The following is a 229,893-nucleotide window of genomic DNA, read 5'->3' as shown; positions in this document are numbered from 1 at the left end:
AGAGGAAAACCATGAGTCCATGAGTGAGCGAAATACCGGCTCATCCTCAACGATAAGAATCTGTTTTCCGACCAATGGCTGCGTCATATTCTCCCCCCTGACTGGCTTTAATAAATAGTGGCATGCTATTGCCACTCACGCCTGTCAGAATTAGCTTAAGTGTTGATAAAAAATGCGTTAGACGTTGGTTTTCACCAGGGGTAGAAGCTCATCCATTTTCTTCTCGACCGCTAACTGCCCGGCAGCAATTGCCGCACTGGCGCGGTGAAAATCCAGCGTGGATATTTGTGGACAAAACGGCTGAATCAGAATGTCTGGAGGGTCACCGGCCATGCGGTTACGTTTCAGTCGGTTTTCCAGAACCTGAATAGACGTCGTCATGATCTCCATCGCCGTAGGCGCAGTTACTGCACGCCTGGCCGTAATGTTGCTCAAGCGTTCTTTCAGACGGGCATGCCATGAGAGTTCGTCAGCATCATCACCCGATTCGGCATCGCTATTGACGTTGAAGGAGAGTAAATCTTGTTGCATGAGATGCGCATCGTGTTGCAGGTCGACCGCTATAACAATATCGGCCCCCAACGCGCGAGTCAGGGAGACAGGGACAGGATTCACCACCGCACCATCGACCAGCCAGTAACCATTGTGCGCCACAGGTGACATCAAGCCAGGAATACTGCAGGAGGCCCGGACAGCCAGATGTAAATCACCTTCGGTGAACCAAAGTTCCCGACCCGTACTCAGATTGGTAGCCACTGTTGCGAAACGGCGAGTACATTGCTCAATTGCTTCTACCGGCATCACATTACGGTACTGATTGAATACCCGTTCACCGCGCAGTAAACCTCCCCTGCGCCACGAGAGATCCATCAACCGTAAAACATCCCAATAGCTGAAAGAACAGACCCACTTTTCGAGAGCAGGCAGCTTATTGCAGGCGTAGGCAGCGCCAACCAACGAACCGATGGAGCACCCTGCCACGATATCAACATCAATGCCCATATGCTTAAGGGCTTTAATAACGCCAATATGCGACCAACCTCGCGCCGCGCCGGAACCTAGCGCCAGCCCAATTTTTATTTTTCTCATTATACGTACAAACTTCCCCTGGCTTGCAGACGTAGCAACATCGCTACCGCTCAGTTAACATAGTGCCACTCTGGCGTTTTTACGCCGTTTTTATATTCCAGGGAGTACTTTGTGTCTCAGCTTTGTCCCTGTGGTAGCGCTGTCGAGTATAGCCTATGTTGCTACCGTTATGTGTCCGGCGCGCAAGTAGCACCTACGCCGTCACACCTCATGCGTTCTCGTTACTGTGCTTTTGTGATGAAAGACGCAGATTACCTTATCAGGACCTGGCATCCGGATTGTCATGCGGCCGAGTTTCGCGACGACATTATCGCAGGATTTACTCATACCGAATGGCTTGGACTGACCGTTTTTGAACAAGAGACGGCAGACACAGAAAATATCGGCTACGTCAGTTTTGTCGCACGGTTTTCTGAACAAGGTAAAACAGGTGCAATTATCGAGCGCTCTCGTTTTTTAAAAGAAAACGGTCAGTGGTACTATATAGACGGTACACGCCCTCAAATTGGACGAAACGATACCTGCCCTTGTGGCTCAGGTAAAAAATTTAAAAAGTGCTGCGGCTAATCAACGCCCGACAGTATCAATTTTGCAAACATTCTCAACAGGATCACCGCTGCAAATGCATTCATTACAACGAAAAGTGCTGCGTACTATTTGCCCGGACCAAAAAGGTCTGATCGCGCGCATTACGAATATCTGTTACAAGCATGAACTGAACATCGTGCAGAACAATGAGTTTGTGGACCACCGTACCGGACGCTTTTTTATGCGCACCGAACTGGAGGGCATTTTTAACGACGTCACGCTGCTTGCCGATCTGGACAGCGCCTTACCTGAAGGCTCGATTCGTGAATTAACCCCAGCAGGCCGCCGCCGCATCGTCATTTTGGTCACCAAGGAAGCGCATTGCCTGGGCGATTTATTAATGAAGGCCAATTACGGCGGGCTGGATGTTGAAATCGCCGCGGTGATCGGCAATCACGAGACCTTGCGTCCTCTGGTTGAACGGTTTGATATTCCGTTTGAGCTGGTGAGCCATGAAGGTTTAACACGTGAAGAACATGATCAGAAAATGGCTGATGCTATCGACGCCCACCAGCCGGATTATGTCGTGCTGGCTAAATACATGCGCGTTCTGACCCCGACATTTGTTTCACGCTTCCCGAATAAGATTATCAATATTCACCATTCATTCCTGCCAGCATTCATTGGTGCTCGTCCGTACCATCAAGCTTATGAGCGCGGCGTGAAGATTATCGGCGCGACGGCCCACTACGTGAATGATAACCTCGATGAAGGCCCAATCATTATGCAGGACGTGATCCATGTTGATCACACCTACACCGCCGAAGATATGATGCGCGCGGGTCGCGACGTTGAAAAAAATGTATTAAGCCGTGCGCTGTATCAGGTTCTGGCTCAACGCGTCTTTGTTTACGGTAACCGAACGATTATTCTGTAATCGATTGATAAGTTAATTGGTTACCTTTACATCTTTACGTGTAAAAATCAGGCAACCAGTTCTTTTTTATCAACGGAATGCTTTACAGGGGCGCATCATTTGATATGATGCGCCCCGCTTCCAACGGAAGCAGGCCAGTAATTAGCATTACCCCGTGGTGGGGTTCCCGAGCGGCCAAAGGGAGCAGACTGTAAATCTGCCGTCATCGACTTCGAAGGTTCGAATCCTTCCCCCACCACCATCTTCTAGCACTGCCTACAATTTGAATTACCCCTGGTGGGGTTCCCGAGCGGCCAAAGGGAGCAGACTGTAAATCTGCCGTCATCGACTTCGAAGGTTCGAATCCTTCCCCCACCACCATCACTTCATAAAGCACCAACAGCAAATCAATCTCTAATGCCCCATATTCTGCCCATGCGGGAAGGATGAGAAGCTTCGACTAAGGTTCGATTCGAGCGTAGCGAGAAAGCGTTGCCACAGGCAACGACCCGAAGGGCGAAGCGCGTAGCGCTGAGTAATCCTTCCCCCACCACCATCACTTCATAAAGCAACACACTCAATTCCTCAGCAATGCCTTTTATTTGCCTGATGCGCTATGCTTATCAGGCCTACAAACTCGACATGTGCCCGCAATTTGTCTGCTGCGCTGCGCTTATCAGGCCTACGAACTCGTCACGTGCCCGCAATTTGCCTGATGCGCTGCGCTTATCAGGCCTACGAACTCGACACGTGCCCGCTATTCGTCTGATGCGCTGCACTTATCAGGCCTACGAACTCGACACGTGCCCGCTATTTGCTGCACTTATCAGGCCTACAGCGCTCGCTGATACCTTCGTAGGCCGGATAAGGCGCTTGCGCCGCCATCCGGCAAACAGGCATAAAAAAACCCCGCCGAAGCAGGGTTTTGTCATTCTCAAATATACGATTAGTGACGCGCGCGAACAATCTGGTATTTGCGTGTCAGATATTCGACCGGGACGCTCCAGATGTGTACCAGACGAGAGAATGGGAACAACAGGAACAGCGTCATACCCAGCACCAGGTGCATACGGAAAATGAACGCAACACCATCGAGATATTGAGACGCTCCGCCCTGGAAGGTCACCACTGTCTGCGCCCAGTTCACCAGCTTCATCATCTCGCTACCGTCCATATGCTGGGCGGAAAACGGAATGGTCAGCAGGCCCAGCGCACACTGGATCACCAGCAGTGAGAGGATCAGAATATCCGCCCCGGTGGTGGTGGCCCGCACGCGCGGGCTGAACAGACGACGTTTCAGCAGCAGTACACCACCAATCAGACACATCAGGCCACTGGCACCGCCCGCAAACATTGCCATCTTTTGTTTCACTTCAAGCGGTAGCCAGGCTTCATACATCCAGTGCGGCGTCAACATGCCAAGGAAGTGCCCAGCAAAGATACCCAGGATCCCGATGTGAAACAGGTTTGACGCCAGGTTCATCCCTTTGCGATCCAGCATCTGACTGGAAGCTGCACGCCATGTATATTGCCCATAGTCATAACGCAGCCAGCTGCCGATCAGAAAGACAGAACCCGCGATGTACGGATAGATGTCAAAGAAGAACGTATTCAGGAAGTGCATTATTGCTGTCCTCCGGTGGTGATATTCAGATACTGCGGCGCAACGGCCCCGGCAAAACGACGCTGGTGAGCGGAGATTTCCGACTCGCCACACCCCTGATCGGCGAAGAATTTCACCTGCTCTTCTTCCCAGACCGCATCCAGCGCTTGTGGAGTATCGTCACGGGCTTCATCCGCAATTTTTTCAGCCACTTTATCGCTGTCGATAACGGTATTCGCCAGTTTTAACAGCAGATCGAACAGCACTGCATAACGGCTTTCACGCTGTTGCAAACGAGCGCTGAGCAGTGCCAGAATCGGCGCAATATCCTGTAAGCCACCTAGCGCTTCGCTTTTCGGCAGTTGCGCAAGGTATTCCAGATACAGCGGCAGATGATCGGGAAGTTCGCGGCTGTCGAGCTGCAAACCGTGCTGCTCATACTGTGCCATCAGGTCAACCATAGCCTGACCGCGATCGCGGGATTCACCGTGAACATGTTCAAACAGCAGCAGCGATGTCGCGCGGCCACGGTCAAACAGTTCGCTGTAGGCGGCCTGCACATCCAGCATGTCCTGCGCGGTTAGATCGCGCAGGAAAACGCCCAGAGTCTGGGCATCCTCTTTATCCAGGTTCTCAGATGACGCGAGTGCATCGAAAAGTTCCTGCTGATGCTGCCACAAGGCAGCATCCGGGTACTCGAGCAGACGCGAAACAATGACGAGTTCAATCATTGGTGCGGCTCCGTTTTGCTGGTCACATCGACAGCGTCGATGCGGCGGCTGTTGAACAGATTGAATTTAGTATCAGAACCGTGGCAACCGTCGCCGAAGGTAAAGCCACAACCGCTTTTCTCCGGGAACGCGTCACGCGCCAGTTCACGATGGCTGCTCGGTACCACGAAACGATCTTCGTAGTTCGCGATTGCCAGGTAACGATACATTTCCTGTGCCTGTGCTTCGCTTAAGCCCACCTCTTCCAGCGCACGGGTATCAACTTTGCCGTCAACTGTTTCCGCACGTTTGTAGTGACGCATTGCCAGCATACGTTTCAGGGCCAACAGTACCGGCTGGGTGTCACCTGCAGTCAGCAGGTTCGCCAGGTACTGAACCGGAATACGCAGGCTGTCAACATCCGGCAGAATACCGTTGCTGCCCAGCTCGCCCGCATCAGCAGCTGACTGAATTGGTGACAATGGCGGCACGTACCAGACCATCGGCAGTGTGCGGTATTCCGGATGCAGCGGCAGCGCCAGCTTCCAGTCCATCGCCATTTTGTAAACCGGAGACTGCTGTGCGGCATCAATGACGCTCAGCGGAATACCATCTTTCAGCGCCTGTTCAATAACAGCCGGATCGTTCGGATCGAGGAACACGTCCAGCTGACGCTGGTACAGATCTTTCTCGTGCTCGGTGCTGGCCGCGCTTTCGATCGCATCTGCGTCATACAGCAGTACGCCGAGGTAACGGATACGACCTACACAGGTTTCGGAGCAAACGGTCGGCTGACCAGCTTCGATACGCGGGTAGCAGAAAATGCACTTCTCCGATTTCCCGCTCTTCCAGTTGAAGTAGATCTTCTTGTACGGGCAGCCGGTGATACACATACGCCAGCCGCGGCACTTGTCCTGGTCGATCAGCACGATGCCATCTTCTTCACGCTTGTAGATAGCGCCGCTCGGACAGGTCGCCACACACGCCGGATTAAGGCAGTGCTCACACAGACGCGGCAGGTACATCATGAAGGTGTTTTCGAACTGACCGTACATCGCCTTCTGCATGTTTTCGAAGTTCTGATCTTTGGCGCGTTTTTCGAACTCGCCGCCCAGAATTTCTTCCCAGTTCGGACCGCTGGTGATTTTATCCATTCGCTGACCGGTGATCAGCGAGCGTGGACGAGCAATCGGCTGCGCTTTGCTGTCTGCCGGGGCGTTATGCAACGTCTGGTAGTCAAAATCAAACGGCTCGTAGTAATCATCCATGCCCGGCAGATGCGGGTTAGCAAATATTTTACCCAACAGCAGCGCTTTGTTACCCATGCGCGGCTGCAGTTTGCCGTTGATTTTACGGATCCAACCGCCCTTCCATTTTTCCTGGTTTTCCCAGTCGTTCGGGAAGCCAACGCCAGGCTTACTTTCGACGTTGTTGAACCAGGCGTACTCCATACCTTCACGGCTGGTCCAGACGTTTTTACAGGTCACTGAACAGGTGTGGCAGCCGATGCACTTATCGAGATTCAGCACCATGCCGACTTGTGAACGAATTTTCATTTTACGCTCTCCTGTACCTGGTCATTGCCTTCGCCATCCAACCAGTTAATGTTCTTCATCTTACGTACAACTACGAACTCATCACGGTTTGAACCGACGGTGCCGTAGTAGTTAAAGCCGTAGGCCAGCTGCGCATAGCCGCCGATCATATGGGTCGGTTTCGGTGTAATACGGGTCACCGAGTTGTGGATCCCACCGCGCTGCTGGGTGATTTCTGAACCCGGCAGGTTAACGATACGTTCCTGCGCGTGGTACATCATGGTCATCCCGGCTGGTACACGCTGGCTGACAACTGCACGTGCCGTCAGCGCACCGTTGCTGTTGAAGACTTCGATCCAGTCGTTATCTTCGATTCCCAGATCCTTCGCATCGACTTCGCTCATCCACACAATCGGGCCACCGCGTGACAGCGTCAGCATCAGCAAGTTGTCGCTGTAAGTGGAGTGGATACCCCATTTCTGGTGCGGCGTCAGGAAGTTGAGCGCTTTTTCCGGGTTACCGTTAGATTTCTCGCCAATCACCGCTTTCACCGAACGGGTGTCGATTGGCGGACGGTAAACCAGCAGGCTTTCACCAAAGTCACGCATCCATTGATGATCCTGATACAACTGCTGGCGACCAGACAGCGTACGCCATGGGATCAGCTCGTGAACGTTGGTATAGCCGGCGTTATAAGACACGTGTTCATCTTCCAGTCCTGACCAGGTCGGGCTGGAGATAATTTTGCGCGGCTGCGCCTGAATATCGCGGAAGCGAATTTTTTCGTCTTCTTTATTCAGCGCCAGATGCGTATGGTCACGACCGGTAAATTCACTCAGCGCAGCCCAGGCTTTAACGGCTACCTGACCGTTAGTTTCCGGCGCCAGCGTCAAGATCATCTCGGCTGCATCAATTGCGGTATTAAGCCAAGGCTGGCCTTTTGCCGGACCTTCAGCCTTGGTGTAATTGAGCTTACGCAGCAGATCCATTTCGCTCTGGGTATTCCAGGCAATCCCTTTACCGCCGTTACCGATTTTTTCCATCAGCGGGCCGATGGAGGTGAAACGCTCGTAGGTTGCCGGATAATCACGCTCAACGGTCATGATGTGCGGTGCGGTAACACCAGGAATCAGGTCACATTCACCTTTTTTCCAGTCCTTCACGTCCAGCGGTTGTGCCAGTTCTGCGGCAGAGTCGTGCTGAATTGGCAGCGTAACGACGTCGGTTTCTTTACCGAGATGACCCACGCAAACTTCAGAGAATTTCTTGGCGATGGCTTTGTAGATTTCCCAGTCGCTCTTCGATTCCCAGGCCGGGTCAACGGCCGCAGACAGAGGATGAATAAACGGATGCATGTCCGAGGTATTCATATCGTCTTTTTCATACCAGGTTGCGGTCGGCAACACGATGTCGGAATACAGACAGGTGCTCGACAGACGGAAGTCCAGCGTGACAACCAGATCCAGTTTGCCGTCCAGGCCGTTATCCTGCCATTCCACTTCTTCAGGCTTCACGCCGCTCTGCTGGCCGAGATCTTTGCCCTGAATACCATGTTCAGTACCCAGCAGATACTTGAGCATGTACTCGTGGCCTTTACCGGAAGAACCGAGCAGGTTAGAACGCCAGATAAACAGGTTGCGCGGATGGTTTTTACCGTTTTCCGGCTGCTCTGCCGCAAAGCGAATAGAACCTTCTTTCAGGGATTTAACGGTGTAATCCACCGGCGTCATACCTGCTTTCTGCGCTTCTTCGGCGATACGCAGTGGGTTAGTCCCTAACTGCGGCGCAGATGGCAACCAGCCCATACGTTCAGCGCGAACGTTAAAATCAATCAAATGACCGCTGTAGCGGGATTTGTCTGCCATCGGGGAAAGCAGTTCCTGCGCAGTAACCGTCTCATAGCGCCATTGGCTGGAGTGGTTATAGAAGTAGGAAGTGCTGTTCATATGACGAGGAGGACGCTGCCAGTCAAGAGCAAACGCCAGCGGCTGCCAGCCGGTTTGCGGACGCAGTTTTTCCTGGCCGACGTAGTGGGCCCAACCGCCGCCGCTCTGACCGATACAACCGCAGAACACCAGCATATTGATCAGGCCACGATAGTTCATATCGAGGTGGTACCAGTGGTTCAGGCCCGCACCGACGATGATCATCGAACGACCGTGTGTTTTATCGGCGTTATCCGCAAATTCACGGGCAATGCGCACGATCTGAGAACGTGATACGCCAGTGATTTTTTCTGCCCATGCCGGCGTGTACGCTTTCACGTCATCGTAGCTGGTCGCGCAGTTTTCGTCGTTCAGACCACGTTCCAGGCCATAGTTAGCCATGGTCAGGTCGTAAACGGTGGTCACCAGCGCGGTAGAGCCATCGGCCAACTGCAGGCGTTTAACCGGCAGTTTGTGCAGCAGAATATTTTCCAGCTCTACTTTACTGAAGTGCTCGGTACCTTCGCCGCCAAAGTACGGGAAGCCCACTTCAGCGATATCGTCCTGGCTACCCAGCAGGCTGAGTTGCAGTTCGGTTTCATCACCGGACGTACCGTCGCGTTGCTCAAGGTTCCATTTGCCCTTTTCGCCCCAACGGAAACCAATTGAACCGTTTGGCGCAACCATTTCGCCGTTGCTGTTGATAGCGACGGTTTTCCATTCTGGGTTATTTTCCTGGCCCAGAGAGTCGACCAGATCCGCCGCACGCAGCATACGACCAGCAGCATAGTAACCATCACGCTCTTCGAGCATCACCAGCATTGGCATGTCAGTATAACGACGAACGTAGTCGGTGAAGTACTGGCTCGGGTTATCGAGGTGGAACTCGCGCAGCATGACATGGCCCATCGCCATTGCCATCGCAGCATCGGTTCCCTGCTTCGGTGCCAGCCACAGGTCGCAAAGTTTGGCGATTTCTGCGTAGTCCGGAGTAATCGCTACCGTTTTGGTGCCTTTATAGCGAACTTCAGTAAAGAAGTGTGCATCCGGAGTACGGGTCTGCGGTACGTTAGAGCCCCATGCAAGAATGTAGCTGGAGTTATACCAGTCGGCAGATTCCGGTACGTCGGTTTGCTCGCCCCAGGTTTGCGGGGAAGCCGGCGGCAGGTCACAGTACCAGTCGTAGAAGCTCAGGCAGGTACCGCCAATCAGCGACATATAGCGTGCGCCGGAAGCATAAGAAACCATCGACATCGCCGGAATCGGAGAGAAGCCTGCAACGCGGTCAGGGCCATAGGTTTTGATGGTGTAAACGTTAGATGCAGCAATCAGTTCATTCACTTCCTGCCAGGAAGAACGAACAAATCCACCACGACCACGCGCTTGTTTGAAGCTTTTTGCTTTGTCGGCGTCTTCGATGATGGATGCCCATGCGTCTACCGGATCGCTGTGCAGTCTTTTTGCTTCACGCCACATCTTCATCAGACGTTTGCGCATCAGTGGGTATTTCAGACGGTTAGCGCTGTAGAGATACCAGGAATAGCTTGCACCACGTGGGCAGCCGCGAGGCTCGTGGTTAGGCATATCTGGACGCGTGCGTGGGTAGTCAGTTTGCTGGGTCTCCCAGGTCACCAGACCATTTTTAACATAGATTTTCCAGCTGCATGAGCCCGTGCAGTTTACCCCGTGGGTTGAACGCACGATTTTGTCATGCTGCCAACGCTGGCGGTATCCGTCCTCCCAGTCCCTGTTGGTATTGAGAAGCTGGCCATGCCCATCGGCAAAGGTTTCGCCCTTCTGCTTGAAGTAGCGAAACCGGTCCAGGAATTTACTCATCGGTTTTCTCCTGTAGGAGCCTGACGGCTCTCTGATAAATCGACATTGCTTGATTGAGAGCGAAGGTAACGCTCTGAAAGGGCGTGAGAATTGATAACGATCAAGGCATGCAGGGATGAAAAATGGAGGTTGGTTTTTACATACCCCCAAAGTGGGATATTGTTTTTTAACGTAATGTTTTGAATTTAAAGGATTTTAAATAATTCACTTATCATACAAATGTTAAATTCTTTATAAGTGGGTATTAAGGGGTATCCCCCCTGCTTAGCATATTACCAGCACCGTTTTCGCAGACTTTCGTCATGAGCTCACATATAAGTATGTTGTAACTAATTTAGAGCAAAAAAAAGCGCGGTCTAACACCGCGCAATGGATAATCAACTGCTACTACTTTTTTACTTTTTAGAATGACGTCCGTATACCGCCCAGGTGATAACCACACAAGCGACATAGAAGATCAGAAAGACTTTCATCGCATCGACCGGCGAACCAGTTAACGCCAGAGACGTACCAAATGCTTTCGGGATAAAGAAGCCGCCAATCGCACCAATGGCTGAGATAAAGCCCAACGCTGCCGCGGTGTCGGTTGCTGCTTCGCGCATTGCTTTCTCTTCTGAACCGCCTTCAGCTTTCACTCTGTCCATCGTCAGCTTGCGGAAGATAACGGAGATCATCTGGAAGGTTGAACCACTCCCCAGACCAGCCGTCAGGAACAATGCCAGGAACACCGCGAAGAAGGCGATAAAGTTGCCGCCAACGCCGTTTGATGGCAGCGTCAGGAACAGTAAGGCACTGAAAATAGCCATCAGCACGAAGTTCACCAGCGTTACACGGGTTCCGCCCAGACGGTCAGAGATTGCGCCGCCCGCTGAACGAGCCAGCGCGCCAATCAACGGTCCAAAGAAGGCGTAATGCAGGATCTGTACCTCAGGAAACTGCGTTTTTGACAACATGGCAAAACCGGCAGAGAAACCGATGAATGAACCGAAGGTTGCCAGATACAGCAGGCTCATAATCCACAGATGCCCACGTTTCAGCACCGGCAATTGCTCTTTCAGCGACGCTTTTGAGGTTGCCAGTTCATTCATACCAAACCATGCAGCCAGCGTTAACACCGCAAGGAACGGTACCCAAATCCATGCGGCGTTTGCCAGATACAGCTGCGTACCATCCGGTTGTTCAACCCCGTGGCTACCAAATGCGGCAAAGATTGACAGTGAAACCACCAGCGGCGCAACCAACTGCATCACGCTGACGCCCATGTTGCCCAGGCCACCGTTCAGACCCAGCGCACCACCCTGTTTCTGTTTTGGAAAGAAGAAACTGATGTTTGCCATGCTGGACGCAAAGTTCGCACCGGCGAAACCGCACAACAGAGAGATAATAATAAAGGTACTAAACGGCGTGGAGGTATCCTGCACCGCAAAACCTAACCATACGCAAGGAATGATCAGGATACCGGTGCTAAACGCTGTCCAGCGACGTCCACCAAACAGGGGAACCATAAAGGAGTACGGTACACGCAGCAGCGCGCCGGACACCGAAGGTAATGCCGTCAGCATGAACAGCTGTTCAGTGGTGAAATCAAATCCGACTTTCGGTAAGTTCACCGCCACGGCGCTAAATAACATCCACACGCAAAACGCCAGCAGCAAGCAAGGGACGGAAATCCACAGGTTACGGCTGGCGATTCGTTGACCACGCTGCTGCCAGAAGGCGGGATCTTCCGGCCGCCATTCGGTAATTACAGCTCCAGATGCCCTTTCCGGGGCAGATGAGTGACTCATAGACACCTCTGATACTTGTTTCGATGCCTGCAACATTAGGGTTTACAGCTGGAGGTAAGTTGATATAAATCAAAGGAAAAGGTGTCATTATTCATGCCTAAAATTTATCATTACCCTAAATGAGTACATAACTTCGGTAAAAAAGATGTGGTTTTTCACGCTTCTGTCGTCCCCTACTCCCCCTCGCCCGGGATCTCTCCCTCCACTGGCAATTAAGAGGTAGCCCGTTTGAGGTATGGGTATACTCCAGTGTATCGCCGAGAATAACGCCACTGCCTGCAGCAGAATCGTCATTCAATAAGGTTTTCTGTTCGACGAAAACCCGAAGGAACAAGTCACCATGTTTAAACGTTGTCTCTCCCCGCTTACGCTGGTCAACCAGGTGGCGCTGATTGTTTTATTGTCCACAGCCATCGGCGTGGCGGGTATGGCTGTCTCCGGCTGGCTGGTTCAGGGCGTTCAGGGTAGCGCCCATGCAATCAACAAAGCGGGATCGCTGCGCATGCAGAGTTATCGCCTGCTGGCAGCCGTACCGCTGGACGCTAGCGATCAACCGCTTCTGGATGAAATGGAGAAAACGGCGTTTAGCCCGGAGTTGACGCGTGCCGCAAAGCGAGACGGACAACAGGCGCAGTTAAAAGCACTACAGGATTACTGGCACACTGAACTGGCGCCGGGGCTTGCGCATGCGCAAACGCCTGATGCGGTAGCGCAGGATGTGACGCGCTTTGTAGGCGGTCTGGATAAGCTGGTTACCGCCTTTGACCATACCACCGAATTACGCATTGAACGCGTCGTCCTGCTGCATCGCCTGATGGCCATATTTATGGCATTGCTGCTGGTTTTCACCATTATCTGGCTGCGCGTGCGCCTGTTAGAGCCGTGGAAGCAGCTGTTGGCGATGGCGCGAGCCGTCAGCCAACGTGATTTTACCCAACGCGCGCGTATCAGCGGGCGTAATGAGATGGCCGCTCTGGGCTCGGCACTGAATAATATGTCGGAAGAACTGGCCGAAAGTTATGCCGTGCTGGAACAGCGGGTGCAGGAAAAAACGGCGGGACTGGAGCACAAAAATCAGATCCTTTCTTTTCTGTGGCAAGCCAACCGCCGCCTGCACTCTCAGGTGCCGTTGTGCGAACGCCTCTCTCCGGTACTGAACGGTCTGCAAAATTTGACCTTGCTACATGATATTGAACTCCGGGTTTACGACCTGGAAGATGAAGACAATCATCAGGAATTTACCTGTCAGTCCAATGCCAGCTGTGATGAGAAAGGTTGCCATCTGTGTCCTCGTGGAACGCTGCCCGCGATTGACGGCGGGATCACATTGAAATGGCGGCTGACCGATGCGCATACCCAATATGGTATTCTGCTCGCCACCTTGCCGAACGGACGCCATCTCAGCCACGATCAGCAGCAGCTGGTTGATACCCTGGTTGAGCAACTGACCGCAACACTCGCGCTCGACAGACATCAGGAGCGTCAACAGCAGTTGATCGTGATGGAAGAGCGTGCCACCATTGCACGCGAACTTCATGATTCTATTGCACAATCGCTCTCTTGTATGAAGATGCAGGTTAGCTGTTTGCAGATGCAGGGCGATGCGCTTTCAGATAACTGTCGCGAGTTGCTCAGCCAGATTCGTAACGAGCTGAATGCTTCGTGGGCACAACTGCGTGAGCTGTTAACCACCTTCCGTTTACAGCTCACAGAACCTGGATTACGGCCGGCGCTGGAAGCCAGCTGTCAGGAGTACAGCGCCCGTTTTGGATTTACGGTTAAGCTGGATTATCAGCTACCGCCACGCCTGGTCCCTTCGCATCAGGCGATTCACCTGCTACAAATTGCGCGCGAAGCCCTGAGTAATGCACTTAAACACTCTCAGGCCAATGAAGTGGTCGTGACGGTGGTGCAAAATGGCAAGCAGGTCAAACTAACAGTGCAAGATAACGGCTGCGGCGTACCGGAAAACGCCGAACGCAGTAACCACTACGGCATGATTATAATGCGCGATCGTGCGCAGAGCTTGCGCGGCGATTGCCGCGTACGCCGTCGCGAGACGGGCGGTACTGAAGTTGCTGTCACTTTTATTCCCGAAACAAACTTCACAGAAGTCCAAGGAGATACCCATGAGTAATCTGGAACCGGCAACCATCCTGTTGATCGACGATCATCCGATGCTGCGAACCGGTGTAAAACAGCTTGTCAGCATGGCGCCCGATATTACCGTTGTCGGCGAAGCCAGCAATGGTGAGCAGGGTATCGAGCTGGCTGAATCCCTTGATCCCGATCTGATCCTGCTTGATCTCAACATGCCCGGCATGAACGGTCTGGAAACTCTCGATAAGCTGCGTGAAAAGTCACTGTCGGGCCGTATCGTTGTGTTTAGCGTATCCAATCATGAAGAAGACGTAGTTACCGCACTGAAACGCGGCGCTGACGGTTATCTACTGAAAGATATGGAGCCTGAAGATTTACTCAAAGCCTTACAGCAGTCAGCGGCCGGTGAAATGGTGCTGAGTGAAGCCTTAACGCCGGTTCTGGCCGCCAGCCTGCGTGCTAATCGTGCAACGTCGGACCGTGATGTCACCCAACTGACACCGCGTGAGCGCGACATTCTCAAGCTCATTGCCCAGGGGCTGCCGAACAAGATGATCGCCCGTCGTCTGGACATCACTGAAAGTACGGTAAAAGTCCATGTGAAGCATATGTTGAAGAAAATGAAGCTCAAATCACGCGTCGAAGCCGCGGTATGGGTACATCAGGAACGCATTTTCTGATAACGCGTTGATGCTTCATTGCTAACGAGGATCATTTTCCGAAACGGTAATAAACGGTTCGGTCAGTGATAGCGTGATCTCATTGGAAGAGACACGCTGACCCTGCTCATCTTCTACCACAACAGACAACCGCCAGCGGTTTGTCGCGCCTTCGCTGCTGTCCCACTTCGGCATAATAATCGTCCAGCCTTGCGCGCTTCGGTTATCGCTACCCGCCGTTAAACTCAACGCCTGGGTATCACCCTGCCAGGTCAAATGGCGGATCCCATGCAAACTACGCACCTGCAGCTTCAGCGCCACCGTCTCACCAGACTTGAGATCCCAGGGCGGCGTGGCCAAAAATACCGACAATGTTTTACGCTGGCGATATTCCAGCGTCGGCAGATTGTTACGCTGCGGATCGTCATAACGACTGCCGCGCAGCGATCGGCTGTTTGCCACCTCGCTGACCATCAGTTGTTTTTTTAGCGGCACGCCAAAGCGGTAATTCAGCGTTAAGCCAAGGTTATTCTGGCTGACTCCGCTTTCGCCCTGCTTATGTTGTGCCGTCACGGTAATCAACGGCACCGGCGTATAGCTCAATCCCAGATTCACCGCCACAGGATTGTGGTACCCGGTTCCGGAATGAAACAAATCCACCCGGTCGCCAAAATACTGTTCCACGCTGACGCTGGTATTGAGGTGTTGATAGAACGGCATGCGCATTTGCGCAGTCAGGTCGTAGCCGCGGGCCATCCGTTGTTCCTGGGTTGCGGAACGCTCCTGCCAGGAGGACAACGGTTGGTAATAGTTAGCGGATAAGCGCAAGTATTCGCCCCACGCCTCGGCGCCAAGGCCTCCCCGGGGCAGATTTTCATCCAACAGGTTGTCATAAAAGGTGTTATAACCCAGAAACCAGCCGTCGCGTACCCAGCGCTGCCCAATCCCCGCATTGCTGACTAAACCTTCGTCCTGTTGCGTCAGCCCCAACTGGCTCCAGGTTAAATATCGTTGATTGTCCTGCCATGGGATAAACCAACTTCCCCGACTTCCGGTAAAGCTGCCTTCGTTATCCACCTGCAATCCAACGCTGGCGTTTCCCCAGGGAGAGAGCCAGGATTCCAGTTGCTGATTAACCTGTTCGCTGACCGTGTCACGCACCTGACCAAACGCGAACTGCTTCGCCTGTTCACCCGTATCAAGCCCGTTATCGGTCATGCTGGCTTCACCAAACGCTTTGACCATTTCAGCAAAGTGCTTTTCGCCTGCCCGCGACTCCGGCGCCATACCGAGATCGGGTAAGCCATCACTATTGTTATCGAAAGGGTTTTCAGCCTGGTGAATAAAAGATGTCCGTGCGTTGGCAATACCGCCTGCCAATGGCAAGAGTGAGAATACAGCGAGAGAAAAATAAATATTACGGCTCAAATCGTCAGTTGTTTCTTACATCAATTAATTAGACACACTTAACCTAAACCATAACGTCTTCAGCTGTTAATTGCAGCCTTTATCCCCGTTTTCGGGATTTTCTGACATGGATAATTAGAGGTACCCACTCCTGCAACCATGCTTTCTTTCCCACATCAGGAACAGGGAGTAACATACACGCCAGGAATTATCCCTTCCATCTGACAACAGGAGTAATAATGCAAAAGATAGTGATCGTCGCGAACGGTGCAGCCTATGGAAGCGAATCGTTATTTAATAGCCTGCGTCTGGCTATCGCTCTGCGTGAACAGGAAGCCAGTCTCGACCTGCGTCTGTTTTTAATGTCGGACGCGGTAACGGCGGGACTTAGCGGTCAAAAACCTGCGGAAGGATACAATATTCAGCAAATGCTGGAGATCCTGACGGCGCAAAATGTGCCGGTCAAACTGTGCAAAACCTGCACCGATGGCCGTGGGATCACGACGCTTCCGTTAATTGACGGAGTAGCCGTCGGCACGCTGGTAGAACTGGCTGAATGGACGCTGGCTGCAGATAAAGTATTAACCTTCTGATACACCGCTTCAGGCAAGCTCACTGAAAGTGTCGATAATTTCCGAATTTAATCGTAGATGGGCGCGGTTTCGTTGAACGTTAGCACGCCCTTTCAACCCTTTTGAGGTATTTTGTCACTTTTGTTTAATCGTTATGCCATTTTTTGATCAAAATCAGCATCCTGTTGCTCCCCCTTTGGTGTTATGCAGTGAGTGAAATGTGAACAACATCACGCAGCACTTTCGACAGAAAGTACGTTGTTTTCAAGAACGGGGTGAAAAATGGCATTAGTGAAGGCGAGTTTAAAGTTATTTGGTGGTGATACGCTGGTAGTGCGCTGTTCTGAGCGCTGCCACATCCACCTGATGAGCGAGAAAAATCACGTTAAAGACACGCAGTCCGACATCTTAAGCGTGCAGGATCGTGATAACGCATGGTTAACCGTACCGTATACCGGCGTCTGGAATGTGCTGATCGACAGCCATAGCCAGTCGCTTGAGCATTCGATAAGTTTTATTGCAGCCTAAGCGTTAAACGCCCGATAAGCACCTGGCTTATCGGGCATACAACATCGGGCGATATTAGGCAAATCCTGGACGCATAACACCTTCCGGCAGATTCTCTCCCAACAATCGTTTGACCGTGATCACCAGATCGTTAAGACAATCATCCTGCATCCCCAACTTGACCAGCTCCTGTTCCAGTGAGAACAGATACTGGGCGTTGGTGCCTAAAGGTCCGCTCGCCGCGGCGATAAGCGGCGCAATAACCTGCGCGCGCGTGTCTGACTCAAACAGCGGATGACGCGGATCCATAATAAAGACCAGTGCGTTCACCGTCCTGCCGTCATCAAGCGCCAACTGACACCAGGTCGGCAGATAACAGCCGGTGATCATTTCTCGCTTCCACAGCAGTGAAAGCTCTTGTTCCAGGGACGCGTCCGGCAAACGGTAGGCCACACCGGTGGTGCGTCCGCCCTCTTTCAGGGCCAGCATACGTCCTGGCTGACACGCCGTTCCTCGCCCCGCCGTCAGACGCAGGCAAAAGGCACGGTGCCAGCCGACTAACGTCCCGGTACAGGACTCTTCAAATTCTAAGGCCGGGTTCCACATCAATGATCCATAACCGAAGATCCACACCGGTCCATCATCTGGTCGGCATGCAAGCGTGGCAGCAAGTGAGGCTGCACGTTGTTCCGCTGACCAGAGTAGTGATTCTTCAATAGCACCAAATGCCGTCTTACAGTCGGCATTCAATAAAAAATCACGCGTTAACACCTTACACCTCCGCCACTGCTGCTTCCCTGCGACAACTTTTTTGACGCCTTCCGGGCTTTTTTACTGCTCATTTTGAAACCAATAGCTGGACAATAGGCAATTCACCGCTCGCTTGCAAGCCAGCAACGGCGCGGCGTAGCACGATTCGCTAACGCCTGATGCAAGCTAGTTCATAAAGGCATTATAATTGATACTGTTACGCCTTTTTATGCCATTTATCATCATCACCTTTTTGATAATCATTTTTGACCGCGGCCCACGCCACCTTGTGTGCTGTCTCTTCACGGGTAGCATCATCACGACGGTCAGATTTATCTTTATATTGTTCCCAGGCGCTGTTGAAAGCTTCTTTGTAGATGTCCTGAGCATGGGCTGGCAGAACATGCTGCACGCTTTCAGGCAGATCGCTTTTGGATTTATATGGCATTGTGAACTCCTCTTTTTAGGCTAAACCTTAAGTGTGGTTAACAATGCGGAGATGCGCCAATAATGGACATTTATAGAAAATTTCTTCATCTAACCTTCTGTTAATTAAACAGTCTATAAACTAGAACTTTGTTTTTGACCGCTTTGAGAGGAAAAATAAGCGATGTAGTAAAATTTCGTAAAATGTCACCTACAAAACCAGGTTTTCTGTTATTTTTTACATTCTTTAATACTTTTTATAATTATATACCCTAAATAATTCGAGTTGCTTAAAGGCGGCAAGGGAGTGAATCCCCAGGAGCATAGATAACTATGTGACGGGGGTGAGCGAGCGTAGCCAACGCATAAGCAACTTGAAGTATGACGGGTATAAATACCTGCAGAGACGGAGAATTAATTCAATGACACACGTACATGAGGCGGTAAAAACCCGCCACAAGGAGACCTCTCTCGTCTTCCCGATTTTGGCACTGGTAGTACTGTTCTTATGGGGGAGCAGTCAGTCACTACCAGTGGTCATCGGCATTAATGCGCTGGCCCTTATTGGTATATTAAGCAGTGCATTCAGTGTTGTCCGTCATGCGGATGTATTAGCACATCGACTTGGCGAACCCTACGGGTCGCTGATCCTCAGCCTGTCCGTTGTTATTCTTGAAGTCAGCTTAATCTCCGCATTAATGGCGACCGGCGATGCAGCGCCTACGCTCATGCGCGATACGCTATATTCAATCATTATGATCGTAACCGGCGGCCTGGTCGGTTTTTCATTACTGTTAGGTGGCCGTAAATTTGCCACTCAGTATATGAATCTGTTTGGTATTAAGCAGTATTTAATTGCTCTGTTCCCACTGGCCATTATTGTACTGGTGTTCCCGATGGCTTTACCGGGTGCGAATTTCACTACCGCACAAGCGCTGTTGGTGGCGTTAATTTCTGCGGCAATGTACGGTGTATTTTTGCTGATCCAAACTAAAACGCATCAGAGCCTGTTCATTTACGAGCATGAAGACGAGGGTGACGACGACGACCCGCATCACGGTAAACCGTCAGCACATAGCAATTTATGGCACGCTGCCTGGCTTATCATTCATCTGATCGCCGTTATTGCTGTGACCAAGATGAACGCCAGCCCGCTGGAGACATTGCTGACTGAACTGAATGCGCCGGTCGCCTTTACCGGTTTCCTGGTAGCGTTACTGATCCTCTCTCCTGAAGGGCTGGGTGCGCTGAAAGCGGTTCTGAGCAACCAGGTACAACGGGCGATGAATTTATTCTTCGGTTCGGTGTTAGCCACCATTTCACTGACCGTTCCGGTAGTGACTCTGATCGCATGGGCAACCGGGAATGATTTGGTCTTTGCGCTGGGCGCGCCAGAGATGATTGTGATGGTTTCATCACTGGTACTGTGCCACATCTCTTTCTCCACCGGACGCACCAACGTGCTTAACGGTGCGGCGCATCTGGCGCTGTTTATCGCCTATCTGATGACGATATTTGCCTGATTAGTCTTTCTGATAGAACCCGCGGCCCTTCTCAGGGCCGTTTTCTTTTACCGCTCACAGCTCCGGATAAACCTGTTGACCATCGACAAACGTTAATAACGACTCCGTTTGGTGCAATTTGTCTGCCGGAATAGCCATAATATCCTGATTAAGCACCGCAAAATCGGCGAGCTTACCTTCCCGCAAACTACCCCTCTGCTGTTCTGCAAAAGCCAGCCAGGCGGCATTTCGGGTATACATTTTTAACGCATCTTCCCGACTTAACTGGCGGGTGTCATGGCGTACTGAGCCGTCGAGTGCTTTACCTGTGACATGATACTCAATGGCATGCCACACTCCCGCAACGCCAATCCGCGTCGCATCTGTACCGCCAGCAACGATTACCCCCTGCTCTAACGCGGGTTGAACTGGTGATGATAGCGCCGCCACCGTTTTACCATTCGCGCGCTCAATGGCGGGAGATTCAAAATATGGCCCCATCTGGACAGAATAGGCCAAGCCGAGTTTCTTCATGCGGGTAATTGTTTCTGGCGTACCGGTATTGAGATGCGCAATAGACCAGCGTAACGGAGCAATGTCATACGATTTAGCCACCTCGCTAATGAGATCTAAAATCGCATCCGCACTGTCATCGGTATAGGCATGTATTTCTACGGCGACCCCTTCCTGGGCGGCAAGCTGGAGCACCTTAAATTGTTCTTGTTGGGATTGTGCAGAAGACTTAAATCCAGATGACATCCGTACGCCGTCATTCATTGCCATCACCAGGCTTTCACCGAAGCCCAGAAAGGCTATTCTGCCGTCATCGTGTATTGCCGGGCGAAATGCCAGACGTTGTTTAAACCATTCCGTTTCATTACCAGGCGGTGCGGATAAACGATATCCAACACGTATCCTGAGAGGTTGCTGCTGCTGAAGTTTAAAGAAATCACGATAAGCTTGCTCATGCCCGGCAGAAGGATCGATAAACCCGACCACGCCGCGTTTATTTAAATAACGAACAAAGGCGTTAAGGTTCTTTTCAACATCGGAAGTCTGGCTAATCTGGGCGAAAAGCTGGTTAAAACTGCCAATGGTCCCGCGCAATTTCCCCGTTGCCAGCCCTTTGTCATCGCGTTCTATCACGATCCCTGCCGGAACATCCGGCTGTGGACTATTAAGTTTTAGGGTCTCGATAGCCTTTTGATTTAACAGGGCATAGTCATAAAGGCTTTGTATATACGCAGGATGCTGAGGCACCGCCTGATTCAGTTCCTGAACCGTCGGATCCCGTTTTTCAGCAAATTGTTCAGGCATCCATGAGCCAGCCACCGCCACCCATTGCGCAGTATTTTTCTGTGCCGCAGATTGCGACAATTTATTTAACGCATCGGGTAAATTTTTAGTATCAAACCAGTAGGTTTCAAATAAAAACGTCCTCCCACCCCGAATGCCATGCAGATGCGCATCAATTAATCCCGGAATAACGGTTTGCCCCGTAAGATTGATTTCCTTCGTGTTCGGTCCGGACCATTTTTTCACCGTTTCATTATTACCCACCGCAATAATATGCCGCCCTTTTACCGCCAGCGCCTGCGCGTTGGGTTGTTGTTCATCCATGGTAATCAGCTTGCCGTTATACAAAATAACATCGGCCTTGTCCTGAGAATGCGCCAGAAATGAAGTTCCGATCAGAATTGCGGCCAACGTTGCTTTGCGAATAGCCGGAGGGGGAGTATTAAAGCGAAGTCCCAGTTTACCCATCATATTTATCTACCTTTTCACGTGATGAAAATCAGGAAAGCTGATGCCGCACCGCTACGCTGGCGATTCGCGCGCTGGCTAGCAGACGTTCGAACGAATGCCCGCAACGCGCTTTTCCCGACAGGCCAAGCATTGTGGTACTGACGTAATCAGTCAGGCTGTCAGCCTCTTTAGGATGCCGCTGTGCGATAAAGTCGTGAATTTTTTGTTCGGCAGCCGAGTAGAAATTCCGCGCGACCTTCCGCGCCTGCGGATCGTTACTGTGCGTGCCCTCCAGGACCAAACATCCCGGCGCATGCGGATCTGCGGCATAACGTCGCGCCGCCTCCTCAAGCAGATCGGTAAGACATGCAGAAACGGGTTTGTCGGGGCGAAGAATGTCATCAAAAGGGATCGCCTCGGTTTGTACGTAGCGGTCAAGAACTCGTTTATAAAGACCGATTTTGTTCCCAAAAGCAGCATAGAAACTGGGGGGCTTGATCGACAACGCCGCGGTGACATCCGCCACGCTAACCGCGTCATAGCCATGTGCGTGAAACAAAGGTTGTACTTTGGCAACGGCCATTTCTGGATCAAAATTACGTGGGCGTCCAGGTGCACGAGTGCATTTTGTAGTGCTCATTACAAATCCATTGACAGAAAACAGTGCACCTATTATATATCGATCACTACATAATTGTTCAAGGAGCACCTCATGTCTTCTTTTAACGGCAAGTCAGTTCTGGTTCTTGGCGGCAGTCGTGGGATTGGCGCGGCTATCGTGCGCCGTTTTGCCGCGGATGGCGCATCGGTTACCTTTACCTATTCAGGCTCCCCTGACGCTGCCAAAGCGCTTGCTGATGAGACGGGTACCCAGACAGCGCAAACCGATAGCGCCGACCGTAACGCCGTCATCAACCGGGTACGCGAAAGCGGCCCGCTGGACGTACTGGTAGTTAATGCGGGCATTATTCTGTTTGGTGATGCGCTGGAGCAGGATCCGGATGACGTGGAGCGCCTGTTCCGGATTAACATTCACTCTCCATACTATGCGGCCGTGGAAGCGGCACGACAGATGCCTGACGGCGGACGCATTATCATTATTGGTTCTGTGAATGGCGACCGTATGCCTCTTGCTGGCCTGGCTTCTTATGCGGTGAGCAAATCAGCGCTGCAAGGGCTGGCCCGGGGGCTGGCACGTGATTTTGGACCGCGGGGCATTACGGTAAACGTGGTTCAACCGGGTCCTATTGATACCGATGCCAACCCGGAAGATGGCCCACTGAAAGAGGTGATGCACAGTTTTATGGCGCTAAAACGACATGGCCGTCCAGAGGAAGTTGCGGGAATGGTTGCCTGGCTTGCAGGCCCTGAGGCTGGGTTTGTGACGGGGGCAATGCATACAATTGACGGTGCGTTTGGCGCCTGACGGCCACCCTTAACACTTTTCTCAAACAGCAGTCCGAAGAGATATCTCTCCGGACTGCAATACTTTCTTAGTTCTCGGTATCCAGCTCGTCGAAGCTTTTAACCAGGTCATCAATCGCTTTAATCTGAGTCAGGAACTGTTCCAGTTTCGCCAGCGGCAGCGCGGATGGACCATCGCATTTCGCATTAGCTGGATCCGGATGCGCTTCAATAAACAGACCGGCCAGACCTACCGCCATACCTGCGCGCGCCAGTTCGGTAACCTGCGCACGACGACCGCCGCTTGCTGCGCCAAACGGGTCACGGCATTGCAGCGCATGGGTAACGTCAAAAATCACCGGCGAGTTGCCAGAAACTTTCTTCATCACGCTGAAGCCCAGCATATCCACAACCAGGTTGTCATAACCAAAGTTCGCGCCACGGTCGCACAGAATTACTTTGTCGTTGCCGCCTTCATGGAATTTGTCCACGATATTGCCCATCTGGCCCGGGCTTACGAACTGCGGTTTTTTCACGTTGATAACGGCACCGGTTTTCGCCATCGCTTCCACCAGATCGGTCTGACGAGCGAGGAAGGCCGGCAGCTGAATCACATCCACCACGTCAGCAACAGGCTGAGCCTGGCTGGCTTCGTGAACGTCGGTGATCACTTTTACGCCAAAAGTCTGCTTCAGTTCCTGGAAGATTTTCATCCCTTCTTCAAGGCCCGGTCCACGGTAAGAGTGGATGGAAGAACGGTTGGCTTTATCAAAGGAGGCTTTGAACACGTAAGGGATACCCAGCTTTTGAGTAACGGTTACGTAGTGCTCACAAATGCGCATCGCCAGATCGCGGGATTCCAGCACGTTCATTCCGCCAAACAGCACGAACGGCAGGTCATTTGCCACGTTGATGTCGCCAATGCTAACCACTTTTTGTTTCATAGGATCGCCTTAAACGGTAGGTAAAGTGTCATTAATCAATGCAATACAATTTGCTTGTGCGAAATAGTATTAATCTGCGCACGAATCATTTCGCTGATCGGGTCTTCCGGACACTGTTCAACGAAATAACTTAAATCGGTCAGCGCAACATGTTCACACTCCAGTTGCGCGTAAATTAATCCACGATCGCGTATTTCATACGGATCTTCAGGATTAAACTGTAATAATGCTTCGCTGGCACGCAGCGCCAGCTCCATTTGCCGCTCTTCCATCAGCGATGATTTCAACGTGTCGAGCAGTTTACGAATTACTTCTGCATTATCCGCCTCATCCAGGTCTTCGTTAAACAGCTCCGCGACCGGGCTGATATTCCCCTTCAGCCACACTTCCAGCGTGTGCTCATTTAACGTTTCGCCATTGAACGGATTGATTAGCCACATTTCGCCATCGAGCGATTCAATACGCAGGATGAGTTGTGTCGGGAAAATCACCGGCACCAGTGGCAGCTCCAGTCGGTTGGCAATCCACAATAAGATCGCACCCAGGGATACGGCGCTGCCCTGACGATTTTTCAGTACCTGATCAAGCCATAGTGCATCAGAAAGACGATAGACGCCGTGGGTATCCGTAAACCCCCATTCGCCGTAAAAAAGTGCCAGCAGTTTTTCCAGTTGCTCATCCTGAGACAGGAGCTGGCTAATTTCTTCTTGCGCCAGACTGACCAGACGTTCCAGTTCGTCATAGACAGTTTGTGTTGGAAAATCCAGACGGATAGACTCCGACGCCAGGATCATCCCATCACACAATGGCGCTTTATTAAATTCGAAATCAGCTAACGACCTCATGCTTACCCCAGTAACGGTATTTTTGTGGTGGCGAGTTTAATGATGATGTACAGCACCACCAGCGCCAGCGGAAAAGCGATTAATCGCGCCTGCTGACTGCGCGCCCGACGATAATCGAGCGCAATAAAACCCAAAACGATGTAAATGATAACCCCAAACAGCTTTTCAGTCAGCCATGTCCCGTGCTCAGTGAATGGCAGGATGTGCGCTTTAACCATTAACGCTACGCCGCTGAGTAATAAAACGGTATCGACAACCGGCGGCACGATGCGCGTCCAGCGCGCGCAGGCAAGGCGCGAGTCGGTGTAACGCCACCAAAATCGCAGGATCAGCAAACCAACCGAAAGCGCAATGCTGATGAGATGGACGTTGAGTAACACACCGAAGGTACTCATGATGGGATGCGTCCAAGCGTAATTCGCTCGTTGCCGCCATAGTCACGACAGGTTTCAACTGCCACGTAACCCGCACGAGTAAAGGCATCACGGACGGCCTCGCCCTGCTGCCAACCATGTTCCAGCAACAGATAGCCGCCGGGCGTTAACATGCGCTGAGACTGGTCGATGATATGCACGATATCCGCCAGCCCCTGAGCGCCCGCCACCAGCGCCGACAGCGGTTCAAAGCGAACGTCGCCTTGCGCCAGGTGCGGATCCTGTTCGTCGATATACGGCGGATTGCTGACAATCATGTCAAACTGCTGTCCCTGCAATGCGCTGAACCAGTTACTTTGCAGCACACAAACATTGTCGATGCCCAGTTGCTGCTTGTTGCGAATGGCCAGTGCCACGGCATCAGGCATGCGGTCTACAGCTGTCACTGCACAATCCGGACGCTCGGTTGCCAGCGCCAGCGCAATGGCACCCGTGCCGGTTCCCAAATCGAGAATACGACACGCTGAGGCCGGCAGGCGAGCCAGCGCCTGCTCCACCAGACACTCGGTATCCGGACGCGGAATAAGCGTGGCTGGAGACACAAGCAGCGGCAACGACCAGAACTCACGCACGCCGGTTAAGTGCGCCACCGGCTCTCCCCGCTGACGCCGCTCCAGTAGCGTATCAAGCTGTTGACGCTGCGCCTCGGTTAACTCCGTTTCGCCGAAAGCCAGAATAAAGGTGCGCCCTTTGCCAGTAACGAACTCGAGTAAAATCTCGGCGTCACGGCGCGGGCTTTCGCTTGCCTGTAATTGGCTTATCGCTTCACGCAGCCAGTGCTGATAATCCATTAATCCTGCTCGGACAATGCCGCCAGTTGATCGGCCTGGTATTCCTGGACAATCGGCTCAATGAGCATATCCAGTTTGCCTTCCATCGCTTCATCCAGACGGTAGAGCGTCAGGTTAATGCGGTGATCGGTCACACGACCCTGCGGGAAGTTATAGGTACGGTTACGATCGCTGCGATCGCCACTGCCCAACAGGTTGCGGCGTTCAGAGGCTTCCGCCTGTTGACGTCTTGCCACTTCTGCGGCACGAATTCGCGCCCCCAGCACCGACATCGCTTTAGCTTTGTTTTTATGCTGTGAACGTTCGTCCTGGCATTCCACTACGATACCGGTCGGTAAGTGGGTAATACGGATTGCGGAGTCGGTGGTGTTAACGTGCTGACCGCCCGCGCCTGATGAACGGAAGGTGTCAATACGCAGATCGGCCGGGTTGATGTCCGGCAGTTCGGCATCCGGCAGTTCCGGCATAACCGCGACCGTACAGGCAGAGGTATGAATACGCCCCTGTGATTCCGTCGCAGGTACGCGCTGCACGCGATGGCCGCCAGACTCAAACTTCAGTCGCCCGTAAACGCCTTCGCCGCTAATCTTGGCAATGACTTCTTTAAACCCGCCATGTTCGCCTTCACTGGCGCTCATGATCTCAACCCGCCAGCGACGCGATTCAGCGTAACGGCTGTACATGCGGAACAGATCGCCGGCAAACAGCGCCGCTTCATCACCACCAGTCCCCGCGCGCACTTCGAGGAAGGCGTTACGTTCGTCATCGGGATCTTTAGGTAATAGCAGGACCTGCAGATGCTGTTCCAGCTGCTCACATTTCTCTTTTGCTTCGCGCAGTTCATCCTGCGCCATTTCACGCATTTCAGGATCGTCGAGCATCATCTGAGCCGTCTCGATATCTTCCTGAACCTGTTGCCAGTCCGTAAAACAGCGAGATACATCGCTTAATTGCGCATATTCGCGCGACAGCGCACGAAAGCGATCCTGGTCTGCGATAGTACCCGCATCACCGAGCAGCGCCTGAACTTCTTCATGGCGTTCATGCAGGGCTTCCAGTTTGGCAACGATAGAAGGCTTCATAGGCGTAAATGCACCCTGTAAAAAATAAGATTGGTGTGCTGCTACTCCAGCCCGAGGCTGTCGCGCAGAATATTCAGGCGTTCACTATCCCCGTCACGGGCGGCCTGTTGAAGTGATTTGGTTGGTGCATGAATCAGGCGATTGGTCAGTTTCCAGGCCAGATCCTGCATAATGGCTTGCGCATCACCGCCCTGTTGAAGAGCGGCCAACGCTTTGGCGGTCAGTTCATCACGGATCTGTTCTGACTGACTGCGATACTCGCGGATAGTGTCGCTTGCGCCTTGGGCGCGTAGCCAGGCCATAAACTCGCTGGCTTCCTGCTCCACTATCGTTTCGGCTTCCACCGCCGCCGCTTTGCGCTGGGCCAGGTTATGCGAAATGATGCTTTGCAGGTCATCAACGCTATACAGATAGGCGTTAGACAATTTACCCACTTCCGGCTCGACATCGCGCGGTACGGCGATATCCACCAACAACATAGGCTGATTGCGGCGGTTTTTAAGCGCACGTTCCACCATTCCTTTGCCGATAATCGGCAGCGGACTGGCGGTAGAACTGATAATGATATCGGCATCCTGTAAACGCGCGTCTATATCACTCAGTGAAATCACCTCGGCGCCGACTTCATCCGCCAGTACCTGCGCACGCTCGCGAGTGCGGTTGGCGATGATCATCTTCTTCACTTTGTGCTCGCGCAGATGTCGCGCTACCAGCTCAATGGTTTCGCCCGCACCGACTAACAGCACGGTTACCGTGGAGAGCGATTCAAATATCTGCCGCGCCAGGGTACAGGCGGCAAACGCCACCGACACGGCGCTGGCGCCGATGTCAGTTTCTGTACGTACACGTTTTGCGACAGAGAATGATTTCTGGAACATGCGTTCCAACGCACTGGCGTTCAGGTGACCTTTTTGCGAATCCGCAAACGCTTTTTTCACCTGCCCCAGAATTTGCGGTTCACCGAGCACCAGTGAATCCAGACCGCTGGCAACACGCATCAAATGACTGACCGCGTCGTTGTCCTGGTGCCAGTACAAGCTGTTGCGCAGATCTTCTTCATTGAGGTTATGGTATTCACACAGCCAGCGAACCAGCGCTTCTTGCAGGTTATCCTGCTCTTCAACGCTGAGATACAGCTCCGTGCGGTTACACGTCGACAGCACTACCCCGCCCTGCACCATTGGTTGCGCGAGCAGGCTGTCCAGCGCCTGATCGAGCGTATCCGGCGAAAACGTTACGCGTTCTCGCAGCGATACAGGTGCCGTTTTATGGTTAATACCAAGCGCTAAAAGGGTCATGTGTGCGGGAATAGTACCAGCGTTGATAAGGTTAGACTGGGTGCATCATACAGGATGCGTGCGGTCAATAAAAGAGACTGACCCCTTTTGGAGTAATAGCTTAGTGCACAAATTTAAGCGATTTAAGATAACTTGAACGTAGACGATGTCTGATGGCGGCGCTAGCATTAAGAGTTATAACTGCAACGTATCTCAAGGATTTGTCATCATTATGACCCTGCCTGATTTTCGCCTGATTCGCCTGCTGCCGCTGGCGGCCCTGGTTCTTACTGCCTGTACGCTCAACGCGCCTAAAGGTCCCGGTAAAAGCCCCGATTCTCCGCAGTGGCGCCAGCACCAACAGGAAGTTCGCGCCCTGAACCAGTATCAGACGCGTGGTGCGTTTGCCTATATTTCCGATCAACAGAAAGTGTATGCCCGCTTTTTCTGGCAGCAAACCGGTCAGGACCGCTATCGTCTCCTGCTGACCAACCCACTGGGCAGCACTGAACTGGAACTTAATGCGCAGCCTGGCAACGTCGAACTGGTCGATAACAAAGGCAAACATTACACCGCCGACGACGCTGAAGAGATGATCGGCAAACTGACCGGCATGCCTATCCCATTAAACAGCCTGCGCCAGTGGATCCTTGGACTGCCAGGTGACGCCACCGATTATAAGCTCGACGACCAATATCGTCTGAGTGAAGTGAACTACAGCAAAGACGGTAAAAACTGGAAAGTGGTCTATAGCGCCTACGACAGCAAAACCCAGCCAGCGATGCCAGCAAACATGGAGCTGTCCGACGGCTCCCAGCGTATTAAGCTGAAAATGGATAACTGGATTGTGAAATGATGACCCATTGGCCCTCTCCGGCAAAACTGAATTTGTTTTTATACATCACCGGACAGCGTGCGGACGGTTACCACACGCTGCAGACCTTATTTCAGTTTCTTGATTATGGCGACACGATAGATATTGCACCGCGTAGCGACGGCGAAATTCACCTGTTAACCCCAGTGGAAGGCGTTGCGCATGAAGACAATCTGATCGTCCGTGCGGCACGTTTGCTGATGAAAGCGGCATCTGAAAGCAATCGCCTTCCCAAAGGGAGCGGTGCGGACATCAGTATCGACAAACGCCTGCCGATGGGCGGCGGTCTTGGCGGAGGTTCGTCTAATGCGGCAACCGTTCTGGTGGCGTTGAACCATCTCTGGCAGTGCGGACTTTCGGTTGATGAACTGGCGGCACTCGGCTTAACGCTGGGGGCGGATGTTCCCGTATTCGTGCGCGGCCATGCGGCCTTTGCCGAAGGCGTTGGCGAAATTCTGACGCCGGTCGAGCCTGAGGAAAAGTGGTATCTGGTTGCTCATCCGGGAGTCAGTATTCCGACACCGGTGATTTTTAACGATCCCGACCTCCCGCGCAACACGCCAAAAAGGTCAATAAAAACGTTACTAAAATGTGAATTCGGCAATGATTGCGAGGTTATCGCAAGAAAACGTTTTCGCGAGGTTGATGCGGCGCTTTCCTGGCTGTTAGAATACGCGCCGTCGCGCCTGACTGGTACAGGGGCTTGTGTCTTTGCTGAATTTGACACTGAGTCTCGTGCTCGCCAGGTGCTTGAGCAAGCCCCGGAATGGCTCAAAGGCTTTGTGGCGAAAGGCGTCAACCTCTCCCCATTGCACAGAGCGTTACTCTAAATCCTTCGGATTTCAGGAAGATGGCGAAATGACGAATCGCCAGGTGCATACAACTTCAGTATGTAACTGGTGTGAGGAATTGATGCCAGCGCAAATGAAACGCGAAAGATAAAGAGTAAGCCGGGCAAGCTGAGTTGCGGTGACAACGTCACCCTGTTCCAGACGTTGCATCGCGCTCTTTAATACACCGCATGGAGAGGATACTGCCTGGCCCGCACAGTTTTCGGCAGATTCTTTCCACCAATGGACGCATGCCTGAGGTTCTTCTCGTGCCTGATATGAAGCTTTTTGCTGGTAACGCCACCCCGGAACTAGCACAACGTATTGCCAACCGCCTGTACACTTCACTCGGCGACGCCGCTGTAGGTCGCTTTAGCGACGGCGAAGTCAGCGTACAAATTAATGAAAATGTACGCGGTGGTGATATTTTCATCATCCAGTCCACTTGTGCCCCTACTAACGACAACCTGATGGAATTGGTCGTTATGGTTGATGCGCTGCGCCGTGCTTCCGCAGGCCGTATCACCGCCGTTATTCCTTACTTCGGCTATGCACGTCAGGATCGTCGCGTACGTTCCGCTCGTGTACCGATTACCGCTAAAGTCGTCGCTGATTTCCTGTCCAGCGTTGGCGTTGACCGCGTCCTCACCGTTGACCTGCATGCTGAACAGATCCAGGGCTTCTTTGACGTACCGGTTGATAACGTATTCGGTAGCCCGATCCTGTTAGAAGACATGCTGCAGCTGAACCTGGACAACCCGATTGTGGTTTCTCCGGATATCGGTGGCGTCGTGCGTGCCCGCGCTATCGCTAAACTGCTGAACGATACCGACATGGCTATCATCGACAAACGTCGCCCGCGTGCGAACGTTTCTCAGGTGATGCACATTATTGGTGACGTTGCAGGTCGTGACTGTGTTCTGGTTGATGACATGATCGATACCGGCGGTACGCTGTGCAAAGCAGCAGAAGCACTGAAAGAACGTGGTGCTAAACGCGTATTTGCGTACGCCACTCACCCGATCTTCTCAGGTAATGCGGCAAACAACCTGCGCAACTCAGTGATTGATGAAGTCGTTGTCTGTGACACTATTCCACTGACTGACGAAATCAAAGCGCTGCCAAACGTGCGTACATTGACCCTGTCGGGTATGCTGGCCGAAGCGATTCGTCGTATCAGCAACGAAGAATCCATCTCTGCTATGTTCGAGCATTAATCGAGCCCGGCTCAAAAACCCGCTGCGGCGGGTTTTTTTATCTGCAATACTTATTTGTATGACTTATGCCTCCTTCACCTGCCATTTAGTTGACAGATGATGCGCTCATGGATGAAACATTATTGTGAACAGATTATTTTCCTCACATGTGATGCCTTTCCGCGCCCTCATCGACGCTTGTTGGAAAGAAAAATATACTGCCTCTCGCTTTACCCGTGACCTGATCGCCGGGATAACCGTTGGGATCATCGCCATTCCGCTGGCAATGGCCCTGGCAATAGGCAGTGGCGTTGCGCCGCAGTACGGCCTGTATACCTCAGCCGTCGCTGGGATTGTTATCGCCCTTACCGGGGGATCGCGCTTTAGCGTATCTGGCCCAACCGCCGCCTTCGTGGTGATTCTGTATCCGGTGTCGCAACAGTTTGGGCTGGCAGGCCTGCTGGTTGCCACGCTCATGTCCGGGATATTCCTGATCCTTTTCGGCCTCGCTCGTTTTGGCCGCCTGATCGAATATATCCCCGTGTCGGTAACGTTAGGTTTTACATCGGGTATTGGTATCACCATCGGTACCATGCAGATTAAAGATTTTCTTGGCCTGCAGATGGCCCATGTCCCGGAGCACTATCTGCAGAAGGTTGGCGCGCTGTTTATGGCCTTGCCGACCATCAATTTCGGCGATGCCGCCATTGGCGTAGTGACGCTGGGGATCCTGATTTTCTGGCCGCGCCTGGGGATCCGACTGCCGGGTCACCTTCCCGCACTGCTGGCAGGCTGTGCGGTAATGGGTATCGTGAACCTGACCGGCGGCCATGTCGCCACTATTGGTTCTCAGTTCCACTACATTCTGGCTGACGGCTCACAGGGTAATGGTATCCCGCAGTTGCTGCCGCAGCTGGTCCTGCCGTGGAATATGCCGGAATCAAACTTTACCCTGAGCTGGAGCTCGTTACAGGCGCTGTTACCGGCAGCCTTCTCGATGGCGATGCTGGGGGCAATTGAATCTCTGCTGTGCGCCGTCGTACTCGATGGGATGACCGGCACCAAGCATAAAGCTAACAGCGAGTTGATTGGCCAGGGGCTGGGTAACATCGTGGCACCGTTCTTTGGCGGTATCACCGCCACAGCGGCAATTGCCCGCTCTGCGGCAAACGTCCGCGCCGGGGCGACCTCGCCAATCTCTGCGGTTATCCACGCGATTCTGGTGATCCTTGCCCTGCTGGTACTTGCACCGCTGCTTTCCTGGTTACCGCTTTCCGCCATGGCCGCCCTGCTACTGATGGTGGCATGGAACATGAGTGAAGCGCATAAAGTCGTGGATTTGCTGCGCCATGCACCGAAAGACGACATCATTGTCATGCTGATGTGTATGTCGCTGACGGTACTGTTCGACATGGTTATTGCCATCAGCGTCGGTATCGTTCTCGCCTCTCTGCTGTTTATGCGTCGTATTGCGCGCATGACTCGCCTGGCGCCGGTCAACGTAGACGTACCGGACGATGTGCTGGTGCTGCGCGTTATTGGTCCGCTGTTCTTTGCCGCGGGGGAAGGATTATTTACCGATCTTGAGTCGCGTATTGAAGGTAAACGCATCGTAGTCTTGAAGTGGGACGCGGTCCCGGTACTGGATGCCGGTGGTCTGGACGCTTTCCAGCGCTTTGTAAAACGTCTGCCGGAAGGTTGTGAATTACGCATCAGTAATCTGGAATTCCAGCCGCTACGAACCATGGCGCGCGCGGGTATTCAGCCGATTGCCGGGCGCCTGACGTTCTTCCCGAATAAAGATGCTGCGCTAGCAGATATCCGCTAACGTGTAGCCCGGCCAGGCTAAACGCCGCCGGATTGCAAATGACAGACAAAAAAATGGCTCCCTTACCTGGGAGCCATTTTTATAACAAGCTTATTGCTTACGCGTTCAACAGTTGCTCAGCCGTTGCCTTCACGCTTGCCAGTAGGACTTTAACATCCTCCAGACATACCGTCGGATTGAGCAGCGTTAGCTTCAGGCAGGTGACACCATCTGCTTCGGTCACGCCGACGTTGGCGCTACCAGAAGCCAGCAGAACGTCGCCAATACGCTGGTTCAGCAGCGCGACAAATGCCACGTCGTCACTTTGCGGGCGGAAGCGGAACAGCACGCTTGCCAGCTGCGGCTCCATCACCAGTTCAAGATGCGGCTGGGTTTTGACAAACTCAGCAACATCACGCGCCAGCGTCACACCGTTATCAATGATCTCGGCATACTGCTTTTTGCCCAGCGCTTCGAGGCCCATCCACAGCTTCAGCGCATCGAAACGACGCGTGGTCTGCAGCGACTTCGATACCAGGTTTGGTACGCCAGCCTCTTCATCGAAATCAGAGTTCAGGTACGCCGCCTGGTAACGCATCAGCTCGTAGTGGCGCGCATCTTTTAACAGGAACGCACCGCAACTGATGGTCTGGAAGAACTGCTTGTGGAAATCCAGCGTCACGGAATCTGCCAGTTCAAGGCCGTTCAGGAAGTCACGGTACTTCTCAGAAAGCAGTAACGCCCCGCCCCATGCAGCATCCACGTGCATCCAGATCTGATGTTCTGCAGCCAGCGCTGCAATATCCGCTAACGGATCGATTGCGCCCGCATCGGTAGTACCGGCAGTGGCGACGATTGCCATCACCTGCTCACCGTTGGCTTTCGCCTGGGCCAGCTTGTCTTTCAGGTCAGCCAGATCCATACGTGAAAACGCATCGGTCTTCACCTGGGTGACGGAACGGTAGCCCAGCCCCATCAGCGCCATGTTCTTCTGCACGGAGAAGTGCGCGCTTTCAGAGCAGAACACTTTGATTTTACTCAGATCACCGGTCAGACCATCCTGCTGAATGGAGTGCCCCTGGCGAGCGAAAAAAGCATCACGCGCCAGCATCAGGCCCATCAGGTTACTCTGCGTACCGCCGCTGGTGAATACGCCCGCATCGCCTGCCGGGTATCCAACCTGCTCACGCAACCACTCGATCAGCTTGATCTCAATGATGGTGGCCGACGGGCTCTGGTCCCAGGAGTCCATACTCTGGTTGGTGGCGTTGATCAGCACTTCCGCCGCCTGGCTAATCACCAGGCTCGGGCAGTGCAGATGCGCCACGCACTGCGCATGGTGAACCAACAAGCTGTCTTTGAGAAAGTATTCAACCGCACGCTCAATAGCGGCCTGGTTGCCCAGGCCCTGAGACGTAAAATTCAGGTTGATACGTTCACGCAGTTGCTCAACGGTTTTACCCTGATACATCTCAGGCTGCTTTAACCATTCAACGACCGCTTGCGTACTCTGCTCGATAGCGTCCTGATAAGCTGCAATGCTTTGCGCCGAGCCGGACAGAATCGGGTTTACGTCTGACATTCGATCCAACTCCGTTTAAACCGGCTTCACGCCAGCGCCCAGCAGGGCGTTTTCGAATTTATCGAGGAAGATTTCCAGCTCAGCGTTGGTGATCAGCAGTGACGGCAGCAGGCGCAGCACGCATCCGTTGCGGCCACCACGCTCCAGAATCAGCCCATTTTCGAAGCATTTTTTCTGCAGCAACGCGGACAGCTCGCCATCGGCCGGGTAGCAGCCCATGTGATCCTGCGCTTCGTTCGGCTTCACGATTTCCAGGCCGATCATCAGACCCAGACCGCGCACCTGGCCGATAACCGGGTAGCGTTTCTGCAGGTCAGCCAGTTTGCCTTTCAGCCACTCGCCCTGGGCAGCAACTTTATCGGCAATCTTGTCATCTTTGAGGATCTTCAGCGTTGTCAGACCGGTCGCCATCGCCAACTGGTTGCCGCGGAAAGTACCAGTGTGGTGGCCCGGAGCCCACGCATCGAACTGCTTTTTAATGCCCAGCACCGCCAGTGGCAGACCGCCGCCAACCGCTTTGGACATCACGATGATATCTGGCTCAATACCGGCATGTTCGAAGGCGAACAGTTTACCGGTACGTGCAAAGCCCGCCTGAACTTCATCGATGATCAGCAGAATGCCATGTTCCTGCGTCACTTTACGAATGCGTTGCAGCCACTCGACCGGAGCCGGATTCACGCCACCTTCACCCTGCACCGCTTCAAGGATCACGGCAGCCGGTTTACGCACGCCGCTTTCAACGTCGTTGATCAGGTTTTCGAAGTAGTAGGTTAATGCTTTAACGCCAGCGTCGCCGCCGATACCCAGCGGGCAACGGTATTGATGCGGATACGGCATAAACTGCACTTCCGCCATCATGTTGCTGACCGCTTCTTTCGGCGACAGGTTGCCGGTCACGGACAGCGCGCCGTGGGTCATCCCGTGGTAGCCACCGGAGAAACTGATGATGCTGGAACGGCCGGTGACTTTCTTCGCCAGCTTCAGCGCCGCTTCAACAGCATCAGCGCCGGACGGACCGGTGAACTGCAGGCAATATTCTTTGCCCTGACCCGGTAATAAAGAAAGTAAATATGATGAGAATTCATCTTTTAACGGCGTGGTAAGGTCAAGCGTATGTAACGGTAAGCCGCTTGTGATGACACTTTGAATGCTCTGCAGCACTTCAGGATGGTTATGACCAAGCGCCAGGGTTCCGGCACCTGCCAGGCAATCAAGATATTGATTATTTTCTACATCAGTAATCCAGACGCCCTGCGCTTTAGCGATCGCTAATGGCAGTTTACGTGGATAGCTGCGGACATTAGATTCAAACTCAGCCTGTCTTGCTAAAAAGGTATCATTGCTCTGCGGTAATGAATTAGCACTTAAAGTATCAATACGGACTTTATCCGTCATCATATCACTCCTACAACCAGGTGTAGATTAACGCCTGATTGAATAAATGGTTATAAGGATTACCTGTAAAAAAGCGCGGCTAATATATGTTGTTTTAGCTTAGGACTCAATCATTTATTTTTCGGCATTAAAAATAACAACCTTTTCCTTTAAATTCAAAGCGTAACAACTATTTACCACTACTAAATCCTAAAGAAATATATCTATTTAATTAACAATGTTGTAGCTAATTGCAACGCAGACAATCTAATAAAAACCATGGGATTTTCGTGTTTTTATTATTTTTTTACACGTTTTTACCATTAATGATGCTCGCGACATCTTGTGATGGCATGATTTTTCACTTATTTGTCGATAAATCGAATAAAAAAGTCGATCCCTAAATATAAATCACTTAGTATGGCGCGCTTATTTGCAGGCTATGTAGATAAAATTAATGCGCAGCACCCGATTACGCGTACAGGCGACACGCGTTATCGACAACAGGTATTCCCTGGGTTGTCAGCAGAAATGTTCGCGGGCGGACATTTCGTAAGGCGAACGTCGTTCCCTTATGCCGAGAATGAAAATTTTCTAGCCATACTTTTATGGCGCCCTGATATGAGATTGTTATGACTCGCATTTATCCACCATCCGTCGTTGCCAAATTTGGCGGCACCAGCGTCGCTGATTTTGATGCGATGAACCGCAGCGCCAGCATTGTCCTTGCTGATCAAGATGTCCGTTTAGTCGTTTTGTCTGCTTCTGCAGGCGTGACAAACTTACTGGTTGAGCTTTCTGAAGGTCTGGAAACACATCAACAATTAGATAAGATTGAGACTTTACGCGCCATCCAATACAACATTATTTCCCGCCTGAAGCAGCCGTCCGTTATCAGCACGGAAATCGATAATCTTCTAAACAATATACGTCGTCTTGCACAAACGGCGATGGTTTCGCCGTCTGATGCGTTAAGCGATGAATTAGTCAGCCATGGCGAGCTGATGTCCTCGCTACTTTTTACTGAAGTCTTACGTGAACGGCATGCCGAGGCCGGGTGGTTTGACGCCCGCAGCGTGATGCGTACTAACTCGAACTTCGGCTGTGCCGAACCTGAGCTTGGCACACTACACCACCAGGTGGAGACTCACCTGCGCCCTCGTCTTGAGCAAGCGATTATGGTGACTCAGGGATTTATCGGGCGTGATGCCGCAGGGCACACCACAACGCTTGGACGCGGCGGTAGTGATTACACGGCTACGCTTCTCGGTGAGGCGCTTCACGCCACACGCGTTGACATCTGGACCGACGTCGCAGGGATCTACACCACCGACCCACGCATTGCGCCGCGGGCCAAACGAATCGACCATATCTCATTTTCCGAGGCCAGCGATATGGCCGCCTACGGTGCGAAGGTTCTCCACCCGGCGACACTGCTCCCGGCAATGCGTAAAAGCATTCCGGTCTTTGTTGGCTCAAGTAAGGATACTGCCGCCGGAGGTACGCTGGTGCACAACACCACCGATAATCCACCTCGCTATCGTGCGCTCGCCGTGCGTCGTAAACAGACGCTGTTGCGGTTACACAGCCTGGAGGCGCAACCTTCCTGTTCTTTCCTGGCGCAGTCCTTCACCATTTTAGCTCGCCATGCGGTCACGGTGGATTTGGTTACAACCTCAGAGAATAGTATTGCGTTGGCGCTGGACGCCACTCATGCAACCTCAGGTGAAGACCATGTGCTGACCACCGCATTGTTTACCGCCTTGTCCTCCCACTGTCGTGTGGAAGTGGAAACCGGGCTGGCGCTGGTCACTTTGGTGGGGAATCAACTCACACAGGCTGCGGGAGTTTGCAAAGACGTTTTTGCCTGGCTTGAAGAGCATACGGTACGAATGATTTGCCATGGGGCGTCAAACGACAACCTGAGTATCCTGTTGCCGGCTGACAATGCAGACAGCGCGATCAAAGCGTTACATTATCGGTTATTCGAATAACGCTTCTTTGTAGTATGCCACCAAAGGTAGAAGTCGTTTAATCCAGTACTGACGAACAAGCAGAGCCCTGGTTTTTAAACCAGGACTTTGTGTTCAAACAACTGCACTCCGAGTTGGGAGAGCTATTTAGTTATGCCGATGATTGGTATCACCGCGACGGCAGCGTTTGTCATAGTGGCGCACCCACCAGTAACGATCGCTGATTTGTTCGTGCCCCCCCACTCTGGCACCCGCCAACCAGAGGACACCACCAACAAAAATACTGAGCACGGCACCATGTGCGAAAAACTGTGGCAGATTAAATTGCGGCAGTTGGTTTAAAATAGAGTAACCAACACCACCCACCATCACCACCAACCCTAAAGCCATGAGCACGTTACCGAGTAACGAAGCGTTTTTGCGTTTCATGTGTCACCTCCGGAACTTTGGGTTGTTACAGGGAATACCCCTAATCCTTATGTGTAAAGTATAGACAACACTGCCGTTCGCAAGTGCGGGAGCGATCACAATTACAAACACTCATGCAACAAAACTTTACAAATAAGCCACTGAACACACTCATTTTCTAATAGTCCATTTGTGCAATTATTCAGCTTTTGGCGATAAGCACGCAGTTTTTTGTCAACAGCAGCGTCAGACAGTAAACTACACGTCGTTTATCGAAACACTCAGGACAAAACACGTGGCGATTAAATTGATTGTCGGCCTGGCAAACCCCGGCGCAGAGTATGCGGCAACGCGACACAATGCAGGCGCATGGTATGTCGATCTGCTGGCAGAAAGATTACGCGCTCCCCTGCGCGATGAGCCGAAATTCTTCGGCTACACCTCCAGAGTTACGCTTGAAGGTGAAGACGTCCGTCTGCTGGTGCCAACCACATTTATGAATCTGAGCGGCAAGGCTGTCGGTGCGATGGCCAGTTTTTATCGTATTAACCCCGATGAAATTTTGGTCGCACACGATGAGTTAGACCTGCCCCCTGGCGTGGCCAAATTTAAGCTTGGCGGCGGTCATGGCGGACATAATGGTCTGAAAGACATCATTAGTAAGTTAGGTAATAACCCCAACTTTCATCGTTTACGCGTTGGAATTGGCCATCCGGGCGATAAAAACAAAGTTGTCGGATTTGTTTTAGGCAAACCGCCTGTTTCAGAACAGAAGTTAATTGATGAAGCAATTGACGAAGCGGCACGTTGTACCGAGATTTTGTTCAAAGACGGCCTGACCAAAGCGACGAGCCGGTTACACACCTTTAAAGCGCAATAAGCAGCGATGTGCGGCATTTTTCTCGCGTGCTGTGTATAATAGGCGAAGTTATTTACATTTCTACAATCTGTTTTCCATAACAGGTTGAATATCAAAAGATTAAGGTGATTTAAACATGGGATTCAAATGCGGTATCGTCGGTTTGCCAAACGTAGGCAAATCCACCCTGTTCAACGCGCTCACAAAAGCGGGTATTGAAGCGGCAAACTTCCCGTTCTGTACTATCGAGCCGAACACCGGTGTTGTCCCGATGCCCGATCCGCGTCTGGATCAGCTGGCCGAAATCGTCAAACCGCAGCGTATCCTGCCAACAACGATGGAATTCGTCGACATCGCCGGTCTGGTAAAAGGCGCGTCCAAAGGTGAAGGTCTGGGTAACCAATTCCTGACCAACATCCGTGAAACCGAAGCTATCGGCCACGTGGTGCGTTGCTTTGAAAACGACAACATCATCCACGTTAATAACAAAGTGGATCCGGCTGATGACATTGAAGTTATCAATACCGAGCTGGCGTTGTCCGACCTCGACACCTGTGAGCGCGCTATCCATCGCGTGCAGAAGAAGGCCAAAGGCGGCGACAAAGACGCTAAAGCAGAACTGGCTGCGCTGGAAAAATGCCTGCCACAGCTGGAAAACGCTGGCATGCTGCGCGCGCTGAAAACGCTGACTGACGAAGACAAAGCGGCTATCAAATACCTGAGTTTCCTGACGCTGAAGCCAACAATGTACATCGCCAACGTCAACGAAGACGGTTTTGAAAATAACCCGTACCTCGATAAAGTGCGCGAAATCGCGGCTGCCGAAGGTTCTGTTGTGGTTGCCGTTTGCGCAGCCGTTGAAGCTGACATCGCAGAACTCGATGATGCTGACCGTGAAGAATTCATGGCTGAAATGGGTCTGGAAGAGCCGGGCCTGAACCGCGTTATCCGTGCTGGCTACGAATTGCTGAACCTGCAGACCTACTTCACCGCTGGCGTGAAAGAAGTCCGTGCATGGACCATTCCTGTCGGTGCCACGGCTCCGCAGGCAGCGGGTAAAATCCATACCGACTTCGAGAAAGGCTTTATCCGCGCACAAACCATCGCGTTTGAAGATTTCATCACCTATAAAGGTGAGCAAGGTGCGAAAGAAGCTGGGAAAATGCGTGCCGAAGGTAAGGACTATATCGTCAAAGATGGCGATATCATGAACTTCCTGTTCAACGTCTAAATAAAATTTGTTATCTCATGAGGTTTCAACGAATCTCATGAAAATCACAAAACCTATAAAATCCACGCAATTGCGTGGATTTTTCATTTCATAATGTCTCAACTTATTGAACAGGCCCCGTCGTGAGGAAAGAATTTGTCTACGAGCGTGGGGTCAGTCCAACCAGCAGGATTGCCAGGCAAACCACTGGTTGCCTGGCAAAAAGGTCAGGAGACGATTATCAGAAGTTCCATTTCGCGCCGATCATTGCCGCACTGTCATTATAGCCTTTATCACCCACCTGCACGCCGACATTGCCCCACAGGTTGAAACGTGGGCTGACCTGCCCTTCGACACCCACTTTCACCTCACCCAGGTTTTTCGTTCCGGCCTGGCTGACGTTAACGCCGTCCATCCGGGTGCTGAAATCACGGGTATTGTGCAGCCAATTAACTTCGGCAAACGGCTGGAACTCACGCGCTTTACCGTTATCGAGCTGGCTGTGGCCTTTGATCCAGGTTTTCACACCAAGACGCGTTTGCACATTACCGTCACCGCTGCTGGTGATGCGGGTGCCGTTGCTTTCACGGTGATCGTCGGCTTTCACGCCCATCCACACGGCCTGTGCCTGCGGCTGGATATACCATTCGTTGGTCGAACCTTCACGCGTCTGGTATTCCCCCATTTTCCAGGTGTAGCCGGTTTCCACCGAGGCGTTCACCCCTTTCGATTTATAGGATTCGCCCTGCAGACCTTCACCCTTCACGCTGTTGTTAAACCAGTTGTACTGTGCCCAGGTATCGACATACAGCCCGCTGTGCGTCTCGTCGTTGGCATACCAGGTTGAGTAAACCCCGGCGGAATAGCCGTTCACAGACCCTTTCGAACCATACTGCGTACGTGACGTGTGGGTATTGCTGTGGTCGTTGCCGTAACCGGCCATCAGCCCAAGATGCCAGCGGTCAAGACCACTCTGGCTCCACTGCGCCACATCACCGCCCAGTTGAACGGCGTAACGGTTGCTCTGCGTTTTGAGCTGCCCGCTGCCATCACGCCAGTTGTTGTGGCCGCCCACGTGACGCATCCACATGCTGGTGACTTTTTGCTCGCCGGTTAAGGCGTCGATATACTGCGTTTCGCCCAGACGATCGTGCAGACGGGTCACAAATAGAGTGTTAGCCGCTGCCAGGTTCGCAGTGTAGCTGCCGCCTTCCGGACGCAGGTCCGGCGTTTCCTTATCTCCCGGGTCCGTGCCCGGGTCCGTTTTGCTGCTGTTCAGATACCAGTTGCTGCTGTTCTCGCCGGTACCGCGGTTCAGGGTGTAGTCATATGCCCCGGCAACAATACGGCCGTTCTGAGTGAAATCGCCGTCGGACGCCCCCTCAACGGTGATCACTTCGATACCGTTGGTGGTTGCCGCCCCTTTGCCACCGGCATTCGTCACCGTGATATACGTGTTGCCGGAGGTGTCACCTTCCACAACCAGCTTATCGGTGACAGATTTATCGTCGCCAAGCGCGGTGTTAAGTGACAGCAGCCCATCGTTGCCCGCATAGTTACCCTTAATCACCAGTTGGTTACCGGCTTGTTGACCGGACACACCGGTGGCCATCGTACCGTTGTTGGTGACGTTTCCGCCCACCGTAAATGTGTGCGTACCTATACTCTCAGCGGTGCCAACCTGAAGCAGACCAGCGTTGTTGATATCACCTGCCACGCCGCCAAACCCGGATAACGTTCCCTGTTCTGCGATATTGACCTGCTTGCTGCTCAGCACCACTGAAGCAATCTCGCTGCCCAGCTGCAGGCCTCCCTGCTCAATGTGTGTGGCACCGGTCCACTCGGCATTCTCGCCCACGGTGATGGTGCCACTGCCGAGCTTGGTAACGCTGCCCGCACCGGAAACAATGTTGTTCAGGTCCCAGTTACTGGCGCTGTTGAGCACCAGTGAACCAGTATTTTTTACCGCCGCATCGCCCAGATGCTCTGCCACAGATGCGGTCAGTTGCGAGGCAGCATCAATATCAAATGTTCCGGCAAACTCGCTGTTGTTACCGACTAGCACCACATCGCTGTCGGCGAGTTCAACACTGCCGTTATCGCTGATGGCGTTGTACAGTACGCCTGCGGCATTGCTTAACGCCAGCGTACCGGCCGCCACGATGTCGCCGGTGCCGAGGCCCAGCGTGGAGTTCAGCAGCGCCGTTGCCCCTTCGGCAATAGTGGTTTTCGCTGCCAGAGTGCTGTTTTCAGCCGTGACAGTCAGCATTCCGCCATTCAGGTTGAGCGCGCCGCTACCTGTTAAAGTGCCGTTAGCCTCGCCACCGTCCGCAATCGTCATGCTGCCACCATTAATGTTCAGCAGAGAATCGACAGTAGTAGTCAGTTTACCGACCGTCTGACTGTAGCCGTTCATATCAATACCGGTGTCAGATGCCAGACTCAGTTCGCTGGTCTGCCCCAGCACGTCGTTGTTCTTCATCAGCAGGTTGCCGCTGCGCACATCGGTGACACCGGTGTAGTCGTTATCCATATTGGAGAGAGACACGGTCTGGCCTCTGGCACTGTCGAAGGCCAGGTCTCCTGAACCGGTGACGCGGGCGCTGAGGTCAGCGGCATTACCTGTTTTACCGTTAGCATCCAGCACCAGTGCGTTACTGCCGGACGCCAGCAGTTCGACCTGCGTCAGCCCGTAGTTGATATACAGCCCGTCGTCGTTTTCGCCACCGGTCAGGCGGTAATCGTAAGTGCCTTTGGCCACCACGTCGCCATTCTGCTCAATGTCAGCCACCACGCCATCGCTGATAACGTTGCCGTCTTTGTCGGTTAACGTCAGGTTGCCCGCACCACCCTGCACAGCGGTGTCAGAGGTGACCAGTTTGATCAATTCCTGCGCGTCGTCCTGTTCAAGCAGGGAGAGCGTCGTATCCGTCAGCGGACGATCGTTGCTGACGCTGCCGGTATCCACCTGAACGGTCCCGCGACCACTCAGATCCATTTCACCCGCATGGATCGTACCATCCGCTTGCGTTTTGCCCGGTGTAACACCGTCGAAGCTCACCGTGCCGCCGTTAAACGCCAGCCCACCGATATTCTGTTCGCCCTTGCCAACATGCGTGATGCTACCTTCACCCGCGATCAGCCTCGCCTGAGTCAGCGCCTGAGTGTTCAGTCCGGTCAATTCATAGGTGCTGTTTTGCAGCGCAAGCGTGCCCTGGAAACCGTCTGCGGCATTGTTAGCGGTAAAATCAAACGCCTTGCCGGACGCATCCACAGACACGCTCCCGGTTCCCGATAGGTGACTGTTGAACTCTAGATCGCCGGTCGCGTTCAGTTGCAGCGTGCTATTCGCATCGATGCTGTAACCCGTATTTGATGCATCATCTTTCGAATCACCCAGGGCGAAGTCGACGTCATTGACGGTAAACACCGAGTTGCTGGTCAGATCGATATGCTCCATGCCGGTAATAGCGTCGGCACTATTCAGGCTGTACTGCGCGTTCTGCAACCGGAGCGTGTCTTCGCCTTCTCCGCCATTCAGGCTGGTGAAGAGCGACGTTTCAGTCGTCTTGATGTCTTTCAGCACGAAGAGATCGCTGCCGTCACCGGTGGTGATATCCGTTGCCGTACTGCCGGACTCCAGCGTGATGGTGTTGTCACCACTCAGTAAATTCACCATCCCGGTGATGCTGGCTTCCGCGGCATTGGTAAAGGCAATACCCTTACCTTTGACGATTTCCAACGCTTTTTGCGAAGCATCCAGCGCGCGGATCACCCCTTTATTAAGGAAACTTTCCAGTGAGCCGTTATCTGCATCGACCACCGCATGCGAGGTGGAAACCGACGTCAGCTCGCCCGACTGTTCAATAATTTTCGTGGTCCCGCCGACGACCAGCGCTTCTGCACCATCGCGGTCCAGCACGTTCACGCTGGCACCGGTTTTCAGGTTTGCGGACGAATTGGTGACGATCCCTTTGCCGCTCGCCTGCTGGACGTTGATGACCAGGTCGCGCGAATCGGACATATCCAGAGTCTGATTGGTTTGCGAACCATCAATGTTTTCAAACAGGATACCTGTGCCGCTGCCAGTGAGGTTGATGGTGCCAGAGTTGATCCGATCCATGGAAGCCCCGGTATGCACACCAACGCCGTTTCCGACGGTAATGTGGGTCTCTTTGAGTTGAATACCGGCAAGGTTGGCCTGGTTTTCAATGGCGTTACCGCTGCCGCCCGCGGCCATCGTGATGGTTGCGCCATCAACGACCAGCCCTTTCGCCCCGCTTGCCAACAGAATGGCGTGCGCCGTGCCGTCAGCGGTAGTTTGCCCTTCACCGGTCAGGTTAAGCGTTGCGTCGCTCCCGACCAGATACGCCGCGGTGCCATCGGTGGCAGAAACTGTCGCGATATTGTTCACCACAGAATCTGCGCCCTGAATATTGACCGCCACGCCATTCACCTGAATATCGCCGTCATTGTTCAGCGTACCGCCGGAAATCAGCACCCCGGTACTGTCAGGCTGATCAAAGTCAATGGTACCTTTGTGATTTAGCGTACCGCCATTGCGGGCGATATAGCCGAAAGCACCGTCAGCGGTGTTGGCCGTTTCAAGGGTGGCATAGCTGGTTAATACCGACTTACCTTTTTTGGCTTCTACGACTTCGCCGTCCAGGGCATAGTAGTTTCCGTCAACAACGCCCGCCGTTGTGCCCTTACCGGCGACTTTAACAATATCAGCATCCGCCGTGATTGTCCCCGTCGCGCCGCCTTCAATGCGAACACCAGTTGAGCCTTCGCCTATAATGCTTAACGCCAGCTTGCCGGAGTTAAAACTGCTGCCTACGTCCGTCGTAAGGATAATGGTGGAGTTATCACCCGTTGCATTCATTTGTGACATATTGGTGTTGGAGCCATCAAACGCAGCGCCGCCATCGACACGATAAAGCGTCGAATCTGTCGTCGAAACCGTTTGATTACTCGTGGAATTATCGATAATTGACGATCCAGAACCGTAGATGTAATACCCTGTCTGGTGACTCCCGTCATTGAAAGTGACCGTTCCGTTATCCACCAGGGTGATAGTGCCTTTATCACGCGCCTGCACACCGATGGCATAATCGCCATTGAGATTGACTTCGCCTGATACTACCGCGAGGGCATCCTCACCGCTTGCCCGGATACCGTAGTTAGCGTAATGCGTACCCTCATCAACACCGGAGTTGACGTTAATGACACCAGCGTGCGTGATTTTCCCACCGGCTTCCACATCAATACCGATACTGTTTTGCCCGTTCTGATTGATAATGCCTTTGTTCACGACCCGGTTTTCACTGGTACCTGATTTTACGTTGAGCCCCACGTTGGCAATCGAGGATTCGCCAGGCAGTTCGCCATTGATCTCTATCGTGCCATTTTGATTCAACGTCGCGGTATTTTTAACAACGATGGCTGTTGCGTTCGTTGTCTGAGAACCTATTACGATTTTTGAGGCCGCATCTCCGTTATACGTCGCGCTGCCTGATAACAGAACACCGATGGAGTCTCCCGAAATACGAAGGTCGTTAGTCGCATCCGAACCCTCACGTTGAGCCTCCCGGCCAATGTACAACATGCCGTTATGGTTGAATGTTGATTGCTGGCCGGCCTCAACACCTGTTGTGACCGGTGTGCCAGTGGTACTCGTCTGCGCTGTTGATGCGACATTGATCGTGCCATCATTTGTCAGCACCGCAGACGAAGAGAGTAGGACACCTTTATTACTGTATTGAGAAGAGCTCGTTGCCAGGTTAATCACGCCAGTGGCATTGTTATTAACAGTGGATGTGCCGTTTGCCAGGATAGCCGTGTGCTGGCCTGCTGCGACTAATGCTGCGCTCGAACCCAATTTTTCAGCCATGTCAGGGTTAGTCCCTGCATCAACAACCCCGTTGTTCTCAAATACAGAACCACTGTGAACGGCGACGACATAGGCCCCACGAAGCGTATTGTTATTCGACCCTAGTGTGCCCTCATTGATTAAGGTTGCACCATTTTCCAGGTTAACCAGCGATGCATCAGACCAAAAAAGTTGCAGATTAGCGTCTTTATCAATGTTAATAACGGCATCTTTGCCGGTTCCGTGGATGTAGGAGACGGTATCACGATTAACCGTTCCTCTAACTGCATCATCAGACGCAATCCCATCCTCATTCGCATAAATAGGGATAGACCCGGTAGTTCGCGCCAAATTCAGTTCAGCGTTGTACTCTGCACTGGTCATTGAGAGCTCACCTTTTTCAATCGCTGCGATTAACGCAGCGTTGTAAGCTTTAAACTCCTCCACATTTGTCACATTTTGTGGCCCAAGTTTGCTGGTGAACTCACCTGTAAATTCGTCAATCACTGGGTACGCAATAGCCGTGCCACCACTGTGATTGTTGTAATCATTACCTAACTGGGCTATTGTTTTAGAATGGTAATTAAGCTCTGCTTTGTCACCAGACTCACTGGAAACATTAAAAACTGATGATTTATTTATGCTACTCGTATTTGAACTTTTGAAAACAGCGCTAAATAAGTTTTCCCTATCATTAATCCAGTTGGCATCCTGACTTCCAACATTGACATCAAGAGTGGCTCCACTATTAACGTTGTATAGATTACGATCTATATACTGGCCGTTAGCACCCACGGCATTTGAAATCGTAACATTAAAGTCGGCGAGAGAGTTAATGACCATCGCATCATTATCGTAGACCGCTATTGATGTCGTATTCCCGGTAACTGGATCTATAAAGTCAATTACTTTGCTTTGCGAGCCGATGTTAAATATGTTGTTATTCTTAACATACTCACTATTAGTACCTAGAAGACCTTTATCATAAGCCTCACCCAGAGTCATATTGGTGTAACCACTATTACCATACGAAACATTCGAAAAGCTACCTGACAATGTATTATCCCGTCCACTCACTGTTATCTCTATGGCATCTTGTGGGGTCATGGAGTCTACTACATAATCTGTTGCCTGTGATTTCGCTGGAAAAAGTGCAAGCATTAATAAAGCGACAGGTGCCATTCGAAAAACATATGCATTCTGGAATTCTGCGCTGTATTGTTCTTCCGTAATAAGCGAAGAACTGCTTGATTGTACGTTTCCACGTGCCAGTTCGGAAACAACAACGGCACACGAGCGGGGTACGCTCCAGATAACCTTAAATACTTTGTTCATCATCTCACTCGCTTTTAACAGCCCATTTTCTTTCGCGGTTACTTCACAGGTGAATTTGGGCCAAAATTATCAGTGCCTGATTTTTAGCTCAGGCGTTTCGTGAGTGATTTTACTTGCCGCCCCTCTTCTAGGGTATATATAATGAATAATGCGTTGTTTATAGACATATCATCTATAAAAATAGATATTTAAAGATTATCGTGCTGAATTTTAAATGGTGTTACACGACATTTTATTGGTTAGCGGAAGTATACATTCTGGTGAATACATATTATCGATATATATTTTCAGCATGTCGTTAACTAATAGCTTCATGATTAAAAAGCTCCAGGGGGGATTACCACCCTGGAAAAACTTTTTTGAGAGTAATCCTATTTATTAAACCTGTAAACAAAGAAGTGCAGGTTGGCGGTGTTTTTAAGATTATACCTCTTTGCTATAGCGAGTGTACTTCTCAAAAAGTTTTTATAACTTACGCCTGATTTTTTTGCAGCCAAGAAAATACTCTCTGAAAGTTTTAGTGATTGAATTGTTTTAACTTCACATTGGCTCATTCCTTTGAAGTCCTTGAAGAATTCAATTTTTTCAATTACATTACTCACCGATTCTAGTTTAGCTATCGTTATAAGGTGTCGCCATTTGTTTAAATCATCATACACAGATAAATCAATTTGAGATGAGATAACCTTAGAGATCCATAACCCGCGAGAGATCAAAATCGTTCGAATTTCATCCTCTTTGGAAAAGTGATATAGGGTGTCATTCAGTTCTCCAAGCGAGTTAAATGAATCGACATCAATGAAACATATTCTATTTTCACAACAAATTTGTTTCATTAAAGCGAAAATAGACTGACGAAGAAAAGTATCATGCGTGATGACCATGAATGTTTGCCTATCCATCATGAGTAAATCCTGATAATGCCCTTCATGATGTTCTCAAAATTAATTGACAGAACCTTCACGAAGAGCCTCGTTACTGGGAGGGTTTGAGACGAAAATAATAATACAACAACACCTTACCCAGGAATCTATAGAAGTAATGTCATGTCATATAGGTAGATATTCTGATAAAGCAATAGAAGAAATGGTTTTATAAAATATCTAACTGCAAAATGCGTATGCGTGATAGAGCACAATGTCAAAACGTGAAATATCAGCTAAAATAGAGAGGAACAATCATATGCAGATGAATACACATATGCTTTACCAAATTTACAACGAAGTAACATTCAGAACTGATGATGGTGTCCTTGCCAGTCTTTCATCACCCGAAAATTCGGTTGTACTTTCCATCACGGCGAATCGTATTTTTTCGTTCCTGCTTGAGCAACGAGGTAAGGTCGTTTCCCGTGAGGATCTTTTAGTTAATGTTTGGGATAAGAATGGGTTTCAGGCCTCGAATAACTCTCTGAGCCAGTACATTTCATTTATACGAAGAGGACTCCACGATCTCGGCTGTAATCAGGAAGTCATTCAGACTATACCCCGGGTGGGCTTCTTGGTTCCTGATGACTCTATATCTATCAGAGAGACTGATAACTACCGTGAAATCAATTCATTAAATGTTAAGGCATCGGTGCAAATAAAAAAAACGCAAGTATCGACAAAAATCTGGATTTTGGTAATGACTTTGTTGCTGAGTTCACTGGTTATAGCCTTTTACCCATTACAAAATGGTGCTTCTGATATGATTTCAGCTATAAAGACTTGGAAACTCGGTAAGATTGATCAGTGCCCTGTGTATACTTTTTATAACAACTCCCCAGAAATGATGTCCGTCAAACTCGAAAAAGCCAGATTGTTAACAAACACTTACCTTCCGTGCATTCAGGGTGCGACCTACTTCTTCCAGCCTGACGATCTATACACCTACGGTGAAAAAGGACGCGTATTTTTGTCCCGCTGCACCTGGAATAACAAAGAACAAACTAAATTTGCAGGTTGCAAGGATATCTATATCCATGAAAATTAATAAGAAAAAAACACTGATAAGCGTCTCAGCAATTGCGTTTGTTTCAGCAATTGCTGTTCGCGCGACAGGAATCGCTGACTGGGCACCCAATAATGGGATAAGCATCAACTGTGTATCGACGATCTCGATGCCAGAATTACCTCATGGGGTGAAATTCAATGGCAGTGTATTCGTTCAGATTTATAAAGACGGAACCGGTGAGGTTGATTTTTCTGGTGTCGTTACGGAAACAGGAGAGCATGGCGTTGGGAAAAGTAGCGTCCAGCGTACCATTGCGTTTGAATACGTGATGCTAGATTCTGGCACCGTAAGGCTTTCTGAAGCACGACTGAGAAAGAAATCAGCCGACACAATGCCTGATGATTTTTTTACTAAAGCCATCTACGATAGCTCTGAACCAGAGAAACGAATGCATGTATCAAAACTTCAAAATGCATATCTGATAGGCAACATTTTTTCACCATCACTTTTATGTGTCAGTAAATCCTAATACCTTCAACGCCGCCACGCATATACCCCAATATAGCCTCAGCTACCTCGTTTGGACATTGCAAACGAGATAGCCCTGTCCGTACAGTACGGCACAGATCATGGGACGTCCAATGAGGTATATCAAGCATTTGACCACTTTCATGTAAACGCAATGAGTTTTCAGTTAGATACTTCTGTTGGATTGGCTTCTTAGTAGCCTATGAAGGGAATAGTTTGTAGGGTCTGAATTTATTTGAGAACGGGAACATGACACTCAGCTATGCCATGCTAAATAAGTACGCCAGTAAGTACGCGGGAGAGAAAACAGTAAGATTATATGCAAATAATAAACTGTAACCTATTGATTTAAATGGCACGATAATAGGAGTCGAACCTACGACCTTCGCATTACGAAAGCGAGCCAACTCCATAATGAGTACATATTGACCCTGACCCCTTCGTGAAGCACACCGCCCTACATTTTCTCCAGAATTAAACACGCTTCACGATTAAGCGTAATGAACTCCTGCCAGCTATATTGCTGTTGGTAGTTAAGCTGATACTGCTTTTCTACCTGGCAAATAAGCGGACGTGTTTCATAAATCGCGCACAGCTTTGTCTCCATCTGATAGTGACGACAAATGCCGTCACCGCGATCAAGAAACTGCGTTTCACTGGCGCGATCGACGTGGCGACAACAAGCGCCACACTGGTTACAGGGAAACGCGGGCGTGAGCGTCATAGCTTACTTAACCAGCTACGTACAGAGCGGGTATTCCCTGCTTCAAACGGTAGCGCAATATTTCGGCGCTCAACCTCTGCACGCAGCAACAAACCACGCTCAATTTCACTGTTCACCGCGTTAAGATGCAGCGAGAAACGCGATAACGCTGACGTATCAATAGCAAACTCTAACGCCGAAAGCTCCAGTAGATAACGATCGAGTTCAGCATTCACCTGTTGATAATACTCTAGTGCTTTCTGATACTTATCTTTAAACGTATCCAGAAACGCCCAGACCTTTTTCATCAATGCGCTGTGTTCCAGGAAGTAGTTCATTACCAGCGTCAGAATACCTGTCGCCAGCGCACCGCAGAAAGCGGCCAGTTCCGGACCAAAAGGAAAGACGAGCATCTTGGCTAAAGCTTCGTTAACCACCACACCAGCAGCCACGGCCACACCCGCAGCCACCAGCTTGCTTACCGCTTTAGCGAGCTGCCCCGGCGCTAAGCCTTCAGGGTTAAAGACCATAACTTTAAAGGCCTGTACCAAATTGTTCCACATCTCACGAATCAGGCGCACCATCATCTTCTTAGTCGTAAAGAAGATATTGAACAGCGTCGTTGTAATGCTGGAGAGCACGCCACCGATGGCACCGTCTTTAAAGGACGTCAGGAAAGTGCTGAATTTACCCTGCACTCGCTGCCAGACTGCGCGTAATGCCTCCGCCGCATCTTGCAGGAAGTCTCCGGCATCGAATGAATGACGATGCTTCTCAAACATCACGGGAATACGCTCACGGAACTCAAACCAGGTCTCTGCCAGAATCAGTCCCAACATCTGCCGCGTTCCCATGCGAAACGCATTGTTCATTGTGGCGGTGGCGACATTCTTCGCAAACTTACTGCTGGTATAATATTCCTGATTGATCGTACTGTTGTATTTTGCCCGCGCCTTTTTGTCGGCCTCTTTCATCCGTTCAAAATCGGCGGCGGCTTTATTTTCCAGCTTATTCAGCTGTTTTTGCTCTTGCTCGGAAAGCGTTGCCTGGCTGCGTAAACGGGCAATTTCCTGCGTGGTCACAGCATGCTGTTCTTGTAGCGTTTGCACGAAGGCATCCATCGTTTTCGCCTTCTTCGCCTTATTCAGCGACTCATTCGTGAAGGTCAGATTTGATGAATCATTAGCCAGATCGGCACCATCGCATTCGGCAAGGATACGCCCTGGATCGTTGTGAATTTCATGGGCGGCAATAATATGGTCGAGGTTCTTTTTATCATTAGCCGCAAATTTCTCACCGGTGTAGGTATCGGTCAACGTACCGGCCTCGTGCGCCTTTTTTCCCGCCCGGTTGGTGGCAATGTAGTTTTCGTGGCTATGGTAATGATGAGAATCATACCCTTCACGTTGCTCGTACCGTTGACGCTCGGCGTCGGTGGCATACACTCCCTCGCGAGCGTTATGAATGGTATTCACATCGCCGCCGTGTTTATCCTCCAGCAAGAGAAAATCCAACCCAAAAGAGGTGGTCAGACTCTTAACCACCGTCTGATGTAACTCTTCACCCCAGTCAAACCTGGCTGTGTTCATTGTGCTCGCCCATAGCAATGCCGGGCAGATTCGCCCGGCGCGTCGATTAAATACGAGAAGAAAATGCGTCAAACTCAGAAGCAGAAACCGCCAGTTTTTCGTCCAGAATCTCTTTGTTCAGCAGGTTCATACCGTTGCTGTCGGTCTGCAGTTGGATCACGCCATCTTCGATAACGGCTTCACCGTTTTCCTGCGTCACCGGCTTGAACAGCGGCGTGGTGATCACGTCGGTCATGATGGCGGCTAATTCATAACCATGGTCGATAATCGCCATGATCTCTTCCGACTCACTAATCTCGGTGGTTATATTCTTCTCATGACGTTCAACAATGATGGCATGCATCGCTTTCAGCGGTTCAAAGTAGTGTTGAACAAAGACGCTATGCATACGGGTTATTGATTCATAAATGCTATTTACATACTGCTGCACCTTCGTCAGCTGCGCTTCAGCCGCATTCATTTTTTCCACCGCAGCTGTCACTTCACGGGAGCTTTGATAAGCATTGTTAAGCGCCTTTTCGGCATGGCTATCGTAAGCCCAGCCCGCGATAGCAATCAACGGAGCCACTACCGCGCCGCCAAGCACCATCGCACCGCCCGCCATTCCCCAGCCGCCTGCGGCCAGAGAACCGCCGCCAATAGCCGCCATTGTGGCGTTATACGCCGCCGCACCAGACAGGGCGGCAATCGGCGTACCGGTAGACGCTGCGGCAAACGCCATCACGCCGCTGTACACGGCAAAACCAGCGGCAGCACCGGACACCCCGGCACCGACGACCGTCGTCAGGTATTCCGTGGCGGAAATCGCCAGACTCTGAATTTTATTGATGTTGTGCTGCGGTACCTTCAGACGAAGATCTTTATGTCCATCCTTAGCCATACGCGCCAACAGATCGTCGGCAATCGTTTTAAATTCATTGAAATCTTTACCGATCTTCAGTTCTTTTTCACCCAGCTCGGCCAGTTTTTTCGACGTTGTTTCATTCGCCAGATCAAAGCTCTCTTTATGCTTATCAAAGCGACGCTGCGCGCGATCTAAAACATCGTCGGCTTCTGATTTTTTCTGGTAGCCATCATAAGCTTTTTTGCCACCAAACGCCGTTGCCGCTGCCGCGACGCCCAGAATAATGAAAGGTAATGCCATAAATAAAAATCTCCTGTGCAATAAGTCGTTGTTACCCGCTACGCATCACATTCCAGAACAGGAACAGAGTCGCGATCGCCAGTGATGTAGTTATGCAGTATGTTGATGACCGTTTTTTTCAACCATTCAGGTTCCAGAATTTCTATATTCGGTAACCAGAATAGAATTAATGGAATAATTTGATTCTGATGGGCTGCCTTGCAAAGCAAAGTCACGCCATCATTCTCTTCACGCACTAATTCTTGCTGAGGCAGTAAATCTCGTCTTGCGAAGTAGCCAGCAATGCTGTGTTTAATACGCACCCGCACCTCAAACGTCTCTTCACTTACCCAAGGATCGCGATGCTCATCAATTAATGACAGTGTGGGTGTATCGACCGTAAAATGCTCTTTCCGGATATCCAACCACCGAATTTTACTTAACGAAAAAGACTTTAGCTTTCCGTCCTCGGTCGCCTGCAGATACCAAATATTTTTCTGGTTAACTAATTTATAAGGGTGAACGGTGCGCGTTTTGTCTTTATATAAAATATGACAGACACTGTTTTTCTGAATCGCTTTTTCTAATAAGTTAAAATACTTTCGCAAATCATTTCTGACTGAATGTTCAGGGCGACCAAACTGAACTCTAACATGCTGTTCTACCGCTCGTTTTTCTAAGCTAAGCCAAAAATCCTCATCTCTATCAGGAAAAACCGCGTCGGCGTCCAGCAGCTTTGCCAGAGGGTCATGAAGGGCATAGGCGCTATTATTCTGCGCGCGAATCGGTATCAATCGATACTCTCCACCACCACACCCCTCAATAAAGGAGGAAAGCATATTAAGATCACGATAGACCGTTCGTTCAGTGATATTAAATTTCTTCATCAACTGATAGCGATTCACAACGCCACAAGTTTGCAGCTCTATTAGGATATCGACTAAACGTTCTGCTGAGCAACTCCTTGCTGAATCAGCCATAAGCACCTACTTTTCTGTTTTCCTGACATGAATTATATATAAAATGCTGACATATCCTGTCAGTGTATCGGCACGCTGATCATTTTTTTTAGAGAAATCGACAATTTATTTGACCATTAGTCGCATTGGACAATTTTTAGGGACAAAAAGCGCTCCTCATCAGGAGTAAATGCCAGAGACATGGCGGCCAAAAGACCACCTACATACATCCTCATCAAACTGGCTAACGGCTATCTCTTCCACTAAGCCAAATTCAACGCTGAGTTTGCAAAGGTGGATTGTCAGGAGAGTTTCTTAATGATGGCCAGTATCGTGGTATGAACGCCGGTATTTGGTTTCTTCACGCTGAGTAAAAAAACATCATCTGCAGAAGGATGTGGACGCGCTGGCAGCTGTTAGTGCTGCTGACTGAGTCGTTGAAACACGAGCTAATTCGTTGTACAACCGGGCTTACCCATTGATTTCATAGTGACAAGGGGCTAATTTGTATCTCATTAAACATGATTATGACCCTCATTAAAGCCAGACTATGAACATCAGCGAAAAAACATATCATCAATTGAAGGCCAAAATCATCGCCAATGAGTTGGTGGGGGCTATCTCAGAAAATGAGCTATGTCAGGAACTTAATGTCAGCCGTACGCCGCTGCGCGAAGCTTTGTTTCGCCTGATGACTGAAGGCTGGATTGAGCCTTCCAAAAATAAAACGAAAACCATTAAACCCATTACGCTCAGTGAAATACGTGATATTTTCCAGATCCGAAAAGACATTGAAATTATGGTATTGAATTTGTCATGGGAGAACCAGGACCCGCAACGCTACCAGACAATTAAAGATAAAATTGAAGTCGGTTTTCATGATTCGAATGTGTCTTTATTACTCGAAGCTGATAACGAGCTACATGAACAAATGCTATCCGATTGCCACAACGCTATTGTGACTAAAACGCTGACCTTCATGTATGACCGGTTACGCATGCTGCGTTCAGACAAAATGAAAAATGATTCAATTATTGATTCATCCAAAGAACATTTGAAAATTTGCGCCGGTATTATTGCCCGCGATATAGAACAAACCCGTGAAGCCATTGCCCATCACGTCAACAACTCCTACAACCGCCTGTTCTCCAGCTTTAAATAGGCTATGCATATAACATGACCGGTATTTCTACCGGTCATGTGGAAAGTTAAAAATTAGTAGAGTTGTCGGTACAACGCCTTAATCTCTTCAATACAAGTATCTCGAGGGTTTCCACCTGTACAGACGTCCGCCATTGCCGCAGCTGCCAGAGCATCGATATCTTCATATTTCATGCCGATATCGCGCAGTCGGGCGGGAATATTTACGTCGCGGTTAAGCTGTGCCACGGCTTCAACGGCCGCCTGACGCGCCTCTTCGATCGGCATCACCATGGCCTGAGTATTGCCCAAAGCCTGTGCAATTTGGCGATATTTGTCTCCTGTAAACTCGGCGTTGTATGCCATGATATGCGGCAATAGCACTGCATTGGCGACGCCGTGTGGCGTACCATAGAATGCTCCCAGAGGATGGGCCATTCCATGCACCAGGCCCAATCCGACATTAGAGAAGCCCATCCCGGCAATATACTGCCCCACCGCCATGCCTTCAGCGTCCTGGGCGACTCCCTGTATCGAACCGCGTAGCGAACGCCCTATCATCTCAATCGCCTTTAAATGAAGCGTATCGGTTAATTCCCATGCCCCTTTCGTAATATATCCTTCGATTGCATGAGTCAGTGCGTCAACACCGGTTGCCGCTTTTAAACTGGGCGGCATGCTGGCCATCATGTCAGCATCAATAATGGCAACGACCGGAATAGCATGAGGATCGTAGCAAACGAACTTACGTCGGTTCTCTACATCGGTAATCACATAGTTAATAGTCACCTCAGCTGCCGTACCCGCGGTCGTTGGGATGGCAATCATCGGTACAGCGGCATTTTTAGTGTCAGCCCCACCTTCGAGGCTGCGGACATCGGCAAACTCAGGGTTGTTAATGATTATCCCTACCGCTTTGCACGTATCCTGCGGTGAACCGCCACCAATAGCGACCAGGTAATCCGCGCCCGCCTGACGAAATGCCTCAACACCTTGCTGCACTACGTCAATCGTCGGGTTAGGTATGACCTTATCAAAAATTTGGTAAGGCAACCCTGCGCTATCAAGAATATTAAGTACCTTGGTCGCTACATTAAACTGGATAAGATCGTGGTCAGTAACTACCAGCGCTTTTTTAAAACCTCGCTTTTTAACTTCATCAACGATAGCGTTAATTGAACCCACGCCAAAATATGAGGTTTCATTTAACATCATTCTATAAGACATATTCTATACCTTATAACAGAGAGGTATAACAGCAATACAGCATTGCCGTAGCATAATGTATGCTGTTATTGATTTTTGATTATTTGATACTGAACATTATGTCAATCTGTTGCGATTCCTGACGAGTTAGTTCCCCCGCAAAGCTTCTTGATTTCTCCCCAGAATACTGAAACTTATGAGCCACCGCGGTTTTAATTGTAGTAACAAAATCATTACCAATATTATAAATAGCAGAAAGTCGGCTTATCTCACGCTGTATGCCAGTAAGCTGGGTAAGATCATTTTCATCCCAGGCTTTAATTGCCTGCACAAAAAGTTCGGGACAAATATTATTTAATCCTGAAATAACTCCCGCACCACCCGCCAGAAGATTTGGGATAAGATATTCATCATAACCGGACAGAACAACAAAATCGTCTCTAACGGACGCGACTGACTGAATAATTGCGCGAGTATGAGAGAGACAATCAACAGTATCTTTAACACCCACAAAATTGGGAAATTCTGCCGCTAATTGCGCTACCAGTACCGCGTCCAGATCGCATCCAGTTCGGGCAGGAAAGTTGTATGCGAACCATTTTCCATTCAGGCGCTGCCCCAGACCGCGGTAGTATGCCAATAGTTGGGCCGGCGTTTGTTGAAAATAGTAGTGAGGTAGAATCATCACTGCTTGATACCCGCAATGCCAGGCCTCTTCTGCCAGACGTATCATATCCGCCATACAGGTAGCTGAGATATTTGCCACCAGCGGCAGCGATGACATTTTCCGTGCCTCACGGATAAGCATCAGTCGTTCATCCTGCGTTAATGCGGTGAACTCCCCAATACTTCCCATTAGCAATACGACATGAGTCCCAGCCTCTTCCAAACGTCGCAAATGCTGCTGCAGTGCCGATAAATCAATATTTCCTTGTTGATCAAAAGGCGTAATTGATGGGCACCATGCACCGTGAAATTGAGCATGATTTTCAGACATAATATATTCCTGAGAAAATAAAAATTGTTTTATTCAATGACATGGTAAACAACAGTATCAGCCTGTATTTTCTGCCAGTCCCACTGAATACCCAAACCAGGTTCTTCTGGTGGGAAAGCATATCCTTCGCGAATATTCACTTTATTTAGAGTAACACTATCGAGCTGTGGAATATATTCCAACCAACGGCTATTAGTAATGGCGCAACATAATGATATATGCAATTCCATCAAGAAATGCGGACAGACAATTTTATTAAAGCATTCCGCCATATGTGCAACTTTAAGCCATGGTGTAATACCACCAATACGAGCCACATCAACCTGAATAATATCTGCGGCATTATTCTGTAAATACTCTTTGAAGTGCTGGATAGAATAAATGGACTCACCCACCGCGACAGGAATGGTGGTTGACTCACACAATTTTTGATGAGAATCAACATCATGCGCCAGAAACGGCTCTTCAATCCATGAAAGATTAATATGCTCCAACAATGCTGCGCGCTGTTTGGCTTCCGAGAATTTAAACGCTTGGTTGCAATCAGTCATGATCACGTACTCATCCCCCACCGCTTCACGTACAGCAGTCAAACGCTCGATATCACGCACCGGACTTTCAGAACCAATTTTGATTTTAGAACCGCAGAATCCCTGCGCCTTAACAGCCAGCGCATCATCAACTAATTCCTGAGTGCTTAAATGCAGCCAGCCCCCTTCGGTGGTGTATAACTTCATGCGCGACTTCGCACCACCTGCGACTTTATACAGCGGCAAATTCATGCGCTTACACTTCAAATCCCATAATGCGGTATCAATGGCTGCCAGTGCCAGAGACGTAATGGCGCCAACCGAGGTCGCGTGAGTTGAGAACAGCAATGATTCCCAGATGCCCTCAATCATCGTCGCATCCTGACCAATCAATTTCGGTAACAGGTGATCTCGTAACAGCGCAACCACAGATGAGCCGCCGGTGCCAATTGTGTAGGTATAGCCCTCACCAATTTCTCCACTCGATGTTGTTAAACGAATAATCGGCGTCTCTTGGGAGACAAAAGACTGAATCGCATCGACACGTTTTACTTTAGGTTTCAAATCAACCATAAAGATTTCGGCTTTAACTATTTTCATTACATCCTCAATATCTGTTAATTTTTTCGCAAAGTTACAAATGATGCTTACTGAATACCAATGCTGGCCAGTTCATCCCACAATTCCTGCGGAATATCCCAGTTAGCCCAGGCAAAATTAGTCAACGCTTGTTCTACGGATTGAACGCCGCAGGTTACGGTGACCACATTTTGGTTTCTTAATGGGAATTGCAGCGCCGCAGCACCAATTGGCACGGCATGTTTTGCACATAGCGCTTCTATCGCATTTACTTTTTCAATAACCTGCGCTGGAGCGGAACCGTATTCATACAACGCCTTCGATTTATCTTTCGCGACTAAAACTCCGGTAGCGAAAGGTGCAGCAACAGCCACCGAAACATTGTTGCTTTCACATTTGGCAAAGAACGCCTGGCGGTCTGTTTCCAGCAGGTTGTAGCGGTTGGCGAGCATTAAGATATCCGGGGCAGCGTTATCCATCACCTCCATCAGGATTGCCTCTTCATTCGCGCCTGCGCCCCAGGCTTTGATATCGCCATTGCGCTTAAGCTCTTCTAGTGCTTTCTGCCCTGACTCACAGAAGGTTTTAAAATGTTGGCGTTCCAGTTCCGTATTGCCGTAGGTATAAGTGCCGAGATCGTGTACATAGAGAATGTCGATATAACGGGTTCCCAGCCGCTGGATAGAGTTTTCGTATGAGCGCATGATGCCCTCATAGGAGTAATCAGCCTGTCGGTTAAAAGGGTTCTCATCATAAAAAAATTCTCCTGCTTCAAGGCCTGGCTCTTGTTTCCGGGATTGCAGCAGACGACCAACCTTGGTGGACAAAACATATTCGCTACGCTCCAGTCCACGTAATCCCAGACCTAAACGCAACTCAGAAAGTCGCTGCCATAATGTGGTGCAGTATCAAAGTAGCGCCAGCCAACCTGAATGGCCTTATCAACAATGTCCATGGCTTCGTTATTGCTCAGCGTTCTGAATAAATTAGCCAGGCTGGCTGCGCCGAAGGTTAAAGAAGGTACACTAAGCCCTACACTTTTAATTGTATTCTGAGTGATCATAATATTCCCCTGATGTTTATCAGTATTCTTAGTCAACTTTGTTTGCAGTTAATGAGGTCGCTGCTGTTGATTTATTATTAATATTAAAAATCAACTTCAGCACATAAATAATAATCCCGGTCACTACGATAGAAAAAAGACACAAGAGCGCAGGATTCATTCCTTTTAACAGCTCGAACATTTTGTAGAAGATATAAGATATAGCGTGTGAGCCACCATCAATTGATGAGGCCATCATCTCTTTTGGCACATTCAGTTGCGCCTTTTCGGCCAAAGCCTGCGACACAACAGCGAGATCCGAACCAAACCACAGGATCCCGCACACGATGACAATGCCATTAATTAATCCACGGAACATGTTTCCGTTGCATGCAACCGTGCCAAAGACAACAAAAATCGGCAGATAAGGAATATCGGCGAATGGCATCATGGTATTAAAAGGCAAAATAGTACTAATTAGGATCGTGAGTGGCACCATCAAAATACCTACAGACAATACCGCAGGATTTTTAAAAGCAATTTCACCACTGATACCAAAATAAAGTGACTTTGTTGGAAAACGTTTCTTTACCCATTCAGAAGCAATTTCAGTAATCGGTACCAGACCACTGACCAGCACTCCCGCCATCGTCGGTAATAACACCATGACCGCAGCAAAATTCATCCCACTCTTAATAATATCGCTGAACGGTAGCGCGCCAAGCATACCGATGATCACCCCCAGAATGGCCCCCATCGCTAACGGACTACCAAAAAACCCTAGTTTGGCTTCAATTTTGCTGAGATTAAGGTCAATTTTGTTAATCAACGGAATGCGATCAATTACACGGTCCATTAAAAATGCCAGCGGGGCCCATGCGACGATCTCCGCCTGAGTAATGGTCACGTTTGGCGTGTCACAGAATTTCTGCACATGTGGGGCAATGTAATCGGCGATTTTTAGCGTAATAATAAATGTGATCCAACTGGCGAAAATCCCCATCCAAAATGAACCCGTCACCTGTTCAACGATGATTCCGGCAAATACAAAGTGCCAGTAATTCCAAAAATCAACGTTAAGGGTTTTGGTGGTATTGGTTGAAATCATCAACAAATTAGTGGCAAAACATAACGCATAAACAATCGGCAGAGAAAGAGCAGCCAGACTGAAGGCGCTAATTAACGGCCAGCCCAGATCCAATACTTCATAATGAAGATTGAGGTTTTTTACCATCGCTTCTGTCGAGCTGCTAAGTGATGTCACCATAAAACCGATCAGCAACGAAAGACCGAGAAAACCAATACCTACCGTCATTGCATTTTTCGCCGCATCGGCAAGTTTCGCGCCAAATAGCACGGCAAATAAAAACATAATCATTGGAATGACCACTGCCGGGCCAAATCCGAGGATATATTGAACGACTTCCATAAGTGCCCCCCTGTTACTTTAATGAGTAAACCTTCTCTGCCACGCGATAAAAAAAGTTATCGCTGGAAAGAGCCTGGTGAGATTGCAGGTAGCTCTGGTAAAGCCCTAAAGTGTCGGCGCACGGTAATGCCAGTAGAGAAACAGGCCAGTCAGATCCATACATCACTCGCTCATCACCAAATGCGGCAAAAACCGAGCTAAAATAAGGTTCAAGCTCCTGGCTCGCCTGCTCAGGTCCCGTCCAGCGGGCATAATCCGCTTCCGTGACCAGGCCTGATAGTTTGCAAAAAACATTGCTGTAAGCCTCACCAATCAACATTAACTGTTCACGCCAGCGGGTAATTTCCCCGTCGCGAACTGCGGGTTTTGCCGCATGTTCGATAACAAAGGTCACTTCCGGACAAGCAGAGATAAGCTGGCTTGCCGCCTCCAGCTGTTGGTGCGTAACCAGCAGTTCATACACCAGCCCCTGCTCTCCAACGCATCGTACCCCCTGGATAAATTGCGGGGTCACTAAATGGCTCTCAGGCAAGCCCTGAGACATATAGCGGATCCCTTTCAGATAGCGGGATTTTCTCTGCAGTCTCTGCAAATCCTCTGCGATCCCAGCCCCGCGGTTTATATCCACCCATCCCACAACACCTTTTACTTCATCGTGATGCTCAGCTATTTCCAGTAGCCATTCGGTCTCCTCAATTGAAGGGATGGCTTGTACTAAAATGGCGCCTTCGATGTGGTTTTCAGCCAATACGGTCTGCAAATCGTCAATAAGAAAATCACGGCGAATTGCCGCCAGATCGTCTGTGATCCAGGCAAAATGTTCTCCCTGGCAATGCCAAACATGGTTATGGGTATCAATCACTTTCATACTCACTCTCTTGTATTTAAATTGTATACAATAAGAATACAATAAAAGTCTATGGTTAAAAGGCAACCACGGAATGCACTATCTGAGTACGGGATCACAATTTTCACGGTTTATCTGTAGGCTAAAAAAGGGACGTAAAAGCCTATAACCGCCGTAGAATCCGATGTCACTGGCTGAACTATTGCATGTGGTTAATGTGGTGGACGCTTGTGCGTCCCGCTGAAGTTACAGAAGCAGAATGAGCAGAGAAGAGCGATAGATGGGTAAGTACGAACTAAAATCTAAACGTTTCGTAAGTTACGATGTATTGATACGTTAACATTAATAAATAACGGTTATTTTATTGAAACCCTAAATTACGACGAGAGTTTAATACACGCCCCAACTTTGAGCCTTGCGCGCTAAACCGTGACTTAGCAGTACCCCCACGTTTCAGTTTTGTAACATCCACCAGCAAATTAGCGATACCCCCCACATAATTCACACATCCCTCCGGTTGATGAAACGAAGCAGTTAGGTTAATCATATTGAGGCGCGCGGAAGCCAGGGGCTGTCTACCCGCACGGTATCCCGGTGATCGAGCCCCTGGATAAGATGCAGCGCGCTAAGACGACCGATTTCATAGTGCGGCAGCTGTACCGTTGATAGCGGCGGCAAAAATAGCTCGCCGGTGCCCACCATATTGTCATAGCCCAGCACAGCGACGTCCTGCGGAATGCGCAGCCCTCGCCCCAGCAAGACCTGGTAAATAACAAAAGCCACGCGGTCGTTACCGCACACCACCGCATCGAAGATCGGGCGCGCGCCGCTCAGGTAATGCCCGGCAATCTCCGCCGCATCAATATGGTGGCGCTCGCCCGGCGGAAGATAGTGGTGGAACATTGCATCAGGGTCGACACCCGCTTCACGACAAGCCCTTTCCATTCCCGCCCGACGGCGATCGGTCGCCACAATTCCTTTCGGCAGGTGGATGCACAGCAGTCGGCGATAGCCTGCGGCCAGCAGCGCTTTCACGCCAAGATATTGCCCTTGTTCATCATCGGGAATATAGGTGGGGAAAGGGCCGCTTGTGCTTTCACAGTTCGCCAGCACGCAGCGATACTTATGCAGCTTTTCCGGTACCGGTACCTGGCGCAGCCCCATCGCGGTGTAGATAATACCGTCCGGACGATGCGCCAGCAGCAGATCAACCATTTTCTCTGGCTTGTCATTGCTGAACATATTCACCACAAAGCTATTCCAACCGTGTGCCCGCGCGGTCTCTTCGATAGAGAGCGTTATCTCCACGGAAAATGGCGTAGTCATGGTGTCCAGCGCCAGCACCCCAATCGTGTTAGCCGTGGTTTTCGCGCCACGAATTTTTTTAGCGGAGAGATCGGAGACATACCCCAGCGCATCTACCGCTTCCATCACCTTTTTATAGGTTTCAGGCCGTAGTCGTTCGGGCTCGTTAATCGCCCGCGATACGGTCATTAACGAGACGTTAGCCCGCTGCGCCACATCCTTTAAAGATGCCATACCCTCTCCTTCGCCGATGTTCACTTTGCCGGGGTCTGAAAATGCGATCTCGATAACGCCCGCAAAATGTTAACGTTAACTTTTGTGATTAACATCGATATTACCATCAAATCTGCGAGAAAACCGAGAATGTTAACGTTATCTTTTGATCAATTCACTTACAGGGACAAGCAAATGACGTCACTACTTTCCAAAGCCAACGAAGCCTTAAGCCAGCAGAAAGACCTTGTAAACCCGCGCTGGTATCCACGCTATCACCTGGCGCCACCAGCGGGTTGGATGAACGATCCCAACGGTCTGTCCTGGTTCGATGGTTACTACCATGCGTTCTATCAGCACTATCCGTGGCAGCCGGTCTGGGGACCAATGCACTGGGGCCATGCGCGCAGCCGCGATATGGTGAACTGGGAGCACTTACCCATCGCACTGGCCCCAGAAGGGCCGGAAGATAAAAACGGCTGTTTTTCCGGTTCAGCGGTGGTTGAAGGCAATAAGCTGGCCCTGATCTACACCGGACACAAGTTTGACGGCGAGGCGAAAGAGGAAAACCTGTATCAGGTACAGTGCCTGGCCACCAGCACCGATGGAATTCACTTTGAACGCCAGGGCATGATTCTGGATACCCCACGAGGCGTACACCATTTTCGCGATCCGAAAGTCTGGCAAGAGGGAGACAACTGGTACATGGTGGTGGGCGCCCGGGTCGATGACGTGGGCGAAGTGCAGCTCTATCGCTCGCAAGATCTACAGCACTGGCAGTTTGCCAGCACGCTTGGCAGGGCCGATGACAGCATGGGCTACATGTGGGAGTGCCCAGACCTCTTCCCACTCAACGATAAGCTCGTCTTCATGTTCTCGCCGCAGGGCATCGCCGCAGACGGATACGATTACCGTAACCTGTTCCAGAGCGGCTATATGGTCGGCGAATGGCAGGATAATCTCCATTTTCACGTCACCCACGCCTTCCAGGAGATGGATCACGGGCATGATTTTTACGCCCCCCAGTCATTTACCACCCCGGATGGGCGCCGCATCGTGATTGGCTGGCTGTCGATGTGGGAATCGCCAATGCCAGAACAAGCCGACGGCTGGGCGGGCATGCTTACCCTCCCCCGCGAGGTGACGCTCGATACCGATCAGCGGCTGCGTATGAACCCGGTGAAAGAGCTGGAATTATTACGCGGTGAGCTTCATGTCTGGCCGGTCAGCGAACTGCACAATCGCACCCTGATGGTAGAGGAGCAGGCGCACGCTATTGAAGTCGAACTGAGCATCGATATCGCCCGCAGCAGTGCTGATGAATATGGTATCGCGCTGGGTGGCGGACTACGGGTCTACGTCGATGCTCAGGCACAGCGTCTGGTGCTGGATCGTCGCTACCCGCAGCATGGTCTCTCTGGTTATCGCAGCGTGCCGCTGCCAGTTGGTGACCGGCTGGATCTGCGCTTATTTATCGACAGCTCCTCGGTAGAGGTATTTGTCAATCACGGTGAATATACCCTTAGCAGTCGTATTTATCCTGAACCGGACGATCGCCAACTGACCTTATTCAGCCTGAACGGACACGCCATTTTTAATCAAGGGCATGCCTGGCCGCTCAGCGCCAAATAAACATCCGTCTTACTGCTTTGGGGAAAAATAATGACTATCTGGACGCTCGGAGACGCTGTGGTGGATTTATTGCCGCGCGACAATATGCAGTTTGAAGCCTGCGCGGGAGGCGCTCCCTTCAATGTGGCAATCGGCGTGGCTCGCCTTGGCCGCGCCAGCGGTTTTATTGGCCGTGTGGGCAATGACACTTTTGGTCGATTTCTGCATCAGACGCTGGAAACAGCGCAGGTGGATACAGGAAGTCTGGAGTTTGATGCACATCAGCACACCAGTACCGTACTGGTTTCACTGGCTCCCAACGGCGAGCGGCAGTTTGAGTTTTTGGTCAATCCGTCTGCCGATCAATTTCTCAGCCCGGCGAGACTACCCGACTTTGGCGCCGATATTCTGCACTTCTGTTCGCTGGCGCTGGTTGCCCCTGACTGCCGCGCCACCCTCGCCCAGGCTATGGCCGCATTGAGACAGAGCGGCGGTACTCTGAGCTTTGACATCAATCTGCGTCCGCAGATGTGGAGCAACGAGATGCAGATGTTTGACCTTGTCTACGAGTTTGCCCGGCGGAGCGACATTCTGAAGATGTCGGAAGAAGAGCTGCTGTGGCTAACACAGACCAACTGTCTCAGTAGCGCCTGCGAACGTCTGGTTGATTTTCCTGCACGCCTGAAAATCGTCACCCGCGGTGCCGACGGCGCTATCGCTTTCTGGCAAAACAGCAGGCTAACTTTAAGCGGCTATAACGTCGAAAGTATCGATACTACCGGCGCCGGTGATGCCTTTATGGCCGGGCTGCTGGCGGCACTCGCCGAGGAAGGCTGGCCCACATCGACGTCAACGCTACTTCCACTTATCGAGCAGGCCAGCGCTTGTGGTGCTCTGGCGACCACCCGGCGTGGCGCGCTAAGCGCGTTTCCCGACAGCCAACACCTGAGCAGCTTTATTCAGTCACAACCGTCGCTACGGAGGACGATTACCCCGTAATAAAGCGCACTCGTTACGTCGTATCAGAAAGACCTTACAATGACCTGATCTGGATTGGAAAAATCATGAAAATAAATATGCCGTTCAGTAATGACAAATATCGATACTCATCCGGGTATCTGCTCTTTTTCTTTGCCGCCTGGTCGTTGTGGTGGTCTTTTTATGCAATATGGCTAAAAAATAAACTTGGCCTGTCCGGAACGGAGCTGGGAATGCTGTATGCCGTAAACCAGTTCTTTAGCATGCTGTTTATGCTGGTCTACGGTTTTCTGCAGGATAAGCTCGGCACCCGTAAACACCTTATCTGGCTGATGGGGATAGTCATCACGCTCAGCGGCCCGTTCCTGATTTATGTTTACGAACCGCTGCTGACCTCCAACTTCAAACTTGGTATGGCGCTGGGAGCTATTTTCTTTGGCCTTGGCTACCTCGCGGGTTGTGGTCTGGTTGAAAGCTTCGTCGAAAAAGTGAGCCGCAAATTCAACTTTGAATTCGGCACCGCCCGCTTGTGGGGATCGCTTGGCTACGCCGCAGGGACATTTGTTGGCGGTATCTTCTTCAGCATCAACCCACACATTAACTTCTGGTGCGTATCGGTAATGGGGGTGTTATTCCTGTTGATTAACGTCTTGTTCAAAACCAACTCACCCGCCCCATCTTCTGTAAAAACGCGCTCTCCTGAACCCAACGCGCTGACCCGAAATGATTTTCTCACTATCTTTAAAGATACGCAGTTCTGGTTTTTCGTTATCTTTGTCGTCGGTACCTGGTCGTTCTATAGCATCTACGATCAGCAGATGTTCCCGGTGTTTTACGCCAGCTTATTTGACGATCCCGAACTGGCACCACGCGTATACGGCTATCTCAATTCGGTACAGGTCTTTATGGAAGCCGTCGGTATGGCGCTGGTTCCATTCCTGATTAACCGCATCGGGCCTAAATCCGCATTGCTGCTGGGTGGCACAATCATGACCTGTCGAATCCTGGGTTCAGCACTGTTCACCGATATCTATATTATCTCCTTGATTAAAATGCTTCATGCGCTGGAAGTTCCACTGTTTGTTATTTCAGTGTTTAAATTCAGCGTAGCGAATTTTGACAAACGCCTGTCATCAACGATATATCTCATTGGCTTCAATATCGCCAGTTCCATTGGCATTATCGTGCTGTCACTGCCTGTCGGTAAGTTGTTTGATAAAGTGGGCTATCAGGAAATCTTCCTGATTATGGCCAGCATTGTGGTAATAACGCTAATATTTGGCTATTTCTCGTTGAGCAAAAAGCATCATCAGCAGAAGATGGGAAATGAACTGGTGACAGAGTAGCGAAGTTTAAAATATATCGGACAGGGCCATTGGCCCTGTCGTATCCCCCAACAGTAAGTACGAACTGTCGATTTACTCAGGCATGTTCCAGCCAGTTGCGGAATATTTTCGCTCGCAGTATTCCCTGAAAATCAATCAGCCCAGAACAACCAAGTTTCTTGATCAGATTCTGCCTGGCCTGGTAAATCGTTTTTAAATGTAGATTTAACAAAGCTGATATCTCAAAAATAGTTCGCCCCTCCCCTAACTGCGTTAAAATATATTTATCTCGCGCAGTCAGAGAAATATTTAGTTCCGACTGATTGTCGTGTATACCGCCAGAACGAGTAATATCAATAATAAATTGTTTGAATGTGGCAACGCTAACATCTATTGGCAGTCTGTAAAGTGATAAATCATTGAGATATCTGTACAGATGACCATCAATCAGCAGTACCAGACGATGCGTTTTCAGATCGTAATTTTGCCTTTTTACCGCCTCAAAGTGATTGGCAGTGAAAAAAACCAGATGCGTCTTATCATCTTCGAAAACAATATCTGCAAGAATATTCTTTAGCCCTTTCCTGATAAAAATATCATCAATCCATAAATCTGCGTTTCCAGTGTGTTCCTGAACGATGTTCATCATTATGGCCTCAATGAAAAATCACAATTGTTCTAGAGAGGGTGCTATGTATAGTCTTAATCAAAAAAATGCTCAGCATGAGTGCTTTCAGCATATAACAAAGGTACTGTACATATTATATTAATATGAAGACTTTTTAGACGTCGTCAGCTGTGTAGCGCAGCACTATTTCCAGGGTTTTTCTGATAACATCTGCCTGGACAACGTCAACTGTTGATTCCAGAGAACTAATCAGGCTTAAAATGATGTTTTTATTATTAACATTATCACCTGCCAGAATTACATTTGTTACCGCCTGTCCCAATACCACAGACTCATCTGCTAATAGCTCACCTGCATTATGGAAGTAACTTGATAAAGCTTTATCCGTCATTACACTGTGGACATTAATTTCATGAAGCATGGTAACCTCGCTTGTATAGTCTGGAAGATTATCTTTAATGTAATTTAGGGTTTTTGCTGGCACTGAAAGCACTCTCATCTCTGGTTTTATCCGGTTTTCTACTTATCTTCCCCGGATTAATGTTTGTAAAATCATTGATAACGCTGTCAATTAATTGCTTGCGTGTGCCATCTATTTCACTGGCCTGCATAAGTCGCAATTGCTTAATCACTGCGGCTAACGAAACGTCTGTATGCATTCGCAAAATTTCTAGCACAGCCAAACCTGTAATTTCATGTTTCAGGCGTTCACTATCAGTTTTCTTCATAACTCCTTCACTACTTACCCCTATAAGTAAGGGGTTTATTTTATTCAAAAAGCAGACCAATTAACGCATTGTAATGTTTCTGTTCTTTCTCCCCGGATGCTTTTTCAAGACGACACAGAAGCTTGGTGCAAAGTGATTTGCGGTTCAGATTTCGTCCATCCTTGAGTATCTCAGTGACGATTTCTCCCAATGTTTCCTGTTGAGTTGGCAGATGCGCCTTCGCAAAGTAACGAGAAATCGCGCTTGCAGTATCAGTGCGAACGGTATGCTGCTGCATGTCATGCTCCTGTAACAAAATGCTGGTGAATATTAAGTTTTATAACAGTAGCAAAGTTGTACCAAAAATGTGTACAACGCGAACCATCAATTTTTATCAAAAAGTGCTAAATCAATATAATCAGTAATTTAGATCAATGTCAAACTACATAAAATCAAATTCAGTTGTACAATCCACTTCGTTTAACGAATGAATTCGATCTTTTTAAGGGCCTTTGTTTGTAAAAATAAAGTTAGAATAATGTATTAAAATCAGGACATAAGCTGGTTTGTTTGATACTGTCCATATCTCTTCCCTTCCCTTGATCCCGGACTGTCCATGCTCACGACCATTATTTACCGTAGCCATCTACGTGATGACGCCCCCCTCAGAGCGCTTGAGGATATGGTGACAGCCGCAAATCTAAAAAACCGGCGATCCGATGTTACGGGAATTTTACTCTTTAATGGCCGCCACTTTTTCCAACTGCTTGAAGGACCTGAGGAGCAGGTAAAAGAGATTTATCGTTGTATATGTAACGACCCACGGCACCACAATATCGTTGAGCTGATGTGTGATTACGCGCCTGCGAGAAGATTCGGAAAGGTGGGAATGGAGTTATTTGATTTACAAAAACATGAACGCAATGACGTCCTGCAAGCGGTACTTAACAAGGGAACATCAAAATTTCAGCTCACCTATGATGACCGGGCATTACAGTTTTTCCGCACATTTGTCCTTGCGACGGAAAAATCGAGTTATTTTGAAATACCTGCGCCTGATTACTGGAGTTTTATTGCCGACAACTCTTGTACTCTCCTGGATGGAAGCACACTCCAGTCCAATATCGATTTCAGCTTTGCTTTTCAACCCATTATCGATCCTATGTCGCAGCGCGTCATTGCTCTGGAAGCACTTATTCGTGGTAGAGACGGTGAAACGCCCGCAACTTATTTTGGCAACTTAAATCCTGAAGAACTGTATACCGCGGATCTGCAGAGCAAAAAGACTGCTTTTGCAATGGCAAGCGCGCTGGGACTTAACGACAAAATGCTGTCAGTCAATCTGCTCCCCATGACCCTGGTAAACAAACCCGATGCAGTCAGCTTTCTGATAAACGAAATCGCGGCGCACGGACTGGTGCCTGAACAAATCATTGTAGAGTTTACCGAAAGCGAAGTTATATCGCGCTTTGATACGTTCGCGCAGGCCGTAAAGTCACTCAAGGCTGCGGGGATCTGTGTGGCGATAGATCATTTTGGGGCAGGTTTTGCCGGGCTTCAGCTTCTGTCTCGTTTTCAACCCGACCGAATTAAGATAAGCCGCGAGCTGATCACGGATGTGCATAAAAGTGGACCAAGACAGGCCATCATTCAGGCAATTATAAAATGCTGCACTTCACTGGAAATCATGATTTCCGCAGTCGGCGTTGAAAAACCTGAAGAGTGGATGTGGCTTGAGTCCGCAGGTATTGAAATCTTCCAGGGTAACCTTTTTGCACAAGCCTGCCTGAATGGTATTCCGTCTGTTGCATGGCCAGAGAAAAATGATTTCTCAGCGTCAAAATAACTAACGCATTGTTATAAATAAACAATCACCACAACCGCCCTCATGCTGAACATAAAAATTCAGCATTTACTCCCTGCGTGATAGTAAAGTAAATCTTAATTTTGCTAGAATCCTCTGTATGTTTTGTACAATTTGATGCATGTTGTACAAAGTAACAGGAACCGCATATCGGTGACGGAGAATCAGGAGTGTCCGGGGGAACTATGGCTTATTACAGCATTGGGGATGTCGCAGAACGTTGCGGGATAAATCCTGTCACCCTTCGGGCATGGCAACGACGTTACGGTTTACTCAAACCTCAACGCAGTGAAGGTGGCCACCGACTCTTTGATGAAGAAGATATTCAGCGTATTGAAGAAATAAAACGTTGGATTAGCAATGGCATACCTGTTGGGAAAGTTAAGGCATTGCTGGAAACCAGTACCCGTCAAGCTGACGACGACTGGAATCAATTACAAGAAGAGATGATGAGCATTCTTCGCATGGCGCATCCACCGAAGCTGCGAGCCAAAATTACTGCACTCGGTCGCGTTCACCCCGTAGATGCGCTGATCGATCACGTTTATCTTCCCGTACGTCAACGGCTGATACTTGACCATAATACATCCCGCATAATGAACAGCATGCTTGATGGCGCATTGATTGAATATGTTGCCACACTGCTGTCTGAAACGCGGCGCAAGTCAGGAAAGGATGCCCTCCTGATGGCCTGGGATGTTGAAGACAGAACCCGTCTGTGGCTCGAAGCCTGGCGCTTATCGCAATCTGGTTGGCATATTGCCGTTCTGGCTGAACCCATTGAATCGCCAAGACCTGAACTTTTCCCTGGGCAAACCCTTTTTGTCTGGACCGGTATTACGCCAACCCGCAGACAAAATGAACTGCTCCAACACTGGAATGAACAAGGTTATAAGGTCATCTTCCACAGCCCGTAACCTACACGTAATACGTGTAAGATAAATCATACAACTCTCATTTTTTGGCTGGTTATTTTGAGTACCACCCAAGGAATATGTTGCCCTCTATCCTCCTGACTTAACCCCAGCCATAGCATAAAAATAAAACAATATACTAACCCATTGGTATTATTTTTTTGCAGACGACATCACCTTTTTCCTAAGTAAAATTCATTAGATCAACTGGCGTACGTCTAATACTTATTCTAGGGTTAAATTATGTCTTCTTGTGCCACATTATTGTTTTTCTAAAGTAATAAATGTGGTTATTTGAAAAAGGTAAAGGATATGGCTCTAGTCTTAGACAAACGCTTAATTCTTTGTTGCTGCGCCTTTTCCATTATTTCTGTGGCAAATGCAGCAACCGTTAACGGAACATTTCAGGTGCTGATGACGATTCAAAAGGCCTGTACCGTAACTGCCGGTTCGGCTTCAAATATTACACTTGGTCCGGTGAATACCACGGCGACAAATACCAGTGCAAGCAACACTATTTCAATTAATTGCTCAAAAACCACGCCCTATTTTATCGGTCTGGCACCGTCGGCTGCCAATGGAGGGACGACAACAGGATCTGGCGCCATGTCCTCCGTAGCTAACGCTGCCACCAATACCGACAAAGTGCCCTATCAGCTAAATCGTACATCAGCAACAGGTCCGGTGTGGGGGAATACCGCCACCGACACCGCACCTGGAAATGGGGTAGCGGCGACGGGTACAGGTCTGGCGCAAACGTATACTGTTTATGCCACCGCACCGAGCGCCAACTTCACTCCTGACGACTATGCCGACACGGTAACGGTTAACGTTAACTACTAACTTCAGGAAGCCATATGAGAGTAAAACTGCCTGTAAAGCAGTGTGCCTGCGCATGCCTGCTAGGGATGGTTGCGAGCGTCAATCTTGCCACCGCCAGCGGACTGCAAATAGCCCCGGTCACGTTAACGTTGCAAGCGACGCAAAATGCCGATGGTATCTGGCTGAGTAACGCGGGTGAAAATGTGCTCAATGCCCAGGTTCGGGTTTTTCGCTGGAGTCAAAGCGCTTATGACGACAAACTCTCCCCCTCTCAGGGGCTGGTGATTAGCCCGCCGATGTTAGCATTAGCCCCTGGAGAACGACAGCTGATACGCGTTATTCGTACAAGCCCTCCCTCGGCACATGCCGAAGACGCTTATCGTTTGTCGATAGATGAGTTACCGCCTGCAAAAGTAGAAAAAAACAAGCTTCAGTTTGTGCTGCATTATTCTGTTCCCGTTTTCATTCAACCAACATCAGCGGCACAAACGCAGGCAAAACTGCAATGGAAATTACAGCAGCTGGATGGCAAAAAATTTATTGAAGTCAGTAATCAGGGAAATGGGCATGCACAGTTATCTGCTGCAACATTTATAAGCCCTGACGGTACTAAAAAAGTCATTACACCCGGACTATTAGGCTACGTTTTACCCGGATCAACAATGCGCTGGATAGTTTCCCCGTCAGCCAGGAATAATCATTACGGCGGGAAAGTTGAAGTCACAATCAATGGCCAAAAAACAGTACAAGATCTGTAACAGATCCTGGCTTCTGGTGAAATATTGCTTTCTCAATGGAGTATTAATATCGGGAATGGTTTGCGCACAAACGCTGAATAATAACCAGAACGAAAATGGTGTTATTAATAGCGCCTCGCAGATTACGGGAGTCGATTTGTATCTCGACGTCACCTTAAATGGGAATCCCGTTGGGCTGGTTCATTTTGGCTACGATAATGGAAAGCTTTATGCAGGAGCAGATACTCTGCGTAAAATGGGCTTTCGCTTTGCTCCAGACGCCACTAACGCCGTCTGCCTGAACGATATCCCCCAGCTAACCATTGACTACAACGTTCAGTTGCAAACGCTCTCGCTTACTGCGCCGCTCAGTTCACTCGATCTTGCGACCACGCAGCTTAACTCGCCCACCGAAACCGCGCCAACGGCAACAACATCACGCGGGGCGCTGCTCAATTATGATATCTATACGCAACAGGGGGATGAAAGCGCAATCAATACCTTCAGCGAAATTCGCGCCTTCAATGCGACCGGCGTGCTCAGCACCACTCAGTTGACGCAGTACTCTACCGAGGAATATGCCGATAACAGCGTTGAGCGCCTCGACACCAGCTGGCGTACGTCATTTCCTGATTCGATGTTGGCGTTAACCGTTGGCGATACCCTGACAAGTTCACTCATCTGGTCTCGACCGACGCGAATCGGCGGCATTCAGATAGGCACCGATTTTGGGTTACAGCCCTATATGCCAACCACCCCGCTTCCAGCATATCTGGGATCCGCGACGTTACCGTCAAACGTTGAGCTGTACGTCGACGGCGTCAGGTACTACAACGGAGAAGTCCCCGCAGGTAGCTTTCAGATCAACACAATGCCTAACATCAGCGGCGCGGGAACGGGTCAGGTGATGATGACAGATGCATTGGGCAGAACGAGCGTACAAAATTTCTCGTTCTACAACGATCAGCAACTCCTGCGGGAAGGATTAACCGCCTGGTCGGCAGAATTAGGCACGGTACGCGAAAATTATGGTTACTCCTCTTTTGATTATGCCAGCGCACCGGTATTGAGCGCTACGTGGCGTCGCGGGTTTAGCAATACGTTCACCGCCGGGACTCACGCGGAAACCAGCGATGGACTGATTAACGCGGGCTTCAGTAACGACTGGATCCCAGGAACCCGCAGCGGCACGTTTTCGACCTCACTTGCCGCAAGTACCGACTCAGGAAAGAACGGGTTTTTGTACAGTTTTGGTTACCGTTGGTCCGGCGAACGGTTTAATTTCAGTACCAGTACCACGGCAACTTCCGGCGATTATCGCGATGTCGCCACCCATTACGGTGAGCCGCCCCCCACGCTTAACAGCAACACGGTTATTGGTTATTCGCTGGAAGCAGCTGGAAATGTCAGCCTGAGCTATTTGCAGTTTCGATATCCACACGAAAATGCGGTGCGCTACGCCAATGCCAGCTGGTTTAAATCTCTCACCGACAACATCTCACTGAATGCCGGATTCAACCAGAACATTGACGACAACCGCGATCGTAGCCTCTATCTGATGGTAACCATCACGACCGACAACAATCTGAGCGCCAGCAGCACCCTACAACGTACCAACGACGAAACCGGTTACCAGCTCAACGCCAGCCTGACGCCCCCTGCCGACGGCGGCTGGGGCTGGAATCTGGCTGCCAGTCAGCAGGCTTCCCGGCAAAGTGGCCAGGGCGAAGTGGGATATCTGGGACGTTATGGTAAAGCGTACGCGGGATTCAGCCGTTTACCGGATAACCATTACGGTTATGCAGGCGCAACCGGATCGCTGGTGACCATGGGAGGCGGCCTGTTTGCAGCAAGAGAAATCAATAATGGTTTTGCCGTCGTCTCAACTGACGGCGTGCCTGATGTTCCGGTCAAATTGCAAAATAACCTGATTGGCCGCAGCGATGACCAGGGACTACTGTTGGTCACACCGCTTAACAGTTATCAAAAAAACCTGATCAGTATTGACCCGATGGATCTCCCTGCCAATATGCGGATCGCACGCGTTGAGACGAATGCCACGCCAGCCGATCGTTCCGGTACTTTGGTTAGCTTTGGCATCACCCCCGTCCACGCTGCGCAGATTATCCTCGTCGACAATCAGGGTAAGCCAATTCCTGAAGGCAGCATGGCTTACGCCATCAACGGAAAAGGACAATCGTCTGTCGTTGGCTTTGATGGAATGACATGGTTCGACACCCTGGAGCAGCACAACACGCTGCGCGTTGATACGGACACCGGTAGTTGTCGCGTGCAATTTGACTATCCCGCGTCAGCAAAGGGGATTGTGCAAATAGGTCCACTGGTTTGTCGCCCACACTAACAGGAGTGCGTTCATGAGGTTAAGACATCTGCTACTCATCGCTGCCGTACTTTTTTATCCGGCAATTAGCCATGCGGTAACCTGTTCGGTGAGCAATGTGCAAGCCATAAATTTAGGTTCGGTCAATCCACTGTCTGCGACAGGCGCAACGTCATCAATGACGTTCAGTTACACTTGCACCAAAGAGCTTGGTGACGTGCTGGCAGGGATCAATCTCTGTTTTAATATTGGCGCCTCGGCCGTCAGTGGCCAGGTGACACCGCGAAATATGTCATTAAGCGGAAACCCCGCCAGAACGCTGGCATACCAGCTTTACCAGGATAGCGGGCGCACCAAAGTCTGGGGCAGCCAGTATCAGTCGGGAACCACTTTTCCGATGGTACAGCTTAACCTGCTGAATCTGACGCCAGTGACGGGTTCACTCACGGTATCGGCGCAGATCGTCACGCCACAAATCGCCGCCGTCCCCGGAAACTATCAGGATAGCTATACGGCGGCGACAGCCCTTGTCACCCTTAATCCTGGATTGCTTTTCCCACCGACCACCTGTGGTGATACCGTTGCCGCCAGGTTTCCTTTCACCGTCACAGCTGCTGTCAGCAAACAGTGTAATATCACCTCCGCGACTAACATCAGCTTTGCCCCCACCAGCGGAACGGGTCGTAATCTCACGGCGTCAAACACCGTTGGCGTAGCATGCTCTAATAACACCCCTTACACCATCGGACTTCAACCCTCCAACGGCAATACGGCAGGCAGCGGCGTGATGGCAGGCTCGGGGTCAAATACGGATAAAGTCCCCTACCAGCTTAGTTCGACGCCAGGTCCTTCCGGTATGGTGTGGGGCAATACATCGCTCAATACCGTTGCGGGCAACGGTACGGGGACAACGACTACCTACCCGGTTTACGCCACCGTTCCCAGCGCAAACTACACGCCAGACAACTATGCCGATACTGTCACCATCGCAGTGACCTACTGACGCCCAGCTTAACAGCAATAAAGCAAACACATTTTATTATCATATTATTTACTTTTAGAGGTGCGTCATAAATCTGACAAATTGCGATTTTTACAATTTATGCATATTAAACTACACAAACCGCAAAACAACCGCGATAACAGCCAAAACAAAGAATAACTATTCACCACCAAGCCAAAACCCACACTACTCATACTGATAATCCGTGTTAGCCAGACAGGCTGTTCTATGAAAAAAATGTTAAATTTAGGTTTATATGGTGAGATTCACTGTATACCACGGCCAAATTAAGAGCATATTACTTTTAAAACTAAGGTTTATCATGGATAAGTTATCTTACGCTTCAGATAGCAGCACATCTGCCTGGAATACCTACCTGCAACAAATCGAGCGTGTGGCCCCTTACCTGGGCGAACTTTCCCATTGGGTGGATACCCTGCGCCACCCAAAACGCGCGCTGATTGTCGATATCCCGGTGCAGATGGATGACGGCACTATCCGTCATTTTGAAGGGTATCGCGTGCAACATAACCTCTCCCGCGGTCCGGGCAAAGGCGGTGTGCGTTATCATCCTGATGTTGATCTTAATGAAGTGATGGCCCTGTCTGCATGGATGACCATCAAATGCGCAGCGTTGAACCTGCCGTACGGCGGAGCCAAAGGCGGTGTGCGCGTCGATCCATTCTCACTGTCTGAAGGTGAACTGGAGCGTTTAACCCGCCGTTATACCAGCGAAATCGGCATTATCATTGGGCCGCAGAAAGACATTCCTGCGCCGGATGTAGGTACGAACGGAAAAGTCATGGCCTGGATGATGGATACCTACTCCATGAACCACGGCACCACCGTGACCAGTGTGGTCACCGGTAAACCTATTCACCTCGGCGGCTCGTTAGGCCGTGATAAAGCCACCGGTCGCGGCGTTTTCGTCAGCGGTCTGGAAGTCGCGCGTCGTGCGAACATTGAAGTTGAAGGCGCTCGCGTGGCGGTACAAGGTTTCGGTAACGTCGGCAGCGAAGCCGCCCGCCTGTTCGCCGCAGCGGGTGCGCGTGTCGTCGCTATTCAGGATCACACCGCAACGCTGTTTAACTCCACGGGTATCGACATGACCGCGCTGTCTGCCTGGCAGTTGGAGCACAAACAGATTGCCGGTTTCCCAGGCGCTGAAACCATCGCCAGCGAAGCCTTCTGGAGCGTGGAGATGGATATCCTGATCCCTGCCGCGCTGGAAGGACAGATTACCCGTCAGCGTGCAGAAATACTGACCTGCAAACTGGTACTTGAGGGCGCTAACGGCCCGACTTACCCGGATGCCGATGATATGCTGGCAAGCCGCGGTATCATCGTGGTACCTGACGTCGTATGTAACGCAGGCGGCGTAACCGTCAGCTACTTCGAATGGGTCCAGGACATGGCAAGCTTCTTCTGGAGTGAAGAAGAGATCAATAATCGCATGGACAAAATCATGACTGATGCAACGGTGCACGTATGGGAAAAAGCAGCTGAGAAATCCTGCTCCCTGCGTACCGCAGCCTACATTGTTGCCTGCGAACGCATTCTGCTGGCACGTAAAGATCGCGGAATTTATCCGGGCTAATACGACGGCAGATATGCCAACGTTTTTGACCGACGATAAACGCCAGTCGTGAGTTACGCCAATAATGCTGCATTATTTGTGGCATTATTGGCGTGTAGTAGCCTGATTCATCTGCCCCGCTTTCTGCGTTTTACTTACCCAATATCTGCGCATTTTGTTAGCCAATAAACATTAAATTCCATCGCTGCAACCATAATTTGCGTTAAGAACCCATAGCAACGCATTATTGGTTGCAATGTCTACTACCAATATTACGCCCCCCATATATATTGACGAACCGATTAAAAATCCCGAATAATTGTCGAATTATGGCATTCTGGCTGCAGGGAAAGTTGCCTGACACAGTGCAATTAGATCGGGCCGGGAAAACTCAGCGAATAACCACGTGAGAATATAATGGTCGATCATTCATCTGCTTCTGAGCACAACGATTTTACTCGTTGCCTGTCTCTTTTCGACAGCGCGTTTCCACAAATTTTATCCCTGCTGGGTATGCCAGCCCCCACGCAACTTTCGCCTGATACGTTTTATTATTCACTTGATAAAGCCCGAGAGAGATTGGGCAACTGGAGCAGTGTAGCGGCCCGGTTTAACTATAATGAGCAGGAAATGGCGAGCTTTCTTGCGGCATTACGCACCTTGAACAAATGGCTCGGCAGAAATACAGATGGCCAGCCTGCCGACAGAAATCTGACCATTGCCGCGTTGCGTTTTTTGTGGCAGCTCGAATATTTGCGAGAAAAACAGCCTCAATTAACTTATTCAACGACGCTGCATAACGAAGGCGAAGAAAAGCAGTTACGTAGTTTGCAGCAGGTACGAGCATTAGAGCTGACCATTCGTAGTTTAATTAATGAAGCGTACAATAACCAACAAGCCCTACTTGAGCACCTAAACAAACTATTTGGTCAGGAACGTGTAAAAAAATGGCTCAACGTTGCCGATCGTGATGACGTATTGAGCGGTACCCTTTTCAGTGAACTCGCCTCACTATTTATTGATAAAGACGAATATCCCATCCACTACTCTCCACTTTATCAATATACCCCTTTGCTCAGCTTTGTTAACGATAAACGTAGAACACTGAATACCTTTCTTGACGATATTCGCGTAATTCGCAACCGTCTGGCGCATCATAAGCGGGTAACCTCCGTCCAAACAACATTGATGAATTACTATTACCAAGAAATTACTGAGCCGGTACAGGAGGCCTTCGACGAAGGCCGGGTAAAAGTTAACCCTGATCGCTTTTTTGATGACAGCAATGCTGAGGTTGCTCACTATTTCGAACAGACAGCCCAAAAAATTGAAGATCTCGGCGGTGACGTTCAGGAAATAAAGGATGATCTGGTGGCTCAGGCTCAGGATATTGGAAAAATCAAAATTGATACGCGCATCATTCGCAATCGAGTAGCCTGGGTGCTGGGCGGTATCGTCGTCATTATTGTTGGCTCAGTACTGACTTTCGGAACCTCAACCAAGACGCTGGTGAATACGGAGTCCATCCGTAGCGATCTCGGGGAAGTGGGTAAAACGGTTGCTGGGGCGAAAAAAGAAACCAGTAACGATCCGCGTAAAGAACTGGCGAATATCGGCATTGCCTGGGATGAAAAAAATCTTCGCGCCGCTATCGATCGCGGTGATACCCAGGTTGTCAATCTGTTTCTTGCCGGAGGCATGCGCTGGAAACTGTATTATGCCGAAGCCGCATTACAGGAAGATCGCCAGGAAACGTTGAATGCCCTATTACAATCAGCGTCGTTGATGGATGAAAAAAACGGCTGCCTCAGAATGGCCGGTAAATTACGTCAGCAAGCGGACCACAATGGCACGCTGACCCCCATACAGATTCGTTATTTAAAAACATTCTGTTCTTCTGCCAAGGATGTTCAGGGTATTAAAGCGGAACTGGACAGAGCGCTTAATTTTGAGAAAGCCCAGAAAAAAGCTTACGATGAAGAAATGGCCAAAAATGAACCTGCAGGTCGCTGTGAGCGCCGTCTGATGGCCGATAATGCGCGTGAGTTACTGGCTGACGCGGCGCAATTTTCACTGCAAAGACCGACCACTTATTCACTCCATGATGTGTTATTGAAAGAACTGAATACGCGTCTGATGTTCGGCACACTCAACGAGGCAGAGTTAAAAAGCCTGGTTAAGAACTACTGCGTAAAACAAGAAAACCATGAACCCAATATTGCGATTGGCGATAACTGGAGTCGCTCACAACGGGTCATTTATAACGTAGTCAAATAATGAGCGATCCAACAACACATTCATCGAAAGAGAATTATATGTTCGCATTCAATAATGCATGGCCGCTGTTTACTTTCGAGTTCAATCCGTCGCAGCGTGATGCACCGGCAGGCAGCCTACTGATCGGATTGGGCGACGGCAATGATACGGAAAGCCAAAAGGGTGTCGCGCTCAATAACAAAGGATACCGTGCAGGTCACTACAATTCGGTGAGTGAACTGGTGGCAAATGCCGACGATCGTCAATGGTCTATATGGCGCAGTAAACTCTCAAGTGTCCAGGGAATACAACGAATCGTTATCGAAGATTTCTCTCTGGATACCTGTTTTACGCTGTTGCTGTTTTTGAACCATCTCGATGCCGCTGGTTCGCTGTCGCTATCAACACATCCGTGGCTGGAATACGTCACCGCATGGGAAAGCGGTATTTATCTGGACGGTGATGATACAACTCGTTCTGCCGCTTGCTTGTTATCCGCACTCGCGCATAGCAGCCTGTGCGAGCAATCCATGGATGATACTGCCGTTGTTCGCCACAACATGCTGGCCTGCCTTCGCCTGTTGAGCGATATGATGATAGCCAACCCAGACCCCACCGCAGGCATTATGCCCATGCACACGCAATGTTATGCAAGTGCGGTCGCAAGTCTGGCGTATGAGCAACAGATTTACCAACACGTTATCAAGCGTTCGGTTACCTGCCAACTCCTGCTGGATCTCGGCACAGGCCGGCGGCAAACGGTGGTTGATGCACTGTTTATTACCGAAACGCTCCCCTCTGGTATGTTGAAAATTCTCGCGCGGTGCGATAAAGAACGCAGTTGGACGCACAATGGATTTGGGTTGCTGGCCATTTATCGACCGCGAGAAGTGGGTACGGGAAATGATATCGTTATTTCGCTCAACCCGATTCAGGGGACACGCCTTGATGCCCTGTGGTCCGCTCTGGAACAACGTGAAGATGTGGCCTGGCAAGGGCTACGCCCGCACGATACTCCGCGTTTTCTCGAAAGCTATCGCCTGGCCGGAAGCGATAAATTGATCCCAGGCGCACCGAACCAACCCTGGTACGACGATCAAGGCAGAATGACGCTAATTGCGGCACCGAAGCAGCTTGCGCCCGGAGAGCCCGGCTCGAAACTGACCTGGCAAAAAGACGTTTTGCCCGCAATCTGGGAAAATTATTTTACCCGTTATCTTGATAACGCCATTGTGCCAATAGCTTTACCCGAACTTGATTGCCGCACAAAAGGTAAATGCATTCGTGTCTATCAGCATCGCATCCCGGAGGGTGGTGATATTACGATCGTCCCGCTGATGCGAATGATCGATACCCCCACCTTTCATGCCTGGCTGGCAGCACAGAGCGATAGCACGCGCGTCGTTAGGAGTCCTGCGGATCTCCCCCCCACCAGCGAGTACCACTGCCAATGGTACAGCAATATTCTGGTTATCGCTCACCGTCATGGCGTCACAATCTTCTGTCGCGAAGAAGAGGATAAACATCTGGCGATACTGATTAAAGCGGCCATTTCTGTAGCGGATGTAAGCCATGAGTATGAAAATTTTCTGGCGAACTCTGCCCAACAGATTGAACAGTGGCTCAAGGATCTGCTCGAGTCGCAGCAAAAACACAACCGAAAGGGAAAAATTCGTCGTCTATCTGACTGGTCCGAAATGATGCTGGAAACCAAAGCCCAGGCGCTAAAAGCCATGAATAAAGGTGCTTTAGTCGGCAACGATGCCCTACATAACCAGCTGAGTGAAGATCTCTCTCGGCAGTGGGGATTGTCTGAGCAACGTCAGGAGCTCATGACGCAGATAGAGCAATTGGATCAGCTCATGCGCCAGGCTATTAGTCAGCGTCAGGAAAAACGCCAACGTATTTACGGCGCACTGTTTTCTGCTTTAGCACTCGGCGCGGCGGCTAACCATATTTGGGAACCGATTAAAGAGATAAAAACAACAAACCTTTATGAATGGCAACTCATGCTATTCAAAGAGCAGCCAGCCCCGGCAATGGACAAGTTACAGACGATTGCTGCAGATGCCGCACGATATGAAGTCTATACCCTGGCTATTCTGCTAATTTTTGGTTTTATTGGTTTTATCTTGTTCTGGTTTTTCGATTTTAATGGCAAAGAAGAGTAAGGAATAACGTTTTACTCATGATGCCGTCAGCATAAACTTTGCCGCATCTCTCACTTCCGCTGTTTTATGCACCACCACGTTTCAATATGGAACATTAAAAGATGCCAATGTTCCGTATTGAAACACCAATCACATCAATTTTCTTTTGACTACCCGTGTGCAAAATTACCTTATCGGCAGCGAGCGGTCGCCGTGACGTTGAACCAACCGATACCCTACATCAGATGCCTGCCCGAATTTGGCAGCCATCCAGGACTGTCTGCGGAGCATAAATAATGAAAAAATTGATCAACCGTGTTGAAGACGTACTGAATGAACAACTCGCCGGACTGGCGAAAGCGTATCCTTCCCTGGCACTGCATCAGGATCCGGTATATGTCACCCGCGCAGATGCGCCGGTGATGGGCAAAGTGGCTCTGCTTTCCGGTGGCGGCAGCGGACACGAACCTATGCACTGCGGCTACATTGGTCAGGGCATGCTCTCTGGCGCCTGTCCAGGTGAGATTTTTACCTCACCCACGCCGGATAAAATGTTCGAATGCGCCATGCAAATTGACGGTGGCGAAGGCGTGCTGCTGATAATCAAAAATTACACCGGCGACATTCTTAATTTCGAAACCGCCACCGAGCTGCTGCATGAAAGCGGTGTCAAAGTCACCACAATGGTGGTGGATGACGACGTGGCGGTGAAAGACAGTTTGTATACCGCCGGTCGACGTGGCGTGGCGAATACCGTATTGATCGAAAAACTGGTCGGCGCGGCCGCCGAACGCGGTGATTCGCTGGAAGCCTGTGCGGCGTTGGGCCGTAAGCTGAATAACCTGGGCCACTCCATTGGCATAGCCATTGGCGCCTGTACCGTTCCAGCCGCCGGACAACCGTCGTTCACGCTGCAGGATAACGAAATGGAGTTTGGCGTAGGTATCCACGGGGAACCGGGCATTGACCGTCGCCCCTTCACCTCTCTCGATCAGACCGTTGATGAAATGTTCGATACCCTGCTGGAAAACGGTAACTACAGCCGTACACTCCGCCACTGGGACAACGTCCAGGGCGCGTGGCAGGAAGGTAAAGAAAGCAAGCGTGCGTTACAAAGTGGCGATCGCGTTATTGCGCTGGTCAATAATCTCGGCGCGACGCCGTTGTCTGAACTCTTCGGCGTGTATAACCGCCTGGAAAGCCGTTGTCAGGATGCAGGCATCGTCATTGAGCGCAACCTGATCGGTTCTTACTGTACCTCTCTGGATATGACCGGTTTCTCGATCACCCTGTTACAGGTAGATGACGAAACGCTGAGCTTATGGGATGCACCGGTTCACACCCCTGCCCTCAACTGGGGTAAATAAGGAGATTCATGATGTCCCTCAACAGAACGCAAATTGTTAACTGGCTCTATCGTTGCGGCGAGATCTTCACCACAGAAAGTGATTTTCTCACCGGACTTGACCGGGAGATCGGCGATGCCGACCACGGTCTGAACATGCATCGTGGTTTCAGCAAAGTCGTTGAAAAGCTGCCGTCCATCGCAGACAAAGACATCGGCTTTATTTTGAAAAACACCGGTATGGTGCTGCTCTCAAGCGTCGGCGGGGCCAGTGGACCGCTGTTTGGCACCTTTTTTATTCGCGCCGCCCAGGTGACTCAGGCTCATCAAAGCCTGACGCTTGAAGAGCTGTATCAAATGATGCGTGATGGCGCAGAAGGTGTGATTAGCCGCGGTAAGGCTGAACCTGGCGACAAAACCATGTGCGACGTCTGGCTACCGGTTGTCGAATCCTTACGTCAGTCCTGCGAGCAAAAGTTAAGCGTACAGGCAGCGCTGGAAGCGGCAAGCCAGCAAGCGGAAGCCGCAGCGCAAAGCACCATCACCATGCAGGCTCGCAAAGGCCGTGCCAGCTATCTTGGTGAGCGCAGTATTGGGCATCAGGATCCCGGCGCAACGTCGGTCATGTTTATGATGCAAATGCTAGCTCAGGCGTCCAGAGAGTAAGGATAAAGCGATGGTAAACCTGGTTATTGTTTCTCACAGCGCCCAACTGGGCGAAGGCGTCGGTGCGCTGGCCCGGCAGATGTTAATGGGCGGTGATTGCAAAATCGCCATTGCCGCAGGCATTGATGATCCTGAGAATCCGATTGGCACCGATCCGATCAAGGTGATGGAAGCCATCGAGTCCGTGGCCGATACGGACCACGTGCTGGTGATGATGGATATCGGTAGTGCATTACTGAGTGCGGAAACCGCGCTGGAACTGCTCGACCCTGGCATTGCCACCAAAGTGCGTTTGTGCGCAGCACCACTGGTTGAAGGCACACTGGCCGCGACGGTTAGCGCCGCCGCGGGTGCTGATATCGATCGGGTCATCCGTGATGCCATGAACGCCCTCGACGCCAAATGTGAGCAACTGGGTTTACCTTCGCCATCCGCAGCGAAACCCACATCTGCTGCACTGTCTCCCGATGCAGATGCCCGTTCTGTTGCCATTGTGGTGAAAAACCCTAACGGCATCCACGTTCGTCCGGCTTCGCGGCTGGTTTCCGCGTTGTCTGGTTTTAACGCCGACATGTGGCTGGAGAAAAACGGCAAGTGTGTGGTTCCTGATAGCCTGAATCAGATAGCTCTGCTGCAGGTACGCTGTAATGACACGCTGCGCCTGATTGCCAAAGGCGAACAGGCAGAGGATGCGCTGGCCGCATTTAAACAGCTGGCAGCGGATAATTTTGGTGAATCGCTCGAGTCCGCTAATGCTGATAACAAGGCAACTCAGGCTCCCTCAAAAGTCACGGGGACGGCATTCTGTCACACGCCGTTCTCGCCCGAGGTAAACCCGCAGCCAGCCGCATCACTCCAGGCTGAGCAACAGCGATTACAGACCGCCATCCAAAGTACGCTGAACGATCTGAGCGAACTCACTGCACTTGCTGAAGGACGATATTCCGCAGATATCGCCGCCATCTTCTCCGGTCACCATACGCTGTTGGACGATCCTGAACTGTTTGAAATGGCCTGCGATGTAATGCGCGAAAAGCAGTGCAGCGCCGCCTGGGCCTGGCATCAGGTGCTGAGCGATCTCAGCCAGCAGTATTTACAGCTCGATGATCCTTATCTGCAGGCGCGATACATTGATATTGAAGATTTGCTGTCCCGTTCACTGCAGCACTTGACGGGAGAGAGCGCACAAATTCCCGCGTTCTTGCGCCCAACTATCCTGGTCGCTGATGTCATTTATCCGTCTACGGTACTGCAACTCGATCCGAAGACCATCAAAGGTATCTGCCTGCGGGACGGCAGCGAAGCCTCGCATCCGGCGATTATCGCTCGTGAAATGGGTCTGTGCTGGATGTGTCAGCAAGGCGCGGCTCTCGATAGCATCAAGATGGGCGATACTCTGACCATTGACTGTGTCACACAGCGGATAACCCGCGCAAACTGATACCGAAGCACACCCTTTCCAACAAAGGGTGTGCTTCTTCTCTATTCGCGTCGGGAAATGTCTGTTTATTCGCAAAATGGGGAGCCGATCACGCGCAACGGTCATTCCTGAACTAAGGTTTTCTCATGGTAAATGCCGCTACTTCGGCACGCCGCTAAGGAGATTAACCGATGATAACGCCAGCAACTCGCCATCCTGGCCTGCTCTCTGTTGCAATAAAACTGACGCTCGCAAGCACCTTTTTTGCCCTTTCCTCTTTTACCGTCAACGCCGAGGACGCACCAGCCGCTACGCCTGCGCCGCCTGATATTCTGCTTGGCCCCCTGTTTAACGATGTACAAACAGCCAAACTGTTTCCTGACCAGAAAACCTTTGCGGACGCGGTGCCAAACAGCGATCCATTAATGATCCTTGCCGATTACCGGATGCAGAAAAACCAGTCCGGATTCGACTTACGTCATTTTGTCGAGGTGAATTTTACGTTACCGAAAGACGGCGAGAAATACGTGCCCCCGGTCGGGCAATCATTACGCGAACATATCGATGGCCTGTGGCCGGTACTCACCCGTTCGACAACCGACGCTGAAAAATGGGATTCGCTGCTGCCGCTCCCGGAACCGTATGTGGTACCTGGCGGGCGTTTTCGCGAAATATATTATTGGGACAGCTATTTCACCATGCTGGGGCTTGCCGAGAGCAATCACTGGGATAAGGTCTCGGACATGGTGGCAAACTTCGCTTACGAGATTGATTCCTGGGGACACATTCCTAACGGTAACCGCACCTACTACCTGAGCCGTTCGCAACCGCCGTTCTTTGCCTTTATGGTTGAACTACTGGCGCAGCACGACGGGAATGACGCGCTGAAAAAATACCTCCCGCAGATGCTCAAAGAGTACAGCTACTGGATGGAGGGCGTCGAAACACTCCAGCCCGGTCAGCAAAATAAGCGCGTAGTTAAACTGGATGACGGCACCATTTTGAACCGCTACTGGGATGAGCGCGATTCGCCTCGGCCAGAGTCCTGGGTAGAGGATATTGCCACCGCTAAAAGCAACCCAAACCGCCCGGCCACAGAAATCTACCGCGACCTGCGTTCAGCTGCCGCGTCCGGCTGGGATTTTAGTTCCCGCTGGATGGACAATCCTAATCAGCTGGGCACTCTGCGCACCACCAGCATCGTTCCGGTCGATCTCAATGCGCTGATGTACAAAATGGAAAAAATGATCTCCCTCGCCAGCAAGACTGCTGGTGATGATGCCAAAGCGGCGCAGTACGATGGCTTCGCTAATGCCCGACAAAAAGGGATCGAGAAGTACCTATGGAACGACAAAGAAGGCTGGTATGCCGACTACGATCTGAAAAGCCACAAAGTACGCAACCAGCTCACGGCTGCCGCCCTGTTCCCGCTATATGTCAATGCAGCGGCAAAAGATCGCGCCAGTAAAGTCGCCACGGCCACCCAGGCACATCTGCTGCAACCGGGCGGCCTTGCTACCACGTCGGTGAAAAGCGGCCAGCAGTGGGATGCCCCCAATGGCTGGGCCCCGCTCCAGTGGGTAGCAGCATCCGGGTTACAGAATTACGGTCAGGATACTATCGCCATGGACGTGACCTGGCGATTCCTCACCAATGTTCAACACACCTACGATCGCGAGAAAAAGCTGGTTGAGAAGTATGACGTGAGCACCACTGGAACCGGCGGTGGCGGCGGTGAGTATCCGTTGCAGGATGGTTTCGGCTGGACCAACGGCGTAACGCTGAAAATGCTCGACCTGATTTGCGCCAAAGAAAAGCCCTGTGACAACGTACCCGCATCACGACCTACACCGGCAAGTACAGCGCCAGTCGAGTCTAAAAAACAGACTCAACCGACGCCATAACATCATAGCCTGAGCCGTTTTACTTCCTGAATCCGCGCTTCGTCGCGGATTTTTCTTTCTTATATTTCCCCCTTCCAGCTGTCTCTATGGCCTCTAGCCCTTATGGGGTATCCGGGGTTTTCATCCGTGAGAAATTGATTCTGAACATGTTTTTATTCGCTATATATGTAAATATATAGCGATTTTGTAACCTTCAGGATAACAATAATGCCACTGACAAGACGGATGTTTGCCCAACTCGTGGCATCTGCACTGCTGCTACGCCATCTTCCCGCGTTTGCTCAAACCTCGCTGACTGTGGCCATTGGAGACTCTCCGAAGCCAGAAACGACCCAACGCGTGGTCAGCGCGGGCGCGCCTGCTGACATGCTGCTGCTGGCCGTCGCACCGGAAAAACTGGTGGGGCTTTCCTCCTTTGATTTCTCTCGCCAGACCGCCATCCCGTTTAACGATAACATTCGGACTTTGCCGAAACTCGGCAGGCTGGCGGGGCGTGCCAGCACGCTCTCGCTTGAAGCACTCCTGGCGCTTAAACCTGACCTGGTTATTGACTGCGGTAATGCCGATGAAACCTGGCTTTCTCAGGCCAGACAAGTGAGCACACAAACACAGATTCCCTGGCTGCTGATTAACGGCGAATTGCGCCATACCCCAGAACAGTTGCGCGCAGTCGGTGAAGTATTGGGCGTCGTCTCGCGAACCGCAATGCAGGCCGCGCTGGCCCGTCGATTTATCGATGATGCAATAGCTTTCTCGCATTCACCCGCGGCGAATCTGCGTTTTTATGCCGCGCGCGGTGCCAGAGGACTGGAGACTGGTTTACAAGGTTCTCTGCATACCGAAGCAGCAGAACTATTGGGGTTGCACAATGTGGCGCACATCCCCGGACGACAGGGGCTCACACAGGTCTCAATGGAAAATCTGCTCAGCTGGCAGCCGGATATTATCCTGGTGCAGGATGCTGTGACAGCGCAGTTCCTACGAGAAGATCCGGTCTGGCAAGGGGTCAAAGCGGTTGCTGACCGGCGCATTCTGTTTCTCAGCGGTCTGCCGTTTGGCTGGCTGGATGCACCACCCGGCATCAACCGTTTACTGGGGTTACGCCGCCTGCACGCCTGGCTTGATCCACAGGTTGAAGCGAGCTTTAAAACCGATATGCAGCGCTACAGTGAATTGTTCTGGCACACCACGCTAAGCGACGCACAGTATCAAAGGTTGGTGGCAGTCTGATGAAAACATCAACCCTCGGTTTTCTGATGATTGCTGCGGTGGTGCTTTGCGCGAGCGTCGCCGCGGTATCAGGCGCGTATCGCCTGGATGCACAACAGGTTTTAAATCTCGTGACCGGTGCAGATGGCGTTCCAATGCAGGACAAAATCGTCTTCTGGCAAATCCGCCTGCCACGCATACTGGCTGCATTGCTGCTCGGCGCGGCGCTGGCGGGCGCAGGAACCACCTATCAGGGCATGTTCCGCAACCCGCTGGTCTCGCCGGATATTCTCGGCGTGGCGGCGGGTGCGGGTTTAGGTGCCTGTTTAGCAATCCTGTTAGGTTTACCGATCCTGTTTATTCAGCTGTATGCGTTCATAGGCGGTTTATTCGTGGTCGCCGGTGTCTGGTTAATTACCCGGCGAGTCAAGCGACACGACCCGGTGTTAACACTGGTGCTGGTCGGGATTGCGCTGGGTACGGTATGCGGTGCGGGAATTTCACTCATCAAAACGCTGGCCGACCCGTATACCCAACTCCCCTCTATCACTTTCTGGCTGCTTGGCGGTTTATCGACGATCACGCTGCACGACCTGTGGTTCTCGGCACCGCTGATCTTCGCAGGACTGGTCCCGCTATTGCTGCTGCGCTGGCGCATGAACCTGCTCACCCTGTCGGATGATGAAGCACGATCGCTTGGGATCAACGTCTCGCGATTGCGGCTGGGACTGATCGTCTGCGCAACGTTAATCACCGCCTGTACCGTTGCCATCGCGGGCATTATCGGCTGGATTGGGCTGGTTGTGCCGCACATCGGCAGACTCCTCAGTGGCAATAACCACCAGCAGTTGCTACCAGTTTCCATGGGGATCGGCGCCATTTTGCTGCTGCTCACCGATACTCTTGCCCGCACGCTGAGCAGCACAGAAATCCCGCTGGGGATCCTGACGGCATTTATTGGCGCACCGTTCTTTTTGCTGCTTTTGCTACGGGGAAATCGCCCATGACGCTTCTGACCGTCCGCCATGCGTCGTTGGGATACCACAGTCACCAGCCCGTGTTACGCGATGTCTCATTTCAGGTTTCGCCCGGCTCCGTCTGTTGTCTGATTGGGGCCAACGGCAGTGGAAAAACCACCCTGATGCGCACCATTCTCGGCGTTCTTTCGCCGCTTCACGGTGACATTCTGCTTGATGGCGTCGCCATAAATCATCTCAGCGATCGGCAACGCGCCGCCGCTATTGCCTGGGTTCCTCAGGCACATGACGGCGCGTTTGCCTTCACTGCGCTGGACATGGTGATGATGGGGCTGGCCCCGCAATTGGCGGCATTTGCGGTTCCCGGCGCTAAAGAGCGTGAAAATGCGCACCAGCAGATGACGATGCTGGGAATCTCTCACCTGGCGCCCCGACGCTGGAACACGCTGAGCGGCGGAGAGCGGCAACTGGTGTTAATTGCCCGCGCGCTGGCGCAGCGTCCGCGTCTTTTGTTGCTGGATGAACCCGCTTCCAGCCTGGATTTTGGGCATCAAATCCGTCTGCTCGACACGCTAGTGACGCTGAAAAGCTCGGGTATGGCCCTGCTGATGTCGACCCATCATCCGTTGCACGCCCGGGCAATCGCCGACAGCGTGGTACGCGTTGAACCGGATGGCGAAGTGTCACAAGGACTTCCTGAACATCAGCTCGCCACCGATCGCCTGGCGGAACTGTATCGCGTTACACCGTCACAAATCGCTCACCATCTCTTTGGCTCACATAACTAAGGAATAAGAATGCTCATTGACGACATTGATTTTGCCGATCTTTACCGTAAACAGTTACAGCTGGCGAACAGAACCGAGAAAAAGCCGGAGCACTGGGATAAACGTGCGGAAAAAATGGCGGAAAATTGCGCCTCATTAACCGACAGCTATCTGCTGCAACTGATGGGGAAAATCGACCTGAAAGGGGCGGAGTCGCTGTTTGACATGGGTTGCGGTCCCGGTACCGTCTCGCTGGCGCTGGCTAAAAAGATGCCAATAATTTACGGCGTAGATTACAGCCAGGGCATGCTAAGCGTAGCTGCCCGCCGCGCTGCGCAAATGAACGCCCGTCACGTGCAGTGGGTGCAGCGGGCCTGGGAGGAACACTGGGATGATTTACCCCAGTGCGATATCGCCGTCGCCTCGCGCTCTACGCTGGTTGCCGATATGCGCCAGTCGATGACCAAACTGAATAATCAGGCCCGACTGCGGGTTTACACCACTCATCTCGTCAGTTCATCTTTCGTTTCCCCCACCATTCAGCGTGCACTGGGCCGCGAAGTGATTGAGCTTCCCAACTATATCTATGCGCTTAATGTCCTGTATCAGATGGGGATCCACGCGCATGTTGATTTTATCCGCGGACCCAACTGCCAGCAGGACAACAGCACCTGGACGCGTTTTCTGGAAAACGTGCGCTGGAGTATGGGTGAACTGAGCGCCGACGAGGTCGAACGTCTGGAAACCTGGTATCAACAGCAGGATCCACGCACGATTGCCCCCGCCAGCCGTGACTGGGCGCTTATCTGGTGGGACAGCGTGCCGCGGGAGGCGCTGCGATGATCTACTTTTCGCAGGCGCAAACCGACGCGCTGCTGCTGGAAGATATTCAGGGCGGCGACCTGACTACCCGCGCGTTGGGGATCGGCGCACAGCCGGGCGTTATGGCGTTTTACCATCGCCAGGGCGGGTGCGTTAGCGGCACCGCCGTTGCCAGGCAAATGCTCGCCTCATTAGGGCTGACCATCAGCGACATGGTTGCCGATGGTGAACAGGTAAGTGCAGGACAGCGATTGATTTGCGCACATGGGAATGCGGCGGCACTGCACCAGGGCTGGAAAGCGGTACAAAATGTCCTGGAATGGAGCTGCGGGGTTTCGGGCTATCTTGAGTGCATGTTGAGCCAACTGCGCCAACGCTATCCTGATGGGCAGATTGCCTGTACCCGAAAAGCCATTCCCGGCACGCGTTTGTTGGCGACTCAAGCAATACTCGCCGCGGGAGGCATTATCCATCGCGGAGGATGCGCCGAAACGGTACTGCTGTTTGCTAATCACCGCCATTTTCTTACCAATCCAAACGACTGGACAGGCGCGATTGCGCGCTTACGCAGCCATGCGCCAGAAAAAAAGATCGTGGTTGAAGCAGATACGCCAGATGAGGCATTAGCCGCGCTACGCGCCGCGCCCGATGTCCTGCAACTCGACAAATTTACCCCTGAGCAAGCAACAGAAATTGTCTGCCAGGCCCCTTCTCTGGCCCCCCATTGTACGCTGGCGCTGACTGGCGGCATTACCCTCGCCTCGCTGGCGAGTTATCTCGACTGTGGCATCAGACTTTTCATCACTTCCGCGCCTTACTACGCTCCGCCCGCGGATATCAAAGTTAGCCTGAGCCCGGACGCACGTGGCATATAACATTAATAAATGGACTAAAAATAATGAATTTCAACAAAAGTTGTCTTTACACAGCCCTGTCGTTTGCTTTCGCGCACAGTGCTTTTGCTGGGCAGGAAAGCGAAACCATGACCGTCTGGTCAAGTCCGGCCTCCGCCGCAACCACTACGGTTCTCGGCCAGGAAACGATGCAGCAACTGGATAAGCAAAACGTGGCGCAAGCACTGAGCGTTGTTCCCGGCGTCGTGCTGCAAAAGTCAGGCAACCGCAATGAACAGCAGGTGAAAGTCCGCGGTTTTGACAGCCGTCAGGTTCCCGTCTATTTTGACGGCGTGCCGGTATATATCCCCTATGATGGCAACCTCGATTTAGGCCGTTTTCTGACCTCCGATATCGCTTCGGTTGAAGTCTCCAAAGGCTACTCGTCGCTGTTACAAGGGCCGAACCAGATGGGCGGTGCCATCAATATCACCACCCAAAAGCCCACCAAACCGATTGAAGGCAGCATTGGCTATCGCCAGGGCTGGAGTCGTAGCAAAGACAATGCCCACGATATGCACGCTTCATTTGGCGCCAGCAACGATCTCGGCTACATCCAGCTCAGCGGCAGTCAGTTGAAGCAGGATTTCCTTGGCTTACCGCACGGCGTGGACAATCCTATTGCGGGCAGCAACGGCAAGATGATTAACTCCTCCGCCGATGACAAACGCGGCATCGTGAAGCTGGGCTTTACTCCACGTGGTAATGACGAATATGTGCTGACCTATATTAATCAGGACGGTGAAAAAGATAACCCGCCGTACGCTGGGACCAGCAGTCAGAAATCACGCTACTGGCAATGGCCACAGTACGATAAAGAGAGCTATTACTATCAGGGCACCACCCATCTGGGCGATCGTTTCACACTAAAAAGCCGTCTGTATCGCGATACCTTTGAAAATACGCTGATGATGTACAACTCACTTGCTGATCTGAAAAACAAGAAAGGCAACTACAGTCATTATTCAGACTATAGCGATGGCGCTGGTCTACAGCTCGCTGCGGATATGCGTGAAAACGACTTGCTCTCTTTCGCCGTGAACTGGAAAGATGATGTTCACCGCGAGAAAGGCGCTCCGAATGCGGCTTACGATCGCTACGAAGACCGCACCTGGTCCGTTGCCAGCGAATACCAGTGGGCAGCGGCGGATAACGTCGATGTAGTAGCTGGAATAAGCTATGACTGGCGCGACAGTCTGGAAGGCATGAAGCACGAAAAAAATGGTAGCGTCACCCACTATGATGACAACAATCAGTCGGCCTTCAACTGGCAGATGATGACCAAATATCACTTTGAAAATTCAGACACATTAGCGCTGTCCTACTCTGACAGAACACGTTTCCCGACTTTGAAAGAGCGCTACACCACCTCGAAACCGGCCTATAACCAGGTGGCGCTGGTCAATCCGCAGCTTAAACCGGAACGCGCCCGCAGCGTGGATCTGACCTGGAATGGTTCACTTGGCAAAGACTGGGGATTCGAAGCCAGCGTCTATTACAACCGCATCAGCGATGCCATTCTTTCACACAATATTGATGCCGATACCATCCAGAATCAGAACAGCGGCCGGGTGGATTACACCGGTCTGGATGCAGGCGTTAAAGGTAAAGTCTTTGATATGCTGGATGTTGGGCTGAGCTATGGCCTGATTCATGCGGACGTCAAACGCAGCGACATCGGCAAAATAACCGATTTGCCGACGCAAACCCTCACCGCATGGATGACGCTGAAACCGTGGGATCCGCTGAGCATTACGCTGTCTGAAGAGGCCCGCTCATCGAGCTATAGCAATAGCGACGGCTCGCAGAAAGCCGCAGGTTTCGCCATTACCCATTTACGCGCAGACTACGCCATCGGTCACGGGTTTAGCGTCAACGCTTCGGTCAATAACCTGTTCGATACACAATACGTGTACAGCGAAGGATTTATCGAAGAAGGCCGTAATTACTGGGCGGGGATTGAGTATCAGTTCTGACTTAGCGACATAGAGAAACGGCCCCCACAGGGGCCGTTCGATTAATCTCGCCGTACAAGCCGGAAGACACCCAGCACAACAATCGCGCCGACCACGGCCACCAGGAAGCTATGGAGATTAAATCCGCTGACATCGCCGCCAATACCAAACATCGTTGCCAACCATCCACCGACCACAGCACCGACAATACCGAGAATACCGGTCAGGATAAACCCACCGCCATCACGCCCCGGCATAATCAGTTTGGCGATAACCCCCGCAATCAGACCAAAAATAATCCAGGCAATAATTCCCATTTTCAGGCCCTCTTTCCAGTGAACGCACGCGCAAGACATTCCTGCGCCAGCACTTAAAGTATAGGCAAGCCATCGCGACATGCTTTTATCACTCAGACTTAATTCATTGGGTTTGGTAAAAAATTTCATCCATTTGTATTAAGTTCCGTAGATTAATGCCGATAACCCAACGACAAACCAGGCATCCAGGAGTCATTAGGTGTGAGTAACTACAATGAGCAGTTCCTGAAGCAAAATCCGTTAGCGGTGTTAGGTGTACTTCGGGACTTGAAGTCGCAGCAGGTTCCACTGCGTATCTCCTGGTCAGGCGGCCAGTTCATCAGCAAAATTCTGACCGTCAGTCCCGATGAACTGATCATGGATTTTGGCAGCCAGGAATATGAAAACCAGGCCGTACAGCGGGCCAGCCAGATCTCAATTATCGCCGAAACGCAGGGAGCCAAAGTAGAATTCACCCTGCCACAGCTGAAAAAAGGTGAGTATCAGCAACTGCCGGCCTTTATTTCATCCTTGCCGCCTTCTCTGTGGTTTGTGCAGCGTCGGGAATATTTCCGCATCGGCGCTCCGCTGCATCCTCCCTATCGCTGCACGGCAAAAATGCCGGACAACAGCATTCTGCATTTTCGCTTATTCGATCTGTCTCTCGGCGGCATGGGCGGGCTGTTAGAAGTGGCAAAACCAGAGGGGTTGGCAGAAGGTATGCGCTTCTCGCAGGTTGAACTAAATATGGAGCAATGGGGGGTGTATCACGTTGACGCCCAACTTATTTCCATTAGCGAACGCAAGGTTATCGATGGGAAAAACGAAACCATTACCACTCCCCGCCTGAGCTTTCGTTTTCTCAACGTCGGCCCGGCGGTGGAGCGGAACTTACAGCGGATTATTTTTTCCCTTGAACGCGAGGCCCGGGAAAAGTCGAACAAGGTGCGCGATTAGCATCACCTGAATTACATCACATCCAGCGCTTGTTGAAGCTTCCAGATATAGCGCGGGGCCTGCGGCGCCGGATGATTGTCCGCAACATGTTCAATAAATTCATCCGGGCTGAGGTCGTTGATTTTATTGATCGCTTTTTTCCTGTCGGATGAGAACGTGCGTAACAGTGCGCCCGCACCGTTGGCGTACGAGACTACCAGCGCGTACTGCATCACCTGCGGATCTTCAATCCCGGCCAGCGGCCCGGTTTCGAGAATACTCAGGTATGCGGCCCCCATCGAGATATTGCGCTCGGGGTTTTTCAACTCACTGGTCGACGGCTCTCCGCTCCAGCCCATGCGGCGATAAACATCGCGTCCTGAAGTTGAGGCTTTCAACTGCATCAGACCAATCGCATTGGACTTACTGACCGCATTCGGATTTCCGCCTGATTCAATGGCGATAATAGCGGTAATCAATTGTGGACTGACACCCCAGGCCGCACCGGCTTTTTCACTGATCGGCATCCATTGCATTGCGCGTTTAACCGGAACTTCAGCATTCCACGGCGGGTTTTTGTAATCCTGTTTTGAACTACAGCCCGCAAGTAATACAACCAAAAAAGCAAACCATCTCAATTTCACGTCATCTATCCTTATAGCCGGAACCTGTCGCTGAGGTGACAACGACATACCTACGCGGCATGATATACATTTGGTTTTAGTTGTAGCAAGGAAATGCCATGTCCCGGTTTCACTTAATTGCCCCATCGGGCTACTGTATCAATCAGCAGGCTGCCTTACGTGGGCTTGCGCGTCTTATTGAGGCCGGTCATCAGGTCGACAATTCAGCGGTCATTGCGCGCCGCTGCCAGCGTTTTGCGGGGACAGAGGCAGAAAGGCTTGCTGATGTGAACTCGCTCGTTAATCTGAAAACCCCCGATACCGTTGTGATGGCGGTACGCGGCGGCTATGGCGCGAGCCGTTTACTGGAAGATATTGACTGGCAGGGGCTGGCAGCCCGCCAGCAACAAGATCCGCTACTGCTGTGCGGACACAGCGATTTTACGGCGATCCAGTGTGGTCTGCTGACACAGGGGAATGTGATTAGCTTCAGCGGCCCGATGCTGGCGGCGAACTTCGGCGCCGAAGAAATGAACGCATTCACCGAGCACCATTTCTGGCAGGCTTTGCGTAATGCCCAATTTACCCTCGAATGGCAGGGTGACGGTCCGCAGTGCGCAACTGAAGGTACACTGTGGGGCGGAAATCTGGCGATGATCATTTCGCTGATGGGTACACCGTGGATGCCGGCCATCAAAAACGGCATTTTGGTGCTGGAAGACATTAACGAGCATCCATTCCGTGTCGAGCGCATGCTGCTGCAGCTGTACCACGCCGGAATACTGGCCCAGCAAAACGCCATTATTCTCGGCAGTTTTAGCGGTAGCGCACCCAATGATTACGATGCCGGTTACAATCTTGATTCAGTTTGTGATTTTCTGCGCGCCAGATTGTCAGTACCGTTGATCTGCGGCCTCGATTTTGGCCATGAACAACGCACTGTCACCCTGCCTTTGGGAGCCAATGCGGTGCTGAAAAATGATAAAAACGGCACTCAGCTCACCTTAAGTGGGCATCCGGTACTAAAATCGTAAAAAAAGCGGCTAATGGGGCTAAGCAAAACGCTGTTTCTGTCGTTATTATGGTAGGGTTTATTAATACGAAACAGCGTAATTCAGGAGTAACCGAACGTTGGATGCCGCAGCAATTATTAGCCTTTTTATTTTGGGTTCCGTTCTCGTCACCTGCAGTATCTTACTCAGTTCATTCTCATCACGCCTCGGTATCCCTATCCTGGTGATATTTCTCGCTATCGGTATGTTAGCGGGCGTAGATGGTATAGGCGGCATACCTTTCGATAACTATCCATTCGCCTACATGGTGAGTAACCTGGCACTGGCAGTTATCCTGCTCGACGGCGGGATGCGCACCCAGGCCAGCTCTTTTCGCGTTGCGTTAGGCCCGGCGCTATCGTTGGCGACGGTCGGTGTGCTGATTACTTCCGGACTCACCGGCATGATGGCCGCGTGGCTGTTTCATCTGGATCTTATTGAAGGACTCCTGATTGGCGCGATTGTTGGTTCAACCGACGCCGCGGCGGTCTTTTCCCTGCTTGGCGGTAAGGGGCTTAACGAACGCGTTGGCTCTACGCTGGAAATTGAATCCGGCAGTAATGACCCGATGGCCGTGTTTTTGACCATCACGCTCATCGCCATGATCCAAAACCACGAAACCGGTTTAAGCTGGATGTTCGCGGTGCACATTATCCAGCAGTTTGGCTTAGGCATCGTTATCGGTCTGGGCGGTGGATATATGCTCCAGCAGATGATTAACCGCATTTCTCTGCCTGCCGGACTGTATCCGCTATTGGCGTTAAGCGGTGGGATCCTGATTTTTGCCCTGACCACTGCGCTGGAAGGCAGCGGTATTCTGGCGGTTTATCTGTGTGGTTTCTTGCTGGGTAATCGCCCTATTCGCAACCGGTTTGGCATTCTGCAAAACTTCGACGGTCTGGCCTGGCTGGCGCAAATCGCCATGTTCCTGGTGCTCGGACTGCTGGTTACGCCGTCCGACCTGCTACCTATCGTGGTTCCTGCGCTGATTTTGTCTGCGTGGATGATTTTCATTGCCCGCCCACTTTCGGTTTTCGCCGGACTGCTGCCGTTTCGCGGCTTCAATCTGCGCGAACGCATTTTCATCAGTTGGGTGGGTCTGCGCGGTGCGGTACCCATCATCCTCGCCGTCTTCCCAATGATGGCGGGTCTGGAGAATGCACGCCTGTTCTTTAACGTCGCCTTCTTCGTGGTACTGATCTCGTTGCTGTTCCAGGGAACCTCTCTTTCATGGGCCGCTAAAAAAGCCAAAGTGGTGGTCCCTCCTGTTGGCTGGCCCGTGTCGCGCATTGGCCTGGATATTCATCCGGATAACCCGTGGGAGCAGTTTGTTTATCAGCTCAGCGCCGATAAGTGGTGCGTAGGAGCCGCATTGCGCGACCTGCATATGCCGGAAGAAACGCGAATAGCCGCCCTGTTTCGTGACAACGTGCTGTTTCACCCCTCCGGCAGCACACGTCTGCGCGAAGGCGATGTATTGTGTGTTATTGGCCGCGAGCGCGATCTCCCGGCTCTTGGCAAGCTGTTCAGCCAGTCGCCACCTGTGTCGTTAGACCAGCGCTTCTTCGGTGATTTTATTCTTGAAGCCAGCGCAAAATATGCCGATGTGGCGCTGATTTATGGCCTAGAAGATGGCACCGAGTATCGTGATAAGCAGCAAACGTTGGGTGAAATTGTCCAGCATCTGCTTGGTGCCGCGCCGGTCGTCGGTGACCAGGTGGAATTCGCTGGCATGATCTGGACCGTAGCCGAGAAGGAAGATAATGCGGTGCTGAAGGTCGGTGTTCGCGTTGCTGAAGATGAGGATGAGTAAAGCGGATGTTTTGCCGGGTGGCGGCTGCGCCTTACCCGGCCTACAAAATGCACTGACTCTGGAGGCCTGATAAACGCAGCAGCATCAGGCAATCCTGTATAAAGTTACACCGTCACAACTGGCACGCGCAGCGCCAGAGAACACATTAACTCGTAGCCTACCGTACCTGCGGCGGTGGCCACATCGTCAATTTTAATCTCTTTGCCCCACAGCTCTACCGGCGTCCCGATCCCTGCCTGCGGGCATGGTGTCAGATCTACCGCCAACATATCCATTGAGACTGTCCCCACCGTCCCGGTACGTACACCGTCCACCAGCACCGGAGTACCACTTGGCGCATGGCGTGGATAACCGTCTGCATAGCCGGTCGCTACAATGCCAATGCGCTGCTCGCCGCTGGCAGTGTAGCGTCCACCGTAGCCCACCCGATCGCCAGCTTTCAGCGTCTGTATGCCGATGATCTCACTGCTCAGCGTCATCACTGGCTTCAGGCCGGTGTTAGCGATGTCCCGCCATTGTCCTGAAGGCGACGCACCATACAAAATAATGCCCGGACGAACCCAGTCATAATGCGCTTCAGGGTGCCACAGCGTGGCTGCCGAATTCGACAGCGATCGTCTGCACTCCAGCCCTTCAGTCGCCTGCGCAATACGCGCCATAGCCTCCTGGATACCTTCCGGGTGCTCTGCATCGGCAAAATGCGACATCAGCGTCATTTCACCGACGTTGGGCATCGCCCGCAGCTGTTGCCAGACCGTGGGAACTCTTTCCGGTAAAAAACCAAGGCGGTTCATACCACTGTTCACCTTCAGGTAAACATCGAGCGGCGCCTTCAGGCGCGCATTCTGCAATGCTTTTAGCTGCCAGTTACTGTGTACACAGGTGGTGAGTCGATAATTGTCATATACCGTCAGGTCTTCGGCGTGGAAAAAACCCTCCAGCATGAGTATCGGGCCTTTCCATCCGCGCTCGCGTAGGGTTATCGCCTCTTCAAGATTGAGCATGGCAAAACCATCGGTTGTGCCCAGCGCATTCCAGACGCGTTCAATACCGTGTCCATACGCATTGGCTTTCACCACCGACCAGACGCGGGCGTCCGGCGCGGCCTGGCGGGTAATGGTCAGATTTTGTTTCAACGCCTGCAGGTCAATGCTGGCCAGTATCGGGCGGGTCATCTCACGTCCTTATCAGTTATGTGCGCCATGTAAGTGCCGTGGACGAGAGGGGGTAAACCCCGGACTGTAACGCGCCACGCTCAGATCGTCATAAGGTATGGCTGGCGTACGGCCAGAAAGGATATCGCTCAGTAGCTGACCGGAGCCGCAGGCCATGGTCCAACCCAGCGTGCCGTGGCCGGTATTGAGCAGCAGATTCTTAAAGCGGGTGCGCCCCACCACAGGCGTTCCGTCCGGCGTCATCGGACGCAGTCCGGTCCAGAAGGTTGCCTGCTCCACATGACCGCCGCGCGGGAAGAGATCGCGTACGACCATTTCCAGCGTTTCACGACGAGGTTGTAGCAATTCTGTATTAAAGCCGACAATCTCCGCCATGCCGCCAACGCGAATACGATTGTCAAAGCGGGTAATAGCGATTTTGTAGGTTTCATCAAGGATAGTAGAAACCGGCGCACCGTCGTCTTGCGCCACCGGAATGGTCAACGAATAGCCTTTGAGCGGATAGACCGGGATATCAACGATCCCTTTCAGCATTGCCGTGGAGTACGAACCAAACGCCATCACATAGGCATCGGCTTTAACTATCTCTTCGCCGCACTGGACGCCATAAATCTGCTCACCATCGCTCAGCAGCTTATCGACCGGGGTATTAAAGCGAAACTTAACGCCTGCCTGCTCCGCCATCTGCGCCAGACGCTGGGTAAACAGCTGGCAGTCGCCGGTTTCATCATTCGGTAAACGCAGACCGCCGGTCAGCTTGTGCGCCACTTCTGCCAGTGCGGGTTCGACTTCCGCCAGACGGTTTGCTTCCAGCAGTTGATATGGCACGCCCGCATCTTCTAGCACGGCGATGTCGCGGGTAGCGTTCTCATACTGTTGAGCGGTACGGAAAAGTTGCAGGGTTCCGCCCTGGCGCCCCTCGTACTCGATACCGGTAGAGGCGCGCAGCGCTTTCAGGCAATCACGGCTGTATTCCGCCAGTCGCACCATGCGTCCTTTGTTTTCCATGTAGTGGCTGGTGTCGCAGTTGCGCAGCATCTGCCACATCCATTTCAACTGGAACTGGGTTCCGTCAAGACGGACGGCCAGCGGAGCGTGGCGCTGAAACATCCACTTAATTGCTTTTAGCGGTACGCCTGGTGCCGCCCATGGTGCTGCATAACCTGGAGAGATTTGCCCCGCGTTCGCCGCACTGGTTTCCAGTGCCGGACCGGGCTCACGATCAATGACGGTGACATCGTGTCCAGCCTGACTTAAGTACCAGGCGCTGGTCACGCCAACGACACCACTTCCCAGTATGACAACTCGCATAGCCACTCCGTTAACAGTAAAAGAACAATCATCCAATTACATCTTGATAACTCAGTTGAAAATATTATTCAACATATGGCTTTTTTATGGTGACTTACCTCACATATAGCGGTGATGGCTGGGGACTCTCCGCTTTGGCATCTCCTGCTGTGCGTTATTTTTATCCAGCATAAAATTTTGCGGCCATGCCATTTTTCGACGCCTCGCTAACGTGAAATCGCAAAGAAAAAATTTCTGCCGCAGCACGTTTTTTAACACCATGATCTATGCTTGACATGAGGTACTCCAGACAGAGAGTGCCGCCAACAATGAGGGTGCGCGAATGGCTACGATTGATTCCATGAACAAGGACAGCACACGGTTAAGCGATGGACCCGACTGGACGTTTGATCTGCTGGATGTCTATCTGGCAGAGATAGACCGCGTGGCGAAACTCTACAGACTGGATACCTACCCGCACCAAATCGAGGTGATCACCTCCGAACAGATGATGGACGCTTATTCCAGCGTCGGGATGCCAATCAACTATCCTCACTGGTCGTTTGGTAAAAAGTTTATTGAAACCGAGCGCTTGTATAAGCATGGTCAGCAGGGGCTGGCCTATGAGATCGTTATCAACTCCAATCCGTGCATCGCGTATCTGATGGAGGAGAACACCATCACCATGCAGGCGCTGGTGATGGCGCATGCCTGCTACGGACACAACTCCTTTTTCAAAAACAACTACCTGTTCCGAAGCTGGACGGATGCCAGTTCCATTGTCGATTACCTGATCTTCGCGCGAAACTATATTACCCAGTGTGAAGAGCGTTACGGCGTGGATGAAGTCGAAAAGCTGCTCGACTCCTGCCATGCGCTGATGAACTACGGCGTTGACCGTTACAAACGCCCGCAAAAAATCTCCCTACAGGAAGAGAAAGCCCGTCAGAAAAGCCGTGAAGAGTATCTGCAAAGCCAGGTGAATATGTTGTGGCGCACGCTGCCGAAAAAAGAGGAAGAGAAAACCGTGGCGGAAGCCCGGCGTTATCCCTCTGAGCCACAGGAGAACCTGCTGTACTTCATGGAGAAGAACGCCCCGCTGCTGGAGTCCTGGCAACGCGAAGTGTTGCGCATTGTACGCAAGGTCAGCCAGTATTTTTATCCGCAGAAACAGACGCAGGTGATGAACGAGGGCTGGGCCACTTTCTGGCATTACACTATCCTGAACCACCTTTATGATGAAGGTAAAGTCACCGAACGGTTTATGCTGGAGTTTCTGCATAGCCATACCAATGTGGTATTTCAGCCGCCCTACAACAGCCCGTGGTATAGCGGGATAAACCCGTACGCTCTGGGATTTGCCATGTTCCAGGATATCAAACGTATTTGTCAGTCGCCGACCGAGGAGGACAAATACTGGTTCCCGGACATAGCGGGTTCTGACTGGCTGGAAACCCTGCATTTTGCGATGCGCGATTTCAAAGATGAGAGCTTTATCAGCCAGTTCCTGTCGCCAAAGGTGATGCGTGATTTCCGTCTGTTCACCGTGCTGGATGACGATCGTCACAACTATCTGGAGATTTCAGCGATTCATAACGAGGAAGGATATCGTGAGATCCGCAACAGGTTGTCGTCGCAATACAACCTCAGCAACCTGGAGCCGAATATTCAAATCTGGAATGTCGATCTGCGTGGCGACCGTTCGCTCACCTTACGCTATATTCCGCATAACCGCGCACCGCTGGATAAAGGACGCAAAGAAGTGCTCAAGCACGTACACCGGCTTTGGGGTTTTGACGTGATGCTGGAGCAACAGAATGAAGATGGCAGCGTGGAGCTGTTGGAGCGTTGCCCGCCAAGGATGAACGGTCTGTAAATCTTATTGCCGGAGGCGGTGTAAACACCTAATCCGGCCTACGAAGTGCACGTATTGTAGGCCGGATAAGACGCTTTGGCGTCGCCATCCGGCTTTGAGCAATTAACGACCCTGAATCGCCAAATCGCCCGGCAGGCTCTTTTGCATGCGATGCCAAATTTCGCCACTGTCGTGACCATAGCGACGCACCGTTTCATACACCTGCTCATGAGCGCCCTGCTCGCAGAGTTCTGACAGTTTACGGTAGAAGCTCAGCGCCAGCGCGCGCGCTTCCGGATTGGCAAAATAATGACGGCCAATGCGGGTATATAATCCTTTCATACCGTTGAGGATCAAACCGTAAATCGGATTGCCGGAGGCAAATGCCAGGCCGCGGAAAATGTTATAGTCCAGATCGGCAAATGCGTCAGCGTGGTCGGCCACCTGATTTGCCGTCGCCAGAACCTCCTGTGCTTTATCAGGATGCTGGCGAAACGCAGTGCGAACAAAGATCGTCGAAATATTGGTACGCACGGACAGCAGATTATCAATCAACTGCGGGACACTCTCGTGATCGAGACGCGCCAGCGTTTCAAGAATATTCAGCCCGGAGGTTTCCCAGAAGTTATTCACCTTCGTCGGTTTGCCGTGTTGAATGGTCAACCAGCCATCTCGCGCCAACCGCTGCAATACTTCGCGTAGCGTGGTACGTGTCACCCCAATAAGTTCGGAGAGTTCACGTTCAGCGGGCAAAATAGTGCCAGGTGGGAAGCGGTTATTCCAGATACTTTCAATGATGTACTCTTCCGCGAACCCAGCCGGGCTTTGCGCCTTAATGACCATAGTAAAAATTCCATTACACAGCAAAACATAGTTACACACATCATACCAGATGGGTATCTTAGCTGATAGCTGACGCAATGAAGAAAAAGTGGATCAAGGCTTCATTTTCCTAATAACGCTACAGCACAGCCAACCTTACCAGTCTCGTGAATAGCTTGCCTGTGCCCCCTCCTCCCGCTAAGCTTTGCGGTCAAACATAAAAACATGATTTCATTTTTAAAGGTAGGGAAATCACCATGGAGCTATCATGGGGCCGCGCTATGTGGCGCAATTTTTTAGGTCAATCACCAGACTGGTACAAACTTGCACTGCTTGTCTTCTTAGTCGTTAACCCGATTATTTTTTTCATCAACCCTTTTATCGCCGGCTGGTTGCTGGTGGCCGAGTTCATTTTCACGCTGGCGATGGCGTTAAAATGTTACCCACTGCTGCCAGGCGGGCTGTTGGCTATTGAAGCTGTCATTATTGGTATGACCAGCGCCACGCATGTGCGTGAAGAGGTTGCCGCAAACCTTGAGGTGTTATTGCTGCTGATGTTTATGGTGGCAGGCATCTACTTTATGAAGCAGCTATTACTGTTTATTTTCACTCGTCTGCTGCTCACTATTCGCTCCAAGACGCTGCTGTCACTGTCTTTTTGTGTTGCAGCCGCTTTCCTCTCTGCGTTCCTCGATGCGTTGACCGTCGTTGCCGTGGTAATCAGCGTTGCGGTCGGGTTTTATGGTATCTACCATCGCGTTGCTTCTTCTCGCGCGGAAGACAACAACATGCTTGATGACAGCCATATCGATCAGCACAATAAAGTCGTTCTTGAGCAGTTCCGCGGTTTTCTGCGTAGCCTGATGATGCACGCGGGGGTCGGTACGGCGTTAGGCGGCGTGATGACCATGGTGGGCGAACCACAAAACCTTATTATCGCCAAAGCGGCTGGCTGGCATTTTGGCGACTTCTTCCTGCGCATGTCGCCAGTTACCGTCCCGGTACTGATTTGCGGCCTGTTAACCTGTGTACTGGTCGAGAAATTGCGCTGGTTTGGCTATGGCGAAACGCTGCCGGAGACCGTCCGTGATGTCCTGCAACAGTTTGACGATCAGAGCCGCCAACAACGTACCCGCCAGGACAAAATCAAACTGATTGTCCAGGCGATTATTGGCGTCTGGCTGGTCGTTGCTTTGGCCCTGCATCTGGCAGAAGTCGGATTGATCGGTTTGTCGGTCATCATTCTGGCAACCTCGTTGACCGGCGTAACCGACGAACATGCGATAGGTAAGGCCTTTACCGAGTCGCTACCCTTCACCGCGCTGCTGACCGTGTTCTTCTCTATTGTCGCGGTGATTATCGATCAACAACTCTTTTCACCGATTATTCAGTTTGTGTTGCAGTCGTCTGAACATGCACAACTGACGCTGTTTTATCTCTTCAACGGCCTGCTGTCTTCGATCTCTGATAACGTTTTTGTTGGTACGATTTATATCAATGAAGCCAAAGCCGCGATGGAACATGGGACCATCAGCCTTAACCAATTTGAGCTGTTGGCGGTGGCGATCAATACCGGGACCAACCTGCCTTCGGTGGCCACGCCAAACGGCCAGGCTGCATTCCTGTTCCTGCTGACCTCTGCACTGGCGCCGTTGATTCGCCTCTCTTATGGTCGCATGGTGTGGATGGCCCTGCCTTATACTCTCGTCCTGACGCTCGTCGGCCTGCTTTGCGTCGAGTTCACGCTAGTTCCGGTGACCGAGTGGATGACCCAAACGGGCTGGTTAGCTACACTTTCATAACAATTAACCGGGCAAATCACTGCCCGGTTTGACTTTTTGCATGATAAATATCCGATTACGCAAATTTTCAATTCCCGCTAGTGGCGCATAAAGTGAATTGGTTTAAACTGCGGTCTCTACGCATGTTGCAGGGAAATGATTATGTTGCGATTTTTAAACCAGTGCTCCCGAGGTCGTGGAGCATGGTTATTGTTGGCGTTAACCGCCTTTGCGCTGGAGCTCGTCGCGCTGTGGTTCCAGCACGTCATGCTGCTAAAACCTTGCGTGTTGTGTATTTACGAACGTAGCGCATTATTTGGCGTGATGGGTGCAGGGCTGGTGGGTGCTATCGCACCAAAAACACCGCTGCGCTATGTGGCGATGATAATCTGGATTTACAGTGCCTGGCGCGGACTTCAGTTAGCGTATGAGCACACCATGATTCAGCTGCACCCATCCCCGTTTATGACCTGTGATTTTGCCGCACGCTTCCCAAGTTGGCTGCCGCTGGACAAATGGCTGCCGCAGGTGTTTTTAGCGTCCGGTGACTGTGCTGAGCGCCAGTGGTCTTTTTTAACCCTGGAAATGCCGCAGTGGCTGTTGGGGATCTTCGCCGCCTACCTGGTGGTCGCCGTGCTGGTAGTGATAGCACAGCCGTTCAAACCGAAAAAACGTGACCTCTTCGGTCGCTAACAGAGACGCTCCTTCGGGAGCGTTTTTTTTGCCTTAAATTCATTGCCTGCTGGCATCTATAAGATGTATATTAAATACATCTTATAGATGCCACACCAAGGAGATGTCTTATGTCCCATTTACGCATCCCGGCAAACTGGAAAGTTAAACGCTCTACTCCCTTCTTCACGAAAGACAACGTCCCGGCAGCACTTCTTTCGCACCATAACACTGCTGCAGGCGTTTTTGGCCAGCTTTGCGTGATGGAAGGTACGGTAACGTATTACGGCTTTGCCAATGAAGACGCAAAAGAGCCTGAAGTGAAAGTGGTGATTAATGCCGGTCAGTTTGCGACCAGTCCACCGCAGTACTGGCATCGCGTTGAATTAAGCGACGACGCCCAATTCAACATCAATTTCTGGGTTGAAGATGACAACCATGGCGATGAGATGTATCAGGCGAAAAAGTCTTAAGCCTTAACGCCTGCTAATCGATGGGCGGTTTAGTCCGCCCATGAAGGTTTGTTCAAAATATGATCCTGCCAGTCACGCACTTCCGATTCTTTCACCGCAATATGACGTACTGAAATACGTTCACCGTGCATCGCCGCTTTTGATCCCGTCAGCAGTGGATGCCACTCCGGCAGCCCTTTACCTTCCGCTAGCAGACGATACGCACAGGTCATCGGCAGCCATTCAAAGGTGGGCAGATTATCGCGCGTCAGTTTGATACAGTCAGGCTCGTACTCGAATCGGCGTTCGTAATTACGGCACTGACAGGTTTTGATATTGAGCTGCTTACACGCGACGTTAGTAAAATAGATTTCGTCGGTGTCTTCATCCATCAGCTTATGCAGGCAGCATTGACCACACCCGTCACATAATGACTCCCACTCGGCATCGGTCATTTCATCCAGGGTTTTACTTTGCCAGAAAGGTATGTCGCTCATCAGGGTATCCGCTATTGCAATAAAGCTGCACCTTATAACCAGTCTGACACGCTGATGCAAGTTTTGCCGCCCGAAAAGGCGGCAAGAAGAGATTACAGCACGCGTGTCGTCAGCGTTTGACCATGAAAACTGATAGCCAGCTCATCACCGCTGTTTAACGGCCCAACTCCTGCTGGCGTCCCCGTCAACACAACATCGCCCGCTTTGAGGGTAAAGAAACGACTCATGTAGGCAATCAAAGGAACGATGTGATGGATCATATCCGCCGTGGTGCCGTGCTGGCGCTGCTCACCGTTAACCGTTAACCCGAGCATCGTATCCTGAGGATCACCATTAAATTCCGCCACCGGAATAAACCCTGACAGCGGGCAAGAGTTATCAAAACCCTTCGCTTTTTCCCACGGCTGCCCCGCCTTCTTCATTTTGCCCTGAATATCACGCAGGGTCAGATCCAACGCGACGCCATAGCCCGCGATGGCTTTGCGCACATGTTCTTCCGTCGCCTGACGTAGGGTCGCGCCAATCAAAACAGCCAGCTCAACTTCATGGTGAACCGAACCCATATCAGATGGGATCACCAGCGGCTGGCGTAAATCGCACAGCGCGGTTTCCGGTTTAATAAACAGCACCGGTTCTTCCGGGGTACTTCCGCCCATCTCTTTAATATGATTAGCATAGTTACTCCCTACGCAAACCACCTTACTCACCGGATAATCCAGCAGAGCACCATGCCAGTTATGATGTTGATACATTACTTTCCCCTAACGTAGTTATCAATTTCAGGTACTGCATCGATGGGGCGTGCTGCTGCCGGATGCAGTTTAACGTTTATCGTCTGGTGTATTTTGTTTCGTCGCAGCCAGATGCTGTTTAAGTAAATCTTCTGGCGGCGGTGGTATTTGTAAATAATAGCCCTGCTCGGTGAGTGCCTGTTTTACTTTTTCCAGATCGGCATTAACCAGCTTTTTACGGCCATCAAGCGGCAACATCATTGCCAGCGTCGGCTGACCAAATCCTTTCATCAGTTCTTCAGGAACTCGCGAGAAATCGTCTTTTTTTTCGACATATAAATAGGTCTGGTCACGTTTACTGCTTCGGTAGATCACACAAAACATATCTTTTACTCTGAATTCACGGAATGGTGGCTTGCCTCAATATAATACTGACTATAACATGCCTTATAGTCTTCGGAATATCACCCCGCGCTGGGGATGATAAATAGCAAATTGAGTAAGGCCAGGATGTCAAACACGCCAATCGAGCTTAAAGGCAGTAGCTTCACCTTATCAGTGGTTCATTTACATGAAGCAGAACCCGAGGTTATTCGTCAGGCGTTGGAAGACAAAATCGCGCAGGCACCTGCTTTTTTAAAACATGCTCCCGTAGTGGTTAACGTGAGTGGTCTTGAAAGCCCGGTAAACTGGTCAGCGCTGCAGAAGGTTGTCGCGTCTACCGGATTGCGCATTATCGGCGTTAGCGGATGCAAAGACGCCAGACTCAAGGCTGAAATCGACGAAATGGGTCTTCCTTTACTGACTGAAGGTAAAGAAAAAGCTATTCGTCCTGCGCCCGTTGAGGCCCCGGCTCCCGTCGCTCCGCCACAAAACGTTACTCCCATCACAAAAACACGATTAATAAATGTGCCGGTTCGTTCCGGTCAGCGCATTTATGCACCACAATGTGATCTGATTGTTACAAGCCACGTCAGTGCAGGCGCAGAGCTTATCGCTGATGGCAATATTCATGTTTATGGAATGATGAGAGGCCGCGCGTTGGCAGGCGCAAGCGGTGACCGGGAAGCGCAAATTTTTTGTACCCATCTGACGGCAGAACTGGTGTCTATCGCAGGTGTTTATTGGCTGAGTGATAAAATCCCAGCAGAATTTTATGGCAAAGCGGCACGTCTGCAATTAGCAGAGAACGCTTTGACAGTTCAACCGTTGAATTGATCCCTTTTTAACAAGGAATTTCTATGGCACGCATTATTGTTGTTACTTCGGGTAAAGGGGGCGTTGGCAAAACCACCTCCAGCGCGGCCATCGCTACAGGTTTGGCCCAGAAGGGAAAGAAAACTGTCGTTATTGATTTTGATATCGGCCTGCGTAATCTTGATCTGATTATGGGTTGTGAACGCCGCGTCGTTTACGACTTCGTCAACGTTATTCAGGGCGATGCGTCGTTAAATCAGGCGCTAATCAAAGATAAGCGTACCGAAAATCTCTTTATTCTTCCGGCCTCACAAACTCGCGATAAAGACGCGCTGACGCGTGAAGGCGTCGCGAAAGTTCTGGACGATCTGAAAACGATGGAATTCGACTTCATCGTCTGCGACTCTCCGGCGGGTATTGAAACTGGTGCGCTGATGGCCCTGTATTTTGCCGATGAAGCGATTATTACCACCAACCCGGAAGTCTCCTCTGTACGTGACTCTGACCGTATTCTGGGTATTCTGGCGTCGAAATCTCGTCGCGCGGAAAACGGTGAAGATCCAATTAAAGAGCATTTGTTGCTGACGCGCTACAACCCTGGCCGCGTAAATAAAGGTGACATGCTGAGCATGGAAGACGTACTGGAAATTCTGCGAATCAAGCTGGTTGGCGTGATTCCTGAAGATCAGTCGGTCCTGCGCGCGTCTAACCAGGGTGAGCCGGTTATTCTCGACATCAATGCTGATGCCGGTAAAGCCTATGCTGATACCGTAGACCGTCTGTTGGGAGAAGAACGTCCTTTCCGCTTCATTGAAGAAGAGAAGAAAGGTTTCCTCAAACGCCTGTTCGGAGGATAAGTTATGGCATTACTGGATTTTTTTCTCTCGCGGAAAAAGAGCACAGCGAACATCGCTAAAGAGCGACTGCAGATTATTGTTGCGGAACGTCGTCGTAGTGACGCCGAGCCACATTATTTACCGCAGCTGCGCAAGGATATTCTCGACGTTATCTGCAAGTATGTACAAATTGATCCCGAAATGGTCACAGTACAACTTGAACAAAAAGACGGCGATATTTCGATCCTCGAACTTAACGTGACATTACCTGAAGCGGAAGAGTCTAAATAAGCTCTTTTGTCGCTAAATCATGGTTACGAAAAAGGCAGATTATTCTGCCTTTTTTATTTTCTGTCTCTGACTAACCTATCGAGCATTTATTCCAAAGTAAACTTTGGGTAGTTTTCGGCAAAATAGCGGCGTAAATACTCAACCGTAATACGGATTTTTGCCGACGTCGCCAGCCGGGAGACATAAACCGCCCATATATTGGCGGGTTGATAATACTCAGGCAATATATGCACCAGATGTCCGCTGGCAATGTTGTCGCAAACGTCCCACCACGAACGCAAAGCAATTCCCTGCCCATCCAGACACCATTGATGTACCACTTCGCCATGATTAGACGACAGCGGCCCCGTAACCTTTATTGAGTGTGCGCCCTCTTTATTACGCATTTGCCAGATACCAAACGGATGGTCACGTTCTTTAATAACCAGGCAGGGGAAAGTAGAAAGATCGTTCAGTTGTTTCGGCACTCCATGCCGCGCCACAAATTCCGGCGAGGCGCACAGAATACGATAGTTAGTCGCCAGCTTGCGGGCAATCAGGTTCGGCGCGATATCATCCCCGATACGAATATCGAGATCGACGCCCTCATTGACCATATCTACCAGACGGTCTTCAACATCGAACCTCAGTTCTAACTGCGGGTACTCTTTTGCCAGCGCAGACAGCGCCGGAGCGACCACCCGGCGGCCAAAACCAAAGCTACTGATAATTCGTAGCATCCCCTGCGGGATCTGCCTGGCATCGGACAGCTCGTCCATCATCTGATCGACATCCTGCAGGATCCGCTGTGCCCATTCGTAGATCCGCTCCCCCTCTTCCGTGATGGTTACGCGCCGCGTTGTTCGGTGCAACAGCACCACGTTCAGCGTTTGCTCCAACAGGGCAACGCGCTTACTGATAAAAGCCGGAGATACGCCCAGCTCTTCGGCAACGGCGGCAAATCCCGCACGACGTGCAACCAGCATAAAGACGCGTAAATCATTTAGCAGCGGCAGATTATTCATGATCTGTGTTTTATGTTTCACCAGTTAGGGGGATTAACTATTAATCAGTCAATTATAGGATACGGGGAAAGTCAATTTTGATGGCGTACAAGTGAGAGCTGCTATGAAGAAAACCTGTCGTATTGCCGCTATCCCCGGAGATGGCATTGGTAAAGAAGTCCTGCCTGAAGGCATTCAGGTGTTGCAGGCAGCCGCCGAGCGTTGGGGGTTGTCACTCAGCTTTGAGCAAATGGAATGGGCCAGCTGCGAGTACTACGCCCATCACGGAAAGATGATGCCGGATGACTGGCACGAGCAGTTACAATCCTTCGATGCTATCTATTTTGGTGCCGTTGGCTGGCCGGAAACCGTACCGGACCACATCTCATTATGGGGCTCGCTGCTTAAGTTTCGCCGCGAATTCGACCAGTATGTCAACCTGCGCCCGGTACGCCTGTTTCCGGGCGTACCTTGCCCACTGGCAGGTAAGCAGCCTGGCGACATCGATTTCTACGTGGTGCGCGAGAACACCGAGGGAGAATACTCTTCACTCGGCGGACGCGTAAGCGAAGGTACAGAACACGAAGTGGTTATCCAGGAGTCGGTCTTCACCCGTCGCGGCGTCGATCGTATATTGCGTTACGCTTTCGAGCTGGCACAAAATCGCCCGCGCAAAACCCTGACCTCGGCGACCAAATCCAACGGCCTGGCTATCAGCATGCCGTACTGGGACGAGCGCGTGGAAGCAATGGCGGCTCACTATCCCGAGATCCGTTGGGATAAACAGCATATTGATATACTCTGCGCCCGCTTTGTGATGCAGCCGGAGCGTTTTGACGTGGTGGTTGCCTCCAACCTGTTTGGCGACATCCTCTCCGATCTCGGTCCAGCCTGTACCGGAACGATCGGCATTGCGCCTTCAGCCAACTTAAACCCGGAACGCACCTTCCCGTCTCTGTTCGAGCCAGTACACGGTTCGGCCCCCGATATCTACGGCAAGAACATCGCCAACCCTATAGCGACTATCTGGGCTGGCGCCATGATGCTCGACTTCCTTGGCAACGGTGATGCTAACTATAAAGCCGCCCACGACGGTATTCTGGCGGCAATTGAGCAGGTTATTGCCAGCGGCCCGAAAACACCGGATATGAAAGGCAATGCCACCACCCAACAGGTTGGCGAGGCCATCTCTCGGGCATTGCGTTAGAGGTCAAACCACGGAATATGAGCCGCGTCACTGACGCGGCTTTTTTATGCTTTTTATGGCACCAATAACCTGCGCCAATTCACCTTTTATTATTTCCGTTCTGTGTTTTATTGCTTCACGCATCGAGCAATTGTTTAATTCATGTAAAGAACAAATAATAAAATTGTTAAATACAAGATCACTGATTCCCTACAGCATGATAACAACGACAGGCTAATGCCATACGCGGGCAACTGTGCCCAGGAGATCCCATGTTGAGCAACGTTAAGAAAAAAGACATGCCGCTGATAGCCATCAGTCTGGTGGCTATTCTTTTCATCGCCGCCACACTTAGTCTCTTCCCTCAGCAGTCTGCACAAGTCGCAAATACCCTTTTTAACGGCGTTACCCGGATGCTGGGTTCCGCCGTGCAGATCCTCGTTCTGATGGCGATGGGTCTGGTCGTCTGGCTGGCCACCAGCAAATACGGCAACATTCGTCTGGGAGAAGGAAAAGCGGAATACAGCACGCTGTCCTGGCTGTTTATGTTTATTTGTGCCGGACTAGGTTCCTCCACGCTCTATTGGGGCGTTGCTGAGTGGGCCTATTATTACCAGACCCCAGGTCTGAATATCGCTCCGCACTCGCAAAAAGCGCTGGAATACAGCTTACCCTACTCTTTTTTCCATTGGGGAATCAGCGCCTGGGCGACCTATACGCTGGCTTCATTAACCATGGCCTACCACTTTCATGTGCGGAAAAACAAAGGGCTGAGCCTGTCCGGAATAATCGCCGCTATCACCGGCGTGCATCCGCAGGGCGTCTGGGGCCGGCTGGTTGATTTGATGTTCCTGATCGCCACAGTTGGCGCGTTAACCATCTCTCTGGTTGTCACCGCCGCCACCTTTACCCGTGGTTTATCTGCTCTCACGGGTTTACCGGATAACTTCACAGTACAGGCGTTTGTTATCCTGTTCTCTGGCGGCATTTTCTGTCTGAGCTCCTGGATTGGCATCAACAACGGCTTGCAACGTCTGAGCAAAATGGTCGGCTGGGGGGCGTTTTTACTGCCGCTGCTGGTGCTGATTGTCGGCCCGACCGAGTTCATCACCAACAACATCATTAACGCCATCGGTCTGACGACACAAAACTTTTTGCAGATGAGTCTGTTCACCGACCCGCTCGGCAACGGTGAGTTCACCCGCAACTGGACGGTGTTCTATTGGCTGTGGTGGATCTCCTACACCCCTGGCGTGGCAATGTTTGTCACTCGCGTATCCCGTGGTCGCAAAATCAAAGAGGTTATCTGGGCGTTAATCCTGGGTAGTACCGTTGGCTGCTGGTTCTTCTTTGGCGTGATGGAAAGCTACTCCATTCACCAATTTGTGAACGGTGTGATCGACGTACCGCAGGTTATGGCCACGTTAGGCGGCGAAACAGCCGTACAGCAAGTGTTGATGTCGTTGCCTGCCGGGAAACTGTTCCTGGTGGCGTATCTGGCGATCATGATTATTTTTCTCGCCTCGCATATGGATGCCGTCGCCTACACCATGGCGGCCACCAGCACGCGTAACCTGCAGGAAGGGGAAGATCCGCAGCGTAGCTTACGTCTGTTCTGGTGCGTGGTCATCACCCTGATCCCATTATCGATTTTGTTCACCGGCGCGTCCCTGGAAACCATGAAGACCACGGTGGTTCTGACCGCACTTCCCTTCCTCGCCATACTGTTGGTGAAGGTTGGCGGTTTTCTTCGCTGGGTACGGCAGGACTATGCCCACGTTCCTGCACATCAAATTGAAGGTCATCTCCCCGAAACGCCAGTGGACGTCCCCGTCGCACCACCGGCCGGGACATTACTCAAAGGCGACAATTAAGCGCCAGTAAAAAATCCTCTTACTCACAAATTAAAGGTATTCCAATGAGCAATCTGAGCCCTGAGTTTATTCTGCCGCAAAATTTCTGTGCCAACCCGCAGGACGCCTGGACTATCCCTGCCCGGTTCTATACCGACCATCAGGCCTTCGAGCACGAGCAGGAGAAAGTGTTCGCTAAGAGCTGGATTTGTGTAGCCCACAGTAGCGAACTGGCGAAACCCAATGACTATGTTACCCGGGAAGTGATTGGCGAGAACATCGTGCTGGTACGTGGTCGCGATAACGTGCTGCGCGCGTTCTACAACGTTTGCCCGCATCGTGGTCATCAACTGTTGAGCGGCGAAGGGAAAGCGAAAAATGTGATTACCTGCCCTTACCACGCCTGGGCATTCAAGCTTGACGGTAACCTGGCGCATGCACGTAACTGCGAAAACGTTGCCAACTTCGACAGTGAGAAAGCACATCTCACCCCGGTACGGCTGGAAGAATATGCCGGATTCGTGTTTATCAACATGGATCCGAACGCGGGCAGCGTAGAAGAACAACTCCCAGGTCTTGCAGACAAAGTTATCGAAGCCTGCCCTGATGTGCATGACCTAAAGCTGGCGGCGCGCTTTACGACCCGAACTCCAGCCAACTGGAAGAATATTGTCGATAACTATCTGGAGTGCTACCACTGCGGCCCGGCTCACCCTGGTTTTTCCGACTCGGTTCAGGTTGATCGTTACTGGCATACTATGCACGGCAACTGGACGCTACAATACGGTTTCGCCAAACCGTCAGAGCAGTCATTTAAGTTCGAAGAGGGTGTTGATGCCGCCTTCCACGGTTTCTGGCTGTGGCCGTGCACCATGCTCAACGTTACGCCAATCAAAGGCATGATGACCGTTATCTACGAATTTCCAGTGGATGCAGAAACTACGCTGCAAAACTATGACATCTACTTCACCAACGAAGAGCTGACCGAAGAGCAGAAACAACTGATCGAATGGTATCGCAACGTCTTCCGCCCTGAAGATTTACGTCTGGTTGAAAGCGTCCAAAAAGGGTTGAAATCGCGCGGGTATCGCGGTCAGGGCCGCATTATGGCCGACACCAGCGGCAGCGGTATCTCCGAACATGGCATTGCCCATTTCCATAATCTGGTCGCGCAGGTGTTTCAGGAATAACCAGAGGCTGTAACGACAGGTTCCGGCGCATCGTCAAGCCGCGCCGGACAGATTTTTTAGGGAGTGCCGCAATGTCTGATTATCAAATGCAAGAAGTCCGGGTCAGCCGGATTGAGACGATTACCGCGCAGGTAAAACGCTTTACCTTAACGGCGACATCAGGCGAGCCGTTGCCCGCGTTTCAGGGTGGCAGCCATATTATCGTGCAGATGCGCGATGGCGAGAATCTGTACAGCAATGCTTACTCGCTGATGAGTTCACCCTTTGATACGAGCGCCTGGCAAATCGCCGTACGACTGGAGGAAGCATCCAAAGGCGGCTCACGATATCTGCATCAAAACGTGAAACCCGGCGACACGCTCACGATCTCCACACCAAACAATCTGTTCGCCCTCGCTCCTCAGGCACAACAACATCTGTTGATTGCTGGAGGTATCGGCATCACACCGTTTTTATCGCATATCCCGGAACTGGAACACTCTAAGGCGCAATGGCAACTGCATTATTGCTCTCCCAGTCAGGACAACTGCGCGTTTTATGACGAACTCCTGCAACACCCCAGCGTCGATCGTATTCATCTGCATCTGTCAAGCGCAGGGACCCGCCTTGATTTATCTCGCCTGCTGGCCGATGTCGAACCCGGAACACATATTTACACCTGCGGTCCAGCAGTGCTCAACGATGCCGTCAGAGAAGCGGCTTCCCTCCATAGACTGGACAGCAATACGCTACATTTCGAACAATTTGCGCTGGAAGATAAAAGCGGTGATGCCTTTACCCTGATTCTGGCGCGTTCCGGACGCGAGTTTGTGGTCCCGGAAGAGATGACCATTTTGCAGGTTATCGAAAATAACAAAGCCGCGCGCGTTGAGTGCCTGTGCCGGGAAGGTGTTTGCGGCACCTGTGAAACGACGATTCTTGAAGGGGAAGCGGATCACCGCGATCAGTATTTCAGCGACGACGAAAAAGTCAGCCAGCAAAGCATGCTTATTTGCTGCTCACGCGCCAAAGGTAAGCGCCTGGTGCTTGATTTGTAGCGTTGCGCAGGCCGGGTTAGCAATGACGCAACCCGGCGAGCCTGGTGACTTACTGCGGATATTCCTGCAGCAGCGCGTTGAGACGATCGGACATCAGTTCGCCACGCCAACCGGAAACCAACTCCGGCAGGGTCTGCTGCGGCTTTAATTTCCAGTGCCAGTTGAGTAGCTGGTTGATTTGACGGCGTGAAGCCAGCAGTTCGACGCTAAGATTATGCTCAGTACTCACCTCGGCAACCAGCGCCTTAATGGCTTTAAACGCTTTGCGGTATCCAGGCATATCCATCAAATTCAGCAGCGGCTGTGGCAGTGATTCTTCCGGTAAAGCCTGCGCTTTTTCTACCAGAGAAATCAGCGTTTTGCCGTGGAAGCGAATTTCACTACCGGAAAGGCCGAGGCTGTCCAGTTCACCCAGACTCCCTGGCATATAACGAGCGACCGACCACAGGTGTTCTTCACGCACCACAAAGTTCACTGCCAGATCGCGCTCACGTGCTTTACGCAGTCGCCAGTCGGCAAGCAGTTGCAAGCAGGCCAACTGACGGGTACGCAGCTGCCAGGCGTTAGTGATATCGCGCCATGCGTCTTCAGGCGCCAGAACTTCCTGGCGACGCTGCTGCATTAAGCGACATTCGTCCAGTGCGGCTGGCAGCCAGCCGCTGGCTTCAGTTTCGACCATCAGTTTTGTGGTGATCGGTAATAGATACCAAACATCAGCCGCCGCGTACTCACACTGACGCTCGGTCAGCGGTCTGGCCAGCCAGTCGGTGCGGGATTCGCTTTTGTCCAGCGCCACCCCCGTAAACTCTTCCACCATCGCGGCAAACCCCCACGACAGCGGACGACCGCAAAAAGCAGCCAGAATTTGTGTATCAATCAACGGCTGCGGCAGTTCGCCAAAAGCGTTGAGAAACACTTCCAGATCTTCGCTACCTGCATGCAGGAATTTGGTGATGGCAGTATCACGCAGAATATCGCGCAGCGGCGACCAGTCGGTGATCCCCTGCGGATCAATCAGAGCAACGTGTTTGCCATCAAACAGCTGGATCAGCCCCAACTGCGGATAATAGGTACGCGTGCGAACAAATTCTGTATCCAGGGCTATCGCCGGAAATTCACGGACGGCTTCGCACAGCGTGGCCAACGCGTCGTCCGTGGTGATCATTTGATAATTCAAATCGTGCTCTCTTAGGTTTGCGCCAAAAAAAACGCCGGATTTCCCGGCGTTTTCTACTGGCTGACTTAACGCTCAGCCTTTATTGTCCACTTTGGCACGCGCTTCGTCACGTAATTCTCGTCGCAAAATTTTACCAACGTTAGATTTCGGCAACTCATCGCGAAACTCCACCAGCTTTGGTACTTTATAGCCCGTCAGGTGACGACGACAGAAAGTGACCAGCGCGTCATCGGTTAACGAGGCATCTTTCTTCACCACGAAAATTTTCACCGCTTCACCGCTGCTGCCGGACGGAACCCCAACCGCAGCCACTTCCTGCACGCCAGGGTGTTGCATAACCACGTCTTCAATTTCATTAGGGTAGACGTTAAAGCCGGACACCAGGATCATGTCCTTCTTACGATCGACAATACGCAGGAAGCCTTCATCATCCATCACCGCAATATCGCCGGTGTGCAGCCAGCCGTCTTTGATGATTTCGTCAGTGGCGTCTGGTCGCTGCCAGTAGCCCAGCATCACCTGTGGACCTTTCACACACAGCTCACCCGGTTCTCCCGGCGGCACTTCGTTGTCGTCGTCGTCCACCAGCTTGACCTCAGTGGAAGGAACCGGTAAACCGATACTTCCGCTGTGGTAGTCAATATCGTGAGGGTTAACACTCACCAGCGGCGCGCACTCCGTCAGGCCATAACCTTCCAGAAGATACTGCCCCGTCAGCTTCACCCAGCGCTCAGCTACCGCTTGTTGAACCGGCATTCCGCCACCTGCCGAGAGATGCAGTGACGAGAAGTCCAGTTGCTGGAACTCTTTGTTATTCAGCAGCGCGTTAAACAGCGTATTGACGCCGGTCATCGCGGTAAACGGATACTTCGCCAGTTCTTTGACCAGTCCTGGGATATCACGCGGGTTAGTAATCAGCAGGTTTTGACCACCCAGCTCAATAAACAGCAGGCAGTTCATCGTCAGCGCAAAAATGTGATACAGCGGTAGAGCCGTTACCACCAGTTCTTTGCCCGGATGCAGCAACGGGCCGTAGGTGGCGTTAACCTGCTCAAGGTTAGCCAGCATGTTGCGGTGTGTAAGCATTGCGCCTTTCGCCACGCCGGTTGTCCCGCCGGTATATTGCAGGAACGCCAGATCTTCCGACACCACTTCGGGCTTCACATACTGCATGCGATAGCCGTTTTGCAGCGCACTGCGAAACGAGATGGCATCCGGCAGGTGATACTTCGGCACCAGGCGCTTGATGTACTTCACGACAAAGTTAACCAGCGTTCCTTTGGCGGTCGACAGCTGATCGCCCATACGCGTCAGGATCACGTGTTGCACCGACGTTTTGTCGACCACTTTTTCCAGCGTATGGGCAAAGTTAGATACGATGACAATCGCCGACGCGCCGCTATCGTTGAGCTGATGTTCCAGCTCGCGAGGCGTATACAACGGGTTCACGTTCACGACGATCATGCCGGCACGTAAAATCCCAAACAGTGCGACCGGATATTGCAGCAGATTCGGCATCATCAGCGCGACGCGATCGCCCTTTTTCAGCCCGAGCCCCTGTTGCAAATATGCGGCAAACGCACGGCTACGCTCTTCAAGCTTGCGGAAGGTCATCACCTCCCCCATGTTTACAAACGCGGGCTGATCGGCATACCGTCTTACTGAGTGTTCAAAGAGTTCCACCAGGGATTGATAACGGTCAGGATTGATCTCCGCAGGAACACCAGCGGGATAACGGTTAAGCCAAACCTTTTTCAATACATCACCTCTAAAATGCGTATTCGTCGTCATCACAACCCCAGGCAATAAACAAACTGTTAACATAATATTAACTCAGCGTACCAGTTTGTTTATTACACAACGACAAGGTTGCGAAGCACGTCACTATTTATTTTTCTTATATCCACGTTAATGCAGAAACAGCGGACGAGCCGCTGTTTCTTTTACCAATAAAACAAAGAGTTACTCTGTTACTATGGTCTGAACCTGTGCCGGGCCGGGATTGTACCAGCCCCATCCGCCGTAGCCACCGTAAGGCCAGCCACGCGCACCGTAGAACCAGGGGTCGATAGGCTGAGGCGGCATGACAATCTGCTGAGTAATATGCCAGCGTTTATAACCAGTTACCTGCATCAGCATGAATTTATACGGCGTATTACCGATATTTCCGTCCACTGTACCGCTTATCGGGCCGACGACGGTGACCAGTTGCCCGCGAAAGTCCACCGGGTCAAGGAAGCCATTTACATCAGCATATATCCGCCCACGAGAGGCTTCACCCAGCACGGGGCGTGCACCGCTATCGAGCGGAACGGTGGCAATTTCCAGACGGGATTTTCCCTGCTGGTTCTGAATATCCACCACTTTGCCGCCGAAACGCGCTTCCTGTCCGACATACAGCTGCGGCGCATTCATCACCCGCACCAGATCCTGCTGCGGCATCGGGCTCGAACCTTTAATCGCATCCGGGATGGTGACGCAGCCGCTAAGCATTAACGCTAAGGCCCCCGCCAACACACCTTTCAATAACTGCTTTTGCACCGCCATATTGTGACTCCCTTTTCTTAGCTTCTGCCCCGGCCTGTTCACAATGCTGTGCACTGACGACTGTACGTCTTAGCCGGGGTTCTACTACTAAGATTCATTCTTTACCGGGAAGTTTCTTCCACGCCACGGTGTTACGTAAATAAACCGGTTCAGCGTGTTCGACCGCTACGGTCTCACCCGCAGCCAGCATTTGCGTGGCGACGGGCAGCATGTCTTCAGCCGCTGGAAGCAGCACGTCACCATCGCTGAGCGTCAGCCCGCTGTCTTTACCAAGCTCAGGCCATGCCGGCCAGCCCGTCCCGACCGTCACCCAGTCGCCAGACAGCTGCAATAAACGCTCATGTACCTGCTCGGGGGTTAACACCGCTTCGGTTTCTTCACCGTGCCAGTTACCGTTGTCATCACGCTGGTATTCGGCCCAGTAGACTTCGCCCATTCGCGCGTCAATCGCCGCCAGCACGCGAGTCGCGCCCGACTTACGCCAGGCGCCCTGCGCCATGGTCGCCAGGGTGGAGACGCCGATCATCGGTAAGTTTGCGCCTAACGCCAGCCCCTGAGCAATGCCAATACCGATACGCACGCCGGTGAAACTGCCGGGACCGCGACCAAACGCCAGTGCGTCGATATCGGTTAACGTGAGATCGCCAGCGGCCAGGATTTCCTGAACCATCGGTAAAATTCGTTGGGTGTGTTCTCGTGGGCAAAGCTCAAAGTGAGCCTTGATAGTACCGTCATTCCACAGGGCAACAGAGCACGCCTCTGTGGCGGTATCGATAGCCAGAATTCGCATGGGTGTTTGTGATCAGATCAATAAATTTGGCGCGCATCTTACCACACTCCGTAACAAATTACTCAGTCGTTGGTATGGCAAGAAAGCGAACCGCGCGAGCGATGTCACGCGTCCGCGGCGCAGGAGGAAGACTCGCCAGGAAGGTGGCGCCGTATGGCCGCATAACCAGACGATTGTCGCAAATCACCAGCACGCCGCGATCGTCAGCATCACGTATCAGACGCCCTACACCCTGCTTCAGAGTGATTACCGCATCCGGCAACTGGACGTCTTCAAACGGATCGCCGCCGCGCAGTCGACAATCCTCCATTCGGGCTTTTAACAACGGGTCGTCCGGCGAGGTAAACGGCAGTTTATCGATTATCACCAGCGACAGCGTATCGCCGCGCACGTCCACGCCTTCCCAGAAACTGCTGGTGGCAACCAGTAGCGCATTACCTGCGCTGACAAACTGCTGTAGCAGTTGTCCTTTGCTGGTTTCGCCCTGCAGCAGTACGGGAAGTGTCATAGTAGCGCGGAATTGTTCCGCCAGATCGCGCATCATCGCGTGCGAAGTGCACAGCATAAAACAGCGACCGTTGTTCGCCTCGATAATAGGTCGCAGCATGGATGCTAACTGGCGTGCAGCCCCCGGCTGATTGGTTTGCGGGAGATTACGCGGCACGCACAGCAGCGCCTGGCGCGTGTAATCAAATGGGCTTGGCAGCAGCATCGACTCGGCATCTTCAATACCCAGTCGTGCAGTGAAATGATGAAGGTCATCGTTTACCGACAGCGTCGCGGAAGTAAAAATCCAGCAGCCCGGCTTTTGTTCCATCACTTCTTTGAATTTATCCGCCACCGTAAGCGGCGTCAGCGCGAGGGTGAAATGGCGGGAGGTGCATTCATACCAGTAGCTGAAGCCTGGCTGGTTGATCTCTTTCAGGCGCTTCAGACGCGCACGATAAAGCGTGGCGCGCTCAAACGCGGCATCCAGCAATGCCGAACGCCCAAGAGACAGCTTCGCCACGTCATAACACAGCTCCAGCGTGTCATCGAGCAGCAAAAACGCGCGCTGTACGCGCTGGTCGGCCAGCAGTTCCCGCAGGTTTCCGCGATAGCCCGGCTCACCAAGCTGCAAGCGGAAGTCCTGAGCGCTTTGTGCAAGGCGATCGGCGCACTTTTGCAGCTGCTGAGTGTCTTTCAGCTCGGTGCGATAGGCAATGGTGATGTCTTTCGCCAGGTCTAACAGCTGGCGACTGGAGAGTGATTGACCAAAGTACTGGCTGGCGATATCCGGTAACTGATGCGCTTCATCGAAGATCATCACATCAGCTTCCGGGATCAGTTCGCCAAACCCGCTCTCTTTTACCACCATATCGGCGAGAAACAGATGATGGTTAACCACGACAACATCCGCATCCATCGCTTTTTTACGCGCTTTAACGACAAAACACTCTTTATACAGCGGGCAGTCGCTGCCCAGACAGTTGTCATTAGTGCTGGTCACCAGCGGCCAGGCCTGCGAGTCTTCCGCCACGCTGACGCAGGTGCTGATGTCCCCATCAAGGGTTTGATTTGACCAGGAGCGCAGCAGAATGACGTCGCTTAACGTTTGTACCGGCAAGTCGCCACCCGCCAGCGCCTGCTGTTCGAGACGTTCGAGGCACAGATAGTTTGAACGCCCTTTCAGCAGCGCCAGTTTACCGGTGAACTTCAGTGCTTTAGCGACAGTCGGGAGGTCGCGGCTGTATAGCTGATCCTGCAACGCCTTCGAGCCCGTGGAGACAATGACCTTCTTTCCGGCACGCAGCGCTGGAGCAAGATAAGCGTAGGTTTTACCCGTTCCGGTTCCGGCTTCTACCACCAGCGGTTGTGATTTTTCGATGGCATGACTGACGGCGATGGCCATCTGCCGCTGTGGTTCTCGCGGTTTAAAACCCGGTATCGCTTTAGCCAACTGACCGTCTGCTGCAAAATCGTCCGTCACACTGCCCCCTGTTCATTTGAACAGGGATTATGTCAGGCCAGCGGGTCTTTCGCCAGTTGAAGAGGTGACGTGGGCACAACATTGTGGCAGTCTTGGCGCAACCCAAAGCTATTATGAAAAAACGTAAACGAGGAATGATTTATGACGATTGTGCGCATTGATGCCGAAGCGCGTTGGTCCGACGTGGTAATCCACAACAACACGCTGTATTACACCGGCGTGCCGGAAAATCTGGATGCAGACGCCTTTGAGCAGACGGCAAATACGCTGGCGCAAATTGATGCGGTGCTGGAAAAACAAGGCAGTAACAAGTCACGTATTCTTGATGCCACCCTGTTTTTGGCAGACAAAAACGATTTTGCCGCCATGAACAAAGCCTGGGACGCGTGGGTCGTTGCTGGCCACGCGCCGGTACGTTGTACCGTTCAGGCCGGATTGATGAACCCGAAATACAAAGTTGAGATTAAGATAATCGCTGCAGTTTAATCGGCGTTATTCGTCTTCATCTTCAAAACGCGCCACGATCCGCTCGCCGGTATGACTGGCGCGTAACTCTTCAGCAACCAGAGCAATGGCTTGTCCGCTGCTCATCCCCTGCGACATCAGCTCCTGAATACGCTCTACCGCTTTTTGCTGCTGCTCATGACTGAGTGAAGGTAAACCTGCAAACATTGTTAACTCCTGCTAAATTGTCTGCGCTAATTATTTCATGCTACCGGGCAGTTAGCCAGTAGAGTAGCAACGAGTCAGGACTAATGAAGACGTTATCTCCCGCAGTAATCACATTACCCTGGCGTCAGGACGCCGCTGAACGCTATTTTTCGACATTAAGCCATCTGCCCTGGGCGATGCTGCTGCATTCAGGTCAAGCCGACCATCCGCATAACCGCTTTGATATTCTGGTGGCGGATCCCGTCACCACGTTGGTTACACGTGCTGAAGAGACCATAGTGCAGGACGGGCACGCAATCACGCGCTCGCTTGATGATCCAATGACGGTATTACATTCCGCGCTAGCTGCACACAAGATTCACCCCGAGTATCACCCGGATCTGCCGTTTCAGGGCGGCGCGTTAGGTCTGTTTGGCTACGACCTTGGCCGACGCTTTGAATCTCTGCCCACTATTGCTGAGCGCGATATTACGCTACCGGATATGGCCGTTGGCATTTACGACTGGGCGTTGATTGTTGACCACCAGTTGCAGACCGTATCGCTGCTCAGCCATACCGATGTCGAGGCTCGCCTGAAATGGCTCGACGCGCAACAACCGCCAACGCGTGAGCCGTTTATATTGACCTCGGCGTGGCAGTCCAATATGAGCCGCGCCCGGTACGGCGAAAAATTCCGCCAGGTGCAGGGCTATCTGCACAGCGGCGATTGTTACCAGGTCAACCTCGCGCAGCGTTTTCAGGCGCATTACGAGGGGGATGAGTGGCAGGCATTTGTCAAACTCAATCACGCTAACCGCGCCCCGTTCAGCGCGTTTATTCGTCTTGAGGAAGGCGTTATCCTCAGTCTTTCGCCGGAACGTTTTATTCTGCTGAAGAACCAGCATATCCAGACGCGTCCTATTAAAGGTACGTTGCCCAGGCTTGAAGATGCCGATGCCGATCGTGAGCAGGCCCGGCGGCTGGCGAATTCGCCGAAGGATCGTGCGGAGAACCTGATGATCGTCGATTTGATGCGTAATGATATTGGCCGCGTTGCCGTACCGGGTTCGGTACAGGTTCCGGAGCTGTTTGTCGTCGAACCGTTCCCTGCCGTTCATCATTTGGTCAGCACCATTACCGCACGTCTGCCAGAGTCATTACACGCCACCGATCTGCTACGCGCAGCCTTCCCCGGCGGCTCTATTACCGGTGCGCCGAAAGTGCGGGCGATGGAAATTATTGACGAACTGGAGCCACAAAGACGTAATGCCTGGTGTGGCAGCATCGGTTATCTGAGTTTCTGCGGCAATATGGATACCAGCATCACCATTCGCACGCTGACAGCCACAAACGGACAAATTTATTGTTCCGCTGGCGGCGGCATAGTGGCGGACAGTCAGGAAGACGCTGAATATCAGGAAACATTTGATAAAGTGAATCGTATTTTGCACCAACTGGAGAACTGAGACGTGGAATACAGCAGCCTGACGCTTGATGATTTTTTATCGCGCTTTCAACTCCTGCGCCCGCAGGTCAATCATGCCGCGTTAAACCAGCGCCAGGCCGCCGTACTGATCCCCGTCGTGCGTCGTCCACAGCCGGGATTGTTGTTAACCCAGCGTTCCGTTCACCTGCGCAAGCACGCCGGACAGGTCGCCTTCCCCGGTGGGGCGGTGGATAGCAGTGATGCCTCGTTAATTGCCGCCGCCCTTCGCGAGGCACAGGAGGAGGTGGCGATCCCACCTTCATGCGTAGAAGTGATCGGCGTTCTGCCGCCGGTCGACAGCGTGACCGGTTTCCAGGTCACCCCAGTGGTAGGCATTATCCCGCCTAATCTGCCGTATCGCGCCAGTGAAGATGAAGTCTCAGCAGTGTTCGAAATGCCGCTGGCCCAGGCCCTGCATTTAGGTCGTTACCTCCCGTTGGATATTTACCGTCGTGGCGATTCACATCGCGTATGGCTTTCCTGGTATGAGCAATATTTCGTCTGGGGAATGACTGCCGGAATAATTCGTGAGCTGGCGCTGCAAATTGGCGTCAAGCCCTGACTATACTTATCTTTACGCGCGCCATAGACAACTTGAAACTCAGGTCACAACATTAGTAAAACCGCGGTTATCTATTAGTTTAATTCATGTGAATAGTTAAGCCGATCGCCGCGTTCCCTCTTACACTATGCGCAGTTATAACATCGTTACTGGAAAGCCCAGTCGCCCTGTAGGAGTATTATCGTGATTAGTCTATTCGACATGTTTAAGGTGGGGATTGGTCCCTCATCTTCCCATACCGTAGGGCCTATGAAGGCGGGTAAACAGTTCGTCGATGACCTGGTCGAAAAAGGATTACTGGACAGCGTTACTCGTGTCGCCGTCGACGTGTATGGTTCACTGTCGCTCACGGGTAAAGGTCACCACACCGATATCGCCATTATTATGGGTCTGGCGGGCAATGAGCCTGCTACCGTGGATATTGATAGCATCCCCGGATTTATCCGCGACGTAGAAATGCGTGGACGCCTGCTGCTTGCGCAAGGTCAGCACGAAGTGGATTTCCCGCAGAATGACGGGATGCGTTTTCACAACGGCAACCTGCCGCTGCATGAAAACGGAATGCAGATCCATGCGTACAATGGCGAAACCGTCATTTATAGCAAAACCTACTACTCAATCGGCGGTGGATTCATCGTTGATGAAGAACATTTTGGTCAGGATGCCGCGGGCGAGGTCAGCGTGCCTTATCCGTTCAAATCCGCGACTGAAATGCTGGAGTACTGCAACAGCACCGGCCTGTCTCTCTCTGGCATGGCGATGCAGAACGAACTTGCTCTGCACAGCAAAAAAGAGATTGAAGAGTACTTTGGCCACGTCTGGCAAACCATGCAGGCCTGTATCGATCGTGGCATGAACACCGAAGGTGTGTTGCCGGGTCCGCTGCGCGTTCCTCGTCGTGCTTCAGCTCTGCGTCGTATGCTGGTTTCCAGCGATAAGCTGTCCAACGATCCGATGAACGTGATCGACTGGGTGAACATGTTCGCCCTGGCCGTTAACGAAGAAAACGCCGCGGGCGGTCGCGTAGTGACAGCGCCAACCAACGGTGCCTGCGGTATCGTGCCTGCGGTACTGGCCTATTACGATCATTTCATCGAGTCCGTCAGCCCGGATATCTATACCCGCTATTTCCTGGCGGCCGGTGCAATTGGCGCGTTGTACAAAATGAACGCCTCAATCTCTGGTGCAGAAGTAGGTTGTCAGGGTGAAGTGGGCGTAGCCTGCTCCATGGCTGCCGCTGGTCTGGCTGAACTGTTGGGCGCGAGCCCTGAGCAGGTGTGTGTTGCTGCCGAAATCGGCATGGAACATAACCTCGGCTTAACCTGCGATCCGGTTGCCGGTCAGGTACAGGTTCCGTGCATTGAGCGTAACGCCATTGCTTCAGTGAAGGCGATCAACGCTGCGCGTATGGCAATGCGCCGTACCAGCGCGCCGCGCGTCTCGCTGGATAAAGTCATTGAGACCATGTACGAAACAGGTAAAGACATGAACGCCAAATACCGCGAAACGTCACGCGGTGGCCTGGCAATCAAAGTTCAATGTGACTAATACTTAATTTTCGCCCATCTGCGACGGATGGGCGAATTTGCCCCCTCTCCCTCGTCTACTGTAATTTTCCCCACTACACTTGCTCTGTTGCTGTTGGCTTCTGTGACCAACGGCTTATCGGGCGGCCCGCATGCAAACAGCACAACGGATCATTAAAAATTATCGCCGGAATCGCTTAATCGTCTGCACAGTATGTGCACTACTGACGCTCATCCTCACATTAACTGTTCGATTTATTTCGGAGCGTAATTTAAATCACCGAAATATCGTCACCTTTGCCAACCATGCTGTAGAAGAACTGGATGACGTACTTTTACCCTTGCAGACCGGACGTGATGTATTGCTGCCGTTAATTGGCCTCCCCTGCTCAGTGGCACGTTTACCGTTAAGCAAACATGCCGCAAGACTGCAAACGGTGCGTTCTATTAATCTGATTCAAAGCGGGATCCTCTATTGCTCCAGCATTTTTGGGTATCGCAATGTCCCCATTCGTCAACTACAGCCCGAATTACCCAGCAGGGAACCGCAACTGCTGCTGTCTACTGACCATTCGCTGATAAAAGGCAGCCCGATTCTGACGCAATGGTACCCGTCCTCTGCCGATGGTGAAGATGGCGTGCTGGAAATCGTCAATATTGATTTATTGTCGTCTATGTTGCTTGAACCCCAGCCGCCGCAGATCACCGATGCCAGCTTAACCGTTGGTAATCGGCATCTACTGTATGATCAAGGTGTGGTCGATACTCTGCCTAAGCTAAATGATGAAAAACGCTACCAGCTGTCATCTCAACATTTCCCGTTTACCATTAGCGTCACCGGCCCCGGTCCCAGTGAACTGGCGATTAAACATCTGCCAACACAGCTGCCGCTGGCGGTGATCCTAAGTTTATTAGTGGGTTACCTGGCATGGCTGGCGACCGCCAGCAGAATGAGTTTTTCCTGGGAGATTAATCTGGCCCTTGCTGCTCGGGAATTCGAGCTATTTTGCCAGCCGCTGCTTAATGCGCAAACCCAGCAATGCATGGGCGTGGAGATTCTTTTACGCTGGAATAACCCACGCCAGGGTTGGATCTCTCCGGAAGTGTTTATTCCCATCGCTGAGGAGCACAACCTGATTGTGCCGCTAACCCGTCATGTCATCGCAGAAACCATTCAGCAAAGACACGTTTTCCCGATGAGCAGCCAGTTTCATATTGGGATTAATGTCGCCGCCAGCCATTTTCGTAACGGCACGCTGCTAAAAGATCTTAATCAGTACTGGTTCAGCCAGCACCCAATCCAGCAGTTGGTTATCGAACTGACCGAACGCGATGCGTTACTGGATGTGGATTATCGGGTCGTACGCGAATTAAATCGGCTTGGCGTAAAACTGGCGATTGATGATTTCGGTACCGGTAACAGCTCGCTCTCCTGGCTGGAAAAACTCCGCCCGGATGTGCTGAAGATCGATAAATCATTTACTTCGGCAATAGGAACAGACGCCGTGAACTCAACCGTCACAGACATCATTATCGCTTTGGGGAAAAAATTGAATATAGAACTGGTGGCGGAAGGCGTTGAAACCCAGGCGCAGGCTCAGCATTTGCGCCGACACGGCGTACATTTGTTGCAAGGTTTTTTGTACGCAAAGCCAATGCCGCTGCGTGATTTCCCAAAATGGCTGGCGGGCAGCACGCCGCCGCCCACCCGACATAACGGGCGACACAGTATGCCCGTCATGCCGTTTCGCTAAACCCGATTACTCGTCTTCGTCGTGAGCGGGTTGTTCTTTAACAATGCGAACTAAATCCACACGATAGTCATTCGCTTCGACAATCGTAATGCTCAGCGGTGCAACCTCGATAACATCACCTACGCGTGGAATATGGCCGTTAGCCGCAATGACTAAACCTGCCACCGTGGCGATATCTTCGTCTTCATTCACTAACGTATCCACGTCCAGCGCCTGTTGCAACGCATGCAGATCGGTACCGCCTTTGACCAACCAACCACCTGCATCAGCAATAATTTCAGGTGTTTCATCGGCATCCGGGAATTCACCGGCAATGGCTTCTAATACGTCCAGCGGCGTGACCAGACCCTGTACTACGCCAAACTCGTTAGTGACGATAACGAAGCTACCGCGGGCACGACGCAGTACGCCTAACAGATTGATCGGGTCCAGCGTCTCCGGAACAACAATAGCCGGAGAAGCAGAGGCAATCGCCGCCACATCCACACCGTCTTCCAGCGCCACCAGCAGCTCTTTAGCACGCACGATACCGATGATTTCATCCAGTTCGCCACGACACACCGGGAATAGGCTGTGAGGTGAAGAGAGCAACTGCTCGCGAATTTCTGCCACGCTCAGGTCGGCATCAACCCAGCTGATTTCACCACGTGGCGTCATAATGCCGCGTAACGAACGCGAGGCCAGGGAGAGGACGCCATTGATCATATAGCGTTCTTCTTCCACAAACGCGCCTTCCGGGACAGGAACCGGCACCGGGTTGTCGGATTCCATCTGCACGCTGGCCTGACGTTTACCGCCCATCAGACGCAGGATTGCATCGGCAGTACGTGCACGCAGCGGCAGCGTCGACTGGTGGCGAATAAAGTTACGACGGGCAATCTGGTTAAACAACTCGATGATGATCGAGAAACCAATCGCCGCATACAGATAACCTTTCGGAATATGGAAGCCAAACCCTTCGGCAACCAGGCTCAGACCAATCATCAACAGGAAGCTCAGACACAGCACCACCACCGTCGGGTGTTGGTTCACAAATCGTGTCAGCGGCTTAGAGGCCAGCAGCATCACGGCCATGGCAATCACTACTGCCGCCATCATCACTGGCAGATGGTTGACCATGCCGACCGCCGTAATCACGGCATCCAGCGAGAACACCGCATCGAGGATGACAATCTGCGTTACGACAACCCAAAAGCTCGCATACCCTTTCGTCTGCCCGGTATCATGTTCACGGTTTTCCAGCCGCTCATGCAGCTCTGTCGTAGCCTTGAACAAGAGGAAGATACCCCCCAGCAGCATAATCAAATCGCGCCCCGAGAACGCATAGTCCATTACCGTGAACAGCGGCTTTGTCAGCGTCACCATCCACGAAATCACGGACAACAAGCCCAGACGCATAATCAGTGCAAGTGACAAACCGATTAAACGCGCTTTATCACGCTGTTTCGGCGGCAGCTTATCAGCCAGGATCGCAATGAAGACCAGGTTATCAATACCCAGAACAATTTCGAGAACGACAAGCGTGAGCAAACCCACCCAAATCTGCGGGTCCATTAATAATTCCATGACAAGCTCCTGCTTAAGGAATGACCAAACTGCGCGCTGAGGATCTCAGGCGTTAAAGCGATATGCAGAGAAAATTTGTGGCAAAAAGTGCCAATCTGACAGGCTTGATACGGCCTGAAGGTGAAATGACGTCGGTGACGATCCATATGGTGGGCTACTGCCCTATACTCCTGAGTAATTAAACAGATGCTAAACATAACAGAGAGAAGCTGTTTTTAGCAAAGATTTACCTTCCTTTGCAATAAGTTGTTTCGGAGATATTTTACCCTTCGAAATTTCTTTTTATCGGAAGTTAAATTACGGATCTTCATCACATAAAATATTTTTTTCGATATCTAAAATAATTCACGAAAATCATAGGTTTTTCTTTGTAACCCTTATCTGAATCGATTCGATTGCGGACGACGATTCAAATACATCTTCACGTTGATGTGTTAACGATAATAAAGGAGGTAGCAAGTGACCATTGCTATTGTAATAGGCACACATGGTTGGGCTGCAGAGCAGTTACTTAAGACGGCAGAGATGCTGTTAGGCGAGCAGGAAAACGTCGGCTGGATCGATTTCGTTCCAGGCGAAAATGCTGAAACGCTGATCGAAAAGTACAACGCTCAGTTGGCAAAACTCGATACCAGTAAAGGCGTGCTGTTTCTCGTTGACACATGGGGAGGCAGCCCGTTTAACGCTGCGAGCCGCATTGTCGTCGATAAAGAGCATTACGAAGTAATCGCCGGTGTGAACATTCCCATGCTGGTTGAGACCTTCATGGCGCGTGATGACAACCCAAGCTTTGATGAATTAGTGGCACTGGCCGTTGAAACCGGTAGCGAAGGCGTGAAAGCGCTGAAAGCAAAACCGGTGGAAAAAGCCGCTCCTGCCCCTGTCGCGGCACCTAAAGCAGCAACCCCCGCGAAACCAATGGGTCCGAACGATTATATGCAGATCGGCCTGGCGCGTATTGATGACCGCTTAATCCATGGTCAGGTGGCAACTCGCTGGACCAAAGAAACCAACGTAACGCGCATTATCGTCGTCAGTGATGAAGTTGCCGCCGATACCGTGCGTAAAACGCTGCTGACTCAGGTAGCACCTCCGGGTGTGACGGCGCATGTGGTTGATGTCGCGAAAATGATCCGCGTCTACAACAACCCGAAATATGCAGGTGAGCGTGTGATGCTGTTGTTCACCAACCCAACCGACGTAGAACGTATCGTTGAAGGTGGTGTGAAAATTACCTCCGTGAACATTGGCGGTATGGCTTTCCGTCAGGGTAAAACGCAGGTAAACAACGCAATTTCTGTCGATGACAAAGACATCGAAGCCTTCAAGAAACTCAACGAACGCGGTATTGAGCTTGAGGCCCGTAAGGTTTCTACCGATCAGAAACTGAAAATGATGGATTTGATTGCCAAGGTGAAATAATTCCCTGGCATTTACTTAGTTTTCACACTTAAGTCTGTATAGCAATAGGAGAAGTACAATGGAGATTACCACTCTTCAGATTGTGCTGGTGTTCATCGTCGCATGTATCGCGGGTATGGAGTCGGTACTCGATGAATTTCAGTTCCACCGTCCGTTGGTGGCCTGTACGCTGATTGGTGCCGTTCTTGGGGATATGAAAACCGGTATTATCATCGGTGGTACCCTGGAAATGATCGCCCTGGGCTGGATGAACATCGGTGCTGCGGTTGCACCAGATGCCGCACTGGCCTCAATTATCTCTACCGTTCTGGTTATCGCGGGTCATCAAAGCATTGGTGCCGGTATCGCGCTGGCTATCCCACTGGCAGCAGCAGGCCAGGTACTGACCATTATCGTTCGTACAATCACCGTAGCATTCCAGCACGCAGCGGATAAGGCAGCCGAAAACGGTAACCTGACTGCGCTCTCCTGGCTGCACGTATCCTCGCTGTTCCTGCAGGCTATGCGTATCGCTATCCCGGCGGTAATCGTAGCGATTTCTGTTGGTACCAGTGAAGTTCAGAGCATGCTTAACGCCATTCCGGAAGTCGTAACCGGTGGTCTGAACATCGCAGGCGGTATGATCGTAGTGGTTGGTTATGCGATGGTCATCAACATGATGCGCGCAGGCTATCTGATGCCATTCTTCTACCTCGGCTTCGTCACCGCGGCATTTACTAACTTCAACCTGGTTGCTCTGGGTGTGATTGGCGCAGTCATGGCCATCCTCTACATTCAGCTGAGCCCGAAATATAACCGCGTAGCCGGTGCACCTGCTGCGGCGGCTGGCAATAACGATCTCGATAACGAACTGGACTAGCAGGTGAGCGAAATGGTTGATATGACTAAAACTACCACCGAGAAAAAACTCACTCCGAGTGACATTCGTGGCGTGTTCATTCGTTCTAACCTGTTTCAGGGTTCATGGAACTTCGAACGTATGCAGGCGCTGGGTTTCTGTTTCTCCATGGTACCGGCTATCCGCCGCTTGTACCCGGAAAACAACGATGCACGTAAGCAAGCGATTAAGCGTCACCTGGAATTCTTTAACACCCATCCGTACGTAGCGGCTCCAGTACTGGGCGTTACGCTGGCAATGGAAGAACAGCGTGCAAACGGCGCAGAGATTGACGATGGTGCCATCAACGGTATCAAAGTTGGTCTGATGGGTCCGCTGGCAGGCGTCGGTGACCCGATCTTCTGGGGTACAGTACGTCCGGTCTTCGCCGCACTCGGCGCAGGTATCGCGATGAGCGGCAGCCTGCTGGGGCCACTGCTGTTCTTCATCCTGTTTAACCTGGTTCGTCTGGCAACCCGTTATTACGGTGTGGCATATGGCTACCGTAAAGGTGTCGATATCGTTAAAGATATGGGCGGCGGCTTCCTGCAGAAACTGACCGAGGGGGCGTCAATCCTCGGCCTGTTTGTCATGGGGGCATTGGTTAACAAGTGGACGCACGTAAACATCCCGCTGGTGGTTTCCACTATCACCGGTCAGGATGGTCAGACTCGTGTTACCACCGTGCAGACTATCCTTGACCAGCTGATGCCGGGTCTGGTTCCTCTGCTGCTGACATTCGCCTGTATGTGGCTGCTGCGTAAGAAAGTGAACCCGCTGTGGATCATCGTTGGCTTCTTCGTCATCGGTATCGCGGGCTACGCTGTCGGACTGCTCGGCCTGTAAGACTGTTGTACATCACCGGGGGCTTGCCCCCGGTTTTTCTATTTAGAGGGTTGAGGATTCATGACTATCACGGACCTGGTGCTGGTTCTATTTATCTTTTCGCTGCTGGCGTATGCCATTTACGATCAGTTCATCATGCCCCGCCGTAATGGCCCTACTCTGCTTACTGTCGCCCTGCTTCCCCGCAGCAGAGTCGACAGCGTTATCTTCCTTGGCTTGGTAGCTATTCTTATCTACAACAACATCACCAGCCACGGCGCGCAATTTACCACATGGTTATTATGTGCACTGGTATTGATGGGGTTGTATCTGTTCTGGATCCGTACGCCAAAAATCATCTTCAAGCAGAAAGGTTTTTTCTTCGCCAACGTCTGGATTGAATATAACCGCATTAAAGAGATGAATTTATCTGAAGACGGTGTATTAGTGATGCAATTAGAACATCGAAGATTGTTGATCCGCGTACGAAATATAGACGATCTTGAGAAGATATATAAACTTTTAATTTCAAATCAATAACTTATAAATATAGCCTGAACTATGTTTTTTATATATCAGTATAAAAACTAACATAGCCAAGGCTATATTTAACTGTCCACAATGTTATTTATTTTAACGTTTTATTTATAAATAAATCTAAATGAAAATCGTTTTCAATTAGAAGTCAAATATTATTTCTGCGTTTCTTGTTTTATATTCTCAAAATATGTTAAGGTTGCGCCCGTCGTTGGGGAGTAGCCGATTTCCAGACTCCGGAAATGTACGTGTCAACATACTCGTTGAAAAACGTGGCGCGTACGGACTGAATTTACAGGTTCAGTCAGGCGAGACCATAGGCACATCAACTGCAATGCATATCTGAATGGCGCTGTATTTACAGTGATTCCGGCCTGTATGCATGGTTACTGGGGGCAGTGATGTGTTTTATGGATACCCCGGTCAGGACGCTGTTATGAATCTCACCGCTACCGTTCTTCTCGCTTTTGGCATGTCGATGGATGCTTTCGCTGCATCAATTGGCAAAGGCGCCACACTGCATAAACCCAAATTTTCTGAAGCATTGCGCACAGGTCTGATATTCGGCGCAGTTGAAACGCTTACGCCGCTGATTGGCTGGGGCATGGGTATGTTGGCCAGCAAATTCGTGCTGGAGTGGAACCACTGGATCGCCTTCATTCTGCTGATCTTTTTAGGCGGGCGAATGATAATCGAAGGTTTTCGCGATAACGGTGATGAAGATGAAGAACCGCAGCGCCGTCATGGTTTCTGGCTGCTGGTTACCACCGCCATTGCCACCAGTCTCGACGCAATGGCCGTCGGGGTGGGTCTGGCTTTCCTGCAGGTCAATATTATTGCCACTGCGCTGGCCATCGGCTGTGCCACATTGATTATGTCCACGCTCGGCATGATGATTGGTCGTTTCATTGGCCCGATGCTGGGCAAACGAGCAGAAATTTTGGGTGGGGTGGTGCTGATTGGTATCGGTGCCCAGATCCTCTGGGCACACTTCCACGGTTAATTCAGACGCTGCCAGACATGAATACTAAAGTCGGTCTGGCAGTCAAACGTCGTTTTCTCCGCTAACGTTTCCCACACCTCCGGCTTTGCCCGCCAGGCGAACGGCGTCATTTGCAGTAACGCAACGGCCTCGCTGCCCTGAAGCTGCATCTGATACCCCAGCGCAATACTCTGTTGCAGAACAAAACCGTCCAGTTGCTCTGTGTGCGGCGCATGCAAACGCACCTCATCATAAATAAGCCCTTTCAGTTCCATTAAATGACGCGGTCCCGGCGTGGCGGTGATAACCCATCCCCCCGGTTTAACCACGCGTGCCAGCTCTTGCGCTTTACAGGGCGCGTAGATCCTGATGATGGCATCCATTGACTCATCTGAGAACGGCAGACGATGGCTGGAGGCAACGCAAAAGGTCACCTGCGGATAGCGTCTGGCTGCAGCTTTAATTGCCACTTTGGAGACGTCAAGACCAAAGGTTGTACAACCCGTCAGCGCGTCGGCAAACGCATGGGTGTAATACCCTTCCCCACAGCCAATATCCAGGATTGCTGCATCTTCTGAAGTCGACTTCTCTTTCAGCACATTCACAATCGCATCACGCAACGGTTGATAGTGCCCGGCATCAAGAAATGCCCGTCGCGCCTGCATCATCTCAGCGCTGTCACCCGGATCGCGCGATCGTTTATGCTGAACCGGCAGTAAGTTGACATACCCTTCTTTCGCCACGTCAAACTGGTGCCGCCCGGGGCAGACAAAACTGTTATTCGCTTGAGTAAGAGGCTGGTGGCAAAGAGGACAGGAAAACGACATGACAACTCCGGCAGGTGACTTAAGGGCGCAAGTGTAACGCGAATTGCGCCCTGGGAAAATAACTTACAACGACGGCGAGGATACGTTGCTGCCGTGCATCACCAGCAGATGATCGGAGTCAGCAGGCATACCATCCGGTTTAACGTTCTCCAGACGCAGGACATCACCCATTATCTGGCTGAAGACAGGCGCAGAGACAGCCCCACCATAATAAGCACCGTTTTGCGGATTATTGATGACGACCACCAGTGCAAATTTCGGGTCGCTCGCTGGCGCAACGCCTGCCGTGTAGGCCACGTATTTATCGACATACTTACCGTCATCACCAATTTTCTTTGCCGTTCCTGTTTTAACCGCCACGCGATAATCCCTGACCGCGGCTTTAGTTCCCCCACCACCGGGTAACGCAACGCTTTCCATCATATGTTCAACCTGGTGAACCAGCGCCTCCGGCATCACTCGGGTACCGATTACCGGCGGGTCAATACGGGTAATCGAAAGGGGCCGATAGATACCAAAACTACCAATGGTTGCATATACGTGCGCCAACTGCAGCGGCGTTACCATTAACCCATAACCAAATGCAAAGGTCGCGCGATCCAAATCGCTCCAGTAGCGGCGCTGAGGCATCAAACCGCTGCTTTCACCGGTTAATCCCAGTCCGGTTGGATCGCCAAAACCAAAGCTTTTATAGGTATCCAGCAATTTTTGGACAGGCATAGCCAATGAAAGGTGCGACACGCCGGTATCGCTCGATTTCTGCAAAATTCCGGTCAGCGACAGTTCCGGGTAAAATCCGACGTCACGAATACGATGCCCATCAAGGTAAAAAGGATGGGTATCAATCACGCTGTCGGGTTGTACTATCCCCTGCTGGAGTGCAGTCATGATCACCAGCGGTTTAACGGTTGAACCGGGTTCAAACGTATCGCTAATTGCACGGTTACGAAAATCATCCAGTACCGCGCCATCACGATTATTGGGGTTGAAGTCAGGAAAGCTCGCCATGGACAGTATTTCACCGGTAGCAATGTTGACCAGCACTGCGGCTCCTGATTCTGCTTTATTCCACGTAACGGCATTGTCCAACGCATCTTCGGTGACCGTCTGCAGACGCTCGTCGATGCTGAGCTGTAATTCGTGTGCAGGTACAGGCGTAACTTCGGTGATATTTTCGATGACATGGCCAAATTTGTCTTTACGTACCAGACGGGAGCCAGGTTTACCCATCAGCTGGTTATTAAAGCTCTTTTCCAGCCCTTCAATGCCTTGTCCATCAATGTTGGTAAAACCAATGAGATTCGCCGCTACGTGGCCTGCGGGATAGAACCGGCGGGATTCCTCGCGCAGGTTGATGCCCGGGAGATTAAGATCATCTACCCACTCAGCCTGCTGAGGGGAAATTTGTCGTGCCAGATAAATAAAACGTCCGCCAGGATTACTGTTAACGCGTTCCGCCAGCGTACTCAGTGACAAATGCAGAGTCCTTGCCAGAGCCTGCCAGCGTTCGTTGTAACCCACGCCTCCCTTGCTGATGATGGTCTTAGGATCGGCCCATACGGCGTTAACCGGAACACTTACCGCCAGCGGTCGCCCTTCTCTGTCGGTAATCATCCCGCGCGGCGAGGCAATAGTTACCTCACGTAACGAACGCATGTCTTCCTGTTTCACCAGACTCGTCGGCGTGACAATTTGCAGCCACGCAACCCGACCCAGCAGCAACCCCAGACTCAATAATATTGCCACACAAAGCAGGGCAAAACGTACGGGAGTAAAATTGCGCGCGTCGCCGTCGTTTTTCTTTTTCACCTGGTCTCCAGCAAGATAGTTTTTCAGGTGTCTGATTTAACGAGAAATGTCGTAAGAAAGCGGGGAAAACTATGCTACGAACATCACGCCTTTGCAACAAAGCGCTAATGGAAGGGCATTTAGAAATATTTAGACGTATTTTGAATTAAAAAGCCCCGCATAGGCGAGGCTTTATATCTGAGATGGTTGCGCATATGCGCTTCAAATCAGTGGTGTCGATCAGATAGCTGTTACGTTAACAGCAGCCGGACCTTTCTGGCCGTCCTGAATTTCGAACTCAACGTTCTGGCCTTCAGCCAGAGTTTTGAAGCCGTTACCCTGGATAGCGGAGAAGTGTACGAACACGTCTTTGCTGCCATCAGCCGGAGTAATGAAACCAAAACCTTTAGACTCGTTGAACCACTTAACTTGACCTTTAATCTTTGCCATTTGCAAAATTCCTTAGAGTATTTTCTTCGCCCGCAGGCATAACATAGATAAAACTGAGACATTACTGCTTGAGGCACTAATATAAGGTTCGGCAGAGAAGCGGTATTCAACGTCAACGTGTTTACTCAGGACTTCTTTACTGAAAATGCCACACATAAACAGAACTGTACCTCGTTTAACCCAAAACGTGTTATCACATACAACGTTAATAATGGCAAGCCATTTTTAAACGTGTCTCGATCGGTCGCACAAATCCCGTCGTTCATCAAACAGCAACTGCACAGTTATGCGCCACACCGAGTAGTGTTATATTCCCGCCGCTCGCCCCATCCCCCGCCTGGCTTGCACCATAGCCGGGACATTTCTACCATAGCTCAATAGCTTCGGTTGTTCCAGATTAGCTGTTACAGGGTGTGCCGGATATCATTTTTTATGCTTAGTAATGCATAAAATGTCACAAGCGTAAAAATGAGATCCGCCGTCTGCTTTTACACCAAAATAATGAAAGAATGATGACAATGCACAAAAAAAGTAAGAGAAACGTTTCGCTGTTAATAAAACGATCGCTATCACAAAAATGACATAATCATATTTTTATCGTATGGGATATTATATTTATATCAGACCGGGGATAAGATATTAATTGGTTGGAGCATCTGAAAATACTGAGTTTACACGCGTATCAGAGTGCTAATTACACGACATGTACAGAAGAAAATAATCTGGCACGTTGGTGACAGGATGAAACATCTGAGAACAAAAGCAACAGATCCTCACCCTGTCATACCGTTTTTACCGCTCAGCTACCAGGCGGATGATGTCATCATCTTCATCCTTCGCTGTGACCGCAGCAGGCTCTGCTGCTTTTTCAGGTTCGTTAGCTTCGCAAAGGCGACGGAGCAATGCGTTCTGTCTTTTTTGCTGATCTAACAATGCTTCAAGCAGCTCAATCTGCTCATTAGTACGCGAACTTGCCCGATTGACGAAAAACCACAGTACAAGCCCGACAACCAGAATCACCACCGATACAGCCAAAGACGCCAAACTCAACGCGCCAGAATTCAAAACTTCGTTCATTTCACCACCTCAATGTAGACAGCGTAGTTTACCACTGCCGCACAAGAAGGTAATCAACTGTGGCAAAAATGCGCTTACCAGGGAATAAATTTATTGATGGCACAAATACCGCTGAAAAATTGTACATCCTGATCGCACATGATGTTGAACACTTGCGCCCACATCAGTATGCATACCAGCACAACAACTATCAGCACTACCCAGCGAATTTTTTTCACTCCAGCTCCACTCTTCGAATCTACATCTTATGCCTATAAATTATCATGCGTTACCTAAACCCAGCGTTAACTGTATCGGCATTCAATCTTTTTAGGAATGATTCACTTGTTTCATCCCATGTACAGGCTAATCTAATAATAACGAGAAAAGATAAGAGGTTGTAATGCGTCTGATAATCCGCGCTATTGTGTTGTTAGCTCTGGTTTGGATCGGTTTATTACTGAGCGGCTACGGAATTTTGATTGGAAGTAAGGAGAATGCAGCGGGTCTGGGCTTGCAATGCCAATATCTGACCGCCCGCGGAACCAGCACCGCACAATACGTCCACACAAACAGCGGTATCATTGGCCTGTCGGATTGTCCCTTGTTAAGAAAAAGTACGGTCATTATTGATAACGGTTAATATAGCAACAATACATACGCTACGTTATTTGCACCAACTAACGTTATGACTGTTCATAAAAAACCCCAGATACAAAAATACCTGGGGTTTTTAAGTTGACGCTATTACGCCAGATTAGAACGGATAGTCGTTATAACCCATTTGTTCTGAAATTTTACGCGCAGCCGTATGCAGCATCGCCACATACTCGTGCAAACGTTCCTCTGAGAAACGCAGCGTCGGGAATGAAATACTCAAGCCTGCAATCACCACACCGAAACGGTCAAACACCGGCACACCGATGCAGCGCAGACCTTCTTCCTGTTCTTCGTTGTCTTCACCGTAGCCCTGCTCACGGACTTTATCCAGCAGTACCAGCAATTCATCAGTATTGGTAATAGTACGATCGGTACTGCGTTTGTACTCAATACCATCCAGAATTTGCTTCACTTCATCGCGGTCACGCCATGCCAGCAGAACTTTACCGATAGCCGTGCTGTACAGTGGATTACGGCGACCTACGCGAGAATACATGCGCAGATTGTACATGGAGTCGATTTTATGAATGTAGACGATGCTGTTTTCATCCAGTGCGCCAAGGTGTACTGTCTCTTTGGTCAGGCGCGAAAGTTCGCGCATTTGAATATCAGCGCTACGGATAAGATCGACGTTTTGTAACGCGCGAGCACCCAGCTCGAATAGTTTCAGGGTCAGTGAGTATTTCTCAGACTCCCCTTCTTGTGCCACATAGCCCAGCGTTTTCATGGTCTGCAAAAAGCGATAAACGGTGCTTTTCGACATCATGACGCGTTGCGACAACTCGGTAATACCAATTTCGCGCTCTTCACCCAGCGCCTGCAGGATGCCAAAAACCTTCAGCACGGAAGATACAGAATCGGGTTGTTTATCCAGATCTGCGATTGCCATTTATCACCCCTTTCGAGTGTTTTATAAAAATCAGAACCGGTTTTTATTATAATTTCACGTATCAGCCCTCGCAATCGCTCTTTGCTTACTTAGTTACAAATCTGCGACCTAACGCCTGAATATCAATGCTAAAATTATTATTCTCATCATAAATTCCGACAATATTGACTTCCTATGGAAAAAACTCAGACCGATGGTCTGCCATTGCCCCAGCGATATGGCGCAATTTTAACCATTGTTATTGGCATCTCTATGGCAGTACTCGACGGCGCAATAGCGAACGTTGCCCTCCCCACTATCGCCACCGATCTTCAGGCCTCACCCGCCAGCTCAATCTGGATTGTGAACGCCTACCAAATTGCGATCGTTGTTTCGCTGTTATCGCTCTCTTTTTTAGGTGATATGTTTGGCTACCGACGCATTTATAAGTGTGGTCTGGTCGTGTTTCTGTTGGCGTCGCTATTTTGTGCCTTGTCAGACTCGCTGCATATGCTGACGTTAGCGCGCGTGGCTCAGGGGTTTGGCGGCGCGGCGCTGATGAGCGTTAATACGGCATTGATCCGACTCATTTATCCTCAGCGCCAGCTTGGCCGCGGAATGGGTATTAACTCCTTTATCGTGGCTGTATCCTCGGCAGCGGGTCCGACTATTGCGGCGGCAATTCTTTCTATTGCCTCGTGGAAATGGCTATTTCTGATTAACGTTCCGCTGGGGATCATCGCCCTGCTACTGGCTATGCGTTTTTTGCCACCCAATTCATCACGTAGCAATAAACCGCGCTTCGATCTGCCCAGCGCAGTGATGAACGCCTTAACATTTGGTTTGTTAATCACGGCACTCAGCGGATTTGCACAGGGACAGTCGCTAAAACTGATTGGTGCTGAACTTGTGGGGCTTCTCGTGGTAGGGTTTTTCTTTATCCGCCGCCAACTCGCATTGCCAGTGCCGTTATTACCGGTTGATCTGCTACGCATTCCGCTGTTTTCACTCTCTATTTGTACTTCAATCTGTTCATTCAGCGCACAGATGCTGGCGATGGTTTCTCTCCCCTTTTTCATGCAAACGGTTCTCGGGCGCAGCGAGGTTGAAACGGGCCTGCTGCTGACGCCGTGGCCGCTGGCAACCATGGTGATGGCCCCACTGGCGGGATATTTGATTGAACGTGTTCATGCGGGTCTGCTGGGCGCGCTGGGCATGGCAGTAATGGCGTGTGGGCTGTTTTCGCTGGTGTTGCTGCCCGCATCACCTTCTGATTTTAATATCATCTGGCCAATGATTTTGTGCGGTGCGGGTTTTGGCTTGTTCCAGTCACCGAATAATCACACCATCATCACCTCCGCGCCGCGTGATCGTAGCGGAGGCGCGAGCGGTATGCTTGGAACGGCGCGTTTACTGGGCCAGAGTACCGGGGCCGCACTGGTTGCGCTGATGCTAAATCAGTTTGGCGACAGCGGAACACACGTTTCGCTGATAACAGCGGGTATTCTGGCTTCGCTAGCCGCAATCGTAAGTGGCTTACGTATTACACAACCGCGAGTTCAGGCATAAAAAAAGCGCGTCTGTCGACGCGCTTTTTATTTTAAGTCTGCTGCCAATTATTTCAGGTATTCACCGCTGCGCAGCGCTTCAATACGTTTGTCCAACGGCGGGTGAGTCATAAACAGCTCACTCAACGATTTGGATTTACCGTTGATGCAGAACGCCATCATGCTGGTCGCTTCCTGCGGCTCATAGCTGGTTTTCAGGCGCTGTAGCGCGGCGATCATTTTTTCACGACCCACCAGTTTCGCTGAGCCTGCATCCGCATGGAATTCACGATGACGTGAGAACCACATCGTAATAATGCTCGCCAGAATACCAAATACCAGCTCCAGTACCGTCGCTACCGCAAAGTAGATTAACGGGTTACCGTTGCTACCCTCTCCCTCATCGCGGTTGCCGCCCATAAACCCAGCGGCAATCTGCGCCAGAATACGTGAGATAAAGATAACGAAAGTGTTCACCACACCCTGAATTAACGTCATGGTAACCATATCGCCATTAGCAATGTGGCTGATCTCATGCGCGATAACCGCTTCGGCTTCATCCGGACTCATGTTTTGCAACAGGCCAGTACTTACAGCCACCAACGAGGCATCCCGGCGCGCACCGGTAGCAAACGCGTTAATATCTGGCGCATGGTAGATTGCAACCTGCGGCATAGCGATCCCGGCCTGGCGGGCCTGGTTCGCGACTGTATTCATCAGCCAGCGTTCTCTTTCATTGCGAGGCTGTTCGATCACTTCCCCGCCAACGGACTTTAACGCCATCCATTTGGACATCAGCAGCGAAATGAAGGAACCACCAAAACCAAACAGCAGTGCCATGATCAACAAGCCTTGAACGCTGCTTGACTGAATCCCTGTCAGGCTCAATACCAGCCCGAAAACGACCATCACAGCCAGGTTCGTCAGCAGGAAGAGCGCGATTCGCATCATAATTTTCTTTTAACCTCAATTTAACAAAACGCACTATGCGATTACCCATATCGTATGGGTCTTATGACTATTTTCAAGCATCCATAGGTGCTAAGTCACCAGAAAGACACAACTTTACATTTTATCGTATCAGACTGACGTCTTCATGCACTTGTTAAAAAAACAGGCACAATTTCTTGTGCCTGTTCGAGGTTATTGACTGGTTGCGGGCTGTTCCGCTGGCTTTTCTTTTTCAAGATGCGCCAGGTCGAGCGCGATTTTTACCGTTTCATCCAGGTATGGATCCGGTTCCTGGTAATCCTTCGGTAGATCGTCCAGTTTCTTCAGCAGCGGTTTGCCTTCACGCTTGAACCGATCGTTAATACGCGCTAGGCGCATTGCGTCATCTTCGTTATTCTCTTTTTCACGCTGAGCGTAATTCAGAGAAGCGATGTTGCGCTTATCCTTCATCGCATTGAAACGCGCAATGTCCTTCATGATGTACTGGAACTCAGGATCGTTCGCAATACGTGCATTGTGCTCTTTCAGCAATTCAGGTCCGAACGGCGTCAGATTATCTGACTTGGTGTAGGTCGCCGCATCAATGCTGTCCCACGGCAGCGCGTTATCTTCAAACTTCTCGCCGGTTTCAGTTTCTTCATTACCTGTCGGCATGATGATATCTGGCGTAACACCCTTACGCTGCGTGCTGCCACCGTTTACGCGGTAGAATTTCTGGATCGTGTACTGAACAGAACCCAGCGCTGGCCATTCCGGACGCAGCATCTGATCGTAAATACGGTTCAGGGAGCGATACTGCTGAACTGTGCCTTTACCGAAGGTTGGTTCACCAACGATCAGCGCTCGGCCATAATCCTGCATTGCCGCAGCGAAAATCTCTGATGCTGAGGCGCTGAAGCGATCGACCAATACCACCAGCGGGCCTTTGTAGTACACAACGCCGTCGGTATCGCTGTCTTCACGCACTTTACCGTTATTGTCACGAACCTGAACCACCGGGCCGGAAGGAATGAACAGACCGGAAAGCGAAACCGCTTCGGTCAGCGCTCCACCGCCGTTGGTACGCAGATCGATGATGATGCTGCTGACGTTCTGTTTTTCCAGTTTCTGCAGCTGGACTTTGACATCATCAGTCAGACCAACATAGAAACCAGGAATATCCAGTACGCCGACTTTTTCTTTGCCAACGGTTTTCACGGACATTTTAACGGCACGGTCTTCGAGACGGATACGTTCACGCGTTAGCGTCACGGTGCGCGTCTTGGTACCTTTACCGGCAGGCAGAATTTCAAGGCGCACCTTGCTGCCTTTAGGTCCTTTGATCAGTGCTACGACATCATCCAGACGCCAGCCAATCACATCGACCATGCCCTTGCCCGTCTGCCCGACGCCGACAATACGATCGCCAACGCTGATCGCTTTGCTCTTGGCTGCCGGACCACCTGCCACCATGGAGTTAATGACGGTGTAGTCATCATCCATCTGCAGAACCGCGCCAATACCTTCCAAAGACAAGCTCATTTCAGTATTGAACTGCTCGGTATTGCGCGGAGAGAGATAGTTAGTATGCGGGTCGATTTCACGGGCGAACGCTGTCATCGCCAGTGAGAACACATCTTCGCTGTTGGTCTGCGCCAGACGGCGAATCGCAAATTTGTAGCGGCGCGTCAGCGTTTCGCGGATTTCCGCATCGGTTTTACCGGTCAGCTTCAGGCTGAGTTCGTCAAATTTAACCTTGCCGTCCCACAGCGCATTAAGCTCTGCTTCGCTCTTCGGCCACGGCGCTTTACTTCGGTCGAGGTTAAAGGTGTCGTTACCGGTGAAATCCATTGGACGTGCCAGTACGCTTAATGCGTACTGATAACGTTCAAATCGGCGTTTTTGCGCCAGATTATAGAGATCGTAAAAGACATCCAGCTTGCCGGTGCGCAGTTCATCGCCGAGGACCGTTTTCTTTTTTGCATACTGTTCGATATCGCTCGCCAGCAGCACATTGTGGCTGTAGTCGAGCAAATTCAAATAGCGGTCAAAAATTTTTGCCGAAAACGCCTGATCCAGATCGAACTGGCGATAGTGTGATCGCGTAAAACGCGACGTCACACGTTCGCTTACCGTCGCATGCTGGGTTTCTTCCTTTAAAACGGGGATTTGATCGGCACGCGTGATGTCTTCCACAGCAAGTGCCTGGCCTGCTAATGCAAGCAGACCAGCTAACGCAGTAAGCCTAAAAAAAGTGTTCATGCCAGGCCTGGCCTCCGTTTCAGAACACCAGGTGTTCTGCGCGTACAATCAAAGACATACCCGAATTCAGCTGTACACGGACGCCATCTTTGGTGATTTCTAATACGGTGGCATCCATCGCATTATTTCCTGCTTTCACCTTCAGAGACTGCCCTACCGTCAGTACTGAAATATCAGATACCGGGGTATGCTGTTCTTCGCGAGGAGCACGCGGTGCTTTTGCTGCTGGTTTTTCAGCGCGAGGTTTACGCTCAGCACCTTCTTTACGACGCGGTGCAGGACGCGGCTTACGCTCGCGACGCGGGGCGTCTTCTTTTTCACCGGCGGCAGCGGCCGCTTCGCGTTTTTTCGCCTGTTGCTCTGCGCGTTGCGCCTGAACACGGGCTTTAGCTTCTTCCAGCTGTTTGCGAGCATGTTCAACATGTTGTTCATCCAGCTCACCACAAGGGTTGCCGTCGAGATCAACACGCGTTGCGCCCAATTTAACGCCATACAGATAGCGCCAGCTTGAAGTATAGAGACGTAAGGCAGAACGGAGCTGCGTCTTGCTGAGGTTCATTTCACCCTCAACACGCTCTACCAGATCCTGAAAAATGCCAATTTTCAGTGGGCGCGCTTCGCCTTCCGCACTAAAACACTGCGGGAAGCGTTCGGCCAGAAACGCGATGACTTCTTTACTGCTATTCAACTTAGGTTGATTTTCCATGAAATTTCCTGATTACAACGGACGTAGCCAACAAGCGCAGGCATGAACAGGCGACATTATAATGACGTCATCAGTAATTGCTACGTTATCCGTTGATTATCCTGCGACGCGCGCAAAGAATTTTTTGTAATCCGTCGTTGCAAGCACGGTTTCAAGCTGTGCCACAAGCGTACGCAGACCTTGTTCATCTTCTTCAGTAAAGCGGCCAAATGCCGTGCTATCAATATCCAGCACGCCGATTATCTGATTGTCGACAGCGATCGGCAGGACGATTTCAGCGTTGCTGGCGGCATCACAGGCGATGTGCCCATCAAAAGCATGTACGTCCTCAATACGCTGAACCTGGTTCTGCGCCACTGCGGTACCGCACACACCGCGCCCTACCGGGATCCGCACGCAGGCAATTTTGCCCTGGAAGGGACCAAGCACCAGCGTATCGTCCTCAAGCAGGTAAAAACCGGCCCAATTCACTTCTGCAAGACGCTCGTACAACAATGCGCTGGTATTCGCCAGCGTTGCCAGAAAACTGGTTTCACCTGCCATCAATGCCTGAAAATCACGGTTCAGATCCGTGTATAGCTCTATTTTGTTCATTATATAATCACTTAGTTGTCTTACTTAAAACTGCAGCCTACTAAAATAAACATTAAATGCGTTAATGCTCAAGATCATTCCCGTCATGAGTTAAGATAACATTACTTCAACAATTTGATTCGCGATACATGGCCTTAACGACACCACGCATCACGCCAACTAAAAAAATAGCCATCAGGTCCATCGGTGAGGCACTACCTCGTGCACATTATCATCGCTGCCCTGAATGTGACCTGATATTTAGCTTGCCTAAAATGCGTTCGCACCAAAGTGCCTTTTGCCCACGCTGCCAGGCAAAAATTCGTGACGGACGCGACTGGTCGTTAACGCGACTGGCGGCAATGGCTTTCACCATGTTGCTGCTGATGCCCTTTGCCTGGGGAGAGCCACTCCTGCACATCTATTTATTAGGTGTGCGCATTGATGCCAATGTGATGCAAGGCATCTGGCAAATGACCCGACAAGGTGATCCCCTCACCGCCTCCTTCGTGCTTTTTTGCGTCGCTGGTGCGCCACTAATTCTCGTGACCTCAATCGCTTATCTGTGGTTTGGTAATATTCTCGGGATGAACCTGCGCCCGGTGCTGCTGATGCTGGAAAGGCTCAAAGAGTGGGTGATGCTCGATATTTACCTGGTGGGTATCGGCGTCGCATCAATCAAGGTTCAGGACTATGCTTTTTTGCAGCCTGGCGTGGGGCTGTTTGCTTTTATTGCGCTGGTGATCCTCAGTATTTTGACGCTGTCACATCTTAACGTTGAGCAGCTTTGGGACCGTTTCTACCCGCAAAGACCGGCTCGTCGGCCCGATGAAAAGCTCCGCGTCTGCCTCGGCTGCCATTTTACAGGTTATCCGGATGCCCGCGGTCGCTGCCCTCGCTGCCATATCCCGTTGCGCTGGCGCAGAAATCAAAGTATCCAAAAGTGTTGGGCGGCACTGCTGGCCTCGATTGTCCTGCTTTTGCCCGCTAACCTACTGCCCATCTCAATAATTTATGTCAACGGCGGCCGACAGGAAGACACAATCCTGTCAGGCATAATGTCTTTGGCAAACAGTAATGTCGGCGTAGCGGCGATCGTGTTTATCGCCAGTATATTAGTGCCATTCACCAAAGTGATTGTGATGTTTACGTTGCTATTCAGCATCCACTTTAATTGTGAACAAGGGTTGCGCACCCGTATAAAACTACTGCGTATGGTGACCTGGATTGGCCGCTGGTCAATGCTCGATCTCTTTGTTATCGCGTTAACCATGTCGCTGATAAATCGCGATCAGATACTTGCTTTTACTATGGGACCGGCTGCGTTTTATTTCGGCGCAGCGGTAATATTGACTATTCTTGCTGTGGAATGGCTGGACAGCCGCTTACTTTGGGATGCACATGAGTCAGGAAACGCCCGCTTCGCAGACTGAAGCGCAGATTAAAACAAAACGCCGTATCTCCCCGTTCTGGCTGCTGCCGTTCATCGCGCTGATGATCGCAGGATGGCTTATCTGGGGAAGCTATGAAGATCGCGGCAATACCGTGACCATCGACTTTATGTCTGCGGACGGCATTGTGCCAGGCCGTACTCCCGTTCGTTATCAGGGCGTTGAAGTGGGCACGGTGCAGGATATCAACCTCAGCAAAGATCTGCGCAAAATTGAAGTCCGCGTCAGCATCAAATCGAGCATGAAAGATGCTCTGCGCAAAGATACCCAGTTCTGGCTGGTCACGCCGAAGGCGTCGCTGGCTGGGGTTTCTGGTCTGGATGCGTTGGTTGGCGGCAACTATATCGGCATGATGCCCGGTACTGGCGAGGCCGAGGATCATTTCGTCGCCCTGGACACCCAGCCCAAGTATCGTCTGGATAATGGCGATTTAATGCTGCATCTGCGCGCCCCTGATCTCGGATCGCTTAATAGCGGTTCACTGGTTTATTTCCGTAAGATTCCGGTGGGCAGGGTCTATGACTACACCATCAACCCGAACCATCAGGGCGTAACCATCGATGTATTGATTGAACGTCGCTTCACCAATCTGGTGAAAAAAGGCAGCCGCTTCTGGAACGTCTCCGGTGTAAATGCGGATGTCAGCCTTAGCGGTGCGAAGGTAAAACTGGAGAGTCTAGCGGCGCTGGTCAACGGTGCCATTGCTTTTGATTCACCCGAAGACTCAAAACCTGCTGCGGCAGACGACACGTTTGGTCTATATCAGGATCTCGCGCACAGCCAGCGTGGAGTAATCGTCAAGCTTGATTTACCCAGCGGAGATGGACTCAAAGCAGGCTCAACATCGCTGATGTATCAAGGATTAGAAGTCGGTCAGCTCACAAAACTGGATTTAAACCCAGGCGGTAAAGTCACCGGCGAAATGACGGTCGATCCCAGCGTCGTAACGCTGCTGCGTGACAACACACGAATTGAGTTACACAGCCCTAAATTATCGTTAAGCGATGTGAATCTCAGTTCGCTGCTAACAGGTAAAACTTTCGAGCTGGTACCTGGCGAAGGCGAGCCGCGTAACCAGTTTGTCGTTATTCCCGCTGAGAAGTCGTTGTTACACGACCCAGGCGTCATGACGTTTACGCTGACCGCGCCGGAGAGTTACGGTATTGATGCTGGCCAGCCGCTAATTCTTCACGGCGTACAGGTCGGTCAGGTGATTGAGCGTACGCTTTCCAGCAAAGGCGTCTCATTTACCGTTGCTGTTGAACCACAGCATCGTGACCTGGTGCAGGGTGACAGTAAGTTCGTGGTGAACAGCCGCGTGGATGTCAAAGTCGGACTTGATGGCGTGGAGTTCCTTGGCGCCAGCGCCAGTGAGTGGCTCAGCGGCGGCATTCGTATTTTGCCCGGTACTAAGGGTGAAATGAAAAAAAGCTACCCGCTTTACGCTAACCTGGAGAAAGCGATTGAAAACAGTCTGAGCGATCTGCCAACCACTACGGTCAGCCTGAGCGCCGAAACGCTACCTGATGTACAGGCTGGCTCGGTGGTGCTTTACCGCAAATTCGAGGTCGGTGAAGTGATTAGCGTTCGTCCTCGCGCCGATGCGTTTGATATCGATCTGCATATCAAACCGGAATATCGCAACCTGTTGACCAGCAACAGCGTGTTCTGGGCCGAAGGCGGAGCAAAAGTTCAGCTTAACGGCAGCGGATTAACCGTACAGGCATCTCCCCTTTCACGCGCGCTGAAAGGGGCGATTAGCTTCGATAATTTAAGCGGTGCCAGCGCCAGCCAACGTAAAGGCGACAAGCGTATTCTGTATGCTTCGGAAACCGCCGCGCGTGCGGTCGGCGGCCAGATAACGCTGCATGCGTTCGATGCCGGTAAACTCGCTGCAGGCATGCCGATTCGCTACCTGGGAATCGATATCGGACAGATCCAGACGCTTGAGCTGATCACCGCCCGTAACGAAGTTCAGGCAAAAGCGGTTCTGTACCCGGAATACGTGCAGACCTTCGCGCGAAGCGGTACCCGTTTCTCCGTGATCACCCCGCAAATTTCGGCAGCGGGCGTGGAGCATCTGGATACAATCCTGCAGCCGTATATCAACGTTGAACCAGGACGCGGTAATCCGCGCCGTGATTTTGAGCTGCAGGAAGCCACCATTACCGACTCTCGTTACCTCGATGGTCTGAGTATTGTGGTTGAAGCACCAGAAGCAGGTTCGCTGAATATCGGAACCCCGGTGTTGTTCAGAGGTATTGAAGTGGGGACCGTCACCGGGCTGACGCTGGGCTCGCTTTCCGATCGTGTGATGGTTGCCATGCGCATTAGCCAACGCTATCAGCATCTGGTACGTAACAACTCCGTGTTCTGGCTGGCATCCGGCTACAATCTCGACTTCGGCCTGACCGGCGGTGTCGTGAAGACCGGTACCTTCAATCAGTTCATCCGCGGCGGCATCGCCTTCGCGACTCCACCAGGTACACCGCTGGCTCCGAAAGCACAGGCCGGTAAACACTTCCTGTTGCTGGAAAGCGAACCAAAAGAGTGGCGTGAATGGGGAACCGCCCTGCCACGTTAATCTCTCCACTTGCTCCGGCGTACTCGCGCCGGAGCACTTATGCTACACTGCGCACCTGTTTTTTTGCCGGTGGTACCAAGTGGCTTATTTTCCCGACGCCTTTCTGACTCAAATGCGTGAAGCAATGCCTTCCACGCTCTCATTCGATGAATTTCTCGCTGCCTGTCAGCGCCCGTTGCGCCGCAGCATTCGCATCAATACGCTGAAAATCTCCGTTGCCGATTTCCTCGCACTGACAGCACCTTACAACTGGTCTCTCACTCCGGTTCCCTGGTGTGCTGAAGGCTTTTGGATCGAGCGCGATGATGAAGAGTCAGTGCCGCTCGGCAGCACCGCAGAACATTTAAGCGGCCTGTTTTATATTCAGGAAGCCAGTTCAATGCTGCCAGTCGCAGCACTGTTCGCCGAAGGCAATACCCCGGAACGCGTAATGGATGTTGCGGCAGCCCCCGGCTCCAAAACCACGCAAATTGCCGCAAAAATGAATAATCGAGGCGCCATTCTGGCGAATGAGTTTTCTGCCAGTCGCGTCAAAGTCCTGCATGCCAATATCAGCCGTTGCGGGATAGCCAACGTCGCCCTGACCCATTTTGACGGACGCGTATTTGGCGCTGCGTTGCCGGAATCATTTGATGCCATATTGCTCGACGCACCGTGTTCCGGTGAAGGCGTGGTGCGTAAAGACCCCGATGCGCTAAAAAACTGGTCCGTAGAAAGTAATCTGGAAATTGCCGCAACCCAGCGCGAACTGCTCGACAGCGCCTTCCACGCCCTGCGTCCCGGTGGCACATTGGTTTACTCGACCTGTACGCTTAATCGTGACGAAAATGAAAATATCATGCAGTGGTTGATAGAGACCTACCCTGATGCCGTCGAGTTTTTACCTCTGGGCGATTTATTTCCGCAGGCCGAACGCGCCCTGACGCCGGAAGGATTCCTGCATGTATTCCCGCAGATTTACGATTGCGAAGGTTTCTTCGTTGCGCGTTTACGCAAAACAGCTGCAATCCCTGCACTACCTGCGCCGAAGTACAAAGTCGGAAACTTCCCGTTTAGCCCGCTTAAAGGACGCGAATCTGCGCTTGTCACGCAAGCCGCGAGCGCTTGTGGACTGCAGTGGGAAGATAATTTGCGCCTGTGGCAGCGCGATAAAGAGATCTGGCTGTTCCCGGCTGAAATTGAACCTCTGATTGGCAAGGTTCGCTTTTCTCGACTCGGGATCAAACTGGCTGAAACCCACAATAAAGGGTATCGCTGGCAGCATGAGGCCGTTATCGCCCTCGCCGACCCGAACCACAGCCATGCATTCGAACTGACCCTTGCCGAAGCGGAAGAGTGGTATCGCGGTAGAGATGTTTACCCGCAAACCGCACCGACGAGTGACGACGTACTGGTTACGTTCCAGCATCAGCCGATCGGTCTGGCAAAACGCATTGGATCGCGACTGAAGAATAGTTACCCGCGCGATCTTGTCCGGGATGGCAAACTCTTTACGGGATAACGCACGTTTTTACTGGCGCTTTTGCTAACGTTGACTACGCTGAAAAATGGACGGCCTAACTGGTCGTACCACAACCAGCAAATTAACGGAGAGCACGATGATGAAAACCAGTGTGCGCATTGGCGCTTTTGAAATCGACGACGCCGAGTTACATGGCGAATCGCCGGGGGACCGAACGTTAACCATTCCGTGTAAATCCGATCCGGATTTATGTATGCAACTGGATGCCTGGGATGCCGACACCAGCGTCCCGGCCCTGTTGAACGGAGAACATTCAGTACTATTTCGCGAACACTACGATCGTAAGTCAGATGCCTGGATCATGCGCCTTGCCTGATTCAAAAAGAACCCGTCGCCAGACGGGTTATTTCTTGGTTAATTTCCCTCATCTATCAACATCTTCTACACTACAGGTATGGCTTTACCATTTGAGGATGGAATGTTCACGCTGGTTCTTTTTGTGTGCTATCTGGATGGCGGTTGTGAAGATATCGTGGTTGATGTCTACAAAACTGAGCAGCAGTGCCTGATATCGATGGACGATCAACGTATTCGTAACGGCGGATGTTTACCTGCGGACGACTACATCGACAGTTTCTGGCATCCGGCCCAGGAATACAGCGATTTTTGATTATTGCAGTTGTACCAGCGTTAACTCGCCGCCGAATACAGCACCGGTATCAATATAGTGTAGATTCTCGCGATCCAGCCGATGGCGCAACGGCGTGTGGCCAAACCAGAAGTGATCCGCGCCGTGAATCGCACAACCACTGTTCATCAGTCTCGAGCGGTCCCACAGCACGCGCTGTAAATCGATCTCTTTTAGCCACTGATAATCATCATCCGGGTAATCGGCATGAGCAATAACGTGTATACCGTTCTGACAATGCAGCTCCAGAATCCAGGGTAACTGCCAACACGCTTCAAGAGCAAATTTCGCTGCCGGTTGCTCCGCCTGCTCGAACCACGAGCCTCCATTCATAAACCACATGAATTGATCCCCCGTCGCCAGCGCGTCCAGCGCCATCTGTTCATGGTTTCCCCTGACCGCGACAATCCAGCGTTTACGCAGTAGCTTCAGACAACGCAAACTGTCTGGTCCACGGTCGATAACATCCCCCACTGAAACCAGCAAATCCTGCCAGGGATCAAAACGGTACTGGCGAAGTTTAGCCATCAGCATCGAGAAGCAGCCGTGGATATCCCCAACCACCCAAACGTGGCGCCACTGCGTACCGTCGATTCGTTGATAGATATTGCCAGGTCGTCCCATGTCGCCTCCAGAGTACAAGGGTACCTGATTATAATTTTAGCAATGTTGGTAAAAAAGCCTGGACGATCGTGGGCAGGAGTATGGTATGGTTTATGGAGAATGCAGCGTGCAATACGCCGTGTTTTGCCCTGGATGGCATCGCATTCGCCACATAAAAAGAGACCGAATACGATTCCTGTTTACAACTCAAAATGCAATAAGCTATAAACTTCAATAAGTTAGCACCAAAAGCCCTCTATAAAACACCTCCTGATACTTACTATTGCACCCATTCAAGATCAATCAGTTGCTATTGGTTTCGTGGTGTCGTCGGGAAAAGTTCGGGATCGCATTGTTTCAGCGTCTACCCATTTTTAAGAATTCATCAATTCACAAAACCATCATTCCGATTTACCTTGCAAGCTCCTTTTAAATCTTTAACGGTGCGCACCACTTTTTCTTCCTGCCCTAAGCCGTACTGTTCAGGACATGTTTGAAGAGGCTGATATGTGGCTGATTTCAGATTAAACACATTGATTCGTCATACTGCAGAAGTAAAATCCACCACGACTGGCAATCATTCAATACTCGCACTATCGAACGTTCGCCAGTCGGTCCCTGCCATGCTCTTGCATACGGCGTGGTTGCGTCAGCTTTCAGATCCCGGCCCCATCCGGTATATCGGATCCATTGTTTGCTTCTGCCTGCTTCCGGTTCCAGGCGCTGTCTTCTGGCATATCCATACGAACATCGATCCAACTGCAGACCGGGACGTCGATCGGCTCGCCTTTGACTTTTATAATTTCGCCGTCATCAATCATCATGTATTTACGCCTGAACAGGCGGATCGTGATTTCGCCGCTTTCCGTCTCTTCTCCTTCGACAATGCCAAGTTCACCCATACCTCCTGGGTCCATTGGTGGAATCAACTGCCAGCCTTGTGATGCCAGGCCAGACGAACCGGTAAGCACATACACTCCGGTTTCCTGACGTGAAATACTGATACCTTCAGCTTCTTCGTTTGCTGTGCCGCATCCACACCATGCAAAGCCATTTTTATCCACATCCATACGCTGGTTTTCTTCCTGCGATTTGACAATACGGGCGACCGGAGAGGCGGACTTCAAAGTACCGTCACTGGATTTCGTCGTATTTGCCGTCGTGTAAACTTCATGCCAATTGTAGGTCCCGTTCTGTGCATGTGCCGTCTGAATAAATGCCCGGCCATCAGTTGTCCATACAAACCACGTAGTCGATGGGGTGGTGTCAAACTGCAATTGCAAGCCTACACCCTGCCCCTGCGGTTTATTTATTGTACTGCCAGTGTAGCGGCCAAAACCAATTAAGGTTGTATCAGAGAAATTATCTATATGACGCGCTACTGTCATCCCTATAGATTTTGCGTTAAAAAGATTCTCTGAGTTAACGCCAGGCATTAATTTATCTATAGTTGCATTGGCCGTGGCAGCACTTCCGAGGCCTAGAGTTTTTCTCCCCCCTTCTGGGGTCGTTGATCCGAGCCCACCCTGATCTAAAGGAACAGCCCCATTTATTTTTGTGGCCATATTATCGGCCAAGTATTTCCATGACGGGCCGGTGAAGGTAGTGCCGTCTGGCAGCCTTACGGTAATGGTTCCGGTACCGCTGAATACCTGCTGCCAGTTCTGTTTGTCATAATTCAGTCCACGCAGTGCTTCCGCACCCTGAGTCACCAGCGCGGCGGTAACCATATTCAGTGCTACACGCGGGACGGCAGACCAGGCTGCACCTGACTGCGTTGGTCCGGTGAAATTACCCACCAGTGTCAGTGATGTATTGCTATTGACGGTCTTAACCGGGAGAGTGTATGGAATACCACCCACTGTAACAACAATAAAATCTCCGGCTGCCAGCTCTGTAGTAAATGCAGTTCCGCTGCCGGATACAGCAGCAGATTTATTCGTCAGGGTGAGTGTTCCTGCTGACATGGATATCTCCTGAATTCAGATAATAAAAAACCCGCCGGAGCGGGTTATTTTGGGTATGTCATTGAGCGCAATTCGAACGGGTGAAGTTATTTTTATTCACCCATCGCCAGTTAAATGGATAACCGGCCCTGTACTCAGTCTGATTAACAACTTTTCGCACACCGTAAATGTGCACTGACTGGGGCTGTCCACCAAGCACTAACTCAGCCTGACAAACCGGTTTCTGTTTCTCCAGAACAGGTCCTGAACAGGCTGAAAGCACCAAACAGACAATAACTGGAATGATTATTTTTTTCATTTAGACGCCAGAACTAATTATTTAAATAAAAAATAACCAATGGCATTGAATAATTAAAATAGTTTTAATAGATCAATATTCTAAAATTGATCGTTCAAATCGATCAGTTTAATCATATGCAGCTGTGTTTATCGCCGTTATCACAATTCCGCTATTCGTTGTTCCGACAGAGGAACCACTTGCAGTGGTTGAACTTTGCCCCCTAATTCTTGTACCACCAGTGTCGTCATGGCAACCCGTCCCCACATCCACAGACTGAAATATTGGCTGCCCACCGGGTGCCGAACCAGCATGGAGGATGACAGATCCCAGCCCCATCGGATTTACGGCCCATTTGCCTGCCATGTATGTATCAATGTTAAGCCCACCACTTACAGCACCTGGTGAACCAATAGTTGTAAGGTCGCTTAATACCCGGGACTCATTCGTAAGTACCAGTGTCCCTTCGGCATCCCATATAGCCACACCCCAGGCCGGAAGGATAAGCGGATATATGGCAAAAAAATAGGCCTCAAGGACAAAAGCCGATCCCCTGTAATTAGACGCATCAACACTGAACGTATTGCCACTTTTTGAAGCTGATATCTTCGCAGGGGCGCTGGTTCTTGCAAATGCAATCCCTCCCTTCTGACCGTCGATAGTCACGGACGCCGAAGCACTGTTAAAATTCCCCCCAAAAGTTGAGTTGACAGTTACTTTTCGGTAAAGCGTCATTGGTGTGGAATCAGGCGTGATAAAAGGGTTCCCGTTAGGTAATGAAATCAATGCGCCATATTTAGCCATCTACGCAGTCTCCGCAAAAACGATTAACTGCACTTTGACTGCCGGGTAATCATTAATCCCATCACTACCTGAAGGCTGTATTGTTATGGTGTTTCCAGATGCAATAATATTTCTTTTATCTGTGTAACTTATTGTCCCTTTATCCTCCAGAGTACCAACCGCAAAACCGACCTTTAAACCGGGCTCGAGGTTGAACTGGTAGCTTCCCGTTTTCTGACCTAAAGCAAGATCGATGATGCCCACCACGGTTACAGGTTTAATGCCATAGTTATTCGGGACACCGTTAGCGTCCCATGTCTGAATTCCCCATGTCATCAGAATACCCCTGTTAATTTGCCAATCTGCACGCGGAGAACGCCATTGCCATCTTTAACGCTGTAATTCAGATTGGTCATTTTCGTTGCCCCCTCCCCGGCAACAGCCCCATTAATTTCAAACGTTCCGTCTGCTTTCATGATGGTGCCTGTTTTACCCTGAACGTAATTCGATGAGCGTAATTCACCAATTTTTGCCAGAGTGATTTGGCTATACTGAATAAACGCATCGCTGATAAACACCTGACCATTAACAACAGCAAAGGGTGAATATTGCGTATCACCGCTGCCACTCATCAGGACGAACTGATTGGCGTTAAACCCGACTCGGGTGACTACTGGCTTACCCGCTTCCGCCAGCACTGCAATCGACATCCCGGCGTTATACATCACACCGTTAATCCGGACTCCAGTTTTGAGGGTGTAAATCGCAGATGCACCAGTGGCATTAACCACGGCGGTGAGCTTATCTTCCAGTGCAGCAGTCACATTGTTAAACTGCGCCTGCACCTGAGTGGACATTTCAGCCATCGCTTTATCAACATCTGCAATGGTCGTTTTGACCACCAGAATATCCGCGCGCACTTCGCCATACTGCGCCCACTGATGTTCCACCGTTCCATGGTTGGCCAGCGCGTTCTGCAATGCTGCTTCAAGATTGGTATCAATGTCGCCTGTCAGGCGATCACCGTCGGCAGACGTCAGGAAGTCATCGGCAATATCTCCCAGGTAATCGTCAGCATTCGCATTGGATTCGCCACGAACCCAGTCGGTCCAGCCTGATTCATTACCCGTTCTGTCTACCAGCTGCGCGCGATACCAGAATTCCTGCCCCGCCTTCAACCCCAGTTGGGTGTATTCGGCAGACGGATAAGACACATCCGACAGCAAAAGGGGATTTGAGAAATCACTGTTCGCGGTGTACTGAATTTCCGTTTTCAGCGTGTCCCCGGTGTTAGCCGGGAATCCCCAGTTCAGGCGAATCCCCCAGTTGATCGGCGTTGTCGCAAAGCCGACAGGTTTCGGTGGATTTCCCACCTTGCCCGTCAGCGTTTTCTCTTCGGAGTAGCCCCAGCCAGAGGAAATTTCAGCGGCATTAATTGCACGCACACGCACGAGGTAGCGCCCTGCATAAATACCCGGAACATCGAATGACGTGGTGGAGCTGCGCGGCACATTTACCCAGTTGCCGTCATTGCGGCGCCACTGTGCCTCATAGGCGATGGCATTTTGCGCCTGGTCCCAGCTCACACGCATGGTTTCGACGCTGATATTCTGCTGCACCACTGAAAACGAGCTGATCACAATGTTAGCCGGCGGCGACTGGTTACCCGGAGGGATCACACTCACCGGCCGCTGGTCAATGATGGCTCCGGTATCAATACGGGCATATTTATCCGGGTCGTGCCATGCACCGGTAATCGAGAAAGTGCCATCATCGTTATCGGAGACGCTGACAACACGATACTGCTGCGTGTAGAGCTCGTCCGACTCAACCACCCAAACAGCTTCAGCCTGCGGCGTCTCACTGTATGCCGTGGTGACTGTGACTGATTCCCCGTTAACCGCCTGAATGGTCCTGCTCTGCGACGCTCCGGATGGTAGGTTGAGAATAAGGCGATCACCTGCTACCGCATCTGCCACGCGGTCAAGTTTGATAACGCGACCGTTAACGGCGCTGATTCGGCCGCCCATAACTTTGCCGGACAGAAGCTCGTCTGACACGGCGATGATGTATCCCGGCTGCGGAATGTTTCCGTCCAGGCCAACATCAAACGAAACAATGCGATCCTTATTGTTGGTGAGAATACCCCAGCGACCCTTTCGGTTCGCTTCTGATTGCCGGGTACAGCCGATGGCTGTCATTTCCAGCTGATTAAATCCGTACCGGGCAACCAGAGGCTGCTCAAACACTGGCTCCATCGCATCAGCATAGGCGTTACCTGGATCAGACCAGGAAACCAGCGCTGTTGTATAGCGCGTTTTTGTCGTGCTGCTGGAATAGGTAAAGCGTCCGTCGATAACGTTAGCGCGGGTGTAAGCGTAATCCACATCTCTCGGCATATCGGCAAGCGCAACAATCTGATCACCGCCCCAGTACGTCATACCCCGGAATATAGCCGCAAAGTCACGCAGCACAGTGTAAGCGTCATTCCTGTCCTGAACATAGACGTTACAGGTATAGCGTGGCTCTGTCCCGCTTCCACCCTTTCCATCCGGTACCGGCTGATCGCAATACTGCGATACCTGGTACAACGTCCATTTATCGATGTTGGCTGCACTCAGGCGATTACCCAGACCAAACCGGTCAGAAACAACCAGATCGTAAAAAATCCACGCAGGGTTATCCGTCCATGCCCACTTAAACGCACCGGTCCATGTACCGCTATAAGTGCGGGTTTCAGGGTCGTAGGTATCAGGAACGCGGATAACACGGCCGCGGGGCTCGCAGGAGATCTGCGGGATAGAGCCGTTAAACTGGCTTGAATCGAATTCGATGTAGAGTAACGCTGTGTTTGGATATCGTAACTTGGCGTCAATAACCTCAGTGAAGCTCTGCAGCGTCATCGTGTCGCCGATCTTCGCGCTGTTGGCGTCAGAGGTAATCTTACGCAGGCGGATTGTCCAGGTGCTGCCAGCCTGCGGTAAATCGATGCGGTGGCTGCGCTCATAACCAGACGTCGTTTTTCCGGTCACGCTGGTATTGAGTACCGTCTGCCATGCGCCGCCGTCCGTCTGCAAGTCAATCGCATAATTGACCGAGTAACCCACCAGATCGCCGTCGTCCTCCTGTTTGAAAAGCGAGGGCCATTTCAGACGCAGGCGAACTGCTGAAAGCTGCGTATTGGTAAACGTGCGCGTCCACGCTGTAACGCTTGATACCTCAGTTCCTACGCTGATTTCGTTTTCGGTACCGGGGATACCCTGAATATATTTTTGCGCCTGCGTTCCTGCGCGAAACTCCCACGTTACGCCGCTGAAGTTTTGGGAGCCGTCAGCATTTTCCAGCGCCGTTCCGTCCAGGTAGATATCTTTGCCGGTTAGCTGCCCTGCAAACTCCCCTTCGCCAAGCGCAATGAGGATTTTTGCCTTCGCTACAGATTGCAGATCATCAGGCTGTTCGGTAGGGGTTCGTGAACTGGAGCTGCCGCCCTTGCGGCCTTTTATTGCGGTTGCTGTTGCCATATTGCGCCCATAAAAAAAGCCACCCAAAGGTGGCTACTGTCTGAATATCAGGATGTTACAAATCTAAATACCTGGTTATGTTGTGGATTCAGCCCGCCAGCGGTGGGACGCTGGTGAACTCATAACAGGTGGAATGGCTGATTACCTCTGGAAAAAGGAGAAGTAAATGGGTTCGATGTTAGAACTGGAAAAAGAAGTGGCAGAGCTTAAACAAAAGCTGCTTACGCATGAAATTGCAACTGGCCTGATTCTATCGGACATTGTGAAATTACTGGACATTGCCCGGCCAGGCGCACTCGATGCTCTGACTAAAAACTATCAGGCAGGGCAAGCAAAAATCCCAGAATCAGCTGCACGTAATGATCCGCACACAATTGATGCGTTCACGCGCATCCTTAAAGTTTTAGAGGTGGCATCAAAGAAATAATTAAATCGAGCTTTTCATTGAATATTTCTTCATGAGTTTTAGCGGCCTCATTCGGGGCCGCTGTTACCGTTCCACCGAAAACCCCTGCATCACCCTGCGAAATCTTTCCCTCCTTTACTCGCAAACTCCAGCCATTACCGGTGATGGTCGAATGAATAGCGCCACCTGGCCGTAGTGCGTTCTGAATGGCGGAATTGACGATTGCCGGGTTATGCAGCTCTGCTATCTCCACCTGCAGGCTCGCGATGGTTGCCTCAAGCATGCTCATGCGCTCTTCTAAAGTCATAGTTTTCTCCTGCCTCTCAGCTAATAAGTTAATTAATTTACTGTTGATCTTCGACATAAATTCCGGCAGAAATAATCGCCCCACCAATACGCCTGCGTCCGTATAGAAGCGGAACTGGATTACCCTGAGCAGCAGTGTTAGTTACACCACCGAATGCATACGATGCCCGATTTTCGGCATCCTGTTTGCTGGCAAGTCCTGCTGGCTGTGGCGAAAGCATTTGAACAACACCACCAAGCATCATTGCAGCGCCTATTTTCATAGCGGCAGGACCCCAAGCTGCACCGCCCCATGCTTGGCCGATAGTAGCCCCCAAAGCACCAACAACAACAAGTACAGCCCCTAAAACTGTTTGAAGTAGGCCTGCCTTTTTACTGCCAATTACAACAGGGATAATTCTTATCACCTCTCCTGTAACTGGAAAACCTAAATCATCTTTTCCTATATTTCTTTTCCCTTTAAATACAGCATACGTTAGACCACGATTTTTACTCGTATTTAAATATTGTTCAAATCCACAAATTGTTTTTGATAATGCATTGATAGCCTCTGCTGTTGTTCGTATTAGTCTGTCATGGGTTCTACCAAATACTTTACCTAACGCGCCACCCAGTTCAATTCTAGTCATTATTTCTTGCATATTTACTCCAATAAAAAAGCCACTAACGTGGCTTTGACAAACAGAAATAAATTAAATGCATGATCGCGCTATTTTTCCCCACGGGTCACCGATACCTTTATTTGCAGCATAGACTTTCACATCGGCCCCTCCCTCAGTGTCATCTTGAATAATAGCCATCGAAAGAACACCAAATAAATCATCAGCGGCTGATATTCTATATCCAGTTTCAGTTTCTATACTTGTAGCCTGTGGATGCAGTTCTTGCCACTTAGGGGACATGCATTTGTTGAGTTGTGCAGCACTCTTTGAGGTATGACCAGAATAAATAGGCTGTCCTTCCTGTAAGGAAGATGCACTACAACCAAATAAACCCAGTAATGAAATCAATAATATGTTTTTTTTCATATCCCTATCCCCTTTTGATAATGCAAAAGATTAGCACAGAGACTTATGCCGTAGAACCTTCATCGTCCGTTCCTGCCAGTATCCCCCATACGGCACACGCTGACTCAAATGGCCATAAAGATGGTGGAGTAACATATTACCTTCGAGCAAGATCCCGGCATGGTTCCACTTATTAGCCTGGACCTGCATGATCACCATGTCACCTGGCTGCGGCGCACCACTGAATTCACGGAATCCGCATTCATACCAGCAATCGTGGTAGAAGTTTTCGGGATAACTGTCTTCCCACCAGGGATAATCCACGCGGTAATCCGTCAGCTCAATGCCGTGCGTTTGCCGGAAATAGCTCATCACCAGCCCCCAACAATCGAAGTGACCGAGCACAAACGGGCGCTCCAGTAGCGGCAGCTCGCCCCGCGGCTGAATGGTGCGTAAATCCCCTTCTGGCCAACTGACGATATGCCACGGAAGCAGTGTAGCGTCGCACTGAGCCTTATCCAGTTCGCTCGCCTGCGTCGTGGCATCCGGGTGGCTGTGGACAATGGCAATCACTGTTCCCCAGTCTTCGGCAGCGGCGTAATCTTCCGGCGACAGGTGGAAATGCTCTGTCGGATCGGTTGCCAGATTACGGCAGGGAATGTACCGCTGCACCCTGCTTTTTTGCACCACTACGCCGCAGCATTCACGCGGATATTCAGCAGCAGCATGCGCCATAATGGCGTCGATAATTTTCTGACGCATATCAGCTCCTGATCAGGGATGTGCCAGGGAAGCCACCGAACGGCAACTCGTTCCCCTCGCCATGCCTCAACTTGCACGCAGTGAGCGTACCGGGACATTCATCGAGTGACGGATCGTTAACCGGGTTGTTGTGCTTGTCGAAATAACGCGTTCCGGCATAGTCACATCCATCACCTGAGCGATATTTATTCCGGATGCACCAGGTACACAGGGAATGAAGCTGTCGCGTCGGGATCATTTGCCCCTGCAGGTCCATCGGGCTGGACAGAACAAATTCAACGGTTTCACCGGCAAGCTCGCCCGTTTTCCCGTCGATATACCAGACCTGCAGCTTTTCCTGAGTCGGGTCTGCTGTGGGGTTGCCGTCTGCGAAATTTATGGCATCGAGATATTTCTCTTTTGTGTCGTGAATAGTGACTTTCGCCTGCAGCAGATCGTCATACGCAAGACACAGGGAAGAAATGGAGCTTTCGATGTTCGCAACCGTCAGGGATGGCGTTGCATTGCTCCCACTGGTTGATTTCTCCAGACCTTCCAGTTGATATGGCCAGGCGGCATATTCATTTCCCTGCCACCAGATTGGTTTCGCCGGAAGCTTGGACTCATCCCCACCAGCGGCGATGATTTCCGCTTCTGTGTGGGGAATGCTGTAATTGTGAAAGCGGAGGACGTCTGTCAGACCAAAGGAAGAACCGTCCACCTCAATCAGACGAACATCGTTTCCGGATTCCAGCTTCTGATAATCTGCGTTTAAGCTCATGGTGCAAACGCCTGTTCAAAGGTGGCTGATACGGTTTCCACCGTTTTACTTTTGGTGACGCGCTGCAGGCTGTCTGCCTCAACACGCCACAGCGCAAGATCACCGCCTGGTGGGGTAAACGAAAATGATTTCGTCTTATGGCGCCGCAGGAAAGCATAAATATCCCGGACGGTTTGCGGTTCGCCGGTAAATGAAAACTCATAACTGAGCGTTTCATCATTCATCCCGGCACCTGACACCTGCTTATAGCCATCACCAAACTGCGCCGTACGGACGGTATCCTTACTTTTCAGGGTCGGCTGGCTGGATGCTTTAATCCGCCATGCAAAATGCTCGATCGCCATTACTTACCTCTGTTTTGTTGCATTCCAGATGATGCCACCGGGCCGGACTTCTCTGGTGATACCTTCCCTGATGGAACTGTTGATCACCTGCTGATAGGCTTTCCCCAGCGCATCGCCGTTTCCTTTCTGCTGACCGGAATCTCCCTGGCCTGTTGTAACCGAAACCGGTGCATACACGCTGACACCAAAAGGAGAAGCAACGCCACCGCCACTCCCCCCGACCAGACCACCAGTCGCATAACCGCGCATCATGCGATAAAGGTTGCCGACACCTATTCGGTTGGTGGCCTCCTGCGTAAAGACAAACTCGCCACGGTGCACCACACCTGCTGGCTCATACTTACCACCAGAGCCGGTGTATCCACCTGTGGCATAGCCGAGCCAGGAGGTTGCCGAATCGACAAGCCCAACCATGGCCTGTTTCATCAGGATTTGCGTCAACATCGACAGCGTCGAGCGGGTAAAATCAGCCCAGTTTCCTTTGCCGGTTGTCAGCATATCGGCCATGTTCTGACTGATGCCGTCAAACGTAGCGGCAGCGGCAGACTTCATTGAACCATACGCATCATTGGCAGAGTCGGCGTAGTCAGCCCAGGCTGATTTTGCCCCCGCTTTCCAGTCGTCCCGCAACTCATCCTGCGCGGCGTAGTACTCCTTGAGCGCGCCCAGCTCATTCTGATAGCCCTGATCCGCATCTGTGCCACCGGCATTCATCCAGCCCTGCCGAAGCTGAGCCTCTTCATTTTGCCGCTGCGCACCGCGGCTGCTCATGCTGCCACCTGCCACCAGTGCTTTGGTTTTCTCACCAATCTGGGTAACGTATTTCTGCGAGCTATCCTGCAGGCGGTTCAACCGTTCCTGGGCAACAATCTGATCGCCAAGTCGGGCATTCACCTCCGCCCGCGCCAGCACCTCATCTTTGTTCGCCAGCACCGACTTTTCATCAGCGGTCAGCGCGCGCTTTTTAGCGGCCTCTTCCAGTACAGAAAAGCGGGATTGCTGTTTCCACAGTTCCTGCCGCTGCTGGCTGATGGTATCCGTGATGCTCTTATGCTCCTCTAGCGTGCGTAGCTGCGCTTCCAGCTCCAGCGTCTGCGCGCTGGCTGTATCGATACTTTTCACGCCTGCTGGCGTTTTCACCGCTGACGGCTTTTTAGGTTTCTTCAGCGAGTCGTCGTATTCTTTTTTGGCGGCTTCAAGGTTGATGTTGTAGTCCGCCTGGAGGATCCGCCCATCCTTCAGCGCCTTATTCAGTTCGTTCTGGCGATCGGTGTATTTCTCCAGCGCACTTTGCGTCTTTGCATAATTCGACTGCGCCTGCGCGGCATACTTCTGGCGGTCAGATTCAATCACCGCCTCGCGCGCGGCGTTATCCTCAGTTGCCTTTGCCACACTGGCCTGCTGTTGCGCCATTTCCAGTGCAAGGCGGGCAGATTCCCGATCGTTCCAGTAGCTGGCGCGCGCATCATCGTTGACATAACCATCACCTTTACGCAGATTCCAGATTTCATCCGCCCGCTTAAAGGCCGCTTCCGCTTTGGCAACCATCTCCTGCGTGGTGTCAGGCCGCCCGATATCGAGCGCCGCATCCCACATCGATTTAAAGGCACGCTTCAGGCTGTCGGCAGCAGACTCAATCGACCCCATATTGTCGCGCAGGCTCTTTGTCTGCTCACGAAAACCGTTCGTCGCCGCATCATTAGCGGCCTGCAGTGCCCCGGCTTCATCCCCGGCACGCTGCAGCTGCGCCACATAAGCAATCTGTTCCGCTGTGACGTTGTGGAACTGCTGCGCCATGGCAATCAGACCAGAGGTCGGATCGTTCGTCAGTTTGCCGAATGCCGCCGCCACCTTATCGACCGGCACACCCGACGCATCGGTAAATTTCGCTACCGCCTGACTCATCTCATCGAACCGGGCACCGGCACGCACTCCGGCGTTGACCAGCTCCGTCAGCGCGCTGCTGGTCTGGTTAAACGTGAGTCCCGCCTGCTCGCCGGATTTCGCCAGCACCAGCATGCGGTTTGAGGTCAGCCCGGCAGTGTTACCGGACAGGACCAGCGTTTTGTTGAAATCAGACAGCGTGGACGAGCCCTGATACCAGGCGTAAAACACCGCGCCAGTGGCGGCCGCCAGCGCGCCAACACCTACCATCACCGGCGATATGGTGCCCAGCAGCGCCCGAAAGGTCGGAATGATACCGCCGAAGGAGTCTTTCACCTGACCGCCCTGCTGCAGCAGGATAAGCCACGGACTCTGTCCACCGGCCAGTTGGGTGGCGATATCCGTAAACTGCGCAGGCAGCATACGCATCGCCGCGTTGTACTGTCCTACAGAAATGCCGGCCTTCTTCGCGGCGCTCTCCTGGCGGGTAAATGACTGCTGCACCTTCAGCGCCGAGTCATTCGCTGCGTCACCCGTCTGCTTAAACTGCCTTTTTACATACTCCATCTGCTCGTTGAACTTTGACGAATTAACGTCAAGGTTAACGACCAGGTCACCCACTGCCGTCTGGGCCATAGCGAACACCTCCTGAAATGCCCTCGGCCTTTGCCATCAGCACAGCGTCACCAGGTTCATCATCGGCAATATCCTCCGCAGAAGGTGAAAGCAGGCTGAAGCTGGCAGGGGTTGATGTGGTTTTGGGGTCAAGCGCGGTAATGACGATATGCATCAGCGAGGAAAAATGTGCATCCAGTTGCACATCATTAAAAAAATTGTCCTGGTAGAACGTTCGCCAGTCGGCGTATTCCGTTGACGACATACCAGCAAGCATGGCGCGCCAGTCCGGGCGGCGAAATTCACGCGCCAGTTTCAGGACGAATGTCAGCTCGCTGGCGAGGACTTTTCCAGACTGACCGGCTCAGTCACAGCAACATCCTCTGGATCATTCGCTTCCTGCAGCGGCACCATGCCGGACAGCAGCTTCACGCTGTACTCTGCTGCGGAAACAATCTCCAGCGGCCAGGTCATCAGTACTTCATTCTGGATCTGCTCAACGTCTTCTTTCGGCGTTTTGTGCGCCCCTTTCAGGGGATGTCCATGCCATAAAGACATGGCCACCAGCAGTGCGCCGGATTTAATCGTCATATCCATCGCCGCCTGCATGTCGGCATCGGTGATACTTTCCAGCGTCTTCAGGTGTTCAAGATGCTCAATACGCTGCAGCGCCGACAGTTCGTAGAGCGTGACGGTCTTGCCGTTGCGTTCGAACGGCTCACTTTTTAAAAACATGGATTACTCCAGAAAGCGGGGCCACAGCCCCGGAAGTCAGGCAACGGTGACTTTACAGGTCGCGACAAACAGCCCGTCGTTAGTCATCACAATAATGTCAGCGGTTCCGGCTGCAATACCGGTTACCGTCAGCACCGTACCGGCGACAGTCACCGTGGCTTTACCTGCATCCGTGGTGGTGGCCCGGAAAGATGGATCGCTTGCGCTGGCTGGCGCCACGGTGACATTCAGCGTGGTGGTGGCAGCAACCGCAACGGTGGTGGTCGATTTATCCAGGCTGACGCCGGTTACGTCAATCACTGCAGCAGCGCTGTCTTCAGCAAGACCAGGTTTGCCGTTGTTGCTGATTTTGACAGAACGGGTAATGGTGTCTTTTGCCGTCACCGTTTTACCCAGGCTGCTTACCCAGCCACGGAACACATCGATGGTGCCATTCGGGTATTTGATTTTGTACGCCAGCACGGTACCGTCATCAAACCAGCGAACCAGATCCTGCTGCCCGCTCTCGGCAGGTTTCCAGGCCAGCGTAAAACTGGCCTCCCCCGCCGATTTCTGGCCCTGTGAAGTGGACGTCCAGTCAGCATCCGCATCATCCAGATAGGTGTCGTCGTTTGATTCGGCAGTCAGTTCACCGGGCTGCAGGTCTTTAATCTTTGCCAGGCGCGTCCAGTCAACATCCGATAATGGGTTGGCGAAGGGGTTACCCGATCCGGAATAAATCCAGAGCGTGGTGGTGGCACCCTTTACCGGCGCCAGTGGGTTTGGTGTAGTCATTACGTCCTCACATTTCGTAAGTAATGGAATATTTCAGATCAGCCGAACTCCAGAGCCCAAGATCGTCATCGCGCTGGTAGTCATATCCCTGCTGCACCATGTTATTGATCAGGAGGGAAAGTCCTGGCACATTGCCAAGCACCGGATAAATACGTGACTCCATCCAGTCATCGAGCTCGGAATCGGGTACCTGCGCCGGTAAAAAGATTTCGATATGCAGCGTGGCCTGCCAGATATCAGCATCCAGTTCTTCGCCGGTATACCCGGCATCCGTCAGGAAGACAGCGACCGCCGGAAAATCCCCCTCCTCCAGTACCGCTGGACGTCCGTCAAAATAGAGTGCGTCTTTACCAATATGGCTCTCCAGCGCATCAATAATCGCCTTTCTAATATCAGTGTGTTTCATCGTTTCAGAATCAGCCTGAGTTGGTTTTTAAGGGATGCCCGAAGTTCTTTAGGCATATCCGATTCCATGAGCTTCGGCAGCTCATCTTTAAATGCGGTCGTCAGTGGCGCTGCCAGTGGAATGCTGACCACTTCGATCGGATAGCGGGGTCTGGATGTCCGTCGCATCACATGCCAGCGACCATTTTCCAGTTGTTGAATAAAGGCCCCGGGGAAACGAAAAGGGCCAATACGCAACACACTATTGGCCCCGTTTTTGTCCCGTTTTCTGCGGGATAACCGTACGCTGGCGGTACCGAGCTTTATCGCGGGCAGGTTGCCCCGGTTCACGCGGATCATTGCCATCGGCTTTTTCGCCGTGGCGCGTTTTATCCTCGCGCGTTGTTTTACCAGCTTGCGTGGCACCCGCGTATCTTTCGAGACAACTGCAACGCTTCGGCTGACTGCCCGGGTGGCGACACGGTTAACAGCCTGCGCCGAGGCCCGCGGAACCGCCGTATTGCTGATGCTGTTCAGGTTTGCTATAGCCTGTTCAAGCCCTTTTAAAGACATAGTTTTCCCTTAACGGCGCCGGGTCGCTGCGGGAGGAGAACCCGTACCAAGCCAGATATGGCAGGAGCCACAGTCATCAGGACCAATACGATCAACCCAGAAAGGTTTTCCGTTAATATCCAGCGTGTCCAGCCGCGCCAGCTGCCCAATCGTTGCTGATTTCACAAACAACGACGGGCTGGTCCCCTCGACACGGATGCCGGGTGTGGCGTAACCGATATTTTCCGGATCATCGAAAACACCACTCAACGTGACGCCAGAAATCGCGCCGGACGTTACCGTTGCATAAGTCCCCATAACCTGCCGAATAGTGTCATCGGCCTGTGTTATTGCAGCATCAAAAAGGTTATCGAAATCAGCCACACAGCCCCCTGCTAGTACTCGCGGACCAGTCCGAGTGCAACCAGGCTGTCCGCATCCGCTTGTGTCACGCGGATCACGGTACCCGCTTCCACAATAGATACCCGTTCATCGCGGGTCGCGTGCAGCGCCTCAATGTGCAGCGTGGTCAGCGTTTCGACGGCCATCAGCGCGCTATCTGTTCTGCCGCTTAACACAGTATCCACTGGCGGCACGGGTTCTGCGGCGCCGGTGGATGCACTACCATCACTTACGCCACCATTTTCAACACTATCGGTATCAGTGCCGTCATTCAGTTCTTCCTCCAGCTCTGCAATGCGCATAGAGAGCTCCTGAATGGTGCCACTGGTATTCACTTCCCGACCAAGCTGCGCGCCAAGCTCATTAAGCCGCGCAATCAACTTTTCTTTTTCTGTCATAAGAACAACTCCGGAACAGGGCCCCGCAGGGCCACAGAATGGACATCAGGCGAGTTTGACAGACACGAACGCATCCGGGTCAGCCAGCAGCATCAGTGGTGCAGACTGGATCATGGTGAACTCACGCGCCGGATCGCCTGTCTGTACCCAGTTTTTCGGATAACGCGTGGAAGCGTTAATGCCTTCACGCTGGGCATCCACATCCTGAATGCAGCCGTAGGTGCGCAAGCCGCGGGCCTGGGTATTACCCAGCACCATGCTCAAATCCGGCAGGTAGTTCTTTTTGGTATCGTCTTCAATGTATTGCCCGGAGTAGACGACAATGGCCACATCGCCATACATTCCCTTATAGGAGACCGCTTCACCCAGATCCTTCAGGGCCGTTTCCAGTTCAGAGTTAGAACCGCGACGGGTGTCGAGCTTCTCTTTTACCGATTTGAATGAACGGAACAACGCCCAGCCCTTCGGATCAAAGACGATAATATTGACCACGCCGCTGGCGTTCAGCGCATAGGTTTCAATATCGTCAGTGGGGTCATAGGTTTCTTTGTCGCGGGTGCTCCATGCCGCAGCGCCTGCCTGGATGATGTTGTTTCCGGCACTGCGTCCCATATCCACCTCAACCGGTTCAAACGCTTCGCCGGTCATGGTGTATTTACCGTTGAGGACAGCAGCCACCGCCTGTTTCTCTTCCACCTGGGCAATCGCCAGCTCCTCATCCTTCATGTTCTGCAGGATAATGCGACGGCGGCGGTAGGCCGGGTCAGCCAGATTTTGCGGATCTTCATCCGGCAGGCGACGCAGCGTCATCTGTGGGTTTACCTCGTGCTTGGGTTTGACGTAACCCGGCGTAAACTCTGACGTTGCGCCGCCGCGGGAGCGGATAACCTTGCCGGAAATAACAGGAGAGACGTACAGCGCCATGTTGACCATGCCCGGGATTTGCGACAGATACACCTTCTCGGTGCTGAAGGGGTAGCTTTCACGGAAGAAGATACGCAGGAAAAGCGGATCGAATTTGAATTTCTTCTCATTGACCGCCAGCAGTTGGGCCGTTGTGTAAATTGACATAGATTTTTCCCGTAAAAAAAGCCGCGATGGCGGCTTCTGTGGATGATGGTTAGTGTTAAGTCGGATGTCAGACGATACTGATGGCTGTACCTGCGAATGCGTTGCGTTTGATGTGTTCATCCGTCACCGCATCCGGCCAGAGCACATCTTCAATACGGAAAGAGCCGGACTTATAGAATGCCAGCTCAGTGCTGCTCTGGTCGGCAGACACCGCCAGAACGCCACAGGCAGCCCCAGCATGCTGGCCATCCCAGACGGTCAGCTTGCCGGAAGTGGCATCCAGCATCAGGGGTGTCATCGCCGGTACTGCTTTCGTCAGTTCACCAGGTGCAAAACCGGTATGCGCCGGATCACTGTTCCCGAGGGGCTGATTGTGCGTAAATTGTTCAGTGTTAGACATGTTGACCTCTTATACAGGCGTATTTAACAAATCGTCACCCGCTTCGGCAGAAGCGCTACCTGCCGTTACGGTGCCGGGTGCGGTTTCCATCAGACGATCCAGCGCGGTATCCGTACGCGCCTGGGCACTCTGAGGAGCCGCGGCAAGGATGCGCTGGGCACTTTCCACCGTCATCCCTGGCGTTTCCGCCAGCGCGCGCGCCTGTGATTCACGCCCTTTCGCCTCTTCACAGTTCAGGATCCCCATAATGCGACCGTTTTCGGCTGCGACCGCCGCTGCCAGCTGGCTGCTGATATCAACAGTTGCACCCGCTGCAGGGTCAGTAACGACCGCAGCAGGCACGTCAACGGTGGTCACAGTCTGGTCAGCAGATGCTGCTGGTTGAGTGGTATCTGCGGATGCAGTAGTACCTTTCATGCTTCCTCCTCGGGAAATCATCGTTCGTTTGTTAATTGCATCGCGCATAACGTTCAGCGCATCCATGTTGTTGACCAGTTGCTCCGCCAGGCCGTTGTCTACTGATTCCTGGCCTGAAAACACAGCTGCTTCAGTATCAAGAACGGCCTGAACCGACATGCCGGTATAACCCGCCACCTTTTCAGCGAACATCTGCCGGGTAGCGTCGATACGCGCCTGAAAATCTGCACGTACCTCTTTGGGTAATTTCTCGTAGGGGTTCCCGTCCACCTTGTGATCGCCGCTGTAAATCAACGTGACCTCAACGCCGCTGGTTTTAAGGGCGGCGCCGTAATTGCTGTGGGCCATCATGACCCCGATGGATCCCGTTCTGGCCGTCTGCGTCACAAGCCGACGCGATGCCGCACTGGCAATCAGCTGGCCAGCGCTGCAGTTCATATCGTTGGCTAACGCCCATATGGGTTTGATATCCCGCATGCGGGCGATGATGTCCGCACAGTCAAAAGCACCCGCCACCATTCCACCTGGCGTATCCATATCCAGAAGAATGCCGTCTACACCCGGGTCACTTATGGCCTGCTGGAGGCGCGCGATGATGCCGTTGTACCCCGTCATCCCCGAATACGGCTGGAGTGAGCGGGTTTTACTGACCAGCGTCCCGGAAACAGGCAGCACCGCGATACCATCAGTGATCTGGTAGCTTCGCGCCGGCTTTGGCCCCATTTCCTCATCATCACCAAAGAGTGCCAGCGGTTCAGCCATCTGCTCTGCGCCAAGCGTAACGCCCGACACGGTGTCGGTCAGACGGGTGATACCTAACTGACCAGCGAGCGCGCAAAAGAAAACCCGCGCATAGGCGGGTTCAAGTAAAAGCGGCTCATTGAAAGCCATACTGGCAATGTGCGGGAGATTACGCAGCTCTGGCGTCATCGGTCCCCTCCTCATTCGATTTTTTCAGTCCAGACTCAAAGGCCGAAGCCGCCCACGCTGGCGGTTTAAGTCCCGCAGCGCGGCGCTCCATCGTTTCACGAACCTGCTGGGCAAAGATTTCCTGATAGTCTTCCCCGCGTTTGGCGCATTCCTTCTCATAGGTGCTCAGCCCCGCCTCAATGAGCATGACGGCCTCCTGCACCTCCTTCAGTCCGTCAATGGCCATTCGCCCGGAGCCGATCCAGTCAGCATTTCCCCAGGCGCTTCTCGCCTCCTGAAAACTGAACCGGGCTTTAGACGGTAATGTCACCACGCGGCGAACAATGGCCTCTTCCAGCCAGCATAAAAACATCTGACAGGCCTGGCGGGAGGCAACAAATTTTCGACGCCCCATAAAGTACGCCCAGGACTCGTTAGCACTGGCGCGGGCGGTGGAATAACTCATCTGCGAATAGTTGCGAGAGAGTTGCTCATACGACACCCCCAGCCCTGCAGCAATGTAGCGCAGCAGAGATTGTTCAAACGTCGAATAGCCGTTGTCAGTGTCCTGCGCTGACTGAAGATTCAGGGAGTCGCCCGGCATCAGATGCGGCACCTTCGCGCCCCCGAGACGAACCGGCGCCGCGGTATAGTACGAGGCCATCTCCCCCAGCCAGCCGGTCATCTTGCTTTGCTGCTCTTTACTGTCTGAGCCGAGAATAAAGTCCATCGCGGTTTGCGTATCCAGCTCACTTTCAATCGTGGCGGCATACATCGCCTTGACAATCGCGCTCTGGAGCTGCGTATTCTGCAGCGTATCGAGCATTTTCATTTGCTCCATGACGCTGTAAAACACGTTGGCACCGCGTGTCTGCCCATCTTCCAGGGGTTCAAACACGTGGATAAAGGAAGGCCGTCCGCCGGGCAGTTCACGCGGGATGTAGGTCCACTTCTGCGCCATCCACCCCGGATAGCCATCCTCGCTGACGTAATATCCCAGCGCGGCGCCACTGTCATTTGTTCTGACACCTGCCCGGCAGTTTCGCGTGTCTCCGGCGTTATTGGGGTTGCTGATGCGTTTTGGGCTCACCATTTTGAACTGTGTGCGGAAAAGACGCGTGGAATCACTGTCCCAGGTGGCCTGTGCACATAACTCACCGTTAAACGCATGCATGGAAACACCCTCGCGGATCATCATGGTGAATGTACGCTTACGTTCCGCATCAATGCAGCAGCAATCATCCTCCGCAAATTCTTTCCAGGCCGCCTCAACTTCACGGGAGAACGCCCGGGCCTCTTCCTCTCCAATGCCCAGAAAACGCCAGCTGGGGCGATAACTGAGCCGGAAAAATGACCCGACAATGTGATCCTGATGGAGCTGTACCGCGTTTGCCGCATAGCCGTTATTGCGGACCAGGTCGTCAGCGCGCGCGTTACCACGGGAAAAATTAGGCAATAACGCAGCATCTGCGCTTTCACTCGGTGGGTTCCAGGCGCGGAGCTGACCGCCAAAGCCACCAGCACCGCCATGGTATCCGGCATAATCCCGCAGAGCGGTTTTACCGTCCGGTCCTAACAAAGCAGGTGTTTTCATGCGTAAAATCCTGCCGGTCCCCGGCGTCGTGGAGTGGTGCCAACCTGTGACTCAAGTTCGGCAATGTATTTCTTCAGGTCACTGACTGAAGTCGCAGTGAACTCAACCCGCCGGCCGTCTTTTTGCACCGTTGCCACCCGTTTTCCCATCATGAGGTCATGCAACGCAGCACGGGCGGCATCCAGATCAGTCTTTGTCGCCATTATTCATCTCCAGATAATGCCCGGGCATAATCAGCCAGGGTTTTGTTATTGGTCCGCCCCCCCTCTTCCTCCAGCAGGCTCGCGAGCAGTGAATCAAGATTCAGTTGCCATCGCGAAATACTGATCCGCAGGGCCGCCAGCGCATACACGAAGCAGTCCAGCGCCTCATTTCGTCGCTTTTTGCTGTCCCAGACGATTTTCTTACGCCCGTCCACCCATTTTTCAACCTGCTCCTCAGCAGTAAGCTGCTGTGCCTCAGCCAGATCGTAAATTTCGGGGTTATTGGGGAAATGCACGGCACCGGCAAGAGGATCACTCCCTTCCGGCTGAAGTGTTAAGCGGTTATAAATCTGCTCCTTTGCGGTATCAGTACCCACTTCCGTAAGATAAACGCCGTTCTTGTTGCGTTTACGCGGCATATTCGCGACGGGCTTGCCGTAAACGGAAGCCCCTTTAATCGGGATCACGCGAAACAGGCCATGCTTTTTTGAGCGATTGTAGACAATGGAGGGGTCAATACCGCCGATATCCCAGCAGATACGGGATACCGACATTTCCACGCCATTCTTTCGGAGATAGGTTTTGTCAATCGCCTCGTCCACCCTGACGAGGGTCGCTTCATCATCATGACGGCCCATAATGATCTGCCGGTCAATCAGCCAGCTTTCCTCACCGGGTCCCCATCCCCAGACGCGCATTTCATATCGATCCAACTGGGAGTCGATCCCGGCTGTCAGATAAGCAACACGCTCCGGTACGGATGCGCCGAAGAACTCTTTGCGTTCGGCCATGAGCTCCGCATCAGGCCGTTCACCAATTTTAGGCTCCCATGTTTCGCCCAGAGTGGTGTTCACGAAGGTTTTACGCTTTCCGGTATCCCCTTTCGTTTTTAGCCAGTCTTTGACGATCTGTATCCAGGTGGTAAACGGGCTGTATGCCGTCCAGATGTGAAACGTCACGCTGTCAGGCGGGTCGATTTCGGTGCCTGTTGATGAAAACCAGGATAAACCATCACGCGTCCAGATCCCGGTGGTGTCGCAGATGTAACGAGCCTCACTGAAATCCAGCTCCTGCTGCTTAATGACGCAGGCATTATGTTCACACAGGTAAAAGACGCTGGAGGGATCGCCAGTTGTCCATTTGAACCCGAACGGGGTTTCTTTGTCGCCGAACTTCAGGTACTGCTCTTCACCACAGTGCGGACAGGAAACATGAAAACGCATGAAATGCCCGGACTCGCTGGCAGCACGCTCAATCTGGCAGGTCCCCTTTGTTTTTGGCGTTGAGCCGCGAATAGATTTGGGCCAGACAGACCCCTCAATACGTTTATCACCCAGGAACGTCGGGGATCCCTCTTTCTCAATATCTTCATCGAATGCCGCCAGTTCATCGTAACCGGCGACATCGACCGATTTCTCACGATAGTTTTTCGCCGCTTTACCACCCAGACACCAGAACCCGCGACCGTTGGAGAAGCGTTTCATACTGAGCGTATTGTCCCGGTGCTTTTTTCCATACCAGGGGGCCAGCGCCAGAAGTGACGGAATATCGCGAATCGTCGGCTCAACATGCGACTTCATAAAGTTTTCGGCGTCACCATCAGTAGGCAGCCAGATAAGGGAATTTCGCTGCTTGTGCTGAATAAAATACGCATAAACACCCAGCAACATTTTTGAATAGCCAACACGGGCAGACTTAACAACGTTGACCTCACGTATGTAATCGTTACCCATCGCATTCATGATCGCGCGTTGAAACGGCAACGTTTCCCAGCGTCCTTCCTGGTAGGCCGACTCTTTGGGGAGATAGTAATTATCGTCTGCCCATTCAACCGCCGTTTGCGGCTCAGGTCGGTACAGCGAAAGTAGCCCTGCGCGCGCAGAGTGCTGCAGCCCCTTAACCTGACTGTTCGATATATTCACTCAGCAACCCCGGTATTATTTCATCCAGCGCAGCTGCTTTGTTCATGGCCTTAATGATGTCCTTCTTCAGGAAATCAATATGTCGGTTTTCCAGCTCCGGGAAGCGCCGCTGAACCGACAGAGGAACTCCATCAAGAATGCTGGCTACTTCTCCGGCCATCCGCGACAGCACGAACGTGCAGAATGCGGTTTCCACCACCTCAGCGGAATCTTTTGCATTTTTTAATTCCTGGGCGTCTGCCTGCGCCCGGGTAAGGCGGTGACGCTCATAGTCAATCGTACCTGGCTGGAGATCGGATTCCGATGCAAGACGAAGGTCTTCCACCTCCTTGCGTAATTTCTCATTCTCAATCGCCGCGTCGCGTGTGGAATACCATTCGATAGCCGCGGAAGATTCATAGAGGACCTCATTACCTTTTCCGCCGCCACGTGCTACAGGCATTCCCTGATCCTGCCAGTTCTGAATGGTTCGCACGCTGACCCCAAATATTTCAGAAAGACGCTTTTTGTTGACCTCCATAGCTCACTCCATACACAAAAACAGAGAAAGGAAACGCCCTCTGGCTATTTAGCCGTTTTTAAGGCTTATCGTTTCCTTTCTTTTCAGGGGGTGTTTGCAGTTAAAACAATGGATTAGCGAGAAGAAGAACGGAAACGGCAAATGCCTGAAAATTTTCATAAATAGCGAGAATCTGCGAGGTCGCCGCCCCGTAACAGGCCGGATCGCCGGAAAGGACCCGCAAACGATACTGATTATCATTTGCATATCATCATCGACGGCACTGCCGCCAGATAACACCACCGGGTAAACATTCCATCATGATGGCCGTGCGGACATGGGAAGCCTGTTCATCCATCGCTTTCTTGTCTGCTGCCACTTGCTTTGCGACATCACGCGCCGCACATTCAGCAGCGTTTTTCAGCGCGTTTTCGATTAACGCTTCAGTGTTGGCATCAATACCAGGTTTAACTTCGAACTTATCGGTACTGATGGTTACCTTGTTCTGCGCTGGCTCATCACGCATGATATCAAAGCTGATGTTGTAGATATTGGTCACCGGCTGAGGTGTTTCGATTGCCGCTGCATGGATAGCACCACTGGCGATAGTGGCGTCCTTGATGAATGGCACTCCATTGCGAATAAGTTCGAAGGAGACAGTGTCACGAATACGCTGGTCCAGCTCGTCGATTGCCTTCTGTGCAACTGAGGTATCAATCTCAACGCCAAGCGTCATCGAAGCGCAATATTGCTGCTTACCAAAACGCGTATTGACCAGGTGTTCAATGGCAAATTTCTGCCCTTCTGATGTCAGAAAGGTAAAGTGATTTTCTTTCTGGTATTCAGTTGCTGTGTGTCTGGTTTCAGCAAAACCCAGCTCGCGCAATTCGGCTGTACCAGATTTAGAAGGCAGATCACCAGACAACAACGCGCCACGGAAAAACAGCGCATAAAGCACTTCATTAGCAGCGCCAGATAGCGTAATAATTTTCTCAGCCATTATTAGATCCTTTTTTAAGCGCAGCCCAATTGTTTGAAGGTAGAAGGACGACCACTGCGTAAGGCATGTTTATCATCACCGAGCACACCGATAACAATGCGTGCTCTTCCCTTTTTATCGCTGACGATCATTCCGTCATTGCGAATAAACACCCTCAATCCTGACTTTGATTTTTTGCCAAATTGCATAGCTATTTCCTTTTAGACGTGAGCCTGTCGCACGGCAAAGCCGCCGAAAGTTTACGGTTTGCCCAGGCTCACAGCTGAAAGACTTTCTTTGATGTGCGCGTGCGATGTGCATAAAAAAGCCCCGCTATTGCGAGGCTCTGGTTTTCTCAATCTCTCGGATCCCCGCCAGCTGGTTATTCGCCTTCTCAATAGCTGCCAGCAGTGGCTTTATCCAAAGAACAGCCTGGCAGTACGTTATTGAGCTGGCGGCAGCGGCGCTATCACCGGCTGCGTTAGCGTTCCCGTAATCGGTGTGCATTGCGCTGGCACGTAAACGGTTCGCGTAGTTGAGCAGCCCACCAGCGACATCAGCAGGAACAGGCAGATCACAGGTCTTTTCACGTTGGAGAATCTCCCGGTATTCTATGACAGTTTTCTCGGTACCAGCATCTATCAGCGAGTTCATGCGACTGGCGTTCTCCGCTACCAGGTTAAACCGGTTGAAGTTGAAAGCCTGCGTGGTTATTACCGTCGCCTGTAATGCGTTGTCGCTGCGAAGTACCCGGTTGTCACTCTCGGATGTGTTCAGCGCGGCGTTGCTGCGCACCAGCAGTACACTGAGCACCGCAATGATTACGACGACCACCAACAAAATCGCCGAGCCAATAATGGCGGTTATACGGCTCATGACATAATCACCCCAACAGCCAGAAACCACGGCCACGCATCATTGCCATGAAAGGCAAGCAGGGCGGCGATGAAGAAGCAAATCACATTCACTCCAGCCCCCACATACACACTTCACGCTCAATCTCACGCCTCGTGATTAAACCCTTCCACTGTTTACCACCGGCATATGTCCAGCGTCGCAGTTGTTCACATGCGCCTTCCGAATCACCCAGGTTGATTTTTCGTAGCAGTGTGGAGGCTTTGAAGTTTCCCGCGCCAACGTTATACACAAATGAGTACAGCGCCCCCCTCATCGTTTCGGGGATAGGAGCGTTGATATATGGGTTAATCTGACGGGCGACAATATTCAGGTCTTTATCCAGCAGCGCCTGGCACTCTGCTTTGGTGTAGGTCTTGCCGAGAATAATATCTTTACCAGTATGGCCCCAGCAGACAGTCCAGACCCCAACAACATCCCGATAAGGCTGATAGCGCACACCTTCAAGGCCATCATTACCCGTTGGGCCAGTAATCAACGCTGCAGCGATAGCAATAGCGCCAGCGGGTATAGCTGCAATAACGCTATTCTTCAGCTTTGGTGGCATAGCCATTGCGACGATCCTCCCGTTCTTTCCAGCGGAAATACCAGTTCACTGCACAGGTAATAACAGTGCATGCGATACCGACAATAATTGCCCAGTCGCTCAGGCTTAACCCTGCAATTCTGTCGGCCAACATCCAGGACACCTCTTTTGCTGTTTTAGCTGTTTCGGCATATGCCTTCGCTGATACACCGCAGCCGGTCAGCGTGGTGCCTGTTCCATATGAAAGTCTGCTGTAAATGGTGCTCATTCTGGTCATAGCCTCACCTCCGATTCTTCGGATGGCGCTGTGTGTGTATGAAAAGGGTCAGGCTTCACGGGCTGGATTTATCAACAAAGCACGTAGCGGATGATTCCCGTGAGCCTGAAATAGAAAAGCCCCGCATAAGCGAGGCTATAAATTCTTTGCCACTTCCCGGAGTGGCCACGCTCATGCCCTTGAGGTGCTGTCGCGTCATCGCCGCTGATAACCGGTGCGTATCTGGCATTCACGCTGCTTTACCGGAGCTTATTTTGATCTATGAACCCTTACCCATCACTACACAGGCTCGCCATTACGCGACTCGGGGCAGCATCATGACTGCTGCATTGCCTTTCGACTGCGGTCTGTCCGTTCTACCCGTGCATTTTCTTACCCTCCAGAAACGCAAAAGCCCCACGGTGTTATCCGCGGGGCTTGAAACGAAGGCATTAACCCATCGTTGGGATAAAATTAACACAGATTCGGGAAAAGTAAATGCTGGAATTAACTTCCATAGCCGTTATCGTGTTATTTGTTTCAGTTGGTTCTCTGCCCATGCCTCTTCAATATCGAATTTCGTAATCAGTTGATCATAGAACGGTTTAACAGACTTCTTCCACGTATCCAGGCTGATTACATCCGTAATCTGGCAAACAGCTGCGTGGGCCTCAGTTGACGGGATGCGCTCATATCCGCGACCGCCACAGCGCTTGCAGGTGCTGAATACTGGAACGCCTTGCTGCTTCGTTTCCTTCTGATTCACCGCTTTCCCACGGCCACGGCAATCACTACATGCGCAACTGATGGCTTTTTTCCCTTTGCACTGAGGACAGAGAACGCGCGTTATCTCTTTTACCTCACGCCTGTTTTGGTGCTGCGAAGGTATCACCTTCAAACCAAACGCTTTTGATGCCTTAATGATTTCTTTTGCATGTGCCGGCGTATTGGTTTTCATACTGAATACCTCAGCATCAATAAAGCCCTCACCGTTGCAGCAATCGCACCGTTTTACACTGGCTGCGCTGCGGGAATAATCCTCAAATGCGAAGGTGGCCAACTGGTGCATCACCTGAGGCTTAACCCCGAAATCCAACTTACGCAGCGCGGCAACCTTGTCACATTTGGTCATCGCGTACTCAGCCAGCAGTCCGATAGCCCGATCCCGGTCGTTATTGCTTATGCCCATCTTGCCGAGGAAAGCACTGTACCCCATAGCAGCGCGTTCCTGAGTCATGCCTATTGCCGCCATGATGTCGGTACCGGTCAGTGAATCGGAGGCGGTAGCGCGCGGAGAATCGCTAATCAGCGTGGATTTTGCGAAGTGGTATTTCACTGTGTTTTCAAGGTTCATAGCGCTTCTCCAGCATAAGTTTTCACGTAATTCTTCAGTATTCGGTAGTCCGTCAGCACAGAGCCGGGAAAGTGATATAAGCGCAATCGTTGCCAACGAACGCGGAGGTGATCGGCAAAATAGGATTCAAATGTCATGCAGCCTCCCTGCTCTTAATTAATCCACGGCGAAGCGCGCTGTAGTGCTTCCTAATGGTTTCGAGTTCTTCGATGGTGTATCGGTGTGGGACGTTATTGTTTTCGAGTGCCTCGACGCGCTCAGGCCCAATTTTCTCGATAAGGCCAAGGCGGTACTGCTGCTGATTGCCCGACAACTGCACGTTACAGTGGTGGCACTGTTTACTGATATTGTCTTCGTGATAGCGAAGATGTGATGCCTTACCGCGTGAGCGGTAGTGACCTGCTTCCCACTGGACGGTTTCGAACGTCCCGCAACTGATGCATGGCAAATAATGGTCACGCTCGCGAATATAGTCATTGACTACACGCTGCGTTAAATCTTCCCAGTGCTTCAGTGGCTTAACCGCAGCTTTACGCTGGCGCCAGGCGGCTCGCTCTTTTTTCTCAGTGGCGCGCTTTTTGGCAGACTCCTTGCGTTGTGCCGCCTCCCTGACCTTTCTGGTCTGCTCTTTTCCAACCGCGCTGGCGCACTCATAACCGCAGACAGTCTGCGTATCGCGAACAGGGTGGAACCACTGGCGGCATTCTTTGTTGGCGCACTTACGGCGCGGTAGCTTAGCCATGCTCAACCCCACGCCCTGTTTTGCCAGACCTTACTCGGGCGCGGCTCTTTCTCGCTTTCCGGCAGCTGAACGCTGACGGTCCAGGTTATGTTGTCGCGATTAAGGCTGCGTTCTACCCTGGCGCCACGGCGGCGGTAACTTGCCACCAGCTCGTCGGCCTGCTCGGTGGTGTATTCGTGATGGTGAAACCAGGAATATTTCATAGCCATCACCCCGCAAAGCTCATGAGCTGCGATGCGGCGTTTTCCGCTTCGCGCTGGTCCTTGAATGCCCGGGACAATACCCAGCGCCACAGAACATCGAGCGCGGCTTTGTACAGCTGCTGGAACTCGGTTTCATCCATATTGGCGAAGGCAATGCTGCGGGGGTGTTTGCGAAGGGTGCCGTCAGGAAGCTGAATAGCGTCATAGTGACCAGACTCGACAATTACCCAGGCACGGTACGCGTCAAAGGATTTACACAGGCTGATCCCATTGGTAATTCGGCGACTGGCTACCTGCTCCAGATACTGCTCGGCAGCATCCAAAAGAGCGGACTCACTTCCCCCGAACGAAGCGAGGAATTTAGCGTACCCGGTCACCAATTTTCGTTCGTTGGAAGAGATCGCCCCGCCAGTGGGTTCCCAGTATTCAAACCCGAGATTCAGGAGCGCAAAGAAACGGCGATGGAATGCGGGATTCCTCACCTGGCGAAATTCGGCTACCAGCACGGCACCGAGTTTGATTTTTGATTGCAGAACATCGCTGGTCTCCGGCGTCGCGGGGATCAGGATTCCTGATTGATGCTTTATTAGATGTAATTCGTGCGCCATGGTTTCTCTCCGTGGCGCATCAAGTTGTCAGTTGTTCAGGCTGACACTGATATTATGTACAGTTGATAATGGAAAATCAATGCAAGAAAAACTCCGTGTCAGGCTGGCTCAATCCCTGTAGAAATGGTTTTATGATGCGATGGGTGCTCCAGCCAGACGGTCCAGGCTACGGCCGCCTCCCATGATATATATCCGTCATCGCCATTTTTTTCCCGGCGGAGATCAACCGCGTCACCAAACCTTTCAATGATGAATTTTTCAAATTCTATGCGCTTTTCTTCGTCGTTCGCTGAATCCATGAACTCCCCTGATGCGTCCCATTAATCGCTCTTATTGCATAAAAAATAGCACATACAATAGAGAGTGAAAAACCCGCCGTAGCGGGTTATATTGTCGATATGGGAATTCCCATATCGCTTGTATGGCAGGTTATGCAGCCTGCTCTGTTCTGAAACACAACTCCGGCAAATTAGCACGCACCAGCGCTTCAGCAAACGGCGGTGGTACGGCGTTACCACATCGCGCAACCTGCTTATCCTTCGCGTACTTTTTGCCCCGATAGTCCTGGTCGATGATGTACCACTCAGGGAAGCCCTGCGCGTGATATAACTCGTGCGGCTGCAGCATGCGCATGCCGATATCAACGCTGCGACCGATTGCCAGCTCAATTCCCGTACTCGCCCCGCCGCCGCCGGCAAAGTTATCAACGATGATTTCTCTCACGCGTATTTCTCCATAGCGATGGCCAGTGACCGGGCCGCAGCGATTATTGACGGTACCGGCATTTGTTCCAGCCACATGCGGTTGATGTGATGCTTCAGGCGGCGCTGGTGATATGCCGGAAGATCCCCGGCACTTTCAATCTGGCTATATACCATTCCTACTTCGGCAGGCCAGACAGTTTCCTCAACATTCACCAGCAGCAGGTTTTCCAGCTCAATTATCCGGTTCGTGGCATATTGCAGTAGCTGATCCATCACTTCGTCTCCCGCCATGCCCGCTTATTACATCTCGGGAAGCGTTCTAGCCTCCATATCCAAATCATCCACAACATCTTATTAAATTCAGGTAGTGCCCGATAATCATCAGCACTCATTTCGAGGGCCTTGAATCGCCACTTTGCCACCTTGACCACCCGCCACAGCATCACCATACAAAACAGAGTGCAAACAACAAGGAAACCGAAAAAAAGATAAGTACTCACCTCACTCCTCCTGCTGCGGTGCTGCCGCAATCAGTCTACTCCACGCATCTTTTGAGTCTTCTGCACCGTGGTCGATAATTGAATCGAACTCGTCCAACATCGCCATTGTCGGCTCAACCGGCACCAGTACGTAACCATCCGGAATTTCCGGAGAGTTGCCAGCCTGAAGCATGGAGGAGCTGCGTCCGGCCTTCCACGCAGATTCAGCCATCACGCCGAGAGTTTGCTTAGCTGCGGTGGTGTATTGGTTATGCTGATAATGCTCATGCCATTCCCTGCCGAACCATGAATAGAAATTATCATCAGCGTCAACTACCGATGCTGTCTGCACTGGCGGCATATCTGGACCTTTGCGGATCGCTCTGGCAAGCTCGATTGGGTCATCGTACAACCAGTCACCTGTTTGCGGATGATTAGCCTCTGCCAGTTGTGCAGCCCACTCCAGACCGTCTTTGTGTCCTTGCAGATAGTCCAGCGGTAACTCTTCGCTATTACTTACAGGTTCGGCACCAAACGTCGATATCACCCCATCAATCACCTTCACAGCATCAGCCATTGCGTAGCCGAGATTACCTCCGTCGCTTTGTGCTGCTGCTTTGCTGAGTATTTCGCGTATCTGGTGCAGGCGATCGAGTGATACAGGACTGTGCGCCGGGTGGTTAGTTGTCATGCTGCGGTTCCTTCTGTCTTGTTAACAATTACGCCGTCGTAAACCTCTTTAAGATGCCCACGTAAATCCATGCGACGTAGAGCGCTAAACATGTAATCGCATTCGGCCTGCTTGTTAGCCTGAAATGGTTTGCTATCCCGATTAACCCAAAGCCCGTTACCAGGCCATCCGTGCACTTTCTTAACCCGACCTTTAATAACGTGAAGTAAGCCCCAGTCTGACGGAAGGTCTTCAACATTCACAATTCCCGGCTCGCTAATCATGAATCGCCAATCTCCCATGCCCTTCTCGGGTTCGATTCGGAAAGGCTTCTTACGGTCAGCTAACAGGTCAGAGCGAGAGCATTTAGCCTCAATCAGACAACTAGCGCCGTTGCGAAAACCGATTGCATCAGCCTGCTCCCCATATGGTGTCCATGCACGAAACCGATCATGAAACGCTACTTTGAAGCCGTTATTCTGAAGAAATCGCCACGCAATTTGACAGAGTTCGTCGTGCGTTAATGGTATTAAGTCCATCTCACTCCCCCTTCACGCCAATGCCAGCGGCGGCACGTTCGGCTTCACTTTGTTCCCAAAACCACTTGTGAAGCGCCATAAGCTCTTCGTCAATCGGTGCATATTTGCGGTCAAAGTAGGCCTGAGCATCTATCTCAGATTCGTCAGGCAATTCGCCAGGTCCAAACAGCGTGTTATAAATCCATGCCAGCCCATTCTTAGCGTCGCCAGTTGCCTGCCATTCGATAATTGCAGCCTGCATGACCAGAATGTTTTTCCCAATTAACAGGTCCAGTTCTTTGTGCCGGTTGCGGATGTATGCACTCTCCGCCGCCAGATCCCTACACTTGCTCTCGGCGTTAGCGAGCTGTACTGCTTGTTCGAGCACCTGCTGCTCAAGTTGTTCGTATGTTGGTTTCATGCTGATGCTCTCCCGTAAAACGCCAGTACACGCTGCATAGCCGGACTTGTGCGGCAAACTGATGTGATCATGTTTTTGCTCATGTTCGATTTGAGCTGCTTGATGTTCAGCTCCCCGCCGGGCTGAAGTGAATAGACCGGGCGATGCGGCTCGCCAGTGCGGATTACTACCGCTCTGCGTACCAGGTGAAGCAGCAGGTTGTGCGATTTCTTACTGTCACATCCCAGCAGGCTCTGAACCTGACGAGGCGTGATGGTCTGGTTAACCCGAAGGAAATCTACGATTGCCCACAGTGATTTGCTTGCCATAGTGATTTTCCCTCGCGGTTATTTAACGATCCGGAGATGGCTAACGTTCTTGCGGTAGCTGCCCCAGTCAAAGTTCACCCACATCCCGCCATCCATCTGGAGGCGATCGATAACTCGCACACCTAACGCGCCGAGAAGTTCGTCATGGTTCAGATTCGTCAGAACGCCAACCGGACGCATCGACGACAGGCGACGGTCGATAACCTGATTCAAGATGACTTTCTCACCGCTGCTTCCGCGCTGAATACCGACCTCATCCAGCACCAGCAGATCGACTTTGCAGAGGTCATCCAGAAGTGAAGCCTCTGACTGGCCACCGTCGTAGCACTCGCGAACGCGCAGCATCAGGTCAGGGATTGTCACCACCAACACAGATTTGCCACCGGACAGGAGATGATTTCCGATCGCTGCCGCAAGATGGTTTTTCCCGGTACCAGGACCGCCACTGAACACAAAACTCGCAAACCCGGCGCCGAAATTCTGTGCGTAGCTTTTCGCCATGGTGTAGGCCTTGCGCTGTTGCTCGCCGGATACTTCGTAGTTGGCGAACGTGCAGCTGCGATGCAGGCTCTGGATACCAGAGCGACCGAAGATTTTCTCGGTACGTGCTTTCTGGTTCAGCTTGTCCAGTTCCTCGCAACGTTTCAGACCTTCTTCCCGCTGCCACGCCAGAAGTTCTGCGGCATTGGTGAACTTCGGTTGAACGCCCGGTGGAATGAGTTTCTTCAGGCGCTCAAGAGCGCTGCCAGTACCAATCATGTTTTTCATCGCTACCCCCTGAACCCTGGTGGAATGGTGTTATCTGGTCGGGAAATCGTATTCAGATCCCGCATTCCTGACGACGCAGTCACTTCCCAGGCTTCCTCGTAGTGCTTAGAGGGGCCAAAGAACGTTGCGGCCTGTTTCACGTACTCGGTGTTAAGTTTCCCCGTAGCTTTCACGAAGTCGGCATACCGCTGTGTACCGTTGAGCAACTCCTGAGCTGTAGCTCCTGAGTTAACTCTGGCGTTCCAGGCTTTGCAGGCGTCGGCCTTGTTATTTCCCCCTGCGCGTTTTGGATAAATCGACCAAGCCTGCTCGAAGTCATCCGGATAGGCATTTTTTTTTGGTGGCGCCTCATCATCGGAAGAATCATCACTCTCTGGGGGTGTGGCGGAGCCATGCCCCAAAATGTTTTCTTCTTCCTGTTCCTGTTCCTGTTCCTGTTCCTGTTCCTGGTTAAGGAACGGTTCAAGAACCCTTTCTGAACCCTTTAGCTTCGAGCCACCAATGTGAGCTATCGCATCAGCCATAACCCGCGCCAGTTCTGGCTTCACCGAAGATTTATCCGGCACTTGAGAAAACAAACGCATAGCCGCTATACCCTGATTAGGGTTCTCAACTGGGTTCCAGCTCATGAAGTTCCGAATAAGGACCCATTTCGAGGCAAAATCACGCGTTGCAAAACCGTTCATAGATAGCTCATCAAACCCTTTCGCAACCCTTTCAGGGGTCCAGTTGAGGTCCTCCGAAACGTATCCATCAGGCAGTCGAAAACAACCAATCATGTTCGTGTGTTGCCCCGTGAGCAGATACAGCGCGAGCAAACGGGCATCATCAGAAACCCGACGCATTCCATCGCTTATCCAAAAAGATGTATGCACCTTGCCGTAATCACGCATAAAAACCCCTGAATGCTTAAATTGCTGTCGGTTCGTCAGTTCTGGCGGAGTGCTTAAAGACGATCTCGACGCACAAAAAAACGCATTCCTGACAGATTGAGACGCCATCCCCAACGACGAGAACGCCAGCAATTTCGACATTCGTCTTTCCGCAAAAAGAGCATTTATGGGTTGGCTGGATATTTACCTTGGTACTGGTTGCTGACATACTTACCTCGCAATCACTTTCCGTTTTTGCACCTGAAGGCCGTTGGTGTTCGAGCACCGCGGCTTTCGCCATTTTTGAACCAGTCATACAACCCCCAGCATCATCTGCACCATCTCCATCAGCGGCCCGGTTAAGCCAGGGTCAACGCGGTACATCTCCACGATCCCCTCGCTCAGCTCTTTCAGTTTCTGATGGCGCGGCGCATTCATCGCGACAGCAATCTTCGCTTCGCTGGTTTCCTTCTCCATACGCGCCAGGCGAGCCATGATGTTATCTTCTGGCAGAAGGCGGTTGCGGAACTCAATCGGCAGAACTGCGAGGATTGCCGGAGTCAGCTGGCGAACGTTCTCGCGGTACCGTTCGCTATTGAAATGGTTGTCCAGGAAGCGGAACAGCTTCTGGCGTTTTCGGCAGAGATCGTCAGGAAAAGTGATGTCATCACCGCCCTGCGCCTTGTACTCTTCGATGATCAGAGCCGTAACTACGCCCTGACCATCAGCGCCAGCCCAGGAGCGAACCGCGTCACGAATATCTTCATGGCTCGGCCCCCTGCGCGCTTGAGCGCGATTTATCATTACCTGCTGCGGCGATCCTGTATCCTGGTAAAACGTAAGTGATGGCATTTGCAGTCCTTTTATGGTTATGCCGCTAGTCAGGCGGCTGAATGAGGGAATAAATCGGATAGGTCAGGTCTGATTTCATGGGCTTTGACCTCTCCATTTGTAGCCTTGACGATAGACATGACGTGCTTCGGAGATACGGCACCACCATTCAACCACTTACAAACAGCTGGTTGAGAAACTCCGCAGGCGTCAGCAAGCCTTTGCTGACTCCCCACGATTTTCAGTGCCCTGCATATAACTAAATTCATGATTCATTCCTTAAATGGTAGCTAACGACCAAAAGATAACTCAAGTTATGAATCCAGTCTATAACATTTGTTATTTTACTTTCTATAACCACGGTTATAAATTGACGATATGAAAACCTTCGCAGAACGATTAATCGCCGCCATGACCGCTGCAGGCCTGTCCCAAGGGCAGTTAGCTGAACGTGTCGGACTCTCACAACCGGCGATTCAAAAAATGACATCAGGAAAGACAAATGGAAGCCGTAAAATGGTTGAGCTTTCGCGTGCGCTAAGCGTCAGACCAGAATGGCTAAGCGCTGGAAGCGGGCCGATGCGTCATGAAGACAACATCCCCTCAGAGAAAGATTGGGGAAAAATTGACTCATGGGACAAAAACACACCGCTTCCTGAAGATGAGGTGGAGATCCCTTTTTTGAGAGATATAGAGTTTGCTTGTGGTGACGGCAGGGTTTCAGACGAGGATTACAACGGTTTTAAACTGAGGTTTTCGAAAGCTACTCTGCGCAAGGTGGGAGCTAACACCGACGGTTCAGGTGTTCTATGTTTCCCCGCCAGGGGAAATAGTATGGAACCCAATATTCCTGATGGCACTACGGTCGCTGTAAATACAAAAGATAAAAAAATCGTTGATGGGAAAATGTATGCCATCAACGAAGATGGATGGAAAAGAATTAAACTGCTTTATCGCACAGGACCCGAGATGATCAGCATTCGCAGTTACAACAGTGCTGAGTATCCATCTGAGGATAAAAATCTAGGAGATATAGAAATTATAGGCAGAGTTTTTTGGTGGTCAGTTTTAGACTATTAACACAGATATGGGACACCCCAAATGGATGCATTTAAAAACAGGTTAAAGCTTCATAGTGAGCATGTTAAAAACGTTGGACTTCATTGCACTACTGAAGAAACAACAAAACAGGCACTAATTTTACCATTTTTGGACATTCTCGGTTTTAGTCCATACGATCCACAAAAAGTAAAAGCTGAATATGGTGCAGACTTTCCTGGGGTGAAGGCTAATGAGCGGGTGGACTATGCCCTGTTTTGCCAAGGGATTCCAGTCATGTTCATTGAAGCCAAAGCCTATAAAGAAAAAATTGATAATCACTGCCCACAGTTATCAAGATATTTTAACTCAACCCCAGAGGTGACAATATCGGCCATAACCAATGGCGTTGAGTGGCGTTTTTTTACTGATCTAAAAGAGAAAAATATTATGGACCCCACTCCATTCTTGAAAATAAGAATGGATGAGGTTACAGATGCTGATGCTGAGCAACTTTTTAGATTTAGACATGACAAGTTCAAACCTGAAGCATTAAGAACTCTCGCAGAAGAAAGTGTATACCTTTCAGCTTTTACTAAAACAATAAGTTCAAGCCTTCGAGAAGTTGACCAGGAATTTGTTAGGTATGTAGCAAGCAGATCGAATGTAGAAAGGCAACTGAACCAACGATTTCTTGAGTCAATAACTCCATTAGTAAAACAGGCAGTAGAATTATCAGTAAGCGCCATGGTAGTTTCTGGACTATCAGGAAAAAACTCAACAGAATCCCCTCACGACGAAGTTCATGACGATAACGAACAAGAAAAGTCTGACGTACAAGCGGATATTGTAGATCCCGATAATCCTAATATCGTTACGACTTATAACGAAAGGCAGCTCTTTGATAAAATCGTATCAATCATTGGAGCGGAGCACGACATTCAATACAAAGATACTGCATCATACTTCGGTGTTCTATTCCAGGGTAAAACGAACCGCTGGATAGTTCGCTACTATGATAAAAAGTCGAAATCATCTATCCAGTTGCCTATAGAGTTGAATGACATAACAATTAATGAAATCTCTAGGGCAGGGTTAACCTGTGATACCTCAAGAATTTACATGGATAATCCAGAAGATATTTTGAGGATATCTGGATTAGTTCTTGATTCATTTGAGTACGTGAAAAACGACGAAAATTTCCGCAAGAAGTAAGAACTCAACCGGCCTGATGGCCGGTTTCACCTTCTTCATCCTAAAGTAACAAATCCACTTCTGCTATCCATCCCCCATTTTCATAAAATTAAATTCCCTTTGTTATCATTGACATATAACTTAATTACCATAATTATAAGTTAAGTTATGGACATTATAGATAACTATAGTTATTCTTTCGTCATCGCGAAACACTCAGCGCATCAAGTTCAAACGTTCCGCTAGCCTGGCGACAAGGGCAAAACAGAAGTGAGCTTCGCGGTGGTGAATTGCAGAGTTAAAACGCTCAACTGTGAAGATCAGCGTCACAGCACCACCAGTGAAGTTCACTTAGGAAAACTGGAGAACATCATGGTTCATCAGCACTACGGTACACAGACAGTAAACCGCGGCGCAGTACAGCCAGGAATGCTCGTCAAACACAAGGATTCAACCTGGACGGCATCAGCTAACGCTCGCGGACGTTTGTATCTGCATCGCGGCGTAGAAATGACTTATACCAAGGATTTGCTGGTTGAAGTTTATCTGAACGGTCTGGGGCATGGACTCAGCCATTAACGGAGAGTGTCATGCAAGACAAGAAATGCGGCTACTGCGGTAAGCCGGTTAAACCAGAGGACGTAATCAAAAGCACCCTTCTCTATCGCAACGGCTCACAGCTGGCGCGCAAAGAGAAAGAGTATTGTTCCAAACGTTGCGCTTCTTACGACCAGATGGCGCACGAAGGCTAACGTAAAACCCGCGCAAGGCGGGATCTACGTCCGGTGCCACCGACCAAAGTTACACCGGAAACAATATTAAAACCAAAGTTAACCCAATGGGCGCTATCAATGGTCCGGGGATTCTAACACCCAAAAAAGAGGATCTCACATGGAATTCTTTAATGTGGTTAAAGCCACTCAGAAATCCGGAAAGCAAGATGCAGTGGTCTGGTTCACTGCAAAAACTGAGGCTCGCGCCAACCTGCAGCTGGACGTTGCGCTGGAAGATGCTGGCATCGAAACCGGCCGCGGCAAGGATTACGTCAAGCCAATTCGCACTGACTTCCCGGTTGTTGATGACCTGCCGGAAGAAGGTGAAGTTGATTTCACCTGGTGTGATCGTTACGAACTGGCCGAAGACCAACGCACCTGGAATGTTAAATTGAAAGCTGATGATGCGGTGCAGGAAGAAAACCACCAGGCTGATGACAATGTCGTTGATGGTGAAACCGGCCATGCAGAAGAGTCTCAGCAGGAAGAACAGCCGAACTTGATCGTCGTAGCCACCCTGCCATTCCGTCAGCGTGTACTGGCTCAGTTCATCGGTGATGGTGAATATCTCTATCACATCGACGCTGGGCAGAAAAACGAGATTGTCCGCCTTGAGATGGACACCGATGACGCGTACATCCAGAACCTGTTGCTGGCTGCAGAGAATGTGGAAGCATTCAAAAAAGCCATTGAGCACGATATTCATAAAGTCGTGAATGCCGTTAAGAAAGTCTTCCCTGTCGACGGTAAAAAACCGGAGCTGGCAACAGTTATCCAGTTCCTGACGGTGTGGTTCAAAACTGAATACATCGATCGCGGCCTGCTGGTCAAGGAATGGCAGAAAGGCAACCGTGTAACAACCATTAATCGCACACCTTCAGGTGCGAACGCCGGTGGCGGTATTGCCTCTGACCGCAAATTCCCGCAAACCATTCTCGGGCTGGAGCATGAAATTGCTCTGGCGTTACGTGCCCGTGACCGCGAATTTGATATTTACAACGTCCCACTGGATATAGAACTACAGGCAAACTCCATCATGAATAAGATGGACGATCCCGAATGGCTGGCAACTCGAGAGAGATTCGTTTCAATTCCTGGTGGCCTGGACTACTCACGTGCCTGCATCATCGCAACAGTAAAAACCACACCAGAGGGGCTTTATGCTGATCCTGTAAAACACCAAGAATATTTGAATAGAGTACTTACGGAAACCGACCACGCCAACCCAGATCCATTGCTCGTTGATATAGCCTGCGGTCGTTCGTCTATGCCTGTACCTATGAAACAGGAAAAAGTAACGGCCGAAGAGGTAAACAAAATTCTTGCAGCTTCCCGCGGAGAATATGTCGAGGGGATTAGTGACCCTACAGACCCGAAATGGATCACAGAAGACCTCGCATTAACCGCCCAACAAATAGATGACCGTTCACCACTTAATGAGGACACCACCAGCGATGTGCAGATGGAAGAAACTGTCAGTGATGAAGAGCAGGCTGGCAATGAAGTGCAGTCAGGCGAAAGCAGTCTGGAAACTGGTGAAGAGTCACATACCGGCCAGCAAGCCGATGTAAACCAGAATGCGGATTCTGTCGCCCAAAATAGCGATTTTGTAAACCAAACCGAACCGGTTGCGGCACAAATCAAGCCAGAATCTCATTCTGACGAACCGGCTGTTGTGTACCCTGCTTACTTTGAGCCAGGCCGCTATGAAGGATTGCCGAACGAGGTTTATCACGCAGCGAACGGTATCAGCTCAACCCAGGTGAAAGACGCACGTGTCAGCCTGATGTTCTATCACGGCCGTCACGTGACCAAGACTATCCGTCGCGAAAGCAGCGAGGCGCTGACGTTCGGTAGCCTGGCGCACACCCTGGCCCTGGAGCCCGAAAAGCTCCACGAAGAGTTTGCGGTATTCCCAGGTATTCCGGCTGAGGCGTTTACCACTACCGACTCCATGAAGGCGTTCATTCGAGAATTTAACGCGGATAAGCCAAAGGCCGAGCAACTGAAGCTCACCGGTAAGAAAGAAGAACTTCAGGCGGCGATACGCGCGGTCAGCCCGGAGGCCATTTTCGCTGATGAATTTGAGCAGCAATGGCGTGATAGCGTTGATGGGAAAACCATCCTGTCCAGAGAACAACTGACGCTGGCCACGGCAATTCAGCAAGCCCTACTGAATCATGAATCAGCCGGGAAACTGCTGCGCCATCCTTCCCGTTCAGTGGAAACCAGTTATTTCGGGATGGACGACGAAACCGGTCTGGAAGTCCGTGTGCGCCCTGACCTTGAGGTTGAAATCAACGGCGTTCGTATCGGTGTTGACCTGAAGACGATCAGCATGGGACGCGTTAAGCAAGACGGTTTGCGCGCCAAACTGCACCGGGAAATCATCGACCGCGACTACCACCTCAGCGCTGGCATGTATTGCTCCGTTGCCGACTTTGATCAGTTTTTCTGGATCTTCGTCAACAAAGACGAGGGCTACCACTGGGTGGCGGTAATTGAGGCATCGGAAGATTTGCTCGACCTCGGGCTGCTGGAGTATCAGCGCACCATGCGTGCACTCGCAAATGCGTATGACACCGATTGCTGGTCTGCACCGATAACCGAAGACTACACCGACGAACTGAACGACTTCGACCTGCGCCGCCTTGAAGCGCTGCGTCTGGCTTAAGGAGGATTTGACCATGCAAAATACCAACATCATTACGACCGAGCAGGCACCAAACACCATTTCCGCTAGCAACGCTGTGTTCAACGTGCAAGCACTCGGCCAGCTTACCTCTTTCGCTGAATTGATGGCGCAGTCTGCCGTCACCGTTCCCAAACACCTGGCGGGGAAACCTGCCGACTGTATGGCTATCGTCATGCAGGCTATGCAGTGGGGAATGAACCCATATGCGGTTGCACAGAAAACGCACCTGGTGAATGGCATTCTGGGTTACGAAGCGCAGCTGGTTAACGCAGTGATTTCCAGTTCCAGCGCCATTGTTGGCCGCTTCCATTACGAGTACGGCGGTGACTGGGAGAAGATCGCCGGGAAAAAAGACGGTCGTGATGAATTAGGCCTGTCTATCCGGGTTGGTGCCGTACTGCGTGGAGAAGACGAAATCACCTGGGGTGAGCCAATCTACCTTGCAGATATCACCACACGTAACTCGCCACTATGGAAAACAGCGCCAAAACAGCAGATCGCTTATCTGGCAGTCAAGTACTGGGCACGCTTGTACTGCCCTGAAGTCATCCTCGGCGTCTACAGCCCAGATGAAGTTGAGCCGCGTACTGAGAAAGAGATTAACCCAGCACCGAAGCACGTTAACCTGGCTGATATCTCAGGTGACACCGTCACAACCACGCAAATCGCACAGGAATCATCGGTAAATATCGGTTCACTGGCCGATGATTTTCGCGAACGCATCGACGCTGCACAGGATGTTGATAGCGCCAAAGCACTGCGCGCTGATATCGAAAGCGCGAAGGTCACGCTCGGTTCTGCCCTGTTCACCGAGCTGAAGAACAAAGCGGTGAAACGCTATTACCTGGCTGATTCACGTAACAAGGTTGAAGCCGCGATCAACTCCCTGCCGTCTCCGGATGAACCGGATGCAGCTGAACGGTTTGGAGAAGTTGAGCGAGTTCTTGCAACGGCGAAACGTCATCTGGGCGACGAACTGCACGATCAGTTCAGCATCACCTTGGCGGATATGAAACCGGAATACGTGGCCTAAGGGAGGCGGGAGGGCGAACCCTCCCGGTAACGAGATGAGTAAATCTTTAAACGCACGCTGCATCCGCCGCTGGGAAATTGAGTTCAAAGGACGTTGCGATTCGAAAGTAAGTCCTTGGTGGCGTAAACAGCACCTTCGCGGTTACATCCGGGAATGCGCCCTGACAACTGCCTACTGCATGGTTGAGCGTATGGCCGAGGACAACGCTCTGGTTGATTTTCAAGGTAATGGTCGCTGCTGGTCGCCGGAGTTCTCTGCCTGGTACCACGAACGCCGAGAACAGTATCTCAAAGAGGCGCGCGACTATCTAAACGAAGACGCCACCAATGACGAGATCGACGAGGAAATCCAGAACGAGCTGGAGGCCTGGAATGACTGAGCTGAATTATAACCCGGCAGACCCCGACAAAATGCAACTCCCGAAGGGTAAGACCTGCGGCGACTGCGCCCATATCCGTCGCTGTAATGCAATTTTCGGGCATACCGAAACCGATGCATATTGCGATTGGTCGCCGTCCCGAGCGGTTTTCCATCAACCATCCAATCCAGAAGGCGGTGACCATGCGATTAATTAACCGCGGAAATCAGCAATCCCCTCTAGCGCGTCAGGCATGCGACATAGCACTGGCCACTCATGCAGAACGTTACGGCGACTATGGCCGCAGCAAGATGAAGGAGACGTACACGGTGAGAGTTGAAGGTGTGAAGGTCTGGGTGGAAGTGGTGAACCGTAAGGCGAGCTACGTGGCCACAGCGATGACAGGTATGCGTCGTTTGCGCGCGCTGCCGGGTCAGGTGAGTTGATAACGATATTTCATTAACAGTTTTCCGGCAGCTCTATAATAAGTTGCCGGAAGCCGGAGGTAGTATGGCCAAGCTTCTTAATCTGCTGGAATGGGCGAATTCAACTTATTCAACCCCACCGTCTCTTTCAACACTTCGCCGCTGGGCGCGGGAGGGGCGTATTTACCCTGCTCCGGAACTTCACGGCAAAGAATATAAGGTTCAGCCAGATGCCATCTATGTGGATCCGAGCAAAAAGAACCTTCGTCACAAAGCAAAACGCATATCGCTGCCAACTGGCGGCACTCTACTGGAGAGACTGACTCATGGCGAAAAGGCCAGTTCGTTACGACGCTAATCTGCCCCGTAACCTGACCTATCGTAAAAGAGACAGGCTTTATAGCTGGCGAAACCCGATTACTGGTCAAGAGTTATCTCTTGGCCGGATCGACAGAAAGGACGCCATTTCTCAGGCCATCGAAGCCAATAACTACATCGAACAGAATTACCTTCCGTCAGCGCTGCTGGACCGCATAAAGGAAGTACCAACATTTACGGTGAAAGCGTGGCTTGAGCGCTACGAAGTAATTCTTGAGCGAAGAGAATTGAAGCCAAACACGATGAAGGTCAGACGCAACCAGATCGCCACTATCAGTGATGAATTCGGCCGTATGCCGCTATCGGCGGTCAGCACAAAGGACGTATCTACTTTCCTGGAGAGTTACATACTCTGCGATAAGAAGAGCATGGCCTCCGGCCTGCGTTCGGTATTGTTGGATATTTTCAGGGAGGCGATCGTCGAGGGACACATTGAAAGGAATCCGGCAGAGCCGACAAGAACGCCGACACCCAAAGTGAAGCGCGAGCGTCTTCTACTTGAACAGTTTGAGATAATAAGGGATGCAGCAACCGCCCATTCCGAATGGGCTGCAAATGCATGCGACCTGGCACTAGTCACCGGGCAAAGAAGAGAGGATGTATCGTTGTTCAGATTCAGCGATATCAGGGATGGAAGGTTGTTTGTCACGCAGGAAAAGACAGGTCACAAATTGGCGTTGCCGCTTGATTTGCGACTGGACTCTGCTGATTTGGTATTGCAGGATGTTATCGACCGTTGCCGGAAAAACAACCCGTCAGATTTCATGCTGTATTCAGCGGTGAGACGTGGCGGAAGGAAACCTGGGCCATTAACTCCTGACGGCATTACTCAAGCATTTTCTGATATCAGGGATTCTACAGAGCTAAAGTTTGGCCCCAACCCTCCTCCTTTCCATGAGATCAGGAGTTTGGCGAGCAGACTGTATGAAAGGGAGCGCGGAGAGGATTTCGCACAGAGACTGCTGGGGCATAAAAATTTAACAATGACCAAAAAATACCTGGACGCACGCGGTGCAGAATATGTTATGGTTTAGACAGGATATGGAAATTTCGAGTAATTTTCGTGGGATTTCGTGAAAGCACCGAAAAAACCTAACGAAAACAAGCACATAAAAAGAGACCGAATACGATTCCTGTATTCGGTCCAGGGAAATGGCTCTTGGGAGAGAGCCGTGCGCTAAAAGTTGGCATTAATGCAGGCTAAGTTACCCTGCCATTTAAGAATAGATGACAGCGCCAGGTTTTCCAGTCCGTGACTAAAGTGGCCGGAAAAAAAGGACGTTTGTTACGCATCCAAACGCAAAAACCGCAAGTTCTCCTGCGAGATGCTTGCGGTTTTTTATTGGAAATCAGAGCGCTACATCTGACAATTAGCAGAGCTTTTCTGCACGCTCTACAAACGGTGCCAGGCTCATTTTTTCGCCCGGTTTCGCCGGATCATCAATCTGGATAATCTCGATCGGCTTTGCCGTGGTTTTTCCGCTCTCCACCTGCTGTCTGGCGACATCATTCAACGGGTATTGCACCAGCGTACTGGGATTGATGACATACAGCGCGTTACCTGGACGGCAGGTCAGCATCACCTCTTCCCGATTAAACGCCCACTTATCTTTGCCAACCTCAAAACGGCTGACGGTAATGACCTGCGGCGCAGCCAGCGCGGCTCCGGAGCTTGCCAGGAGTAATAAAGAGATAATGATTTTTTTCATGCGTTTCGCCAGTCCATCAATCAGAAAGGTTCAAGGGTTGCAAACAAGCTGACAATCGCCAGCACAACGGCTCCTATACCCCATTCCAGCTTGGTCATCCAAATAAAATAGAGAGTCATGCCGCGGTTATCCTGCCGCATACGTGGTACCAGAACATACCGATTCACCAGCGCAATCGCCACCATTAACATGACCAGGGCACCTTTTAACAAAAGCAGTCGCCCGTAAGCCATGTGCCAGGGAACAGAAAAACCGACAATAAACAGCGCATTCATAATACCGGTTAGTAAAACACCGATAACGAAAAGATGCCCATAGCGTGAGAAGCGCATCATGGTACTGATGGCCTGTTCCCGCCAGCGACCTTGCGCCATTCGCATACAGTAAAGTACGGGCAGCAAACCGCCGAACCAGGCGGCAGCGCATACCAAATGTAAGGCGTGGTTAACCTGCTGGATTGCGCCAGGGATACCGCTGTGCAGCGTCGCATGTCCGACGCCAGCCAGCAAAATAAACTGCGCAATTGTCAGCATTAACAGCAGTCGCGGCATGCTACGCGGCACCATGATGGTCACCACCAGCGTGACCAACGCGAGGATAATCTGCCATAACCAGACGCCGCCAAATTGCGTTTGCAACACGGCGAGCCAAACATCAGTAGAGACAACATCCCGCCAGCCTGAGCCCATTAACCCACCCTGAATCGCCAGCATCAGCGTCGCGCTGATAAAGCTCCACGTCGCAGCATGCCGTTGCAGACGTAAAAAACGACGCATCATTAAACGACGAACCGAAACGGGGGCCAGCCATGCGCCGTAAAGCGCACAGCCAAACACCAGCATCAAAGCGGTAAAATGGATAAACCGTAGCGCAACCCAGGTAAATGCCAGCATTGGTTATTTCACGCTAAAGGTATATTGCCCCTTCGTCTTGTGACCATCCACGGAGACAACGTGCCAGTCGACCGTATATTTTCCTGCTTCAAGCGTTTGATCAAGCGGAACAATCAGCTGCGTTTTGTCCTGCTCACTGCGCGATGCCTTGCCCGTTTTGATCTGTTCTTTGTTAGGACCGGTCAGCGTTGCACCGCTGAATCCCGGCTCTACGCCTTCAGAAAAATTCAGCGTCAACGCCTGAGGAGATGCCGCCACTTCAGCGTTAGCCACCGGACTTTGTTTTGTGAGGTGGGCATGCGCCAATGCCGCAGGTGTTGCCAGAACGCTGGCGAGTACGATGAGCGCGTTGCGAAGCATAGATGCAGATGAAGCCATTTCAACTATTCCTTTTTGTTATGTCTAACCTGTAGAGAATAACCTTCTACAATGGTCGAGTCGAGAATCATCATTTCTGTCTTGCCATAATTATGTTTGATGCGAATCGTTTAACTACCTGATTTATATTTATTATAAACTCAAAAAGAACCACTACAAGGGCAATTCCTTTAGTCATACATCAGGCGTTCTCAACCCTATGGTTGTAATATATCGCAGACCGTACTCAGTATGTAACCCAATAAAAAAAAAGAAATTTTACTCACTATCGTTTGTATCAAAAGTCTTGATGTAAGGACAGTGTTTCGATTTTGTGATGTAAGTAAACGTATAAATACTATTGCTATACACACATAAGGTTTTCCCGTTCCCTGTGGTTGACTGTTCCGGATTGTTCATGGTCACACGCCCAGCGCCAGCGCTGAAGGTCATTATCAATCCGATAAGTATCGCTGCATATCTTTTCATTTTTCATTCCCCTTGTTGTCATCAGTGCTAACTCAGTGTAAGTGCCGCCATGAAAATACATCAATCGATCAAAAATAATTATCGATTTGATAGAAATTATTCATAGAACTAGTTAGAGTGTATGCATGAGATTTTCACTTCACGGCATGAAAGGATGATGGCTTTGACTACTAACCAAATGAAAAACAATAATCTGTACTTCTATCTCTACATGGCGATTCCAGTCCTGTTCCCGGCTATTTACTTTTTCACCATGAATGATGTGGCTGCTCTCATCGTTTTCTATGTGGCTGCCATCATCTGTGTGATTTTCGACCAGAAGGAAATAGTTAAGGCTGGCAACGAATCCAAACCTCAGTTTGTAGGGTCGGCTCTGGGGATTCTCATTTTTCCACCTCTTTACGTTTACGGGAGGGCTAAAACTGCTGACTTGAAGATGAGCACACGATGGGCGTGGTTCTTCGCATACATTGCAGTTGCGTTGAGTTGTTCCGCCATCACTGTTGTTTTAGATGACAGCGAAACACTTAAGACGAGCGCTTGTGAGATCACGACTTCAATATTCAAAGACAAGGGGAGTGAGGTGAAGTGCCTTGTTGTGGAGGATGTGAAGAAGGTTGCAGACAAAAACTATCGCGCGAAAGCTGTGTTGAGTAATGGCATTGATATGCCCATCACCATTGAAGAGCGTAACGACGATTACATTTATGTGACGTTAGCCCCGCTGAGTGGCTTTCTTGAGTAATAGACCGACGCAGGGGGAGCAATCCCCAAATCTTACCCAGTCTACCGCCACGAAGATTTCAGATGTACCTTATTACCAAATAGCGCACAGAAGAATAATATCCCCGGCACAATGTCTGATCGGCCAGGCCGCTTCTCGCTGCTCATAAACGTAACATTATTGATAAATAAGATTCTCAGGAGGTTAACCCGTAAACCTCCTGAGGGGCAATTGCCCTACGTTACAAAGAATCTACTTGCCTAGTCTAGGCTAAAAGAAAATAACTCACTTTCGTTACAAAAAATATTGATTTCTAGCATCTTTTCATGTGGTCGTGGTAAACGAAGCCCTTTGGATTTTATATTGATTCCCCACTGAAGCACATTGGTACTATAAAGGTACTTCATTATATTTGATCAGGATCTCAATCTCCCCTCCCACAGCATAAAAAATTTATGCTTTAGTGGTAGTCAAACCAGATATTTTATTCTAGTGTGTATTGAGACTAATCTGATGGAAGTTTTTGAAATGGATGATGAAGAAAGACGCTTGTGGAAAAATTTTAGGGATGCGTTAAGGCGCTTATTGGAGCACCCGGACTTAAGCTCTTCACAGAGAGATTACATTCTTAAAAACATCAGAGGATTTGCGCCAGAATATAATGTAATTGATTTGCGTAGTAAGCAACATAAGAAAAAGGAGTAAATATTCCTGAACCAGCCCCCAGAACCCTTCACCATTATATTATTTTAGACTGGCCCCCTGCTTCTTTTACATCTTTATCATCTGGAATGAAAATTTAATGATATATCTCAAATGATTAACGTCAGAAAGTGGTAATAACATACTTACGGTGACGTTAGTCTGATTCGTAACACGTTGAGTCGCCCCCCATACTGCTTTGGAGATGTTGATTCTGATGGTTGTTACAAAACTGTATGTTATCCGCAAGACAAGCATCTATCTTCCTGAGTTCAGCTATGTCGCCAAACTCTATTATTCCAAATCAGAAGGGGTAAGCGATGACATTTAATATTGATGATATTGATGCTTCATTATCCGCATTGAATGCGGCGCTTAAAGAGCATTATCTCCGGGGGGAAAAATTACTGTACCTGATCTTGTTTGGTGATTTGACCGATCACAACATAATAGATAATGATTCTCATCTTCATTGTCAGTTTTGTGAATGGCTGACGTTGCGTATGCGGGGCGATACCCTAGACAGAAATATGGTTTTGAGTATCAGCCGCAATCACGACGCGATGCACAATATTACTCGAATGTTAATGCAGGCTGTAGTATCCGGAACCACGACAAAAGAACTGGTTAGCCAGTATCATGGCTGCCAACTTGCATTTATTGACAGTATAGAGACCTACAGATCCAGTCTCTCTACATTCCGTAACCAGCATGACACCTTAACAGGGTTACCATTACGGCATCTGTTATACCAAGAATATCCATCCTTTCTTGAGCGTTGCCGACGAAACCTGTCCGAATTTTATGTGCTAATGCTGGATATTGACCGTTTTAAAAGCATCAATGATACCTGGGGGCATAACGCGGGCGATGAAGTGCTTAGACTGGTTGCGAGCAGGTTAAGTTCAGCGACTCGCCGTTCAGAGCGTCTTTACCGTTTTGGCGGTGAAGAGTTTATTATACTGCTGGAGACAAAAGGTCGCATGGCCGCTGAATCTGCTGCGGAACGTATCCGTTGCAACCTGAGTAGTTATGAGATCATTATTTCTGGGCAGCTAGTGCATATTACTGTAACGGGGGGACTAACCCGTGTGGAAGCACATGAGGAACTGCATTCGGTAATTGCCCGAGCGGATAATGCTATGTACTACGGTAAAAATAATGGGCGTAATTGTTGTGTGACGGTTATGGCTGATGGAGAGCCGAGTCGGATATCTAGATAGCAGCCTCTAATGCCAGTAAAGTAAATTGTCAAAATATAACAAATAGTTACCTGAAAATATGATATGAGGGTCTGAACATGCCCTGTTATGTTCAGACCCTCCGTTTAAAATATCATCAACAAATTGTCTGATCTGCCAGGCAGGTTCTCTCCGCACGTAAAGGTAACTCTCGATCTTTTACAAATATCATACGGGTGTCACCGCTGGCGTCGAACAGAGTAGTATCAACAATCGAACGTTTTATGACACCAGTAAACCCTACCTTAAATTGGTGTCATTAAATTAGCATATTGACATTATGACACCATTAGTTAATTATGATACCGTTTTTGATACCAATCAGGGGAGCGATTATGAGCCGTACATTTGCATATTGCCGTGTGTCCACCAGCGAACAGTCAACAGAAAACCAGATTATGGCGATTCGTCAGGCTGGCTATGCAGTGAATGATAGCAGGGTGATATCAGAAACCGTGTCAGGGGGAGTACAGGCAATGCAGCGCAAAGGCTTTGCTGATATGGTGACTCATAAACTGGAGGCTGGGGATCAGCTTGTAGTATTGAAACTGGACCGCCTGGGAAGGGACAACATCGACGTGCAGCAAACCATTACGATGCTGGTGGATAAAGGGATTGATGTTGTTTCACTGGATCTGCCTGTGCGTAACCTTTCCAGCGCGGAAGGGAAGTTGATGCTGCAAATGTTTTCTGCGTTTGCAGAGTTCGAAAAATCCCGCATCATTGAACGCACAAAAGAGGGTTTAGTAAGAGCCAGGAAGGAAGGGAAGAAGTTAGGCCGTCCGGTTGCGTCAGATACCCTTCAGCGTGTACAGGAAGCCAGAGCTAAGGGGCTGAGCCAGTCCAAAGCGGCGTTAGCATTGAATTTAAGTCTCCCGACTATCAAACGAAACTGGAACATCAAAGAGGAGTAAGATTTAACCTGTCTTCACTCAGATTCAGATGCTGCCCTGCCAGCGCGTGAGGCTTAATTATGGCTATTTTCGGGTCAATTAATCCGAAATATTCCGGCGACAGTAAATCCAGCGGAGCCGCACACCAGCTTAAATCTACGTGGAAAAGACAGAGATGTGGTGCTATATTTAAAAGTTAAGCCGTGATACATGAGAGAAGGCATTGTTAAACGCAATGAGCGCTATCGTGAGCGCTTTTTGTGGCGTGGGTAATGCGAAGGTACTGCCTCCTGATTTGAAGGCCGTAGAGAGCGTTACGCGAAGGATTTAGCAATTATGGTTTTTATTGCTCAATTTTGATGTTGAGTGTACCCGATCCCCATTTCCGGTCTGATACTTCCCACGCTCTTTCGCCAGATACGATACCCACAGAAAAGGCCCCTCGAGCGTTTTCGGCTTATTTCTTTCGATAATGTAATAATTCGGATATCTTTCCGTTGCCTTTGGCAGCTCCACCAGCGCTGCTTTACCGCCCGTTAGACCCATCCAGATTTCAACAATGCTTCCGGCAATGCCACTTGTGGGTGTCCCAAGGCGTCTGACCTGTCGATGCGGGAGGGCAATCCAGCAATGGTAATGCACCTGTTTTGCTTTCTCTTGCTCCCGTACCCAGCCATAAGCAAAGTTGAGGATCGGTTCTGCCAACCCCACAGGTCGGTTTAATTTAGACTTCAGACGTTCACGTAGTTTTTTAAACAGGTCGCTTACCCACCTGTTGCCTGTGTCTATTGGGGTATTCTCAGGTAAGCGTAAATCGAAGCGAGAGAAGTAAACCCGGCTGTAGATGGATAGTATTGCATCAAGCTGTTCTGCTACTGAGGTAAGGATATCAAGGCGAACACCGGATTGGCCGGTGGTGTTGATCGGGTAGGCATAACCATGACGAATGAAAACATCACCTGTGATGACCCTGTAACGCCCGTGTGTATGGACTTTGGTTGTGTAAGGAGTAGCCTGTGTGAGTACTGAATGAGTAGTTCCTTCTTCTGACACAACAACCCCGTTAGTTATTTATGTAAACAACCCTCGCGTACACACACGTATAAGTTATTACCATCTGACCACCGTAAAACGAAGCAATTACGGGTAGCATAAACCCCATCAGACAAAGGCTAATGGTAAAAAAGATGGATAAAATTTTTTCGAAGAAAGTTTACATGATGTAGATAATCCCAAAATTACAATAGCGCACAAGTCATGGCAGTGCAAAGATTATTTTTAATCTGTGGTATTTTTCGGGTTTGCTTCTGCCATTTTGCCGTTTTTGCGATAACCCAACAAGGTACTTCCCAGTTGATAAGTGCTTTGCTTTGGATCAGTGGGCAGCGCTGACATTCTGGTTACATACGGGCAGGAATTGATGCGTTCTGGCGCGGTCAGAACCAGCAACAGATACCGCCACGACCAATATTATCTTTTCGAGAAAAAGTCTCTTCCTAATGGTTCCGGCAGCCCCAATGCGGCGACCATCCTGTCCGATGCAGCCATGTATCCATCAATATCTGTAGCGTCTAGAGATGTTTCTAGAACATCAGAAAAAACAGCCGCGAACTTTGTATAAAGCTGATCATGCGGCGTCCTAGTAAGCGTATAAGATTTTTCTTTACCCTGCATAACCCCTTGAAAAGTCATGTGGCTATAGTCATGAAATCTGAAATCAATTCTCAAGGCTTTGTCTTTTAATTTTGAAATAGTGATTTCAGGTAGGCACTTTCTTACAACCTCGCGGATTTGCATCCGGTCAGTATGGGTGACATCGCCCAATAGTTCATCTGAAAACAGGCTAAGTGTCTTTATGATCAACTCATCCAACTCGTTCTCTGAACCCTGTAGAGCTAATTTCTGTTTCAGGGAGTCCAGTTCTAATAATAGGGATTGCTCACGCTGTGAAAGCACTGCAACTTGTTCTATTAATTCCTGAATCGGTCCAATCGTGCTGATCGCCTGCGCCTGATTGGTTAACTGTTTCTTTACTAACCCCAGTTCAGTCTCTTTAGATTCAATTAATGGCGTCAAATCTTCCGTTTTAGTGTTTCCTAACAGGATACTATGCGTATATCCGTACACCAGAGCACGGGCTGTTAAATTCTCAACAATACTTCCGTTCACTGACCAGACCTTACAGGACGATTTCTGAATTTTTCCATTTGAACAAACATAGCGAAGTCGACCTTCTCGACTATATGCAATCATAGGACCACCGCATAACCCACACTTCAGAACACCTAATCCAGATAAAAGGCTGATCATTTTTTTCTGTTCACCTTGTACAAACTTGTTCCCAGTTCTGATGTCCTGAATACGTGCAAACTGTTCAGGCGTCACCAACGCAGGGTAATACCCATCTAGCTTGTGCTCATAACCTTCAATTGTCAGTTTCTTCACCCCCATTAATGCAGGGTTTTTTCTCATCGTCACCAAGTTAGGGACTGCCCATTTTTTTACACCTTGATCAATCTGTCTCTTTGTCGGTTTTGGGGCTGGATATAAGTCTAAATGTGAATTCAGATATGCAGTGACACGGAAGCAACCCCACCCCATAAGGAACAGCTCTACAGCCTTTTGTGCTGCAACCCAGTGAACCGGATGTGGTTTAACTGCTTCATATTTCGAACCACTCGAGTCAAACCACCACGGATCATTACTCATGTTTTTTATGTTGGTGGGTTGACCTTGTTTAAAACGAGCAACAAGCGCCCTAGCAGTGTTGTTGGTGCGATTCTGTTTAGTTTTAGATTCTTCGTTTGCTCTACTGAACATCAGCAATGAAATCAACATATCTGTAGGATTTTCATTTGCTGATTCCATCGTATAGACGCGCTGATCCATACCTGTTACTACAGTCAAACCTAGATCGAGCAAATCAAGCAATAGCTTTTGTGCAGTCCCTACCCCGCTCCGCGTGAGTCGGTCCAAGTTTTCAATAAAAATGGTTGAATCCTTTTCTATAACCCCATCTTTGACAGCTTGAATAAATGAACCTAAAGCACCATGTGTAATATTTTTACCTTTGAATGCGGATATCCCAGCGTCTCTAATTTCTGCGTATTCCAAGCCATTCTCAGTAGCATAATTGCGTGCAGCTTCTGTCTGCCTAGCTAAAGATGTCCCCACCGTTTGTTTCTGGCTTGACCAGCGGATATAGCTGTATAATTTTTTCATGTAGTGGTGTCTCAGTAGGTCCGTTTCCTTGTGGATGTCACTAGTTTACATCAACTGCATTGATTGGCATCTATTTATATTATGGCTTGCCATTAACGCACACTCTTAGTAACTTTGCGCGCCGAAAGACAGAGAAAAGGAGAAGCCCATGAACATCAATCTGGCCAAACTTGAGCAAGCGGAAATGGACAAGGTCAATGTCGATCTGGCTGCGGCTGGAGTGGCATTTAAGGAGCGATACAATATGCCCGTTGTTGCAGAAGTTGTTGAACGCGAACAGCCAGAGCATTTACGCGACTGGTTCCGCGAAAGACTCATTGCGCACCGCCTGGCATCCGTTTCGCTTTCACGTTTACCATACGAGCCTAAAGTTAAATAAAACTTATATTACGTTACGATTCCTTACATGACGCCTGCTACAGTATAAGCATATTCTTAATCCACACATTAAGGATGGTTGTAGACACTATGAAAAGGAAATCATTATGTCATACTGGAAAATCGCAGCAGCACAATACGAACCTCTTCACACCTCAGTTACCGAACATGTCGCGCATCACCTGCAATTCATTCATGCGGCAGCTCAATGCCAATGTGAATTGCTGGTCTTCCCTTCCCTCTCATTGCTGGGTTGTGTTGATGAGAATGACGCGCTTCCTGCCCCACCCGATGAAGCGCTGTTAGAACCTCTCGCACATGCCGCCGCGACTTATCGCATGACGATAATTGCGGGACTACCGGTAGAACATAACAACCGGTTCGTGAAAGGCATTGCGCTTTTCTCTCCCTGGATGACTTCGCCATTAACCTTCCATCAGAGCCACGGGGCTTGTATTGCCAGACAGCGAAATGCCATCAGCGTTGTAGATAGCCAACCGGAAGGCATTGATATCGACCCGGCTTATTCGCTATTCACCAGCTGCCAGTCAGTCAGTGAACCGGAACTGCTCTCCTCTACATCTCGCCTACAAAGTTTCTCACATAAATTTGCCATCGCGGTATTAATGGCCAATGCGCGGGGTAGCAGTGCGTTATGGGATGAACGAGGTCGATTGATTGTTCGCGCAGACAGCGGTTCGTTGCTGTTAACCGGCCAACGCACGCCACGGGGTTGGCAAGGTGATATCATTCCATTACGCTAGTCGTTTTGGGTCAGGAGCATGGCATGTTGCGCATAATAGATACAGAAACCTGTGGTCTACAGGGAGGCATTGTTGAAATTGCTTCTGTCGACGTGGTTGACGGAAAAATAGTCAACCCCATGAGCCACCTGGTACGCCCTGACCGCCCCATCAGCCCACAGGCGATGGCTATACATCGCATTACTGAAGCAATGGTGGCCGATAAGCCATGGATTGAAGACGTCATCCCACAGTATTACGGCAGCGAATGGTACGTTGCGCACAATGCCAGCTTTGACCGCCGCGTATTGCCCGATATGCCCGGGGAATGGATTTGCACCATGAAGCTCTCCCGTCGGCTGTGGCCGGGGATTAAATACAGCAACATGGCGCTGTATAAATCGCGCAAGCTGAGCGTCCAGACGCCAGCGGGTCTCCACCATCACCGCGCCCTGTACGATTGCTACATCACTGCGGCATTGCTGATCGACATCATGCAGACGTCAGGCTGGACAGCCGATCAAATGGTCGATATTACCGGCCGTCCCGCGTTACTCACTACTTTCACTTTTGGTAAGTACCGCGGAAAACCGGTATCAGAAGTAGCTGAACGCGATCCGGGCTATCTGCGCTGGTTATTTAATAACCTTGACAATATGAGCCCGGAACTGCGATTAACGCTAAAACACTATTTGGATCACGCCTGAGCAGGCAGCGTTCCCTGCGCCAGTCCAATCAAAAAAGCGTACTCAAGGGCCACGCCTTCGTAAGATTTAAAACGCCCGGATTTACCGCCGTGTCCGGAATCCATATCCGTGCAAAGTAGCAGCAAACGATCGTCCGTTTTCAGCTCACGCAGTTTTGCCACCCATTTTGCTGGTTCCCAGTATTGCACCTGGGAATCGTGTAATCCCGTCGTGACCAGCAGATGTGGGTATGCCTGCGCGGTTACATTGTCATACGGGCTGTAGCTTTTCATATAGGTGTAATACTCTTCGTCCTGCGGATTACCCCACTCTTCAAACTCACCGGTCGTCAGGGGAATTGATTCATCGAGCATTGTGGTTACCACATCGACAAACGGCACCTGAGCAATAACACCATGGAAGCGTTCCGGGCGTTCATTAATGGCGACGCCCATTAACATGCCTCCGGCGCTTCCGCCCATGCCATAACATAACTCAGGCGCGCCATAGCCCATTTTTAGCAACGCATCACAGACGTCGAGGTAATCATTGAAGGTATTTTTCTTGTGCAGAAACTTACCGTCCTCGTACCACTGTTGTCCTAATTCACCACCACCACGCACATGCGCAATAGCATAAACAAAGCCGCGATCCAGTAAGCTCAAACGGCTGCTGCTGAAATCGGCGTCCATGCTGGCGCCATATGAGCCATAGCCATAAACCAGTAACGGATTTTTTCCTTTCAGGAAATACTTTTGATGATAAACCAGCGAAACCGGAATCTCGGTGCCATCACGCGCGGTTATCCATAGGTGTTCGCTACGGTAATTCGCCGCATCAAATCCGGGGACCTCCGTCTGCTTAAGCACACGACGTTCCCCGGTGTCCATATCCAGTTCAAACAACGTGTCCGGGGTGGTCATGGAGGAATAGCCATAGCGCAGGCGCGATGTCTCCGGCTCTGGATTATAGGCAAGCCAGGTCACATAAGCCGGATCGTCAAAGGCGATCCCGACCACTTCGCGCGTTTTACGATTAATCTGTCGTAGGCTGGTTAAGCCGCGCTGACGCTCTTCTACCACCAGCCAGTCAGTGAATAGCGTAAAGCCCTCGAGCATCACGTTGTCGCGCGCAGGGATCAGCGTCTCCCAGGCTTGCTCATCACGAACGCGGGTACGATACAGGCCGAAATTTTTCCCCTGACGGTTGGAGCGCAGATAAAAATTGTGTTGATAGTGATCGAGACTGTATTCATGGTCTTTGCGTCGCGCTAAAAAGACCAACGGTTCGGCATCCGCCAGTTCTGCGTCAAGCAGTAAAACCTCACTGGTGGTCGCGCTGGCGATATGAATAACCACATAGTGTAGCGAGGTGGTTTTATGCAGGCTGACATAAAACATATCATCGGCTTCTTCATACACCAGCTCATCCCGTGACGATGGCGAGCCGACCGTATGTCGCCACACCTGATACGGCAATAACGTTGTTTCGTGCTTGCGCACGTAATAGAATGTCTGAGAATCATTCGCCCAGACCAGATCCGCTTCGACGTTTTCCAGCACTTCCGGATACCAGTTGCCGCTTTGCAGGTTGCGAAAACGCACGCCATATTGCCGGCGAGAGAGATAATCTTCGGCCAGCGCCATGATGGTGTTATCCGGAGATATCGCCAGTCCTCCCAGCGTATAAAACTCGCTGTGTGCCGCGCGCTGGTTCCCATCCAACAGAGTATCCCAATCATCCCACTCTTCACTGAGGGCAGACTGACGCTGATAAATAGCATATTCGCACCCCGGTTCATAAATATGCCGGTAGCGATAACCATTCTTCACATAGGGGGCGGATGCATCCTGAGGCGGGATACGGTCGATAATCTCTTTCAGGACGCGATCCTGCAAAGCCTGCTGCGAGGCCATAACCTGGCGGCCATACGCATTTTCTTGTTGCAGATAATCCAGCACTTCTGGCTTCGAGCGGGTGTCATCTCGCAGCCAGTAATAATTATCAACACGAGTATCGCCATGCTGCGTCATGGCGTGGGGAATACGAGAAGCTTTTGGTAGCATGTCATTGTTCTTTTGCTTAAACATCCTATAAGGGTGGCAAAAGACAGCAATGATGCAAGCGAAACATGCACCTTAGCGGTAAGTAATTAACCCGGTAAAGCCTGTTTTTGTTCTTTGAGATCCTGTTCAATACCTTCACGAACATCCTGCGGGATCTTCAACGCATCGCCCAGCGCATTGAGATAGCTACGCTCCATAAAGTGGTCGATATCAATCGCCGCACAGCTCAGGAAGTAAATTTCTAGCGCTTCTTCTTCGTTGCGGATCCCTTGCGCCAGGCGCTGAGGATCTAACGGTTGTTCAATGGCTCGTTCAATCAAAACACGGCCCTGCTCTTCCACGCCCGCTTCACGAAGCTGCTGCTCAATGGCCGCTCGTTCTTTAGCATCAATATGACCGTCGCTTTTCGCCGCAAAAACCAGCGCCAGAATCAGACGCTCGGTTCGCTCATCCAGCGGTGAGCTTTGTGCGCCAAACTGCGGCTCATCCTGATGCGCAGCGCGAACTTTATCTTTGTATTTGTTCCATAACACGGTACCGGCAACCGCGCCGCCGCCCACCAGAAGCGCGCTGGTGCCGTATTTACTCAGTAATTTACGTGAAGATTTGTTGGCAACCAGTAATCCTGCCAGACCGCCTAACGCGCCTGGAACCAGAAGTTTACTCAGCCCTTGCTCGCCAGAAGATGACGCGGAGGATCCTTTTTGCCCAAGAAGAGATTGTAGTTGATTCAGCCAATTAGCCATTTTGCCCCTCAAGTACAGACGAATAATCATCAAAGCGTACCCGAGGGGATGTCAGGAAGTGTTCAGGTCATCAAAAGATGTGCAAATACCTGCGTTACTGCGGCTGATACTCCGCCGTTCCGGCTTTGCAGTCGACTTTTACCTGATAGTGAATATCCGCGCTTTTACCGCGAACCGTCAGGGGAACTGACCATTTCCCGTCTTTGCCCGTAATATCGGGCGTGTTGACCCAGGCGACAGGGTCGGCTTGCCCGACGAGTTTTTGATCGTCAGCCCAGCGCGCGATGCGATTTTGCTGATAGTCACGTTTCACGCTTGCCGCAATACCGTCAGCATCCAGTCCTTCGCACTTGGGGAACTGAACATTCTTGCTTTCCATACTTGCCGCAAATACCGATACGCTGGCAGACAATAACAGCAGGCTCAATAACGCTCTTTTTTTATACATTCTTTTCTCCTTAATCTCCCCTTCGTCCTTCAGGTTGCCTGCGGCAACGTGAAATAACGTCAGAGATTGCACAATGATTCAGGGAAAAGCATGGTACAAAACGTCAGGAGCGCAAGTCGTTTCAGGCAGCCTGAGTATCATCCTCAGTGTGTGCATCGTTTTCGACAGCCTGTGGCGAAGGCAGCTTGCCGTTTTTCAGAATGGCGCTCAGCACATCTTTTTGCTCAGCCAGCCACAGGGAAAGCGCTTCACGCTGCTCGTCTTCGAGCGCTACCGGCGATTGCTCCAGCCATGTGTCGAGCAGATCTGCTGTATCCAGCATTTTGTCATACGCATCGGCTTCCTTTTTGCTGGTAAACGACATTTTTTCCTCACCTTCCCGAATGACTACGTATTTAACTTCAACCGCCATTTTTGCAGCCTCTTAAATTACCTGTATTTATGTACAGCATATTCTTTTTAAGCCCTGAAATCAACCTGATAATAAAGACAGACGCAAACGTTTTCGTATATACTGCGCCCAGATAAAACAGGGGATTAATTTATGACGTTATTAGGCACAGCGCTGCGTCCCGCAGCAACGCGAGTGATGTTATTAGGTTCAGGTGAACTGGGTAAAGAAGTGGCGATTGAATGCCAACGCCTGGGTGTGGAAGTCATTGCCGTGGATCGTTACCCCGACGCGCCAGCCATGCACGTTGCCCATCGCTCCTACGTAATTAACATGCTGGATGGCGAGGCATTACGCCAGCTTGTCGAACGTGAAAAACCACATTACATCGTGCCGGAAATAGAGGCGATTGCCACGGATATGCTGATCAAACTGGAACAGGAAGGTCAACACGTTGTGCCTTGCGCACGAGCGACTCAACTGACCATGAACCGGGAAGGAATCCGTCGCCTCGCCGCCGAAGAATTGTCTTTACCCACATCATCTTTCCGTTTTGCAGACACCGAAACACGATTTCGTGAGGCCGTTGCCGAAATCGGCTATCCCTGCATTGTGAAGCCGGTAATGAGTTCTTCCGGCAAGGGGCAGAGCTTTATCCGTTCAGCCGATCAGCTCACCGAGGCGTGGAACTATGCTCAACAGGGAGGCCGGGCAGGCGCCGGACGCGTTATCGTCGAAGGCGTAGTGAATTTTGATTTTGAAATCACCCTGCTAACCGTCAGCGCCGTTGATGGTGTGCATTTCTGCGCGTCGGTAGGTCATCGCCAGGAAGATGGCGATTATCGCGAGTCCTGGCAGCCGCAGCAGATGAGTGACCTGGCGCTGGCGCGCGCGCAGGAGATTGCCCGCAAGGTGGTACTGGCGCTGGGCGGTCACGGACTGTTTGGCGTGGAGCTGTTTGTCTGCGGTGATGAGGTGATTTTCAGCGAAGTCTCCCCTCGCCCTCACGACACGGGTATGGTGACCTTAATTTCGCAGGATCTGTCTGAGTTTGCCCTGCACGTACGTGCATTTCTCGGTCTGCCCGTTGGCGAAATCCGCCAGTATGGACCTTCTGCTTCCGCCGTTATTCTGCCGCAACTTACCAGCCAAAATATCACGTTTGATAACGTGCAAGCCGCTGTAGGTGCGGGTATGCAAGTGCGTTTCTTTGGCAAGCCGGAAATCGACGGGAGCCGTCGTCTGGGCGTTGTGCTGGCCACAGCACAGAGCATTGAAGATGCGGTGATACGCGCGAAAGACGCAGCCGCACAGGTGAAAGTCGCAGGATAAAAACCAGACCCGTAGGCCGGATAAAGCATTGATGCCGTATCCGACCTACGGTTTACGCATTAACGGCTTACTGCTTCGCGCCTTCTACTGCTTCACGAGCCAGCTTGGTAATACGATCGTAATCACCCGCTTCCAGCGCATCCGCCGGAACCAGCCAGGAACCACCGATGCACAGCACGCTTTTCAGTGCCAGGTAGTCACGGTAGTTCGCCGGAGAGATACCGCCGGTTGGGCAGAAACGCACTTGAGAGAACGGACCCGCAATTGCCTGCAGCGCTTTGGTACCACCATTTGCTTCAGCAGGGAAGAATTTGAACTCTTTCAAACCGTAGTCCATACCCAGCATCAGTTCAGACACGGTGCTGATACCAGGGATCAGCGGAATAGTGCCTTCCGTTGCGGCTTTCAGCAGCGGCTCGGTCAGGCCCGGGCTGATAGCAAACTGCGCACCGGCTTCGGTTACTTCAGCCAGCTGTTGCGGATTCAGTACAGTACCTGCACCAACGATAGCGTCCGGAACTTCTTTTGCGATCGCGCGAATGGCATCCATCGCACATGCGGTACGTAAGGTCACTTCCAGAACGCGCACGCCGCCTGCAACCAGCGCTTTTGCCATCGGCACTGCGTGTTCCAGTTTATTAACCACGATAACCGGTACAACCGGGCCAGTGGTCAGGATTGCTTCTGCACTTGTCTTCCAGTTTTTCATCAGAGTTTTCTCTCGCCTGATTACAAAATAAGTCTTAAAAAGTGATACAGGTTGCGCCCTGTTCCGCACCGGACAGCTTTTCACGCAACGCGCTGAACATTTCACGGCCTGTGCCCACGCGCGATGCGCTGAGGTCAGGAATGTGAGGCTGACGAGAAGCAAGTTCCTCTTCATCAACCAGCAGCGTCAATTCACCTGTCTGTCCATTCACACGAATGATGTCGCCATCGCGTACTTTTGCCAGCAGCCCGCCATCGTAGGCTTCTGGGGTTACATGGATTGCTGAAGGCACTTTACCTGAAGCACCTGAAAGTCGTCCATCGGTAACTAACGCAATTTTGAAACAACGGTCCAATAATACACCAAGTGGCGGCATGAGTTTATGTAATTCTGGCATTCCGTTTGCTTTTGGTCCCTGATGGCGCACAACGACTACGCAATCACGGTCGAGCAGTCCCGCATCGAAGGCCGGCAATACATCATGCTGACTTTCAAAAACAACCGCGGGCGCTTCAATTACCTGATTTTCTACCGGAACCGCCGACGTTTTCATCACAGCACGTCCGAGGTTACCGCTCAGCACTTTGGTACCGCCGTGGTGGGAGAATGGCTGATCGATGGTAGCAATAACATTACTGTCCAGAGACTTCTCTGCCCCTTCGCGCCAGTCCAGCTCACCATCGTTAAGCCAGGGTTCCATGGTGTAACGCGACAAACCAAACCCGGCAACGGTGTTCACATCTTCATGCAGCAGACCCGCGTTCAGCAGTTCGCGCATTAACACCGGCACGCCACCCGCTGCCTGGAAGTGGTTAATATCTGCCGGACCATTCGGATACAGACGCGCCATCAACGGCACGATATCGGACAGATCGGAGAAGTCGTCCCAGTTAATCAGAATCCCGGCTGCGCGCGCCATCGCAACCAGGTGCATTGTATGGTTGGTTGACCCCCCGGTCGCCAGCAGCGCGACAATACCGTTCACCACTACTTTTTCATCGATCATTTTACCGATCGGCATCCATTCATTGCCGTTGCCGGTCAGACGCGTTACCTGACGAGCAGCCGCGGCGGTCAACGCCTCGCGCAGCGGGGCATCCGGGTGTACGAATGAGGACCCAGGCAATTGCATCCCCATAAACTCCACCACCATCTGGTTGGTGTTTGCCGTGCCATAGAACGTACAGGTCCCCGGTGCGTGATAAGACGCCGCTTCGGATTCAAGCAGCGCCATGCGATCGACTTTGCCTTCAGCATACAGCTGACGGATACGCACTTTTTCTTTGTTCGCCAGACCACTCGCCATCGGGCCGGAGGGAATAAAGATCGAAGGCAGATGACCAAATGACAGTGCCGCCATCACCAACCCCGGGACAATTTTGTCGCACACGCCAAGGAATAACGCGCCGTCGAACATATTGTGTGAGAGGCCGACGGCAGCCGACATCGCAATCACTTCGCGACTCAGCAACGAAAGCTCCATCCCATCCTGTCCCTGGGTCACACCGTCGCACATCGCAGGAACACCACCAGCGACCTGGCCTACCGCATTGGCTTCATGCAGCGCTTTACGAATGATGTCGGGATAATGTTCGTACGGCTGATGCGCGGAAAGCATGTCGTTATAGGAAGTAATGATCGCGATATTGTTACGCAGCATGCTTTTCAGCGAGGCCTTGTCATCCGGCTGGCAGGCAGCAAAACCATGCGCCAGGTTACCGCACGCCAGTTGTGAACGATGAACGGTAGTCGATTTCGCTTGTTCAATACGGGCAAGGTAGGCGGAACGCGTGTCGCGAGAACGTTCGACAATTCGTTTTGTTACGCGTAACAAATTCGGATTCATAGAGGCTCCTAAAATTTATCTGTCAGAGCGTTGGATCAACAATGTGTTTCAGTTGGGTTAAAAGCAGCTGAATCGCTTGTTAGCCGTAGCTCAGGGGCAAAATCGTTTCAGGCAGTGTAATAAAAAAAGCCCCGCGGGTGAATCCACGCGGAGCTTAAAAGTGCAAAAATTATTCTACAATCTGTGTTAGATCATGTTACCGGTAAAATAACACCTATGGGCTAGATGATATTTTACTCGAATTCGTTCCATGAACGACCATCACGGGTAATCATGGCCACAGAGGCAACCGGTCCCCAGGTGCCGGCCTGATACGGCTTCGGTGCGTCGTTGTCCATTGCCCAGGCTTCGGTAATAGAATCGACCCACTTCCATGCTTCTTCAACTTCATCTCGACGCACAAACAGCGCCTGAATGCCGCGCATAGTTTCAAGCAGCAGGCGCTCATAAGCGTCGGCCAGATGCGTTTGGTTGAAGGTTTCGGAGTAGCTCAGGTCAAGTTTGGTAATTTGCAGGTTATGCTTGTGATCCAGTCCCGGCACTTTGTTCAGTACCTGGATATCGACACCTTCATCAGGCTGCAAACGGATAGTCAGCTTGTTCTGCGGCAGGTCCTGCCAGGATTCTCTGAACAGGTTCAGCTCAGGCGTTTTGAAGTAAACCACCACTTCAGAGCACTTGGTCGGTAAACGCTTACCGGTACGCAGGTAGAACGGTACCCCCGCCCAGCGCCAGTTATCGATATCCACACGGATCGCCACAAACGTTTCCGTGTTGCTGCTCTTGTTCGCGCCTTCTTCTTCCAGGTATCCCGGAACTTTTTTGCCCTGGGCAAAACCGGCGGTGTACTGACCACGAACTGTCTTTTCACGTACGTTCGAACGATCGATACGACGCAGTGATTTCAGTACTTTCACTTTTTCATCACGGATGCTGTCTGCGCTCAGATCGGACGGCGGAGACATCGCGATCATGCACAGGATCTGCAGCAGGTGGTTCTGGATCATGTCGCGCATTTGACCGGCCTGGTCAAAGTAGCCCCAGCGCCCTTCAATGCCCACTTCTTCCGCCACGGTAATTTCTACGTGGTCGATAGTGCGGTTATCCCAGTTATTCACAAACAGGGAGTTGGCAAAACGCAGTGCCAACAGGTTCAGTACCGTCTCTTTGCCGAGATAGTGGTCGATGCGGTAAACCTGGCACTCTTCGAAATACTCGCCAACCTGATCGTTGATTTCACGGGATGTTGCCAGTGATGTACCCAGCGGTTTTTCCATCACCACGCGGGCAGGCTTAGCATTCAGCTTTGCTTCACCCAGACCTTTGCAGATCGCGCCAAAGGTGCTCGGCGGCATTGCGAAATAGTTGATGGTGGTACGCGATTTTTGATCCAGCATTTTGCCCAGACGCTTAAACGCGGCGGTGTCGTTGACGTCCAGGTTACAAAACTCAAGACGACCGCTGAGGGTTTCCCACAAACTTTCATCAATTTTTTCTTTCATGAAGGTTTCGAGCGCTTCGCGCACAACCTTGGTATAGGCTGCTTTGTCCCAGTCGGCACGCCCAACCCCAATGATGCGGGTATCCGGGTTAATCTGGCCGGCCTTTTCCAGTTGATACAGGGAAGGCAGCAATTTCCGCCGCGCCAGGTCGCCCTTCGCGCCGAAAATGACCAGATCACATGCCTGGGCTGTTTGCGTTACCGCCATGTCATTCTCCTCAATTAAGTGCCTGGTGCTTTTGCCAGACACTGGTTGTAATTTTATTACAGTGCACTGTACTGCTTTTACGTGAATCCGGAAACCGTAAACGCTTATCCAGCCGTGCTGTTACCGCGAACAGCCGCTTTATTGGCGTATAACCCATCAAAATGGATAAAAAAGTCGTCTTTTTCGTACCCATGAAGAAGTATGAAAATCCGACTCCGATCATGTAATGAAAAAAAACAACAACTATTTTGTCCATTTTGCCCCGTTGCTGCACTAGCAGGGGTACTATCTACCAGAGTTACCACTCGATTTCCCCTTATCGTTGAAATCGTTTTTGCCCATGACCCATGAGTCTACCTACATCATGAATATGCTGGAAAAAGTCCAGTTAAAACTGGAACATTTGAGCAAGTCAGAGCGTAAAGTCGCCGACATTATTCTTGCCTCTCCCGAGCAGGCAATTCACTCAAGCATCGCTGCGCTTGCTGTAGAAGCCAACGTCAGCGAACCGACGGTGAACCGTTTCTGTCGTAGCATGGATACGCGCGGCTTCCCTGATTTTAAACTGCATCTGGCACAAAGTCTGGCAAATGGTACCCCTTATGTTAATCGCAATGTGGATGAGGATGACAGCGTAGAATCTTATACGGGGAAAATCTTCGAATCGGCGATGGCAAGCCTTGACCACGTTCGTCAGTCACTGGATAACGCGGCGGTAAACCGGGCGGTAGATTTGTTAACCCAGGCAAAGAAAATAGCCTTCTTTGGTTTAGGTTCTTCCGCCGCGGTAGCGCACGACGCGATGAACAAATTTTTCCGCTTTAACGTACCGGTAATCTATTCCGACGACATTGTCCTGCAACGTATGAGTTGTATGAATTGTAGCGACGACGACGTCATTGTGCTTATTTCTCATACTGGAAGAACCAAAAGTCTGGTTGAACTGGCGCAGTTAGCAAGGGAAAACGACGCTATGGTTATCGCCCTCACCTCTCCCGGGACGCCACTGGCGCGTGAAGCCACGCTGGCTATTACCCTCGATGTACCGGAAGATACTGACATTTATATGCCCATGGTCTCTCGACTTGCTCAACTGACCGTGATAGATGTGCTGGCTACAGGATTTACTTTGCGCCGAGGGGCAAAATTTAGAGATAACTTGAAGCGTGTCAAGGAAGCGCTCAAGGAATCGCGTTTTGATAAAGAATTACTCATCAAGAGTGATGACCGCTAAAAGCAATAACAATGTTCTACCCTTTTATCATCCGGGTCGTTCATTTTACCGTTAATGTTTGAGAACGGCCGGATTAATGTTCACGCAACACCTAGTTGTTTCAGTCAACGGAGTATTACATGTCCAGAAGGCTTCGCAGAACCAAAATCGTTACCACGTTAGGCCCGGCAACTGACCGCGATAACAACCTTGAGAAGATTATCGCCGCGGGTGCGAACGTCGTACGTATGAACTTTTCCCACGGCTCTCCAGAAGATCACAAACTGCGGGCGGATAAGGTCCGTGAAATTGCCGCAAAACTGGGACGTCATGTAGCTATTTTGGGTGACCTGCAGGGACCTAAAATCCGCGTATCTACCTTTAAAGAAGGTAAAGTTTTTCTTAATGTTGGCGACAAGTTCCTGTTAGACGCCAACCTCGGTAAAGGCGAAGGCGACAAAGAAAAAGTCGGCATTGATTATAAGGGACTGCCTGCAGACGTCGTGCCTGGCGATATCCTGCTGCTCGACGACGGGCGCGTACAGCTTAAAGTGCTGGAAGTTCAGGGCATGAAAGTCTTCACCGAAGTCACTGTCGGTGGCCCGCTGTCCAATAACAAGGGCATAAACAAACTGGGCGGCGGTCTCTCTGCTGAAGCCCTGACCGAAAAAGACAAAGCCGACATCATTACCGCAGCGCAAATCAGCGTTGACTATTTGGCTGTCTCCTTCCCGCGTTGCGGCGAAGATCTAAACTATGCCCGCCGTCTGGCGCGCGACGCCGGTTGCGATGCGAAAATTGTCGCCAAGGTAGAACGTGCAGAAGCCGTCTGCGACCAGAATGCGATGGATGACATCATCCTGGCTTCTGACGTAGTGATGGTAGCCCGTGGCGACCTGGGTGTTGAAATCGGTGACCCTGAGCTGGTAGGTATTCAGAAAGCGTTGATTCGTCGTGCGCGTCAGCTAAACCGTGCGGTCATCACCGCCACACAGATGATGGAGTCGATGATCACCAACCCAATGCCGACTCGTGCGGAAGTGATGGACGTGGCTAACGCCGTCCTCGACGGCACCGATGCCGTGATGCTCTCTGCCGAAACAGCAGCAGGTCAGTACCCGGCGGAAACCGTCGCGGCAATGGCGCGCGTTTGCCTGGGTGCAGAGAAGATCCCAAGCATCAACGTCTCTAAACACCGTCTTGACGTGCAGTTTGATAACGTTGAAGAAGCGATTGCGATGTCAGCGATGTACGCTGCTAACCACCTTAAAGGGGTCACTGCTATCATTGCTATGACGGAGTCCGGTCGTACTGCGCTGATGACTTCTCGTATCAGTTCCGGTCTGCCAATTTTCGCGATGTCTCGTCATGAACGTACGCTGAATCTGACCTCTCTGTATCGCGGTGTCACCCCGGTTCACTTTGACAGCGAAACAGATGGCGTCGTTGCCGCCAATGAAGCAGTGAACCTGCTGCGTGATAAAGGCTATCTGGTTTCCGGCGATCTGGTGATCGTGACACAGGGCGATGTGATGAGCACTATTGGCTCAACTAACACCACGCGTATCCTGACCGTCGAGTAACACCAGCGTTTGATGTAAAAAAGCCTCTCGTTTGAGAGGCTTTTTTTTATTTCTTCGGATAGAGATCTTTGCGCTTATAGGGCTCAATCTCGCCGGGTTTACGCGTCTTAAGCAGTTTCAGTATCCAGGTATATTGTTCGACATGAGGCGTGACAAAAATTTCCACCTCTTCGTTCATTCGTCTGGCAATGGTGTGGTCATCCGCTGTCAGGATGTCATCCATCGGAGGACGGACCTTAATCGTCAGGCGGTGAGTTTTACCGTCATACACCGGAAACAGCGGCACTACACGCGCGTGGCAAACCTTCATCAAGCGACCAATTGCCGGTAACGTTGCTTTATAGGTAGCAAAAAAATCGACAAACTCGCTGTGCTCAGGTCCATGGTCCTGATCCGGCAAGTAATATCCCCAATATCCCTGACGTACAGACTGAATAAACGGTTTGATGCCATCATTACGCGCATGTAATCGACCTCCGAAACGACGGCGTACCGTGTTCCAGACGTAATCAAATACCGGGTTTCCCTGATTGTGGAACATTGCTGCCATTTTCTGTCCCTGGGAAGCCATCAGCATCGCCGGGATATCTACGCCCCAGCCATGAGGAACGAGAAAAATCACTTTTTCATCGTTGCGGCGCATCTCTTCGATGATTTCAAGGCCCTGCCAGTCAACCCGATTCTGAATTTTCTCCGGCCCTCGCAGGGCGAGTTCCGCCATCATGACCATCGCCTGAGGGGCGGTCGCGAACATCTCATCAACAATGGCTTCGCGCTCAGCTTCGCTGCGTTCAGGAAAACAAAGTGATAAATTGATCAGCGCTCTGCGACGTGAGCTTTTTCCCAAGCGTCCAACCATCCGTCCGAGCTTTGCCAGAATAGGATCGCGAAATGACGCCGGCGTTAACGCAATCCCAGCTATCGCCGCTACACCCAGCCAGGCGCCCCAGTAGCGCGGATAGCGAAATGATTTATCAAACTCAGGGATATACTCAATATTCTTTTTTTTCGTTTCCATGCTCTTCCAGTGTCTGGTGCGGCGAAAAGTAGATCTGCTGATAGTGTAGCGGCGCACGATGCGCCGTACAAAATAAAAAAGCCGGCACGCATCGCGTACCGGCTTTATCAGTGTGCTAATTAATCAAAACGTAGCTGAGGCATAACTTCTTTCACCTGCGCCAGATAATCGGTGCGATCCGAGCCGGTCAGACCTTCTGTACGCGGCAGTTTCGCCGTCAGAGGGTTCACGGCCTGCTGGTTGATCCACACTTCGTAGTGCAGATGCGGACCTGTTGAACGCCCGGTGTTACCTGACAGCGCGATACGATCGCCACGTTTCACTTTTTGACCTGGTTTCACCAACAGCTTACGCAGGTGCATATAACGGGTGGTGTAGGTACGACCATGACGAACCGCAACATAGTATCCGGCAGCGCCGCTACGCTTCGCTACGACCACTTCACCATCGCCTACCGACAGTACTGGCGTCCCCTGCGGCATCGCAAAGTCGACACCTTTGTGCGGCGCTACGCGTCCAGTCACCGGATTCAGGCGACGCGGGTTAAAGTTCGAGGAGATGCGGAACTGTTTCGCCGTCGGGAAACGCATGAAGCCTTTCGCCAGCCCGGTACCGTTACGGTCATAGAACTTACCGTCTTCAGCACGGATGGCGTAATAGTCTTTGCCTTCAGAACGTAAACGCACGCCCAGCAACTGGCTTTGCTCGCGCTTACCGTCCAGCATTTCGCGAGACATCAGCACTGAGAACTCATCGCCTTTTTTCAGTTTGCGGAAATCCATCTGCCACTGCATGGCCTTAATCACCGCGCTGATTTCAGAGCTGGTCAGTCCGGCCTCTTTGGCGCTGGCGACGAAGCTTCCGCCCACCGTGCCTTTGATACGGCTGTTAACCCAATCGCCCTGCTGCATTTCACTGCTCATTTTGAAACCTGTCGCAGTGCGATCGTAAGTGCGGGTTTCACGGCGGGACACTTCCCAGGTCAGACGCTGCAGGTCACCTTCCGCGCTTAAGGTCCAGGATAACTGCTGACCAATTTTCAGATTGCGCAGTTCTTTATCGGAAGCAGCGAGCTGACTGATGTCGCCCATATCGATGCCGTACTGATTCAGAATACTGCTCAGCGTATCGCCTGTGGAGACGACATACTCATGCACGCCGGCTTCACCAGACGTTTTGTCATCCAGTTCATCCTGCGGAATGGCTTCGTCTTCCTGCGCGGCCTGATCGATAGGTTCACTGGCCTCAGGCAACAGTGAACGAATCTCGCTTTTTTCCAGCTCGATAGTTTTAACGATGGGTGCAGAATCGGGATGGTAAACATAAGGCCGCCAGACGGCGACGGCCAATGTCAGTACGGTAAGCGACCCCAGCATAACGCGATGGGGTCGCGGCAGATTATTAAATGCCAGAGCGACAGAGCGGGCTATCTGTTGCACGTATTCACTTCCTCATTAATCTCCTTTCAGGCAGCTCGCATACTGGTTGGCTAATTGGTTCAAAAACGCTGAATAGCTTGTTTTACCCAGTTTGATATTCGTTCCGAGCGGATCCAACGTTCCCATTCGAACGGATGTCCCTCTCGCGACGGCTTCAACGACCGCTGGCCTGAACTGTGGCTCAGCAAAAACGCAGGTTGCTTTTTGCTCAACCAACTGTGTTCTTATTTCATGTAAACGCTGCGCACCAGGTTGAATCTCAGGGTTCACGGTAAAGTGACCAAGCGGTGTTAGTCCGTAGTGTTTTTCGTAGTAGCCATAGGCGTCATGAAAAACGAAATAACCTTTTCCCTTGAGCGGTGCGAGCTCGTTACCTACCTGCTTATCGGTTGCGGCTAATTGTGCCTCAAAATCCTTCAGGTTGGCGTCAAGTTTGGCTCGACTTTGCGGCATAAGTTCCACTAATTTTTCATGGATTGCAACCGCTGAGGCCCGCGCTATCTCTGGGGAAAGCCAAAGATGCATGTTGTAATCGCCATGATGGTGATGCTCGTCACTTTTTTCACTGCCAGCATCATTGTGTCCATGATCGTCATCGTCGTCATCAGCACCTTTCATGAGTAACGGTTTCACGTCATTGAGCTGCGCAATCGTTACCTGTTTCGCGTTAGGAATATTCTTGACTGACTTTTCCATAAACGCTTCCATCTCAGGCCCAATCCAAACAACTAAGTCCGCGCCCTGTAAGCGTTTTACGTCTGATGGACGCAGTGAATAGTCATGTTCGGAAGCCCCGTCAGGCAGGAGAACCTCAGTGTCTGTTACCCCGTCTGCAATGGCTGAAGCAATAAACCCCAGCGGCTTGAGCGAGGCCACCACAGCGGCATTTACTGCCTGTGTTGCACTACCCCAAAGAGCAGCGGATAATGCTGCGAAAAGAAGCGTATTTTTATGTAACATAATGCGACCAATCATCGTAATGAATGTAAGAAATGTGATATTATAACATTCTATAACTTCTGCAAGACTAAAATTGATATGACGACTTTGGTTTCACTGGAAAATGTCTCGGTCTCTTATGGTCAACGCCGCGTCCTGTCTGACGTATCGCTTGAACTTCGACCCGGTAAAATTTTAACGCTTCTCGGCCCAAATGGCGCCGGGAAGTCTACGTTGGTGCGCGTTGTATTAGGGCTGGTAGCGGCTGATGAGGGAGTAATCAAGCGTAATGGTCAATTGCGGATTGGCTATGTACCGCAAAAACTGTACCTCGATACTACGCTGCCACTGACGGTAAGTCGGTTTATGCGCTTACGTCCCGGCACCAAAAAAGAGGATATCCTTCCGGCACTGAAGCGAGTTCAGGCCGGGCATCTAATGGATGCGCCGATGCAAAAGCTCTCTGGCGGGGAAACGCAACGCGTCCTGTTGGCCCGTGCTTTATTGAATAAACCTCAGCTACTGGTGCTCGATGAACCAACCCAGGGCGTGGATGTCAATGGGCAGGTCGCACTGTACGACCTTATCGACCAGTTGCGACGTGAACTGGATTGCGCCGTACTGATGGTTTCCCATGACCTGCATCTGGTGATGGCCAAAACCGATGAGGTACTGTGCCTGAACCATCATATTTGCTGTTCCGGTGCGCCGGAAGTGGTTTCTATGCACCCGGAATTCATCTCAATGTTCGGGCAACGCGGCGCCGAACAACTCGGAATTTACCGTCATAATCACAATCACCGCCACGATTTACAGGGTCGTATCGTTTTACGCCGGGGAAATGGTCACTCATGATTGAATTGTTATTACCCGGCTGGTTAGCTGGGATCATGCTGGCCTGTGCTGCTGGCCCACTCGGCTCGTTTGTAGTCTGGCGTCGAATGTCTTATTTCGGTGATACGCTGGCCCACGCTTCGCTGCTGGGTGTCGCCTTTGGCCTGCTGCTGGATGTAAACCCTTTCTATGCGGTTATCGCCGTCACCCTGTTGCTGGCTGGCGGTCTGGTATGGCTGGAGAAGCGCCCTCACCTTGCGATCGATACCTTGCTGGGTATTATGGCGCACAGCGCATTGTCATTGGGGCTGGTTGTTGTCAGCCTGATGTCCAACATCCGTGTGGATCTGATGGCTTACCTGTTTGGTGATTTGCTCGCCGTGACGCCAGAAGATCTTATCTCCATCGCCATCGGCGTGGTTATTGTTCTGGCGATTCTGTTCTGGCAGTGGCGTAACCTGCTGTCGATGACCATCAGTCCGGATCTGGCATTTGTCGATGGCGTGAAGCTGCAACGCGTGAAGCTGCTGCTGATGCTGGTTACGGCGTTAACGATTGGCGTGGCGATGAAGTTTGTCGGGGCGCTGATTATCACCTCACTGCTTATCATCCCTGCGGCGACCGCCCGTCGCTTTGCCCGTACGCCGGAGCAGATGGCAGGGGTTGCCGTTGGAGTGGGAATGATAGCAGTTACAGGCGGGCTGACCTTCTCGGCCTTCTATGACACCCCGGCAGGTCCTTCCGTGGTGCTGTGCGCCGCGCTGCTGTTTATTTTCAGCATGATGAAAAAGCAAGCGAGCTAAGCATGCGTTGCCCGGTGGCGCTGCGCTTACCGGGCCCACAAAATCGCCCAGGCCTGATGAGCGTCGCGACATCAGGCATTAAGGCATCTGTGGCGGTGTAATGCCAAAATGGTTCCAGGCGCGCACGGTTGCCATACGTCCACGCGGCGTACGTTGTAGAAAACCTTGCTGAATCAGATACGGCTCCAGCACGTCCTCAATGGTTTCACGCTCTTCCCCAATCGCCGCTGCCAGGTTATCCAGTCCTACCGGTCCGCCAAAGAATTTATCGATAACCGCCAGCAGCAGCTTACGGTCCATATAATCGAATCCTTCCGCATCCACATTGAGCATATCCAGCGCCTGGGCGGCAATATCAGCCGAAATCGTGCCGTCATGCTTCACTTCAGCGAAATCGCGTACCCGGCGTAATAAACGGTTGGCGATACGCGGCGTACCGCGGGCGCGGCGTGCCACTTCCAGCGCGCCTTCATCGCTCATTTCCAGGCCCATAAAGCGTGCGCTACGCCCAACAATGTGCTGCAGGTCTGCCACCTGATAGAACTCCAGGCGCTGCACAATACCAAAACGGTCACGCAGCGGAGACGTTAACGACCCGGCGCGCGTCGTCGCCCCGATTAGCGTGAACGGCGGCAGATCGATCTTAATCGAACGGGCAGCCGGCCCTTCACCAATCATGATATCCAGTTGATAATCTTCCATCGCCGGATACAGCACCTCTTCCACCACCGGTGACAGACGATGAATTTCATCGATAAACAGCACATCGTGGGGTTCAAGGTTGGTAAGCATTGCCGCCAGATCACCCGCTTTTTCCAGTACCGGACCAGACGTGGTGCGCAGATTAACGCCCATTTCATTGGCGACAATATTGGCAAGCGTAGTTTTACCAAGACCAGGAGGACCGAAAATCAGCAGGTGATCGAGAGCATCACCGCGCAGCTTCGCCGCCTGGATAAAAATCTCCATTTGCGAACGAACCTGAGGCTGGCCAATATACTCTTCCAGCAATTTTGGGCGAATCGCACGATCCACCAGATCTTCAGGGGTAGTGCTGACAGCCGAAATCAGGCGATCTGCTTCAATCATCCTTTACCTCACAATGCCGCGCGAAGCGCTTCACGAATCAGGGTTTCACTGCTGGCATCAGGGCGGGCAATTTTGCTCACCATGCGGCTGGCTTCCTGTGGTTTATAGCCCAACGCCACCAGCGCAGCAACCGCTTCCTGCTCGGCGTCGTCCGTTGTCGGGCTTGCCGGAGACGTCAGGACCAGATCCGCCGCTGGTGTAAAGAGATCACCATGCAAACCTTTAAAGCGGTCTTTCATTTCTACAATCAGGCGTTCTGCGGTTTTCTTACCAATACCCGGTAATTTCACCAGCGCGCCCAGCTCTTCCCGCTCCACGGCATTAACAAACTGCTGAGCAGACATACCGGAGAGGATCGCCAGCGCCAGCTTCGGCCCCACGCCATTGGTTTTGATTAACTCTTTAAACAGCGTGCGCTCTTGCTTGTTGTTAAAGCCATACAATAGCTGAGCATCTTCTCGCACCACAAAATGGGTGAAAATAATCGCTTCTTGCCCGGCTTCCGGCAACTCGTAGAAACAGGTCATCGGCATATGCACTTCATAGCCTACCCCGCCCGTTTCCAGAAGGACCAGCGGGGGTTGTTTTTCAATAATGATGCCTCTGAGTCTGCCTATCACGTGACGCTCCTGCGTTAAGGGCTAAAAGGTAATGCGCTATCATAAAAAAAGGCTGGATAGATATCCAGCCTCATTTGTCACTAACGTAACCGACCTCGCGCCAAATTCAGCCTCGACTCGCTCATTTGCATGGCGTTCTGACTGACATGGCAGTGGGTAATGGCAATCGCTAGTGCATCCGCGGCATCTGCTTGCGGATTCGCCGGGAGTTTTAGCAGCGTGCGTACCATATGCTGGACCTGGCTTTTTTCCGCGCTACCGATCCCCACCACGGTCTGTTTTACCTGGCGGGCCGCGTATTCAAAGACCGGTAGATCCTGATTGGTCGCCGCAACGATTGCCACGCCGCGAGCCTGTCCCAGCTTTAGCGCCGAGTCGGCGTTCTTCGCCATAAAAACCTGCTCAATGGCAAAATAGTCCGGCTGAAACTGGGTGATGATTTCCGTCACGCCCGCGTAAATCAACTTCAGACGTGACGGGAGATCGTCGACTTTGGTGCGAATGCAGCCGCTGCCGAGATAGGTCAACTGCCTGCCGACCTGACGAATAACGCCATAACCGGTGATGCGAGACCCCGGGTCAATGCCGAGAATAATAGACATCACGCATCTCCTGTTATTTTATGGCTTAACCACATCATTCTAAGGTGGCAGCAACCTCATCGGAGATTTCACCGTTGTGGTAAACTTCCTGCACGTCGTCGCAGTCTTCCAGCATATCGATCAGACGCATCAGCTTCGGCGCTGTTTCTGCATCCATATCCGCTTTGGTGGATGGGATCATAGACACTTCAGCTGCGTCCGCTTTCAGACCAGCCGCTTCCAGCGCGTCACGCACTTTGCCCATCTCTTCCCACGCGGTGTAAACGTCAATTGCGCCGTCGTCGAAGGTCACAACGTCTTCAGCACCTGCTTCCAGCGCTGCTTCCATGATGGCGTCTTCGTCGCCCTGTTCAAAGGAGATCACGCCTTTTTTGCTGAACAGATAAGCCACGGAACCGTCGGTACCGAGGTTACCACCCGTTTTCGTGAACGCATGACGCACTTCCGCAACGGTACGGTTACGGTTGTCAGACAGACATTCAATCATAACGGCTGTACCGCCAGGACCGTAACCTTCATAGATGATGGTTTCCATGTTGGAATCTTCATCACCACCCACACCGCGCGCGATTGCACGGTTCAGGGTGTCACGGGTCATGTTGTTAGCCAGCGCTTTATCAACCGCTGCACGCAGACGCGGGTTAGCATCCGGATCGCCGCCGCCCAGTTTAGCCGCCGTCACCAGCTCACGAATTATTTTGGTGAAAATTTTACCGCGTTTAGCATCCTGCGCTGCTTTACGGTGTCTGGTGTTGGCCCATTTACTATGACCTGCCATAAATAATATCTCCAAAAAGCGCGCCTTTTCAGGCGACGTTAATTACAAACTCTTCAATCGCCTGCCGGTTACTCCACGACTTGGTTAATTGGGCGGCTTCAACCGCATTAACCCAACGATAGGTCAGATGTTCGGTGAACACGATCTCTCGTTCTGAGGGAAGTGCCAGGCAAAACCAGGATTCAGTATTACGTTCAATTCCCGGTGCATAGCGATGACGTAAATGGCTAAAAATCTCAAACTCCACCGTGCGCTGACAGTCAATTAAGGTCAGTTGCTCAGATGCAACATCAATGGCGACCTCTTCCTTTACTTCGCGCATAGCGGCTTGCGACGCGGTTTCACCTTCTTCAAGGCTGCCGGTGACCGACTGCCAGAAATCAGGATCGTCGCGTCGCTGTAACATCAGCACTCTCCCGGTGTCCTTTGCATAAATCACGACTAACACCGAGACAGGCTGTTTATATGTCATATCAGTTATTCTCGGCCTTCTTAACAACCTGAATGCTCAGTTCCGCCAGCGCAGCTGCGTTGGCAAAGCTTGGCGCTTCAGTCATCAGACACGCTGCAGCCGTGGTTTTCGGGAAAGCAATAACGTCACGAATGTTGTCAGTACCGGTCAACAGCATAGTCAGACGGTCCAGACCAAACGCCAGGCCCGCATGCGGCGGTGTACCATATTTTAGCGCATCCAGCAGGAAGCCGAATTTCTCACGCTGTTCTTGCTCATTAATGCCCAGAATACCGAATACGGTTTGCTGCATGTCGCCGTTGTGAATACGCACGGAACCGCCGCCTACTTCGTAGCCGTTGATGACCATATCGTACGCGTTGGCAACCGCGTCTTCCGGCGCTGCTTTCAGCTCAGCGGCCGTCATATCTTTCGGCGCGGTGAACGGGTGGTGCATTGCGGTCAGGCCGCCTTCACCATCGTCTTCGAACATTGGGAAGTCGATAACCCACAGCGGTGCCCATTTGGCTTCGTCGGTGATGTTCAGGTCTTTACCCAGTTTCAGACGCAGCGCGCCCATCGCGTCGGCAACCACTTTCTTGTTGTCGGCACCGAAGAAAATCATGTCGCCGTCTTGCGCACCGGTACGTGCCAGAATCGCTTCCACAATTTCTGCGTTCAGGAACTTAGCAACTGGGCTGGTAATACCTTCCAGACCTTTCGCACGTTCGGTGACTTTGATGTAAGCCAAGCCTTTCGCGCCGTAAATCTTGATAAAGTTACCGTAATCGTCGATCTGCTTACGGCTCAGTGCAGCACCACCCGGTACACGCAGAGCAGCTACGCGGCCTTTCGCATCGTTTGCCGGACCAGAGAACACTGCGAACTCAACGTCTTTCACCAGATCGGCAAC

At 51.2% G+C, this 229,893-nt stretch carries 230 protein-coding genes, 3 tRNA genes, 1 other RNA gene and 2 pseudogenes (2 of these 236 cut by a window edge); 98 read left to right on the top strand and 138 right to left on the bottom strand.

All coding sequences use genetic code 11. The features are described from left to right. Both rssB and rssA read right to left on the bottom strand, forming a co-directional pair. Positions 1-87, bottom strand: the start of a protein-coding gene (rssB, locus tag GHC22_RS10735; RefSeq protein ID WP_032943688.1) for a two-component system response regulator RssB. Its footprint begins 927 nt before the window's first position; 87 of the gene's 1,014 nt are visible here — the first part of the coding sequence; the start codon lies at positions 85-87; the stop codon falls past the left edge of the window. Positions 88-177: 90 nt separating this feature from the next. Beyond that, positions 178-1,089, bottom strand: coding sequence for a patatin-like phospholipase RssA (rssA, locus tag GHC22_RS10730; protein WP_008784956.1), 912 nt, complete (start codon positions 1,087-1,089; stop codon positions 178-180). A gap of 111 nt (positions 1,090-1,200) precedes the next feature. On the opposite strand from rssA, the gene GHC22_RS10725 reads away from it, so the two are divergent. The 5 genes from GHC22_RS10725 (at position 1,201) to GHC22_RS10705 (ending at position 3,089) form a co-directional block, all read left to right on the top strand. After that, positions 1,201-1,656: a YchJ family protein gene (locus GHC22_RS10725; RefSeq protein WP_008784957.1), complete on the top strand. Its 456-nt coding sequence runs from the start codon at positions 1,201-1,203 to the stop codon at positions 1,654-1,656. A 55-nt stretch (positions 1,657-1,711) separates the two neighbouring features. Further along, on the top strand, positions 1,712-2,554 hold the full coding sequence (gene purU, locus GHC22_RS10720; protein WP_153752894.1) for a formyltetrahydrofolate deformylase: 843 nt from the start codon (positions 1,712-1,714) through the stop codon (positions 2,552-2,554). Between the two features lie 156 nt (positions 2,555-2,710). Beyond that, positions 2,711-2,795: transfer RNA gene (locus GHC22_RS10715), tRNA-Tyr, on the top strand. 34 nt (positions 2,796-2,829) lie between these two features. Further along, positions 2,830-2,914 (top strand) — tRNA-Tyr (locus GHC22_RS10710). A 44-nt stretch (positions 2,915-2,958) separates the two neighbouring features. Beyond that, positions 2,959-3,089: non-coding RNA, RtT sRNA (locus GHC22_RS10705), on the top strand. 390 nt (positions 3,090-3,479) lie between these two features. On the opposite strand, the gene narI is transcribed toward GHC22_RS10705, so the two are convergent. The 5 genes from narI to GHC22_RS10680 form a co-directional block, all read right to left on the bottom strand. Beyond that, entirely contained in the window at positions 3,480-4,157 is a 678-nt protein-coding gene (narI, locus tag GHC22_RS10700; protein WP_003833386.1) for a respiratory nitrate reductase subunit gamma, read from the bottom strand. Further along, the gene (narJ, locus tag GHC22_RS10695) at positions 4,157-4,867 is read right to left on the bottom strand and encodes a nitrate reductase molybdenum cofactor assembly chaperone (RefSeq protein ID WP_008784959.1); all 711 of its coding nucleotides are present in this window, start codon (positions 4,865-4,867) and stop codon (positions 4,157-4,159) included. The genes narI and narJ overlap by 1 nt, the downstream gene beginning before the upstream one ends. Beyond that, positions 4,864-6,402 carry a nitrate reductase subunit beta gene (gene narH / locus GHC22_RS10690; RefSeq protein ID WP_003833388.1) on the bottom strand — a complete coding sequence of 513 codons (1,539 nt, stop codon included), beginning with the start codon at positions 6,400-6,402 and terminating at the stop codon, positions 4,864-4,866. The genes narJ and narH overlap by 4 nt, the downstream gene beginning before the upstream one ends. Further along, positions 6,399-10,142, bottom strand: coding sequence for a nitrate reductase subunit alpha (locus GHC22_RS10685; protein WP_008784960.1), 3,744 nt, complete (start codon positions 10,140-10,142; stop codon positions 6,399-6,401). Before GHC22_RS10685 ends, narH begins: the two co-directional genes overlap by 4 nt. Positions 10,143-10,537: 395 nt before the next feature. Continuing rightward, complete coding sequence (locus tag GHC22_RS10680; RefSeq protein WP_003833390.1) at positions 10,538-11,929, bottom strand: NarK family nitrate/nitrite MFS transporter; 1,392 nt, start codon at positions 11,927-11,929, stop codon at positions 10,538-10,540. A 340-nt stretch (positions 11,930-12,269) separates the two neighbouring features. Between GHC22_RS10680 and narX the strand changes: the two genes are divergently transcribed. Both narX and narL read left to right on the top strand, forming a co-directional pair. After that, positions 12,270-14,066 (top strand): nitrate/nitrite two-component system sensor histidine kinase NarX, encoded by a 1,797-nt coding sequence (gene narX, locus GHC22_RS10675; protein ID WP_003833391.1) that lies wholly within the window; start codon positions 12,270-12,272, stop codon positions 14,064-14,066. Beyond that, the gene (narL, locus tag GHC22_RS10670; protein ID WP_003833392.1) at positions 14,059-14,709 is read left to right on the top strand and encodes a two-component system response regulator NarL; all 651 of its coding nucleotides are present in this window, start codon (positions 14,059-14,061) and stop codon (positions 14,707-14,709) included. Before narX ends, narL begins: the two co-directional genes overlap by 8 nt. A 21-nt stretch (positions 14,710-14,730) precedes the next feature. Here the strand turns inward: narL and GHC22_RS10665 are convergent, their stop codons facing one another. After that, positions 14,731-16,116 carry a YchO/YchP family invasin gene (locus GHC22_RS10665; RefSeq protein WP_137377198.1) on the bottom strand — a complete coding sequence of 462 codons (1,386 nt, stop codon included), beginning with the start codon at positions 16,114-16,116 and terminating at the stop codon, positions 14,731-14,733. Between the two features lie 218 nt (positions 16,117-16,334). Here GHC22_RS10665 and GHC22_RS10660 point away from each other — a divergent pair, with 218 nt between their 5' ends. Both GHC22_RS10660 and GHC22_RS10655 read left to right on the top strand, forming a co-directional pair. Further along, positions 16,335-16,688, top strand: a complete 354-nt coding sequence (locus GHC22_RS10660; RefSeq protein WP_153752893.1) for a DsrE/DsrF/TusD sulfur relay family protein — start codon at positions 16,335-16,337, stop codon at positions 16,686-16,688. A gap of 261 nt (positions 16,689-16,949) precedes the next feature. Next, complete coding sequence (locus GHC22_RS10655; protein WP_153752891.1) at positions 16,950-17,195, top strand: DUF1883 domain-containing protein; 246 nt, start codon at positions 16,950-16,952, stop codon at positions 17,193-17,195. A 54-nt stretch (positions 17,196-17,249) separates the two neighbouring features. Here GHC22_RS10655 and GHC22_RS10650 read toward each other — a convergent pair whose 3' ends face one another. Both GHC22_RS10650 and chaB read right to left on the bottom strand, forming a co-directional pair. After that, entirely contained in the window at positions 17,250-17,945 is a 696-nt protein-coding gene (locus GHC22_RS10650) for a gamma-glutamylcyclotransferase (RefSeq protein WP_016156738.1), read from the bottom strand. A 196-nt stretch (positions 17,946-18,141) separates the two neighbouring features. Further along, positions 18,142-18,372: a putative cation transport regulator ChaB gene (chaB, locus tag GHC22_RS10645; protein ID WP_008784971.1), complete on the bottom strand. Its 231-nt coding sequence runs from the start codon at positions 18,370-18,372 to the stop codon at positions 18,142-18,144. Between the two features lie 400 nt (positions 18,373-18,772). Between chaB and chaA the strand changes: the two genes are divergently transcribed. Continuing rightward, complete coding sequence (gene chaA, locus GHC22_RS10640) at positions 18,773-19,873, top strand: sodium-potassium/proton antiporter ChaA (RefSeq protein ID WP_048216245.1); 1,101 nt, start codon at positions 18,773-18,775, stop codon at positions 19,871-19,873. A 54-nt stretch (positions 19,874-19,927) separates the two neighbouring features. Here chaA and GHC22_RS10635 read toward each other — a convergent pair whose 3' ends face one another. Then, a complete protein-coding gene (locus GHC22_RS10635; RefSeq protein WP_153752889.1) occupies positions 19,928-21,619 on the bottom strand; it encodes an amidohydrolase in 1,692 nt (563 codons plus the stop codon). A 28-nt stretch (positions 21,620-21,647) separates the two neighbouring features. Then, a complete protein-coding gene (locus GHC22_RS10630) occupies positions 21,648-22,238 on the bottom strand; it encodes a TetR/AcrR family transcriptional regulator (protein WP_153752887.1) in 591 nt (196 codons plus the stop codon). Between the two features lie 72 nt (positions 22,239-22,310). On the opposite strand from GHC22_RS10630, the gene bdcA reads away from it, so the two are divergent. Beyond that, complete coding sequence (bdcA, locus tag GHC22_RS10625; protein ID WP_048216243.1) at positions 22,311-23,024, top strand: SDR family oxidoreductase; 714 nt, start codon at positions 22,311-22,313, stop codon at positions 23,022-23,024. A 67-nt stretch (positions 23,025-23,091) separates the two neighbouring features. On the opposite strand, the gene kdsA is transcribed toward bdcA, so the two are convergent. The 6 genes from kdsA to hemA are packed head-to-tail and all read right to left on the bottom strand — an operon-like array spanning position 23,092 to position 28,396. Beyond that, positions 23,092-23,946 carry a 3-deoxy-8-phosphooctulonate synthase gene (gene kdsA, locus GHC22_RS10620; RefSeq protein ID WP_003020772.1) on the bottom strand — a complete coding sequence of 285 codons (855 nt, stop codon included), beginning with the start codon at positions 23,944-23,946 and terminating at the stop codon, positions 23,092-23,094. A gap of 35 nt (positions 23,947-23,981) precedes the next feature. Beyond that, on the bottom strand, positions 23,982-24,791 hold the full coding sequence (gene sirB1 / locus GHC22_RS10615) for an invasion regulator SirB1 (protein ID WP_003020775.1): 810 nt from the start codon (positions 24,789-24,791) through the stop codon (positions 23,982-23,984). 2 nt (positions 24,792-24,793) lie between these two features. Then, positions 24,794-25,186, bottom strand: a complete 393-nt coding sequence (sirB2, locus tag GHC22_RS10610; RefSeq protein ID WP_071446252.1) for an invasion regulator SirB2 — start codon at positions 25,184-25,186, stop codon at positions 24,794-24,796. Beyond that, entirely contained in the window at positions 25,183-26,016 is an 834-nt protein-coding gene (gene prmC / locus GHC22_RS10605; protein WP_153752885.1) for a peptide chain release factor N(5)-glutamine methyltransferase, read from the bottom strand. The genes sirB2 and prmC overlap by 4 nt, the downstream gene beginning before the upstream one ends. Then, positions 26,016-27,098 (bottom strand): peptide chain release factor 1, encoded by a 1,083-nt coding sequence (gene prfA, locus GHC22_RS10600; RefSeq protein ID WP_003020786.1) that lies wholly within the window; start codon positions 27,096-27,098, stop codon positions 26,016-26,018. Before prfA ends, prmC begins: the two co-directional genes overlap by 1 nt. A gap of 41 nt (positions 27,099-27,139) precedes the next feature. Further along, positions 27,140-28,396 carry a glutamyl-tRNA reductase gene (gene hemA / locus GHC22_RS10595; RefSeq protein WP_003833420.1) on the bottom strand — a complete coding sequence of 419 codons (1,257 nt, stop codon included), beginning with the start codon at positions 28,394-28,396 and terminating at the stop codon, positions 27,140-27,142. A gap of 211 nt (positions 28,397-28,607) precedes the next feature. Here hemA and lolB point away from each other — a divergent pair, with 211 nt between their 5' ends. The 4 genes from lolB to dauA all read left to right on the top strand — a co-directional run bounded on the left by lolB (position 28,608) and on the right by dauA (position 33,103). Then, positions 28,608-29,231, top strand: coding sequence for a lipoprotein insertase outer membrane protein LolB (gene lolB / locus GHC22_RS10590; protein ID WP_003833422.1), 624 nt, complete (start codon positions 28,608-28,610; stop codon positions 29,229-29,231). Further along, positions 29,228-30,079: a 4-(cytidine 5'-diphospho)-2-C-methyl-D-erythritol kinase gene (ispE, locus tag GHC22_RS10585; protein WP_032943712.1), complete on the top strand. Its 852-nt coding sequence runs from the start codon at positions 29,228-29,230 to the stop codon at positions 30,077-30,079. The genes lolB and ispE overlap by 4 nt, the downstream gene beginning before the upstream one ends. 269 nt (positions 30,080-30,348) lie before the next feature. Then, the gene (prs, locus tag GHC22_RS10580; RefSeq protein WP_001518537.1) at positions 30,349-31,296 is read left to right on the top strand and encodes a ribose-phosphate diphosphokinase; all 948 of its coding nucleotides are present in this window, start codon (positions 30,349-30,351) and stop codon (positions 31,294-31,296) included. A 151-nt stretch (positions 31,297-31,447) separates the two neighbouring features. Further along, on the top strand, positions 31,448-33,103 hold the full coding sequence (dauA, locus tag GHC22_RS10575) for a C4-dicarboxylic acid transporter DauA (protein ID WP_255448298.1): 1,656 nt from the start codon (positions 31,448-31,450) through the stop codon (positions 33,101-33,103). 97 nt (positions 33,104-33,200) lie between these two features. On the opposite strand, the gene GHC22_RS10570 is transcribed toward dauA, so the two are convergent. Continuing rightward, positions 33,201-34,664 (bottom strand): aspartate aminotransferase family protein, encoded by a 1,464-nt coding sequence (locus tag GHC22_RS10570; protein WP_079934770.1) that lies wholly within the window; start codon positions 34,662-34,664, stop codon positions 33,201-33,203. Positions 34,665-34,679: 15 nt separating this feature from the next. Beyond that, on the bottom strand, positions 34,680-36,065 hold the full coding sequence (locus tag GHC22_RS10565) for a diaminobutyrate--2-oxoglutarate transaminase (RefSeq protein ID WP_008784983.1): 1,386 nt from the start codon (positions 36,063-36,065) through the stop codon (positions 34,680-34,682). Between the two features lie 608 nt (positions 36,066-36,673). On the opposite strand from GHC22_RS10565, the gene lysC reads away from it, so the two are divergent. Continuing rightward, on the top strand, positions 36,674-38,035 hold the full coding sequence (gene lysC, locus GHC22_RS10560) for a lysine-sensitive aspartokinase 3 (RefSeq protein ID WP_008784984.1): 1,362 nt from the start codon (positions 36,674-36,676) through the stop codon (positions 38,033-38,035). 126 nt (positions 38,036-38,161) lie between these two features. On the opposite strand, the gene ychH is transcribed toward lysC, so the two are convergent. Then, the gene (gene ychH, locus GHC22_RS10555) at positions 38,162-38,443 is read right to left on the bottom strand and encodes a stress-induced protein YchH (protein WP_003833480.1); all 282 of its coding nucleotides are present in this window, start codon (positions 38,441-38,443) and stop codon (positions 38,162-38,164) included. 274 nt (positions 38,444-38,717) lie between these two features. Here ychH and pth point away from each other — a divergent pair, with 274 nt between their 5' ends. Continuing rightward, positions 38,718-39,302 (top strand): aminoacyl-tRNA hydrolase, encoded by a 585-nt coding sequence (gene pth / locus GHC22_RS10550; RefSeq protein WP_003020814.1) that lies wholly within the window; start codon positions 38,718-38,720, stop codon positions 39,300-39,302. A gap of 115 nt (positions 39,303-39,417) precedes the next feature. Further along, on the top strand, positions 39,418-40,512 hold the full coding sequence (gene ychF / locus GHC22_RS10545; RefSeq protein WP_003020818.1) for a redox-regulated ATPase YchF: 1,095 nt from the start codon (positions 39,418-39,420) through the stop codon (positions 40,510-40,512). Between the two features lie 220 nt (positions 40,513-40,732). On the opposite strand, the gene GHC22_RS10540 is transcribed toward ychF, so the two are convergent. Continuing rightward, a complete protein-coding gene (locus GHC22_RS10540; protein ID WP_153753976.1) occupies positions 40,733-47,698 on the bottom strand; it encodes an autotransporter outer membrane beta-barrel domain-containing protein in 6,966 nt (2,321 codons plus the stop codon). Positions 47,699-48,069: 371 nt separating this feature from the next. After that, on the bottom strand, positions 48,070-48,603 hold the full coding sequence (locus GHC22_RS10535; protein WP_153752883.1) for a hypothetical protein: 534 nt from the start codon (positions 48,601-48,603) through the stop codon (positions 48,070-48,072). A 277-nt stretch (positions 48,604-48,880) separates the two neighbouring features. Between GHC22_RS10535 and GHC22_RS10530 the strand changes: the two genes are divergently transcribed. Both GHC22_RS10530 and GHC22_RS10525 read left to right on the top strand, forming a co-directional pair. Further along, on the top strand, positions 48,881-49,672 hold the full coding sequence (locus tag GHC22_RS10530; protein ID WP_228553251.1) for a winged helix-turn-helix domain-containing protein: 792 nt from the start codon (positions 48,881-48,883) through the stop codon (positions 49,670-49,672). Continuing rightward, complete coding sequence (locus GHC22_RS10525; RefSeq protein ID WP_153752882.1) at positions 49,662-50,162, top strand: hypothetical protein; 501 nt, start codon at positions 49,662-49,664, stop codon at positions 50,160-50,162. Before GHC22_RS10530 ends, GHC22_RS10525 begins: the two co-directional genes overlap by 11 nt. Before the next feature lie 354 nt (positions 50,163-50,516). Here GHC22_RS10525 and GHC22_RS10520 read toward each other — a convergent pair. The 5 genes from GHC22_RS10520 to GHC22_RS10500 all read right to left on the bottom strand — a co-directional run bounded on the left by GHC22_RS10520 (position 50,517) and on the right by GHC22_RS10500 (position 54,556). Then, positions 50,517-50,618, bottom strand: a tRNA-Thr gene (locus GHC22_RS10520). Further along, complete coding sequence (locus tag GHC22_RS10515; protein WP_048235250.1) at positions 50,619-50,885, bottom strand: YkgJ family cysteine cluster protein; 267 nt, start codon at positions 50,883-50,885, stop codon at positions 50,619-50,621. Further along, positions 50,882-52,453 (bottom strand): cobalamin adenosyltransferase, encoded by a 1,572-nt coding sequence (locus GHC22_RS10510; protein WP_153687311.1) that lies wholly within the window; start codon positions 52,451-52,453, stop codon positions 50,882-50,884. The genes GHC22_RS10515 and GHC22_RS10510 overlap by 4 nt, the downstream gene beginning before the upstream one ends. Before the next feature lie 46 nt (positions 52,454-52,499). Next, positions 52,500-53,597, bottom strand: coding sequence for a hypothetical protein (locus GHC22_RS10505; RefSeq protein ID WP_048216231.1), 1,098 nt, complete (start codon positions 53,595-53,597; stop codon positions 52,500-52,502). A 38-nt stretch (positions 53,598-53,635) separates the two neighbouring features. Beyond that, complete coding sequence (locus tag GHC22_RS10500) at positions 53,636-54,556, bottom strand: YafY family protein (RefSeq protein ID WP_057066756.1); 921 nt, start codon at positions 54,554-54,556, stop codon at positions 53,636-53,638. Positions 54,557-55,085: 529 nt separating this feature from the next. On the opposite strand from GHC22_RS10500, the gene GHC22_RS10495 reads away from it, so the two are divergent. Next, entirely contained in the window at positions 55,086-55,697 is a 612-nt protein-coding gene (locus GHC22_RS10495; RefSeq protein ID WP_048216229.1) for a GntR family transcriptional regulator, read from the top strand. Positions 55,698-55,750: 53 nt separating this feature from the next. Here GHC22_RS10495 and fucO read toward each other — a convergent pair whose 3' ends face one another. The 8 genes from fucO to GHC22_RS10455 all read right to left on the bottom strand — a co-directional run bounded on the left by fucO (position 55,751) and on the right by GHC22_RS10455 (position 63,844). Beyond that, positions 55,751-56,902, bottom strand: coding sequence for a lactaldehyde reductase (fucO, locus tag GHC22_RS10490; protein WP_153752881.1), 1,152 nt, complete (start codon positions 56,900-56,902; stop codon positions 55,751-55,753). A 79-nt stretch (positions 56,903-56,981) separates the two neighbouring features. Continuing rightward, positions 56,982-57,878, bottom strand: coding sequence for a dihydrodipicolinate synthase family protein (locus GHC22_RS10485; RefSeq protein ID WP_153752880.1), 897 nt, complete (start codon positions 57,876-57,878; stop codon positions 56,982-56,984). A gap of 29 nt (positions 57,879-57,907) precedes the next feature. Further along, positions 57,908-59,008: a mandelate racemase/muconate lactonizing enzyme family protein gene (locus GHC22_RS10480; RefSeq protein ID WP_048216226.1), complete on the bottom strand. Its 1,101-nt coding sequence runs from the start codon at positions 59,006-59,008 to the stop codon at positions 57,908-57,910. Between the two features lie 47 nt (positions 59,009-59,055). Beyond that, positions 59,056-59,862 carry an aldo/keto reductase gene (locus GHC22_RS10475; protein WP_153752879.1) on the bottom strand — a complete coding sequence of 269 codons (807 nt, stop codon included), beginning with the start codon at positions 59,860-59,862 and terminating at the stop codon, positions 59,056-59,058. After that, positions 59,853-60,050, bottom strand: coding sequence for an aldo/keto reductase (locus tag GHC22_RS24805; RefSeq protein ID WP_153752877.1), 198 nt, complete (start codon positions 60,048-60,050; stop codon positions 59,853-59,855). The genes GHC22_RS10475 and GHC22_RS24805 overlap by 10 nt, the downstream gene beginning before the upstream one ends. A 28-nt stretch (positions 60,051-60,078) precedes the next feature. After that, the gene (locus GHC22_RS10465) at positions 60,079-61,458 is read right to left on the bottom strand and encodes a PTS transporter subunit IIC (protein WP_053071042.1); all 1,380 of its coding nucleotides are present in this window, start codon (positions 61,456-61,458) and stop codon (positions 60,079-60,081) included. A 13-nt stretch (positions 61,459-61,471) separates the two neighbouring features. Then, positions 61,472-62,326 carry an amidohydrolase gene (locus GHC22_RS10460; RefSeq protein ID WP_153752876.1) on the bottom strand — a complete coding sequence of 285 codons (855 nt, stop codon included), beginning with the start codon at positions 62,324-62,326 and terminating at the stop codon, positions 61,472-61,474. Positions 62,327-62,848: 522 nt separating this feature from the next. Then, positions 62,849-63,844, bottom strand: coding sequence for a LacI family DNA-binding transcriptional regulator (locus tag GHC22_RS10455; protein ID WP_153752874.1), 996 nt, complete (start codon positions 63,842-63,844; stop codon positions 62,849-62,851). 174 nt (positions 63,845-64,018) lie between these two features. Between GHC22_RS10455 and GHC22_RS10450 the strand changes: the two genes are divergently transcribed. The 3 genes from GHC22_RS10450 (at position 64,019) to GHC22_RS10440 (ending at position 67,758) form a co-directional block, all read left to right on the top strand. Beyond that, positions 64,019-65,455: a glycoside hydrolase family 32 protein gene (locus tag GHC22_RS10450; RefSeq protein ID WP_153752873.1), complete on the top strand. Its 1,437-nt coding sequence runs from the start codon at positions 64,019-64,021 to the stop codon at positions 65,453-65,455. A 30-nt stretch (positions 65,456-65,485) separates the two neighbouring features. Then, complete coding sequence (locus GHC22_RS10445; RefSeq protein ID WP_153752871.1) at positions 65,486-66,433, top strand: aminoimidazole riboside kinase; 948 nt, start codon at positions 65,486-65,488, stop codon at positions 66,431-66,433. 65 nt (positions 66,434-66,498) lie between these two features. Then, a complete protein-coding gene (locus tag GHC22_RS10440) occupies positions 66,499-67,758 on the top strand; it encodes an MFS transporter (RefSeq protein ID WP_100272310.1) in 1,260 nt (419 codons plus the stop codon). A 76-nt stretch (positions 67,759-67,834) separates the two neighbouring features. Here the strand turns inward: GHC22_RS10440 and GHC22_RS10435 are convergent, their stop codons facing one another. From GHC22_RS10435 to ycgZ, 4 genes are all read right to left on the bottom strand, one after another. After that, the gene (locus GHC22_RS10435) at positions 67,835-68,386 is read right to left on the bottom strand and encodes a LuxR C-terminal-related transcriptional regulator (RefSeq protein WP_153752869.1); all 552 of its coding nucleotides are present in this window, start codon (positions 68,384-68,386) and stop codon (positions 67,835-67,837) included. Between the two features lie 133 nt (positions 68,387-68,519). Further along, positions 68,520-68,786, bottom strand: coding sequence for a biofilm development regulator YmgB/AriR family protein (locus GHC22_RS10430; protein ID WP_008784990.1), 267 nt, complete (start codon positions 68,784-68,786; stop codon positions 68,520-68,522). 34 nt (positions 68,787-68,820) lie between these two features. After that, positions 68,821-69,093 carry a hypothetical protein gene (locus GHC22_RS10425; RefSeq protein ID WP_008784991.1) on the bottom strand — a complete coding sequence of 91 codons (273 nt, stop codon included), beginning with the start codon at positions 69,091-69,093 and terminating at the stop codon, positions 68,821-68,823. A 40-nt stretch (positions 69,094-69,133) separates the two neighbouring features. Further along, positions 69,134-69,370: a regulatory protein YcgZ gene (gene ycgZ / locus GHC22_RS10420; RefSeq protein WP_003833500.1), complete on the bottom strand. Its 237-nt coding sequence runs from the start codon at positions 69,368-69,370 to the stop codon at positions 69,134-69,136. Between the two features lie 318 nt (positions 69,371-69,688). Here ycgZ and GHC22_RS10415 point away from each other — a divergent pair, with 318 nt between their 5' ends. The 19 genes from GHC22_RS10415 (at position 69,689) to GHC22_RS10325 (ending at position 94,714) form a co-directional block, all read left to right on the top strand. Then, positions 69,689-70,918 (top strand): diguanylate phosphodiesterase, encoded by a 1,230-nt coding sequence (locus GHC22_RS10415; RefSeq protein WP_111465468.1) that lies wholly within the window; start codon positions 69,689-69,691, stop codon positions 70,916-70,918. 203 nt (positions 70,919-71,121) lie between these two features. Continuing rightward, positions 71,122-71,853, top strand: a complete 732-nt coding sequence (locus GHC22_RS10410) for a MerR family transcriptional regulator (RefSeq protein ID WP_008784993.1) — start codon at positions 71,122-71,124, stop codon at positions 71,851-71,853. Between the two features lie 309 nt (positions 71,854-72,162). Beyond that, on the top strand, positions 72,163-72,693 hold the full coding sequence (locus tag GHC22_RS10405; RefSeq protein WP_003833507.1) for a spore coat protein U domain-containing protein: 531 nt from the start codon (positions 72,163-72,165) through the stop codon (positions 72,691-72,693). Positions 72,694-72,707: 14 nt separating this feature from the next. Next, a complete protein-coding gene (locus GHC22_RS10400) occupies positions 72,708-73,430 on the top strand; it encodes a molecular chaperone (protein ID WP_003833508.1) in 723 nt (240 codons plus the stop codon). A gap of 55 nt (positions 73,431-73,485) precedes the next feature. Further along, a complete protein-coding gene (locus GHC22_RS10395; RefSeq protein WP_153752868.1) occupies positions 73,486-75,771 on the top strand; it encodes a fimbria/pilus outer membrane usher protein in 2,286 nt (761 codons plus the stop codon). A 13-nt stretch (positions 75,772-75,784) separates the two neighbouring features. Then, positions 75,785-76,753, top strand: a complete 969-nt coding sequence (locus tag GHC22_RS10390; protein WP_153752866.1) for a spore coat protein U domain-containing protein — start codon at positions 75,785-75,787, stop codon at positions 76,751-76,753. A 322-nt stretch (positions 76,754-77,075) separates the two neighbouring features. Then, positions 77,076-78,350: a Glu/Leu/Phe/Val dehydrogenase gene (locus GHC22_RS10385; RefSeq protein WP_153752864.1), complete on the top strand. Its 1,275-nt coding sequence runs from the start codon at positions 77,076-77,078 to the stop codon at positions 78,348-78,350. A gap of 396 nt (positions 78,351-78,746) precedes the next feature. Beyond that, positions 78,747-80,606 (top strand): STY4199 family HEPN domain-containing protein, encoded by a 1,860-nt coding sequence (locus GHC22_RS10380; protein ID WP_133158641.1) that lies wholly within the window; start codon positions 78,747-78,749, stop codon positions 80,604-80,606. Between the two features lie 38 nt (positions 80,607-80,644). Beyond that, a complete protein-coding gene (locus tag GHC22_RS10375; RefSeq protein WP_103014325.1) occupies positions 80,645-82,756 on the top strand; it encodes a hypothetical protein in 2,112 nt (703 codons plus the stop codon). 275 nt (positions 82,757-83,031) lie between these two features. Beyond that, positions 83,032-84,102 (top strand): dihydroxyacetone kinase subunit DhaK, encoded by a 1,071-nt coding sequence (gene dhaK, locus GHC22_RS10370; RefSeq protein WP_008784998.1) that lies wholly within the window; start codon positions 83,032-83,034, stop codon positions 84,100-84,102. A gap of 11 nt (positions 84,103-84,113) precedes the next feature. Beyond that, entirely contained in the window at positions 84,114-84,746 is a 633-nt protein-coding gene (gene dhaL, locus GHC22_RS10365; protein ID WP_020996617.1) for a dihydroxyacetone kinase subunit DhaL, read from the top strand. Between the two features lie 10 nt (positions 84,747-84,756). Next, positions 84,757-86,187 (top strand): dihydroxyacetone kinase phosphoryl donor subunit DhaM, encoded by a 1,431-nt coding sequence (gene dhaM, locus GHC22_RS10360; RefSeq protein WP_153752862.1) that lies wholly within the window; start codon positions 84,757-84,759, stop codon positions 86,185-86,187. 170 nt (positions 86,188-86,357) lie between these two features. Continuing rightward, complete coding sequence (locus tag GHC22_RS10355) at positions 86,358-88,070, top strand: alpha,alpha-trehalase (protein WP_153752860.1); 1,713 nt, start codon at positions 86,358-86,360, stop codon at positions 88,068-88,070. Positions 88,071-88,277: 207 nt separating this feature from the next. Continuing rightward, entirely contained in the window at positions 88,278-89,300 is a 1,023-nt protein-coding gene (locus GHC22_RS10350; protein WP_008785002.1) for an ABC transporter substrate-binding protein, read from the top strand. A 26-nt stretch (positions 89,301-89,326) separates the two neighbouring features. Then, positions 89,327-90,286, top strand: a complete 960-nt coding sequence (locus GHC22_RS10345; protein WP_370458819.1) for a FecCD family ABC transporter permease — start codon at positions 89,327-89,329, stop codon at positions 90,284-90,286. Beyond that, positions 90,283-91,044 carry an ABC transporter ATP-binding protein gene (locus tag GHC22_RS10340; RefSeq protein WP_153752856.1) on the top strand — a complete coding sequence of 254 codons (762 nt, stop codon included), beginning with the start codon at positions 90,283-90,285 and terminating at the stop codon, positions 91,042-91,044. The genes GHC22_RS10345 and GHC22_RS10340 overlap by 4 nt, the downstream gene beginning before the upstream one ends. A 9-nt stretch (positions 91,045-91,053) precedes the next feature. Next, positions 91,054-91,866: a class I SAM-dependent methyltransferase gene (locus GHC22_RS10335; RefSeq protein WP_153752854.1), complete on the top strand. Its 813-nt coding sequence runs from the start codon at positions 91,054-91,056 to the stop codon at positions 91,864-91,866. Next, the gene (modD, locus tag GHC22_RS10330; RefSeq protein ID WP_153752852.1) at positions 91,863-92,720 is read left to right on the top strand and encodes a ModD protein; all 858 of its coding nucleotides are present in this window, start codon (positions 91,863-91,865) and stop codon (positions 92,718-92,720) included. The genes GHC22_RS10335 and modD overlap by 4 nt, the downstream gene beginning before the upstream one ends. A 23-nt stretch (positions 92,721-92,743) precedes the next feature. Beyond that, the gene (locus GHC22_RS10325) at positions 92,744-94,714 is read left to right on the top strand and encodes a TonB-dependent siderophore receptor (RefSeq protein WP_060682086.1); all 1,971 of its coding nucleotides are present in this window, start codon (positions 92,744-92,746) and stop codon (positions 94,712-94,714) included. Between the two features lie 41 nt (positions 94,715-94,755). Here the strand turns inward: GHC22_RS10325 and GHC22_RS10320 are convergent, their stop codons facing one another. Further along, complete coding sequence (locus GHC22_RS10320; RefSeq protein WP_153753974.1) at positions 94,756-95,010, bottom strand: GlsB/YeaQ/YmgE family stress response membrane protein; 255 nt, start codon at positions 95,008-95,010, stop codon at positions 94,756-94,758. Positions 95,011-95,211: 201 nt separating this feature from the next. On the opposite strand from GHC22_RS10320, the gene GHC22_RS10315 reads away from it, so the two are divergent. Beyond that, complete coding sequence (locus tag GHC22_RS10315; protein WP_048235228.1) at positions 95,212-95,946, top strand: flagellar brake protein; 735 nt, start codon at positions 95,212-95,214, stop codon at positions 95,944-95,946. 11 nt (positions 95,947-95,957) lie between these two features. On the opposite strand, the gene emtA is transcribed toward GHC22_RS10315, so the two are convergent. After that, entirely contained in the window at positions 95,958-96,569 is a 612-nt protein-coding gene (gene emtA, locus GHC22_RS10310) for a membrane-bound lytic murein transglycosylase EmtA (RefSeq protein ID WP_016153365.1), read from the bottom strand. Between the two features lie 98 nt (positions 96,570-96,667). On the opposite strand from emtA, the gene ldcA reads away from it, so the two are divergent. Beyond that, a complete protein-coding gene (gene ldcA, locus GHC22_RS10305) occupies positions 96,668-97,582 on the top strand; it encodes a muramoyltetrapeptide carboxypeptidase (protein WP_048235227.1) in 915 nt (304 codons plus the stop codon). 97 nt (positions 97,583-97,679) lie between these two features. Next, a complete protein-coding gene (locus tag GHC22_RS10300; protein WP_008785011.1) occupies positions 97,680-99,413 on the top strand; it encodes a potassium/proton antiporter in 1,734 nt (577 codons plus the stop codon). A gap of 104 nt (positions 99,414-99,517) precedes the next feature. Here the strand turns inward: GHC22_RS10300 and dadX are convergent, their stop codons facing one another. Both dadX and GHC22_RS10290 read right to left on the bottom strand, forming a co-directional pair. Further along, positions 99,518-100,588 (bottom strand): catabolic alanine racemase DadX, encoded by a 1,071-nt coding sequence (dadX, locus tag GHC22_RS10295; RefSeq protein WP_003833552.1) that lies wholly within the window; start codon positions 100,586-100,588, stop codon positions 99,518-99,520. A 12-nt stretch (positions 100,589-100,600) separates the two neighbouring features. Beyond that, the gene (locus GHC22_RS10290; protein ID WP_003833553.1) at positions 100,601-101,899 is read right to left on the bottom strand and encodes a D-amino acid dehydrogenase; all 1,299 of its coding nucleotides are present in this window, start codon (positions 101,897-101,899) and stop codon (positions 100,601-100,603) included. A 322-nt stretch (positions 101,900-102,221) separates the two neighbouring features. On the opposite strand from GHC22_RS10290, the gene GHC22_RS10285 reads away from it, so the two are divergent. Then, positions 102,222-103,754, top strand: coding sequence for a SpoVR family protein (locus GHC22_RS10285; RefSeq protein ID WP_003833557.1), 1,533 nt, complete (start codon positions 102,222-102,224; stop codon positions 103,752-103,754). Between the two features lie 102 nt (positions 103,755-103,856). Here GHC22_RS10285 and fadR read toward each other — a convergent pair whose 3' ends face one another. Beyond that, positions 103,857-104,576, bottom strand: a complete 720-nt coding sequence (fadR, locus tag GHC22_RS10280; RefSeq protein WP_003833559.1) for a fatty acid metabolism transcriptional regulator FadR — start codon at positions 104,574-104,576, stop codon at positions 103,857-103,859. 236 nt (positions 104,577-104,812) lie between these two features. On the opposite strand from fadR, the gene nhaB reads away from it, so the two are divergent. The 3 genes from nhaB (at position 104,813) to GHC22_RS10265 (ending at position 107,481) form a co-directional block, all read left to right on the top strand. Continuing rightward, the gene (gene nhaB / locus GHC22_RS10275; RefSeq protein WP_008785014.1) at positions 104,813-106,357 is read left to right on the top strand and encodes a Na(+)/H(+) antiporter NhaB; all 1,545 of its coding nucleotides are present in this window, start codon (positions 104,813-104,815) and stop codon (positions 106,355-106,357) included. Positions 106,358-106,498: 141 nt separating this feature from the next. Further along, positions 106,499-107,029, top strand: a complete 531-nt coding sequence (dsbB, locus tag GHC22_RS10270) for a disulfide bond formation protein DsbB (protein WP_003844060.1) — start codon at positions 106,499-106,501, stop codon at positions 107,027-107,029. 110 nt (positions 107,030-107,139) lie between these two features. Beyond that, on the top strand, positions 107,140-107,481 hold the full coding sequence (locus tag GHC22_RS10265) for a DUF1971 domain-containing protein (RefSeq protein WP_003020940.1): 342 nt from the start codon (positions 107,140-107,142) through the stop codon (positions 107,479-107,481). Positions 107,482-107,510: 29 nt separating this feature from the next. Here the strand turns inward: GHC22_RS10265 and GHC22_RS10260 are convergent, their stop codons facing one another. The 3 genes from GHC22_RS10260 to GHC22_RS10250 form a co-directional block, all read right to left on the bottom strand. Next, a complete protein-coding gene (locus tag GHC22_RS10260) occupies positions 107,511-107,957 on the bottom strand; it encodes a YcgN family cysteine cluster protein (protein ID WP_003020944.1) in 447 nt (148 codons plus the stop codon). A 92-nt stretch (positions 107,958-108,049) separates the two neighbouring features. Beyond that, a complete protein-coding gene (locus tag GHC22_RS10255; protein WP_048235224.1) occupies positions 108,050-108,709 on the bottom strand; it encodes a fumarylacetoacetate hydrolase family protein in 660 nt (219 codons plus the stop codon). A gap of 69 nt (positions 108,710-108,778) precedes the next feature. Further along, positions 108,779-109,072 (bottom strand): YcgL domain-containing protein, encoded by a 294-nt coding sequence (locus GHC22_RS10250; protein ID WP_003833735.1) that lies wholly within the window; start codon positions 109,070-109,072, stop codon positions 108,779-108,781. 126 nt (positions 109,073-109,198) lie between these two features. On the opposite strand from GHC22_RS10250, the gene minC reads away from it, so the two are divergent. Genes minC through minE form a run of 3 tightly spaced genes read left to right on the top strand, consistent with a single transcriptional unit; the run spans position 109,199 to position 111,012 of the window. Beyond that, positions 109,199-109,906, top strand: a complete 708-nt coding sequence (gene minC, locus GHC22_RS10245; RefSeq protein ID WP_003833736.1) for a septum site-determining protein MinC — start codon at positions 109,199-109,201, stop codon at positions 109,904-109,906. Positions 109,907-109,929: 23 nt separating this feature from the next. Then, positions 109,930-110,742, top strand: coding sequence for a septum site-determining protein MinD (gene minD, locus GHC22_RS10240; RefSeq protein WP_003020956.1), 813 nt, complete (start codon positions 109,930-109,932; stop codon positions 110,740-110,742). Between the two features lie 3 nt (positions 110,743-110,745). Then, positions 110,746-111,012 carry a cell division topological specificity factor MinE gene (gene minE, locus GHC22_RS10235; RefSeq protein ID WP_003833739.1) on the top strand — a complete coding sequence of 89 codons (267 nt, stop codon included), beginning with the start codon at positions 110,746-110,748 and terminating at the stop codon, positions 111,010-111,012. 86 nt (positions 111,013-111,098) lie between these two features. On the opposite strand, the gene GHC22_RS10230 is transcribed toward minE, so the two are convergent. Then, positions 111,099-112,016 carry a LysR family transcriptional regulator gene (locus tag GHC22_RS10230; RefSeq protein ID WP_020996618.1) on the bottom strand — a complete coding sequence of 306 codons (918 nt, stop codon included), beginning with the start codon at positions 112,014-112,016 and terminating at the stop codon, positions 111,099-111,101. 103 nt (positions 112,017-112,119) lie between these two features. On the opposite strand from GHC22_RS10230, the gene GHC22_RS10225 reads away from it, so the two are divergent. From GHC22_RS10225 to GHC22_RS10210, 4 genes are all read left to right on the top strand, one after another. Then, complete coding sequence (locus GHC22_RS10225) at positions 112,120-113,202, top strand: tartrate dehydrogenase (protein ID WP_153752850.1); 1,083 nt, start codon at positions 112,120-112,122, stop codon at positions 113,200-113,202. Between the two features lie 251 nt (positions 113,203-113,453). After that, entirely contained in the window at positions 113,454-115,055 is a 1,602-nt protein-coding gene (locus GHC22_RS10220; RefSeq protein WP_008785019.1) for a BCCT family transporter, read from the top strand. Positions 115,056-115,099: 44 nt separating this feature from the next. Next, the gene (gene yeaW / locus GHC22_RS10215) at positions 115,100-116,224 is read left to right on the top strand and encodes a carnitine monooxygenase, oxygenase subunit YeaW (RefSeq protein ID WP_003833746.1); all 1,125 of its coding nucleotides are present in this window, start codon (positions 115,100-115,102) and stop codon (positions 116,222-116,224) included. 71 nt (positions 116,225-116,295) lie between these two features. Further along, a complete protein-coding gene (locus GHC22_RS10210; protein WP_153752848.1) occupies positions 116,296-117,261 on the top strand; it encodes a PDR/VanB family oxidoreductase in 966 nt (321 codons plus the stop codon). Positions 117,262-117,310: 49 nt separating this feature from the next. Here the strand turns inward: GHC22_RS10210 and rnd are convergent, their stop codons facing one another. From rnd to GHC22_RS10185, 5 genes are all read right to left on the bottom strand, one after another. After that, a complete protein-coding gene (gene rnd, locus GHC22_RS10205) occupies positions 117,311-118,426 on the bottom strand; it encodes a ribonuclease D (protein ID WP_003833751.1) in 1,116 nt (371 codons plus the stop codon). Between the two features lie 84 nt (positions 118,427-118,510). Further along, positions 118,511-120,196: a long-chain-fatty-acid--CoA ligase FadD gene (gene fadD / locus GHC22_RS10200; protein WP_125362605.1), complete on the bottom strand. Its 1,686-nt coding sequence runs from the start codon at positions 120,194-120,196 to the stop codon at positions 118,511-118,513. Between the two features lie 204 nt (positions 120,197-120,400). Beyond that, positions 120,401-120,985, bottom strand: coding sequence for a Slp family lipoprotein (locus GHC22_RS10195; protein ID WP_071446196.1), 585 nt, complete (start codon positions 120,983-120,985; stop codon positions 120,401-120,403). Between the two features lie 94 nt (positions 120,986-121,079). Continuing rightward, the gene (tsaB, locus tag GHC22_RS10190) at positions 121,080-121,775 is read right to left on the bottom strand and encodes a tRNA (adenosine(37)-N6)-threonylcarbamoyltransferase complex dimerization subunit type 1 TsaB (protein ID WP_032943756.1); all 696 of its coding nucleotides are present in this window, start codon (positions 121,773-121,775) and stop codon (positions 121,080-121,082) included. 58 nt (positions 121,776-121,833) lie between these two features. Further along, positions 121,834-123,744 (bottom strand): ATP-dependent DNA helicase, encoded by a 1,911-nt coding sequence (locus GHC22_RS10185; protein WP_003020980.1) that lies wholly within the window; start codon positions 123,742-123,744, stop codon positions 121,834-121,836. Positions 123,745-123,885: 141 nt separating this feature from the next. On the opposite strand from GHC22_RS10185, the gene GHC22_RS10180 reads away from it, so the two are divergent. Then, positions 123,886-124,230, top strand: a complete 345-nt coding sequence (locus tag GHC22_RS10180) for a RidA family protein (RefSeq protein WP_003020984.1) — start codon at positions 123,886-123,888, stop codon at positions 124,228-124,230. 6 nt (positions 124,231-124,236) lie between these two features. On the opposite strand, the gene GHC22_RS10175 is transcribed toward GHC22_RS10180, so the two are convergent. Then, entirely contained in the window at positions 124,237-124,416 is a 180-nt protein-coding gene (locus GHC22_RS10175; protein WP_003020986.1) for a YoaH family protein, read from the bottom strand. A gap of 83 nt (positions 124,417-124,499) precedes the next feature. On the opposite strand from GHC22_RS10175, the gene pabB reads away from it, so the two are divergent. The 4 genes from pabB to GHC22_RS10155 all read left to right on the top strand — a co-directional run bounded on the left by pabB (position 124,500) and on the right by GHC22_RS10155 (position 129,723). Next, the gene (pabB, locus tag GHC22_RS10170; protein ID WP_153752846.1) at positions 124,500-125,861 is read left to right on the top strand and encodes an aminodeoxychorismate synthase component 1; all 1,362 of its coding nucleotides are present in this window, start codon (positions 124,500-124,502) and stop codon (positions 125,859-125,861) included. Between the two features lie 3 nt (positions 125,862-125,864). Next, positions 125,865-126,443 carry a CoA pyrophosphatase gene (locus GHC22_RS10165; protein WP_153752844.1) on the top strand — a complete coding sequence of 193 codons (579 nt, stop codon included), beginning with the start codon at positions 125,865-125,867 and terminating at the stop codon, positions 126,441-126,443. 183 nt (positions 126,444-126,626) lie between these two features. Then, on the top strand, positions 126,627-127,991 hold the full coding sequence (gene sdaA, locus GHC22_RS10160; RefSeq protein WP_100272287.1) for an L-serine ammonia-lyase: 1,365 nt from the start codon (positions 126,627-126,629) through the stop codon (positions 127,989-127,991). Between the two features lie 130 nt (positions 127,992-128,121). Continuing rightward, on the top strand, positions 128,122-129,723 hold the full coding sequence (locus GHC22_RS10155; RefSeq protein ID WP_008785025.1) for an EAL domain-containing protein: 1,602 nt from the start codon (positions 128,122-128,124) through the stop codon (positions 129,721-129,723). Positions 129,724-129,729: 6 nt separating this feature from the next. Here GHC22_RS10155 and yoaE read toward each other — a convergent pair whose 3' ends face one another. Then, a complete protein-coding gene (yoaE, locus tag GHC22_RS10150; RefSeq protein WP_008785026.1) occupies positions 129,730-131,289 on the bottom strand; it encodes a CNNM family cation transport protein YoaE in 1,560 nt (519 codons plus the stop codon). Positions 131,290-131,748: 459 nt separating this feature from the next. Here yoaE and manX point away from each other — a divergent pair, with 459 nt between their 5' ends. The 5 genes from manX to mntP all read left to right on the top strand — a co-directional run bounded on the left by manX (position 131,749) and on the right by mntP (position 135,953). Continuing rightward, positions 131,749-132,711, top strand: a complete 963-nt coding sequence (gene manX, locus GHC22_RS10145) for a PTS mannose transporter subunit IIAB (protein WP_003833768.1) — start codon at positions 131,749-131,751, stop codon at positions 132,709-132,711. A gap of 58 nt (positions 132,712-132,769) precedes the next feature. Further along, positions 132,770-133,570: a PTS mannose/fructose/sorbose transporter subunit IIC gene (locus tag GHC22_RS10140; RefSeq protein ID WP_003021004.1), complete on the top strand. Its 801-nt coding sequence runs from the start codon at positions 132,770-132,772 to the stop codon at positions 133,568-133,570. 12 nt (positions 133,571-133,582) lie between these two features. Further along, positions 133,583-134,434, top strand: a complete 852-nt coding sequence (locus tag GHC22_RS10135) for a PTS mannose transporter subunit IID (protein ID WP_003833769.1) — start codon at positions 133,583-133,585, stop codon at positions 134,432-134,434. Positions 134,435-134,494: 60 nt separating this feature from the next. Further along, positions 134,495-134,953, top strand: coding sequence for a DUF986 family protein (locus GHC22_RS10130; RefSeq protein WP_048216190.1), 459 nt, complete (start codon positions 134,495-134,497; stop codon positions 134,951-134,953). Between the two features lie 433 nt (positions 134,954-135,386). Then, positions 135,387-135,953, top strand: a complete 567-nt coding sequence (gene mntP, locus GHC22_RS10125) for a manganese efflux pump MntP (protein ID WP_020996621.1) — start codon at positions 135,387-135,389, stop codon at positions 135,951-135,953. On the opposite strand, the gene rlmA is transcribed toward mntP, so the two are convergent. From rlmA to mgrB, 6 genes are all read right to left on the bottom strand, one after another. Further along, on the bottom strand, positions 135,950-136,759 hold the full coding sequence (rlmA, locus tag GHC22_RS10120) for a 23S rRNA (guanine(745)-N(1))-methyltransferase (protein WP_153752842.1): 810 nt from the start codon (positions 136,757-136,759) through the stop codon (positions 135,950-135,952). The genes mntP and rlmA overlap by 4 nt on opposite strands. A gap of 63 nt (positions 136,760-136,822) precedes the next feature. Then, a complete protein-coding gene (gene ftsI / locus GHC22_RS10115) occupies positions 136,823-138,568 on the bottom strand; it encodes a peptidoglycan glycosyltransferase FtsI (protein ID WP_003833773.1) in 1,746 nt (581 codons plus the stop codon). A gap of 219 nt (positions 138,569-138,787) precedes the next feature. Beyond that, complete coding sequence (gene cspE, locus GHC22_RS10110) at positions 138,788-138,997, bottom strand: transcription antiterminator/RNA stability regulator CspE (protein ID WP_001062678.1); 210 nt, start codon at positions 138,995-138,997, stop codon at positions 138,788-138,790. A 12-nt stretch (positions 138,998-139,009) separates the two neighbouring features. Beyond that, positions 139,010-139,153: a DUF2627 domain-containing protein gene (locus tag GHC22_RS10105; RefSeq protein ID WP_003034983.1), complete on the bottom strand. Its 144-nt coding sequence runs from the start codon at positions 139,151-139,153 to the stop codon at positions 139,010-139,012. A gap of 636 nt (positions 139,154-139,789) precedes the next feature. Further along, entirely contained in the window at positions 139,790-140,074 is a 285-nt protein-coding gene (locus tag GHC22_RS10100; protein ID WP_003833774.1) for a YebO family protein, read from the bottom strand. Positions 140,075-140,148: 74 nt separating this feature from the next. Beyond that, positions 140,149-140,292, bottom strand: coding sequence for a PhoP/PhoQ regulator MgrB (gene mgrB, locus GHC22_RS10095; protein WP_003034977.1), 144 nt, complete (start codon positions 140,290-140,292; stop codon positions 140,149-140,151). Between the two features lie 164 nt (positions 140,293-140,456). Here mgrB and GHC22_RS10090 point away from each other — a divergent pair, with 164 nt between their 5' ends. Further along, a complete protein-coding gene (locus tag GHC22_RS10090) occupies positions 140,457-140,696 on the top strand; it encodes a YobH family protein (protein ID WP_003034975.1) in 240 nt (79 codons plus the stop codon). 114 nt (positions 140,697-140,810) lie between these two features. On the opposite strand, the gene kdgR is transcribed toward GHC22_RS10090, so the two are convergent. After that, positions 140,811-141,602, bottom strand: coding sequence for a DNA-binding transcriptional regulator KdgR (kdgR, locus tag GHC22_RS10085; RefSeq protein ID WP_153752840.1), 792 nt, complete (start codon positions 141,600-141,602; stop codon positions 140,811-140,813). Positions 141,603-141,776: 174 nt separating this feature from the next. On the opposite strand from kdgR, the gene GHC22_RS10080 reads away from it, so the two are divergent. Then, positions 141,777-143,150: an MFS transporter gene (locus GHC22_RS10080; protein ID WP_048216186.1), complete on the top strand. Its 1,374-nt coding sequence runs from the start codon at positions 141,777-141,779 to the stop codon at positions 143,148-143,150. Positions 143,151-143,197: 47 nt separating this feature from the next. Here the strand turns inward: GHC22_RS10080 and htpX are convergent, their stop codons facing one another. The 4 genes from htpX to GHC22_RS10060 all read right to left on the bottom strand — a co-directional run bounded on the left by htpX (position 143,198) and on the right by GHC22_RS10060 (position 147,620). Further along, on the bottom strand, positions 143,198-144,079 hold the full coding sequence (gene htpX / locus GHC22_RS10075; protein WP_003034964.1) for a protease HtpX: 882 nt from the start codon (positions 144,077-144,079) through the stop codon (positions 143,198-143,200). Positions 144,080-144,271: 192 nt separating this feature from the next. Next, entirely contained in the window at positions 144,272-146,320 is a 2,049-nt protein-coding gene (prc, locus tag GHC22_RS10070; protein ID WP_048235216.1) for a carboxy terminal-processing peptidase, read from the bottom strand. A 19-nt stretch (positions 146,321-146,339) separates the two neighbouring features. Beyond that, on the bottom strand, positions 146,340-147,026 hold the full coding sequence (gene proQ / locus GHC22_RS10065) for an RNA chaperone ProQ (RefSeq protein WP_003833781.1): 687 nt from the start codon (positions 147,024-147,026) through the stop codon (positions 146,340-146,342). Between the two features lie 96 nt (positions 147,027-147,122). Beyond that, positions 147,123-147,620, bottom strand: a complete 498-nt coding sequence (locus GHC22_RS10060; RefSeq protein WP_003833782.1) for a GAF domain-containing protein — start codon at positions 147,618-147,620, stop codon at positions 147,123-147,125. A 128-nt stretch (positions 147,621-147,748) separates the two neighbouring features. Here GHC22_RS10060 and yebS point away from each other — a divergent pair, with 128 nt between their 5' ends. The 5 genes from yebS to GHC22_RS10035 all read left to right on the top strand — a co-directional run bounded on the left by yebS (position 147,749) and on the right by GHC22_RS10035 (position 153,766). Further along, positions 147,749-149,032, top strand: coding sequence for a membrane integrity lipid transport subunit YebS (gene yebS / locus GHC22_RS10055; protein ID WP_048216185.1), 1,284 nt, complete (start codon positions 147,749-147,751; stop codon positions 149,030-149,032). Beyond that, entirely contained in the window at positions 149,001-151,634 is a 2,634-nt protein-coding gene (locus GHC22_RS10050; protein WP_063940870.1) for a PqiB family protein, read from the top strand. Before yebS ends, GHC22_RS10050 begins: the two co-directional genes overlap by 32 nt. 112 nt (positions 151,635-151,746) lie before the next feature. Continuing rightward, a complete protein-coding gene (gene rsmF, locus GHC22_RS10045) occupies positions 151,747-153,135 on the top strand; it encodes a 16S rRNA (cytosine(1407)-C(5))-methyltransferase RsmF (protein ID WP_255448297.1) in 1,389 nt (462 codons plus the stop codon). Positions 153,136-153,235: 100 nt separating this feature from the next. After that, on the top strand, positions 153,236-153,472 hold the full coding sequence (locus tag GHC22_RS10040; protein ID WP_029139506.1) for a YebV family protein: 237 nt from the start codon (positions 153,236-153,238) through the stop codon (positions 153,470-153,472). A 102-nt stretch (positions 153,473-153,574) separates the two neighbouring features. Next, positions 153,575-153,766 carry a YebW family protein gene (locus GHC22_RS10035; RefSeq protein ID WP_003034941.1) on the top strand — a complete coding sequence of 64 codons (192 nt, stop codon included), beginning with the start codon at positions 153,575-153,577 and terminating at the stop codon, positions 153,764-153,766. Here the strand turns inward: GHC22_RS10035 and pphA are convergent, their stop codons facing one another. From pphA to GHC22_RS10005, 6 genes are all read right to left on the bottom strand, one after another. Continuing rightward, the gene (gene pphA, locus GHC22_RS10030) at positions 153,767-154,408 is read right to left on the bottom strand and encodes a protein-serine/threonine phosphatase (RefSeq protein WP_048235214.1); all 642 of its coding nucleotides are present in this window, start codon (positions 154,406-154,408) and stop codon (positions 153,767-153,769) included. Between the two features lie 635 nt (positions 154,409-155,043). Then, a complete protein-coding gene (locus tag GHC22_RS24660; protein WP_228553249.1) occupies positions 155,044-156,354 on the bottom strand; it encodes a phage tail protein in 1,311 nt (436 codons plus the stop codon). Between the two features lie 58 nt (positions 156,355-156,412). Beyond that, positions 156,413-156,652: a cor protein gene (locus tag GHC22_RS10020; protein ID WP_153752836.1), complete on the bottom strand. Its 240-nt coding sequence runs from the start codon at positions 156,650-156,652 to the stop codon at positions 156,413-156,415. Positions 156,653-156,760: 108 nt separating this feature from the next. Continuing rightward, positions 156,761-157,435 (bottom strand): hypothetical protein, encoded by a 675-nt coding sequence (locus GHC22_RS10015; protein WP_153752835.1) that lies wholly within the window; start codon positions 157,433-157,435, stop codon positions 156,761-156,763. Then, the gene (locus tag GHC22_RS10010) at positions 157,436-157,750 is read right to left on the bottom strand and encodes a hypothetical protein (protein WP_044700331.1); all 315 of its coding nucleotides are present in this window, start codon (positions 157,748-157,750) and stop codon (positions 157,436-157,438) included. After that, the gene (locus GHC22_RS10005; protein ID WP_153752834.1) at positions 157,750-160,935 is read right to left on the bottom strand and encodes a host specificity protein J; all 3,186 of its coding nucleotides are present in this window, start codon (positions 160,933-160,935) and stop codon (positions 157,750-157,752) included. Before GHC22_RS10005 ends, GHC22_RS10010 begins: the two co-directional genes overlap by 1 nt. 166 nt (positions 160,936-161,101) lie before the next feature. Between GHC22_RS10005 and GHC22_RS10000 the strand changes: the two genes are divergently transcribed. Then, positions 161,102-161,362, top strand: coding sequence for a hypothetical protein (locus tag GHC22_RS10000; RefSeq protein WP_008323354.1), 261 nt, complete (start codon positions 161,102-161,104; stop codon positions 161,360-161,362). Here GHC22_RS10000 and GHC22_RS09995 read toward each other — a convergent pair. The 43 genes and pseudogenes from GHC22_RS09995 to GHC22_RS09785 all read right to left on the bottom strand — a co-directional run bounded on the left by GHC22_RS09995 (position 161,331) and on the right by GHC22_RS09785 (position 188,702). After that, entirely contained in the window at positions 161,331-161,648 is a 318-nt protein-coding gene (locus GHC22_RS09995; RefSeq protein WP_008323352.1) for a hypothetical protein, read from the bottom strand. The genes GHC22_RS10000 and GHC22_RS09995 overlap by 32 nt on opposite strands. 37 nt (positions 161,649-161,685) lie before the next feature. After that, complete coding sequence (locus GHC22_RS09990; RefSeq protein ID WP_032941793.1) at positions 161,686-162,288, bottom strand: tail assembly protein; 603 nt, start codon at positions 162,286-162,288, stop codon at positions 161,686-161,688. A gap of 51 nt (positions 162,289-162,339) precedes the next feature. Next, positions 162,340-162,675: a hypothetical protein gene (locus tag GHC22_RS09985; RefSeq protein ID WP_008784485.1), complete on the bottom strand. Its 336-nt coding sequence runs from the start codon at positions 162,673-162,675 to the stop codon at positions 162,340-162,342. A 30-nt stretch (positions 162,676-162,705) separates the two neighbouring features. Further along, positions 162,706-163,416: a C40 family peptidase gene (locus GHC22_RS09980; RefSeq protein WP_088902111.1), complete on the bottom strand. Its 711-nt coding sequence runs from the start codon at positions 163,414-163,416 to the stop codon at positions 162,706-162,708. 1 nt (position 163,417) lies between these two features. After that, positions 163,418-164,176 (bottom strand): phage minor tail protein L, encoded by a 759-nt coding sequence (locus tag GHC22_RS09975; protein ID WP_153752833.1) that lies wholly within the window; start codon positions 164,174-164,176, stop codon positions 163,418-163,420. After that, positions 164,173-164,520, bottom strand: a complete 348-nt coding sequence (locus tag GHC22_RS09970; protein WP_008322439.1) for a phage tail protein — start codon at positions 164,518-164,520, stop codon at positions 164,173-164,175. Before GHC22_RS09970 ends, GHC22_RS09975 begins: the two co-directional genes overlap by 4 nt. A 3-nt stretch (positions 164,521-164,523) precedes the next feature. Beyond that, positions 164,524-167,040: a phage tail tape measure protein gene (locus GHC22_RS09965; RefSeq protein ID WP_048231671.1), complete on the bottom strand. Its 2,517-nt coding sequence runs from the start codon at positions 167,038-167,040 to the stop codon at positions 164,524-164,526. Continuing rightward, positions 167,018-167,296, bottom strand: a complete 279-nt coding sequence (locus tag GHC22_RS09960) for a phage tail assembly protein T (protein WP_008322441.1) — start codon at positions 167,294-167,296, stop codon at positions 167,018-167,020. The genes GHC22_RS09965 and GHC22_RS09960 overlap by 23 nt, the downstream gene beginning before the upstream one ends. Before the next feature lie 50 nt (positions 167,297-167,346). After that, complete coding sequence (gpG, locus tag GHC22_RS09955) at positions 167,347-167,754, bottom strand: phage tail assembly chaperone G (protein ID WP_008784480.1); 408 nt, start codon at positions 167,752-167,754, stop codon at positions 167,347-167,349. A gap of 36 nt (positions 167,755-167,790) precedes the next feature. Then, positions 167,791-168,528 carry a phage tail tube protein gene (locus GHC22_RS09950; RefSeq protein WP_048231668.1) on the bottom strand — a complete coding sequence of 246 codons (738 nt, stop codon included), beginning with the start codon at positions 168,526-168,528 and terminating at the stop codon, positions 167,791-167,793. Positions 168,529-168,535: 7 nt separating this feature from the next. Further along, positions 168,536-168,934, bottom strand: a complete 399-nt coding sequence (locus GHC22_RS09945; protein WP_003826202.1) for a phage minor tail U family protein — start codon at positions 168,932-168,934, stop codon at positions 168,536-168,538. Continuing rightward, positions 168,931-169,485, bottom strand: coding sequence for a phage tail protein (locus GHC22_RS09940; protein ID WP_048231665.1), 555 nt, complete (start codon positions 169,483-169,485; stop codon positions 168,931-168,933). The genes GHC22_RS09945 and GHC22_RS09940 overlap by 4 nt, the downstream gene beginning before the upstream one ends. A gap of 9 nt (positions 169,486-169,494) precedes the next feature. Then, entirely contained in the window at positions 169,495-169,848 is a 354-nt protein-coding gene (locus tag GHC22_RS09935) for a head-tail joining protein (RefSeq protein WP_153752832.1), read from the bottom strand. Positions 169,849-169,859: 11 nt separating this feature from the next. After that, on the bottom strand, positions 169,860-170,264 hold the full coding sequence (gpFI, locus tag GHC22_RS09930) for a DNA-packaging protein FI (protein ID WP_153752831.1): 405 nt from the start codon (positions 170,262-170,264) through the stop codon (positions 169,860-169,862). A 45-nt stretch (positions 170,265-170,309) separates the two neighbouring features. Continuing rightward, positions 170,310-171,335 (bottom strand): major capsid protein, encoded by a 1,026-nt coding sequence (locus tag GHC22_RS09925; RefSeq protein ID WP_103284335.1) that lies wholly within the window; start codon positions 171,333-171,335, stop codon positions 170,310-170,312. A 67-nt stretch (positions 171,336-171,402) separates the two neighbouring features. Beyond that, entirely contained in the window at positions 171,403-171,735 is a 333-nt protein-coding gene (locus GHC22_RS09920; protein WP_003826193.1) for a head decoration protein, read from the bottom strand. 9 nt (positions 171,736-171,744) lie between these two features. Continuing rightward, complete coding sequence (locus GHC22_RS09915) at positions 171,745-173,082, bottom strand: S49 family peptidase (RefSeq protein ID WP_048231659.1); 1,338 nt, start codon at positions 173,080-173,082, stop codon at positions 171,745-171,747. Next, positions 173,063-174,655 carry a phage portal protein gene (locus tag GHC22_RS09910; protein ID WP_003826190.1) on the bottom strand — a complete coding sequence of 531 codons (1,593 nt, stop codon included), beginning with the start codon at positions 174,653-174,655 and terminating at the stop codon, positions 173,063-173,065. Before GHC22_RS09910 ends, GHC22_RS09915 begins: the two co-directional genes overlap by 20 nt. Next, complete coding sequence (locus GHC22_RS09905; RefSeq protein ID WP_153752830.1) at positions 174,652-174,858, bottom strand: phage head-tail joining protein; 207 nt, start codon at positions 174,856-174,858, stop codon at positions 174,652-174,654. Before GHC22_RS09905 ends, GHC22_RS09910 begins: the two co-directional genes overlap by 4 nt. Continuing rightward, positions 174,858-176,780: a phage terminase large subunit family protein gene (locus tag GHC22_RS09900; RefSeq protein ID WP_153752828.1), complete on the bottom strand. Its 1,923-nt coding sequence runs from the start codon at positions 176,778-176,780 to the stop codon at positions 174,858-174,860. Before GHC22_RS09900 ends, GHC22_RS09905 begins: the two co-directional genes overlap by 1 nt. Continuing rightward, positions 176,755-177,300 carry a terminase small subunit gene (locus tag GHC22_RS09895; protein WP_127791704.1) on the bottom strand — a complete coding sequence of 182 codons (546 nt, stop codon included), beginning with the start codon at positions 177,298-177,300 and terminating at the stop codon, positions 176,755-176,757. Before GHC22_RS09895 ends, GHC22_RS09900 begins: the two co-directional genes overlap by 26 nt. A gap of 250 nt (positions 177,301-177,550) precedes the next feature. Continuing rightward, on the bottom strand, positions 177,551-178,279 hold the full coding sequence (locus GHC22_RS09890; protein ID WP_103284338.1) for a Fur-regulated protein: 729 nt from the start codon (positions 178,277-178,279) through the stop codon (positions 177,551-177,553). A 14-nt stretch (positions 178,280-178,293) separates the two neighbouring features. Further along, complete coding sequence (locus tag GHC22_RS09885) at positions 178,294-178,467, bottom strand: hypothetical protein (protein ID WP_153752826.1); 174 nt, start codon at positions 178,465-178,467, stop codon at positions 178,294-178,296. Positions 178,468-178,591: 124 nt separating this feature from the next. Then, positions 178,592-179,134, bottom strand: a complete 543-nt coding sequence (locus tag GHC22_RS09880; protein ID WP_153752825.1) for a hypothetical protein — start codon at positions 179,132-179,134, stop codon at positions 178,592-178,594. Between the two features lie 88 nt (positions 179,135-179,222). Next, entirely contained in the window at positions 179,223-179,726 is a 504-nt protein-coding gene (locus GHC22_RS09875) for a lysozyme (RefSeq protein ID WP_153752824.1), read from the bottom strand. Further along, complete coding sequence (locus GHC22_RS09870; protein WP_001568784.1) at positions 179,698-179,976, bottom strand: phage holin; 279 nt, start codon at positions 179,974-179,976, stop codon at positions 179,698-179,700. The genes GHC22_RS09875 and GHC22_RS09870 overlap by 29 nt, the downstream gene beginning before the upstream one ends. 502 nt (positions 179,977-180,478) lie before the next feature. After that, positions 180,479-181,309, bottom strand: a complete 831-nt coding sequence (locus GHC22_RS09865) for an antitermination protein (protein ID WP_057064561.1) — start codon at positions 181,307-181,309, stop codon at positions 180,479-180,481. Beyond that, positions 181,306-181,446, bottom strand: a complete 141-nt coding sequence (locus GHC22_RS09860; RefSeq protein WP_001568781.1) for a YlcG family protein — start codon at positions 181,444-181,446, stop codon at positions 181,306-181,308. The genes GHC22_RS09865 and GHC22_RS09860 overlap by 4 nt, the downstream gene beginning before the upstream one ends. Next, positions 181,443-182,051, bottom strand: coding sequence for a recombination protein NinG (locus tag GHC22_RS09855; protein ID WP_103848778.1), 609 nt, complete (start codon positions 182,049-182,051; stop codon positions 181,443-181,445). The genes GHC22_RS09860 and GHC22_RS09855 overlap by 4 nt, the downstream gene beginning before the upstream one ends. 2 nt (positions 182,052-182,053) lie before the next feature. Continuing rightward, positions 182,054-182,260: a hypothetical protein gene (locus tag GHC22_RS09850; RefSeq protein ID WP_153752823.1), complete on the bottom strand. Its 207-nt coding sequence runs from the start codon at positions 182,258-182,260 to the stop codon at positions 182,054-182,056. Continuing rightward, positions 182,260-182,862: a DUF1367 family protein gene (locus GHC22_RS09845; protein ID WP_153752822.1), complete on the bottom strand. Its 603-nt coding sequence runs from the start codon at positions 182,860-182,862 to the stop codon at positions 182,260-182,262. Before GHC22_RS09845 ends, GHC22_RS09850 begins: the two co-directional genes overlap by 1 nt. Before the next feature lie 98 nt (positions 182,863-182,960). Further along, positions 182,961-183,161: a hypothetical protein gene (locus GHC22_RS09840; protein WP_153752821.1), complete on the bottom strand. Its 201-nt coding sequence runs from the start codon at positions 183,159-183,161 to the stop codon at positions 182,961-182,963. 130 nt (positions 183,162-183,291) lie between these two features. After that, positions 183,292-183,513, bottom strand: a pseudogene (locus GHC22_RS09835) (DNA cytosine methyltransferase); the annotation flags it as partial. A gap of 68 nt (positions 183,514-183,581) precedes the next feature. Further along, positions 183,582-183,839, bottom strand: coding sequence for a hypothetical protein (locus GHC22_RS09830; RefSeq protein WP_153752820.1), 258 nt, complete (start codon positions 183,837-183,839; stop codon positions 183,582-183,584). A gap of 228 nt (positions 183,840-184,067) precedes the next feature. Then, entirely contained in the window at positions 184,068-184,736 is a 669-nt protein-coding gene (locus GHC22_RS24655; RefSeq protein ID WP_228553247.1) for a hypothetical protein, read from the bottom strand. After that, positions 184,733-185,245 carry a hypothetical protein gene (locus tag GHC22_RS09820; RefSeq protein ID WP_153753972.1) on the bottom strand — a complete coding sequence of 171 codons (513 nt, stop codon included), beginning with the start codon at positions 185,243-185,245 and terminating at the stop codon, positions 184,733-184,735. Before GHC22_RS09820 ends, GHC22_RS24655 begins: the two co-directional genes overlap by 4 nt. A gap of 10 nt (positions 185,246-185,255) precedes the next feature. Then, positions 185,256-185,564 (bottom strand): annotated as a pseudogene (locus tag GHC22_RS09815) (ead/Ea22-like family protein); the annotation flags it as partial. Between the two features lie 86 nt (positions 185,565-185,650). Next, entirely contained in the window at positions 185,651-185,962 is a 312-nt protein-coding gene (locus GHC22_RS09810; protein ID WP_153752819.1) for a hypothetical protein, read from the bottom strand. An 18-nt stretch (positions 185,963-185,980) separates the two neighbouring features. Next, positions 185,981-186,730, bottom strand: a complete 750-nt coding sequence (locus tag GHC22_RS09805; protein WP_153752817.1) for an ATP-binding protein — start codon at positions 186,728-186,730, stop codon at positions 185,981-185,983. Positions 186,731-186,732: 2 nt separating this feature from the next. After that, on the bottom strand, positions 186,733-187,623 hold the full coding sequence (locus tag GHC22_RS09800; RefSeq protein WP_194841963.1) for a hypothetical protein: 891 nt from the start codon (positions 187,621-187,623) through the stop codon (positions 186,733-186,735). A 16-nt stretch (positions 187,624-187,639) separates the two neighbouring features. Next, entirely contained in the window at positions 187,640-187,918 is a 279-nt protein-coding gene (locus tag GHC22_RS09795) for a ClpX C4-type zinc finger protein (RefSeq protein WP_228553243.1), read from the bottom strand. Next, on the bottom strand, positions 187,915-188,454 hold the full coding sequence (locus GHC22_RS09790) for a toxin YdaT domain-containing protein (RefSeq protein WP_153752815.1): 540 nt from the start codon (positions 188,452-188,454) through the stop codon (positions 187,915-187,917). The genes GHC22_RS09795 and GHC22_RS09790 overlap by 4 nt, the downstream gene beginning before the upstream one ends. A 29-nt stretch (positions 188,455-188,483) precedes the next feature. Next, entirely contained in the window at positions 188,484-188,702 is a 219-nt protein-coding gene (locus tag GHC22_RS09785) for a helix-turn-helix domain-containing protein (protein WP_086523734.1), read from the bottom strand. Between the two features lie 109 nt (positions 188,703-188,811). Here GHC22_RS09785 and GHC22_RS09780 point away from each other — a divergent pair, with 109 nt between their 5' ends. The 11 genes from GHC22_RS09780 to GHC22_RS09735 all read left to right on the top strand — a co-directional run bounded on the left by GHC22_RS09780 (position 188,812) and on the right by GHC22_RS09735 (position 197,361). After that, positions 188,812-189,513, top strand: a complete 702-nt coding sequence (locus GHC22_RS09780) for a helix-turn-helix transcriptional regulator (RefSeq protein WP_162873151.1) — start codon at positions 188,812-188,814, stop codon at positions 189,511-189,513. A 21-nt stretch (positions 189,514-189,534) separates the two neighbouring features. Further along, positions 189,535-190,686 carry a type I restriction endonuclease gene (locus GHC22_RS09775; protein ID WP_086523735.1) on the top strand — a complete coding sequence of 384 codons (1,152 nt, stop codon included), beginning with the start codon at positions 189,535-189,537 and terminating at the stop codon, positions 190,684-190,686. 351 nt (positions 190,687-191,037) lie between these two features. After that, positions 191,038-191,244, top strand: a complete 207-nt coding sequence (locus GHC22_RS09770; RefSeq protein WP_001568763.1) for a hypothetical protein — start codon at positions 191,038-191,040, stop codon at positions 191,242-191,244. An 11-nt stretch (positions 191,245-191,255) separates the two neighbouring features. Then, the gene (locus GHC22_RS24565; RefSeq protein ID WP_194841962.1) at positions 191,256-191,417 is read left to right on the top strand and encodes a YdaE family protein; all 162 of its coding nucleotides are present in this window, start codon (positions 191,256-191,258) and stop codon (positions 191,415-191,417) included. Between the two features lie 139 nt (positions 191,418-191,556). Continuing rightward, positions 191,557-194,112, top strand: a complete 2,556-nt coding sequence (locus tag GHC22_RS09765; protein ID WP_153752813.1) for a RecE family exodeoxyribonuclease — start codon at positions 191,557-191,559, stop codon at positions 194,110-194,112. A 13-nt stretch (positions 194,113-194,125) separates the two neighbouring features. Beyond that, on the top strand, positions 194,126-195,166 hold the full coding sequence (locus GHC22_RS09760) for a RecT family recombinase (RefSeq protein ID WP_153752812.1): 1,041 nt from the start codon (positions 194,126-194,128) through the stop codon (positions 195,164-195,166). Positions 195,167-195,200: 34 nt separating this feature from the next. Next, positions 195,201-195,545: a hypothetical protein gene (locus GHC22_RS09755; RefSeq protein ID WP_153752810.1), complete on the top strand. Its 345-nt coding sequence runs from the start codon at positions 195,201-195,203 to the stop codon at positions 195,543-195,545. Further along, positions 195,538-195,741, top strand: a complete 204-nt coding sequence (locus GHC22_RS09750) for a hypothetical protein (protein ID WP_153752808.1) — start codon at positions 195,538-195,540, stop codon at positions 195,739-195,741. Before GHC22_RS09755 ends, GHC22_RS09750 begins: the two co-directional genes overlap by 8 nt. After that, positions 195,728-195,970 carry a DUF4060 family protein gene (locus tag GHC22_RS09745; RefSeq protein WP_003841647.1) on the top strand — a complete coding sequence of 81 codons (243 nt, stop codon included), beginning with the start codon at positions 195,728-195,730 and terminating at the stop codon, positions 195,968-195,970. Before GHC22_RS09750 ends, GHC22_RS09745 begins: the two co-directional genes overlap by 14 nt. Before the next feature lie 64 nt (positions 195,971-196,034). Then, the gene (locus tag GHC22_RS09740) at positions 196,035-196,307 is read left to right on the top strand and encodes an excisionase (RefSeq protein WP_016156226.1); all 273 of its coding nucleotides are present in this window, start codon (positions 196,035-196,037) and stop codon (positions 196,305-196,307) included. Next, positions 196,276-197,361, top strand: a complete 1,086-nt coding sequence (locus GHC22_RS09735; protein WP_153752806.1) for a tyrosine-type recombinase/integrase — start codon at positions 196,276-196,278, stop codon at positions 197,359-197,361. The genes GHC22_RS09740 and GHC22_RS09735 overlap by 32 nt, the downstream gene beginning before the upstream one ends. A 336-nt stretch (positions 197,362-197,697) precedes the next feature. Here the strand turns inward: GHC22_RS09735 and GHC22_RS09730 are convergent, their stop codons facing one another. The 4 genes from GHC22_RS09730 to GHC22_RS24650 all read right to left on the bottom strand — a co-directional run bounded on the left by GHC22_RS09730 (position 197,698) and on the right by GHC22_RS24650 (position 199,775). Next, positions 197,698-198,036, bottom strand: a complete 339-nt coding sequence (locus GHC22_RS09730; protein ID WP_003833793.1) for a YebY family protein — start codon at positions 198,034-198,036, stop codon at positions 197,698-197,700. Positions 198,037-198,056: 20 nt separating this feature from the next. Continuing rightward, complete coding sequence (copD, locus tag GHC22_RS09725; protein ID WP_008785042.1) at positions 198,057-198,929, bottom strand: copper homeostasis membrane protein CopD; 873 nt, start codon at positions 198,927-198,929, stop codon at positions 198,057-198,059. 3 nt (positions 198,930-198,932) lie between these two features. Next, on the bottom strand, positions 198,933-199,307 hold the full coding sequence (gene yobA, locus GHC22_RS09720; RefSeq protein WP_153752805.1) for a CopC domain-containing protein YobA: 375 nt from the start codon (positions 199,305-199,307) through the stop codon (positions 198,933-198,935). A gap of 258 nt (positions 199,308-199,565) precedes the next feature. Beyond that, positions 199,566-199,775 carry a hypothetical protein gene (locus GHC22_RS24650; protein ID WP_003844137.1) on the bottom strand — a complete coding sequence of 70 codons (210 nt, stop codon included), beginning with the start codon at positions 199,773-199,775 and terminating at the stop codon, positions 199,566-199,568. A 154-nt stretch (positions 199,776-199,929) separates the two neighbouring features. On the opposite strand from GHC22_RS24650, the gene GHC22_RS09710 reads away from it, so the two are divergent. From GHC22_RS09710 to GHC22_RS09695, 4 genes are all read left to right on the top strand, one after another. Beyond that, entirely contained in the window at positions 199,930-200,520 is a 591-nt protein-coding gene (locus tag GHC22_RS09710) for a hypothetical protein (RefSeq protein ID WP_032939142.1), read from the top strand. A 492-nt stretch (positions 200,521-201,012) separates the two neighbouring features. Continuing rightward, the gene (locus GHC22_RS09705; RefSeq protein WP_008322661.1) at positions 201,013-201,204 is read left to right on the top strand and encodes a hypothetical protein; all 192 of its coding nucleotides are present in this window, start codon (positions 201,013-201,015) and stop codon (positions 201,202-201,204) included. 317 nt (positions 201,205-201,521) lie between these two features. Beyond that, on the top strand, positions 201,522-202,424 hold the full coding sequence (locus GHC22_RS09700) for a diguanylate cyclase (RefSeq protein WP_003844140.1): 903 nt from the start codon (positions 201,522-201,524) through the stop codon (positions 202,422-202,424). A gap of 353 nt (positions 202,425-202,777) precedes the next feature. After that, positions 202,778-203,356 (top strand): recombinase family protein, encoded by a 579-nt coding sequence (locus tag GHC22_RS09695; protein WP_153752162.1) that lies wholly within the window; start codon positions 202,778-202,780, stop codon positions 203,354-203,356. Between the two features lie 306 nt (positions 203,357-203,662). On the opposite strand, the gene GHC22_RS09690 is transcribed toward GHC22_RS09695, so the two are convergent. Together GHC22_RS09690 and GHC22_RS09685 are read right to left on the bottom strand one after the other, a co-directional pair. Further along, positions 203,663-204,388, bottom strand: coding sequence for an inovirus-type Gp2 protein (locus tag GHC22_RS09690; protein ID WP_153752803.1), 726 nt, complete (start codon positions 204,386-204,388; stop codon positions 203,663-203,665). A 417-nt stretch (positions 204,389-204,805) separates the two neighbouring features. Next, entirely contained in the window at positions 204,806-206,557 is a 1,752-nt protein-coding gene (locus GHC22_RS09685) for a recombinase family protein (protein WP_003844143.1), read from the bottom strand. Positions 206,558-206,705: 148 nt separating this feature from the next. Here GHC22_RS09685 and GHC22_RS09680 point away from each other — a divergent pair, with 148 nt between their 5' ends. The 3 genes from GHC22_RS09680 (at position 206,706) to exoX (ending at position 208,385) form a co-directional block, all read left to right on the top strand. Further along, positions 206,706-206,936, top strand: a complete 231-nt coding sequence (locus GHC22_RS09680) for a DNA polymerase III subunit theta (RefSeq protein WP_003034925.1) — start codon at positions 206,706-206,708, stop codon at positions 206,934-206,936. Positions 206,937-207,042: 106 nt separating this feature from the next. Continuing rightward, positions 207,043-207,699, top strand: a complete 657-nt coding sequence (locus GHC22_RS09675) for a carbon-nitrogen hydrolase family protein (RefSeq protein WP_008785043.1) — start codon at positions 207,043-207,045, stop codon at positions 207,697-207,699. A gap of 23 nt (positions 207,700-207,722) precedes the next feature. After that, complete coding sequence (exoX, locus tag GHC22_RS09670; RefSeq protein ID WP_003833802.1) at positions 207,723-208,385, top strand: exodeoxyribonuclease X; 663 nt, start codon at positions 207,723-207,725, stop codon at positions 208,383-208,385. Here exoX and ptrB read toward each other — a convergent pair. The 4 genes from ptrB to yebG all read right to left on the bottom strand — a co-directional run bounded on the left by ptrB (position 208,376) and on the right by yebG (position 212,036). Next, on the bottom strand, positions 208,376-210,430 hold the full coding sequence (gene ptrB, locus GHC22_RS09665; protein WP_194841961.1) for an oligopeptidase B: 2,055 nt from the start codon (positions 210,428-210,430) through the stop codon (positions 208,376-208,378). The genes exoX and ptrB overlap by 10 nt on opposite strands. A gap of 86 nt (positions 210,431-210,516) precedes the next feature. Next, on the bottom strand, positions 210,517-211,176 hold the full coding sequence (locus GHC22_RS09660; RefSeq protein ID WP_003833804.1) for a tellurite resistance TerB family protein: 660 nt from the start codon (positions 211,174-211,176) through the stop codon (positions 210,517-210,519). A 94-nt stretch (positions 211,177-211,270) separates the two neighbouring features. Further along, on the bottom strand, positions 211,271-211,624 hold the full coding sequence (gene yebF / locus GHC22_RS09655; RefSeq protein WP_153752799.1) for a protein YebF: 354 nt from the start codon (positions 211,622-211,624) through the stop codon (positions 211,271-211,273). Between the two features lie 121 nt (positions 211,625-211,745). Next, on the bottom strand, positions 211,746-212,036 hold the full coding sequence (yebG, locus tag GHC22_RS09650; protein ID WP_032943780.1) for a DNA damage-inducible protein YebG: 291 nt from the start codon (positions 212,034-212,036) through the stop codon (positions 211,746-211,748). 132 nt (positions 212,037-212,168) lie between these two features. Here yebG and purT point away from each other — a divergent pair, with 132 nt between their 5' ends. Continuing rightward, complete coding sequence (purT, locus tag GHC22_RS09645) at positions 212,169-213,347, top strand: formate-dependent phosphoribosylglycinamide formyltransferase (RefSeq protein ID WP_153752797.1); 1,179 nt, start codon at positions 212,169-212,171, stop codon at positions 213,345-213,347. A 67-nt stretch (positions 213,348-213,414) separates the two neighbouring features. Here the strand turns inward: purT and kdgA are convergent, their stop codons facing one another. The 3 genes from kdgA to zwf form a co-directional block, all read right to left on the bottom strand. After that, positions 213,415-214,056: a bifunctional 4-hydroxy-2-oxoglutarate aldolase/2-dehydro-3-deoxy-phosphogluconate aldolase gene (kdgA, locus tag GHC22_RS09640; protein ID WP_003034901.1), complete on the bottom strand. Its 642-nt coding sequence runs from the start codon at positions 214,054-214,056 to the stop codon at positions 213,415-213,417. Between the two features lie 34 nt (positions 214,057-214,090). After that, positions 214,091-215,902, bottom strand: a complete 1,812-nt coding sequence (gene edd, locus GHC22_RS09635; RefSeq protein ID WP_153752795.1) for a phosphogluconate dehydratase — start codon at positions 215,900-215,902, stop codon at positions 214,091-214,093. Positions 215,903-216,135: 233 nt separating this feature from the next. Continuing rightward, on the bottom strand, positions 216,136-217,611 hold the full coding sequence (gene zwf, locus GHC22_RS09630; RefSeq protein WP_003833817.1) for a glucose-6-phosphate dehydrogenase: 1,476 nt from the start codon (positions 217,609-217,611) through the stop codon (positions 216,136-216,138). Between the two features lie 364 nt (positions 217,612-217,975). On the opposite strand from zwf, the gene GHC22_RS09625 reads away from it, so the two are divergent. Both GHC22_RS09625 and pyk read left to right on the top strand, forming a co-directional pair. Then, positions 217,976-218,845, top strand: a complete 870-nt coding sequence (locus GHC22_RS09625; protein ID WP_153753969.1) for a MurR/RpiR family transcriptional regulator — start codon at positions 217,976-217,978, stop codon at positions 218,843-218,845. 119 nt (positions 218,846-218,964) lie between these two features. Beyond that, positions 218,965-220,407 carry a pyruvate kinase gene (gene pyk, locus GHC22_RS09620; RefSeq protein ID WP_003034890.1) on the top strand — a complete coding sequence of 481 codons (1,443 nt, stop codon included), beginning with the start codon at positions 218,965-218,967 and terminating at the stop codon, positions 220,405-220,407. Between the two features lie 46 nt (positions 220,408-220,453). On the opposite strand, the gene lpxM is transcribed toward pyk, so the two are convergent. The 3 genes from lpxM to znuA all read right to left on the bottom strand — a co-directional run bounded on the left by lpxM (position 220,454) and on the right by znuA (position 223,824). Continuing rightward, a complete protein-coding gene (gene lpxM / locus GHC22_RS09615; protein WP_020996628.1) occupies positions 220,454-221,425 on the bottom strand; it encodes a lauroyl-Kdo(2)-lipid IV(A) myristoyltransferase in 972 nt (323 codons plus the stop codon). Positions 221,426-221,544: 119 nt separating this feature from the next. Beyond that, the gene (gene mepM, locus GHC22_RS09610) at positions 221,545-222,864 is read right to left on the bottom strand and encodes a murein DD-endopeptidase MepM (protein ID WP_003833825.1); all 1,320 of its coding nucleotides are present in this window, start codon (positions 222,862-222,864) and stop codon (positions 221,545-221,547) included. Between the two features lie 15 nt (positions 222,865-222,879). Next, positions 222,880-223,824, bottom strand: coding sequence for a zinc ABC transporter substrate-binding protein ZnuA (gene znuA / locus GHC22_RS09605; RefSeq protein WP_153752793.1), 945 nt, complete (start codon positions 223,822-223,824; stop codon positions 222,880-222,882). Positions 223,825-223,902: 78 nt separating this feature from the next. On the opposite strand from znuA, the gene znuC reads away from it, so the two are divergent. Both znuC and znuB read left to right on the top strand, forming a co-directional pair. After that, positions 223,903-224,658, top strand: a complete 756-nt coding sequence (znuC, locus tag GHC22_RS09600; RefSeq protein ID WP_003833829.1) for a zinc ABC transporter ATP-binding protein ZnuC — start codon at positions 223,903-223,905, stop codon at positions 224,656-224,658. After that, a complete protein-coding gene (znuB, locus tag GHC22_RS09595) occupies positions 224,655-225,440 on the top strand; it encodes a zinc ABC transporter permease subunit ZnuB (protein WP_003034874.1) in 786 nt (261 codons plus the stop codon). The genes znuC and znuB overlap by 4 nt, the downstream gene beginning before the upstream one ends. A 78-nt stretch (positions 225,441-225,518) precedes the next feature. Here the strand turns inward: znuB and ruvB are convergent, their stop codons facing one another. The 6 genes from ruvB to aspS form a co-directional block, all read right to left on the bottom strand. Next, positions 225,519-226,529: a Holliday junction branch migration DNA helicase RuvB gene (ruvB, locus tag GHC22_RS09590; protein WP_003034872.1), complete on the bottom strand. Its 1,011-nt coding sequence runs from the start codon at positions 226,527-226,529 to the stop codon at positions 225,519-225,521. 8 nt (positions 226,530-226,537) lie between these two features. Next, on the bottom strand, positions 226,538-227,149 hold the full coding sequence (ruvA, locus tag GHC22_RS09585; RefSeq protein ID WP_003034869.1) for a Holliday junction branch migration protein RuvA: 612 nt from the start codon (positions 227,147-227,149) through the stop codon (positions 226,538-226,540). 80 nt (positions 227,150-227,229) lie between these two features. Then, a complete protein-coding gene (gene ruvC, locus GHC22_RS09580; RefSeq protein WP_003034867.1) occupies positions 227,230-227,751 on the bottom strand; it encodes a crossover junction endodeoxyribonuclease RuvC in 522 nt (173 codons plus the stop codon). A gap of 34 nt (positions 227,752-227,785) precedes the next feature. Further along, positions 227,786-228,529, bottom strand: a complete 744-nt coding sequence (locus tag GHC22_RS09575) for a YebC/PmpR family DNA-binding transcriptional regulator (protein ID WP_003833836.1) — start codon at positions 228,527-228,529, stop codon at positions 227,786-227,788. 28 nt (positions 228,530-228,557) lie between these two features. After that, the gene (gene nudB / locus GHC22_RS09570) at positions 228,558-229,001 is read right to left on the bottom strand and encodes a dihydroneopterin triphosphate diphosphatase (protein WP_003034863.1); all 444 of its coding nucleotides are present in this window, start codon (positions 228,999-229,001) and stop codon (positions 228,558-228,560) included. Position 229,002: 1 nt separating this feature from the next. Then, on the bottom strand, positions 229,003-229,893 hold the 3' portion of the coding sequence (gene aspS / locus GHC22_RS09565; protein ID WP_003833841.1) for an aspartate--tRNA ligase. Its footprint extends 882 nt past the window's final position; only the last 891 of its 1,773 coding nucleotides appear in the window; the start codon falls outside the window, past its right edge — the gene reads right to left on this strand; its stop codon occupies positions 229,003-229,005.

This window comes from Citrobacter sp. H12-3-2 (assembly GCF_009649895.1).
In the GTDB taxonomy this organism is placed as follows: domain Bacteria; phylum Pseudomonadota; class Gammaproteobacteria; order Enterobacterales; family Enterobacteriaceae; genus Citrobacter; species Citrobacter portucalensis.
The sequence above is the reverse complement of the archived record's forward strand: the minus strand, read 5'-3'. Positions and strand labels throughout refer to the sequence as shown.

Excerpts from the sequence above, each read along its gene's own strand:
- GHC22_RS09870 (WP_001568784.1), bottom strand. The coding sequence starts at position 179,976 with ATGACCAGAATGAGCACCATTTACAGCAGACTTTCATATGGAACAGGC.
- GHC22_RS10445 (WP_153752871.1), top strand. The coding sequence starts at position 65,486 with ATGACTATCTGGACGCTCGGAGACGCTGTGGTGGATTTATTGCCGCGC.
- ychH (WP_003833480.1), bottom strand. The coding sequence starts at position 38,443 with ATGAAACGCAAAAACGCTTCGTTACTCGGTAACGTGCTCATGGCTTTA.
- GHC22_RS09760 (WP_153752812.1), top strand. The coding sequence starts at position 194,126 with ATGCAAAATACCAACATCATTACGACCGAGCAGGCACCAAACACCATT.
- kdgA (WP_003034901.1), bottom strand. The coding sequence starts at position 214,056 with ATGAAAAACTGGAAGACAAGTGCAGAAGCAATCCTGACCACTGGCCCG.
- modD (WP_153752852.1), top strand. The coding sequence starts at position 91,863 with ATGATCTACTTTTCGCAGGCGCAAACCGACGCGCTGCTGCTGGAAGAT.
- GHC22_RS09810 (WP_153752819.1), bottom strand. The coding sequence starts at position 185,962 with ATGGCAAGCAAATCACTGTGGGCAATCGTAGATTTCCTTCGGGTTAAC.
- mntP (WP_020996621.1), top strand. The coding sequence starts at position 135,387 with ATGAATCTCACCGCTACCGTTCTTCTCGCTTTTGGCATGTCGATGGAT.
- GHC22_RS10565 (WP_008784983.1), bottom strand. The coding sequence starts at position 36,065 with ATGATGACGGATAAAGTCCGTATTGATACTTTAAGTGCTAATTCATTA.
- pyk (WP_003034890.1), top strand. The coding sequence starts at position 218,965 with ATGTCCAGAAGGCTTCGCAGAACCAAAATCGTTACCACGTTAGGCCCG.
- GHC22_RS09985 (WP_008784485.1), bottom strand. The coding sequence starts at position 162,675 with ATGAAAAAAAACATATTATTGATTTCATTACTGGGTTTATTTGGTTGT.
- GHC22_RS09980 (WP_088902111.1), bottom strand. The coding sequence starts at position 163,416 with ATGCGTCAGAAAATTATCGACGCCATTATGGCGCATGCTGCTGCTGAA.
- minC (WP_003833736.1), top strand. The coding sequence starts at position 109,199 with ATGTCAAACACGCCAATCGAGCTTAAAGGCAGTAGCTTCACCTTATCA.
- GHC22_RS24660 (WP_228553249.1), bottom strand. The coding sequence starts at position 156,354 with ATGTCAGCAGGAACACTCACCCTGACGAATAAATCTGCTGCTGTATCC.
- znuA (WP_153752793.1), bottom strand. The coding sequence starts at position 223,824 with ATGTTACATAAAAATACGCTTCTTTTCGCAGCATTATCCGCTGCTCTT.
- GHC22_RS09860 (WP_001568781.1), bottom strand. The coding sequence starts at position 181,446 with ATGACATTTGAATCCTATTTTGCCGATCACCTCCGCGTTCGTTGGCAA.
- GHC22_RS10345 (WP_370458819.1), top strand. The coding sequence starts at position 89,327 with ATGATTGCTGCGGTGGTGCTTTGCGCGAGCGTCGCCGCGGTATCAGGC.
- GHC22_RS24655 (WP_228553247.1), bottom strand. The coding sequence starts at position 184,736 with ATGACAACTAACCACCCGGCGCACAGTCCTGTATCACTCGATCGCCTG.
- GHC22_RS10230 (WP_020996618.1), bottom strand. The coding sequence starts at position 112,016 with ATGAATAATCTGCCGCTGCTAAATGATTTACGCGTCTTTATGCTGGTT.
- GHC22_RS24650 (WP_003844137.1), bottom strand. The coding sequence starts at position 199,775 with ATGAAAAGATATGCAGCGATACTTATCGGATTGATAATGACCTTCAGC.
- GHC22_RS09625 (WP_153753969.1), top strand. The coding sequence starts at position 217,976 with ATGAATATGCTGGAAAAAGTCCAGTTAAAACTGGAACATTTGAGCAAG.
- GHC22_RS10400 (WP_003833508.1), top strand. The coding sequence starts at position 72,708 with ATGAGAGTAAAACTGCCTGTAAAGCAGTGTGCCTGCGCATGCCTGCTA.
- gpFI (WP_153752831.1), bottom strand. The coding sequence starts at position 170,264 with ATGACAGAAAAAGAAAAGTTGATTGCGCGGCTTAATGAGCTTGGCGCG.
- GHC22_RS10140 (WP_003021004.1), top strand. The coding sequence starts at position 132,770 with ATGGAGATTACCACTCTTCAGATTGTGCTGGTGTTCATCGTCGCATGT.
- GHC22_RS09695 (WP_153752162.1), top strand. The coding sequence starts at position 202,778 with ATGAGCCGTACATTTGCATATTGCCGTGTGTCCACCAGCGAACAGTCA.
- GHC22_RS09875 (WP_153752824.1), bottom strand. The coding sequence starts at position 179,726 with ATGGCTATGCCACCAAAGCTGAAGAATAGCGTTATTGCAGCTATACCC.
- narH (WP_003833388.1), bottom strand. The coding sequence starts at position 6,402 with ATGAAAATTCGTTCACAAGTCGGCATGGTGCTGAATCTCGATAAGTGC.
- dadX (WP_003833552.1), bottom strand. The coding sequence starts at position 100,588 with ATGACCCGCCCGATACTGGCCAGCATTGACCTGCAGGCGTTGAAACAA.
- edd (WP_153752795.1), bottom strand. The coding sequence starts at position 215,902 with ATGAATCCGAATTTGTTACGCGTAACAAAACGAATTGTCGAACGTTCT.
- narX (WP_003833391.1), top strand. The coding sequence starts at position 12,270 with ATGTTTAAACGTTGTCTCTCCCCGCTTACGCTGGTCAACCAGGTGGCG.
- GHC22_RS09680 (WP_003034925.1), top strand. The coding sequence starts at position 206,706 with ATGAACATCAATCTGGCCAAACTTGAGCAAGCGGAAATGGACAAGGTC.
- ruvB (WP_003034872.1), bottom strand. The coding sequence starts at position 226,529 with ATGATTGAAGCAGATCGCCTGATTTCGGCTGTCAGCACTACCCCTGAA.
- GHC22_RS09755 (WP_153752810.1), top strand. The coding sequence starts at position 195,201 with ATGAGTAAATCTTTAAACGCACGCTGCATCCGCCGCTGGGAAATTGAG.
- GHC22_RS10510 (WP_153687311.1), bottom strand. The coding sequence starts at position 52,453 with ATGAACACAGCCAGGTTTGACTGGGGTGAAGAGTTACATCAGACGGTG.
- narJ (WP_008784959.1), bottom strand. The coding sequence starts at position 4,867 with ATGATTGAACTCGTCATTGTTTCGCGTCTGCTCGAGTACCCGGATGCT.
- GHC22_RS09735 (WP_153752806.1), top strand. The coding sequence starts at position 196,276 with ATGGCGAAAAGGCCAGTTCGTTACGACGCTAATCTGCCCCGTAACCTG.
- GHC22_RS10405 (WP_003833507.1), top strand. The coding sequence starts at position 72,163 with ATGGCTCTAGTCTTAGACAAACGCTTAATTCTTTGTTGCTGCGCCTTT.
- GHC22_RS10430 (WP_008784990.1), bottom strand. The coding sequence starts at position 68,786 with ATGCTTCATGAAATTAATGTCCACAGTGTAATGACGGATAAAGCTTTA.
- GHC22_RS10060 (WP_003833782.1), bottom strand. The coding sequence starts at position 147,620 with ATGAACAAAATAGAGCTATACACGGATCTGAACCGTGATTTTCAGGCA.
- GHC22_RS10480 (WP_048216226.1), bottom strand. The coding sequence starts at position 59,008 with ATGAAAATAGTTAAAGCCGAAATCTTTATGGTTGATTTGAAACCTAAA.
- GHC22_RS10455 (WP_153752874.1), bottom strand. The coding sequence starts at position 63,844 with ATGGCATCTTTAAAGGATGTGGCGCAGCGGGCTAACGTCTCGTTAATG.
- GHC22_RS09730 (WP_003833793.1), bottom strand. The coding sequence starts at position 198,036 with ATGAAAAAAATCATTATCTCTTTATTACTCCTGGCAAGCTCCGGAGCC.
- GHC22_RS10355 (WP_153752860.1), top strand. The coding sequence starts at position 86,358 with ATGATAACGCCAGCAACTCGCCATCCTGGCCTGCTCTCTGTTGCAATA.
- minE (WP_003833739.1), top strand. The coding sequence starts at position 110,746 with ATGGCATTACTGGATTTTTTTCTCTCGCGGAAAAAGAGCACAGCGAAC.
- GHC22_RS10175 (WP_003020986.1), bottom strand. The coding sequence starts at position 124,416 with ATGTTTGCAGGTTTACCTTCACTCAGTCATGAGCAGCAGCAAAAAGCG.
- GHC22_RS09865 (WP_057064561.1), bottom strand. The coding sequence starts at position 181,309 with ATGAACCTTGAAAACACAGTGAAATACCACTTCGCAAAATCCACGCTG.
- GHC22_RS10320 (WP_153753974.1), bottom strand. The coding sequence starts at position 95,010 with ATGGGAATTATTGCCTGGATTATTTTTGGTCTGATTGCGGGGGTTATC.
- hemA (WP_003833420.1), bottom strand. The coding sequence starts at position 28,396 with ATGACCCTTTTAGCGCTTGGTATTAACCATAAAACGGCACCTGTATCG.
- prmC (WP_153752885.1), bottom strand. The coding sequence starts at position 26,016 with ATGGATTATCAGCACTGGCTGCGTGAAGCGATAAGCCAATTACAGGCA.
- GHC22_RS10630 (WP_153752887.1), bottom strand. The coding sequence starts at position 22,238 with ATGAGCACTACAAAATGCACTCGTGCACCTGGACGCCCACGTAATTTT.
- GHC22_RS10570 (WP_079934770.1), bottom strand. The coding sequence starts at position 34,664 with ATGTCAGACGTAAACCCGATTCTGTCCGGCTCGGCGCAAAGCATTGCA.
- rsmF (WP_255448297.1), top strand. The coding sequence starts at position 151,747 with ATGCGTGAAGCAATGCCTTCCACGCTCTCATTCGATGAATTTCTCGCT.
- GHC22_RS09675 (WP_008785043.1), top strand. The coding sequence starts at position 207,043 with ATGTCATACTGGAAAATCGCAGCAGCACAATACGAACCTCTTCACACC.
- yeaW (WP_003833746.1), top strand. The coding sequence starts at position 115,100 with ATGAGCAATCTGAGCCCTGAGTTTATTCTGCCGCAAAATTTCTGTGCC.
- GHC22_RS09685 (WP_003844143.1), bottom strand. The coding sequence starts at position 206,557 with ATGAAAAAATTATACAGCTATATCCGCTGGTCAAGCCAGAAACAAACG.
- GHC22_RS10080 (WP_048216186.1), top strand. The coding sequence starts at position 141,777 with ATGGAAAAAACTCAGACCGATGGTCTGCCATTGCCCCAGCGATATGGC.
- GHC22_RS09855 (WP_103848778.1), bottom strand. The coding sequence starts at position 182,051 with ATGGCTAAGCTACCGCGCCGTAAGTGCGCCAACAAAGAATGCCGCCAG.
- sirB2 (WP_071446252.1), bottom strand. The coding sequence starts at position 25,186 with ATGAGTACCTTCGGTGTGTTACTCAACGTCCATCTCATCAGCATTGCG.
- dhaL (WP_020996617.1), top strand. The coding sequence starts at position 84,114 with ATGTCCCTCAACAGAACGCAAATTGTTAACTGGCTCTATCGTTGCGGC.
- GHC22_RS09795 (WP_228553243.1), bottom strand. The coding sequence starts at position 187,918 with ATGACTGGTTCAAAAATGGCGAAAGCCGCGGTGCTCGAACACCAACGG.
- pphA (WP_048235214.1), bottom strand. The coding sequence starts at position 154,408 with ATGGGACGACCTGGCAATATCTATCAACGAATCGACGGTACGCAGTGG.
- GHC22_RS09705 (WP_008322661.1), top strand. The coding sequence starts at position 201,013 with ATGGAAGTTTTTGAAATGGATGATGAAGAAAGACGCTTGTGGAAAAAT.
- yebF (WP_153752799.1), bottom strand. The coding sequence starts at position 211,624 with ATGTATAAAAAAAGAGCGTTATTGAGCCTGCTGTTATTGTCTGCCAGC.
- GHC22_RS10540 (WP_153753976.1), bottom strand. The coding sequence starts at position 47,698 with ATGAACAAAGTATTTAAGGTTATCTGGAGCGTACCCCGCTCGTGTGCC.
- GHC22_RS10260 (WP_003020944.1), bottom strand. The coding sequence starts at position 107,957 with ATGAGCGACATACCTTTCTGGCAAAGTAAAACCCTGGATGAAATGACC.
- yoaE (WP_008785026.1), bottom strand. The coding sequence starts at position 131,289 with ATGGAATTATTAATGGACCCGCAGATTTGGGTGGGTTTGCTCACGCTT.
- zwf (WP_003833817.1), bottom strand. The coding sequence starts at position 217,611 with ATGGCGGTAACGCAAACAGCCCAGGCATGTGATCTGGTCATTTTCGGC.
- prfA (WP_003020786.1), bottom strand. The coding sequence starts at position 27,098 with ATGAAGCCTTCTATCGTTGCCAAACTGGAAGCCCTGCATGAACGCCAT.
- GHC22_RS10210 (WP_153752848.1), top strand. The coding sequence starts at position 116,296 with ATGTCTGATTATCAAATGCAAGAAGTCCGGGTCAGCCGGATTGAGACG.
- GHC22_RS10340 (WP_153752856.1), top strand. The coding sequence starts at position 90,283 with ATGACGCTTCTGACCGTCCGCCATGCGTCGTTGGGATACCACAGTCAC.
- minD (WP_003020956.1), top strand. The coding sequence starts at position 109,930 with ATGGCACGCATTATTGTTGTTACTTCGGGTAAAGGGGGCGTTGGCAAA.
- GHC22_RS09905 (WP_153752830.1), bottom strand. The coding sequence starts at position 174,858 with ATGGCGACAAAGACTGATCTGGATGCCGCCCGTGCTGCGTTGCATGAC.
- GHC22_RS10155 (WP_008785025.1), top strand. The coding sequence starts at position 128,122 with ATGCAAACAGCACAACGGATCATTAAAAATTATCGCCGGAATCGCTTA.
- purT (WP_153752797.1), top strand. The coding sequence starts at position 212,169 with ATGACGTTATTAGGCACAGCGCTGCGTCCCGCAGCAACGCGAGTGATG.
- GHC22_RS10090 (WP_003034975.1), top strand. The coding sequence starts at position 140,457 with ATGCGTCTGATAATCCGCGCTATTGTGTTGTTAGCTCTGGTTTGGATC.
- ycgZ (WP_003833500.1), bottom strand. The coding sequence starts at position 69,370 with ATGCAGCAGCATACCGTTCGCACTGATACTGCAAGCGCGATTTCTCGT.
- purU (WP_153752894.1), top strand. The coding sequence starts at position 1,712 with ATGCATTCATTACAACGAAAAGTGCTGCGTACTATTTGCCCGGACCAA.
- GHC22_RS10255 (WP_048235224.1), bottom strand. The coding sequence starts at position 108,709 with ATGTATCAACATCATAACTGGCATGGTGCTCTGCTGGATTATCCGGTG.
- GHC22_RS09895 (WP_127791704.1), bottom strand. The coding sequence starts at position 177,300 with ATGGAGGTCAACAAAAAGCGTCTTTCTGAAATATTTGGGGTCAGCGTG.
- GHC22_RS10385 (WP_153752864.1), top strand. The coding sequence starts at position 77,076 with ATGGATAAGTTATCTTACGCTTCAGATAGCAGCACATCTGCCTGGAAT.
- dsbB (WP_003844060.1), top strand. The coding sequence starts at position 106,499 with ATGTTGCGATTTTTAAACCAGTGCTCCCGAGGTCGTGGAGCATGGTTA.
- nudB (WP_003034863.1), bottom strand. The coding sequence starts at position 229,001 with ATGACATATAAACAGCCTGTCTCGGTGTTAGTCGTGATTTATGCAAAG.
- gpG (WP_008784480.1), bottom strand. The coding sequence starts at position 167,754 with ATGTTTTTAAAAAGTGAGCCGTTCGAACGCAACGGCAAGACCGTCACG.
- GHC22_RS10100 (WP_003833774.1), bottom strand. The coding sequence starts at position 140,074 with ATGAACGAAGTTTTGAATTCTGGCGCGTTGAGTTTGGCGTCTTTGGCT.
- GHC22_RS10050 (WP_063940870.1), top strand. The coding sequence starts at position 149,001 with ATGAGTCAGGAAACGCCCGCTTCGCAGACTGAAGCGCAGATTAAAACA.
- lysC (WP_008784984.1), top strand. The coding sequence starts at position 36,674 with ATGACTCGCATTTATCCACCATCCGTCGTTGCCAAATTTGGCGGCACC.
- rlmA (WP_153752842.1), bottom strand. The coding sequence starts at position 136,759 with ATGTCGTTTTCCTGTCCTCTTTGCCACCAGCCTCTTACTCAAGCGAAT.
- GHC22_RS10000 (WP_008323354.1), top strand. The coding sequence starts at position 161,102 with ATGGGTTCGATGTTAGAACTGGAAAAAGAAGTGGCAGAGCTTAAACAA.
- ptrB (WP_194841961.1), bottom strand. The coding sequence starts at position 210,430 with ATGCTACCAAAAGCTTCTCGTATTCCCCACGCCATGACGCAGCATGGC.
- rnd (WP_003833751.1), bottom strand. The coding sequence starts at position 118,426 with ATGATCACCACGGACGACGCGTTGGCCACGCTGTGCGAAGCCGTCCGT.
- htpX (WP_003034964.1), bottom strand. The coding sequence starts at position 144,079 with ATGATGCGAATCGCGCTCTTCCTGCTGACGAACCTGGCTGTGATGGTC.
- GHC22_RS10015 (WP_153752835.1), bottom strand. The coding sequence starts at position 157,435 with ATGGCTAAATATGGCGCATTGATTTCATTACCTAACGGGAACCCTTTT.
- sirB1 (WP_003020775.1), bottom strand. The coding sequence starts at position 24,791 with ATGAGGTCGTTAGCTGATTTCGAATTTAATAAAGCGCCATTGTGTGAT.
- GHC22_RS10505 (WP_048216231.1), bottom strand. The coding sequence starts at position 53,597 with ATGGCATTACCTTTCATTATTCTGGGCGTCGCGGCAGCGGCAACGGCG.
- GHC22_RS09975 (WP_153752833.1), bottom strand. The coding sequence starts at position 164,176 with ATGAGCTTAAACGCAGATTATCAGAAGCTGGAATCCGGAAACGATGTT.
- GHC22_RS09770 (WP_001568763.1), top strand. The coding sequence starts at position 191,038 with ATGGTTCATCAGCACTACGGTACACAGACAGTAAACCGCGGCGCAGTA.
- dhaM (WP_153752862.1), top strand. The coding sequence starts at position 84,757 with ATGGTAAACCTGGTTATTGTTTCTCACAGCGCCCAACTGGGCGAAGGC.
- GHC22_RS10375 (WP_103014325.1), top strand. The coding sequence starts at position 80,645 with ATGTTCGCATTCAATAATGCATGGCCGCTGTTTACTTTCGAGTTCAAT.
- GHC22_RS09885 (WP_153752826.1), bottom strand. The coding sequence starts at position 178,467 with ATGCAATTTGGCAAAAAATCAAAGTCAGGATTGAGGGTGTTTATTCGC.
- GHC22_RS09960 (WP_008322441.1), bottom strand. The coding sequence starts at position 167,296 with ATGCTTGCTGGTATGTCGTCAACGGAATACGCCGACTGGCGAACGTTC.
- ldcA (WP_048235227.1), top strand. The coding sequence starts at position 96,668 with ATGTCCCGGTTTCACTTAATTGCCCCATCGGGCTACTGTATCAATCAG.
- GHC22_RS09880 (WP_153752825.1), bottom strand. The coding sequence starts at position 179,134 with ATGAGCCGTATAACCGCCATTATTGGCTCGGCGATTTTGTTGGTGGTC.
- GHC22_RS10395 (WP_153752868.1), top strand. The coding sequence starts at position 73,486 with ATGGTTTGCGCACAAACGCTGAATAATAACCAGAACGAAAATGGTGTT.
- dhaK (WP_008784998.1), top strand. The coding sequence starts at position 83,032 with ATGAAAAAATTGATCAACCGTGTTGAAGACGTACTGAATGAACAACTC.
- GHC22_RS10515 (WP_048235250.1), bottom strand. The coding sequence starts at position 50,885 with ATGACGCTCACGCCCGCGTTTCCCTGTAACCAGTGTGGCGCTTGTTGT.
- GHC22_RS09775 (WP_086523735.1), top strand. The coding sequence starts at position 189,535 with ATGGATGCATTTAAAAACAGGTTAAAGCTTCATAGTGAGCATGTTAAA.
- GHC22_RS09995 (WP_008323352.1), bottom strand. The coding sequence starts at position 161,648 with ATGACTTTAGAAGAGCGCATGAGCATGCTTGAGGCAACCATCGCGAGC.
- GHC22_RS10135 (WP_003833769.1), top strand. The coding sequence starts at position 133,583 with ATGGTTGATATGACTAAAACTACCACCGAGAAAAAACTCACTCCGAGT.
- GHC22_RS10685 (WP_008784960.1), bottom strand. The coding sequence starts at position 10,142 with ATGAGTAAATTCCTGGACCGGTTTCGCTACTTCAAGCAGAAGGGCGAA.
- fadR (WP_003833559.1), bottom strand. The coding sequence starts at position 104,576 with ATGGTCATTAAGGCGCAAAGCCCGGCTGGGTTCGCGGAAGAGTACATC.
- pabB (WP_153752846.1), top strand. The coding sequence starts at position 124,500 with ATGAAGACGTTATCTCCCGCAGTAATCACATTACCCTGGCGTCAGGAC.
- lpxM (WP_020996628.1), bottom strand. The coding sequence starts at position 221,425 with ATGGAAACGAAAAAAAAGAATATTGAGTATATCCCTGAGTTTGATAAA.
- GHC22_RS10010 (WP_044700331.1), bottom strand. The coding sequence starts at position 157,750 with ATGACATGGGGAATTCAGACATGGGACGCTAACGGTGTCCCGAATAAC.
- GHC22_RS10180 (WP_003020984.1), top strand. The coding sequence starts at position 123,886 with ATGACGATTGTGCGCATTGATGCCGAAGCGCGTTGGTCCGACGTGGTA.
- GHC22_RS10040 (WP_029139506.1), top strand. The coding sequence starts at position 153,236 with ATGAAAACCAGTGTGCGCATTGGCGCTTTTGAAATCGACGACGCCGAG.
- GHC22_RS10005 (WP_153752834.1), bottom strand. The coding sequence starts at position 160,935 with ATGGCAACAGCAACCGCAATAAAAGGCCGCAAGGGCGGCAGCTCCAGT.
- nhaB (WP_008785014.1), top strand. The coding sequence starts at position 104,813 with ATGGAGCTATCATGGGGCCGCGCTATGTGGCGCAATTTTTTAGGTCAA.
- narI (WP_003833386.1), bottom strand. The coding sequence starts at position 4,157 with ATGCACTTCCTGAATACGTTCTTCTTTGACATCTATCCGTACATCGCG.
- GHC22_RS10500 (WP_057066756.1), bottom strand. The coding sequence starts at position 54,556 with ATGGCTGATTCAGCAAGGAGTTGCTCAGCAGAACGTTTAGTCGATATC.
- GHC22_RS09700 (WP_003844140.1), top strand. The coding sequence starts at position 201,522 with ATGACATTTAATATTGATGATATTGATGCTTCATTATCCGCATTGAAT.
- GHC22_RS10350 (WP_008785002.1), top strand. The coding sequence starts at position 88,278 with ATGCCACTGACAAGACGGATGTTTGCCCAACTCGTGGCATCTGCACTG.
- GHC22_RS09830 (WP_153752820.1), bottom strand. The coding sequence starts at position 183,839 with ATGGATCAGCTACTGCAATATGCCACGAACCGGATAATTGAGCTGGAA.
- bdcA (WP_048216243.1), top strand. The coding sequence starts at position 22,311 with ATGTCTTCTTTTAACGGCAAGTCAGTTCTGGTTCTTGGCGGCAGTCGT.
- GHC22_RS10435 (WP_153752869.1), bottom strand. The coding sequence starts at position 68,386 with ATGATGAACATCGTTCAGGAACACACTGGAAACGCAGATTTATGGATT.
- yobA (WP_153752805.1), bottom strand. The coding sequence starts at position 199,307 with ATGGCTTCATCTGCATCTATGCTTCGCAACGCGCTCATCGTACTCGCC.
- GHC22_RS09785 (WP_086523734.1), bottom strand. The coding sequence starts at position 188,702 with ATGAATTTAGTTATATGCAGGGCACTGAAAATCGTGGGGAGTCAGCAA.
- GHC22_RS09920 (WP_003826193.1), bottom strand. The coding sequence starts at position 171,735 with ATGTCTAACACTGAACAATTTACGCACAATCAGCCCCTCGGGAACAGT.
- GHC22_RS09990 (WP_032941793.1), bottom strand. The coding sequence starts at position 162,288 with ATGCAAGAAATAATGACTAGAATTGAACTGGGTGGCGCGTTAGGTAAA.
- ychF (WP_003020818.1), top strand. The coding sequence starts at position 39,418 with ATGGGATTCAAATGCGGTATCGTCGGTTTGCCAAACGTAGGCAAATCC.
- chaB (WP_008784971.1), bottom strand. The coding sequence starts at position 18,372 with ATGCCATATAAATCCAAAAGCGATCTGCCTGAAAGCGTGCAGCATGTT.
- GHC22_RS10440 (WP_100272310.1), top strand. The coding sequence starts at position 66,499 with ATGAAAATAAATATGCCGTTCAGTAATGACAAATATCGATACTCATCC.
- GHC22_RS10635 (WP_153752889.1), bottom strand. The coding sequence starts at position 21,619 with ATGATGGGTAAACTGGGACTTCGCTTTAATACTCCCCCTCCGGCTATT.
- GHC22_RS10660 (WP_153752893.1), top strand. The coding sequence starts at position 16,335 with ATGCAAAAGATAGTGATCGTCGCGAACGGTGCAGCCTATGGAAGCGAA.
- GHC22_RS09910 (WP_003826190.1), bottom strand. The coding sequence starts at position 174,655 with ATGAAAACACCTGCTTTGTTAGGACCGGACGGTAAAACCGCTCTGCGG.
- znuC (WP_003833829.1), top strand. The coding sequence starts at position 223,903 with ATGACGACTTTGGTTTCACTGGAAAATGTCTCGGTCTCTTATGGTCAA.
- copD (WP_008785042.1), bottom strand. The coding sequence starts at position 198,929 with ATGCTGGCATTTACCTGGGTTGCGCTACGGTTTATCCATTTTACCGCT.
- GHC22_RS09790 (WP_153752815.1), bottom strand. The coding sequence starts at position 188,454 with ATGCCATCACTTACGTTTTACCAGGATACAGGATCGCCGCAGCAGGTA.
- yebG (WP_032943780.1), bottom strand. The coding sequence starts at position 212,036 with ATGGCGGTTGAAGTTAAATACGTAGTCATTCGGGAAGGTGAGGAAAAA.
- GHC22_RS09575 (WP_003833836.1), bottom strand. The coding sequence starts at position 228,529 with ATGGCAGGTCATAGTAAATGGGCCAACACCAGACACCGTAAAGCAGCG.
- GHC22_RS09805 (WP_153752817.1), bottom strand. The coding sequence starts at position 186,730 with ATGAAAAACATGATTGGTACTGGCAGCGCTCTTGAGCGCCTGAAGAAA.
- GHC22_RS09710 (WP_032939142.1), top strand. The coding sequence starts at position 199,930 with ATGATGGCTTTGACTACTAACCAAATGAAAAACAATAATCTGTACTTC.
- prc (WP_048235216.1), bottom strand. The coding sequence starts at position 146,320 with ATGAACACTTTTTTTAGGCTTACTGCGTTAGCTGGTCTGCTTGCATTA.
- GHC22_RS10485 (WP_153752880.1), bottom strand. The coding sequence starts at position 57,878 with ATGTCTGAAAATCATGCTCAATTTCACGGTGCATGGTGCCCATCAATT.
- cspE (WP_001062678.1), bottom strand. The coding sequence starts at position 138,997 with ATGGCAAAGATTAAAGGTCAAGTTAAGTGGTTCAACGAGTCTAAAGGT.
- fucO (WP_153752881.1), bottom strand. The coding sequence starts at position 56,902 with ATGTCTTATAGAATGATGTTAAATGAAACCTCATATTTTGGCGTGGGT.
- GHC22_RS10290 (WP_003833553.1), bottom strand. The coding sequence starts at position 101,899 with ATGCGAGTTGTCATACTGGGAAGTGGTGTCGTTGGCGTGACCAGCGCC.
- GHC22_RS10495 (WP_048216229.1), top strand. The coding sequence starts at position 55,086 with ATGAACATCAGCGAAAAAACATATCATCAATTGAAGGCCAAAATCATC.
- GHC22_RS10530 (WP_228553251.1), top strand. The coding sequence starts at position 48,881 with ATGCAGATGAATACACATATGCTTTACCAAATTTACAACGAAGTAACA.
- GHC22_RS10425 (WP_008784991.1), bottom strand. The coding sequence starts at position 69,093 with ATGAAGAAAACTGATAGTGAACGCCTGAAACATGAAATTACAGGTTTG.
- yebS (WP_048216185.1), top strand. The coding sequence starts at position 147,749 with ATGGCCTTAACGACACCACGCATCACGCCAACTAAAAAAATAGCCATC.
- GHC22_RS10325 (WP_060682086.1), top strand. The coding sequence starts at position 92,744 with ATGAATTTCAACAAAAGTTGTCTTTACACAGCCCTGTCGTTTGCTTTC.
- GHC22_RS10250 (WP_003833735.1), bottom strand. The coding sequence starts at position 109,072 with ATGTTTTGTGTGATCTACCGAAGCAGTAAACGTGACCAGACCTATTTA.
- GHC22_RS09970 (WP_008322439.1), bottom strand. The coding sequence starts at position 164,520 with ATGGCGATCGAGCATTTTGCATGGCGGATTAAAGCATCCAGCCAGCCG.
- tsaB (WP_032943756.1), bottom strand. The coding sequence starts at position 121,775 with ATGCGAATTCTGGCTATCGATACCGCCACAGAGGCGTGCTCTGTTGCC.
- rssA (WP_008784956.1), bottom strand. The coding sequence starts at position 1,089 with ATGAGAAAAATAAAAATTGGGCTGGCGCTAGGTTCCGGCGCGGCGCGA.
- GHC22_RS09750 (WP_153752808.1), top strand. The coding sequence starts at position 195,538 with ATGACTGAGCTGAATTATAACCCGGCAGACCCCGACAAAATGCAACTC.
- GHC22_RS10450 (WP_153752873.1), top strand. The coding sequence starts at position 64,019 with ATGACGTCACTACTTTCCAAAGCCAACGAAGCCTTAAGCCAGCAGAAA.
- GHC22_RS10265 (WP_003020940.1), top strand. The coding sequence starts at position 107,140 with ATGTCCCATTTACGCATCCCGGCAAACTGGAAAGTTAAACGCTCTACT.
- GHC22_RS10105 (WP_003034983.1), bottom strand. The coding sequence starts at position 139,153 with ATGTGTGGCATTTTCAGTAAAGAAGTCCTGAGTAAACACGTTGACGTT.
- dauA (WP_255448298.1), top strand. The coding sequence starts at position 31,448 with ATGCCTTTCCGCGCCCTCATCGACGCTTGTTGGAAAGAAAAATATACT.
- GHC22_RS10220 (WP_008785019.1), top strand. The coding sequence starts at position 113,454 with ATGTTGAGCAACGTTAAGAAAAAAGACATGCCGCTGATAGCCATCAGT.
- narL (WP_003833392.1), top strand. The coding sequence starts at position 14,059 with ATGAGTAATCTGGAACCGGCAACCATCCTGTTGATCGACGATCATCCG.
- GHC22_RS10020 (WP_153752836.1), bottom strand. The coding sequence starts at position 156,652 with ATGAAAAAAATAATCATTCCAGTTATTGTCTGTTTGGTGCTTTCAGCC.
- kdgR (WP_153752840.1), bottom strand. The coding sequence starts at position 141,602 with ATGGCAATCGCAGATCTGGATAAACAACCCGATTCTGTATCTTCCGTG.
- GHC22_RS10460 (WP_153752876.1), bottom strand. The coding sequence starts at position 62,326 with ATGAAAGTGATTGATACCCATAACCATGTTTGGCATTGCCAGGGAGAA.
- GHC22_RS10410 (WP_008784993.1), top strand. The coding sequence starts at position 71,122 with ATGGCTTATTACAGCATTGGGGATGTCGCAGAACGTTGCGGGATAAAT.
- lolB (WP_003833422.1), top strand. The coding sequence starts at position 28,608 with ATGACCCTGCCTGATTTTCGCCTGATTCGCCTGCTGCCGCTGGCGGCC.
- proQ (WP_003833781.1), bottom strand. The coding sequence starts at position 147,026 with ATGGAAAATCAACCTAAGTTGAATAGCAGTAAAGAAGTCATCGCGTTT.
- GHC22_RS10285 (WP_003833557.1), top strand. The coding sequence starts at position 102,222 with ATGGCTACGATTGATTCCATGAACAAGGACAGCACACGGTTAAGCGAT.
- GHC22_RS10535 (WP_153752883.1), bottom strand. The coding sequence starts at position 48,603 with ATGATGGATAGGCAAACATTCATGGTCATCACGCATGATACTTTTCTT.
- exoX (WP_003833802.1), top strand. The coding sequence starts at position 207,723 with ATGTTGCGCATAATAGATACAGAAACCTGTGGTCTACAGGGAGGCATT.
- GHC22_RS09780 (WP_162873151.1), top strand. The coding sequence starts at position 188,812 with ATGAAAACCTTCGCAGAACGATTAATCGCCGCCATGACCGCTGCAGGC.
- kdsA (WP_003020772.1), bottom strand. The coding sequence starts at position 23,946 with ATGAAACAAAAAGTGGTTAGCATTGGCGACATCAACGTGGCAAATGAC.
- GHC22_RS24805 (WP_153752877.1), bottom strand. The coding sequence starts at position 60,050 with ATGATCACTCAGAATACAATTAAAAGTGTAGGGCTTAGTGTACCTTCT.
- GHC22_RS10195 (WP_071446196.1), bottom strand. The coding sequence starts at position 120,985 with ATGGCGGTGCAAAAGCAGTTATTGAAAGGTGTGTTGGCGGGGGCCTTA.
- GHC22_RS09890 (WP_103284338.1), bottom strand. The coding sequence starts at position 178,279 with ATGGCTGAGAAAATTATTACGCTATCTGGCGCTGCTAATGAAGTGCTT.
- GHC22_RS10380 (WP_133158641.1), top strand. The coding sequence starts at position 78,747 with ATGGTCGATCATTCATCTGCTTCTGAGCACAACGATTTTACTCGTTGC.
- GHC22_RS10130 (WP_048216190.1), top strand. The coding sequence starts at position 134,495 with ATGACTATCACGGACCTGGTGCTGGTTCTATTTATCTTTTCGCTGCTG.
- GHC22_RS09765 (WP_153752813.1), top strand. The coding sequence starts at position 191,557 with ATGGAATTCTTTAATGTGGTTAAAGCCACTCAGAAATCCGGAAAGCAA.
- GHC22_RS09940 (WP_048231665.1), bottom strand. The coding sequence starts at position 169,485 with ATGTCTTTAAAAGGGCTTGAACAGGCTATAGCAAACCTGAACAGCATC.
- GHC22_RS10335 (WP_153752854.1), top strand. The coding sequence starts at position 91,054 with ATGCTCATTGACGACATTGATTTTGCCGATCTTTACCGTAAACAGTTA.
- GHC22_RS10225 (WP_153752850.1), top strand. The coding sequence starts at position 112,120 with ATGAAGAAAACCTGTCGTATTGCCGCTATCCCCGGAGATGGCATTGGT.
- GHC22_RS09850 (WP_153752823.1), bottom strand. The coding sequence starts at position 182,260 with ATGGCTATGAAATATTCCTGGTTTCACCATCACGAATACACCACCGAG.
- GHC22_RS09945 (WP_003826202.1), bottom strand. The coding sequence starts at position 168,934 with ATGAAACACACTGATATTAGAAAGGCGATTATTGATGCGCTGGAGAGC.
- GHC22_RS09950 (WP_048231668.1), bottom strand. The coding sequence starts at position 168,528 with ATGACTACACCAAACCCACTGGCGCCGGTAAAGGGTGCCACCACCACG.
- GHC22_RS10035 (WP_003034941.1), top strand. The coding sequence starts at position 153,575 with ATGTTCACGCTGGTTCTTTTTGTGTGCTATCTGGATGGCGGTTGTGAA.
- GHC22_RS10465 (WP_053071042.1), bottom strand. The coding sequence starts at position 61,458 with ATGGAAGTCGTTCAATATATCCTCGGATTTGGCCCGGCAGTGGTCATT.
- GHC22_RS10390 (WP_153752866.1), top strand. The coding sequence starts at position 75,785 with ATGAGGTTAAGACATCTGCTACTCATCGCTGCCGTACTTTTTTATCCG.
- GHC22_RS10680 (WP_003833390.1), bottom strand. The coding sequence starts at position 11,929 with ATGAGTCACTCATCTGCCCCGGAAAGGGCATCTGGAGCTGTAATTACC.
- GHC22_RS10415 (WP_111465468.1), top strand. The coding sequence starts at position 69,689 with ATGCTCACGACCATTATTTACCGTAGCCATCTACGTGATGACGCCCCC.
- GHC22_RS09740 (WP_016156226.1), top strand. The coding sequence starts at position 196,035 with ATGGCCAAGCTTCTTAATCTGCTGGAATGGGCGAATTCAACTTATTCA.
- GHC22_RS09660 (WP_003833804.1), bottom strand. The coding sequence starts at position 211,176 with ATGGCTAATTGGCTGAATCAACTACAATCTCTTCTTGGGCAAAAAGGA.
- GHC22_RS10525 (WP_153752882.1), top strand. The coding sequence starts at position 49,662 with ATGAAAATTAATAAGAAAAAAACACTGATAAGCGTCTCAGCAATTGCG.
- GHC22_RS09845 (WP_153752822.1), bottom strand. The coding sequence starts at position 182,862 with ATGGCGCACGAATTACATCTAATAAAGCATCAATCAGGAATCCTGATC.
- GHC22_RS09965 (WP_048231671.1), bottom strand. The coding sequence starts at position 167,040 with ATGGCCCAGACGGCAGTGGGTGACCTGGTCGTTAACCTTGACGTTAAT.
- chaA (WP_048216245.1), top strand. The coding sequence starts at position 18,773 with ATGACACACGTACATGAGGCGGTAAAAACCCGCCACAAGGAGACCTCT.
- GHC22_RS10655 (WP_153752891.1), top strand. The coding sequence starts at position 16,950 with ATGGCATTAGTGAAGGCGAGTTTAAAGTTATTTGGTGGTGATACGCTG.
- GHC22_RS24565 (WP_194841962.1), top strand. The coding sequence starts at position 191,256 with ATGCAAGACAAGAAATGCGGCTACTGCGGTAAGCCGGTTAAACCAGAG.
- GHC22_RS09925 (WP_103284335.1), bottom strand. The coding sequence starts at position 171,335 with ATGTCAATTTACACAACGGCCCAACTGCTGGCGGTCAATGAGAAGAAA.
- ruvC (WP_003034867.1), bottom strand. The coding sequence starts at position 227,751 with ATGTCTATTATTCTCGGCATTGACCCGGGGTCTCGCATCACCGGTTAT.
- GHC22_RS09800 (WP_194841963.1), bottom strand. The coding sequence starts at position 187,623 with ATGCGTGATTACGGCAAGGTGCATACATCTTTTTGGATAAGCGATGGA.
- GHC22_RS09745 (WP_003841647.1), top strand. The coding sequence starts at position 195,728 with ATGCGATTAATTAACCGCGGAAATCAGCAATCCCCTCTAGCGCGTCAG.
- ispE (WP_032943712.1), top strand. The coding sequence starts at position 29,228 with ATGATGACCCATTGGCCCTCTCCGGCAAAACTGAATTTGTTTTTATAC.
- znuB (WP_003034874.1), top strand. The coding sequence starts at position 224,655 with ATGATTGAATTGTTATTACCCGGCTGGTTAGCTGGGATCATGCTGGCC.
- GHC22_RS09915 (WP_048231659.1), bottom strand. The coding sequence starts at position 173,082 with ATGACGCCAGAGCTGCGTAATCTCCCGCACATTGCCAGTATGGCTTTC.
- GHC22_RS09840 (WP_153752821.1), bottom strand. The coding sequence starts at position 183,161 with ATGGATTCAGCGAACGACGAAGAAAAGCGCATAGAATTTGAAAAATTC.